The sequence below is a fragment of the Amycolatopsis sp. NPDC024027 genome (assembly GCF_040638975.1).
Classification (GTDB): Bacteria; Actinomycetota; Actinomycetes; order Mycobacteriales; family Pseudonocardiaceae; genus Amycolatopsis.
The window spans coordinates 122,576-330,248 of record NZ_JBEZYY010000001.1 but is presented as its reverse complement, the minus strand read 5'-3'; the positions used below and the strand labels follow the sequence as shown (position 1 = coordinate 330,248).

Annotated in this window: 190 protein-coding genes, 2 tRNA genes, 2 pseudogenes and 1 riboswitch (1 of these 195 only partly in view); of the genes and pseudogenes, 103 read left to right on the top strand and 91 right to left on the bottom strand. The window is 69.7% G+C overall.

Translation table 11 applies throughout. The features are described 5' to 3' along the window. A partial coding sequence (locus tag AB0F52_RS01520) for a tetratricopeptide repeat protein (RefSeq protein ID WP_360163408.1) occupies positions 1 to 198 on the top strand: 198 nt, incomplete at its 5' end. 234 nt (positions 199 to 432) lie between these two features. On the opposite strand, the gene AB0F52_RS01515 is transcribed toward AB0F52_RS01520, so the two are convergent. Continuing rightward, positions 433 to 2,040, bottom strand: coding sequence for a pentapeptide repeat-containing protein (locus tag AB0F52_RS01515; protein WP_360163406.1), 1,608 nt, complete (start codon positions 2,038 to 2,040; stop codon positions 433 to 435). A gap of 575 nt (positions 2,041 to 2,615) precedes the next feature. On the opposite strand from AB0F52_RS01515, the gene AB0F52_RS01510 reads away from it, so the two are divergent. Further along, the gene (locus AB0F52_RS01510) at positions 2,616 to 2,987 is read left to right on the top strand and encodes a hypothetical protein (protein WP_360163404.1); all 372 of its coding nucleotides are present in this window, start codon (positions 2,616 to 2,618) and stop codon (positions 2,985 to 2,987) included. Between the two features lie 13 nt (positions 2,988 to 3,000). Then, positions 3,001 to 5,625: an FxSxx-COOH system tetratricopeptide repeat protein gene (gene fxsT, locus AB0F52_RS01505; RefSeq protein ID WP_360163402.1), complete on the top strand. Its 2,625-nt coding sequence runs from the start codon at positions 3,001 to 3,003 to the stop codon at positions 5,623 to 5,625. 887 nt (positions 5,626 to 6,512) lie between these two features. Here the strand turns inward: fxsT (AB0F52_RS01505) and AB0F52_RS01500 are convergent. From AB0F52_RS01500 to AB0F52_RS01445, 12 genes and pseudogenes are all read right to left on the bottom strand, one after another. Continuing rightward, positions 6,513 to 7,598 (bottom strand): annotated as a pseudogene (locus AB0F52_RS01500) (recombinase family protein); the annotation flags it as partial. A 44-nt stretch (positions 7,599 to 7,642) separates the two neighbouring features. Next, positions 7,643 to 8,098, bottom strand: a complete 456-nt coding sequence (locus AB0F52_RS01495) for a recombinase family protein (RefSeq protein ID WP_360163400.1) — start codon at positions 8,096 to 8,098, stop codon at positions 7,643 to 7,645. A 179-nt stretch (positions 8,099 to 8,277) separates the two neighbouring features. Then, on the bottom strand, positions 8,278 to 8,598 hold the full coding sequence (locus AB0F52_RS01490; protein ID WP_360163398.1) for a hypothetical protein: 321 nt from the start codon (positions 8,596 to 8,598) through the stop codon (positions 8,278 to 8,280). 113 nt (positions 8,599 to 8,711) lie between these two features. Next, positions 8,712 to 9,749, bottom strand: coding sequence for a site-specific DNA-methyltransferase (locus AB0F52_RS01485; protein WP_360163396.1), 1,038 nt, complete (start codon positions 9,747 to 9,749; stop codon positions 8,712 to 8,714). After that, positions 9,746 to 10,561: a replication-relaxation family protein gene (locus AB0F52_RS01480; RefSeq protein ID WP_360163394.1), complete on the bottom strand. Its 816-nt coding sequence runs from the start codon at positions 10,559 to 10,561 to the stop codon at positions 9,746 to 9,748. The genes AB0F52_RS01485 and AB0F52_RS01480 overlap by 4 nt, the downstream gene beginning before the upstream one ends. A 124-nt stretch (positions 10,562 to 10,685) precedes the next feature. Next, positions 10,686 to 12,848, bottom strand: coding sequence for a type IV secretory system conjugative DNA transfer family protein (locus AB0F52_RS01475; RefSeq protein ID WP_360163392.1), 2,163 nt, complete (start codon positions 12,846 to 12,848; stop codon positions 10,686 to 10,688). A 529-nt stretch (positions 12,849 to 13,377) separates the two neighbouring features. Beyond that, a complete protein-coding gene (locus tag AB0F52_RS01470; RefSeq protein WP_360163390.1) occupies positions 13,378 to 13,545 on the bottom strand; it encodes a hypothetical protein in 168 nt (55 codons plus the stop codon). Positions 13,546 to 13,604: 59 nt separating this feature from the next. Further along, positions 13,605 to 13,736, bottom strand: a complete 132-nt coding sequence (locus tag AB0F52_RS01465) for a hypothetical protein (RefSeq protein ID WP_360163388.1) — start codon at positions 13,734 to 13,736, stop codon at positions 13,605 to 13,607. Positions 13,737 to 13,762: 26 nt separating this feature from the next. After that, positions 13,763 to 14,008 carry a hypothetical protein gene (locus tag AB0F52_RS01460; protein WP_360163386.1) on the bottom strand — a complete coding sequence of 82 codons (246 nt, stop codon included), beginning with the start codon at positions 14,006 to 14,008 and terminating at the stop codon, positions 13,763 to 13,765. Further along, the gene (locus tag AB0F52_RS01455) at positions 14,008 to 14,253 is read right to left on the bottom strand and encodes a hypothetical protein (protein ID WP_360163384.1); all 246 of its coding nucleotides are present in this window, start codon (positions 14,251 to 14,253) and stop codon (positions 14,008 to 14,010) included. The genes AB0F52_RS01460 and AB0F52_RS01455 overlap by 1 nt, the downstream gene beginning before the upstream one ends. Continuing rightward, positions 14,253 to 14,558, bottom strand: coding sequence for a hypothetical protein (locus tag AB0F52_RS01450; RefSeq protein WP_360163382.1), 306 nt, complete (start codon positions 14,556 to 14,558; stop codon positions 14,253 to 14,255). Before AB0F52_RS01450 ends, AB0F52_RS01455 begins: the two co-directional genes overlap by 1 nt. 58 nt (positions 14,559 to 14,616) lie before the next feature. Next, a complete protein-coding gene (locus AB0F52_RS01445) occupies positions 14,617 to 15,030 on the bottom strand; it encodes a hypothetical protein (protein ID WP_360163380.1) in 414 nt (137 codons plus the stop codon). A 369-nt stretch (positions 15,031 to 15,399) separates the two neighbouring features. Here AB0F52_RS01445 and AB0F52_RS01440 point away from each other — a divergent pair, with 369 nt between their 5' ends. After that, complete coding sequence (locus tag AB0F52_RS01440; protein ID WP_360163378.1) at positions 15,400 to 15,918, top strand: hypothetical protein; 519 nt, start codon at positions 15,400 to 15,402, stop codon at positions 15,916 to 15,918. A 745-nt stretch (positions 15,919 to 16,663) separates the two neighbouring features. Here the strand turns inward: AB0F52_RS01440 and AB0F52_RS01435 are convergent. The 6 genes from AB0F52_RS01435 to AB0F52_RS01410 form a co-directional block, all read right to left on the bottom strand. Continuing rightward, the gene (locus tag AB0F52_RS01435) at positions 16,664 to 17,023 is read right to left on the bottom strand and encodes a hypothetical protein (RefSeq protein ID WP_360163376.1); all 360 of its coding nucleotides are present in this window, start codon (positions 17,021 to 17,023) and stop codon (positions 16,664 to 16,666) included. A gap of 892 nt (positions 17,024 to 17,915) precedes the next feature. After that, positions 17,916 to 18,242, bottom strand: a complete 327-nt coding sequence (locus AB0F52_RS01430) for a hypothetical protein (protein ID WP_360163374.1) — start codon at positions 18,240 to 18,242, stop codon at positions 17,916 to 17,918. A gap of 120 nt (positions 18,243 to 18,362) precedes the next feature. Further along, positions 18,363 to 18,692: a hypothetical protein gene (locus AB0F52_RS01425; RefSeq protein ID WP_360163372.1), complete on the bottom strand. Its 330-nt coding sequence runs from the start codon at positions 18,690 to 18,692 to the stop codon at positions 18,363 to 18,365. 21 nt (positions 18,693 to 18,713) lie between these two features. Next, positions 18,714 to 19,088, bottom strand: a complete 375-nt coding sequence (locus AB0F52_RS01420) for a hypothetical protein (RefSeq protein WP_360163370.1) — start codon at positions 19,086 to 19,088, stop codon at positions 18,714 to 18,716. After that, a complete protein-coding gene (locus AB0F52_RS01415) occupies positions 19,085 to 19,483 on the bottom strand; it encodes a hypothetical protein (RefSeq protein ID WP_360163368.1) in 399 nt (132 codons plus the stop codon). The genes AB0F52_RS01420 and AB0F52_RS01415 overlap by 4 nt, the downstream gene beginning before the upstream one ends. Further along, positions 19,480 to 19,890, bottom strand: a complete 411-nt coding sequence (locus tag AB0F52_RS01410) for a hypothetical protein (protein WP_360163366.1) — start codon at positions 19,888 to 19,890, stop codon at positions 19,480 to 19,482. Before AB0F52_RS01410 ends, AB0F52_RS01415 begins: the two co-directional genes overlap by 4 nt. A 262-nt stretch (positions 19,891 to 20,152) precedes the next feature. Here AB0F52_RS01410 and AB0F52_RS01405 point away from each other — a divergent pair, with 262 nt between their 5' ends. Next, on the top strand, positions 20,153 to 21,562 hold the full coding sequence (locus tag AB0F52_RS01405; protein ID WP_360163364.1) for a helix-turn-helix domain-containing protein: 1,410 nt from the start codon (positions 20,153 to 20,155) through the stop codon (positions 21,560 to 21,562). A gap of 11 nt (positions 21,563 to 21,573) precedes the next feature. Here the strand turns inward: AB0F52_RS01405 and AB0F52_RS01400 are convergent, their stop codons facing one another. Continuing rightward, positions 21,574 to 22,392, bottom strand: coding sequence for an alpha/beta fold hydrolase (locus tag AB0F52_RS01400; protein ID WP_360163362.1), 819 nt, complete (start codon positions 22,390 to 22,392; stop codon positions 21,574 to 21,576). 474 nt (positions 22,393 to 22,866) lie between these two features. Here AB0F52_RS01400 and AB0F52_RS01395 point away from each other — a divergent pair, with 474 nt between their 5' ends. Genes AB0F52_RS01395 through AB0F52_RS01385 form a run of 3 tightly spaced genes read left to right on the top strand, consistent with a single transcriptional unit; the run spans position 22,867 to position 25,237 of the window. Beyond that, entirely contained in the window at positions 22,867 to 23,652 is a 786-nt protein-coding gene (locus AB0F52_RS01395; RefSeq protein ID WP_360163360.1) for an SDR family oxidoreductase, read from the top strand. A gap of 35 nt (positions 23,653 to 23,687) precedes the next feature. Continuing rightward, the gene (locus AB0F52_RS01390; protein WP_360163358.1) at positions 23,688 to 24,347 is read left to right on the top strand and encodes a 2OG-Fe(II) oxygenase; all 660 of its coding nucleotides are present in this window, start codon (positions 23,688 to 23,690) and stop codon (positions 24,345 to 24,347) included. A 5-nt stretch (positions 24,348 to 24,352) separates the two neighbouring features. Further along, positions 24,353 to 25,237 carry a hypothetical protein gene (locus AB0F52_RS01385; protein ID WP_360163356.1) on the top strand — a complete coding sequence of 295 codons (885 nt, stop codon included), beginning with the start codon at positions 24,353 to 24,355 and terminating at the stop codon, positions 25,235 to 25,237. Between the two features lie 442 nt (positions 25,238 to 25,679). Here AB0F52_RS01385 and AB0F52_RS01380 read toward each other — a convergent pair whose 3' ends face one another. From AB0F52_RS01380 to AB0F52_RS01370, 3 genes are read right to left on the bottom strand one after another with little or no spacing between them, the layout of a single operon-like run. Further along, on the bottom strand, positions 25,680 to 27,146 hold the full coding sequence (locus AB0F52_RS01380) for a ThiF family adenylyltransferase (protein ID WP_360163354.1): 1,467 nt from the start codon (positions 27,144 to 27,146) through the stop codon (positions 25,680 to 25,682). Continuing rightward, the gene (locus AB0F52_RS01375; RefSeq protein WP_013224019.1) at positions 27,128 to 27,508 is read right to left on the bottom strand and encodes a hypothetical protein; all 381 of its coding nucleotides are present in this window, start codon (positions 27,506 to 27,508) and stop codon (positions 27,128 to 27,130) included. Before AB0F52_RS01375 ends, AB0F52_RS01380 begins: the two co-directional genes overlap by 19 nt. 14 nt (positions 27,509 to 27,522) lie before the next feature. Further along, positions 27,523 to 27,792: a multiubiquitin domain-containing protein gene (locus tag AB0F52_RS01370; RefSeq protein WP_013224020.1), complete on the bottom strand. Its 270-nt coding sequence runs from the start codon at positions 27,790 to 27,792 to the stop codon at positions 27,523 to 27,525. A 107-nt stretch (positions 27,793 to 27,899) separates the two neighbouring features. Between AB0F52_RS01370 and AB0F52_RS01365 the strand changes: the two genes are divergently transcribed. The 3 genes from AB0F52_RS01365 to AB0F52_RS01355 all read left to right on the top strand — a co-directional run bounded on the left by AB0F52_RS01365 (position 27,900) and on the right by AB0F52_RS01355 (position 31,103). Further along, complete coding sequence (locus tag AB0F52_RS01365) at positions 27,900 to 28,256, top strand: helix-turn-helix domain-containing protein (protein WP_013224021.1); 357 nt, start codon at positions 27,900 to 27,902, stop codon at positions 28,254 to 28,256. A 5-nt stretch (positions 28,257 to 28,261) separates the two neighbouring features. Further along, the gene (locus AB0F52_RS01360) at positions 28,262 to 28,837 is read left to right on the top strand and encodes an ImmA/IrrE family metallo-endopeptidase (protein ID WP_360163351.1); all 576 of its coding nucleotides are present in this window, start codon (positions 28,262 to 28,264) and stop codon (positions 28,835 to 28,837) included. A 469-nt stretch (positions 28,838 to 29,306) separates the two neighbouring features. Continuing rightward, positions 29,307 to 31,103, top strand: coding sequence for a DEAD/DEAH box helicase family protein (locus tag AB0F52_RS01355; protein ID WP_360163349.1), 1,797 nt, complete (start codon positions 29,307 to 29,309; stop codon positions 31,101 to 31,103). A 929-nt stretch (positions 31,104 to 32,032) separates the two neighbouring features. On the opposite strand, the gene AB0F52_RS01350 is transcribed toward AB0F52_RS01355, so the two are convergent. Continuing rightward, positions 32,033 to 32,680 (bottom strand): SDR family NAD(P)-dependent oxidoreductase, encoded by a 648-nt coding sequence (locus AB0F52_RS01350; RefSeq protein WP_360163347.1) that lies wholly within the window; start codon positions 32,678 to 32,680, stop codon positions 32,033 to 32,035. An 89-nt stretch (positions 32,681 to 32,769) separates the two neighbouring features. Between AB0F52_RS01350 and AB0F52_RS01345 the strand changes: the two genes are divergently transcribed. The 4 genes from AB0F52_RS01345 (at position 32,770) to vanX (ending at position 35,824) form a co-directional block, all read left to right on the top strand. Further along, entirely contained in the window at positions 32,770 to 33,141 is a 372-nt protein-coding gene (locus tag AB0F52_RS01345; RefSeq protein ID WP_360163345.1) for a MerR family transcriptional regulator, read from the top strand. Positions 33,142 to 33,235: 94 nt separating this feature from the next. Then, positions 33,236 to 34,210 carry a D-isomer specific 2-hydroxyacid dehydrogenase family protein gene (locus AB0F52_RS01340; RefSeq protein WP_360163343.1) on the top strand — a complete coding sequence of 325 codons (975 nt, stop codon included), beginning with the start codon at positions 33,236 to 33,238 and terminating at the stop codon, positions 34,208 to 34,210. Continuing rightward, positions 34,203 to 35,219: a D-alanine--(R)-lactate ligase gene (gene vanA / locus AB0F52_RS01335; RefSeq protein WP_360163341.1), complete on the top strand. Its 1,017-nt coding sequence runs from the start codon at positions 34,203 to 34,205 to the stop codon at positions 35,217 to 35,219. The genes AB0F52_RS01340 and vanA overlap by 8 nt, the downstream gene beginning before the upstream one ends. Then, positions 35,216 to 35,824 (top strand): D-Ala-D-Ala dipeptidase VanX, encoded by a 609-nt coding sequence (gene vanX, locus AB0F52_RS01330; protein WP_360163339.1) that lies wholly within the window; start codon positions 35,216 to 35,218, stop codon positions 35,822 to 35,824. The genes vanA and vanX overlap by 4 nt, the downstream gene beginning before the upstream one ends. Here vanX and AB0F52_RS01325 read toward each other — a convergent pair. Further along, complete coding sequence (locus AB0F52_RS01325) at positions 35,788 to 36,903, bottom strand: HAMP domain-containing sensor histidine kinase (protein ID WP_360163337.1); 1,116 nt, start codon at positions 36,901 to 36,903, stop codon at positions 35,788 to 35,790. The two genes, vanX and AB0F52_RS01325, sit on opposite strands and share 37 nt — an antisense overlap. Beyond that, positions 36,896 to 37,573 (bottom strand): response regulator transcription factor, encoded by a 678-nt coding sequence (locus tag AB0F52_RS01320; protein ID WP_199191152.1) that lies wholly within the window; start codon positions 37,571 to 37,573, stop codon positions 36,896 to 36,898. Before AB0F52_RS01320 ends, AB0F52_RS01325 begins: the two co-directional genes overlap by 8 nt. An 88-nt stretch (positions 37,574 to 37,661) precedes the next feature. Here AB0F52_RS01320 and AB0F52_RS01315 point away from each other — a divergent pair, with 88 nt between their 5' ends. Then, a complete protein-coding gene (locus tag AB0F52_RS01315; protein ID WP_360163334.1) occupies positions 37,662 to 38,138 on the top strand; it encodes a D-alanyl-D-alanine carboxypeptidase family protein in 477 nt (158 codons plus the stop codon). Here AB0F52_RS01315 and AB0F52_RS01310 read toward each other — a convergent pair whose 3' ends face one another. Continuing rightward, on the bottom strand, positions 38,139 to 38,993 hold the full coding sequence (locus AB0F52_RS01310) for an NAD(P)H-binding protein (RefSeq protein ID WP_360163332.1): 855 nt from the start codon (positions 38,991 to 38,993) through the stop codon (positions 38,139 to 38,141). Positions 38,994 to 39,055: 62 nt separating this feature from the next. Between AB0F52_RS01310 and AB0F52_RS01305 the strand changes: the two genes are divergently transcribed. Then, positions 39,056 to 39,979: a YafY family protein gene (locus tag AB0F52_RS01305; protein WP_360163330.1), complete on the top strand. Its 924-nt coding sequence runs from the start codon at positions 39,056 to 39,058 to the stop codon at positions 39,977 to 39,979. 4 nt (positions 39,980 to 39,983) lie between these two features. Here the strand turns inward: AB0F52_RS01305 and AB0F52_RS01300 are convergent, their stop codons facing one another. From AB0F52_RS01300 to AB0F52_RS01285, 4 genes are all read right to left on the bottom strand, one after another. Beyond that, the gene (locus AB0F52_RS01300) at positions 39,984 to 41,336 is read right to left on the bottom strand and encodes a hypothetical protein (RefSeq protein ID WP_360164573.1); all 1,353 of its coding nucleotides are present in this window, start codon (positions 41,334 to 41,336) and stop codon (positions 39,984 to 39,986) included. After that, positions 41,333 to 41,905 carry a hypothetical protein gene (locus tag AB0F52_RS01295; protein ID WP_360163328.1) on the bottom strand — a complete coding sequence of 191 codons (573 nt, stop codon included), beginning with the start codon at positions 41,903 to 41,905 and terminating at the stop codon, positions 41,333 to 41,335. The genes AB0F52_RS01300 and AB0F52_RS01295 overlap by 4 nt, the downstream gene beginning before the upstream one ends. Next, complete coding sequence (locus tag AB0F52_RS01290; RefSeq protein WP_360163326.1) at positions 41,902 to 42,843, bottom strand: AAA family ATPase; 942 nt, start codon at positions 42,841 to 42,843, stop codon at positions 41,902 to 41,904. Before AB0F52_RS01290 ends, AB0F52_RS01295 begins: the two co-directional genes overlap by 4 nt. A gap of 72 nt (positions 42,844 to 42,915) precedes the next feature. Beyond that, positions 42,916 to 44,244 carry a cytochrome P450 gene (locus AB0F52_RS01285; protein ID WP_360163324.1) on the bottom strand — a complete coding sequence of 443 codons (1,329 nt, stop codon included), beginning with the start codon at positions 44,242 to 44,244 and terminating at the stop codon, positions 42,916 to 42,918. Between the two features lie 180 nt (positions 44,245 to 44,424). Here AB0F52_RS01285 and AB0F52_RS01280 point away from each other — a divergent pair, with 180 nt between their 5' ends. Both AB0F52_RS01280 and AB0F52_RS01275 read left to right on the top strand, forming a co-directional pair. After that, positions 44,425 to 44,610, top strand: coding sequence for a hypothetical protein (locus AB0F52_RS01280; protein ID WP_360163322.1), 186 nt, complete (start codon positions 44,425 to 44,427; stop codon positions 44,608 to 44,610). 14 nt (positions 44,611 to 44,624) lie between these two features. Continuing rightward, positions 44,625 to 46,766: an EAL domain-containing protein gene (locus tag AB0F52_RS01275; protein ID WP_360163320.1), complete on the top strand. Its 2,142-nt coding sequence runs from the start codon at positions 44,625 to 44,627 to the stop codon at positions 46,764 to 46,766. Here AB0F52_RS01275 and AB0F52_RS01270 read toward each other — a convergent pair. The 9 genes from AB0F52_RS01270 to sigJ all read right to left on the bottom strand — a co-directional run bounded on the left by AB0F52_RS01270 (position 46,709) and on the right by sigJ (position 54,432). Next, positions 46,709 to 47,629: a DMT family transporter gene (locus AB0F52_RS01270; RefSeq protein ID WP_360163318.1), complete on the bottom strand. Its 921-nt coding sequence runs from the start codon at positions 47,627 to 47,629 to the stop codon at positions 46,709 to 46,711. The genes AB0F52_RS01275 and AB0F52_RS01270 overlap by 58 nt on opposite strands. A gap of 27 nt (positions 47,630 to 47,656) precedes the next feature. Then, on the bottom strand, positions 47,657 to 49,795 hold the full coding sequence (locus AB0F52_RS01265; protein ID WP_360163316.1) for an MMPL family transporter: 2,139 nt from the start codon (positions 49,793 to 49,795) through the stop codon (positions 47,657 to 47,659). 117 nt (positions 49,796 to 49,912) lie between these two features. Further along, complete coding sequence (locus AB0F52_RS01260) at positions 49,913 to 50,161, bottom strand: hypothetical protein (RefSeq protein ID WP_360163314.1); 249 nt, start codon at positions 50,159 to 50,161, stop codon at positions 49,913 to 49,915. Then, a complete protein-coding gene (locus AB0F52_RS01255; RefSeq protein WP_360163312.1) occupies positions 50,158 to 50,505 on the bottom strand; it encodes a winged helix-turn-helix domain-containing protein in 348 nt (115 codons plus the stop codon). Before AB0F52_RS01255 ends, AB0F52_RS01260 begins: the two co-directional genes overlap by 4 nt. A gap of 55 nt (positions 50,506 to 50,560) precedes the next feature. Continuing rightward, positions 50,561 to 50,920: a hypothetical protein gene (locus AB0F52_RS01250; protein WP_360163310.1), complete on the bottom strand. Its 360-nt coding sequence runs from the start codon at positions 50,918 to 50,920 to the stop codon at positions 50,561 to 50,563. Between the two features lie 424 nt (positions 50,921 to 51,344). After that, positions 51,345 to 52,064 carry a DUF2786 domain-containing protein gene (locus AB0F52_RS01245; RefSeq protein WP_360163308.1) on the bottom strand — a complete coding sequence of 240 codons (720 nt, stop codon included), beginning with the start codon at positions 52,062 to 52,064 and terminating at the stop codon, positions 51,345 to 51,347. A gap of 17 nt (positions 52,065 to 52,081) precedes the next feature. Next, positions 52,082 to 52,669, bottom strand: coding sequence for a TetR/AcrR family transcriptional regulator (locus AB0F52_RS01240; RefSeq protein WP_360163306.1), 588 nt, complete (start codon positions 52,667 to 52,669; stop codon positions 52,082 to 52,084). Then, positions 52,648 to 53,445, bottom strand: a complete 798-nt coding sequence (locus AB0F52_RS01235; RefSeq protein ID WP_360163304.1) for an SGNH/GDSL hydrolase family protein — start codon at positions 53,443 to 53,445, stop codon at positions 52,648 to 52,650. The genes AB0F52_RS01240 and AB0F52_RS01235 overlap by 22 nt, the downstream gene beginning before the upstream one ends. Before the next feature lie 84 nt (positions 53,446 to 53,529). After that, positions 53,530 to 54,432: an RNA polymerase sigma factor SigJ gene (gene sigJ / locus AB0F52_RS01230; protein WP_360163302.1), complete on the bottom strand. Its 903-nt coding sequence runs from the start codon at positions 54,430 to 54,432 to the stop codon at positions 53,530 to 53,532. Between the two features lie 100 nt (positions 54,433 to 54,532). On the opposite strand from sigJ, the gene AB0F52_RS01225 reads away from it, so the two are divergent. The 3 genes from AB0F52_RS01225 to AB0F52_RS01215 all read left to right on the top strand — a co-directional run bounded on the left by AB0F52_RS01225 (position 54,533) and on the right by AB0F52_RS01215 (position 56,847). Further along, positions 54,533 to 55,510 carry an NAD(P)H-dependent oxidoreductase gene (locus tag AB0F52_RS01225; protein ID WP_360163300.1) on the top strand — a complete coding sequence of 326 codons (978 nt, stop codon included), beginning with the start codon at positions 54,533 to 54,535 and terminating at the stop codon, positions 55,508 to 55,510. Positions 55,511 to 55,580: 70 nt separating this feature from the next. Then, a complete protein-coding gene (locus AB0F52_RS01220) occupies positions 55,581 to 56,264 on the top strand; it encodes an MOSC domain-containing protein (protein ID WP_360163298.1) in 684 nt (227 codons plus the stop codon). Further along, entirely contained in the window at positions 56,254 to 56,847 is a 594-nt protein-coding gene (locus AB0F52_RS01215) for a TetR/AcrR family transcriptional regulator (RefSeq protein WP_360163296.1), read from the top strand. The genes AB0F52_RS01220 and AB0F52_RS01215 overlap by 11 nt, the downstream gene beginning before the upstream one ends. Before the next feature lie 2 nt (positions 56,848 to 56,849). Here AB0F52_RS01215 and AB0F52_RS01210 read toward each other — a convergent pair whose 3' ends face one another. Both AB0F52_RS01210 and AB0F52_RS01205 read right to left on the bottom strand, forming a co-directional pair. Next, positions 56,850 to 58,415, bottom strand: coding sequence for a beta-N-acetylhexosaminidase (locus AB0F52_RS01210; protein WP_360163294.1), 1,566 nt, complete (start codon positions 58,413 to 58,415; stop codon positions 56,850 to 56,852). 69 nt (positions 58,416 to 58,484) lie between these two features. Further along, positions 58,485 to 60,356 (bottom strand): propionyl-CoA synthetase, encoded by a 1,872-nt coding sequence (locus AB0F52_RS01205; protein ID WP_360163292.1) that lies wholly within the window; start codon positions 60,354 to 60,356, stop codon positions 58,485 to 58,487. A 185-nt stretch (positions 60,357 to 60,541) separates the two neighbouring features. Here AB0F52_RS01205 and AB0F52_RS01200 point away from each other — a divergent pair, with 185 nt between their 5' ends. Beyond that, positions 60,542 to 62,314, top strand: coding sequence for a serine/threonine-protein kinase (locus AB0F52_RS01200; protein WP_360163290.1), 1,773 nt, complete (start codon positions 60,542 to 60,544; stop codon positions 62,312 to 62,314). Here the strand turns inward: AB0F52_RS01200 and AB0F52_RS01195 are convergent. Continuing rightward, positions 62,311 to 62,880, bottom strand: a complete 570-nt coding sequence (locus AB0F52_RS01195) for a class I SAM-dependent methyltransferase (protein ID WP_360163288.1) — start codon at positions 62,878 to 62,880, stop codon at positions 62,311 to 62,313. The two genes, AB0F52_RS01200 and AB0F52_RS01195, sit on opposite strands and share 4 nt — an antisense overlap. 76 nt (positions 62,881 to 62,956) lie before the next feature. On the opposite strand from AB0F52_RS01195, the gene AB0F52_RS01190 reads away from it, so the two are divergent. Beyond that, positions 62,957 to 63,670, top strand: coding sequence for a helix-turn-helix transcriptional regulator (locus AB0F52_RS01190; protein WP_360164571.1), 714 nt, complete (start codon positions 62,957 to 62,959; stop codon positions 63,668 to 63,670). On the opposite strand, the gene AB0F52_RS01185 is transcribed toward AB0F52_RS01190, so the two are convergent. Then, complete coding sequence (locus tag AB0F52_RS01185) at positions 63,671 to 65,239, bottom strand: phospholipid carrier-dependent glycosyltransferase (protein ID WP_360163286.1); 1,569 nt, start codon at positions 65,237 to 65,239, stop codon at positions 63,671 to 63,673. A 67-nt stretch (positions 65,240 to 65,306) separates the two neighbouring features. Between AB0F52_RS01185 and rsmI the strand changes: the two genes are divergently transcribed. The 4 genes from rsmI (at position 65,307) to AB0F52_RS01165 (ending at position 77,602) form a co-directional block, all read left to right on the top strand. Next, positions 65,307 to 66,146 carry a 16S rRNA (cytidine(1402)-2'-O)-methyltransferase gene (gene rsmI, locus AB0F52_RS01180; RefSeq protein WP_360163284.1) on the top strand — a complete coding sequence of 280 codons (840 nt, stop codon included), beginning with the start codon at positions 65,307 to 65,309 and terminating at the stop codon, positions 66,144 to 66,146. 309 nt (positions 66,147 to 66,455) lie between these two features. Beyond that, the gene (locus tag AB0F52_RS01175) at positions 66,456 to 70,517 is read left to right on the top strand and encodes a LamG domain-containing protein (protein ID WP_360163282.1); all 4,062 of its coding nucleotides are present in this window, start codon (positions 66,456 to 66,458) and stop codon (positions 70,515 to 70,517) included. Between the two features lie 45 nt (positions 70,518 to 70,562). Next, entirely contained in the window at positions 70,563 to 77,321 is a 6,759-nt protein-coding gene (locus AB0F52_RS01170; RefSeq protein WP_360163280.1) for an HYD1 signature containing ADP-ribosyltransferase family protein, read from the top strand. Next, positions 77,318 to 77,602: a hypothetical protein gene (locus AB0F52_RS01165; protein ID WP_360163278.1), complete on the top strand. Its 285-nt coding sequence runs from the start codon at positions 77,318 to 77,320 to the stop codon at positions 77,600 to 77,602. The genes AB0F52_RS01170 and AB0F52_RS01165 overlap by 4 nt, the downstream gene beginning before the upstream one ends. Before the next feature lie 15 nt (positions 77,603 to 77,617). On the opposite strand, the gene AB0F52_RS01160 is transcribed toward AB0F52_RS01165, so the two are convergent. Beyond that, positions 77,618 to 78,151, bottom strand: coding sequence for a QsdR family transcriptional regulator (locus tag AB0F52_RS01160; protein ID WP_360163276.1), 534 nt, complete (start codon positions 78,149 to 78,151; stop codon positions 77,618 to 77,620). A gap of 49 nt (positions 78,152 to 78,200) precedes the next feature. Between AB0F52_RS01160 and AB0F52_RS01155 the strand changes: the two genes are divergently transcribed. Then, complete coding sequence (locus AB0F52_RS01155; RefSeq protein WP_360163274.1) at positions 78,201 to 79,157, top strand: zinc-binding dehydrogenase; 957 nt, start codon at positions 78,201 to 78,203, stop codon at positions 79,155 to 79,157. Here the strand turns inward: AB0F52_RS01155 and AB0F52_RS01150 are convergent. The 5 genes from AB0F52_RS01150 to AB0F52_RS01130 form a co-directional block, all read right to left on the bottom strand. Next, on the bottom strand, positions 79,134 to 80,399 hold the full coding sequence (locus AB0F52_RS01150; protein WP_360163272.1) for an aminodeoxychorismate synthase component I: 1,266 nt from the start codon (positions 80,397 to 80,399) through the stop codon (positions 79,134 to 79,136). The genes AB0F52_RS01155 and AB0F52_RS01150 overlap by 24 nt on opposite strands. Before the next feature lie 19 nt (positions 80,400 to 80,418). Then, a complete protein-coding gene (locus AB0F52_RS01145) occupies positions 80,419 to 81,033 on the bottom strand; it encodes a GH25 family lysozyme (RefSeq protein ID WP_360163270.1) in 615 nt (204 codons plus the stop codon). A 118-nt stretch (positions 81,034 to 81,151) separates the two neighbouring features. Continuing rightward, positions 81,152 to 81,916 (bottom strand): ABC transporter permease, encoded by a 765-nt coding sequence (locus AB0F52_RS01140; RefSeq protein ID WP_360163268.1) that lies wholly within the window; start codon positions 81,914 to 81,916, stop codon positions 81,152 to 81,154. Further along, entirely contained in the window at positions 81,906 to 82,883 is a 978-nt protein-coding gene (locus AB0F52_RS01135) for an ATP-binding cassette domain-containing protein (protein WP_360163266.1), read from the bottom strand. The genes AB0F52_RS01140 and AB0F52_RS01135 overlap by 11 nt, the downstream gene beginning before the upstream one ends. Positions 82,884 to 82,965: 82 nt before the next feature. Next, positions 82,966 to 83,565: a PadR family transcriptional regulator gene (locus AB0F52_RS01130; protein WP_360163264.1), complete on the bottom strand. Its 600-nt coding sequence runs from the start codon at positions 83,563 to 83,565 to the stop codon at positions 82,966 to 82,968. A gap of 52 nt (positions 83,566 to 83,617) precedes the next feature. Between AB0F52_RS01130 and metG the strand changes: the two genes are divergently transcribed. From metG to AB0F52_RS01085, 9 genes are all read left to right on the top strand, one after another. Then, positions 83,618 to 85,414, top strand: coding sequence for a methionine--tRNA ligase (gene metG / locus AB0F52_RS01125; protein WP_360163262.1), 1,797 nt, complete (start codon positions 83,618 to 83,620; stop codon positions 85,412 to 85,414). A 9-nt stretch (positions 85,415 to 85,423) separates the two neighbouring features. After that, complete coding sequence (locus AB0F52_RS01120; RefSeq protein ID WP_360163260.1) at positions 85,424 to 86,260, top strand: TatD family hydrolase; 837 nt, start codon at positions 85,424 to 85,426, stop codon at positions 86,258 to 86,260. Positions 86,261 to 86,549: 289 nt separating this feature from the next. Beyond that, the gene (locus AB0F52_RS01115) at positions 86,550 to 87,977 is read left to right on the top strand and encodes a transglycosylase family protein (protein ID WP_360163258.1); all 1,428 of its coding nucleotides are present in this window, start codon (positions 86,550 to 86,552) and stop codon (positions 87,975 to 87,977) included. 226 nt (positions 87,978 to 88,203) lie between these two features. Further along, a complete protein-coding gene (gene rsmA, locus AB0F52_RS01110; RefSeq protein ID WP_360163256.1) occupies positions 88,204 to 89,040 on the top strand; it encodes a 16S rRNA (adenine(1518)-N(6)/adenine(1519)-N(6))-dimethyltransferase RsmA in 837 nt (278 codons plus the stop codon). Between the two features lie 136 nt (positions 89,041 to 89,176). After that, positions 89,177 to 89,267: riboswitch (SAM riboswitch) on the top strand. 207 nt (positions 89,268 to 89,474) lie between these two features. Further along, on the top strand, positions 89,475 to 90,488 hold the full coding sequence (locus tag AB0F52_RS01105; RefSeq protein ID WP_360163254.1) for an ATP-binding cassette domain-containing protein: 1,014 nt from the start codon (positions 89,475 to 89,477) through the stop codon (positions 90,486 to 90,488). Positions 90,489 to 90,614: 126 nt separating this feature from the next. Then, positions 90,615 to 91,577, top strand: coding sequence for a 4-(cytidine 5'-diphospho)-2-C-methyl-D-erythritol kinase (locus tag AB0F52_RS01100; protein ID WP_360163252.1), 963 nt, complete (start codon positions 90,615 to 90,617; stop codon positions 91,575 to 91,577). Next, a complete protein-coding gene (locus tag AB0F52_RS01095; RefSeq protein WP_360163250.1) occupies positions 91,574 to 91,981 on the top strand; it encodes an ASCH domain-containing protein in 408 nt (135 codons plus the stop codon). Before AB0F52_RS01100 ends, AB0F52_RS01095 begins: the two co-directional genes overlap by 4 nt. 4 nt (positions 91,982 to 91,985) lie before the next feature. After that, positions 91,986 to 93,752 (top strand): ABC-F family ATP-binding cassette domain-containing protein, encoded by a 1,767-nt coding sequence (locus tag AB0F52_RS01090; protein ID WP_360163248.1) that lies wholly within the window; start codon positions 91,986 to 91,988, stop codon positions 93,750 to 93,752. 340 nt (positions 93,753 to 94,092) lie between these two features. Beyond that, complete coding sequence (locus AB0F52_RS01085; protein ID WP_360163246.1) at positions 94,093 to 95,781, top strand: fatty acyl-AMP ligase; 1,689 nt, start codon at positions 94,093 to 94,095, stop codon at positions 95,779 to 95,781. Positions 95,782 to 95,847: 66 nt separating this feature from the next. Here the strand turns inward: AB0F52_RS01085 and AB0F52_RS01080 are convergent, their stop codons facing one another. From AB0F52_RS01080 to AB0F52_RS01065, 4 genes are all read right to left on the bottom strand, one after another. Next, entirely contained in the window at positions 95,848 to 96,204 is a 357-nt protein-coding gene (locus AB0F52_RS01080) for a DivIVA domain-containing protein (RefSeq protein ID WP_360163244.1), read from the bottom strand. Between the two features lie 206 nt (positions 96,205 to 96,410). Beyond that, positions 96,411 to 96,728 (bottom strand): DivIVA domain-containing protein, encoded by a 318-nt coding sequence (locus AB0F52_RS01075; protein ID WP_360163242.1) that lies wholly within the window; start codon positions 96,726 to 96,728, stop codon positions 96,411 to 96,413. Positions 96,729 to 96,749: 21 nt separating this feature from the next. Further along, on the bottom strand, positions 96,750 to 97,343 hold the full coding sequence (gene pth / locus AB0F52_RS01070) for an aminoacyl-tRNA hydrolase (RefSeq protein ID WP_103336890.1): 594 nt from the start codon (positions 97,341 to 97,343) through the stop codon (positions 96,750 to 96,752). A gap of 9 nt (positions 97,344 to 97,352) precedes the next feature. Beyond that, entirely contained in the window at positions 97,353 to 97,952 is a 600-nt protein-coding gene (locus tag AB0F52_RS01065; RefSeq protein WP_360163240.1) for a 50S ribosomal protein L25/general stress protein Ctc, read from the bottom strand. A gap of 350 nt (positions 97,953 to 98,302) precedes the next feature. Here AB0F52_RS01065 and AB0F52_RS01060 point away from each other — a divergent pair, with 350 nt between their 5' ends. Both AB0F52_RS01060 and AB0F52_RS01055 read left to right on the top strand, forming a co-directional pair. Continuing rightward, positions 98,303 to 99,397, top strand: coding sequence for a hypothetical protein (locus AB0F52_RS01060; protein WP_360163238.1), 1,095 nt, complete (start codon positions 98,303 to 98,305; stop codon positions 99,395 to 99,397). A gap of 100 nt (positions 99,398 to 99,497) precedes the next feature. Then, complete coding sequence (locus AB0F52_RS01055) at positions 99,498 to 100,139, top strand: NAD(P)H-binding protein (protein WP_360163236.1); 642 nt, start codon at positions 99,498 to 99,500, stop codon at positions 100,137 to 100,139. Positions 100,140 to 100,225: 86 nt separating this feature from the next. Here AB0F52_RS01055 and AB0F52_RS01050 read toward each other — a convergent pair whose 3' ends face one another. From AB0F52_RS01050 to AB0F52_RS01035, 4 genes are all read right to left on the bottom strand, one after another. After that, a complete protein-coding gene (locus tag AB0F52_RS01050; protein ID WP_360163234.1) occupies positions 100,226 to 101,206 on the bottom strand; it encodes a ribose-phosphate diphosphokinase in 981 nt (326 codons plus the stop codon). Next, positions 101,203 to 102,675 (bottom strand): bifunctional UDP-N-acetylglucosamine diphosphorylase/glucosamine-1-phosphate N-acetyltransferase GlmU, encoded by a 1,473-nt coding sequence (gene glmU, locus AB0F52_RS01045; protein WP_360163232.1) that lies wholly within the window; start codon positions 102,673 to 102,675, stop codon positions 101,203 to 101,205. Before glmU ends, AB0F52_RS01050 begins: the two co-directional genes overlap by 4 nt. A gap of 48 nt (positions 102,676 to 102,723) precedes the next feature. Next, positions 102,724 to 104,478 (bottom strand): GGDEF domain-containing protein, encoded by a 1,755-nt coding sequence (locus tag AB0F52_RS01040; RefSeq protein ID WP_360163230.1) that lies wholly within the window; start codon positions 104,476 to 104,478, stop codon positions 102,724 to 102,726. 36 nt (positions 104,479 to 104,514) lie between these two features. Then, a tRNA-Gln gene (locus AB0F52_RS01035) sits at positions 104,515 to 104,586 on the bottom strand. 207 nt (positions 104,587 to 104,793) lie between these two features. On the opposite strand from AB0F52_RS01035, the gene AB0F52_RS01030 reads away from it, so the two are divergent. From AB0F52_RS01030 to AB0F52_RS01020, 3 genes are all read left to right on the top strand, one after another. Beyond that, positions 104,794 to 105,759 (top strand): acyl-CoA desaturase, encoded by a 966-nt coding sequence (locus tag AB0F52_RS01030; RefSeq protein WP_360163228.1) that lies wholly within the window; start codon positions 104,794 to 104,796, stop codon positions 105,757 to 105,759. Positions 105,760 to 105,851: 92 nt separating this feature from the next. Then, positions 105,852 to 106,445, top strand: a complete 594-nt coding sequence (locus tag AB0F52_RS01025) for a TetR/AcrR family transcriptional regulator (RefSeq protein WP_360164569.1) — start codon at positions 105,852 to 105,854, stop codon at positions 106,443 to 106,445. A 30-nt stretch (positions 106,446 to 106,475) separates the two neighbouring features. Continuing rightward, positions 106,476 to 107,405, top strand: a complete 930-nt coding sequence (locus tag AB0F52_RS01020) for a GNAT family N-acetyltransferase (RefSeq protein ID WP_360163226.1) — start codon at positions 106,476 to 106,478, stop codon at positions 107,403 to 107,405. Here AB0F52_RS01020 and AB0F52_RS01015 read toward each other — a convergent pair. Next, positions 107,365 to 107,757, bottom strand: coding sequence for an NUDIX domain-containing protein (locus AB0F52_RS01015; RefSeq protein WP_360163224.1), 393 nt, complete (start codon positions 107,755 to 107,757; stop codon positions 107,365 to 107,367). The genes AB0F52_RS01020 and AB0F52_RS01015 overlap by 41 nt on opposite strands. Next, entirely contained in the window at positions 107,754 to 108,257 is a 504-nt protein-coding gene (locus AB0F52_RS01010) for an isochorismatase family protein (protein ID WP_360163222.1), read from the bottom strand. The genes AB0F52_RS01015 and AB0F52_RS01010 overlap by 4 nt, the downstream gene beginning before the upstream one ends. 30 nt (positions 108,258 to 108,287) lie before the next feature. On the opposite strand from AB0F52_RS01010, the gene AB0F52_RS01005 reads away from it, so the two are divergent. Both AB0F52_RS01005 and AB0F52_RS01000 read left to right on the top strand, forming a co-directional pair. Beyond that, on the top strand, positions 108,288 to 109,016 hold the full coding sequence (locus tag AB0F52_RS01005) for an SDR family oxidoreductase (protein WP_360163220.1): 729 nt from the start codon (positions 108,288 to 108,290) through the stop codon (positions 109,014 to 109,016). A 151-nt stretch (positions 109,017 to 109,167) separates the two neighbouring features. Further along, positions 109,168 to 110,052, top strand: coding sequence for a serine hydrolase (locus tag AB0F52_RS01000; RefSeq protein ID WP_360163218.1), 885 nt, complete (start codon positions 109,168 to 109,170; stop codon positions 110,050 to 110,052). Between the two features lie 246 nt (positions 110,053 to 110,298). Here the strand turns inward: AB0F52_RS01000 and AB0F52_RS00995 are convergent, their stop codons facing one another. From AB0F52_RS00995 to AB0F52_RS00975, 5 genes are all read right to left on the bottom strand, one after another. Next, positions 110,299 to 111,480, bottom strand: a complete 1,182-nt coding sequence (locus AB0F52_RS00995; protein WP_360163216.1) for a PQQ-dependent sugar dehydrogenase — start codon at positions 111,478 to 111,480, stop codon at positions 110,299 to 110,301. A gap of 16 nt (positions 111,481 to 111,496) precedes the next feature. Beyond that, the gene (locus AB0F52_RS00990; protein WP_360163214.1) at positions 111,497 to 112,342 is read right to left on the bottom strand and encodes an alpha/beta fold hydrolase; all 846 of its coding nucleotides are present in this window, start codon (positions 112,340 to 112,342) and stop codon (positions 111,497 to 111,499) included. 46 nt (positions 112,343 to 112,388) lie between these two features. Next, positions 112,389 to 113,045: a response regulator transcription factor gene (locus AB0F52_RS00985; protein WP_360163212.1), complete on the bottom strand. Its 657-nt coding sequence runs from the start codon at positions 113,043 to 113,045 to the stop codon at positions 112,389 to 112,391. Further along, entirely contained in the window at positions 113,042 to 113,470 is a 429-nt protein-coding gene (locus tag AB0F52_RS00980; protein WP_360163210.1) for a hypothetical protein, read from the bottom strand. The genes AB0F52_RS00985 and AB0F52_RS00980 overlap by 4 nt, the downstream gene beginning before the upstream one ends. 619 nt (positions 113,471 to 114,089) lie before the next feature. Then, positions 114,090 to 115,187 carry a histidine kinase gene (locus AB0F52_RS00975; RefSeq protein ID WP_360164567.1) on the bottom strand — a complete coding sequence of 366 codons (1,098 nt, stop codon included), beginning with the start codon at positions 115,185 to 115,187 and terminating at the stop codon, positions 114,090 to 114,092. Positions 115,188 to 115,340: 153 nt separating this feature from the next. On the opposite strand from AB0F52_RS00975, the gene AB0F52_RS00970 reads away from it, so the two are divergent. Together AB0F52_RS00970 and AB0F52_RS00965 are read left to right on the top strand one after the other, a co-directional pair. After that, complete coding sequence (locus AB0F52_RS00970; RefSeq protein WP_360163208.1) at positions 115,341 to 115,937, top strand: methyltransferase domain-containing protein; 597 nt, start codon at positions 115,341 to 115,343, stop codon at positions 115,935 to 115,937. Further along, a complete protein-coding gene (locus AB0F52_RS00965) occupies positions 115,909 to 116,397 on the top strand; it encodes a DedA family protein (RefSeq protein WP_360163206.1) in 489 nt (162 codons plus the stop codon). The genes AB0F52_RS00970 and AB0F52_RS00965 overlap by 29 nt, the downstream gene beginning before the upstream one ends. Here the strand turns inward: AB0F52_RS00965 and AB0F52_RS00960 are convergent. Beyond that, positions 116,373 to 117,146 carry a helix-turn-helix transcriptional regulator gene (locus tag AB0F52_RS00960; protein ID WP_360163204.1) on the bottom strand — a complete coding sequence of 258 codons (774 nt, stop codon included), beginning with the start codon at positions 117,144 to 117,146 and terminating at the stop codon, positions 116,373 to 116,375. The genes AB0F52_RS00965 and AB0F52_RS00960 overlap by 25 nt on opposite strands. Positions 117,147 to 117,220: 74 nt before the next feature. Between AB0F52_RS00960 and AB0F52_RS00955 the strand changes: the two genes are divergently transcribed. From AB0F52_RS00955 to AB0F52_RS00940, 4 genes are all read left to right on the top strand, one after another. Then, complete coding sequence (locus AB0F52_RS00955; RefSeq protein ID WP_360163202.1) at positions 117,221 to 118,138, top strand: LLM class flavin-dependent oxidoreductase; 918 nt, start codon at positions 117,221 to 117,223, stop codon at positions 118,136 to 118,138. Between the two features lie 235 nt (positions 118,139 to 118,373). Further along, positions 118,374 to 121,928, top strand: coding sequence for a transcription-repair coupling factor (mfd, locus tag AB0F52_RS00950; protein WP_360164565.1), 3,555 nt, complete (start codon positions 118,374 to 118,376; stop codon positions 121,926 to 121,928). 109 nt (positions 121,929 to 122,037) lie between these two features. After that, a complete protein-coding gene (locus AB0F52_RS00945) occupies positions 122,038 to 122,916 on the top strand; it encodes a helix-turn-helix transcriptional regulator (protein WP_360163200.1) in 879 nt (292 codons plus the stop codon). Further along, entirely contained in the window at positions 122,897 to 123,061 is a 165-nt protein-coding gene (locus AB0F52_RS00940; RefSeq protein ID WP_360163198.1) for a DUF397 domain-containing protein, read from the top strand. The genes AB0F52_RS00945 and AB0F52_RS00940 overlap by 20 nt, the downstream gene beginning before the upstream one ends. Before the next feature lie 9 nt (positions 123,062 to 123,070). On the opposite strand, the gene AB0F52_RS00935 is transcribed toward AB0F52_RS00940, so the two are convergent. Next, positions 123,071 to 123,478 (bottom strand): hypothetical protein, encoded by a 408-nt coding sequence (locus AB0F52_RS00935; protein ID WP_360163196.1) that lies wholly within the window; start codon positions 123,476 to 123,478, stop codon positions 123,071 to 123,073. An 85-nt stretch (positions 123,479 to 123,563) separates the two neighbouring features. On the opposite strand from AB0F52_RS00935, the gene AB0F52_RS00930 reads away from it, so the two are divergent. The 7 genes from AB0F52_RS00930 to AB0F52_RS00900 all read left to right on the top strand — a co-directional run bounded on the left by AB0F52_RS00930 (position 123,564) and on the right by AB0F52_RS00900 (position 129,680). Next, entirely contained in the window at positions 123,564 to 124,589 is a 1,026-nt protein-coding gene (locus AB0F52_RS00930; RefSeq protein ID WP_360163194.1) for a hypothetical protein, read from the top strand. Next, entirely contained in the window at positions 124,586 to 125,518 is a 933-nt protein-coding gene (locus AB0F52_RS00925; protein WP_360163192.1) for a MazG family protein, read from the top strand. The genes AB0F52_RS00930 and AB0F52_RS00925 overlap by 4 nt, the downstream gene beginning before the upstream one ends. Positions 125,519 to 125,585: 67 nt before the next feature. Continuing rightward, complete coding sequence (locus AB0F52_RS00920; RefSeq protein WP_360163190.1) at positions 125,586 to 126,143, top strand: sigma-70 family RNA polymerase sigma factor; 558 nt, start codon at positions 125,586 to 125,588, stop codon at positions 126,141 to 126,143. Further along, complete coding sequence (locus tag AB0F52_RS00915) at positions 126,140 to 126,928, top strand: zf-HC2 domain-containing protein (protein WP_360163188.1); 789 nt, start codon at positions 126,140 to 126,142, stop codon at positions 126,926 to 126,928. Before AB0F52_RS00920 ends, AB0F52_RS00915 begins: the two co-directional genes overlap by 4 nt. A 42-nt stretch (positions 126,929 to 126,970) precedes the next feature. Further along, complete coding sequence (locus tag AB0F52_RS00910; protein ID WP_360163186.1) at positions 126,971 to 127,774, top strand: ABC transporter ATP-binding protein; 804 nt, start codon at positions 126,971 to 126,973, stop codon at positions 127,772 to 127,774. Next, positions 127,771 to 129,120 carry a hypothetical protein gene (locus tag AB0F52_RS00905; protein ID WP_360163184.1) on the top strand — a complete coding sequence of 450 codons (1,350 nt, stop codon included), beginning with the start codon at positions 127,771 to 127,773 and terminating at the stop codon, positions 129,118 to 129,120. The genes AB0F52_RS00910 and AB0F52_RS00905 overlap by 4 nt, the downstream gene beginning before the upstream one ends. Continuing rightward, positions 129,117 to 129,680, top strand: coding sequence for a hypothetical protein (locus AB0F52_RS00900; RefSeq protein ID WP_360163182.1), 564 nt, complete (start codon positions 129,117 to 129,119; stop codon positions 129,678 to 129,680). Before AB0F52_RS00905 ends, AB0F52_RS00900 begins: the two co-directional genes overlap by 4 nt. A 37-nt stretch (positions 129,681 to 129,717) precedes the next feature. Here AB0F52_RS00900 and AB0F52_RS00895 read toward each other — a convergent pair whose 3' ends face one another. The 6 genes from AB0F52_RS00895 to efeU form a co-directional block, all read right to left on the bottom strand. Then, positions 129,718 to 130,128, bottom strand: a complete 411-nt coding sequence (locus AB0F52_RS00895) for a PPOX class F420-dependent oxidoreductase (RefSeq protein WP_360163180.1) — start codon at positions 130,126 to 130,128, stop codon at positions 129,718 to 129,720. Between the two features lie 33 nt (positions 130,129 to 130,161). Beyond that, complete coding sequence (locus AB0F52_RS00890) at positions 130,162 to 131,295, bottom strand: GDSL-type esterase/lipase family protein (RefSeq protein ID WP_360164563.1); 1,134 nt, start codon at positions 131,293 to 131,295, stop codon at positions 130,162 to 130,164. Continuing rightward, positions 131,292 to 131,861: a WHG domain-containing protein gene (locus AB0F52_RS00885; RefSeq protein ID WP_360163178.1), complete on the bottom strand. Its 570-nt coding sequence runs from the start codon at positions 131,859 to 131,861 to the stop codon at positions 131,292 to 131,294. The genes AB0F52_RS00890 and AB0F52_RS00885 overlap by 4 nt, the downstream gene beginning before the upstream one ends. A 62-nt stretch (positions 131,862 to 131,923) precedes the next feature. Continuing rightward, positions 131,924 to 133,198 carry an iron uptake transporter deferrochelatase/peroxidase subunit gene (efeB, locus tag AB0F52_RS00880; protein WP_360163176.1) on the bottom strand — a complete coding sequence of 425 codons (1,275 nt, stop codon included), beginning with the start codon at positions 133,196 to 133,198 and terminating at the stop codon, positions 131,924 to 131,926. After that, positions 133,195 to 134,340 (bottom strand): iron uptake system protein EfeO, encoded by a 1,146-nt coding sequence (efeO, locus tag AB0F52_RS00875; RefSeq protein WP_360163174.1) that lies wholly within the window; start codon positions 134,338 to 134,340, stop codon positions 133,195 to 133,197. Before efeO ends, efeB begins: the two co-directional genes overlap by 4 nt. Next, the gene (gene efeU / locus AB0F52_RS00870) at positions 134,337 to 135,182 is read right to left on the bottom strand and encodes an iron uptake transporter permease EfeU (RefSeq protein WP_360163172.1); all 846 of its coding nucleotides are present in this window, start codon (positions 135,180 to 135,182) and stop codon (positions 134,337 to 134,339) included. The genes efeO and efeU overlap by 4 nt, the downstream gene beginning before the upstream one ends. A 370-nt stretch (positions 135,183 to 135,552) precedes the next feature. Here efeU and AB0F52_RS00865 point away from each other — a divergent pair, with 370 nt between their 5' ends. Next, the gene (locus AB0F52_RS00865) at positions 135,553 to 136,299 is read left to right on the top strand and encodes a murein transglycosylase (protein WP_360164561.1); all 747 of its coding nucleotides are present in this window, start codon (positions 135,553 to 135,555) and stop codon (positions 136,297 to 136,299) included. A gap of 222 nt (positions 136,300 to 136,521) precedes the next feature. Here the strand turns inward: AB0F52_RS00865 and AB0F52_RS00860 are convergent, their stop codons facing one another. Further along, positions 136,522 to 136,926 (bottom strand): tetratricopeptide repeat protein, encoded by a 405-nt coding sequence (locus tag AB0F52_RS00860; protein WP_360163170.1) that lies wholly within the window; start codon positions 136,924 to 136,926, stop codon positions 136,522 to 136,524. 72 nt (positions 136,927 to 136,998) lie between these two features. Here AB0F52_RS00860 and AB0F52_RS00855 point away from each other — a divergent pair, with 72 nt between their 5' ends. From AB0F52_RS00855 to AB0F52_RS00775, 17 genes are all read left to right on the top strand, one after another. Then, positions 136,999 to 137,445 (top strand): VOC family protein, encoded by a 447-nt coding sequence (locus AB0F52_RS00855; protein ID WP_360163168.1) that lies wholly within the window; start codon positions 136,999 to 137,001, stop codon positions 137,443 to 137,445. A 96-nt stretch (positions 137,446 to 137,541) separates the two neighbouring features. Then, a complete protein-coding gene (gene eno, locus AB0F52_RS00850; RefSeq protein ID WP_360163166.1) occupies positions 137,542 to 138,828 on the top strand; it encodes a phosphopyruvate hydratase in 1,287 nt (428 codons plus the stop codon). Positions 138,829 to 139,022: 194 nt separating this feature from the next. After that, positions 139,023 to 139,385: a septum formation initiator family protein gene (locus AB0F52_RS00845; RefSeq protein WP_086845214.1), complete on the top strand. Its 363-nt coding sequence runs from the start codon at positions 139,023 to 139,025 to the stop codon at positions 139,383 to 139,385. 127 nt (positions 139,386 to 139,512) lie between these two features. After that, positions 139,513 to 140,022 carry a DUF501 domain-containing protein gene (locus AB0F52_RS00840; RefSeq protein WP_360163164.1) on the top strand — a complete coding sequence of 170 codons (510 nt, stop codon included), beginning with the start codon at positions 139,513 to 139,515 and terminating at the stop codon, positions 140,020 to 140,022. Between the two features lie 140 nt (positions 140,023 to 140,162). Further along, on the top strand, positions 140,163 to 141,332 hold the full coding sequence (locus tag AB0F52_RS00835; protein ID WP_360163162.1) for a lytic transglycosylase domain-containing protein: 1,170 nt from the start codon (positions 140,163 to 140,165) through the stop codon (positions 141,330 to 141,332). A gap of 27 nt (positions 141,333 to 141,359) precedes the next feature. Then, complete coding sequence (locus tag AB0F52_RS00830) at positions 141,360 to 142,313, top strand: Ppx/GppA phosphatase family protein (protein ID WP_360163161.1); 954 nt, start codon at positions 141,360 to 141,362, stop codon at positions 142,311 to 142,313. 235 nt (positions 142,314 to 142,548) lie between these two features. Further along, a complete protein-coding gene (locus tag AB0F52_RS00825; RefSeq protein ID WP_360163159.1) occupies positions 142,549 to 144,180 on the top strand; it encodes an ABC transporter substrate-binding protein in 1,632 nt (543 codons plus the stop codon). Between the two features lie 105 nt (positions 144,181 to 144,285). Continuing rightward, positions 144,286 to 145,215, top strand: a complete 930-nt coding sequence (locus AB0F52_RS00820; RefSeq protein WP_360163157.1) for an ABC transporter permease — start codon at positions 144,286 to 144,288, stop codon at positions 145,213 to 145,215. After that, entirely contained in the window at positions 145,208 to 146,161 is a 954-nt protein-coding gene (locus AB0F52_RS00815; protein WP_360163155.1) for an ABC transporter permease, read from the top strand. The genes AB0F52_RS00820 and AB0F52_RS00815 overlap by 8 nt, the downstream gene beginning before the upstream one ends. A gap of 6 nt (positions 146,162 to 146,167) precedes the next feature. Further along, entirely contained in the window at positions 146,168 to 147,169 is a 1,002-nt protein-coding gene (locus tag AB0F52_RS00810; protein ID WP_360163153.1) for an ABC transporter ATP-binding protein, read from the top strand. Further along, positions 147,156 to 148,193 carry a dipeptide ABC transporter ATP-binding protein gene (locus tag AB0F52_RS00805; RefSeq protein ID WP_360163151.1) on the top strand — a complete coding sequence of 346 codons (1,038 nt, stop codon included), beginning with the start codon at positions 147,156 to 147,158 and terminating at the stop codon, positions 148,191 to 148,193. Before AB0F52_RS00810 ends, AB0F52_RS00805 begins: the two co-directional genes overlap by 14 nt. Before the next feature lie 74 nt (positions 148,194 to 148,267). Beyond that, on the top strand, positions 148,268 to 149,995 hold the full coding sequence (locus AB0F52_RS00800) for a S8 family serine peptidase (protein ID WP_360163149.1): 1,728 nt from the start codon (positions 148,268 to 148,270) through the stop codon (positions 149,993 to 149,995). Positions 149,996 to 150,148: 153 nt separating this feature from the next. Beyond that, entirely contained in the window at positions 150,149 to 150,979 is an 831-nt protein-coding gene (locus AB0F52_RS00795; protein ID WP_360163147.1) for a hypothetical protein, read from the top strand. Between the two features lie 216 nt (positions 150,980 to 151,195). Next, complete coding sequence (locus tag AB0F52_RS00790) at positions 151,196 to 151,324, top strand: hypothetical protein (protein ID WP_360163145.1); 129 nt, start codon at positions 151,196 to 151,198, stop codon at positions 151,322 to 151,324. After that, entirely contained in the window at positions 151,282 to 151,629 is a 348-nt protein-coding gene (locus AB0F52_RS00785) for a hypothetical protein (protein ID WP_360163143.1), read from the top strand. The genes AB0F52_RS00790 and AB0F52_RS00785 overlap by 43 nt, the downstream gene beginning before the upstream one ends. Beyond that, complete coding sequence (locus AB0F52_RS00780; RefSeq protein WP_360163141.1) at positions 151,626 to 152,012, top strand: hypothetical protein; 387 nt, start codon at positions 151,626 to 151,628, stop codon at positions 152,010 to 152,012. Before AB0F52_RS00785 ends, AB0F52_RS00780 begins: the two co-directional genes overlap by 4 nt. Next, positions 152,009 to 152,281: a hypothetical protein gene (locus AB0F52_RS00775; protein ID WP_360163139.1), complete on the top strand. Its 273-nt coding sequence runs from the start codon at positions 152,009 to 152,011 to the stop codon at positions 152,279 to 152,281. Before AB0F52_RS00780 ends, AB0F52_RS00775 begins: the two co-directional genes overlap by 4 nt. Here AB0F52_RS00775 and AB0F52_RS00770 read toward each other — a convergent pair. Further along, positions 152,259 to 153,752: a peptidase S10 gene (locus AB0F52_RS00770; protein WP_360163137.1), complete on the bottom strand. Its 1,494-nt coding sequence runs from the start codon at positions 153,750 to 153,752 to the stop codon at positions 152,259 to 152,261. The genes AB0F52_RS00775 and AB0F52_RS00770 overlap by 23 nt on opposite strands. Positions 153,753 to 153,800: 48 nt before the next feature. On the opposite strand from AB0F52_RS00770, the gene AB0F52_RS00765 reads away from it, so the two are divergent. The 3 genes from AB0F52_RS00765 to AB0F52_RS00755 all read left to right on the top strand — a co-directional run bounded on the left by AB0F52_RS00765 (position 153,801) and on the right by AB0F52_RS00755 (position 156,577). After that, complete coding sequence (locus tag AB0F52_RS00765; protein WP_360163135.1) at positions 153,801 to 154,460, top strand: endonuclease V; 660 nt, start codon at positions 153,801 to 153,803, stop codon at positions 154,458 to 154,460. Between the two features lie 14 nt (positions 154,461 to 154,474). Further along, a complete protein-coding gene (locus AB0F52_RS00760) occupies positions 154,475 to 155,158 on the top strand; it encodes a uracil-DNA glycosylase (RefSeq protein ID WP_360164559.1) in 684 nt (227 codons plus the stop codon). 84 nt (positions 155,159 to 155,242) lie between these two features. Beyond that, the gene (locus tag AB0F52_RS00755) at positions 155,243 to 156,577 is read left to right on the top strand and encodes an NAD(P)/FAD-dependent oxidoreductase (RefSeq protein ID WP_103336939.1); all 1,335 of its coding nucleotides are present in this window, start codon (positions 155,243 to 155,245) and stop codon (positions 156,575 to 156,577) included. Positions 156,578 to 156,637: 60 nt separating this feature from the next. Here the strand turns inward: AB0F52_RS00755 and AB0F52_RS00750 are convergent, their stop codons facing one another. Further along, positions 156,638 to 156,808 carry a hypothetical protein gene (locus AB0F52_RS00750; protein ID WP_360163133.1) on the bottom strand — a complete coding sequence of 57 codons (171 nt, stop codon included), beginning with the start codon at positions 156,806 to 156,808 and terminating at the stop codon, positions 156,638 to 156,640. 79 nt (positions 156,809 to 156,887) lie between these two features. After that, the gene (locus AB0F52_RS00745; RefSeq protein ID WP_360163130.1) at positions 156,888 to 157,598 is read right to left on the bottom strand and encodes an NUDIX domain-containing protein; all 711 of its coding nucleotides are present in this window, start codon (positions 157,596 to 157,598) and stop codon (positions 156,888 to 156,890) included. A gap of 204 nt (positions 157,599 to 157,802) precedes the next feature. Here AB0F52_RS00745 and AB0F52_RS00740 point away from each other — a divergent pair, with 204 nt between their 5' ends. From AB0F52_RS00740 to AB0F52_RS00725, 4 genes and pseudogenes are all read left to right on the top strand, one after another. Next, a complete protein-coding gene (locus tag AB0F52_RS00740; RefSeq protein WP_360163127.1) occupies positions 157,803 to 158,666 on the top strand; it encodes a 5'-methylthioadenosine/S-adenosylhomocysteine nucleosidase in 864 nt (287 codons plus the stop codon). Then, positions 158,663 to 160,819, top strand: coding sequence for a hypothetical protein (locus AB0F52_RS00735; protein WP_360163124.1), 2,157 nt, complete (start codon positions 158,663 to 158,665; stop codon positions 160,817 to 160,819). The genes AB0F52_RS00740 and AB0F52_RS00735 overlap by 4 nt, the downstream gene beginning before the upstream one ends. Before the next feature lie 10 nt (positions 160,820 to 160,829). Then, positions 160,830 to 160,903 (top strand) — tRNA-Leu (locus AB0F52_RS00730). A 239-nt stretch (positions 160,904 to 161,142) separates the two neighbouring features. Next, positions 161,143 to 161,438 (top strand): annotated as a pseudogene (locus tag AB0F52_RS00725) (transposase family protein); the annotation flags it as partial. Between the two features lie 959 nt (positions 161,439 to 162,397). On the opposite strand, the gene AB0F52_RS00720 reads toward AB0F52_RS00725, so the two are convergent. Beyond that, on the bottom strand, positions 162,398 to 162,628 hold the full coding sequence (locus AB0F52_RS00720; RefSeq protein WP_360163121.1) for a hypothetical protein: 231 nt from the start codon (positions 162,626 to 162,628) through the stop codon (positions 162,398 to 162,400). 282 nt (positions 162,629 to 162,910) lie between these two features. Between AB0F52_RS00720 and AB0F52_RS00715 the strand changes: the two genes are divergently transcribed. After that, positions 162,911 to 166,666, top strand: a complete 3,756-nt coding sequence (locus AB0F52_RS00715) for a hypothetical protein (protein WP_360163118.1) — start codon at positions 162,911 to 162,913, stop codon at positions 166,664 to 166,666. A 448-nt stretch (positions 166,667 to 167,114) separates the two neighbouring features. Here AB0F52_RS00715 and AB0F52_RS00710 read toward each other — a convergent pair whose 3' ends face one another. Continuing rightward, positions 167,115 to 168,404, bottom strand: coding sequence for an HEXXH motif domain-containing protein (locus AB0F52_RS00710; RefSeq protein WP_360163115.1), 1,290 nt, complete (start codon positions 168,402 to 168,404; stop codon positions 167,115 to 167,117). Beyond that, a complete protein-coding gene (locus AB0F52_RS00705; protein ID WP_360163112.1) occupies positions 168,401 to 169,522 on the bottom strand; it encodes an FxsB family cyclophane-forming radical SAM/SPASM peptide maturase in 1,122 nt (373 codons plus the stop codon). The genes AB0F52_RS00710 and AB0F52_RS00705 overlap by 4 nt, the downstream gene beginning before the upstream one ends. Before the next feature lie 380 nt (positions 169,523 to 169,902). Here AB0F52_RS00705 and fxsT (AB0F52_RS00700) point away from each other — a divergent pair, with 380 nt between their 5' ends. The 3 genes from fxsT (AB0F52_RS00700) to AB0F52_RS00690 are packed head-to-tail and all read left to right on the top strand — an operon-like array spanning position 169,903 to position 175,883. After that, positions 169,903 to 173,697: an FxSxx-COOH system tetratricopeptide repeat protein gene (fxsT, locus tag AB0F52_RS00700; protein WP_360163109.1), complete on the top strand. Its 3,795-nt coding sequence runs from the start codon at positions 169,903 to 169,905 to the stop codon at positions 173,695 to 173,697. A gap of 21 nt (positions 173,698 to 173,718) precedes the next feature. Then, positions 173,719 to 174,723 carry a hypothetical protein gene (locus AB0F52_RS00695; protein WP_360163106.1) on the top strand — a complete coding sequence of 335 codons (1,005 nt, stop codon included), beginning with the start codon at positions 173,719 to 173,721 and terminating at the stop codon, positions 174,721 to 174,723. Then, entirely contained in the window at positions 174,723 to 175,883 is a 1,161-nt protein-coding gene (locus AB0F52_RS00690) for a hypothetical protein (RefSeq protein ID WP_360163103.1), read from the top strand. The genes AB0F52_RS00695 and AB0F52_RS00690 overlap by 1 nt, the downstream gene beginning before the upstream one ends. On the opposite strand, the gene AB0F52_RS00685 is transcribed toward AB0F52_RS00690, so the two are convergent. The 6 genes from AB0F52_RS00685 to AB0F52_RS00660 all read right to left on the bottom strand — a co-directional run bounded on the left by AB0F52_RS00685 (position 175,831) and on the right by AB0F52_RS00660 (position 185,544). Next, positions 175,831 to 178,104 (bottom strand): hypothetical protein, encoded by a 2,274-nt coding sequence (locus tag AB0F52_RS00685; protein WP_360163100.1) that lies wholly within the window; start codon positions 178,102 to 178,104, stop codon positions 175,831 to 175,833. The two genes, AB0F52_RS00690 and AB0F52_RS00685, sit on opposite strands and share 53 nt — an antisense overlap. Before the next feature lie 5 nt (positions 178,105 to 178,109). Continuing rightward, positions 178,110 to 179,054: a hypothetical protein gene (locus AB0F52_RS00680; RefSeq protein ID WP_360163097.1), complete on the bottom strand. Its 945-nt coding sequence runs from the start codon at positions 179,052 to 179,054 to the stop codon at positions 178,110 to 178,112. Then, positions 179,051 to 179,785, bottom strand: coding sequence for a hypothetical protein (locus AB0F52_RS00675; RefSeq protein ID WP_360163094.1), 735 nt, complete (start codon positions 179,783 to 179,785; stop codon positions 179,051 to 179,053). The genes AB0F52_RS00680 and AB0F52_RS00675 overlap by 4 nt, the downstream gene beginning before the upstream one ends. A 176-nt stretch (positions 179,786 to 179,961) precedes the next feature. Next, entirely contained in the window at positions 179,962 to 180,711 is a 750-nt protein-coding gene (locus tag AB0F52_RS00670; RefSeq protein WP_360163091.1) for an RNA methyltransferase, read from the bottom strand. Positions 180,712 to 180,810: 99 nt separating this feature from the next. Then, on the bottom strand, positions 180,811 to 182,301 hold the full coding sequence (locus tag AB0F52_RS00665; RefSeq protein WP_360163088.1) for an FAD-dependent monooxygenase: 1,491 nt from the start codon (positions 182,299 to 182,301) through the stop codon (positions 180,811 to 180,813). 75 nt (positions 182,302 to 182,376) lie between these two features. Further along, entirely contained in the window at positions 182,377 to 185,544 is a 3,168-nt protein-coding gene (locus tag AB0F52_RS00660) for a BTAD domain-containing putative transcriptional regulator (RefSeq protein ID WP_360163085.1), read from the bottom strand. 125 nt (positions 185,545 to 185,669) lie between these two features. On the opposite strand from AB0F52_RS00660, the gene AB0F52_RS00655 reads away from it, so the two are divergent. The 7 genes from AB0F52_RS00655 to AB0F52_RS00625 all read left to right on the top strand — a co-directional run bounded on the left by AB0F52_RS00655 (position 185,670) and on the right by AB0F52_RS00625 (position 193,061). Beyond that, positions 185,670 to 186,836, top strand: coding sequence for an SGNH/GDSL hydrolase family protein (locus AB0F52_RS00655; protein ID WP_360163082.1), 1,167 nt, complete (start codon positions 185,670 to 185,672; stop codon positions 186,834 to 186,836). Positions 186,837 to 186,903: 67 nt separating this feature from the next. Then, positions 186,904 to 189,336, top strand: a complete 2,433-nt coding sequence (locus tag AB0F52_RS00650; protein ID WP_360163079.1) for a tetratricopeptide repeat protein — start codon at positions 186,904 to 186,906, stop codon at positions 189,334 to 189,336. Between the two features lie 235 nt (positions 189,337 to 189,571). Continuing rightward, positions 189,572 to 189,739: a hypothetical protein gene (locus AB0F52_RS00645; protein WP_014467740.1), complete on the top strand. Its 168-nt coding sequence runs from the start codon at positions 189,572 to 189,574 to the stop codon at positions 189,737 to 189,739. Positions 189,740 to 189,809: 70 nt separating this feature from the next. Continuing rightward, on the top strand, positions 189,810 to 190,310 hold the full coding sequence (locus tag AB0F52_RS00640; RefSeq protein WP_360163075.1) for a MauE/DoxX family redox-associated membrane protein: 501 nt from the start codon (positions 189,810 to 189,812) through the stop codon (positions 190,308 to 190,310). Beyond that, positions 190,310 to 190,813, top strand: a complete 504-nt coding sequence (locus AB0F52_RS00635; RefSeq protein WP_360163072.1) for a TlpA family protein disulfide reductase — start codon at positions 190,310 to 190,312, stop codon at positions 190,811 to 190,813. Before AB0F52_RS00640 ends, AB0F52_RS00635 begins: the two co-directional genes overlap by 1 nt. Positions 190,814 to 190,815: 2 nt before the next feature. Beyond that, on the top strand, positions 190,816 to 192,633 hold the full coding sequence (locus AB0F52_RS00630; RefSeq protein WP_360163069.1) for an ABC transporter ATP-binding protein: 1,818 nt from the start codon (positions 190,816 to 190,818) through the stop codon (positions 192,631 to 192,633). Beyond that, positions 192,630 to 193,061: a S26 family signal peptidase gene (locus AB0F52_RS00625; protein ID WP_360163066.1), complete on the top strand. Its 432-nt coding sequence runs from the start codon at positions 192,630 to 192,632 to the stop codon at positions 193,059 to 193,061. Before AB0F52_RS00630 ends, AB0F52_RS00625 begins: the two co-directional genes overlap by 4 nt. A 40-nt stretch (positions 193,062 to 193,101) precedes the next feature. Here the strand turns inward: AB0F52_RS00625 and eno (AB0F52_RS00620) are convergent, their stop codons facing one another. After that, positions 193,102 to 194,385, bottom strand: coding sequence for a phosphopyruvate hydratase (gene eno, locus AB0F52_RS00620; protein WP_360163063.1), 1,284 nt, complete (start codon positions 194,383 to 194,385; stop codon positions 193,102 to 193,104). A 96-nt stretch (positions 194,386 to 194,481) separates the two neighbouring features. After that, positions 194,482 to 195,558, bottom strand: coding sequence for a HAMP domain-containing sensor histidine kinase (locus tag AB0F52_RS00615; protein ID WP_360163060.1), 1,077 nt, complete (start codon positions 195,556 to 195,558; stop codon positions 194,482 to 194,484). A 46-nt stretch (positions 195,559 to 195,604) separates the two neighbouring features. Between AB0F52_RS00615 and AB0F52_RS00610 the strand changes: the two genes are divergently transcribed. The 8 genes from AB0F52_RS00610 to AB0F52_RS00575 all read left to right on the top strand — a co-directional run bounded on the left by AB0F52_RS00610 (position 195,605) and on the right by AB0F52_RS00575 (position 205,252). Further along, the gene (locus tag AB0F52_RS00610; protein WP_360163057.1) at positions 195,605 to 196,522 is read left to right on the top strand and encodes an aminoglycoside phosphotransferase family protein; all 918 of its coding nucleotides are present in this window, start codon (positions 195,605 to 195,607) and stop codon (positions 196,520 to 196,522) included. Between the two features lie 130 nt (positions 196,523 to 196,652). Then, positions 196,653 to 198,428: a GTP-binding protein gene (locus tag AB0F52_RS00605; protein WP_360163054.1), complete on the top strand. Its 1,776-nt coding sequence runs from the start codon at positions 196,653 to 196,655 to the stop codon at positions 198,426 to 198,428. Positions 198,429 to 198,649: 221 nt separating this feature from the next. After that, positions 198,650 to 200,149 carry a cellulase family glycosylhydrolase gene (locus AB0F52_RS00600; protein WP_360163051.1) on the top strand — a complete coding sequence of 500 codons (1,500 nt, stop codon included), beginning with the start codon at positions 198,650 to 198,652 and terminating at the stop codon, positions 200,147 to 200,149. Between the two features lie 152 nt (positions 200,150 to 200,301). Further along, the gene (locus tag AB0F52_RS00595) at positions 200,302 to 201,126 is read left to right on the top strand and encodes a serine hydrolase (protein WP_360163048.1); all 825 of its coding nucleotides are present in this window, start codon (positions 200,302 to 200,304) and stop codon (positions 201,124 to 201,126) included. A gap of 195 nt (positions 201,127 to 201,321) precedes the next feature. Next, complete coding sequence (locus AB0F52_RS00590; RefSeq protein ID WP_360163045.1) at positions 201,322 to 202,476, top strand: thioester domain-containing protein; 1,155 nt, start codon at positions 201,322 to 201,324, stop codon at positions 202,474 to 202,476. A gap of 202 nt (positions 202,477 to 202,678) precedes the next feature. Then, positions 202,679 to 203,506, top strand: a complete 828-nt coding sequence (locus AB0F52_RS00585) for an AraC family transcriptional regulator (RefSeq protein WP_360163042.1) — start codon at positions 202,679 to 202,681, stop codon at positions 203,504 to 203,506. Positions 203,507 to 203,580: 74 nt separating this feature from the next. Continuing rightward, the gene (locus AB0F52_RS00580) at positions 203,581 to 204,399 is read left to right on the top strand and encodes a carbohydrate-binding protein (RefSeq protein ID WP_360163039.1); all 819 of its coding nucleotides are present in this window, start codon (positions 203,581 to 203,583) and stop codon (positions 204,397 to 204,399) included. Positions 204,400 to 204,505: 106 nt separating this feature from the next. Further along, positions 204,506 to 205,252: an alpha/beta fold hydrolase gene (locus AB0F52_RS00575; protein WP_360163036.1), complete on the top strand. Its 747-nt coding sequence runs from the start codon at positions 204,506 to 204,508 to the stop codon at positions 205,250 to 205,252. 39 nt (positions 205,253 to 205,291) lie between these two features. Here the strand turns inward: AB0F52_RS00575 and AB0F52_RS00570 are convergent, their stop codons facing one another. Both AB0F52_RS00570 and AB0F52_RS00565 read right to left on the bottom strand, forming a co-directional pair. Continuing rightward, positions 205,292 to 206,305, bottom strand: a complete 1,014-nt coding sequence (locus AB0F52_RS00570) for a glycoside hydrolase family 19 protein (protein ID WP_360164557.1) — start codon at positions 206,303 to 206,305, stop codon at positions 205,292 to 205,294. A gap of 297 nt (positions 206,306 to 206,602) precedes the next feature. Next, complete coding sequence (locus tag AB0F52_RS00565; protein ID WP_360163033.1) at positions 206,603 to 206,851, bottom strand: hypothetical protein; 249 nt, start codon at positions 206,849 to 206,851, stop codon at positions 206,603 to 206,605. Positions 206,852 to 207,164: 313 nt separating this feature from the next. Between AB0F52_RS00565 and AB0F52_RS00560 the strand changes: the two genes are divergently transcribed. Then, positions 207,165 to 207,341: a zf-HC2 domain-containing protein gene (locus tag AB0F52_RS00560; protein WP_103336984.1), complete on the top strand. Its 177-nt coding sequence runs from the start codon at positions 207,165 to 207,167 to the stop codon at positions 207,339 to 207,341. A gap of 143 nt (positions 207,342 to 207,484) precedes the next feature. Here the strand turns inward: AB0F52_RS00560 and AB0F52_RS00555 are convergent, their stop codons facing one another. Beyond that, positions 207,485 to 207,673 carry the final stretch of an AsnC family transcriptional regulator gene (locus AB0F52_RS00555; protein WP_360163030.1) on the bottom strand. Its footprint extends 759 nt past the window's final position, so only the last 189 of its 948 coding nucleotides appear in the window; its start codon lies beyond the right edge, outside the window — the gene reads right to left on this strand; it ends in the stop codon at positions 207,485 to 207,487.

Sequence of the window (207,673 nt, the reverse complement as noted above, 5' to 3'; positions counted from 1 at the left end):
GACACCCTCATCAGCGCCCACAACCTCGCCGCCGACCTCTGGGCGCTGGGTGAATACCAGCGAGCCCGCGAACTGAACGAGGACACCCTCCCCCGATGCAAACGCGTCCTCGGCGACAACCACTCCGACACGCTGAACAGCGCCAAACTCGCCGCCGCCCTCCGGGGGCTGGAACATGGTGGGGACGCTTCGAAATGACAGGTCTCGCTGCCTGACCAACTGCCTGACGACGGTGTCGGACTTCGGCGGACACTGACGGACGTCAGCAGACTCCTACAGTCATGCAACCAGCACCTCTGATCAGATGTTTCATGCCTGTTAAGTGCCTGGGGGTCAAGGGATCACAGGCTCAGGGGCCGTTCGCGCATGATCGTCTGCAGCCGCAAGCGGATCTTCGGCCTACTGGATAGTTCGCGAAATTCGCGCGACTGATCATTTATGCGGGCTTGGAATCGTCCTCGCCGGGTTGCTGCTGTTCGCTTTGCTTTCTATCGGGTTGAACGCGATGCCCTTGCGGGTCGCCCCCTCGAACAGGGCGTCGCCGGTCAAGGTGGCTTCCTCGAACACGGCGTCGCCGGTGAAGGTGGCCTCCTCGAACAGGGCGTCGCCGCCAAAGCTCACCCCGCCGAACCAGGCATTGCCAGTGAACTTCACTCCGCCTAACCAGGCGACACCGGTGAAGATCGCCTTGTTGAACCAGGTGAGGCCGCCAAAGCGCGCCCCTTCGAACATGGCGTCGCCACCGAAAGACGCACCGCTGAACCCGGCGACACGGGTGAAGGTGGCCCGCTCGAACTTGGCCTCGCCGGTGAAGGTCACCCCGTCGAACCTGGCGTGGCAGGGGAAGGTCACGCTCCTGAACATGGCGTCGCCAGTGAAAGACGCCCGGCCGAACCCGACATCGCCGCCGAAAACTCCCCCTTCGAACACGGCGACGCCGCCGAAAACCGCACCTTCGAACATGGCGTCGCCACCGAAAGACGCCCCGCCAAACCAGGCGCCGCCACCGAAAGACGCCCCGTCAAACCTGGCGTCGCCACCGAAAGACGCCCTGCTGAACCCAGCGACGCCGGTGAAGGACGCCCCGTCAAACCCAGCGCCGCCACTGAAAGACGCGCGGTCAAACCTGGCGACGCCGGTGAAGGACGCCTCGTCGAATCGGGTGTCGCCGGTAAAGGTCGACTCGGCGAACCTGGCGTCGCCAGTGAAGGTCGCCCTCTGGAAGTTAACTGCGTCGACGCGGCAGCGGGTGAGAGCGAAGTCGATGAGGGTGGCGCCGGCGAGATCTAGGATTATGCCAGGCCAGAAGGTCTGACGCGGCTGGTCAGGGTTGTTGTCGGGCTGCAAATGGCGGTGCAGGAGTCGTTGGGCCGTAAGGCGTACTTCACGCTCCTGCCACCGGTCTTCTTGAGTATGACCTGCGCCCCGAGTTGATGCGGGCGCGCGATGCAAGGTGGCCGATCGCAGCAACGGGCGCCGCACCCCCAGCCGGCGGGGCTCACCAACATCTGATGGCGAGGTGTACGGGCTGCGCAGGTAGGCGCAGATCACGTCGACCACTGTCTGCCGCTGGGACGGATTGTCCTGCGCGACGCGTTCCAAGGCGTAGAGCCCGCCGTGACGGACCGCGGCCTGCGCGGAGCCGAGTTGCTCGACTGCCTTGAGGTAGAGCTCGGTCAGCCGCCGCTCAGCAGCATCATGCTGCTGGTGTACGAGGGCGCGTTCGCGGTTGTCCAGGTCGGCTTCGGTGGAGTGCTGGCGTCGCCAGGCCAAGTACAGGGCGATCACGCCGCCGCTGCCCACCCCAATACTCAGCCCGATCTTCAACGCGTCCAGCCGCGCGGTGACCAGCTGGGCCCCGTTCAGTCCGGCGGTCGCTGGCCACCACAACGCCACCACTGCGCCCGCAGTCAGCACCGTGATCACGGCCGCGATCCACCACATCATCTTCGGCGACAGTTCTCGCAACCGCGCCGGCGCGGCGGGAAGCAGCGGGGGCGGCACGACGGTGACAGGGGGCGGCGTGGCGTCGTCAGTCATGTCCATTAACGTCGTAAAACGCCGCCAAATTGTTGCTGATGACCGGTGGCTCCCCGGCTGAGCTCAGCCAGCCGAGGGCCCCACCTGAGCCTCCGAGGTCGAGACCTCGACTTCAGGAGCTCAGCAACGGTCACCACGCCACCGCCACGCCGGGCCCGCAGATCGGCGCTCATGCTCCACAGCAGCGCGGTGACGGGCACGTTGATCGCCGCGGAACTCCGGCGACTGAGCGCGTTTCTAGGCCGGTTACGCCCAATGGATGCCCAAAGGCCGCGATCGGCACGACACACGCCGCGCGTTTGCGCAGGTCAAGACTCGCGTGGGCACTGCAGAGGGTCTAACCCGCCGGAGGCCGAACGCGGTTCCAGGGGAGCGAGTTACCCCGACGTCTCGATCTCGTCCCGGCCATTGTTGGTTCGAACCGCTGCGCCGCTGACGAAAGTCGGTCGTGCCCGACCCCTATCCGTCTGTCGCAGTAACGTCGGCGCGAGTTGTAAAGACTCTGTTTCAGAGTGTCGGCTGGGTATGGCTCCGGCTGATGTGAGAGAGGTGCGTGAAGAGTGGCAGTTGAGGCTGTGGAGCTGGTCGTGTCGGCGTTGACAGCCGGCGCGGTCGCGGGAGTGAAGGACACGGCGAGTGCCGCAGTAAAAGACGCGTACGCCAGCGTGCAGAGCGGTGTACGTCGGCTGCTGAGCCACAGTGACGCGGGTGAGGACGTGTCAGTACTCGAGGCGTATGCGGTGGCCCCCGACGAGTACCGCGACGGCCTGGTCGCGGCGCTGAGCGCTGCTGGTGCAGGCGAAGACGCTGAATTGGTCGCGGCCGCGCAGGCGGTCTTGGCCGCCGTGGATCCGCCCGGGGCGGAAGCGGGCAAGTACAACGTGCAAGTGCAGGACTCGCAGGGCGTGCAGGTCGGTGACGGCAACACGATGAAGCTGAGGTTCTGACCAGGACGCTGCGATGACACCCCAACCCGAGCATCCTGCCGAGCGGCAGATCCATATCTCAGGCAGCCGTGCGGTGCAGGTCGGTGACGGCAACGTCCTGCACGTGCACGAGCGGCCCGCCTGGGGTTCGCTCTGGCCAGCACAGGCCAGAAAGCCGTCGGCGCGGCGGGTGTTTCTCAGCCACGCCAGTGAGTTGCGAGAGCTGCCCGAGAAGCCGCGGTCGTTTGTGGCGGCGGCGGAGGCGGCGGTGACGCGGGCCGGGGACGCGGTGGCGGACATGGCCTACTTCACCGCCCGAGATGTCACACCTGAGCAGGTAGACCGCGAGAAGCTAGCCGAGGCCGACGTCTATGTCCTGATCGCGGGCTTCTGCTACGGCACGCTGGTCCGGGGCCGCCCGGAAATCTCCTACACCGAGCAGGAGTTCCAGACCGCCACGGATACCGGCCTGCCGCGGCTGGTGTTTCTGCTGGCCGAGGACACCGAAGGGCCGCCGGCCTTGTTCCGGGACCTGCGCTACGGGGCCCGGCAGGAAGCGTTCCGGCAACGGCTCCACGACAGCGGCGTCACCGTGACCACGGTGTCCACGCCCGACCAGCTGGAAACCAAGCTGCTGCAGGCGCTGACCGGTCTGTCCCGCCCGGAGCAACAGTCCATGCCCGCAGGCCGGATCTGGAACATCCCTGCCCGCACCGTCGACTTCACCGGCCGCGCAGACCTCCTAGACGAGTTGCGTACGGCGTTGTGTTCGGGTCAGCCGGCGGTGGTGCAGGCGGTGCACGGGATGGGCGGGGTTGGCAAAACCACCACCGCGATCGAATACGCCCACCGCTACGCCGAGGACTACGACGTCGCCTGGTGGGTGCCCTCGGAAGACCCGGCCCTCGTCGCCGACCGCCTGGCCGCGCTCGCCCGAGCCTTAGACCTGGCCACCGATCAGGACTCGCCGGCCATCGCGTTGGCCCGGCTGGGGGGCACGCTGCAGGCACGCGACCGGTGGCTGCTGGTGTTCGACAACGCCGAGGACCCCGCCGTGCTGCGGCCGTTGCTGCCCGGCGGCGACGGCCACGTAATCATCACCTCCCGCAATCCTCACTGGGCCGACGTCGGCGCCCCACTGCCGGTGCGAGAATTCACCCGCGCCGAATCAGTGCATCTGCTGCGAACGCGTCGTCCCCAGCTCACCGATGCCGACGCCGGTCGCATCGCCCACGCCCTGGGCGACCTGCCACTGGCCGTCGCTCAAGCCGCTTGGCTGCTGGGCGCCACCGGCTGGTCCTCCGATCTCTACCTCGATCTGCTCGCCCGGCGTACCGACGAGCTACTGGCACGGCACACGCCCAACAACGTCTACCCCGTCTCACTCACCGCGGCTTGGACTGTGTCGTTCGATCAGCTCGCCCGTGACCACCCCGCCGCCCTCGACACCCTCACCCTCGTGGCGTGGCTGGCTCCCGAACCGGTACCGCTCACCCTTCTCACCCACCAGGACGGCGAAGCCGGTGCCATCGCCCGCGACCCGCTGGCCTTTGCCGACCTCACCGCCACCCTGCGCACCCACGGGCTGGCCGAAGTCACCACCACGACCATCCAGCTCCACCGCGTTCCCGCCGCGCTGCTGCGAGCACGCACCCGCCACGACATCGCAGCGGACGACGACTCGGACTCCACTTGGCCCGTTACAGCGGTCCGGCTGCTTAAAGCTGGGCTCCCTGACAGTCCGTGGGATAACCCGCCGAGCTGGCCGAGCTGGCGAGCGCTCCTGCCCCATCTGCTCGCCGTCTGCGACCCCAGGCGCGCGTGGCAACCAGTATCGGAAGCAGTCGCGTACTTGCTCGACCGCACCGCGGTCTATCTCCAGACTCGAGGGGACGCGCTCACCGCACTACCGCTAATCCAGCGGGCACACACCCTTAGTAAGGACCTCCTTGGTGAGGAGGCTCCCTACACCGTCGCCATCGCCAACAACCTCGCCGGCAGCCTCAGGGCGGTGGGCAAATTCCAGCAAGCCCGTGAACTCGACGAGGACATCCACGCACGCTTCAAACGCATTTTCGGCGACGACCACCCCTACACCCTCACCTCCGCCAACAACCTCGCCACCGACCTCGCCGAACTGGGCGAGCACCGGCAAGCCCGCGAACTCGACGAGGACACCCTCGCTCGACGCAAACGCACCCTCGGCGACGACCACCCCGACACCCTCACGTCCGCCAACAACCTCGCCGCCGACCTCGGCCAGCTGGGCGAGCACCGGCAAGCCAGCGAACTCGCCCAGGACACCCTCGCCCGCCGCAAACGCATCCTCGGCGACGACCACCCCCAGACCCTCTCCACCGCCAACAACCTCGCCACCGACCTCCGCCAGCTAGGCGAGCACCGGCAAGCCCGCGAACTGCACGAGGACACCCTCGCTCGCCGCAAACGCATCCTCGGCGACGACCACCCCCAGACCCTCTCCACCGCCAACAACCTCGCCACCGACCTCGGCCAGCTAGGCGAGCACCGGCAAGCCCGCGAACTGCACGAGGACACCCTCGCTCGCCGCAAACGCATCCTCGGCGACGACCACCCCGACACCCTCACGTCCGCTAACAAGGTGAAGGCCTTGCGACATGGCGAGGAACCGCCGGAATGAAGGTCAAATTCAAATCGCTCAGGGGCGTTCGGCCCCAAATACACTCCATCTGTACAGCAGCGAAGTACAGCAACCGCACCGGACCTCAGCGACCAGCATCGACCACCGATAACCCTCTGACCTCGGCAAAGACCGGGAACGACCTTACTGCTGATAGTTCGCATCGAGAAGGTCAGGGGTTCGATTCCCCTCAGCTCCACCAGAAGGTCTTTATTCAAACACCGCCGGGCCGCGATACGCGTGCCGGGCGTGTTTATGTGTACACGGTCTGTTACGGCGACCGTCTCGCCGAACGTCGCCCGGAGTACCTCAGTCGGACTTGTTCGCGTGGCCTCGGGACCGGACGCGAGAGCCTGAACGGCGCGACCAGCGTCCAGCAGCGCGGCGAACGGTTCTGTCATGGCGGCGCGCTCTACGGTCCCGTCTTCGCGGATGTACAGCTTCTCGAAGAACCCTTGGTTGATCTGCCGCTTCACGTGGTCCGGCGCGGTGAGGTAGGCCCGCTCGCAGTGGCTCGCGGCTACCAGGGCTCGGCTGAGCGTGTCTTCCACGTCGGCAGTGGAGACCTTGGCTGCCGTGATCTGCACCTCTGCCTCGGCCAACGCGCGGGTTAAGCGCCTCATCTCGGCGGCGAGCAAGTCTTGCGGGATCGCCCCGGCGTAGTGGGCTTGGAGCAGCTTTTCGCGCTCGTCCTGAACTCGGCGTTTGCGCGAAGTGGCCTGTTCTAGGCTGCGGGCCGCCTCGGCTTGCTGCGTTGCCAGCTCCTCGTGAACCGTCGCGCGGATCAGCTCGGCGTACTGAGGCGCAACGTGGAACGTGCCGTAGAAGCGGGCCACCGCCTCTTCGACGCGTTCGGCACGGATGGCTCGGCGGATGCAGTTGTTGACTTTGGTCTTCTTCTTGACGCACATGAAGTAGTCGTATGCTTCACCGCTCTTGCCCCGGTTGCGGGAGAAGATGAGACGCCCGCCGCAGTCCGAACAGTAGATAGTGGAGCGCAGGTAATGGTTGTGAACCCGCTCCTTGTCACCGGTGTGGTTGTGGGCCGCCAAGATAGCTTGGTTGGCAAGCCAGATGTCAGGTTCAACCAGGGGCTCATGCTTGCCCTCGTAGTGAATACCTTGGTAGCTGACCACGCCCATGTAGTACGGGTTGCCCAAGATCTTGTACATCGTCGTAAGGGAAATGGGCTTGGCTGGGCGGCTCGGCGTTGGCCTGCTCGTGAGGCCCTTCGCCTGGGCGGCGAGCGTCAGATCAATGGCGCTCCATTGGCCTGTCGAGTACTCCTCAAGGCACCAGTGGATGGTCTCGGCGCGCTCGGGGTCTTGCTCTACCCACGAGAACTCCACGCTGCCCCGCGTCTCACGGCGGTTGAGGTAGCCAAGAGGCGCCCGGAACGGCGTCCCGCCCTCTTGAGCTTTGCGCACGAGTCCTTTCATGACCTCCTGGGCCAGGTTGCCCGAGTAGAACTGAGCAATCTCGGCCATGAGGCCATACAACAGCCGGCCGCTGGGGGTGTCGTCGATGTTCTCAGTGCAAGAGACGAGCTTGACGCCGTGCTTGCGCAGCATGAGGTTGATCGCTATGTCGTCTTCACGGTTTCGCGCCAGCCGGTCGATCTTGTGCACGATGACGTAGTCCGGCCGAATGGTCTTGATGTCCTTGAGTAACTTCTGCAGCTGCTCCCGGTCGGCGGACCGGGCTGACTCGCCAGCGTCCACGTATTCTTCATGCACGGTGACGCCCAGCTGCTGGGCCTTGGCGTAGCAAGCCTCACGTTGGGCCGGTATCGAGTAGCCCTCAGCGCCGCCGCCGGTGCGAGCCTGTTCTTTGGTGCTGACCCGCAGATACGCAAACGCTACGCCATTGCCCGTGGCTGGCGTGCCGTCGACTGCGGCCTGATCGCCATGATGGCGGCGAATAGCCTTGATCGCTGCATGCAGGCTGGACGTTCGAGACGGGTCAGCTGGCATCTGGTCGTTTGTCATAATGACCTCCTTTCGATTGGCGGACTCCATTACTTCTCGTCGCTCTGCGGATCAGTTGGCTCTTGGCTGTCGGTCTCAATGATCTGCACTGATCCGATGTAGCTAATGAGCTGCTTGGCGTGCTCGTCTACCTCGTAGTGCGGCGCAGACGCAATCTCTAGCCGAGAGCCGGCCTTGGCGATCGTCCAAGCAATGCTGGCATAGCGCGCCACCTTGCGAGCGATGCGGTCGTGGTCGAACGTGATGACGTAGTCCGGCGTCAGGGTGGCGAGGTTGTCGAGAAGCTTGGCCAAGCCGGGCTGGTCGTCGAGGTTGGCCGTGCTGCCGCGATCGACGTACTCACCAAGGACCCGCAGGTTCAGTTCATTGGCTCGCTGTTGGCAGACGCTTCGTTGCCTGGCTAGGACGCTGAAGATGTCTCCAGCCCGACCGCTGCCAACGCGCAGATAAAACACGGCCGTCTGCGCTGGTTGATCTTGACTCATGGTTGTCTCCTTTTGGCTTCGTGAAGGTATTAAATAGTTTCTCCTTAATCATTTTCTCAGTCTTTCTTGCAAGTGCCAAGAAAGGTATTCCTGTCCTTATTGAGGATGCCCTTTAAAAAGGGTGGTACGGGATGGCGTCTTATGGCTGCCATCCCGTACCGGGCGACCAGCGAGGGCGCTTACTCGCTTTCGCTGGTCGCGCTCTTGCGGCGAGAAGCCGTCCTCGGGGCCGTCTCCGGCTTGTCCGATGCATCGCCGAACAGACCTTCGATGGCTCCGCGCCGGGCAGCCGCTTCACGCTCGATTTCCTCAAGCGCGGCAGTGGCCCGAGCGGCGAAGTCCTCTTCCTGCCGCTTGGTGGAGACGTACAGCTCGACGGCTCGCAGGACCGCATCGGCCAGCGAAATCTGGTCGAGCTGGGCCACCAACGAGAACTGCGCGTGCAGCGCGTCGGGCAACTTGACGCCCAGCGTCTTCACATTGGAGCGGGGTTCGGACATGACGGTGCCTTCCTACTCGGCGTTGGTGGGACCGCCCACACTCCGCAGACCGGTGCCTGCGAAGCGACAACTTGAGCGACCCCACGCCGCCGACAAAGCGGGCGTTCCAAGGCTCATGCGACCTTGGCCGCCTGAGCCCGGTGAGCGGTGAGACGCGCCTCGGCCAGCACTGCGTACGCCTCGTTGAGTTCGATGCCGACCCAATCCCGGCCGTAGGTTTCGGCCGCCACCGCAACGGTCCCGGCGCCCAAGAACGGGTCAAGGACGCGCCCACGGCGGAACTGCTGGTGTGGACAACTTGGGGCCAACGGTCCGGTGGCCAGCTGCCGTCCGTTCACGGTCTGCAGGGTGCGCCGCCAAGGCAGATCGCATACGGCGCAGACGCGTTCCGGACAGGTGGTCAGCAGCGGCCGACGCACCAGCGCCAGCGGGAAGGTGGCGAAGTGCGCGCCGCGGTAGCTGCCGGTTGGGATGGTCCAGACGTCGCCCGGACTCTTGCCGAGCGGGTGGCTGGCCAGGCCGGTGGTTTTCATCTGGGCGAGCCCCTGGTTGAGGTCGACTCGGGGGCTGGTCCCGCCGTTCAGGGACGGCACGGCGTCGCGGCTGAGGTAGGTCCGAGCCGGAGTCCGCGCGGAGCCGGCTGGCGCCGTCTGGGCGGGCTCGCGCACCGGGTCAAGGTCGAAGAAGTAACGCGGCTGGCGGGTCAACAGAAACAGCAGTTCGTGGCTGGCGGTGAAGCGGTCCCGCACGCTCGACGGCGTGGGATTGGGCTTGGCCCAGATGATTTGGTTGCGCAGCAGCCAACCCGAAGCCGTCAGACGCAGAGCGACGCGTTGCGGCCCGAGCAGCAGGCTCTTCTTCGCTGCGCCCTCACGCTCGTGACGGCTGAAGCCGTCGCCGAGATTGAGCCACAAGCTGCCGGTGGGCGTGAGGACGCGGGCCAGCTCGTTACACACCGCCGTGATGGCTTCGGCCCAGTCGTCCACGGTCGGCTCCGCCCCGATCTGACCGGAGTGGCCGTAGTCGCGCAGCGCCCAGTACGGCGGGGAGGTGATGACACAGTCCACCGACGCGTCGGGCAGCTGTGCTAAGCGCTCCCGTACGTCGCCGATGAGGATGTGGCGAACGAATTGGTCAGGGGTCAAGGTCATTGGGCACCTCCTTCGTCGTTGGGTATTTCGGTCAGGCGGATCACGGCCTCGTCTGCCAGGCAGACCGTGAACAGGTCGTGGGCTTCGGCGGGCAGACGGCGGATGACGCTCGCTATGGCTGCCTGTCGGGCGGGCGTGGGGACGGTCCACCAGGTGCGGGGAAACACTTCGTGGCGGGCCTGCTCCAAGCCGCTGCGCCAGTAGGCGACATAGACGTCCAGCTTGCGGCGGATGGTTGGCAGGCTCTCGGTCGCCATATCGACTTCGACAAACGACGTCAGCTCGTAGCCGTCTCGCTCGATCTGGACGAAGGCGTCCGGCTTCAAGGTGACGGGCACCCCACCGGGGCCGGAGAAGGTGCGCCAGCACTGCGGTTCGGCGGCGAAGCCGATCTGAGCGTCCAGGTGCTGGCGGCCGAACTCGGTCAGCTGGACGCGCAGTTCACTCACCGCCAGCGCGTGATCCGCAAAAGCGGGCTTGGTCTCCGTGACCCGGCGGTGCCGCTGCGGGGCGGGGTTGCCGACGTCGAGCACCGCCAGGCCCAGGCCCGTCAGGCCGTAGACGTAGCCCTGGCTTCCGGCTCGCACGCCGCCGATGCGTCGGCGCAGCCGGACGACGAGTCCGAGGCGATGGAAGCGAGTCAGGGCCGCGCGGGCTTTGCGTGCCTGCGTTTCGGGCTGGCCGTCCGGGAAGTGTTGGCGGAAGATCTGTCCGCCCGTCATGAGCCGGAGTGTTCGCAGGTCGCGCAAGATCGCCAGGTCGCGGTCACTGAGCCGGGCCGCCAGCCGTCCGGCGCGTCCACGGCCACTCATCGGACACCTCGGAGAGTGGCTATGTGTCGGCGGCGGCAACCGGGCATTCCCGCACGTCCGGGTGATTTCGACACCAGCGGACCGGTAGGGCGAGCGGTAGGGCTGGTGAAGCTGTGGCGCGCGCTCATCGACCGGTCCTCCGGACCCCGACCGGCCCGTCCGGCGGGGCCTCTCCGGCCCAGCGACTGAGTAACGCAGCGTCGATGACGGCCGGGTCGTCGCCGAAGCGCTCGGCGCTGGCGCGTCGCAGCTCGGCCGGATCACGTAGGGCGTCTGATAGCGCCGGTGTGACGACCTCGAAAGCAGCCTGCGTGTTCCCGTCCACCGTCGTCTTGACGGCGGCGTGATGCGCGCCGAGGGCCATCAGGTCATCCGGGGTGACCGGCTCGCCGAGTACCCGGGCCAGAGGTCGGGCGTCTTCTTCGGCCGGCCGGAAGACGACTTGCGTACCGAGGTTGGCGACAGCAGCGCTGCGCAGTGCGGGGGATAGCTGACCAAGGTTCTGGTGAGCTGCCACGAAGTTGACACCCGCGCCCCGGGCGCGGGCCAGCGCGTCACCGAAGTCGAGACCGGCGGTGAACGTGTGCCACTCGTCCATCATGACGGTGACGGGGCGGCGGAAGGCGGCGGCCCGGGTGGTTTGGCGCTGGACAAGGTGCCAGAGGTGCTGGAGCAACAAGCTGCCGAGCAGGCTGGTGGCTTCCGGCCCGAGCAGACCGGCGTTCAGGCTGACGAGCAAGATGGTGGGGCGGTCGAAGACCTGAGCCAGATCGAACTTTGGTGCCGGTTGACCGAGCAGGTGCCGGATAGCTGGCCGCGCGGTCCAGGCCGTGAGCTTGTTGCGCACCGGCATGATGACCTGCGTTCGCTGCTCGTCCGACAGGTTGTCGAACCAAGCCAGCCACGGTGAGACGGTCAGGGGATCGCCGACCTTGGCAGCGATCGTCCGGCGATAGCCCGGGTTACTCAAGATCGGTACAACATCGCAGAGCGTGCCGTCGTCCAGGCGCGCCGCCATGAGCAGAGCGTGCAGCAGCACGTCACTTGACCTCGGACCGATAGCCGAGCCAAATACGTCGCGCAGCAGGCCAAGTACGGTGTCGGCGCGGCGCTCGGCGTCGTGACGCGGACCGGCCAAGGGGTTGAACCCGATGATCGGCCCGTCCGTACCGGGCTCGATGATGACGACGTTGCCGTGATCGCCGAGCCGGGCCGCGATGTCGGTCACCAAGTCGGACTTAGGTTCCAGGACGACCACCGAGCCACCGGCCTGAGCCTCGCGGACTGCCCAGTGGGTCAACAGCGTGGACTTACCGCGCCCGATCGGCCCGATGACGTGGCTGCCCGTGGCATAACTGCGTCGGGGAAGCCAGACGCCCTGTCCGTGTCCGGCTGGGTGCGTGCTGATACCTACTGGACGGTCCGCGGTAGCCGGCCGGGGCGGAGTGGCTCGCAGCAGGCTGGCCGGAGCCGGAGCAAAGCGCCCGGCACCGCCCGACACATCGAGCCCGCCGAGGCACCAGCCCATCATGACCGCCAGCTCGGCGGCGTTGGCGATACCGGACCAGGAGCGCATCCGGCCCATGATCTGGTGCAACTGGGCAGCCGTCTTGCTCGATTGCGGACTGGCGTAGAGGCGGCTGTGCGACCCGCTAACGAGCGACAGCGCCGATACCGCCGGGCGCAGCAGCTCAGCTGCGCGCCGGGGATCACCGGCGACAGCCCCGCAGCGGCCGCGGATGCCGAAGAGCGGTTCGGCCAGCTTCTGCTTCCAGGCCCGTTGTTCGTCGCCGGATGGTTCTCGGCGGGTGGCGAAGCCGAGCAGTTCGAGCGGCGACTCTGGTACCGGCACCTGCGTCCTGGCTTGGGACGGGCCGACCACCCACTGCACGACAACGGCTTCTGCGCCGCGCAGCTGGCGTTGCGCCTGGAAGAGTCCGGCCGTCACAGCGCGGGCGGTGGTGACACGCAGCGGGTAGATCAGGCTGGTGAGGCGCAGCTCTCGCGCCGTCACCGGCGCTGGTCGAGCCGGTTGGCGGGCCTCCGTCAAGGTCAGCTGCGGCAGCTGGGCGGCCAATTCGCCGGGCAGCGTGCGGGCCAGCTGGGGTTCCACCCCGACGAGCCACTGCACACGGTCGGTGTGGAGCCAGACTTCGAACACGACGAGCGGTTGCAGCCGGCGAACGCCGTGATGGGGGCGAGCCGCGAGCACGCGCACCATCTGCGTCAGGTCGTCGAAAGCGGCGTCCCGCGGCGGCACGGCTTCAAACCACGTCAGCTCAATCATGGCGGGCCTCCTTCTGGGCACCGCCGCTGGCGGGTGGACTGGTCCGACGTTCAGTGGCCAGCTCGTGACGAGCCAAAGCAATGCAGGCGCGGGCCAGTACGCGAAGACTCGGGTGGGCGCGTTCTTGCGCCGTGACGTGTACCTCCCTGTTTGCGTAATAGTGAGACATAGAAAACCCTCCTTCCGGGACGCGCCCGGAACGAGGGTTCGTGTGCTTACATACCGAACAGAAACCGGCCTTGACGCTAAAAGTGTCAGGCGTTTCAATAAGGAAGCACAGTAGTACCCGTCCGCGGGCTATTGTGTGATTCACCCTGAGATGCGTTGTCGGTTCCGGCGTCGACTGCATGGAAGATGTTCACGCATCTTTCTTGCATAGTCGGGACCGCTTCGCACTCAGGCTTTTTATTATTCCGGAACTATACAATTACAAGCAAGCAACTTTTCCACATGTAAATCACCGACCGGCGGCCTGTTTTTCTAGAGAAACGCCAGAGGAAAGTTGACGAAAAAGTCTGTAGGGTAGCTCTCAATGGGTGGACAGGGCGCTGTCTTGAAGACTTGACACTGTTGACATCGACTGGGTTTTGCGCCTCTTGATGCTGCGACTGAGTTCCTTGAAGAACTCGACGTTCATGGCAAGCTCGGCGTTTTCGTAATGCTTGCCAACGATCTTCTTGCGCGAGTTTCTAGGCATAGCTGTCCTCCTTGTCGTTTAGGAGATTGACGCCGCGTCCGTTCGGGGGCGCTGATTTTCTAGCGCTTCACTACCGTGATAAGGATCGCCACCGCTAAGGCGAACAGCAGCAGCGGCACGAGCATGGCGGCGACCGGCTCGAACACGATGACGCCGACGCCGATGAGGGTGAAAAGGGCGAGCAGTCGCATCGGCCGCCGCTCGCCTCGACGACGCGTCATCGCCGCTTGCTCGCGATGGCCCAGCACAGCCCGGCCAGGATCAGGACGGCCGCGATGGGGCCGAGTGCCGGGCTCAAGATGCTGATGAGCATGCTCCAGCCCTGATCGAGCGCGTTCATCAGCACCGGCGGCAAGACCGGGCGCAACACGAGCTCGGTCAGGCGCATGACGATGCCGACCAGCAGCAGCCCGGCCAGGATGCCGAGGCACCGCCAGATGATCGTCACGAGCACAGGACGCATTACCGGCCTCCGGCCTGGCGCTGGCGGTCGGCCGCGTCAAGCAGGGCCTTGGCCTGCTGCCAGTGCATAACGGACAGCCGTACGCACTCGCGCAGCATCTGCCGGTCAGTGGCGGCGAGTTGCCGATAGATGCGCCAGCGTCGGCGAAACCGATCCCAGGCGTCCCAGGCCAGCATCCAGCCGATGAACAGCAGCACCAGGACGAACACGACGCCGAGGCCGGCCGCGACGTACAGCCAGGTCATCACAGCGTGCCCATCCTGCGCACGGTGGACCGGGCCACGTGTACGTAGTCGTCCACGAAGCCGGACAGGCGGTCCGCAATCACCGGGTCGCTGGCGGCCAGGCGTGCTTCAAGTGCCGACAGCAGCGAGGCCCGTGTCATTGCCTCAGCGGCGACGTAGGCGACCGCTTGGACGTGGGCGGCCCCCACCAGTCCGTTGATCTGCGGCTGATCGACCTCGGTCTGTACGGCCCGCGTCAGCCGCCGCCGTGGCGGCGTCAGCGGGGCTAGCTCAACGGCCTGCTTGGCCGGAACGAGTTCAGACATTTCCTCACTCCTCTCAGTGGAAGAAGCCCGACGTACCTCACGCCGGGCGCACGGCGGGTCAGTACGGCCGGTTGGCAATCAGGGACTGGTACGACTCCTCGATGGCGTCGAGCTGGTCCATCACGTCGGGGTGGAACTCGGCCGCCAGCGCGATCTGCCGCACGATCGCGCGCACCGGCTGCTCGACGACCTTCAGGACCCACAGGCCCCAGGTCGTACGTTCGCGCGGCACCGTCATGTCTTCCGCCAGCCAGTCGGCGGCGGACGGCCAGTGGTCCAGCTCCCAGTCGAGGTCGAACGTGCCGTGGTCATAGAGCTTGAGCACGTTGGCCCAGGCCTGGTCGAGCGCCGACACCTGCTCACGTGCCGACTCGCCGTACACCTGCATGAGGCGGGTGCCGACGAGGCTGATCTCGTCCCGCAGTACCGCGATGTTCCTGGCCCGGTACACCCGGGAATCGATCTTCGTCATCTGTGCTCCTCACTCAACCCGCATCTGGCGGGACGGCCCGAGCGGCCGCACCCTTAGGTCTAAAGGGGTCATTCCTCACGTAACTCCGGACGCGAGTCCGCATTAGCGCAGGTCAGGGGACGGGAACCGGTACTAAATAACAAGTTGGTCACGGGTGACGGGGCGTCCATGAGATGATGGAGGGCTCTACGGAAGGAGCGGAGGTGACGCCTAGCGCAGCAACGACACAAACCATCAATCAAGTGTTGAAAACGAGAGTCAGTAGCGCTTGATCTGCTCCCACAACGATTCCGCTAGTACGGAGGGAGGTGCATCAAATGATTTGTAGTTCCATCGTCGTTGTCGGTCCTTATCCGCAGCGGCAGACTCGTGAGCATCCGGTCGAAAAAAGAAGCGGCTAACGGGTGCGTGAAGGAAACACCTGAGTGGGTTACAGCACAAGTGGCCAACCTGTTTGACAAGGAAGGAATGGGTGTAAGTCAGCTTCGTGGCAGTGAAGCACGCGAACTTGTGCGGTTGATTTGCCCAGCAGGTCGGTTCCCTGGAAAGTCGGAACAGCAGTTAGCCGACGAGTTAGGCGAAGAGCTTCTTCGCCTGTTGCCGGAAGTGGCGACGGTGCTTGTGGCTCACATCATGACACGGTACAGAAAGAAATCTCGCCGGGAGCTTCGTGGCGATATTCACGCGGCAGCGAAAGAAGCGTTGCTGATCTTGTTTGGCCTCCGTGGCAGCGCATCTGCTAACTTATCGTCCGCAGATCGCCGAGATAAGGCGACCGGGCGGCTGCGACGAGCTGGTATCCATATGGAGCCCGAAACGTTCAGCAAGAACTATCAAGACGCCTGCATTGAGGCTCTGGGCAATTGCCTCTACGAGCTAATTAAATAGAATGCCTAGAGGTAGCCCCGCGACGCCAACCGGCATCGCGGGTTTTTTTGTGCCGTTGACTATTGACTGTAGCGGTTGAATGTGTATAAATAACTGAGTTCGAGTCAATGCTCAAACTCTCTGGTTTCGACGGATGCACACTGTAAGTCATTTCTGATTTGCAGTGAACATCACCCGACGCTAGGGGGTACCTTGGGATACATAGACGATCACCGGCCGCCCGAAGGCTGGCCGACCGACACACCCGAATGGTTTGAGGAGCAGGCTACCGCCTTGCTGACCAAACTACTGGAGCACGGCGCCCAAGCGGATTGCATCCTCCAGGATGCGCCTGAGTTCGTGGATATCTTTGTGGCTCCGGAGTCGCATCCGAACTTGAGTCAGCCAGAGCGGGCGCTAATCTTGGGGCGAAAGCTGCTGGCCGCCATGCGTCGCTGCGCCTACCGGTCCCGCAGATACCGCGGGATGGATTCAGTACTCTTTGGCCTTTCTGGCCCAAGTCACGTGCGCCGTGCTTCATTGAAGGAGCGTAAGGCGGCAGCCGCTCGGCATTGTGACATCAAACCGGAAAGCTTTGGCAGACGCCATATAACCGCTTGTATCCAGTCCATCGCCGTAAACTTCGAGCAAATTGAGCGTCCCAGCGACTACGAGCTGTCTGACCCGAAACTCCGCAAAAGAAGAGAAGTCGAGCAAGCAAGGATCTATAAGGGATTCGAGCGCCCACTCGTAGACTAGCCTCGCTTCAAGCGTTCACCATCATTCGCCCAACCGATACCGGCTGGGCTTTTCTATACCCCGAAAACCACGGCCGTCCCCGCTCGTCCGCCTCACACGGTATGCCCCGCTCGGCAAACCACGCTTCCCCTGCCGCCCGCGTCTCCCGTGTCGGCGTGACGTATGCCCGCCCGTCCTCGTCCTGGCAACAACTCTTCGTCTCGCGCGCCGCCCATAGCTGCACCAGCAGCTCGGCCAGCTTCTCGTCCAAGCAGGCGGCTTGCCCGTGGGCCTCGATATGCTGCTGCGGATGGCGGACGTGCGTCAGCGAGCCGTTGACGCTTTGGCGCGTCTCGCACAGCGGGTACGGCCCGAGTCGGACGGTCATGCATCCGCCGGCTGTTGCTATGTGATTCCTTCCGGCTTCGTGGCGGTGGCGAGGAACTGGTGCAGGCTCCGGCTGGCTGCTACCCGTACCCGGACTTTCATTTCAAAGGATGGTTGCTTAAGTCGGGTTATGATCCATATCTCGGGTTGTTCGCGCGCGTGTAGAGATCATCCGTCGGGGTAGCTCTCCGAGGTTGTCAGTAAGAAGCTGCATCTGGGATACGCTAATCGGATCACGTTCGTCGCACCTGCGGAGTCTTGGTGTACTTAAGCAGCGCCCCTCGCTACCCTAACGTACGAGCCTTGAGGTGCTGCTCCGCCGCCACCCAACTTTCCCCGAGTTGGGCTTTCTATTTGCCTTGGGTGGGATGCTCACGACAGACTGTCCGCCGTCGCCTATGTCACGCCAGTAGGCTTAATCGCCGTCGTCAGGAACTATCTTGATCCTTCCCCTCTGGGCCCAGAGCGATTGGGCTGGCTGCCAGTCAGCGAGGATAGTTGGCTTCAGACATGGAGCACCTAGTACCGTCGGGGGCCTTATGCTTCGGAAACTTCCCGTTCTTATTTAGCGTGAGCGGCCTGCGTCCACAACAAGGGCAGGTCTGCCTGCTCCTAGGTCGAGTGCACTTCCATCTGAGTTGACTGTCGAGCGTGTAGCGTGTTGTTCCAGAGCCAGGGCATTCCTTTTGCTCGCCGTGAACAAAATAGCGGGTGGTGGATTCTCCATAATGCTTCGGCAGAGTCTTGTCCTTATTCAGGGACACCCGTAGACAGCACCTGTCGCAGTGCACCATACAGGTTCACACTCCTTTCGCCTCGCACTCGGTCCGTGCCACCAGCACACCAGTGTCGTCGGCGGACATGGCTTCGATCAAGGGAGCACCTGGTTAGTCCTACAGTGGCAGTAACCACCCCGTGCCCGTCGCCGGATGCGCTACGACCTGTTCGCCTTCCAGCTTGACTAAGATACTGAAGTCCTCCGGGCGGGGCTGTTGGAGATGCAGCCACTGCTCGTGTGCGGCCGCCAGCTCGTCCCACAGACGCCGGTCACTGCCCTGTGTGACCTCGCGCTCGGCGGCCGGATCACCGGAGGTGGCCTCGACGCGCGCCCAGGCCCCGGTGTGGGGGTCGGTGAGGCAGAAGTGCATCGGGCCGTCCGTGACCTTGACATACCCGGACTCGGTGCCGGGCATGGCCAGTTGGGCGAAGAATGCGAACACGCGCCCGCCCTCGCGCAGTTGCCCGCGAAGGCGCCACGGAGGTCAGTGAGGATGGTCCCGCCGGGCCGGACCTGCTCCAGCCATGGTCGCGGACCATGCGCCGGTTGCGCGCTGCGCGGTTCATGAGCGCACCTCGAAGGCAGGCTCCTGCCCGCGCGGGCGGAGGCTAATTCCCGCGCGCAGCAGCATGTTCCGCGTGGCGCTGTAGCTGAGTCCGAACTGCGCCCCGGTGGCTCGGATTGATAGCCCGCTCTGGTACGTCTCGACCAGGCCGGGAGGCGTCGGCTGCACCTGCCGCTGTTGCGGGCGCATAGTGACATCAGCATCAAGAAGGCGACTGCGAACCTGGCGGTACGACAAGCCGCATGTGGCAACGATTTCCTCAACGGTCCGGCCGCTCGTATAGGCAGCAATGATTTCGGCGTCGCTCGGTTCGGTCGATGAGGTCAAGTTCGGCATGGTGACGAGTGGTCACTCCTTGTCGAGGTCGCGCAGCCCCTGAAGCACGCGGGCCGCGAGATCAGCGGGCGGTGACGAGAGCGAGTGGCGCGGGTACGGCTTGGGCTTGCCGACGTACGGCCGTGTTCGTTTCGGAAGTAGCGGTGGTAGTTCCACGGTGGCCTTGTCGGCCGGGGCCGGCTGAATGACAGGCAGGACTTCAGTGGGGGCGTTGGCGGCTTCGGCTGCGGCGTTCTCGCGCTTGACCCGCCCTCGGATACCAGCCACTGTTCGTTCCGGCTGGGACCGGACCCGGCGGTTGTGCCGGGCGTCCGAGACCAGCAGCACGATCACCAGGACTACCGGAATGGCGATGACGACCAGGACCGCCAGCACCCCGGCGTTCACGACGCTGGCGGCTCGGGGGATTCGGGCTCGTCGGTCGAGGCCGGCGGGACGGGTAGCTTGTCGCCGTACAGCTCCAGTACTTCGGCGAGCGCTCGGAGCAAGCCGCTGACTTCCTTGAGGTCGCCTCCGCCGAGGGTTCCGGCTTCGAGCTGTACGGCGGTCTGTAGCAGCTCCCTGCCCGTGTCTCGGACCCGGTCGGCGAGCGTAAACAGGTCTCTCGGCTCCTGCTCGTCGGCGTGACTGGTCAAGAGGCTGGCCAAGCCAATAAGCAGCCCGGCGAACTCGCGCTGCTTTTCGGCGGCCATTGCTTCAGTCAGGAGTTCGGTCGAGACGCGCGGCAAGTGCTTGTTGACGGCCCCGAGCGCGCGTACAAGGTCGGCGGTTTGGCGCTTCATGCCAGCGCCTCCCCGGTCCGTCGCCCCACGGCGTGGACTTCGGCCCTCGCCTCAAGCGCGAGCTGTTCGCGCATGGCCGTTTGCAGCAGCTCGTTCAGGGCCAGGTGCTTTAGGCTCGGTACCACCACGTGTCGCGCGTCAGCTCGGACCAGTTCGGTGACGAGTTCGTCGAAGCCTTCCCGCGAACCACAGTCGAGTTCGAAGAAGAAGCTGACGAAGTACAGCCCCTTCGATTGGGCAAACCGGATAACTGCCTCCTCGACGCGGCGCACCCGGTAGTCCGGCACGTCGGCGGGAACCCGCATGTAGCCGTAGGCCAGCGGGTCGGTGACAAGACTGGTCGGCTCGTCACGCAAGGGTGCGGTCAACGGGTCGGCTGGTAGCGAGATGAGCGAGGCGGTCGTCATGCGGTCGTTCCCGGGTCGTCGGAATTGGTGGACGGCACCCCGACGGCCGGGGCCAGCACCGGGGAACGGGGGGTCGTGCGTGCGGGAGTTCGCCCGGGCCTCGGAGGCGAGAGGCGGTCAACCGGTCGCCGGGGTGCCGAGAACATGACCTTGATCCAGGGCCTGGCCCCTGGCCAGGGCGCGAATTCGGCACGGTTCTTGCATCCGGCCGTCTGACCTGCGGTAATGTGGTGATCTCGTGGCGTAACCGAGGGAGACGATCATGGGTGGCCGACGCATCGGGCTGGCACGGGCCCGCAAGGCGGCGGGCTACACCCAGGAGACGCTTGCTTACGCGCTCGACATCGATCCCGCCACGGTGAACCGGTGGGAGCGCGGAGCGACGGAGCCACTCGTGTACACGCGGCCGAAGCTGGCCAAGCTGCTGCGTGTCAGCTGTGAGGGGCTGGAGGAACTGCTTCAGGAAGGCACCGCCCATGGTGTCCCGCAGTCTGGACAGCCGGCGGCTCGAACGGGTGGCGACCTCGTACCGGTTATGGTTGAAGGACAGACTGTTTGGCTGCCCGTCGACGCTGATGCGTTGGCGGCAGCGGGTCACCTCAGCGTGCTTCCCGCAGCGGCAACGGTGCCTGACGGCGAAGCGACGCCTTCAGCTGCGACTGCGGATGGGGACGCCATGAGTCCACTCGGCCGCCGTTCGCTGCTCAAGCACGGCTTAGCAGCTACGGCTCTTCCGGCCCTTGGCCTCGATGAACTCGGGCGCGTCGCCGAGGCCATGGCGGATGCTCGCCGCTACTTCGACGGCCCGGTGCTCGACTACTTCGGCCGCCAACTGGCCGCCTGCAAGACCGACGACGGCACGCTCGGACCGGCCAAGACCTTGCCACTGATGCTCGGATTGGTGGGCGCGATTGAAGAGCACGCTCGCGACGTCAAGCCGAACATCCGCCGCGACCTGCTCCGGCTCGGGGCAGAGGGTGCTGAGTTCGCGGGCTGGCTCTTCCGCGACGTGCGCGACTTCGGCCGGACGCTGTTCTGGTACGACCGGGCGATTGAGTGGGCGCAGGAGGCGAACGACCCGGCCATGCAAGGCTACGTCCTGCTCAAGAAGTCACAACTGGCCTTTGACCAGCGCGAACCGCTGCGAATGTTGACGCTAGCCCAGGCCGTGCAGCGTGGGCCATGGTCCCTGCCGACTCGCGTCCAGGCGGAGTCGGTGCAGCAGGAGGCGCGGGCGGAGGTCATGCTCGGCGCGACCGCCGACGCCGTGGCGCCAAAGCTCGACCAGGCCCGTCAGCTGCTGGGGGCTCGCGACGACGGGGCGTCGACGCTGGGAGCGCACTACAACGACACGTTGCTCACCATGCAGACCGCGATCTGCTACACCGAGGCCGGGGCACCGCGGCGGGCGGTGGAGTTGTACGACGAGTCGCTAGTGGAAGACCGGTTCTCGCCGCGTGACTACGGCTTCTTCCTGTCGTTGCGGGCCGGATCGCTGGCGCTGGCCGGTGAACCCGACGAGGCCGCCCGGACCGGCGTTGAGTCGGCCGCTCGGGCCGACAGCACCAGCTCCCGGCGCACGAAACAGGAGCTGGTCCGCGTGCTAGAACACCTCCGACCCTGGACGAACCGTCCGGCCGTGACGCAGCTGCGCGAGGTCGTCGCCAGCTAACCCGGTGGGCGTTAGTCGGCGGTCAGCCAGTTACGGACGGCGGCGATGACCTCAGCCTGCCAGGCCTGGCTCTGCGGATCGGCATACGTCGGGTCGTCGTGAACGGCGAGGCCGTGCTGCGCGCCCTCGAGCTCCAGCAGCCGGTGCGGGGCGGTCAGCCGGCGATCTGCGTCCCGCGACGACTTCACCGGGATGAAGGTGTCCTTGGTGCCGTGCACGATGAGCGTGGGAGCCTCGATATCGGCCAGAGCGCCGCGGGCATCCAGCCAGAAGACCTCATTGAGCAGGGCGCGGCTCAGCTTGAAGCTCGGCGAGTGCGGCAAGAAGCCCTGCTCGCTCAGGTCGCGCGCGGCCGCGTCGGTCAGGTAGTCGTCTTGCCAGAAGTCCTTCTGGTCCACGAACCGCTGCTTGTAGTCCAGCAACGGGTTGAACAAGACCAGTCGCCCGACGTCAGCTGGACGTCGGGCGGCGTAGTAGGCGGCCAGGCCACCCGAGAAGCTGGCCGCCACCAGCGCCGCCGACGCCAGGTTGGTCTCCCGGCAGAGGTGAGCCCGAGCAGCCCGGATGGCGTTCAGAACCCCGGCGAGCGACAACTCCTCTTGACGACCTTCGCTCTCACCATGGCCGGGGAGATCGAAGCGGAGTGACGCTACGCCACCTTCGGCCAGGCCGGCGGCCAGTCGGGTGAAGAAGCCCGCCTCATGGCGCGTGACGCCGCCACCATGCACGAGTACGGCGGCGTGATGGGGTTGGCCGTCTGGCTCGACAAGCGTGCCGACCAGATTGAGGCCGTCTGGCGTGCGGATGGTGGCGCTGGCAGTTCGTGACACGACAGCTCCCAGGATCGTAGGTCACCCTTATGATCGCAGCTTGCCTGCACGTGTGCCGCGCTTGCTACTGGCGTACGCGAGCTAGAGCGAGCAAGGTCACCAAGGCACGAAACCGTAATAGATGACTCTGCTGCCTGCGGTTACCACCGATGGAGGGGCCCAACTCAGCGGTGCACGCTTGCTCGTTAGAGAAATCCCAGGACAACGGCCAGTGGGCCTCGAGTTTTCAGGGGTTCCACCATTCGAGTGATCTACCAGGATAGCTCCATTGGAGGTTGACCGAGGTGTAACAAGGGTCTGTCAGCGATCGACTGTCGTTGAGCATGACGGGCGAGCTCGTTGAGGCCAGGGAGGGACAGTGAGGTTGCGTCGACTTTGAGCCGACACGGCGTGGCCGCCTGCTCGTGCAACGCTGAGGGCGCTAGCATTGCCTAGTCGACGATATAGGTCGATAATTGTAGTGTTCTTGGTTCTATGATTAACGAAAGGGTCGGCATGGCGAACGCGCAAAATCTGACGATTGTAGCAGGGGCCTCCATGGCTGGAAATGGTGTAGCGATCGCGAAACAGTTGATTAACTCGGGCCGCAACATTGTTGCATTGTGCGATCAGCTCGAAACCGAAGCCCTCGACCAGTTTCAAGCGCAATTTGGTGATAAGTGTCAGATTGTTTCTGTCGACTTTGGTAGCCGCGAATCTCTCGCCTCAGTGGTCAGCGATCTCGGTGATTCCTCGATTGAGGCTATTGTCTATGCTCAGTTCTACTTTTTTATGGAGAACCCTGCCTCGTTTGACTTCGATGAGTGGGACCGTAGTATTGTAGTTAATCTTACGGCGCCGAATTACTTGGTGAGGTCTCTGCAGAAGAACCTCGTCGATAGTTCATCTATCGTCACGGTAACTTCTACCGAAGCATTCATGGGCTCCTTTGGGGCATCCGCCTACGCCGCCACCAAGGCTGCAATTCACAACTTGACTAAGTCATGGGCTAACACTCTGGGGCGCGGGAACGTGCGAGCCAATGCCGTGGCCGCCGGATGGATCGGCGGAGTCATGGATACGGACGAGGTCTTCAATAAATCGCGCGATATTACGCCCCTGGGTCGTCTCGGTGGCGCAAACGAGGTCGCCGAAGTTGTTGAATTCCTACTGTCGCCGCGGAGTTCGTTTATTTCTGGCACGACCGTCACTGTTGACGGAGGCTATAGTGGGGTCGACGTAATTTCGAAATTTGAATTCGAGTCCTCGAAGAATGACTAGAAATCGAGTCGACAGACCGATGGGAATACGTATCAATGCAACGATTTGGCTGGTATTCATTTGACATAAGTAGCATACTGCCGTCTGGCTGGAGTAAAAAACTTATATCCATTGGACTTGGCAATTCAGACGTTGTGTTAGTGGAGCCTACTTCGGTAACGTCACGCGAAGCGGGAGACATCGGCACCTTAGAGACCGTAACTGTGCCAGGTGATCGACTGTACGAACTTGCACCATGGTTGGTTGAACTCTACAGAGGACTATTCCGTGACCTCGGCCAGCAGCTCGTCAAGGAGCCGTTAGCTTGCGCCGAAAGTGATCTCTATGCAGTTGTGCTTAACGTGCAATACGGCGAGGTGATGCGTTATGAGTGTCACGTCGATAGCAATCCCCTGCAAGGTCTGCTGTATGTCACGACTCACACACCTGGAGATGGAGGTGAATTGGTTGTCGGTAACGTGGCGAACGCCAAAAGTGTTGAGGAAGTTGACGCAGACTGTTCAATCATATATCCGGTGGCGGGTCACTTACTGTTCTTCGATGGTCGTGAGCATCCGCACTACGTTCGAAGCCTAAAAGCAAGTGACGCCGTTCGAGTAGTGGTCGCAATGAACTTCTACACTCCATCGTCGCCGGAATCGCGACGGCCGAGAGACCTAAATTCTCATTTATTCGGTCGGTCGCTGGGGAGCTGACGCAGTTGAGCAATGCAGGGTATTCAAAGCGGTCGCCGACGATTCGTAGCTGGCCGTGGCTTGAGGCTGCAATTGCTCTTGTCGTGGGCTTAGTAATGTTCCTGATCAACAAGAAGGATTTAGCTCAAGTAACTTGGACAATCGGTGCATTTCAGAGCTTTGGTCGCTTGGCTTATTCTCGTCTACTGGCAAGCGAACTTGAGCCGATAAGAAAGATGGCGGAGGTCGTGGACCTCAATGCAACCTCCGACCTTGACAACATTAGAAATCTCTCCCGGCTCTACACCAACATTACTGAACCTGAGTTCAATGAAGTCAAGGAATTGGTTGTACAGAACGCAATCGCGCGACTACAGAAGCTTGCAAACGAGAAAACCTCGGATGACTTGGCTTCGGGTGAGTACTATGCTTGGCTTCTTCCGCGAATAGAGCAAGTCGGTAGAGGGGAGGAGATTTGGGCTGTATCCATGATGCTGGATTCTGAATGGGATGACTCTCCAAGCGAACAGCGTTTCCTGGAATCAAATATCAACGCGGCAAAGAGGGGTGCTGTAGTCAATAGAATCTTCGTAGTTTCAGAGCAGGCAATCCCCGGACTTCGTGAGAATAAGGGTATCCGGGCGCATCTGGTGCGTACTCGCGGCGGTGGACTAAATGGGTTCATTGTGCATAGAGAATTCCTTCAATTAAGGGACCCGGGCCTCCTTCGTCAGCTTGGCGAGGGCCTAATCGCCTTTGGTGCTAGGGTCGCGGTCATAGACGCGACTTCTTCGGAAGGCCTGATACGTGGGCGCGTTACAATGAACCCGACAGAAATCGCAGCGCTTCGAAGAATGTTTGACGCCTTGCGCTCGCATGCGAACGAACTTGCGAATGAAGTTAAGCTGTAGTGCGTCGGCCTCGTTATTGTCCAATTTGGTGCAATAGATGCTAGCGGTCTGGTGTTTGATGGAGTAATAATACGCCCATTGATAGTAGTTTGGCACCAAGCGTCCACTCGATAGGAAGTCGGGACGCCGGACCTGCCGAGAGTTGTAGATCCTTCGTGTCCAATAGGTGAAGGATGAATCCTTCTATTGCTGTTTTGGTTCGCGCTAAGTCTGCAATGAGGTTAATTGTCTGCTGATCCACTGGAACGCCTTTGTGTCTGCCGAATCCGAAGGTGGCCCCAGCAAAGCATGTGAAGCTGTATTGCAACAGTGCGTAAACCTTGCAGCTTCTAGGCGTGAACCTTGCGCTCAGGCTCCCTACGTGCACAGACGGGTTAACTTGGTCTATGTGGACGTAGGGATCCGACGAGGTGTGTCGTTCGAATATTTTCTGGTGTGCTGCTCAGGAAGTGCTGGTTATCCTTGTCGGGAGTCGGCGACTTGCGCCGGCGCCTAGGCGGCCGCCAGTACCGCACTCCGAGCAGTTCTGATCAGAGCGTGGAACCTCATATATGGCCCGATCGCGAACTTCTGGCGCAGTGGGATGGAACCTCATCCAACGTTCTACATAGCCTTCAGGCACCAGGCTCACAGTTGACATGAGGTAATTGTCGACGGCGTGAGCGGCGGCTACTGCGTTGAGCGTGATGACGCTGGGCGCGTGTACGTCGACGTCGTCGACGTAGCGTTGCTGTCGTCGCTGCTCCGGGGTGAGCGCTTCTTCCTGCAGCTTGTTCGGTTTGATCAGCTCGTTGCACCACAGGCAGCTCACTCCCGGAGTCAGCGGTCGAACTACGCTAAACACCTCGGTCACGCTCCCGGTCTGGTCCAGCTGTACCTTGGCGCCCACTTGGACGGCCGGGATCAGGTACTGGTGGACGAGAGCGTTGACGACGAGACGCGCTTGCATCGAATCGGCGGCCAGAAACACGTAGTCGCAGTCAGTGAGGCTGGCGGCGACTGTGTCGAGGGTGACGTCACTGCGGATGGCGTCGAACTTGATGTCCGGGTTGGCCTGTCGCGCGACCCGCCGGGCGATGTCGACCTTGGGCGTTGCCAGCCGCTGGCCGAGCCTGCGAAGAAGTCGGGGCCGCCCCGACTTGGTCAGCCAGGGCAGCGCGTCCCGGCGGCGGCTGCCGACCACACGAGGCACGTTGCTGATCTCGACCCGATCGGGGTCGACGACGACGAGGTGGCCGACGCCGAGCCGGGCAAGGTACTCGTTTATGAGGGAGCCTGCGCCACCGACACCGATGATGCCGACCTTCTGGTCGGCGAGGACGGCCTGGCCACGATCACCGAAGAGTCGGCTTTGGCGGTCGTAGGTGGGGTCGGCGGCCGGCCGCGGGGCGGGCGCAGACTGCAGGACGCGTCGGTGGCCACCGTGGAATACAGTCGTGTCGAGTTCGATGCGGCGGCCGTCTTGGAGCCAAATGTCTCCGGCTGCGGCGTTGCGGGCGAAGACGAGGCCACCCACGGGATGGTGTTCGAGATTGTCGAGCAGCGCCGGGTATCCCCGTTCGTGCGATGCCAGGTCGTCGCGGGAGAAGTCGACGTGGTCGGTGCCGCCGTGGCAGTGCACCGCGAAGTAGGCGAGCCCTTCGCGTTCACAGTCTTTGATGCGGTCGCGGATGAATGCGGCCGTCAGCATCCGATAACCCCGTTTGCCGGGAACGTAGTCGACACCGTCTTTTGCCAGGTAGAGCCGTCGCGCGAGGAAACGGGTGCCCCTCTGGGTCTCCACCACGGTGGCTCCAATGACGGCGCCGTGCTCGTCACCGTCCCCAGGGAAGAGGTGACTGAACAGCTGCTCGGCCAGGGCCGGCGGGACATGGAGGCTTGCTGGAAGTGTCATCGACTGCGTAACCATGTCAGCACTTTCTGTAGTTTGAGCAACGCAGTGTCTGTCTCGGGGTTCAGCTTGTTTGACCGGCGTGAGATCTGGATGGCGGGCCGCTCCTCGAACGGTGTCGGAGTGGTCCCTTCGCCCAGCGCGGCTCCATCGACGCGCGTGAGGTCGGGCCGGACGAAATGCGGGTACACATCGGAGTACGGGTACTGGAACGTAATCCGGAACCCGATCCAGGTCTCGCGCTGCTGGTACTGGGGGCCGGGGTCCACCGGGCTGACGAAGACGACGGCGCCTCCGTCAGCCTCTTCGGTGACCTCGACGTCAGCCTCGGGAAATCCCGCGCGGATTTCCTCGATGGCTTGGGTGACTTCGGGGGTCATCTTGATGCCCTCGGTCAGGAGTTGTCGTCGTCGGCGATGGCGGTGAACTTGGAGTGCTTGGTCACCGTGACCACGTCACCGTTGCCGATGACCTTGGTTTCGCCCGACGGCAGCTCCTCCGACAGGATGAAGTCGACTTCGATCTTCACGCCCTGGGCGATGGCTGCCTGCTTGATCTCCAGGCCGGTGACCCGCGGCCCCTTGACCTCGACGGGCTTCTTGTTGACGCGGATCTCCACGGTTCGGCCGTGGGCCTCGACCTGCTGTTCTAGTGTGCTGGACATGATCTCTACCTCCATAGTTAGCGTTGTGCAATCGGTGTCCGATTGCTATAGTCGAACTGTATCAACTAAGGCTGTCGATTGCAAGATCGCAATCGACTGGAGGTGACATGGTCAAGAAGGGATGGTTCGACGCTGAGGCCTTCTATGCAGCGCTGGACAGCGTTCGGCAGGCGAGAAAGCTCAATTGGAAGCAGGTGGCCGGCGAGTCAGGGGTGAGCGCCTCGACGCTGACTCGGATGGCGCAGGGCAAGCGACCTGATGTGGATGGTCTCGCTGCTCTCGTGGCGTGGTCTGGGCTTGACGCTGACGACTACGTCCGGTCGGAGGAAGGTCGGCCCGAACCTGAGCCGCTAGCGATGATCTCTACCTACCTGCGGAGCGATCGCAACCTGTCGAACGAGGCGGCGACGGCGCTCGACGAGATGATTAAGGCGACCTACGAACGGTTGCGGCACAAGGACTAGAACGCATGGGTTTCCGTCGCGGTTTCAAGACTGAAGCTAACTCCCGCGCACAGGAGGTGCGCCGGGAGTTGGGCCTCGGCGCACTGGATCGACTCGATCCCTGGGTGCTTGCCGAGCACTTGCTGATACCAGTGTGGCCTTTGTCGGTCTTGCAGGAGACGACACCATCGGTGACGCATCTGCTGGAAGTCGAGCCAGAAGTTTTCTCGGGGGTGACAGTCTTTCGGGGTCACAAGCGAGTCATTGTCCACAATGACAGTCACACTCCGCCGCGTCAGAACAGCGATGTGGCTCACGAGGAAGCCCACGCGCTCCTCTTTCATCCGCCGACACCCGCGATCGATGATCGTGGGTGTCGCCACTGGGATCAGGACCTTGAAGACGAAGCCTCTTGGCTCGGCGCGGTTCTCTTGGTGACTGAGGATGCGGCCTTGGAGATCGCGCGTGAGCGACGTTGGCGCACAGTGGAAGAAGCAGCTGAGCACTTCAGTGTCAGCGTTGAGATGATCAACTATCGGCTCAACATGACTGGCGCTAGAACGCGAGTGGCGCGGGCGCGGCGATCGTGGGGGCGCCGCTGAGCCACGTCTTCGTGCTGATCGAAGGTCGAGTGCGTACCGGGTCGGCTGGATGGTTCCAGCGCCCGCTGGCTTGTTGTCGCCGCTCTCGATGTCGGTGGAGGGATCGCCTTCGTAGCCAGAGGCTCTTATTTAGTTGTCTGGCTGAGTCGTTCGACTCTGAGTGCCATGCGCGTCTTCGATCGCTGTTGCAGTGCACTGGCCCGTAGGTCGAAATTGGCGAGCCACGGCATAGCTGGTAAGAAACTAACGTTTCGTGTAGCGCGATCACTCGAAAGTTGATGGCATCTTGTAACGCTGAGTGGCTATCCTGACGATGATCTAGTAAGAGCACCACATGATGGTGTGGCGCAAGATGAGCGACAAGCGTGAGCTGACACTTGAGCGGCGGCGCTTGCTTTAGTCGTGCAATTAGTCGTATAAGTGTGTTATTGCTAAGTGGGCGAACTGTGGTTCACCTGGAGGATTTTCAGTGAAGATTGACCGCTATACGACGCTTGAGCCGTACGTTGCCGATAACGAGGCGCTGCGCGAGCCGCAGCGGCTGGCTTACGCAGCGATTGCCTCTCATGACTTTTCGGCGGGGGATGGGCGTGAAGTCGGTATCATTCTGCCTGTCGGCTGTGGTAAGTCTGGCTTGCTGGCGCTGGCTCCGTTTGCTGTAGCGTCGAAGCGGACACTGCTCGTGGCGCCAAACCTCAACATTGCTGACCAGTTGAACTCCGATCTTACCCCGTCAAACCCGAAATACTTCTACTTGAAGCGTAAGGTTATGAGCGGTTCTGAGTTTCCGGAGCCGGCTGAGATTCGTGGAACGACGACCAATTTCTCTGACCTTGTAGACGCTGACATCGTCATCACAAACATTCAGCAGTTGCAGCGAGATGGTAACACCTGGCTGGCTCAATTCGACCAAGACTTTTTCGACCTCATCCTCTTTGATGAGGCTCATCACAATGTCGCGGACAGCTGGGAAAGTCTTCGCACCAAGTTTCCGGCAGCTAAGATCATCAACGTTAGCGCCACGCCGACGCGCGCGGATGGTCGGAAGATGGCTGGCAACATCATCTACAGCTACCCGATCTCAGAGGCGGTCAAGAACGGCTTCGTCAAGCGGGTGAACGGTCATCGGCTTAACCCTGGCACACTGACCTACGTGCGCCGGGATGGCGAGCAGGAGACTCTGGTTGGTCTTGATGAGGTGCGGCAGCGCGGGGAGGTGGACGCCGACTTCAGGCGAAGTATCGTCAGCTCGAAAGAGAGCTTGGTGACGATCGTTTCGGCTTCGATCCGTAAGTTGGAAGAGCATCGCGAGGCCACCGGCGAGAAGCGTCTGAAGATCATTGCCTCGGCTCTCAACATGGAGCACTGCATCCAGATCGTGACCGAGTACCGCGCGCGCGGCCTGCGGGCTGACTACGTGCACAGCAAGCAAGAGGGGCCAGTCAACAAGAAGGTCTATCAGAAGCTGGACAACGATGAGCTGGACGTCATCGTCCAGGTGCGAAAACTCGGCGAAGGGTTTGATCATCCGTATCTGTCGGTCGCTGCAGTCTTCAGCATCTTCGCCAACCTTGGTCCGTTTGTGCAGTTCATCGGCCGAATCATGCGGGTCATTCCCGACGTTGAACCAAGTGATCCGGTCAATGACGGGTTCGTTGTCTTCCATGTTGGCGGAAACATCACGGGAGTTTGGCATGACTTCGCGGCCTTTGCTGAAGCGGACCAGGAGTACTTTGCCAACCTGATTGATGAAGACCTGGTTGAGTCGGTGGGCGGCGAGGGTGACGGGAGCCGGCCGAGGCTGATTGATGACAGTCCCGATCCGGTCGTGACAGCACAGTCAGGCGTGACGTTGGAAGACATCGCGCTCCTGCAGGTCAGCCCCGAGGTTGCGGACGCATTGAGGGTTTTGGCGCAGAACGGTGTGACGACTGGTCAGCGGTTCGATGAGCTCGTCACCGTTCCGCCGACGAAGCAGGCTATGCGGCAGGCGAAGCGGAAGAAGCTGGATGACCTGATCAAGCTGCAGGTGGGGAGAATTCTCGGCGAGCGTGAGCTCTCGCCCCAGGGGCGCAAGCTTGACAAGACCAAGCGTGGCAAGACCAACTTCGAAGTCCTAAAGGCTGCTATTGATGTTGCGGTCAACAGTCAAGTACCGAGTGGGGCCGTCAAGCGCAAGGACTTCACTAACGACGACCTTGACCATCTGACCGACAACCTGCCCGCGATCTGTGATGGCGTTGAAGAGGAGTTGTTGCATGGGTAGTCAGAAGTCGCTCCTGCGAAGCCTTCGCGTCAGCCGGTCTGGCAAGCGGCACTCATGTCGGAGCAATCAACAACACGAATTACCCAAAGATGTCGTGATACTCGTCGTAAAGGATGATAGGGACAATCACTATTGCGCCGATTGTGCTGCCAAGTTCATCGCGACTGCTCGGCAGAAGCTGAACGAACTGGAGGCCGCACTGGCTGCGGGGTGACAGCGCACTACGTGTCGCTCAAGGTGGTATTGACGATATCCTTACGCCGCCTCCCGCCAGCGCGTAGTTGGATGCCGCCCCTGAGCAGGTGAGCACGGACAGTCGTATCACTCACCTTGTAGCGAGGGGCGGATTTGTAGGCCTACCGCTCCCGCCCCTGGGTGTCCCGTATTCGCACGCCGACCTCCAGGAGTCTTCGTCGCACCGTGTCGGCCGTCGTATCGAACTTCTCGGCGATCCGAGCGAGCGACCAGCCGGATCGGTAGAGTCTGGCGGCTTCGGGTACATCATCCGGATGGAGTCCGGGCGGCTTGGTGTCGATGCCTCGACCACGGAGACGCCTACCGACCGTGTCACGGCTGACGCCGAAGCGGGCGGCAAGCTCGCGGACCCGGTCTCCGGCTTGGTAGGCGGCTACGAGCTCATCAACTTCGGCCGGGTACAGCTGGCGGGCTGTCCGCCGGGCGGATGTGTGATGCGTGTCACAAATTGACAGGTCTGGCCACGTCTGGACGAGGTCAAGCATCCGCCGGACCGGCCGGGGAGACCTTGAAAGGGCCTCCGTCAGGCCCACGCTTTGGTGGCCCGTGCCCGCGGAGGGCGCGGGCCTTTTGCGTGGAGCTTCCTTGTTTTGTGGGGGTGCAACCCCCACGCCCCGCCCGGCGGGCTTCGCCCCCGGACCCCCGGTGGGTCACCTTGTCCGCGTAGGTCCCTATTAGGGGTGCACCAGTTCCTGGCTCCACTCGTGTCGCTGCTGGGTGTGCAGGTGCCAGTAGTGCTCCGCGATGTCTTCGGGGTCGAGCGCTGTGCCCGGGGCGATCGGGCCGTTCACGGTGACGGATGCGATGTGGACACCGGCTGGTCCGTATTGCTTGTCCAGCAATGTCACCAGTGCTCGCACTCCCGCCTTGCCGAGGGAGAGGCTCACGTACTCGGGGTTCGGGTCGGGCATTCCGCCGGTGATCAGGAACGAACCGCTGCCGCGGCGGGCCATTGCCGGGGCGATGTGGGCCGCGGCGGTGATCGCTCCCAGCACGTTGACCGCCCAGGCCTCCTGGTGCGCCGGTACGGACAGCTCGCCGGGCCGGTCCCGCTGGATGATCGCCGCATTGTACACCACGGCCTCCGGTAGGCCGAACTTTGCCGTTGCCGTGTCGAGTGCGGTTCGCAGCGCCGTTTCGTCGGTGCTGTCCGCGGTCAGTGTTATCAGCGGGACTCCGGCCGGAGCCAGGGCGTCGGCCAGTGTCTTCAGCTTGCCCTCGGACCGGGCCACCAAGGTGACGGGCAGTCCCTCCCGGGCGAATCTGCGGGCCACCGAGAGGCCGAGGCCCGGTCCCGCTCCGATGATCACCACGCCTGGCATCGCCGGCTCCTTCGTCTTCCTCCGTCACCGATGACAAAAGGCTAAAGTCTCACATCGGTGAGAAGGTCAAGGGGGAACGAGGGGTCCACGTGCGGATCGGCGCTTTGGCCCGGAGAACCGGGGTAAACGAACGGCTGCTGCGCTACTACGAGGAACAGGGCCTGCTCCGGCCGGCCCGGCGGGCGAACGGCTACCGCGAGTACAGCGAGCCCGACATCGTCACGGTCGTGCGCATCCGCGCCCTGCTCGCCGCGGGACTGCCCACCGCCGTCATCGGGCAGATCCTGCACTGCGTGCACACCGACGGCGGACAGCTCGTTCCCGAACCGTGCCCGGACATGGTCACTCACCTCCAGCGAGAACACGCCCGGATCGACGAGGCGATCGGGCAGCTCCGGGCCTCCCAGCGGGCCCTCGGCGCACTTCTCGCGGTCGCACAAGAACAGCACGACATGAGGTAGTGCGAGCGACGGATATTACTCGTGGGTAGCATATTCTCGGTGTATCGAAAAGCGCATACGTGCCGGCAACGCCGCGCTCTCTTGACTGAACGGCATGAGCGAACCGGCACTCGGGATGACGATCTACGGGTGTGAACCCGACGAGGCCGTGCTATTCCGGGAGATGGCTCCCCGCTTCGGCGTGACACCGACCATCACAGACGCTCCCGTGTCGGAGGTCAACGTCGGACTCGCGTCCGGCAACCGGTGCGTCAGCGTCGGTCACAAGACTCCGGTCACGAACGAGACTCTTCTTGCGCTCAGCCAGGTTGGCGTCGCGTACGTCTCCACCAGGAGCGTCGGCTACGACCACATCGACGTCGGATACGCCGAGCGCATCGGCATTTCCGTCGGGAACGTCGCCTATTCGCCGGACAGCGTGGCCGACTACACGCTGATGCTGATGTTGATGCTCGTGCGGGACGCCAAGTCCGTCCTGTGCCGGGCGGATGAGCACGACTACCGGTTGAACGACGTGCGCGGGAAAGAGCTGCGCGACCTCACCGTCGGGGTGGTCGGGACCGGGCGGATCGGGGCCGCGGTCGTCGATCGGTTGCGGGGCTTCGGTTCCCGCGTGGTCGGCTACGACAGCCGGCCTCGGGCCGGGATCGACTACGTCGGGCTGGACGAACTGCTGCGGTCGAGCGACATCGTCACGCTCCACACGCCACTCGACGCCGGCACGCACCACCTGCTGGATCGACGGCGGCTCGAGCTGATGAAGGCCGGGGCGTTCGTCGTCAACACCGGGCGAGGGCCTCTTCTCGATACCGAGGCGCTCGTCGCGGCGCTGGAAAACGGCAGGCTGGGCGGGGCCGCGCTCGATGTCCTCGAAGGGGAAGAGGGCGTCTTCTACGCCGACTGCCGGGGTGGGCCCGTCGGAAGTGAACTGCTGGTGCGGCTGCAAAAGCTGCCGAACGTGCTGATCAGTCCGCACACCGCCTACTACACCGGCCACGCGCTCGGCGACACCGTCGAAAACTCCATCGTCAACTGCCTGAACTTCGAAAGCGGGAAGCGGCATGAATAGGCTCAAGGCCGGGATCATCTTCGGGGGCGTCTCCGAGGAACACCCCGTCTCCGTGAAGTCCGCGCAAGAGGTCGCGCGGCACCTCGACACCGGCAAGTACGAACCGTTCTGGATCGGGATCACGAAGGACGGCGCCTGGAAACTCTGTGACGGCCCGGAAGCGGGCTGGGAAGCCGGGAGGACGGTCGTCCTGTCGCCGGACCGGAGTGTGCCCGGCTTGCTGGTCCTCGACGACGGGAAGTACGAAACGATCGGCCTGGACGTCGTCCTGCCCGTGCTGCACGGCAAGTTCGGCGAAGACGGTGTGGTGCAGGGCCTGCTGGAGCTCTCCGGGATTCCCTACGCGGGCTGCGATGTCCCGAGTTCTGCCCTGTGCATGGACAAATCCCTCGCTTACGTCGTCGCCGCGAACGCGGGCATCGCCACGCCGAACTTCCGGATCGTCCGGGCGGGCGAGGAAGTCGAGGGACTCAGCTATCCCGTCTTCGTGAAGCCGGCCCGTTCGGGCTCGTCTTTCGGCGTCAGCAAGGTGTCCGGTCAAGAAGAGCTGGCGGCCGCGATCGAGGCCGCCGCGCAGTACGACTCGAAGGTGCTGATCGAAGAGGCCGTCGCCGGGAGCGAGGTCGGGTGCGCGATCTTGGGCAGCGGCCCGGAACTGTTCGCCGGTGAGGTCGACCGGGTCGCCCTCACCCACGGCTTCTTCCGGATCCACCAGGAAGACAGCCCCGAAAGCGGCTCCGAGAACTCGACGTTCATCGTGCCCGCCGACATCCCGGCCGAAACCCGCGCACGCGTCCAGGAGACGGCGAAAGCCATCTACCGAGCGCTCGGGTGCGGGGGCCTGGCCCGGGTCGACATGTTCCTCACCGGCGACGGCACGGTGGTCCTCAACGAGGTCAACACCTTGCCCGGTCTGACGTCGTACAGCCGCTACCCGCGGATGATGGCGGCCGCCGGCTTGCCGCTCTCGGACCTGATCGACCGGATCGTGGCCGGGACGGCCCGGTGAACGACGATTTCGCCTTCGTGGACGAGCTGGTGCCCGGCATCCGCTGGGACGCCAAGTACGCCACCTGGGACAACTTCACCGGCAAGCCGGTGGACGGCTACCTCGCCAACCGGATAATCGGCACGAGGACCTTGTGCGCCGCCCTGGCGGAAGCACAGGAGAAGGCCGCGTCGCTCGGATTCGGGCTGCTGCTGTGGGACGGCTACCGCCCGCAACGCGCCGTCGACCGCTTCCTGCGCTGGGTGGACGAGCCGGAGGACGGCCGCACGAAGCTGTGGCACTACCCGAACATCGACCGTGCCACGATGTTCGCCAGGGGGTACGTGGCGGCCAGATCCGGGCACAGCCGGGGCAGCACCGTCGACCTGACCCTCTACCACCTCGTCACCGGTGAGCTCGCGCCCACAGGTGGTGGCCACGATCTGATGGATGCGATCTCGCACCACGACGCACGAGGGATTTCCCGCCTCGAAGCGGGGAACCGCCGCCACCTCCGGTCCATCATGGAGGATTGCGGGTTCACCGCGTACGAGCGCGAATGGTGGCACTACGGCCTCAAGGACGAGCCCTACCCGGACACGTACTTCGACTTCCCCGTCGCGTAGCCGAGTGAGATGGGCAGCCGGACGGCGACGCGGAGGCCGCCCGCCGGGCGCGGGGTCAGGCTGAGCGTCCCGTCGTGGGCCTGGGTGATGCTCTTGACGATGGCCAGGCCGAGGCCGACCCCCGCCTGGTCGGTGCGGATGCGCTCGGTGCCGCGCTGGAAGGGCTCGGCGAGGGTGGCGACCAGGGGCTGCGCGAGGTGTTCACCGGTGTTCTCGACGGTGAGCACCACGGTCCCGGGTTCGATGCCGGTCGTCACCCACACCGCGCCCCGCTCGGGCAGGTTGTGGACGATCGCGTTGTGCACCAGGTTCGTCGTCAGCTGCAGCAGGAGCGCCGGCGAGCCGAAGGTGGGCGCGGCCTCGCCGGACGTCTCGACGGTGACTCCCCGCTTCTCGGCGAGGAGCAGGAGCGTTTCGGCGGCTTCCTCCGCGACCAGGGACAGGTCGACGCGGTCGCGGCTGAAGGCCCGCTGTTCGGCGCGGCTGAGCAGGAGCAGGGCTTCGGTGAGCTCGATCGCCCGGGTGTTGACGACGCGGAGGCGTTCGTCGAGTTCGCCGGTGGTGCGCTCGGGGTCGTTGCGGGCGACGTCGAGGAGGCTCTGCGTGATCGCCAGCGGGGTGCGCAGTTCGTGGGACGCGTTGGCGGCGAACCTCCGCTGCTCGGTGACGTGCGCCTCGAGCCGCGCGAGCATGGTGTCGAAGGCGTCGGCGAGTTCGCGGAACTCGTCCGTGCGGCCGGGCAGCCGGATGCGGTGGGACAGCGAGCCGGTCGCGGCGACCCGGGTGGCGTCGGTGATGCGGGTCAGCGGTGCGAGCATCCGGCCGGCCAGGACCCACCCGCCCAGGAACCCGAACACCAGCAGGAAGACGATCACGGCGGCCATGAACGGGACGAAGGCGCGGACCAGGACCGCGCGGTTGATCCAGAAGTTGCCCTCGGTGGTGATCCAGCCGTTCGGCAGGAAGTACAGGTAGAAGGCCAGCACGGCCACGAGCAGCAAGATGCCCGCGAGCATGACGAAGCCGGCGTAGCTGAGGGTGAGTTTGAGGCGGGCGCTCAGCCCCGGTTCCCTAGGCACGGTCTTCGCCCCCGGTTTCGATGCGGTAGCCGACGCCGGGCACGGTCGCGATGATCCCGGGTTCGCCGAGCCGCTTGCGCAGCACGGAAACCGTGATGCGCACGGCGTTGGTGAACGGGTCCGCGTTCTCGTCCCACGCCCGCTCCAGCAGTTCTTCGGCGCTGATCACCCCGCCTCCGGCCGCGACGAGGACTTCGAGCACGGCGAACTGCTTCCGCGTCAGGGCCACGTACCGGCCGTCGCGGTAGACCTCGCGGCGGAACGGATCCAGGCGCAGCCCGGCGAGTTCGTGCACCGGCGGCCGGTTGTGCGCGCGCCGCCGGTCGAGGGCCCGGAGCCGGAGCACGAGTTCCCGGAGTTCGAACGGCTTCGTGAGGTAGTCGTCGGCGCCGAGCCCGAACCCGGTGGCCTTGTCGTCGAGCCGGTCGGCGGCGGTGAGCATGAGGATCGGCATCCCGCTGCCGGAAGCCACGATGTGCCGGGCCACCTCGTCACCGGACGGGCCGGGGATGTCGCGGTCCAGGACGGCGATGTCGTAGGTGTTGACGCTCAGCAGTTCCAGCGCGGTGTCCCCGTCGCCGGCGGTGTCCGCCGCGATGGCCTCCAGCCGGAGGCCATCGCGGATGGCGTCGGCCAGGTAGGGCTCGTCCTCGACGATCAAGACACGCACCCTCCCGATGCTACGAGCGGGCGCCTATCGGGCGCATATCGGAAACCGCGTACGTGCCGGCAACACCGCGCTGCCTTGACTGGCGGCCATGACCTCCAGCCAACGCACGTCCCTCGGCCGGGGACACGGCGCCGTCCCGGACGGCCTGCCGGTCTTCGACGACGAATCCCCGGCCGTGGCCAACCTCGATCCCGAGTTGCTCGACGCCCTGCGCCGGGCCGCGGCGGATGCCGCGGCCGACGGCGTGGCGTTCGTCGTCAACGGTGGCTGGCGTTCCTGGGCGTACCAGGAACAGCTCCGGCGTCAAGGGATCGCGAAGCACGGCTCGGAAGCGGCCGCGGCCCGCTGGGTGACGACCCCGGACAGGTCGGCGCACGTGCGGGGACAGGCGGTCGACGTCGGCCCGCCGGCGGCCCGGAAGTGGCTGGCCGAGCACGGCGCCCGGTACGGGCTGTGCCAGGTCTACCGCAACGAACCGTGGCACTACGAACTGCGGCCCGACGCCGTCGAACACGGCTGCCCGCCGATGTACGCCGATCCGTCGCAGGATCCGCGGATGCGGTGATCACGCGAAGTCCGCCGCGTGGTCACGCGCCCATTCCGCGAGCGTGCGGGCGGGCCGGCCGGTCAGCTGGTGCACCGTCGGCCGCACGACGTCGGGCGTCTCGACCGTGTCCGACCAGTAGTGCAGCAGCATCGAGATGATGTCGTCGCCGACGCCGTAGGAGCGCATTTCGGTGCGGAACTCGTCCGGCGTGGTCTCGGTGAAGTGCAGCTCCCGGCCGATGGCCGTGCCGATCGCGGCGAGCTGCTCGATCCTGGTCAGCGCCTGCGGGCCGGTCATCGGGTAGTGCCGGCCGGCGTGGCCCCGCTCGGTCAGCACCACCGCGGCGACGGCGGCGATGTCGGCCTCGTGGATCGGGGCCTGCGCGGACGTCGGGTACGGCCCGCGGACGCCACCGGTGAACCGGATCGGCTGGGCCCACGGCAGCAGGTTGCCGGCGAAGGTGCCCGGCCGCAGGATCGTCCAGTCCGCCCCGCTGTCGCGGACGGCGTCCTCGATCGCGGCGTGGTGCACCTGACTGGCCGATCCGCGGTCACGCTCGTGTTCCAGGGCGGCGGCGAGGGAGGAGAGCAGCACCAGGTGCGCCACTCCGGCGGCCGCGGCCGCCTTGACGAAGCCGGCCACCTCCGCGGCCGGGAAGACGAAGGCGCTGTCGACGTCGTCGAACAGGCCTTCCGGCGGCGCCGCGGCCAGGTCACCCGCGACCGGTTCGACCTCCGCGGGGAGGCCGGCCGCTTCGGGGGAGCGGGTCAGCGCTCGCACGTGGTGCCCGCCGGCGAGCAGTTCGCGGACCAGGTGGCGGCCGACGGTGCCGGTGGCGCCGGTGACGAGGACGGTCTTGGTTTTGGTGGTCATGACGTCGATGGTGCAGGCTATTGCGGCAAGTTCCTTGCCTCGATCCGGCGCAGTGTGGAGACATGCCGAACCCGACCTCTCGCCTGCTGGCGTTGCTGACCCTGCTGCAGACCCGCCCGTCGTGGACCGGCGCGGAACTGGTCGAGCGGCTCGAGGTCAGTCCCCGGACCGTGCGCTACGACATCCGGAAGCTGCGTGACCTCGGCTATCCCGTCGAGGCGATTCCCGGGGTCGCCGGCGGCTACCGGCTGAGTGCCGGGACGTCCGTGCCGCCGCTGCAGCTCGACGACGACGAGGCCGTGGCCATCGTCATCGCGCTGCGGACGGCCACCGGGAGTGCTTCGCTGGGCGAAGCCGCGGGGACCGCCCTGGTGAAGCTCGAACAGGTCCTGCCGCGGCGGCTGCGGGGGCGGGTCTCGGCCATGCGCCAGTACACGGAAGCCGCGCGAGCTCCGGGCGGCGTCGACCCCGACCTGCTGATCTTCCTCGCCGGCGCCTGTCGCGACCACCGCCGGGTCCGGTTCGGCTACCGGACGCGGGACGACACGGAGTCCCGGCGCGAGGTGGAGCCGCACCGCGTCGTCCAGGTGGGACGGCGGTGGTACCTCGTCGCCTTCGACCCGGACCGTGGCGGCTGGCGGCAGTTCCGGCTCGACCGGATGACGGTGCGGCGCCCGGAAAGGGCGAGGTTCGTTCCGCGCGAGGCGCCTTCCGCGGCCGACGTGGTGCACGGCCTCGACGCCGTCTTCGCCCGCCACCGCGCCGTTGTCCTGGTCCACGCGCCGGCCGCGCAGATCACGGGCAGGCTGCCGTCGACCGTGCCCGTCGAACTGGTGGACGACGAGCGCTGCCGCGTGCACGCGACGGGTGAGTCACCGGGAGCGCTCGCGCTCAACCTGCTGATGCTGGACGCGGACTTCGAGCTCGAACAGTCCTCGCCCGGGCTCGACGCCGCACTCGCCACCCTCCGGCGGCGGCTCGGCTGAACGGCTACGCCGGGGCGCGGTACCGGTGCAGCAGCATGGTGAAGTTCCGCAGCTTCTCGACCGCGTCTTCGGAGACCGGATCCGGGTGGAAGTGCATGACGCTGTTGCGGATGCGCCGGATCTCGTCCAGCCGGGCGATGAACGCCTGCCGGTCCAGTGGCCAGCCCAGCCGGTCCCAGACGTCCTTGTTCTCCAGGATCCGCTGGTAGTCGCCGAAGCCCAGCTGGCCGAACTCCGCGATCGCCCGGCCGCACAGCGGCTGGACGGTCGGGATGTCCAGCGAGCACCGCAGGATCCAGCGGAGCGTCTGGTCCAGCTCGCCCAGCTGGAAGAACGGGGTGGCCATCTCGCCGTAGCGCCGGGCGACGTCCGCGGTCGTGACGATGCCCTTCACGGCCTTGCTTTCGTCCGTGACGAGGACGAACTCGCGCTGCTGCAGGGTGGGCAGGACGTCGAAGAGGTCGCGGTCGTAGGCGACGACTTCGGCGCGGACGATCGCATCGGCGACGGCCGCGCCGGGTTTCCGGTGCATCGCCTGGGCGATCGAGCGCCACGTCACGGCGCCGCGGGGGTTGCGCGGGCCGCTCAGCACGGCGAGCTGCGAGAAGTCGTTGAGGAGCATGGTGGTGATCGCTTCTTCGAGCGAGCTGCTGGGCCCGACGGACCCGACGCCGTCGAGCGGTGTCAGGTTGCCCACCGTCAGGCGGACGTTCAGGTCGTCGCCGCCCTCGTCGTCTTCGGCGGGCGGCAGGGGGTCGGGTGTCGGCGGGACTTCCGTTTCGTCCTGGGGTGTGGTCAAGGTGACCACGGTGTCGAGCGTGACCGCGCGGAAGCCGGGGGACGTCACCAGTCCGTGGTTGGCCAGGTCCGCTTCGATCCGGCTGATCTGGTCGCCGCGATCGGCCACACCCCACAGCTTCAGCAGCTCGCGGACGGTGATGCGCTCGGGATCACCCTGGTCGGCGCGGATGCGGGCCTGCCGCAAGCGCTCGTGGACGCGCTGCGGCGCTCGATCGTCGGTCTGCGGGTTCGCGGTCGAGATCGCTTGGTCGAGGAACTCCTGGCGCACCGAATCCAGCAGGCGCTTCTCGTCGACCACCACCCAGGCCCGCCATCCGTCGACCGCGCGCATCCCGGCGGCCACCATCGCCGCGCGGGAAGGCGACCGGAACTCCTCACCGTCGGGTTCGAGCCGGATCCGGCCGGTGCCGGTGACGGTCGCTTCGAAGGTCGCACCGATGCGCTTGCGCTTGAACCTGAGTTTCGCCCCCGCCTCGAGCAGCCCGGCTTCCAGCAGGTCCGGCACCGTGACGCGGCGGCCGCCGATCAGGTACATCGAACGGCCCTCGGCGGTCACCACTTCCGCAGCCCGGCGAACTTGCGGCGGGCCCCGATGGCCTGCTTGAGCACCCGCCTCGTCAGTTCCTTCTGGTTCAGGCGATCCACCCGGGTGAGCTGCAGTTCGGTGGCGACGGCGAGCAGGCTCTCCCGATCGAGGTGCTGCGCGTCCAGGTAGGACGCGCCTTCCTCTTCGGTCTCGGTTTCCCGGAGGTGGGTGGCGACGGCGGCCGCGTCGATGCCCGGTCTCGCGGTGGCGGGCGGTGGAGTGGTCACCGGCTGTGGAGCAGGAGGTGCCGGTGCCGGCTCGACCGGCGGTGCCTCGGGGCCGCGGCCGGTGAGCAGTTCGATGAGCTTGGCGCGGGTGAGCTTGCTGTACCCGCGCAAGCGGCGGTTCCTGGCCAGCGTGTGCAGTTCTTTCACCGTCAGTACCGACAGATCCTCCGGCGCGCGGGGCGGCTGGGCCGCGCCGGCCACCGCCAGCTGGGCCGTTCCGCCGAGGATCGCTTCCAGCGTGGCCTCGTCCTGCTGTGCCAGGAACTCGTACACCCGGGCCTGCAACGCGGCGAACTTCTTCAGGTCGGTCACGGGTGGCCGCCGGAGAGGGAAAGGGCGCCGAGGACCTCGTCGGCGAGCTCGTCGAATTCCCGCACGACGTTGTCCCGGCCGGTGGCGCGCAGCATGGCCGGCACGCCGTCTTCGCCCGCGTCGCCGAAATGGCCGGGGCTGTTCCGGATGTAACTCTTCAGCACCGGAACGTGGGAGTTCGCCTGCGCTTCGTCGACGTAGCGCTGCTGAGCGGCCGTCGGCTGATGGGCGTACATCTGCACCATGGTGAACACCACCCCGAGGAATTCGGGTTCGATCGGCTCGTGGTCCCGGCCGCCGCCTTTGTGGTGGACGAAGTCGTTGAACTGCTGGGTCAGGCCGGTGCAGTTGCCCACCAGGTAGTCCAGCCCCAGGGTGGACAGGTAGTCCGCCTTGGCCGGGACGAGGATCCGCTCGCTCGCGACGATCGCCGTCTTGGTGACCAGGCCGAAGTTCGGGGCGCAGTCGATGAGGACCAGGTCGTACTCGGCGAAGAAGCTGTCGGCCAGCGCCTGGCGCAGGCAGCCGTGCAGGTCCAGGAACCGCCGCTTCGAGCCGTCGAGGGTGGTCGTCCCGCCGAGCAGCGCGGCGAGTTCGAGGTCGATGTCGATCAGGCCGAGGTGGGAGGAGATCAGGTCGAGCCGGCCGCCGGTACCGTCGAGAATCTTGTTGACCCGTTCCGGTGACACGACGAGGTGGGACAGCGGGATGTCCCGCCCGGGCAGCTCGGCGCCGTACCACTGCTTGATCGTGCGTTTGTCCGCCAGCCGCTCGTGCCAGTCGTCGATCGAGAAGAACGAAAACGTCAGGTTGGTCTGCGGATCGAGATCGAGCAGCAGCACCCGCAGCCCGCGGCTCGCGGCCACCGCCCCGAGGTTCGCGGTCAGCGTCGTCTTGCCCACGCCGCCCTTGTAGTTCATGACCGCCACGACCCGCATGCGCACTCCCCGGTGGTCTCGTCCTGGGGCCCGTTTGTAGTACGCGGGCGGGCGTCCGGGGATGGGTCGCCGTCAACTGTCCGGGAACTGTCCAGGATCTGGCCTGCGGGGCACCACGGTCATCGGCAGGCTTTCCGGGTACGCGGCCGAAGTGAACTTGATGCGGACCGGCTTGCCCGCCACCGGGACCAGCCGCCAGCGCGCGGCCACCGTGGCGACCGTGATGACGATTTCGTTCTGGGCGAAGCGGTTCCCGATGCACTGCCGGGTGCCCGCCCCGAACGGCACGAACGCGCCCTTCGGGATCGCGGCCGCCCGGTCCGGTTCCCAGCGGTCCGGATCGAACCGGTCCGGGTCGGCGAACGAGGTGGGATCGTGGTGGAGCGCGTGCGGGCTGACGATCACCTCGGCGCCCTCCGGCAGCCGGGTGCCGCCGAGGTCGACTTCGGTGAGGGTGCGGCGCATCAGCATCCAGAGCGGGTACTGCCGCAGCACCTCGTCGACCACCTGCCGGACGTAGGTCAGCCGGGGGAGGTCGTCGACGGTGACCGGGCGGCCGCCCAGCACCTCGTCGAGCTCGGTGTGCACCCGCGCCTCGATGTCCGGGCGCCGGCCGAGCTCGTGGAACGTCCAGGCCAGCGCCAGCGCCGTCGTCTCGATGCCGGCGGTGAGCAGGGTGAGCACCTCGTCCCGCGCCTGCTCGTCGGTCATGCCGGCCAGCAGCAACGTCGACAGCAGGTCGCCGCGGTCGGTGCCTTCGCGCCGCCAGTCGCGGATCACCTCGATGACGATCCCCTGCATCCGGGCGATCGCCTCGTCGAACCGGCGGTTCCCGGGCACCGGGAGCTTCTCGACGAACTTGGGCGACAACGCGCGAATCATTCCCTGCTGGATGATCACGTAAATCGAGCGGCGGGCTTCGGCGATCGCGGCTTTTCCCAGTTCCGTGGAAAACAGCGCTTCACCGACGATCGTCACCGCGAGGCTCTGCAGGTCGTCGTCGATCTCCCGCACTTCGCCGGCTCGCCACGAGCCGCTCATCTCCGCCGCCGCGCGCCGCATGATCTCCGCGTACGCGGTCAGGCGGTCGCGGTGGAACGCCGGTTGCATCAGCCGGCGCTGCCGCAGGTGGAAGTCGCCGTTCGAAAGCACCAAGCCATTTCCGACGAACGGCCGGAACTTGTCGAACATGGCGCCCTTGCGAAACTTCGGACCCTCGTTGACCAGCACTTCGTGTGCCAATCGCGGGCTCGCGACGAAGTAGACGGGTGCCGGACCGAGATAGAGCTTCACGATCTCGCCGTGCGCGGGCAATGCGTCGGTGAATGCGAAGCGTTGCCGGAGGAGTGCCGGAGTGTGCCCGAGAAAAGGCCACCGGCCCGGTGCGACCGGGACGCCCATGCGTACTCCCCGTTGCGCCATTGTGCGGATTTCCCCAGGAGACGGCTTACGGTAGGCGCGCCCGGGCGAACGGGACAGTGCCCGATCGGGTGGTGTGGGCTCACGCGGATGGCCCAGTAGCCGGGCCGCGGGGAATCGCTAAGCTCTTTCCGGTCCGACTGAACTGAGAAGGTGTTGTTCGTGGCACGATCACCGGAATGGACCCCACCGGGTATCGAAATCCCCGGGCCGGTCCGCGCTTGCGCTGCTCAGGCGATCTCGCGAACGCGCGCCGGGGTTTTCGCGCTTTCCGCCGGATTCGATATCGTCGAAGCCGGATCGGCCGGCCGCACCGCGACGAACGCCGGAATCGGCCGCAAGATCTGATGCGGACCTCTCCCATGCCGATGATCGAACCCCAGCCGGACCAGCCCGCCGCACCTGATGCGGACCGCGGGCGGACCCGGCTCGCCCGGAAATGGGCGTACCTGCTCAGCGGCGTGACCGTCGTCTCGCTGAGCCGGGAGGAGCTCGACGTGGAGCTCGGCGGTCTGCTCGGCCTGCTCTGCGATTCGCTGCACCACGGTGATTCCGCGCACCGCACGCCCCCGGACCTGAGCCCGGCCGAGCGGATCGGCGCGCGGCTGGTCGCCCTCGGCTACGTCGGCGAGCCCGGGCTGCGGTGCACGCTCGAGGTCCTCGGCAAGGGCCTGCCCGCGCTGCCCGAATTCCAGGAGGTGGAGGGCGCCGCCGACCGGGTCGTCGCGGCGCTGGGCGCGCTGTCCTGCGGCTTCCTCCTCGCGCACGAACGCAGCGTCCTCGACCAGCAGGAGATCATGCACCTGTCGCTGCTCAAAGCGGTGCGGGACGCCCAGTGGAACCTGAAGCAGAGCGAAGCGCGCTTCGACGAAGTGGTGACGTCGTCGGCGAGCGGGATCGCCGTCGTCGCCCTCGACGGCCGGATCGTGCGGGCCAACGCGGCGCTGGCCGAGATGCTCGGGCACCCGGTCGGCGAGCTGGCCGGCTCGGTGCTGTACGACGTCGTCCACCCCGAATCCGTCGAGGTCCTCCGCGACGCGATGCTGGCGCTCCTGGACGGCGGCAAGGAGCGGATCCGGCAGTCGGAGCGGTTGCTGCGCCGGGACGGCGACGTCGTCCGCATCTCGCTCACCGCCTCGCTGCTGCGCGACGCCGATGATCGGCCCTCCCACTTCGTCGTCGTGATCGAGGACGGCACCGAGCTGATGCTGCTGCAGGGCGAGCTGAGCCGCCAGGCGCTGCACGACGTCCTCACCGGGCTGCCGAACCGCCAGTACTTCGGCACCCACCTGGAGACGGTGCTGCGGCGCGCCGACCCGGCGTACGGTGTCACGCTGTTCCACGTCGACCTCGATGCGTTCGGCATGGTCTGCAACAGCCTCGGCCGCCGCGTCGGCGAGCAGCTGCTGGTGCACTTCGCGCAGCGGCTCAAGGCGGTGATGGCCCGCGAAAACGCCATGATCGCGCGGTTCCACAGCGACGAGTTCGGCATCCTGGTCGAGAACACCGAGTCGACGCCGGACATCGACACCATCGTGCGCGCGATCAACGACGAGCTCGCCGAGCCGTTCTTCGTCGACGGGCACGGGCTCGCGCTGTCGGCCAGCGCCGGGGTGGTGCACCGGCCGGCGAAGGGCATCGAGCCGGTGGAACTGCTGCGCCAGGCGGACCAGACGCTGCGGCGCGCCAAGGACCGGCGGCGCGGCCAGTGGCGGATGTTCGACCGGGAGGCCGACGCCCACGACCGGCGGACGCAGGCGCGGGCGGTCGGCATGGCCGGCGCCTGGGAACACGGCGAGATCGGCGTGCGGTACCGGCCGATGGCGCGGCTGGCGGACGGCGAAGCCGCCGGCGTCGAAGCGCGCCTGCACTGGAACCGGCCGGACGACACGGCGCTTTCGCACGAGTGCTGCGTGGAGCTCGCCGAGTCGACCGGGCTCGTGCTGCCGCTCGGCGACTGGATGCTGCGCGCCACGGCCCGTCAGGGCGAGTGGTGGCGGCAGCGCGCGGGCTTCGGCCTCTCCATGGTCGTCGGCCTCACCGCGCACCAGGTGTCGGACGACGCGCTCGGCACGCGCGTGACGCGGTTGCTGGCGGACACCCGCCTGCCGCCCGAGCAGCTGCTGCTCGGGGTCCCGGCCGGGGCCCTCCCGGTGTCCGGCGTCATGGAGAACGTCATCGCGCTGACCGACCTCGGCGTGCACGTCATGCTCGACGAGTTCGGGCTGGGTCCGGACGACCTGCGGGCGATCGAGGACCTGCCGGTGGAGATCGTGCGCGTCGACCGGCGGCTGGCGGAGTGGCAGGCGTGGTCGGACTCGACGTTCCTCGGCGCACTGGTGCCGCTGGTCCGGCAGGTCGGCGCGACCCTGGTCGTCGACGGGATCCACACCGAAGACCAGGCGAACTGGTGGCGCGCGGCCGGTGCGGACCTGGCGACGGGTGACTACTTCGGGGTGGCCAGGCCGCCGGCCGAGCTCGCCGGGCAGTTCGCCGGCACCTGAGGCCGCCACCGGGTCAGGCCGACGGCGACCAGCACGACCGCCATGCCGCCGATCACCCGGAGCGACAGCGGCTCGCCGAGGAAGAGCGCGCCGAGCGCGACCGACACGACGGGCAGCAGGTAGCCGACCGTCGCCGCGGCGGTCGGGCCTTCGTCGGAGAGGATCCGGTAGTTCAGGTAGAAGGTGATCCCGGTCCCGAAGACGCCGAGGATCGTCACCGCGACGACGGCGGTGAGCGTCAGGTGCGGCGCCGTGGAAGCGACCGGCAGCGCCAGTGCGGTCAGTGCGGTGGCGGTCATCAGCTGCGCGGCCGACAACGCGAGCGGAGCGCCGTCCGCCGGCAGCTTCCGCGCCATGTAGGCGAACGCGATCGCGTAGCTGAGGCCGGCGCCGAGCAGGGCGAGCGCACCCGTGCTCAGCAGCCCCGACTGTTGCCACGGCGCGAAGATCACCACGATGCCGGCGAAGCCGAGGGCCAGCCCGAGCAGCCGCGCCGGGTTGAGCCGCCGTTCCGTCCCGAGCGCGACGCCGATCAGCAGCGACCACAGCGGGGTGGTGGCGTTCATGACGCCGGCGACCCCGGAGTCGACGGTGCGTTCCCCGATGCCGAACAGCGCGAACGGCAGGGCGTTGCAGAAGAACGCCGCGACGATCAGCCGGGCCCAGGTCCCGCGGTCCCGGGGCAGCCGCTGCCGGGCCGCGAAGGCCATGACCAAGAGCGTCAGCGCGCCGAGGGCGCACCGGACGAGGGTGAGGTGGACGGGGCTCAGGCCGGTCAGGGCCAGCTTGATCCAGAGGAAACCCGAGCCCCACAGCAGGGCTAGCACCACCATGCGCGCCGAGGCGCCCCGTCCACCGTTCATGTGATCAACGGTGCCGAAGAAGATCTGTCAGGACAAGCGAAGAGTTCTGGAGGGATCGTTAAGGCTTCCTACAGTGTCTTGGCGCCAGAGCCGGTCGCCGAACAACGCCAGCGCGGCGGGCAGCAGGACGCCGCGGACGATCGTCGCGTCGAGCAGGATCGCGAACGCCATGCCGAGGCCGAGCATCTTGTACTCGATCGCGGCGAGGCTGAGGAAGACGCTGAACACCCCGGTCATGATCAGCGCGGCGCTCGTCACCACGCCGGAACTGCTCGCGGTGCCCTCGACGATCGCCTGCCGGGCCGGCACCCCCGGCCGCCGCCGTTCGCGGATCCGGCTGAGGATGAACACGTGGTAGTCGGTGCTCAGGCCGAACAGCAGCACGAAGAGGAACATCGGCAGCCAGCCGAGCACCCCGCCGTAGGGCGTGAAACCCAGTAGCGGCGCCAAAAAGCCGCCTTGGAACACGACAGTGAGCACGCCGTAGGCCGCGCCGGCGGACAGCAGGTTGAGCAGGATCGACACCACCGGCACCGCGACCGACCGGAACACCACGAGCAGCAGCACGAACGCGAGCAGCAGGATGAACCCGAAGGTGTACGGCGCCCGAGCGAGCACCTGGGTGGTGAAGTCGTGGGCTTCGGCGGTCCGGCCGGCCACCGCGTAACCGACTCCGCCGATCCGCCCGACCGTTTGCGGCAGCAGGGTTTCACGCAATGTCGTGAGCGTGCGGCTCGCCGCTTCGTCGTTGCCGGTGCCGCCGAGCGGGATCCGGACCACGAGCGCCTGGTCGACCGGGACGACGACGGCCGGCCGGGGTACCGCCGCGGTGAGTTCCCCGATCGCCCGGCGCAGGGCGGGCGTGTCGACCGGGCCGCCGCGGGTGTTCCAGAGCACGACGTGCGCGGGCATGGTGAGGCCGGGAAACGCTTCCTGGACGCGGACGGCCGCGTCGATCACCGGGATGCTGCGCGGCAGGCTCTCGGTCGGGGCCGGGTCCTGCAGCCGCATTCCCAACGCCGGCAAGGTGAGCAGCACGAGCAAGGCGGTCGCGATGCCGCTCCACACCACGGGCCGGCGGGTGACGACGGTTGCCACGGCGGCCCAGAACCGGGAGCGGGTCCGGCGCCGGCCCAGCCACGGGACGCGGCCGCGGTCGAGGCGGGGGCCGAGCAGGGAGAGCGTCGCGGGCAGCACGGTCACCGCCGCCAGCACGGCCAGGCCGACGACGAGGATCGTGCCCACGGTCAGGCCCCGGAGGTTGTCGAGACCGGTGAACAGCAGGCCGGTGACGCACAGCACGACGGTCAGTCCCGACACGACGATCACGTGCCCGGACGTCCGGGCGGCGATCCGGATCGACTCGTCGACGCCGTGGGCGCGTTCCTCCCGGGCCCGGCGCAGGAAGAACAGCGAGTAGTCGACGCCGACCGCCATGCCGATCAGCAGCGTGATCGCGGAAGTCGCGCTGTTGACCGGGATCCAGTTGTCCACAACGGACAGGAAGCCGAAGGTGGCGAACACCGCGGTGCCCGCCAGCAGGACCGGGACCGCCGCCGCGACCAGCGAGCCGAACACGACCAGCAGGATCAGCACGGTGATCGGGAGCGAGCGGGCCTCCGACCGCCCGATGTCCTCCTTGATGCTCTTGTCGACCGCGCCGGACACGGTGAGGTCGCCGGCCTGGGCCAGCCGGACGTCCGCGTGCCGGGCGGCGACCGTGTCGACGGCCGCGGTCGCCCTCACCAGGTTGGACCGGATTTCGGTGCCGGTGCCGCTGATCCGGAACGTGACCAGGCCCGAGCGCCCGTCGGCGGACACCTGGGCGGGATCGTCGAGCGGGGAGCGGATGTCCGCGATCGCGCCCGACGTGGTCAACGTGGTCACCAGGTCGGCCGCGGCCGCTCGGGACAGGGGCTGGACGAGGACGTTCTCCCAGAAGGGTTCGCGGGTGTGCTGGCGGTCGAGGACGGCTTGGCCGGTACCGGCGTCGCCGGCGGGGCTGGACCGGGCGTCGGTGCCGGGGGCGAACGTGCCGACGGCCCAAGCGAGCGCGACGAGCGCCAGCCAGCCGAGGATCGCGGCGGCGCGGTGCCGCAGCGACCAGTCCGTGACGCGTTCGACCACCGGCCCCCGCCGGTGAGCCGGGGTGCCTGCAGGCAGCATGAACTAAGGTCCCTTCGTGAAGGAGTGATCCGATGAGAGCTCGCCTTCGGGCGAGGTGGTTGCTTCTTCCTCCTGGGCCGCCGAGTTGCCGCTCGGCGGTCCAGGGCCTTCATCCGGTCAGTCGACCTCCTTGAGCACGCGTTCGATGGACCGCAGCCGGTCCTGGACGTCCCGCAGCTGCCGTTCGGTTTCCTCCTGCGTCCGGACGGCTTTCTCGGCCAGCGACCGGTATTCGTGCTCCCGCGCCAGCTTCGCCTTGGCACGCCAGGTCGAGGCCAGCTGCACGATCGCGATCGACAGCACGACGGTGATCAGGAGGAAGACCCCGATGACGCCGATGATCTCCTGCCACTGGTGCCAGTTCATGTCGGTCCCTCCTCGCCGTCCGCGTTTCCGTGAACGGAGTCCGGTGTGGTGAGCGTCGGCACGGCGGCCGCGATCGCCTGGGGCGTCAGCACGGCGGAGAACGGCGTGACCTCGTAGAACCGCAGCGTCTTGCCGTCCTCGCCGACTTCGGAGCTGGCGGAGACCAGGCCCGCGGCTTCCAGCTTGCGCAGGTGGACCTGCAGCAGCGCGCGGCTGATCCGCAGCTCGCGGGCCAGCTTGCTGACGTAGGTGCGTTCGGCGGACAGGGCCGCGATGATCCGCAGCCGGTGCGGGTTGCCGAGGGCGCCCAGCTGCCGCAGGAGCTCGTCGCCGGTCGTCCACATGCAAACAAAAGTTAGCAGGTGGCGGGCGGGCGCGCCATAGGGGTGATCCCCGAGATCACATCGGGTGTTCGAGCCAGACGTTCGGCTCGACGTAGGTCGCGGTGTCGTACGCGGCCGACGCGTACACCGGCGCGATGCCGCCCGGGATGAAGTTCTCGCCGTCCTGGAGCTTCACGCCCGTCCAGTCGTGCCAGTCCGCCAGGGAGGCCGACAGTGTCACGGCGATCGGGCACACCTTCACCACGCGCGCGCCCAGCCGCTCGTGGGTGCGCAGCCAGCGGTCGGCCAGGAGCCCGTCGGGACGGCGGCGGGCCGCGTACTCCGGCATCGGCACCGCCGGCTCGGCCTCCTTGCCGATCGGGCGGACCGAGACGATCAGCTTGCGCAGCCCCGTTTCCGCCGCGCGCGCCTTCAACGCCCAATGCGGCGGGCGCCATTCGACAGGCCGGGCCGCTTGGGGGCGCCCCCCGTCTTCCACGTTACCGGCGCACACCGACAGTTCCGGCGCTGCCGGCACGCGCGGCCCAAAGTTGTCCACAACCCTCGCGGCGCTACACCGGACCGGCTCCCGGGGGCGCCCCCCCGTCTTCCACGCTACCGGCGCACACCGACAATTCCGGGCGGCCCGGCGCGCACGGCGGAACTTGTCCACAGTCGTCCGAGCCAGGCCAGGCTTTCGTTGTGTGGCAAGCGGGTGAACCTCGCCGATGAACCGGCCACCGACGTCGCCGAGGCTCAGTGCGGCGTCGGGGAGGCCGGGCGGCCGGCAAGATCGACAACGCGCATGCGCTCAGTGAAGCGGAAAGCCCGGGCCGTGGACAGCGGCAACCGGGCGACGCTCAGCGCAGGGCTTTCCGGCGGCGGGTCAGCGCGGCCGGGTCGAGGTTCGCCCGGGTACCGGCGTCGTGGCCGTCGAGGTAGCCGCTGCCGGACAGCCGCCGGGGCGAGGCGGCGCGCAGGTCGCCGTATTCCGAGTCGAACGCGTGCTGCACCATCTGCGCGCGGTCGCGGACCACCAGCTCCGCCGACCGCTCGCCGGGTACCGCTGTGCGGACGGCTTCCTGCTCGGCGTGGGACAGCCGTTCGTGGACCGCGCGGGCGAAGCCGTGCAGCCACGTGCGCCGGTACGCGGCCAGGGATTCGCCGGGGAAGAACCCGCCCGGCCGGACGCGGGTCAGCTGGGTGCTCGCCTGCAGCAGGAGGCTGGTGAACAGCAGCTCCACCCGGCCGAGGTCGGAGCGGAACCCGAACACCGTGACGCTCTCGACCTTCTGGCCGAGGCGGTGCAGCAGGGTCCGGCAGCGCAGCGGGTACGCGACCGAGGTGAGCAGGCTCGCCTTCTCGCGGCTGTACGGGTCCGCGATCGGGATCTTCAGCGTGCCGATCTCGTCGGTGCCGGCCCCGGACGCGGCGAGCATCGCCTGGTCGATGCCGTACCGCGCGACGAGTTCGGCGGCCTTCTGGTTGTACGCCTCGGCTTCCGCCTCGGTGACCGCCGGGTCTTCGGCCTTGGCCAGCAGCTTGCGGATGCGCTCGAGCTGCGGGTCTGACTCGGTCATGGCGAGAGGGTATTCGATCAGGTGTTCGGGCGGGTGGACCGGGTCGGCGTGTCGAGGTACGCGTCGAGCGTGACGGCCAGCGCCGCCTCGGGCGACGGCGCGAAGCTCGCGTCCGCGAGACCGCCCCACAGCCACAGCTGGGCTAGGCCGTGCAGCGCCGCCCACAGCGACGCGGCGACCAGCCGCAGGTCGGCGCCGGACCGCGCAACCGACGTCGGCACCGCCGCCACCAGCACGGCGAAGGTGTCGAACACCGCGCTCGCCGCCGCCGAAAGCGCCGGGTCGTCCGGGTCGACCAGGTCGCGGCGGAACATCAGCTCGAACATCGCCGGGTTGGTCAGGGCGAAGTCGAGGTAGCTGTGGCAGGCGGCGGTGAGCCGCTCCCGCGGGGAGGTTTCGGGCAGCGTCTCCCGGCGGGCGAGCAGGTCGGCGTACCCGCGGGTCGCGACGGCGGACAGCAGCTCCGCGCGGCCCGAGAAGTGCCGCAGCGGCGCGCCGTGCGAAACCCCGGCGGCCTTGGCGATCCCGCGGAGCGTGACCGCGCCGACGCCTTCTTCGGCGAGCAGCTCCGACGCCGTCGTGATCAGGCGTTGCCGGGTGCCCACGCCTCGTCCAAGGTCATCGGGAGCAGGTCCGGGCGCTTCGGGAAGAAGCCGTCGCCGGGCTGGCGGCCGATCAGCCGGTTGCGCGTGCGCGTCACCGCGACCGGCAGGACTTCGCGGAGCAGCCAGTGCAGGTCGGCCCGACGGCTGCCGGTCGCCGCGGTGCCGGGCAGCGGGGCGAGCCACGCGGGGTCGTGGTCGAGGCCGAGCCGGGCGAGGACGTAGGCGGCGAGCCGGCGGTGGCCGTGGGCGGACAGGTGCAGCCGATCGGCGCCGAAGTAGCGCGAATCGGTGACGGCCTGGTCGGGCCACAGGTCGATGAGCTGGGCGCCGTAGCTGACGGCCGCTTCGCGGATGGCCTCGTTGAGCGCGACGATCCGCGGGCGCATCCGGCTGCCCAGCGGCATCCGCCGGGAGACGTCGCTGAGCGTGAACGTGACGACCACGGGCGAGATCTCGGTGCAGGCGCGGATGGCGGCGTCGACCCGGCGGGCGACGGTCCGGGCGTCCCAGCCGCCGCTCATGACGTCGTTGCCGCCGCCGAAGAGGGCGATCAGGTCGGGTGCCAGCCGGGTGGCCGCCGGGAGCTGCTCGGGCACGATCTGGTCGAGCCGGCGCCCGCGGACGGCGAGGTTGGCGTAGCGAAAGCCGGGCTCGTCCTCGGCCAGGCGGGCGGCGACGAAGTCGGCCCAGCCGCGGTAGTGGCGCTGGTCCGGGTACGGGTCGTCGAGGCCTTCGGCGCAGCTGTCGCCGACGACGACGAATCGGTGGTAACTCATCTCGATCTCCGTAACCCGTGGTTCACCTTGTGGACACTGTCTATCAAACTTCTGTAGACGGTGTCTACTTCGGTTGCTTCGGGGTCACCCGAGCTCTCGCGTGCCTGGAGGGTCGACTCGCGTGATGGGGATGCGGAGCCAGGGGCCGAGCTTGTCGGGGTTCCGGACCGCCCAAAGGTGCGTGATCCGGTCGTCCGCGACGGCGAAGGCGTAGACGGCGGCCAGTTCGTCGCCGCGGCGCAGGACCAGGCCGGGAAGGCCGTTGACCGTGCGCTCTTCGAACGTCAGTGCCCCGAAGGCGGCCAGTTCGGCCACGTACCGGGCGACGAGTTCGCCGCCCACGACCGGCGCGATCGTGGCGCGGACCCGGCCGCCGCCGTCCGCGGTCAAGGTCGCGCCGGGGTCGAGGAGCCCGATCAGCGCGCCGATGTCCCCGGCAGCCCAGGCCACCTTGAAGTCCCGCACCAGGCCGGCCTGCCGGGCGGCCGGGGCGGCGGGCCGGGCGGCGCGGATCCGGCGGCGGGCCGCGGAGGCCAGTTCCCGGCACGCGGCCGGCGTCCGGCCGGTGATTTCGGCGACCTCGGCGAAGGAGTACCCGAAGACGTCGTGCAGGACGAGGGCCACCCGCTGCGGCGGGGTCATCGCTTCGAGCGCGACGAGGAACGCCATGCTCACCGACTCGTCCAGGGTGATCCGGTCGGCCGGGCCGGGCTGGTCGGGCAGCGGCTCGGGCAGCCACTCGCCCACGTACCGCTCCCGCCGCACCCGCGCCGAGCCGAGGACGTCCAGGCAGATGCGGCCGGCCACTGTCGTCAGCCAGGCGCCGGGCGAGGAAATCGCGTCCTGCTGCGCCGGGGACAGGGCGTACCAGCGGGCGTAGGTCTCCTGGACGGCGTCCTCGGCTTCGGTCAGCGAGCCGAGCAGCCGGTAGGCGAGGTTGACCAGGTGCCGTCGTTCGGCGACGAGCGGTTCCGATGGCGTTGTCATGACTCCTCCGACGACGCAGCCTGCCCGAACGTCAGGCCTGACATTCCCGCGGCCTGTTTCGTCGTACCGGTCGCAACCACCGACCGAACAGGGGACAACGATGCTCAAGATCGGGATCGTGCTGGCCAGCACCCGCCCGGGCCGCAAGGGCGACCAGGTCGCCCGCTGGGTCCACGAGCGGGCCGCGAGCCGGGGTGACGCGGAGTTCGCCGTGATCGACCTGCGTGATCACCCGCTGCCCCACCTCGAGGAGCCGCCGGGCTTCTCGGGGCAGTACCAGGACGAGCGCACCCGGGCCTTCGCGGCCGTCGTCGCGGCGTGCGACGGGTTCGTCTTCGTCACGCCGGAGTACAACCACTCCCTTCCCGGGGTGCTCAAGAACGCCATGGACCACATCCACGTCGAGTGGAACAGCAAGGCGGCCGGGTTCGTCTCGTACGGCGGCGTCGGCGGCGCCCGCTCGGTCGAGCAGCTGCGGCTGGTCTGCGGGGCACTGCAGCTGGCCGACGTCGCCCCGCAGGTGACGCTGCCGTTGGCGACGGAGTTCGAGAACCACACCGTGTTCGCGCCGGGTGACCACCAGCTCGCCGCGCTGGAAACCCTGCTCGACCACGTCGTCGCCTGGAGCACCGCCCTGGCGCCGCTGCGGGGCGGGGAGGCGGAAACCGCGATCAGGCGCCGGCTCGACGAGGTCATCGAAGCGCTGCGGGCCAAGGATCTCGAGGCGCTGCGCGGGATCTACGCGCCGGACGTCGTGTCCTTCGACGTCGAACCGCCGCTGCGGCACGCCGGGGTCGAAGCGAAGCTGAAGAACTGGGCGAAGGTGTTCACGATCTTCGAGAAGGTGGACTACGAGCTGCGCGACCTGACGGTCACCGTGAGCGCCGGCTTGGCCGTCGGCCACGGCTTCGGCCGGGTCAGCGGCACGCTGCCGACCGGGGAAGCCGTGACCGGCATGTGGGTCCGCGCCACCTTCGTCTTCCGCCACCGCGGCGACGGCTGGGTGATCGTCCACGACCAGGCGTCCGTGCCGTTCGACATGGCGACCGGCCGGGGGGTGGTGGACCTCGAACCCTGAGAGCGCGTGCCGGCGGCAACCCGGGAAAAAGGCGCCGAACTGTACGAACGGTCGTGCTACCTTCGGGCCCATGAACGTCGAAGGCGTGTTTGTGGGGGAGCCGAGCGTCCTGGGTCACCGGCGGGACCGGCCGGTGCTGAGCGCGATCACGAAGGCGCGGGTCGCGGCGCCGGAATTGACCCTGACCGAGCTGAACCTCGACGGTGACCGGCAGGCCGACCTCACCGTGCACGGCGGGGTCGACAAAGCGGTTTACGTCTACCCGGCCGAGCACTACCCGGCTTGGGTGGCCGAGGGCTTCGACGCCGAGCCGGGCGGCTTCGGCGAGAACGTCTCGCTGTCCGGCGTCACCGAGGACGACGTCCGGATCGGGGACGTCTGGGCCTGGGGTGACGCGCTGGTCCAGGTCTCGCAGCCGCGGCAGCCGTGCTTCAAGCTGGCCATGAAGACCGGCCGCAAGGACGTCACCCCGCTGATGATCGACAGCGGGCGCTGCGGCTGGTACCTGCGCGTGCTGCGGCCCGGCACGGTGCCGACGTCCGGCGCGATCGAGCCGGCCGAACGCGCGGACGGGCCGACGATCACCGAGGTGTACCTGGTCTCCTTCGCCAACTACGGGCAGCTGCCGGAGGACAAGGTCGAGGCGGCACTGGACCTCGCCGACCGGGTGCTGGCCACGCCCGCGCTTTCGGCGGCCTACCGCGACGGCGTCCAGTCCACTGTGGACCGCTGGCGGGCGCGGCGTGCCGGGTGACGGCCGGATCGCGCGCGGCGACGCGACCCGGCGCGTGGTGCTGCGCCGGGCCGTGGACGTCGCTTCGGTCGACGGCCTGGCGGGGCTGTCCCTCGGCCGGCTGGCCACCGAGCTGGAGCTGAGCAAGAGCGGGGTGTTCGCGCTGTTCGGCTCCAAGGAGGAGCTGCAGCTCGCCACCGTCGAAGCCGCGCTGGACATCTTCCGCTCGCACGTCGTGACGCCCGCGCGGGCGGTGGCGCCCGGCCTGCCCCGGCTGCGCGCGGTGTGCGAAAAGTGGCTGGACTACTCGGAAACCCGGGTCTTCCCGGGCGGCTGCTTCTTCTTCAACGTCGGCGCGGAGTTCGACGCGCGCCCCGGCCGGGTGCACGACGCGGTGGCGGCGGCGAACGGCTCGTTCGCCGCCTTCCTCCGGGAAGCCGCCGACGAGGCGGTCGCGCTCGGGCACGTCGACACCGACGCCGAGGTGCTGGCGTTCGAACTCCACGCGCTGGGCCGCGCGGCCAACGCCGACGCCGTCTTGAACGGGGGAACCCGGGCCTACGAACTGGCCAAGCGGGCGATTCGCGCCCGCCTGGCCGGTTGACGTCACTTCCAGTCGACCTGCGGGGAGCGGTAGAAGTCGATGCCCTGCGCCACCCAGCGCGGGGCCTGCTTCGCCAGCCGCGCGCGGTAGGCGCTCCAGTTGTGGGTCGACTTCGGGGACCAGCCGATCTCCGCGATCCCCGGCAGCCGCGGGAACGCCATGTACTCGATGTCGTCGCTGGTCCGGATCGTCTCGGTCCACAGCGGCGCTTCGACACCCGCGACCTGGCTCTCGCCGACGCCGTTGACCAGCGTCGCCGGATCCCAGTCGTACCCATCCCGAACCTCGATCAGCGCGGCCCAGTCCTGGCCGAGCGGTGTCTGCGGGTTGTACTTCATGTCGAGGTACGCGTAGTTCGCCGGCGACATCAGGATCTTGTTGCCGCGCGCCGCGGCCGCCGCGACGTCCGGGTTGTCGCCGCCGAAGTCCCAGTACTGCGGAACCGCCGAGACCGGCGGGACCGATTTGGCGATCTCGTGCCAGCCGGTGACCTTCTTGCCGTACTTGGCGACGATCGGCTGCACCTTCCGCTCGAAGGTCAGGTAGTCCGCGGGCGGCGTCGAGTGCGCCTCGTCGCCGCCGATGTGCAGGTACGGGCCGGGCGTGAGGGCCGCCAGCTCGCGCACAACGTCCTCGACGAACTTGTACGTGATCGGCGAGGAGATGCACAGCGAGCTGTAGCCGACCTCGGTGTCCGTGCGCACCGGCACGGCCTTCCCGTCGCAGTTCAGCTCGGCGTAGGTCGACTGCGCCGCGTTCGTGTGGCCCGGCATGTCGATCTCCGGGATCACCGTGATGTGCCGTGAAGCCGCGTACGCGACGATGTCCCGGTACTGCGCCTGCGTGTAGTAGCCGCCCGGGTCGCCGTCGACCGCGGTCTTGCCGCCGACCGTCGCCAGCTTCGGCCAGCTCTTGATCTCGATCCGCCAGCCCTGGTCGTCGGCCAGGTGCAGGTGCAGCGTGTTGACCTTGTACTGGGCGATCTGGTCGATGTACAGCTTCACCTGGTCGGGCCGGAAGAAGTGGCGGGCGACGTCGAGCATCGCGCCGCGCTCGGCGAAGCGCGGGTAGTCGAGGATCGTGCCGCCGGCGACGGTCCACGTCCGGTGCTGCACGCGCTGGGCGTCGATCGCCGACGGCAGCAGCTGCCGCAGCGACTGCACGCCTTCGAAGAGCCCGTCCGCGGTGTTGGCCTTCACCGTGACGCCGTCGCGCGCGACCTTCAGCTCGTAACCCTCGGTGCCGATCCGCGGGTCGTGGCCCAGCTTCAGCGAGAGCGCGGGCAGGCCGGCGGCGTGCGGCACCACCGGCAGCGGAAAGCCGGTGGCCGGGCGCAGCAGGCCGCGCAGGTAGTCCGCGACCTGGCCGGCGCCGCGGTCGGCGGTGATCACGGTCGACGGCGTGAGCCGGAATTCACCGCGAGGATCGGCCTTCGCGGAGACGGGCGCCGGGACGACGTCGGTCACGCTCCGTTCGGGAGCGGCCGCGGCGGCCGCCGCGGAAGCGGGCAGGCCGGCGGCCGTGAGACTCACGACGGCCGCGGTCAGGACGGCTCTGGACAAGCGCATCGAAGCACCTCCGGTGGGGGACTCCCTCTCCGCAAAGGTACAGACCAGCCGGAGCATTTGGAACAGCTCTTAACGAAGGGCTTTCCGGATCGCCTCCAGGACGCTCGGGTCCTCGATCGTCGAAGGCACCGCCTCGTCGCGGCCGTCGGCGATCGCGCGCATCGTCTTGCGCAGGATCTTCCCCGACCGCGTCTTCGGCAGCGCGTCCACAATGGACACATCGCGGAACGCGGCGACCGGGCCGATGTCCCGCCGGACCAGCGCCACGAGTTCGTCCCGCAGCTGCTCCGCCGGGACGTCCGCGCCCGCCTTGAGCACCACGAACCCGCGCGGCAGCTGGCCCTTGAGCTGGTCGGCCACGCCGATCACGGCGCACTCGGCGACCGCCGGGTGCGAAGCCAGCACGGCCTCCATCGACCCGGTGGACAGCCGGTGCCCGGCGACGTTGATGACGTCGTCGGTCCGGCCCATGACGAACAGGTAGCCGTCTTCGTCGAAGTAGCCGGAGTCGCCGGTCAGGTAATGGCCTTCGTAGCGCGAGAGGTAGGCCTCGCGGTACCGCTCGTCGTCGCCCCACAGCGTCGGCAGCGATCCCGGCGGCAGCGGCAGCTTCACGGTGATGGCGCCTTCGCGCCCGGCCGGCAGCTCCTCGCCCGCCTGGTCGAGGATCCGGACGTCCCAGCCGGGGACGGGCTTGGTCGCGGACCCCGCCTTGACGTCCATCGGCTCCAGGCCGCGCGGGTTGGCGGCGATCGGCCAGCCGGTCTCGGTCTGCCACCAGTGGTCGACGACCGGCACCCCGAGCTTCTCGTGCGCCCAGTGGTAGGTCTCCGGGTCGAGCCGCTCGCCGGCCATGAACAGCGTCCGGAACTGCTTCAGCTCGTACTTCTCCAGCTCACGGGCGTCCGGGTCGACCTTCTTGACGGCCCGCAACGCGGTCGGCGCGGTGAACAGCGCCTGGACGCCGTGCTCGGCGATGACTCGCCAGAACGCGCCCGCGTCGGGCGTGCCGACGGGCTTGCCTTCGTACATGACCGTCGTCGCTCCGACGAGCAGCGGCGCGTACACGATGTAGGAGTGCCCGACGACCCAGCCGACGTCGGACGCCGTCCACCAGACGTCACCGGCGTGGACGTCGTAGACCGCCTCCATCGAGTAGGCGAGCGCGACGGCGTGGCCGCCGGTGTCGCGCACGACGCCCTTCGGCTTCCCGGTCGTCCCGGACGTGTAGAGGATGTACAGCGGATCGGTCGCCGCCACCGGCACCGGCCCGGCCGGATCGGCGCCGGCCGCCAGCTCCCGCCAGTCGAGGTCGCGCCCGGTCAGCACGGCCGGCGCCTGCTCGCGCTGCAGCACGACGACGTGGTCGGGCTGGTGCTCGGTCATCCCCAGCGCGGCTTCGATGATCGGCTGGTACTCGACCACTCGCGTCGGTTCGATGCCGCAGGACGCCGCCAGGACGACCTTCGGCTTCGCGTCCTCGATCCGCGCGGCCAGCTCCTTCGGCGCGAACCCGCCGAAGACCACCGAGTGCACGGCGCCGATCCGCGCGCAGGCCAGCATCGCGATCGCGGCCTCCGGCACCATCGGGAGGTAGACGATCACCCGGTCACCCTTCGTGACCCCGAGCGAGCTGAGCGCGCCGGCGAAGCGCGCGACGGTGTCCCGCAGCTCCTCGTAGGTGTAGGTGCGTTGCCGTCCGGTCACGGGAGAGTCCCAGATCAGCGCGGCCTGGCCGCCGCGGCCGGCTTCGACGTGCCGGTCCAGCGCGTTGTACGACGTGTTCAGCTCGGCGTCCGGGAACCACCGGTGGAAGGGCGGGTTCGCGTCGTCCAGCGCCCGTCGCGGCGGCCTGGTCCAGCTGATCGACTCCGCCGCGGCCAGCCAGAACGCGTCCGGCTCGGCCAGGCTGCGCCGGTAGGCTTCGGAGTACGCGCCCATGCTCCGCTCCTTCGGGTCGGAGGTTCCGCCGATCCCCATCATGGCGCGGGAGCGGTGGCCGTGCCGGATTCGGCCGCGGAAAGACCCGGCAACCTCAAGGAGCCCGGGAGCGTCCTAAGCTGGACCGCGGGGAAACGCCGCGTGACGGCCACGAAGTGAACACGGACAGTGAGGGGAGCCCGGCGGTGAACGGACTCGCGAGCGCGTTGCTCTCGCTAGCCCATTCCTTGTTCGGCCCGGGTTTCTGCCCCGGCGAATGGGTCTGGGCCACGAGTGCGGCCGGCGCGCTCGTCGCGCTGCTTCCGCCGATCGGCGCGGTCGCCGTCTCGATCATCCGGAAGGGCACCGGCAACCGCTACGACGCGACGACGCTGGGCGTCTTCGGGGGGATCGGCCTGGTCAGTGCGCTGGTGCTGCCGTGGCTGCTGTCGAACGGCGTGTCGGGGGTCTACCGGGCGGCGTTCGGCGGCGACAAGACCGGCCTGAGCCGGGCGGAACTGAACCTGCTCAACGGCGACGGCGGCTGCTGGGTGGGCAACCAGACGAAGTACCTGGGCGGCGGCCAGAGCGTCTACGACGTGCTGTTCTCGAAGAACGGCAGTGACCTCCCGTTCTTCGTCTACCTGCTGGCCTTCGTCGTGCTGGGCGCCGGCTCGCTGTTCTTCGTCATGCTGCAGGGCCGCACGGCCTTCCGCCGCGGCCCGAAGTGGCCGTCGCGGTTCTTCTGGGTCCCGTTCGCCGCGATGCTGGTGTTCAGCGTCGGCATGGAGGCGAACACCGCGCTGCACTTCTTCCTCGGCTTCCTGCCGTTCAGCGTGCTGGGCCTGATCCCGGTCGCGATGGTCGGCCCGCCGCCGTGGTCGGTGATCAACCGGTCGGACCGCTCGGACGAGCCGCCGCCGCGTCGCGAGCAGAGCCCCCAGGGGCCGCCGCCGTCGCAGGTCCAGCCGCGCCCGACCCCGCCGCCTCCGCCGCCGCCCCCGGTCAACCGGCCGTACCCGAAGACGGCGCTGGCCTCCGCGCCCGAGCCGCCGTCCCCGCCGCTCGGCGCCCTGGCCGCGGCGCCGGGCCCGATCCCGCCGCCGCCCGGCTCCCGCAACGCCGGTGGCAGCCGCTACCGCCGCGTCAAGCAGCTCGGCGCGGGTGGCTTCGGCACGGTCTGGCAGGCCGTCGACACCCAGCTGAACCGCACGGTCGCGCTGAAGATCGCGCACGCGCCCGACCGCGACACGGCCGAGCGCATGCAGCGCGAGGCCCGCGCGCTGGCCGTGGTCAGCCACCCGAACTGCGTCAAGGTGTACGACCTGGCCGAGGAGCCGGACGGCCTCGCGCTGGTGATGGAGTACCTCGAAGGCCGTCCGCTGGCCGAGCTGGTCGACGGCCAGGGCCCGCTCGACGACGTCGCGGCGGGCCGCCTGTGGGCGACGATGGCGGGGGCACTGGCGGCGGCGCACGAGAAGGGCGTCCTGCACCGCGACATCAAGCCGTCCAACATCGTCCTCGACCGCAGCGGCCTGGCCCACCTGATCGACTTCGGCATCGCCCGCAGCCAGGGCGATTCGAAGATGACGGCCACCGGGATGATGATCGGCACGCCCGACTTCGTCGCCCCGGAGCAGGCCATGGGGGCGACGGCGTCCCCGGCGTCCGACGCGTGGCAGCTGGCGGCGACGATCAGCTACGCGCTGTCCGGCCAGCCGCCGCGCGGAACGCGGGAGACGCCGATGGCGGCGCTGATGGCGGCGGCCCGGGCCGAGCCGGTGTCGCGGTTGCCGCAGCGCAGCGCGCACGCCCGGTTGCTGGCGGCCTCGCTGGACCCGGAGCCGCGTCGCCGTCCGACGCTGAACGCGGTGCGCCGCGAGGTCGAGGGCTGGCTGTCGCGGGCGGGCAAGTCCGCGGACGGCCCGGTGACGCGGGTCGTGCCGCGTCAGCCCGGGAACCAAATGCCACGCCGCTAGCCGGGCTTGACGGCCGAGAAGATCACCAGCTGCTTCGGTTCCACCTGGACGTCGACCTGCGCGAACCCGGCCTTCCCGAGTCGCGCGGGGAACGTCGCCGGGTCGATGACGTTCATCGTGTCGCCGATGTGCAGCAGGCGGAACCTGAGGTTGAGCTGGCCGTCGCTGCCGCAGTACGTGCCGCCGGGGCGCAGGACCCGGGCGACCTCGGCGAAGATCGCGTCCTGAAGCTCCTTCGTGGGGACGTGGTGCAGCATCGTGAAGCACACGACGGCCGAGAACCTGTTCGCCTCGAACGGCATTTGCGCGCCGCTGCCCTCGACGACCTCCGCGCGGTCGCCGTACTTCGCCCGCAGCAGCTCGCTCGACGCGTGGTCGATCTCCAGGACCGTCAGCTTCGGGACCGCCTTGAGCAGCACGGCCGTGGTGGCGCCGAAGCCGGGGCCGATCTCGAGGACGTCGTCGCCGAGGTCACGCTTCTTCAGCCACGGCGTCAGCCGCTCCTCGACCGTCGCGGCCCACTTCTCCGAGCTGCAGATCTTGCGGTGGATCAGGTTCATCGGCATGCGTCCGACGCTATTTCGGCGCGCGGGTGACCGGTAGCCGATACGCTGCCAACCGATGTCGCGAACCGGACAAGCCATGCTGCTCGGCGCGTTCGACCTGCCCGCCGGCACCTGGTTCCCGTGGCACGAGCACCCGGCGCACCAGCTGGTCTGGTCGGCCCGCGGCGTCGTCGCGGTCAAGGCGGGCGACGCCGGCTGGGTGCTGCCGCCGACGCGGGCCCTCTGGATGCCCGCCGGCGTCCGGCACCGCACCGGCGCGCTCGGGCGGGCGGCGCTGCGCGGCATCTACGCCGACCCGGCGCGGTCGCCGGTGTCGTGGCCGCGGCCTCGGCTGGTCGTCGTCCGGCCGCTGCTGCGGGAGCTGCTGGAGTACCTGACCGGCGACGGCGTCGCGCCCGCCGCCCGGCTGCGTGCCGAAGCCGTGGCCTTCGACCTGCTGGAGCCCCTGGACGTGGTGCCGATCGTGGTGCCGTCGCCGGCGGACCCGCGCGCGCTCGACGTGGCGGCGGCCGTGCTCGCAAACCCGGCCGACCCGCGGACCCTCGCCGAGTTCGGCCGGGACGTCGGGGCGGCGGAACGGACGCTGGCGCGGATCTTCGTCCGCGAGTGCCGGATGCCGTTCGGGACCTGGCGCACCCAGGCGCGGCTGCGGGCGGCACTGCCGCTGCTGGCCCAGGCCGCCCCGCTGGAGACGGTGGCCCACCGCGTCGGGTACAGCTCGGCGAGCGCGTTCGTCGCGGCCTTCCGGCGGGCCGTCGGAGTCACGCCCGGGGCGTACTTCGCCGGCTGACTACCGCCAGGACGGCAGCCAGCGCTCGGCCTCCCACTGGCCGTTCGTGATCGCGATGCCGTTCAGGATCGGCCACAGCCAGGCGAAGTTCGCCACCACCAGCCCGACGTACAGCGACACCACGAGCAGCCCCGTGCCGCGTCTCTCGAAGCCGCGGCGGGCACTGCCCAGGATCTGGCCCAGGCACAACGTCAGCCCCAGCACCAGGAACGCCGCCAGCGGGGTCGCGTAGAAGAAGTACATCTGGCGGTCGATGTTGGTGAACCAGAAGACGTACCCGCCGAGGTAGCCGACCAGCACGGCCGCGTAGCGCCAGTCCGCGCGGAAGATCGAGCGCCACGCCGCCCAGCCGAGCATCGGGATCGCCAGCCACCACATCGCCGGCGTGCCGATCAGCATCGTCGCGCTGATGCAGCGGGCCTCGCCGCAGCCGGTGACCTCGCCGTTGTAGCTGTAGAGCATCGGGCGCAGGCCCATCGGCCACGTCCAGGGCTTCGACTCCCACGGGTGCGGGTTGTCCTTGGGCGTGACCAGCGTTTCGTGGAAGTGCAGGACGTTCGCCGTGTAGTCGCCGAGCGAGCGCAGCGCCGGCGGCATCCACGACCAGAAGCCCGGCGCGATGTCCTTGATCTCGGTGTAGTGCCGGTCGGTGGCGGTCTCGCTGGCGAACCAGGCCCAGTACGCGGCGAAGTACATCAGGAACGGGATGAGCAGGATCGCCCACAGCGCGGGCAGCACGTCCCGGCGGATCGTGCCCAGCCAGGGCCGTTCGACGCCGGCCGCGCGCCGGGCCGCGACGTCGAAGCCGACGCAGAGCAGCCCGAACGCGACGATGTAGTACAGCGCCGACCACTTGACGCCGAAGGTGAGCCCGATCATCAGCCCGGTCGCGAACCGCCACCAGCGGAACCCGAGCTTGGGGCCCCAGACGGACTCGTTGACCCAGCCCTCGCGGACCGCCGTCGCGAGCCGCTCGCGCACCTGGTCGCGGTCGGCGAGCAGGCAGGCGAACGCGGCGAGCACGAACAGCGCGATGAAGATGTCGAGCATGCCCATGCGCGACTGCAGGTGCAGGACGCCGTCGCTGATCACCAGAATGCCGGCGATGCCGCCGAGCAGCGTCGAGCGCGTCAGGCGGCGGGCGATGCGGATGACCAGCAGCACCATCAGCGTGCCGGCCAGCGCGGGCATGATGCGCCAGCCCCAGCCGTTGTAGCCGAACAGCCATTCGCCGATCGCGATCAGCTGCTTCGCCAGCGGCGGGTGGACGACCAGTTCGTAGCCGTAGTTGTCCTCGTAACCGCCGTTGCGCAGCACCTGCCACGCCTGCGGCACGTAGTGCTTCTCGTCGAAGACGGGGCTGCCCTTGTCGGTCGGCACGCCGAGGTTCTGCAGCCGGACGATGCCGCCGATCACGGTCAGCACGAGGGTGACGACCCAGCCGCGCAACCGGTCCGTGGGCATGCCCCGGCCGAGCAGGGTCAGCTCGCGGTCGGTGGGCGGCCGGAGCGCCTCGACCGGGTCCGGCCGGACGCTTTCGTCGTCGGGACGGGTCAGCACGGCGGTCACGGGGCGATCCTACGGGCGGGACGGGGCGTCCGTCGTCCGGATCCGCTGATCAGCCTAGGCTGGCCGGGTGACTTCGGGCCGCCTCATCCTCGCCGCCACCCCGCTCGGCGACGTCCGCGACGCTTCACCGCGCCTGGTTTCGGCCCTGGCGGACGCCGACGTGATCGCGGCCGAGGACACCCGGCGGCTGCGATCGCTGGCTTCGGCGCTGGAGGTGACCCCGCGCGGCCGGGTGGTGAGCTTCTACGAGGACGTGGAGACGGCGCGCCTGCCCAAGCTGCTCGAAGCGCTGCACGCGGGCGAGACGGTGGTCCTGGTCACGGACGCGGGCATGCCCAGCGTGTCCGATCCGGGCTTCCGGCTGGTGGCCGCGTGCGTGGCGGAAGACCTGCCGGTGACGTGCCTGCCGGGCCCGTCCGCCGTGACGACGGCGCTCGCGTTGTCCGGTTTGCCCTGTGACCGGTTCTGCTTCGAGGGGTTCGCGCCGCGCAAGCCGGGCGAGCGGGCCAAGTGGCTGACGTCGTTGCGCGCCGAGCCCCGGACGGCGGTGTTCTTCGAGTCCCCGCACCGGCTGGCATCCCTTTTGTCCGATGCGGCCGCGGTGCTGGGCCCGGACCGCCCCGCTGCGGTGTGCCGGGAGCTGACGAAGACGTACGAAGAGGTGAAGCGGGGCACGCTCGCGGAGCTGGCTTCGTGGGCTGCGGACGGGGTACGCGGCGAGATCACGGTGGTGCTCTCGGGTGCCGAGCCGCGGGCGGTGTCGGTGGCGGACCTGGTGGACGAGGTTGCGGCGCGGGTGGCTTCCGGCGAGCGCCTGAAGTCCGCGGCGGCGGAGGTCGCCGAAGCGACCGGAGTGTCCAAAAAGGAGCTGTACGACGCCGTGCTGGCGGCGCGGAAGCCGCAATGACTTCGCCTGGAGAACGCCGTTCTACTCTGAGTCGCACTGTCCGGGAAGTATGTCCTTTTTGTGGGGATGGGCGGCTCCGCGCGGATTAAGCCTTCTGGCCGCTGGCGCGCGAGGCGTTCATCGGAGATCGTTTCGGGGCGCGGTCCGGGGGTGTTCCGGCCGCACAACGAGGGGGTTCTTCGCGTGTCTTCGTCCTGCCCGAGATCCAGATCCGGCGCTGTTCTGCTCGTGCTGGCCGTGGCTTTCGGGATTCTCCCCGCCACGGCCTTTTCGCGTCCCGCGCCCGCTGCGGCCGACACCGTCGCGCAGGTGCCCGACACCGCGCCGGACGAGGCGACCGCCGCCCGCTACGCCGGACTGGCGCACAAGCGCGTCCAGGCGATGGACCAGACCACCGAGGCCGCCGAAACCTTCGCCAACCCGGACGGCACCTTCACCTCCACCCGCCACCTGCGGCCCGTGCGCGTCAAGCAGAGCGGCGGCTGGGCGGCGCCCGACTCGACGCTCGCGCCGAAGGACGGCGTGCTCGCCCCGAAGGCCGCGACCACCGGGATCACCCTGTCGGCGGGCCGGCAGCGCGCGGTGAAGTCCGCCGGCGCGCAGCCCCTGCTGCGGCTGACGCGTGACGGCACGACGGCCGGGTTCGACTGGGCCGGCGCCCTGCCCGAGCCGGTCGTCACCGGCTCCACCGCCACCTACTCCGACGTCTTGCCCGGCGTCGACCTGCGGGTCGAGGTCGACGTCGACACCGTGCACGAGGTCGTCGTGGTCAAGACCCCCGAGGCCGCCGCGAAGGTGGAGACGCTCGGCTTCGGGCTGCCGGTGCGGAACGGCACCGTGGTCAAGGACGCCGACGGCAGCCTCCACGTGCGGGACGCGAAGGGCGAAGAGAAGTTCAGCGCCCCGCCCGCGACCATGTGGGACTCGTCCGGCATCGACCCGGACGGCCGCGACTTCACCCGCGGGCCGGCGCCCGGCGGGCACCGGGCCGCGGTCGGCGTGGACCTCGCCGGGACGAAGCTCACCCTCACCCCGGACCAGAAGCTGCTGACCGCACCGGACACCGTCTACCCGGTCTACGTCGACCCGACCTGGCACGACATCTACTGCCAGAACTGCGGCCGCAACCACTACCTCGTCCAATACGCCTGCGGTTCGAACAAGTCGCCCGGCGACGCGGTCTGGGACAGTGACGACAACCTTCGCGCCGGGTACGTGAACGACCCGAACTCGACCTGCAACAAATCGCACCTCATCACCGCCCGCTCGTTCGTCGAGATGAACCTGGGCGGGCTCGCCGGGAAGAAGATCTACGGTGCCCAGCTGAGTCTCAGCCTGACCAACCCGGGCAGGTGCGAGCGGAACAACGACGTCGTCTGGTCCGGGGGCATCTCCGCGGGGATGGCGTTCAACAGCGGGCCGTCGTGGTGGAGCCCCATCAGGACCGTCGTGGGCTGCCCGGCGAACGCCGGCTTCGACATCACCGACGTCATCGCGAACGCGGTCGGCGGGAACTCACCGACCTGGACCTTCGGCCTCGTCTCGCCGAACGAGGGCGACGATTGGACCTGGAAGCGTTATTCGACGCAGATCTACTTCTCGGTGACCTACAACTCCCCGCCGAACCAGCCGGCCAACCTCGCCGTCTTCAACGGCACCCAGGCCTACCCCTGCGTCCAGGGCGTCTCGCGGCCGGTCCTCGGCCCGACCAGCACCGGCTACGTGACCCGGGCCAACGTCTCCGACCCCGACGGCAACGCGCTCGACGCCCGGTTCCGCATCTACAAGGGACTCGTCAGCAAGGGGTCCGGCAACTACACCTGGGACGGCCGGGAGTTCGGCTCGGACAACATCCTGAGCGACGGCAACCAGGCGAACCGGAACGCGGTCACGACCCTGCCCAAGGACGAGATGAACGCCGACGGGTTCTACTCGTGGGACGTCCACTCGTTCGACGGCAAGGACACGTCGTGGGCCGTGCCGTGCGAGGCCGAGGTCGAGCTGACCCCGCCCGCGGTCCCGGGGGTGGCGTCGCAGACCTACCCGTCGGGCGCCTACGGCGGCGGCCCCGGCCGCGCCGGTGACTTCACGTTCACCCCGGCCGGCACCGCGGCCCCGGTCGACCACTACGTCTGGCGGCTGGACAACACGGCCTCGCCGAGCTGCAACGGCACCGAAGCCGGCACGGTGACGCCGAAGGCCCTCAACGGGCCCGGCTCCACGGTGATCGCCCCGGGCAGCTCGGGACCGCACGTGCTCAGCGCGTGGTCGTGCAACCGGGCGAAGACCCCGTCGAACCGGGTCGACTACGCGTTCACGGTGAAGGACGCGGCGGCGCCGGCCGCGTCCTGGCAGTTCGAGGGCGACGGCCGTTCGCAGGTCACCGGCCTGCGGTACGCGGGTGCGGGCACGGGCAACTTCGCCGCGGGCAAGCTCGGCCAGGCCGCGGTGCTCAGCGGCCAGTCCGGTGACTACTTCGAGACACCGGCCCGGATCGTCGACACCGCGAAGTCCTTCTCGGTGTCGGCGTGGGTGAACGCGGCCGACCTGAGCGGCCGGCGCGCGTTCCTTTCCCAGGACGGCGACCAGACCAGCGGGTTCGCCCTGCAGTACCTGGAAACCGGCAAGTGGGCGTTCAGCCTGAGCGGCGCGGACGTGGCGAGCCCGGCGGTCACCTCGGCGGTCTCGGCGACGGCTCCGGCGGCCGGGACGTGGACCCACCTGACCGGCGTCTACGACGCCACCGCACACACCGCCGCGCTCTACGTCGGCGGTGCCCTCCAGCAGACGGTGTCCGCGACGGCGGCGAACGTGACCGGCCCGCTCGTGCTGGGTGGCGCGAAGTCGGGCGGTGCCCGCGCCTACCTGGCCAAGGGATCGATCGACGAGGCGGTCGTGGTCGGCCGGGCCCTCTCCGCGAGCGAGGTCACCACCCTGTACGGCGCCAACGGCGTCCCCGCGGGACTGAACGCCGCGCGGGAGTACACATTGGACGGCGACACGAAGGACGCCACCGGCACCGAGAACACCCTCGTGCTGCACAACCTCGCCTACGGCCCGGGGTACTCGGACTCCGCGGGCCAGTCGGCGACCGAGGACGGCATCGGCCACGGGAGCGGCCAGGCCCTGGTCGACCAGGGCCCCGGTTACGCCGCGACGTCAGCGCCGGTCGTCGACAGCTCGCAGAGCTTCTCGGTCTCGGCCTGGGTGAAGGTGAAGGACGCCAACCACTACACGATCCTCGCGCAGCAGGGCGTCCACGGCAACGCCGTCCAGATGAGCAACTCGCCCGACAACATCGGGATCGGCATGAGCACCACCGACAGCGCCGATCCGAACGCGGCCGGGTGGCGCTGGGCCGCGGCGCCGATCACGCCTCACCTGGGACTGTGGACCCACGTGACCGGGGTCTACGACTCGGTGGCCGCGAAGGAACGGCTCTACCTCAACGGCGTGCTGGCCACCGAGGTGGCGATTCCCGCCGGGACCGTGTGGCGGGGCACCGGGCCGTTCACCGTGGGCAAGGTGGCGGACCAGGACCTGGGGGTCTTCAACGGCTCGATCGACCAGGTCCAGGTCTGGGACCGGGCGCTGCCCGCCGCGGAGATCGCCGGGCTCGCCAACACGGCGGTGCTGCGGGCGAACTACCAGCTCGACGGCACGACGACCGACACCGTGAGCGGCGTGACGGGCACGCCTTCGGGCAACGTCCAGCTGACCACCGACGAGAACGGGGCGAACGTCGCCCGTTTCCCGTTCGCGTGGGGCTCGCAGATCGAAGGGCCGCGGCCGCAGAACTTCCGCAGTGACCGCAGCTTCACCGTCGAGGCGTGGGTCAAGAAGACCTGGACGGACGCGGACGCGGCGAAGGAGAAGCAGCGGGATCCGTCCGATCCCGCCGGCGTCGACAAGCCCGGCCGCACCGCGCTCGGGGCGAACGGCGCCTACTACTCGCCCTACCTCCTGGGCCACCGCGGCGTCCAGGACGCGAGCGGCGCCTGGCACCCGCGCTGGAGCTGGGCGATGTGGATGAAGGAGTCCACCCCGTCGACGCCGGTGTCCGCGCTGGTGACGCCGGACGGGGACGCCCAGCCGAACGTCTGGACGCACCTGGCCGGGACGTACGACGCGGTGCTCCACCGGGCTTGCCTGTACGCGACCACGGACGCCTACCGGTACACGACGAAGTGCGTCGACAACGTCGTGGGCTGGAACGGCGCGAGCGACGTCGAGGACCTGTTCCTCGGCCGTGGCCGCTTCGAGGGCATGGACACCGACTACTGGTACGGCGACCTCCGCGGCATCCGGGTCTACAGCGGTGTGCTCGACGAGCAGCACATCAACGCGGACACCGTTCTCGACCACCCGTAATCCCGCCGGCTTCTCCCCGCGTTCGCAGAATTGGGCAGGTTTGTCATGCGCAGAAGTGCCAGTCGGGCCCGGCGGGTCCGCTTCTCCCGGGTCACCGCGGTGGTGCTGGCCGCCGTCATGCTCGGCTCCGGCGGCACGGCGGTCGCCGCGCCGGTGGGACGGCCCGGCGGCTGGTCGGTCCCGCCGGCGCCGAAGGAGAAGAGCGTCCCGGTGCACCCGGTGGTGACCGGGAAACTGCCCGAGCTCAAGGTCGGCACGGCGCCGGTCGCGGCGCCGGTCTGGCCGGCCGCCGGGGAGTTCGACGTCGACCTGGCGCCGGCCGCGCAGCAGCAGCGCGTCGCGGACTCCCCGCTGCGGCTCGGCCGGGCCGCGGCGGCCGCCAAGCCCGGCAAGGCGCACGTCAAGGTCGCCGACCACAAGGCCGCCGAGGCGCTCGGGCTCGAGGGCGTCGTCCTGTCGGTCACCGGCGCCACCGACGGGCCCGTCCGGGTCGGGCTGGACTACAGCGGGTTCGCCGGCGCTTTCGGCGGTGGCTGGAGCGACCGGCTCCGGCTGTTCGCGCTGCCGGGGTGTGCACTGTCCACACCGGACAAGCCGGAGTGCCGCACGCGCACGCCCATCGCCGGTTCGGCCAACGACGCCAAGGCGAAGCAGGTGAGCGCCGAGGTCGCGCCGAGCGGGCGGACGCAGGTGCTCGCGGCCACGGCCGCCGCGGCCGGTTCGGCCGGCTCGACGACGGCGATGCCGCTCTCGGCGGCCGGTGACTGGTCCGGCGGCGGATCGGGCGGCGACTTCTCCTACAGCTACCCGTTCACCGCGCCCAAGGCCCCGAACGGCGCCGCGCCCAACCTCGCGCTGAGCTATTCCTCGGGCAGCATCGACGGCCTGACCTCGGCGACGAACAACCAGGCTTCCTGGATCGGCGACGGGTGGGACTTCACGCCGGGCGGCTTCATCGAGCGCCACTACAAGGGCTGCAGCGAGGACCTGGGCGGCAACAACGGCCAGACGAAGACCGGGGACCAGTGCTGGGGCCCCGACAACGCGTCGCTCGTGCTCGGTGGCCGGTCGACGCAGCTGATCAAGATCAACGACACGCTGTGGCGGCCCAAGAGCGACGACGGGTCGAAGGTCGAGCTCCTGACCGGCGCGGCGAACGGCGTCTCCCGCGGTCAGCACTGGCGCGTCACCACCGGTGACGGCACCCAGTACTACTTCGGCCTCAACCACCTGCCCGGCTGGGCGAGCGGCAAGCCGGAGACGCAGTCCGCGTGGACGGTCCCGGTGTTCGGCAACAACGACGGCGAGGACTGCTACAAGCCGAACGACTTCGCGCACTCGTGGTGCCAGCAGGCGTGGCGCTGGAACCTCGACTACTCCGTCGACCCGCACGGCAACGTCAGCACCTTCTACTACCAGCCGGAGAAGAACTCCTACGGGCTGAACCTCAACGTCACCTCGGCCGGCACGCCGTACGTGGCGGGCGGCTACCCGCTGCGCGTCGAGTACGGCCTGCGGCTGGTGAACGGCAGCGTCTACGGCAGCGGCCCGACGAACCAGGTCCTGTTCGACACGGCCGAGCGGTGCATCCCGGACGCCTCCTTCGACTGCGCCCCGGCGAAGCTGACCGCCGCGAACGCGTCGCACTGGCCCGACGTCCCGTTCGACCAGATCTGCGCCGACGGCGCGACCTGCGACTACGGCGCGCCGGCCTTCTTCACCCGCAAGCGCCTGACGGCGGTTCGCACCCAGTACTTCACCGGCACCACCCCCCACGACATCGACCAGTGGGACCTCGTCCAGTCCTACCCCGGGTCGGGGGACAACGCCCCGCCCGCGCCGTGGCTGAACTCGGTCACCCACACCGGCAAGGCGGGGGCCACGCCGATCACCCTGCCGCCGACCCAGTTCGACCGCTACATCTTCCCCAACCGCGTCGACACGCTCGGCGACAAGTACGCGGCGATCACCCGCAGCCGGCTCAAGGAGATCCGCACCGAGACCGGCAGCCGGATCTCCGTGATCTACTCGGCGCAGGACTGCGTCCCGGGCACGAAGATGCCGGCGTCGCCGCAGACGGACAAGTACCGCTGCTACGCCTCCTACTGGAGCCCGCCCGAGTCGAAGGACCCGGTGCTGGACTGGTTCCACAAGTACGTCGTCACCGACGTCACCGAGGACGACGGGCCCGGAGACGCGATCCCGGTCGAGACCCACTACAGCTACCCGCCGGACAGCGCGGCCTGGCACTACGACGACAGCCAGTTCACCCCGGACGACCGCCGCACCTGGAACCAGTGGCGCGGCTACAACGTGGTGACCACGTCCATCGGCGCCCCGGGCGCGACGCAGACCGTGACCGAGTCCCTTTACCTGCGGGGCATGGACGGCGAGGTGGTCACCGACTCCGACGGCGGCACGATCACCGACCAGGACCCGCTGCAGGGATTCCTGCGCGAGTCGCGGACGAAGCTGGCCGACGGCCGGACCGTCGACTCGGCTTCGGTCAACGACCCCTGGCTGCACGGGCCGACGGCGACCAGTTCCGACGGGCGCCTCAAGGCGTACCTGATCGACACCGCTTCGGTGCGCGGCCGCACGCTGCTCTCGGACGGCAGGACCTACCGGCGCACGCAGGTGAAGAAGGCGTTCAACGACAACGGGATGACCACCCAGGTCGAGGACCTCGGTGACACCTCGACGCCCGGCGACGACACCTGCACCAACACGACCTACCTGGCCAACGACGCCGGGATGTTCGACCGGTCGAGCGAGGTCGTGATGTTCGGCGGCACCTGCGCCGGGACCCAGACGGCGGCGAACAGCATCACCGACGTCAAGGTGGCCTACGACCACCAGGCCGTCGGGACGCCGCCGACCAAGGGCGACATCACCGAGCAGGACACCCTCGACACCTGGGACGCCGCCGGCAAGCACTACGTCGCCACCGCGCAGAACGGCTACGACGACCTGGGCCGCGAAACCGAGGCGCGGGACGTCTTCGGCAACCTGACCAAGACCGAGTTCACCGGCAGCCCGGTCACCCAGATCAAGACGACCAACCCGCTCGGCTGGACGTCGACGACCACCCTGGAACCCGCGCGCGGCAACCCGGCGACGTCGACCGACGTCAACAGCGTCCGGACGGACGTCGACTACGACGCGCTCGGCCGGAAGACGGCGGTCTGGAACCCGGGCCGGACGAAGGGCAGCCAGACGGCGAGCGCGACGTTCGAATACGGGCTGAGCCAGACCGGCCCGATCTTCGTGCGCACGAAGACGTTGCAGGACACGAACTCCTACACCGATTCGTACACGATCTACGACAAGCTCGGCCGGATCCGGCAGACGCAGGTGCCGGCCCAGGGCGGCGGCCGGATCATCGCCGACACCCTGTACGACTCCCGCGGCCTGCAGTTCAAGACGAACGCCCCGTTCTACAACGACGCTTCGGGGCCGAACGAGACCCTCGTCGGTGCCGCCGACGACGTGGTCATGGCGCAGACGGTCACCGAGTACGACCGCCGGGCGCGGCCGACCGCGTCGATCCTGATGTCCAAGGCCGTCGAGCAGTGGCGGACTTCCACCCGGTACGAGGGTGAGCGGACCACGACGATCCCTCCCGCGGGCGGCTCACCGTCCACTGTGGTCACCGACGCGCAGGGGCAGACCGTCCAGCGGCTGCAGTACACCAACGGCTACACCCCGGGCGGGGCGAACCCGGCCGACGTCACGACGTACGCCTACAACGCCGCCGGCGCGATGACGTCGCTCCAGGACTCGTCGGGCAACGTCTGGACGACGAAGTACGACCTGCGCGGCCGCAAGGTCGAGCAGAACGACCCGGACGCCGGGCGCTCGACGTTCACCTACGACCAGGCCGGTCAGCTCAAGACGACCACGGACGCCCGGAACCAGACGCTGGTCTACACCTACGACACGCTCGGTCGGAAGGTCCGCGAGAACAAGGATTCCGACACCGGTCCCCAGCTGGCGACGTGGACCTACGACACGGTGCCGCACGGGCTCGGCCTGCCGGCTTCGTCGACGCGCTGGGACGGCTCCGACGGCTACACGAACCGCGTCGTCGCCTACGACGGGTTCAGCAGGCCGACCAAGACGGCCGTCGACATCCCCGCCAAGGAGGACGCGCTCAAGGGCACGTACGAGTTCTCGACGGCATACACGGCGACGGGCGCGATCGCGAAGACCGTGAGCCCGGCGGCGGGGAACCTGCACCAGGAAAACATCGTCCACGACTACACCGACCTGGGCCTGCCGGCGACGACGTACGCGCTCGACGCGACGACCGGGGCGCGCACGGACCTGGTGTCGTCGACCGGGTACACGTCCCTCAACGAGATGTCGACGCTGCAGCTGGACGGCCTGACGTCGGTGGCGAACGTCGGCGTGACCCAGACCTACGACCAGGTCACCCGGCGCCCGCAGACCACGACGGTCACCCGGGAGACGCAGGTCGGTCCCGAGCTGTCCAAGCGGACCTACACCTACGACCCGGCGGGCAACGTCCGGAAGGTCGCCGACACCCCGGCCGGTTCGACGGCCGACATCCAGTGCTTCGACTACGACTACCTGCAGCGGATGACGGACGCGTGGACCCCGTCGTCGGGCGACTGCGCGACGGCGAAGTCGGCGTCCGCGCTGGGTGGGGCGGCGCCGTACTGGAACAGCTACGCCTTCGACAAGGCGGGCAACCGCAAGACCCAGGTCGAGCACAAAGCGGCCGGCGACGTGACGACGACGTACACGTACCCGGCTTCGGGCGCCTCGGCCGTCCGGCCGCACGCGTTGCAGAAGACGGACACGGCGGGCCCGAACGGCACGGCCACGGCGGGGTACACCTACGACAAGGCTGGCTCGGTGGAGACGCGCAACGTCGGTGGCGACACGCAGACGTTCACCTACGACGCCGAAGGCCACCCGGCGACGGAGGCGGACAAGGGCGGCCAGAGCTCGTACGTCTACGACGCGGACGGCAACCGCCTGATCGCCCACGACCCGACGGGCGCGACCCTGTCGATCGGCGACCTGGAGGTCTTCCAGACGGCGGGCACGCACGCGGCGACGGCGATCCGCTTCTACGCGCACGGTGGCACGCAGGTGGCCGAGCGGGTGGGGACGTCGGGGCTGCGGTGGATGCTGGGCGACCTGCACGGCACGAACGGCCTGTCGATCACCCAGGGGACGCTGCAGCCGAACCAGCGCTACACGGACCCGTTCGGCAACGTGCGCGCGCAGACGTCGACGTGGCCGGACAAGCACGGTTTCGTGGGCGGTTACCAGGACACGACGGGCCTGACGCACCTGGGTGCGCGTGAGTACGACCCGGTGACGGGCCGGTTCACGAAGACGGACCCGGTGCTGACGCCGGACCTGCCGCAGACGTTGAACGCGTACGCGTACGCGAACAACTCGCCGGCGACGGAGTCGGACCCGTCGGGGCTGTCGGCGTGCCACAGCATGGGTTCGGACGGACTGCTCTGCAACCCGGGCACCCCGCAGGCCGAGGGGTGTTCGTGGAACCCGAGCTGCAACGTGGTGGGCCACCACACCCAGCAGGAGATCGACAAGCGCAGCGGAAAGACCGCCCGCGACCAGTACCTGGCCGCCCACAACGTCAACACGGCGGCCTACCGCGACGCACAGGCGGTGGCGAAGAAGTCCAAGTGGGACGTGTTCGTCGAAGCGGCGGGCGAGCTGATCAAGGGCTTGATCGGCTGGGACGACATCAAGGACTGCGTGACGCAGGGCGCATTCGGTGCGTGCGTCCGGACGGTCATCAACTTCATCCCCTGGGGCAAGATCCTGAAGGCCGGCGAGATCATCGCGGACTTCTGGAAGGGCGCAAAGGCCCTGATCACGTTCGGCAAGGAGGTGGAGAAGGCCGAGAAGGTCATCGTCGACACGGAGAAGGTCCTGGTCGACGCGGAGAAGGCCGCGAATGCGGCGAAGGACGCCGAGCAGGCTGTTTCGGAAGTGGCGCACGGGGCCGAGGAGGCCAAGGGCGCCGAGAGCGGTGCTTCGTGCGCGCTGCACAGTTTCGTGGCCGGGACCCGGGTTCTCCTGGCGGATGGTTCGTCGAAGCCGATCGAGCAGGTCGCGAACGGCGACGTGGTCGAGACTACGGATCCGTCGACGGGCGCGGTCGAGCAGCACAAGGTGGTGGGGACGCTCGTCCACGCCGACGAGGAGCAGCGCACCGAGGTGACGCTGGACTCGGGTGGCTCCCTGGTGGCGACGGACTGGCACCCCGTGTGGGTGGAAGAGGCCGGTGACTGGGTTGCGATCGGGGCGCTCGAGGTGGGGCAGCACCTACACTCGGCGGATGGTCGGTCGGTCGAGGTCAAGGCGGTTCGCCACTTCGAGCAGCAGGCGCCGGTCTACGACCTCACGGTGGACTCGGTCCACGACTACTACGTGGGTGCCGGTGCGGTCGCGGTTCTCGTGCACAACTGCCCCTCGGCCGGCGGAGGTGGTCCCGAGGAACCGACGGTTCGCATGCGTCATTACACGAACGCCAAGGGCAAGAGCGGCATCGTGCAAGACAATGTGATCAAGGCCAGCGATCAGAACAAGGTTTTCATGGTTCCCGCGAAGGGGAAGCCGATGTCGCCTCGGGACGCGGAGAGCACACTCGGTATCGGTCGTGGCCGTGGCCGGAACGTCGTCGAGTTCGACGCACCTGCCAGTAGGGTGACCTCGCGTTTCAACTCCACAATGAACATCACGGAATGGATCGCTGAAGGCGATTTGCCGGTGACCAACATCAAGGTGATCAGATGAGTTCACAGGCGGGCTCGGCAGGCGCCCCGTTGTCCGAGGGCGACTTGACCACGTTGTTCGGCGACCTCGAGGAGCTCGTCGTCTCGCTCGATCGGCTTCTGTCGAGAATCGGGGCGGGAGCCGAGCCGGAAAAGCTGCTCCGGTTCGTGGTCGAGCGCGACCTGCTGCGCCGCCTGGCGCACGACCGAGCTGTGGTCGGCGATGCGCTTGCCCGCATCGTCGGGGAGGAGGCGGTGGAGGAGCTCGCTGAAGCTCAGTACCGCTACGTCGATCCTGTGTGACTTCCGGGCCGCAGATCAGCTCAGCAACGCGGTCACCGCGGCATGCGCCTTCTCCGCATCAGGCGCATCCCCGGTGATCACGTCCGTGTACACAAAGGACTCCCCGATCCGCACCAGCAGGTAAGCCAGGTCCGGCACCGGCAACGGCGGCTCCAGCCGTCCCGCGGCGACCTCCGAGGTCAGCAGTTCGGCGAGCCGAGCGGTCGTCCGCTGCTGGCACACGCTCGCCCGCGTCGTCAACAACCGCAAAGCCCGCTCCGGCTCCCGCCGCAAGAAGTCCCGGAACGGCGGTGAGTCGTTCGCGAACCGGACATATCCGCTCACGAAGTCCGCAACCCCCGCTGCTCCGCGTCCCACGCACGACGGCCACAGCCGGGCGATCGAAGCGGACGACAGCGACCACAGGATCTCGCCCAGTAGCAGGTCACGAGACCCCACCCGGCGGTGCAGGGTCGCCCGGCTGATCGACAGCGCCTCCGCCAGCTCGCCCATGTCGACCCGCCGGCCGGCCAGGAACCAGTCGCGTGCCAGTTCGAACGCGTGAGACATATGTCAGAATGTCTCACATCGAGCAGCGGACGGCGAGAGGGACAGCGACATGCGCGCAGTGCAGGTGACCGAGTTCGGCGGGCCCGAGGTGCTCACCCCCGTCGAGCTGCCCGACCCGGTGGCCGGCCCCGGCGAGGTCCTCATCGACGTCGAGCGCATCGGCGTTAATTACGCTGATACTCACCAGGCGGAAAACAGTTACCTCGCGCCGAGCAAGCTGCCGCTTGTTCCCGGTGGTGAAGTGGTCGGCACCCACGACGGCCGGCGGGTCGTCGCCCTGCTCAACGGTGGTGGCGGGTACGCCGAGAAGGCCGTCGCGCCCCAGGCCACGACCATCCCCGTCCCCGACGGCATCGACGACCTCACCGCGCTCTCCATGCTGGTCCAGGGCGCCACCGCCTGGATCCTGCTCCGCAAGAACTCCCACCTCGAACCGGGCGAATCGGTCGTCGTGCACGCGGCCGCCGGTGGGGTGGGGACCATTGCCGTGCAGCTCGCCAAGGCCTGGGGTGCCGGGCGGGTCATCGCCACCGCCAGCAGCGAGGAGAAGCGCGCGCTCGCCCTCGAGCTCGGCGCGGACGTCGCCATCGACTCGCGTGCCGAGGACATGACCGCCGCGCTCATCGAGGCGAACGACGGCCGCCGCGTCGATGTCGTGCTCGACATGGTCGGCGGGACCACCACCGATCAGAGCATCGCCGCGCTCGCGCCGTTCGGGCGCCTCGCCTTTTACGGCATGGCCGGGCGCGAGAACCCGAAGCCGGTCGAGCTGCGCAACGTCCTCGGCCACAGCACCACGATCAGCGGGATGTGGCTGCCGCACGTCTTCCGGCTGCCCGGCAACATCTTCGGGACCGCCTTGAACGACCTGTTCGGGCTCGTCCAGGAAGGCAAGCTCAAGGCGATCCCGGGCGGCGAATACGCGCTGTCCGACGCCCGCGGCGCGCACGAGGCCCTGCGCTCCCGCCAGACCGTCGGCAAGCTACTGCTCGACCCCGGCAAGTAGCGGGTTCGCCAGGAGGTGTTCCAGGGGTGCCGCCTTGTGGAGGCACTCCTGCCACTCCGCCTCCGGGTCCGAATCGGCCGTGATCCCGCCGCCGACCCCCAGCGAAACGGTGCCGCCGGCGATCTCGAACGTCCGGATCGCGACGTTCAGCTCCAGTCCGGCCACCGGTGACACCAGCCCGATCGCGCCCGTGTAGACCCCGCGCCCGCATGGCTCCAGCGAGGCGATCAGGTCCAGCGCGCGGATCTTCGGTGCGCCCGTCACCGACCCCGGCGGAAAGGTCGCGGAAAGCAGCGCCGAATCCGACACCGAAGGCCGCAGCACCCCGGTCACCGTCGAGTCCAGGTGCCAGACCCCGGGCGCCGGGCGGACCTGCAGCAGCGACGGCACCGTCACCGACCCCACCTCGCACACCCGGCCGAGGTCGTTGCGCACCAGGTCGGTGATCATCACGTTCTCCGCGACGTCCTTGGCGGACTGCCGCAGCAGGGCGGCGTTCCCGTCGTCGGCGGGCCCACGCCGGGGGAGCGTGCCCTTGATCGGCGTCGAGCGCACCGCACGCCCGTGGCGCTCGAGGAACAGCTCCGGCGAGAACGAGACCACCGAACCCCACGACCCCGACAAGTAGGCCGCGCGGCGGGGTGCCAACGAACGCACCCCCGCGGCGAACAACGCCGCGGAAGACCCCGAGAACCTGCCCGTGAACCGCGCGCAGATGTTGGCCTGGAACAGCTCGCCGGCCTCGATCGCGTGCACGCACGCCTTCACCGCGTCCCGGTGCTCCGACGGCAGTGGCCGCCGCAGCGGCTCCGCCGTCCAGGAAAGCGGGGACGGCGGGCCGGCCAGCAGCGACTCCATTGTGGACACCGAGGGGCCGCCGCCGTCCAGGGATTCCAGGTAGCAGGTGCCCGAGGCGGACCAGCGCAGCACGTGGTCCGTCCAGCCCCAGGCCGACGCCGGCAGCGCGCCGGTGCGGCCCGAAGGATCCGCCAGGTCGTAGGCCAGGTACCCGAACCACCCGCCGCCGATCACGCCCGGTGGGGCGTCGACCTCCGGTGCGGAGGGCGGCAGCGCGGAGGGGGAGACCGAAAGCGACGGCGCGATCACGGCCCGGGAAGCAAACCAGTCCCCGGACAGCATCGCGGGTGGTGGCAACCCCCGTGCACCGGCGTGGTGGGCGAGTACCGAGAAGGCGCGCGAGGGCGTCAGGTTCGTCCGGAGCGGCCTGCTCGTCACGCGCATGGCGACATACCACCACACGTCAGAGCAGCAAGTCGCCCAATGTGAACGGGTACACGACGGCGTTCTGCTCCACCGGCGCGGCGATGCCGGGCACGTCCGGGGCGTACGCGTGCTGGTGCACGCCGAGCCGCGAGTGGAACCAGCCCGCCCGCCCCGGGATGCCGTTGTGCCGGACCAGCCACAGCACGACCTCGCTGTCGGCCCAGCGGTCCGGGTGCAGCCGGTGCTGCCAGCAGTCGTAGTCGGCGTAGACCAGCACCCGCTCGATGCGCGCCGCGTGCCGGACGTGCTTGATCCACGCCTTGACGAACCGGTCGTCGACGCTGGGGGCCGCCACCTCCAGCGCCGGCGCGAGCGAGCCCGGGGCGAACGCGCCGAGCCGGCTCGCCGTCCGCACGAAGAAGTCCGCCTGGTCGTGGACCGCGCCGGGCCGGGCGTAGTGCCGTCCGCCCGCGTGCAGCCCGGCTTCCTGGGCGCCGGCCAGGTTGCGCTCCGCGGCCGGGTTGCTCCAGTTGACGTTCTCGCTGATCGTCACCGACACGAACCGGGTCTGCGCGGCGCGCACGGCCTGCCAGTCGGCCACCTGCTCGCGGTGCGACAGCGAAATGCCGAGTTCACTCTCGGGCTCTGTCACGGTTCCGCCCCCGGCGCGTCGGTGGAGAGCACACCATACGTCGCCGGAGGCGGACCCGCAGTGAACACCCCGCGGTTGATCAGGCCTTTTGATCAGGCCCGTCGATCAGGCCCGTCGATCAGGCATTGTCGCGCTGGAAGGTCCGCGTCCCCCACCACAGGGACAACCCCGCCATCACCAGCACCACGACACTGCCGGTGAACAGGGCATCCATCGAGAAGTCGCCGGCGAAGCTGTGCCGCTCGACGTCGACGACGTGCCGGAACGGGTTGATCCGCGAAACCGTGTAGAGCCAGTCCGGTGCCTGCCCGGCGGTGATCGGCAGCAGGATCCCGGAGAGCAGCAGCAGCGGGATGAGCACCGCGTTGAGCAGGGCCGGGAACGTCTCCTCGCTCTTCAGCGTCAACGCCAGCGCGTAGGAGCACGACGCCAGCGACACCGCCAGCAGGAACACGATGACCAGGCTCAGCAGCACGCCGCCGACGGGGGCGTCGAGCGGGAACACCAGCGCGGCCAGCACGATGATCAGCGCCGCCTGGACCACCGCCTGCAGCGCGCCGGCCAGCACCTTGCCCAGCAGCAGCGCGACCCGGCTGACCGGCGTCACCCGGAACCGCTCGACGACGCCGACGCGGTATTCGGCCAGCAGCCCGAAGCCGACGAACGAGCTGCCGAACAGCGCCAGCTGGGCGATCAACGCCGGGGTCAGCAGCATCCAGCCGTCCACTTCGGACAGGCCCTGGGCCTGCACGGCCCGGACCATCAGCGGCCCGAACAGGAACAGGTAGAGCAGCGGCTGCATGATCCCGATCAGCACCCAGGTCGGGTTGCGCAGCGCCGCCGTCATTTCGCGGCGGAAGATCAGCCAGGTGTCACGCAGCACGGCCGGCCTCCTCCGCTTCCCGCAGTGAACGCCCGGTCAGGGTCAGGAAAACGTCGTCGAGCGTCGGCCGGTGGACCTGGACCGACAGCATCGCCAGCCCCTTGGTGTCCAGGGCGCGCAGCAGCTCCGGCAGCGCGACGTCGCCGCGCGGCACCCGGAACCGGACCTTCCCGCCGTCGACGGACAGCTCCTGGGCGCCGGCGAGCCGTCCCGCGATCTCCGCGGCGTCCGTGGCCTGCCCGGGGTCGACGCCCACCTCGACGCGGTCGCCGTTGACCCGCGCCTTCAGCGCGTCCGGCGTCCCCTCGGCGACGATCCGGCCGTCGTCGATCACGATCAGCCGGTCCGACAGCGCGTCCGCCTCGTCGAGGTAGTGGGTGGTGAGGAAGACCGTGACGCCCTGGTCGGCGCGCAGCCGGCGGATGTGGTCCCACAGGTTGGCGCGGCTCTGCGGGTCGAGGCCGGTCGACGGCTCGTCGAGGAACACCAGGCCCGGCGAGTGGATCAGGCCGAGCGCGATGTCGAGCCGCCGCCGCTGCCCGCCCGACAGCGTCCTGGTCGGCCGCTGGTCCAGGCCGGTCAGGTCGAGCTGCTCGGCGAGGGCGGCGCCGCGCGCGATCGCGTCGGCCTTGCTCATCCGGTAGAGCCGGCCCTGCAGCTCCAGCTCGTCGGCGACCTTGCTCTCCGGCGCGCTGCCGCCGCCCTGGGCGACGTACCCGATGCGTTTGCGCACGCCCAGCGGGTCGGACAGCAGGTCGCGGCCGCCGACGGTCGCGGTGCCCGCGGTCGGCTTGAGCAGCGTGGTCAGCATGCGCAGCGTGGTCGTCTTCCCGGCGCCGTTCGGCCCGAGGAAGCCGACCAGCTCACCCGCTTCGACGTCGAGGTCGACGCCCTTGACCGCGTGTACTTCGCCCCCGGTGCGGCCCTTGCGGCGGAACCGCCGCTCGAGACCGCGTGCCGTGATCATGAGAACCCCTCTCCGAAAGTAGTCAAACTTGACTAGCTGAGGCGCACACTGTGCCCCACGGAGGAGCTCTAGTCAAACTTGATTACCCGGTGACGTCGTCCGGCGGCTGGCCGAAGGCGCGGCCGGGATCGTCGGCCATCACGTACTCACCGGCTTCGAGCCGGGCGATCAGGTTCCGGAGCCAGTCCAGGCTCGCCGCCGAGATCTGCGCCCACAGCCCGAACAGCTCGGTGATGTGCGCGGGCTGCCCCCACTCGGAGCCCTCGTCGATGAGCAGCCCGGCCCGCCGCACCTCGGCTTCGAGGTGGACGAGCCGCTGGCTGAGCATGCCGATCACCCGCTTGCGGGGCAGTGCGGTCATCAGGGAGATCGCGGCGGACAGCTCCGGGTGCCCGACCTCGGGATCGGACAGCGCGGTGCCCAGCAGCAGGTGGAACTCCCGGTCGCCGTCCTCGGTGACCCGGTAGGCGATCCGGTCCGGGCCGCCCTCGCCCGGTTCGACGTCGACCTGCTCCAGCAGGTCTTCGGCGGTCATCTTCTTCAGCGCGTGGTAGATCGACCCGGGCTGGACGTTGGCCCACTTGTCCGCCGACCAGGTCAGCAGCTCGCGCCGCACCTGGTAGCCGTGCGCGCGGCCGTACATCCGCACCACCCCGAGCACGAGCAACCGTGTCGCCGACAACCGGGCCTCCCTCTCGACAATGCGCGTGACGCCCTCCGTAGGCTAATAAGGTATGAGCACCCCTGTGTTGACCGCGGTGGCCTGGCCCTACGCCAACGGCCCCCGCCACATCGGCCACGTGTCCGGATTCGGCGTCCCGTCCGACGTCTTCTCCCGCTACCAGCGAATGGCCGGCAACCGGGTGCTCATGGTCTCCGGTACCGACGAACACGGCACCCCGATCACGGTCCAGGCCGACAAGGAGAACTCCACCCCGCAGCTGACGGCGGACAAGTACACCCGCCAGATCGGCAACGACCTGCAGGGCCTCGGCCTCTCCTACGACCTGTTCACCCGGACCACGACCGGCAACCACGCCGAGGTGACGCAGCAGATCTTCCTGGCGCTGCACCGCAACGGCTACGTCGTGCCGAAGACCACGCGCGGGGCGATCAGCCCGTCCACCGGCCGCACGCTGCCCGACCGCTACGTCGAGGGCACCTGCCCGATCTGCGGGTACGACGGCGCGCGCGGCGACCAGTGCGACAACTGCGGCAACCAGCTCGACGCCGCCGAGCTGATCAACCCGAAGTCGCGGATCAACGGCGAGACGCCGAAGTTCGTCGAGACCGAGCACTACTTCCTCGACCTCCCGGCGTTCACCAAGACCCTCGGCGACTGGCTGGGCACCAAGACCGACTGGCGCCCGAACGTCCTCAACTTCACCAAGAACCTGATCGACGACATGCGGCCCCGGCCGATCACCCGCGACCTCGACTGGGGCGTCAAGATCCCCCTCGACGGCTGGCGCGACCAGCCGCTGAAGCGGTTCTACGTCTGGTTCGACGCGGTGATCGGCTACTTCTCGGCCAGCGTCGAGTGGGCGCGGCGCTCCGGCAACCCGGACGCGTGGCAGGAGTGGTGGAACAACGCCGACGCCCGGTCGTACTACTTCATGGGCAAGGACAACATCACCTTCCACGCCCAGATCTGGCCGGCGCTGCTGTTCGGGCACAACGGCGAGGGCGACAAGGGCGGCGAGGCCGGGAAATACGGCAAGCTGCACCTGCCGGACGAGATCGTCTCCAGCGAGTTCCTCACCATGAGCGGCTCGAAGTTTTCGACCTCGCGCGGGCGGGTCATCTACGTCGAGGACTTCCTGCGCGACTTCGGCCCGGACACGCTGCGGTACTTCATCTCGGTCGCCGGCCCGGAGACCCAGGACACCGACTTCACCTGGGACGAGTTCGTCCGCCGGACCAACTTCGAGCTGGCCAACGAGTGGGGAAACCTGGTCAACCGGTCCATCTCGATGGCGCACAAGAACGTCGGCGCCATCCCGCGCCCGGAGGCCCCGACGGCGGCGGACGAAGAGCTGAAGGCGTTGTCGCGCAAGGCTTTCGACACCGCGGGTGCGCACCTGGCCCGGTCCCGGTTCAAGCAGGCGGCGAGCGAGGCGATGAAGGTCGTCACCGCGGCGAACAAGTACATCTCCGACCAGGAGCCGTGGAAGCTCAAGGACGACCCCACGCGGCGCGACACCGTGCTGCACACCGCGCTGCAGGTCGTCTCCGACGCCAACACGCTGCTGACGCCGTTCCTGCCGCACTCGGCGCAGAAGGTGCACGAGGCCCTCGGCGGCACCGGCGTCTGGGCGGCCCAGCCGGAGCTCAAGGAGGTCGACGACCTCGACATCGACGGCCGGGTCAACCCGATCCTCACCGGCGACTACGCGAGCGAGCAGGCGAAGTGGGAGTCGAAGCCGATCGAGGTCGGCAAGCCGCTCGCCAAGCCGTCACCGCTGTTCGCCAAGCTCGACCCCGAGCTGGGCGAGACCGGCCCGGAGTGGGCACCGATCGTCAAGGAGTAAGAGGTACGCATGGGTGAACAGAAGCGCGAGCTGCCGCCGGTCCCGGACCGGCTCCCGGTGTCGGTGGTGGACGCGCACACCCATCTCGACGCGTGCGGCGCGGTCACCGCGGCCGATGTCACGGCCATGGTCGACCGCGCCGAGCGCGCCGGCGTCGCCCGCGTCGTCACGGTCGCGGACGACCTCGCCTCGGCCCGCTGGGCCGTCGAGGCGGCGGGCTGGGACAGGCGCGTCTTCGCCGCGGTCGCGATCCACCCGACCCGGACCAAGGAGTTCGGCGAGGCCGAGCGGGCCGAGGTCGAGCGGCTGGCGGCCGGGGACCGCGTGGTCGCCGTCGGCGAGACCGGCCTCGACTACTACTGGGACTACTCGCCGCACGACGCCCAGCAGGAGGCGTTCCGCTGGCACATCGACCTCGCGAAGCGGCTGGGCAAGCCGCTGATGATCCACGACCGCGAGGCCCACGACGACGTGCTGCGCATCTTGGCCGAAGAGGGCGCGCCGAATGCCGTAATCTTCCATTGTTTTTCCGGGGACGCGGAAATGGCCCGCAAGTGCGTCGACGCGGGATATGTCCTTTCCTTCGCGGGCACCGTCACGTTCAAGAACGCGAAAGGCCTCCACGCGGCGGCCCGGCTCTGCCCGCCCGGGCAGTACCTGGTCGAGACCGACGCGCCGTTTCTGACCCCCCACCCGTTCCGTGGGCGGCCGAACGAGCCGTTCGGCGCCGCCTACACCGTCCGTCACCTCGCGGCGCTCAGGGGCGAAGCTGTCCACGAAGTCGCCGAATCGGTCCGGACCACCGCCGAGCGCGTCTACCGACTCCCCAGTGTCACAACGGGTTGAACGCATTGCGACAACAGGGTTCCCCGTTCGGCCACCTGATGGAGTGACTCAGATCACGACACTCCGGGGGGTGTTTGCGGAACCTGCCGCGACCCGTTACTGTCCCGTGATCGTGCCGGTCGGTACTGCACCATGCAGTTGCCGGCTGTTACGCCCACAGTCACGTCAGTGCACGTCGGGGAAGCGGAACCAGGAGCGGTACGGCCTGGAACCGTGACGATGGCGCCGGCTGAGGGCCCAGACGTAAAGGTGCCGCCCCGAACGGCGCCTTGGGAAAGGGAACGACCCGGTGACAGGTAGCAGACAGGCTGGAGCGCGCTCCGCGGCCGTCCTCGAGCGCGATTTCGAGAACACTGCGTACGGCCAGCTCGACTTCTCCGACGACCCGAACATCACGCAGCAGGACATCCTCGCCGCGCTCGGCCCGGACGCCGACGCGATGATGGCCGAGATCGACGTCGACGTCGACGAGCTGATCCGGCTCATCAACGCCGAGACGACGTACCTGCCGCCGATCGTCATCCCGGACGGGCTCGACGAGGACCGGACCATGTCCCCGCAGGCCAAACGGGCCTCGCTGGACGAGGGTCTGCGCGAGACCACCAAGATCTGGAAGCGCCGGTTCCTCAAGGGCGCCGTCCTCAGCGTCATGATCAGCGTCGCCGGCGGCGGCGCGGCCGCGCTGGCGATGAACAAGAGCATCACCGTCGACGTCGACGGCCACCAGCAGACCGTGCACTCCTTCGGCGGCACCGTCGGCGAGGTGCTCGAGGACGCGGGCCTGTCCGTCGGCGCGCACGACTCGCTTTCCCCGTCGCCGCAGGCCGAGGTCGGCGACGGCGGTGTCATCAAGCTCGAGCGCGGCCGCCAGCTGAAGATGATCGTCGACGGCGCGGAGCACACCTCCTGGGTCCGCGCGACCCACCTCGGCGACGCGCTGTCCCAGCTGGGCATGACCGGCATGGACAAGCCCGGCACGTGGATGTCGATGCCGAAGGACGGCGAGCTGCCCCTGCAGGGCGCGACCGTCGAGATCAAGACGCTGAAGAACATCACCCTGTTCGACGGTGCCAACGCGCCGAAGCAGGTGAAGACGACCGCGGTCACGACGAAGGAGTTCCTGGGCGAGTACAAGCTCACCCTGGGCCCCGAGGACCAGGCCGAGGGTGGCCTGGACGTCAAGCTGACCGACGGCGCCGAGGTGCACCTCAGCCGCACCGGCGTCTCGACGGTGACCCAGAAGGAGTCCATCGACCCGCCCGAGCAGAAGGTCGACGACCCGGACCTCGCCAAGGGCAAGACCTCGGTCGAGGACCCCGGCACGCCGGGCGAGAAGATGGTGACCTACAAGGTCACGCAGAAGAACGGCAAAGAGGTCTCTCGCGAGAGCATCTCCGAGAAGGTCATCACCCAGCCGAAGCCGAAGATCATCCACGTCGGCTCCAAGCAGGCCCCGACCCCGGAGATCGGCGACGGTTCCGCGTGGGACCGCATCGCGCAGTGCGAGTCGGGTGGCAACTGGGCCATCAACACCGGCAACGGCTACTACGGCGGCCTCCAGTTCGACAAGCGCACGTGGGACGCCTACGGCGGCGACGAGTACGCCGCGCTGCCGAACCAGGCCTCGCGTGAGCAGCAGATCGCGGTCGCGGAGAAGGTCAAGGCCGGCCGCGGCGGCAGCTACAGCGCCTGGCCGGTCTGCGGCAAGAAGGCCTGACGCTCCACTTCCCGGAACGGCCCCCGTCCACCTCGGACGGGGGCCGTTCCGCGTGCGCCAAGAGGCCTCACCCGTGACTGGGGAGGCATCTCACGTGTCCAGGGAGGCATCTCGCCGATGCCCCTCCAATCACGTGAGATGCCCCTCCAGACACGCGAGATGCCCCTCCCGTCACGCGAGTTCCGCCGCCGATCACGCGAGTTTCGGCTTCAAGTAGGCTCGTCCGGTGGTTGAACTGCTGGGACCTGCCGAGATCCGCGGGCTGGCGGCCGAACTCGACGTGCGGCCGACGAAGAAGCTCGGGCAGAACTTCGTGCACGATCCCAACACCGTCCGCCGGATCGTCGAGCTGGCGGACATCGCCCCCGGCGACGTCGTCCTCGAGGTCGGGCCCGGGCTCGGGTCGCTGACCCTCGGGCTGCTCGCCACCGGCGCCCACGTCGTCGCCGTCGAGATCGATCCCAAGCTCGCCGAGCGGCTGCCCAAGACCGTCGCCGAGCGGGGGCCCGACGCGGCCGGACGGCTCACCGTCATCGGTGCCGACGCCCTGCGCATCACCCGCGAGCAGCTGCCCGCGCCGACCGCCCTCGTCGCCAACCTGCCCTACAACGTCGCCGTGCCGGTCGTGCTGCACCTGCTGGCCGAGGTGCCCTCGCTCCGGAAGGGCCTCGTCATGGTGCAGACCGAGGTCGCCGACCGGATGGCCGCCGGCCCCGGCAGCCGGATCTACGGCGTGCCCAGCGTCAAGCTGGCCTGGTATGGCTCCGCGCGCAAGGTCGCCGCCGTGCCGCGCTCGGTGTTCTGGCCCGTGCCGAACGTCGATTCCGCGCTCGTCGCCTTCGAACGCGGCGACACGACGGCGTCCGAAGACCGGGAGCTGCTCTTCGGCCTGGTGGACGCCGCCTTCTCACAACGCAGGAAGACGCTGCGGGCCGCGCTCGCGGGCTGGGCGGGTTCGGCCGAACGCGCCGGCGAGCTGCTGACGGCCGCCGGGATCGACCCCCGGACCCGCGGCGAGCAGCTCGGCGTGCACGACTTCGCCCGGATCGCCGCCGCGCGTTAGCCGCTCCACAGTGGAAGCGGTGAAAGGCGTGAAAATACGCCCGCGCCGCCCGTGATCCCGCGATTCGGACACCTCCACTCGTGTGATCTGGGCCAACAGGCTTGCGTTCGCTCCTCGGGATCGGTTTTACTCAGTACGTCCATCCCGAGCGACTGAGAGACCTGGCTCGCCGAAGTCGCAGCAACCACCCTCCACAGGGCAGGTGCTACCGCCAGGACCGATGGAGGCCGTTTTCGATGAAGAGGGTAGCTCGCCCCCTGCTCCTGACCAGGCGTCGCGTAGTCGACGAAGGCCGCCGCTCCGTGACCGCATGTCGACGCTCCAACTGAGCTTGTCGTAGCCGGTCCACCTCTTCTTCATGCACCGTCCGAACAGGACGGAACTTGCCTGCGGCCGGGTGCCGCCACGCGTGCACCCCGTTTTCTGGAGCCTTCGTGATCACCGTCGAAAACCTGTCCAAAACCTTTGCCACCAACGGAAACTCCGTCGTCGCGCTCCGGGACGTGAGCGTCGACGTCCAGGCCGGCTCGCTCTTCGGCGTGGTCGGTCCCGCCGGGTCCGGCAAGTCCGTCCTCGCCCGCTGCATCGCGCTGCAGGAGCGCCCCGACCGCGGCGTCGTCCGCCTCGACGGCCTCAACACCGGCACCCTCGACGGCCGCCGCCTCCGCGAGATCCGCCGTCAGCTCGGTGTCGTTTCGACGAAACCGGAGCTGATCGCCGAGCGCACCATCGCCGGCAACATCGCCTCCCCGCTCGAGCAGCTCGGCGTCGACGGCCCGCAGCGCCGCAGCCGGGTCGGCTCGCTGCTCGACCTCGTCGGCCTGACCCCGCGCGCCGCGCAGCGTCCAGGCGAACTGTCCGCCGGTCAGCTCCGCCGCGTCGCGGTCGCGAAGGCCCTGGCGGCGGCGCCCGCCGTGCTGCTCGCCGACGACCCGACCGCCGGCGTCGACCCGGAGGAGGCCGGCGCGGTGCTCGCCGTCCTCGACCGGGCGCGCTCCGAGCTGGGCGTCACCGTCGTCGTCACGACGCCGGACGCGGGCGTGGTCCGCCGGGTCTGCGACGACGTCGCGGTGCTGGAGGACGGCACGGTCGTCGAGCGCGGCACGGTCCTCGACCTGATCTCAAACCCGGCCAGCCGCACCGCGCAGGCGCTGCTGCCGGCCATCGAGACCGTCCGCGCGCAGGCGGCGCGCTACGACCGCTCGGCCGACGTCGTGCTGGTCGGCTTCGCCTCGGTCGGCGCGCTGCTGCCCGAGGCCGCGGGCCGCTTCGACGTCGAGTTCGCCACCATCGGCGGCGGCCTGACCCGCATCGGCGACACCCCGGTCGGCCGCTTCCGCCTCGGCGTCCGCGGCGAGCGGGCCGACGCGGCACTGGCGTGGGTCGCCGAGCGCGGCGGCCACGTGACGTACACCGCCCGCGGCCCGCAGGGTGTCGCAGCTGCCTGACTGACCGGGTTTTCGGGGGTTCCGGGTGGCGGAGCCCCCGGCCCGGGGCGAAGCCACGGCTGTCACAGCAACGCCCCGATGCGCAGGTCGCATCGGGGCGTTTTCGCGGGCACGTAGGCTGGTCGGGTGCTCGCCGTAGTTCCGCCCCCAGTCACCGTCCGGGTCCCGGCCAAGGTGAACCTGCACCTGTCGGTCGACGACCTGCGTGAAGACGGTTACCACGAGCTGGTGACCGTGTTCCAGGCGCTGTCGCTGACCGACGAGGTGACCGTCGCGGTCACCGAAGAGCCCGGCATCGAGGTCTACGGCGAGGGGGAGGGCTCGGTCCCGACCGGTCCCGAGAACCTGGCCTGGCGGGCCGTCGAAGCGCTGGCCGGGCACGTCGGCCGCACCGGGGAACCGAAGGTCCGGGTGGTGCTGCGCAAGGGCATCCCGATGGCCGGCGGGATGGCGGGCGGCAGCGCCGACGCGGCGGCGACGCTCGTCGGGCTGGCGAGCCTCTGGAACCTCGACGTCACCCGCGACGAGCTGGCCGAAATCGCCGCCGGGCTGGGCAGCGACGTCCCGTTCGCGCTCTACGGCGGCACCGCGCTGGGCACCGGCCGCGGTGAGCAGCTGGTCCCGGTGCTGTCGCGGCACACGTTCCACTGGGTGCTGGCTTTCGACGCAGAGGGGCTGTCGACGCCGAAGGTGTTCGGCGAACTGGACCGCCTGCGCGCGGCGGGCAACCCGCCCCGGATCGGCTCGCACACGCCGGTCGTCGAGGCGCTGGCCTCCGGCGACCCCCGCCAGCTGGCCCTGCTGCTGGGCAACGACCTGCAGGCGGCCGCGGTCTCGCTGCGCCCCGGCCTGCGCCGCACGCTCCGGGCGGGGGTCAACGCGGGCGCGCTCGCGGGCACGGTGTCCGGCTCCGGTCCGACGTGCGCGTTCCTCTGCGAAGACGCGCAGTCGGCGGTGGAGGTCGCGGCCGAGCTGTCGGGCGCCGGCGTGTGCCGGACGGTCCGCGTGGCCCACGGCCCGGTCCCCGGTGCCCGCGTGGTCGGCGGGGACGACGCGCCGCGCCCGGCGCCGCCGCGGGTGCACGCGTGAAGCACGCCGAGTTCGCGTTCCCCGGTCCGCTGCGCGACAAGCTGGTCGCGGCGATCCTGCGTGGGGAGAAGACCTCGACCACCGGCCTGGTCGCCGAATACGAGAAGTACGGCGAAGAACTGCCCGTCGTCGGCGAGCGCGAGCTGATGATCGACTCGGCGGGCGTCGGGGTCGCGATCCTCGAGACCACCGAGGTGCGCGTGTTGCCACTGTCTGAAGTGGACTTGCAGCACGCGCTCGACGAGGGCGAAGGCGACAAGAGCGTCGCCGAGTGGCGAGCCGGCCACACGCAGTACTGGCAGAGCGCCGAAATGCGGGCCGTGCTGGAAGATCCGGAATTCACCGTGGACGACACGACCATGGTCGTGGCGTCCCGATTCGTTGTCGTGGAGAGGATCGGCTGAACGGATGGCCAACCTGGTCAATCTCGAGTCGGTGAGCAAGTCCTACGGGGTGAAGCCACTGCTGGACGGCGTCTCCCTCGGCGTCGCGGCCGGGCAGCGCATCGGCGTCGTCGGCCTCAACGGCGGCGGCAAGACCACCCTGCTGGAAGTCCTTTCCGGACTCGCCGAGCCAGATTCCGGGCGGGTGAGCCATGTCGGCGGCCTGCGGATGGCCGTCGTCACCCAGCGGACGGAGTTGCCGGACGGCAGCAGCGTCGGCGAGGTCGTGCTCGAACGCTACGGTGCCGAGCACGAATGGGCGGCCGACGCGCGCGTCCGGTCCATTGTGGACGGGTTGGGCATCACCGCGATCGGGCTCGACACGCCGACCACGAACCTCTCCGGTGGCGAGCGGCGCCGGGTTTCGCTGGCGGCCGCGCTGACCGGTGAGCTCGACCTCGTCGTGCTCGACGAACCGACCAACCACTTGGACGTCGAAGGTGTCCAGTGGCTCGCCGACCACTTGCTCACGCGCCGGATCGCGGTCGTGGTCGTCACGCACGACCGGTGGTTCCTCGACACCGTCGCCACCCTGACGTGGGAGGTCGCGAACGGCCGCGTCGAGCAGTACGAAGGCGGCTACGCCGACTGGATCTTCGCGCGCGCCGAGCGCGCCCGGCTGGCCGCGACGGCCGAGGAGAAGCGGCAGAACCTGGCCCGCAAGGAGCTGGCGTGGCTGCGCCGCGGCCCGCAAGCGCGCTCGTCGAAGCCGCGTTACCGCATCGAGGCGGCCGAAGCGCTGATCGCCGACGTCCCGCCGCCGCGTGACTCCGTCGAACTGCAGGCGTTCGCGAAGCGGCGGCTCGGGAAGACCGTGCTGGAGCTGGAAGACACGACGTACCGGGTCGGCGAGCGGACGTTGCTCGACCACGTCACCTGGCGGATCGGCCCGGGCGACCGGATCGGCCTGGTCGGCGTCAACGGCTCGGGCAAGACGTCGCTGCTGAAGCTGCTCGGCGGGGACGTCGAGGGCTCGACCGGCCGCCGGATCGAGGGCAAGACGGTCGCGCTCGCGCACCTGCGCCAGGAGCTCGACGACCTGCCCGGCGACCTGCGCGTGCTGCAGGCGATCGAGCAGGTGGCCGGGCGGGTGGTGTTCGGCAAGCAGGAGATGACGGCGTCGCAGCTGGGCGAGAAGCTCGGCTTCCCGGCGGCCCGCCAGTGGACCCCGGTCGCGGACCTCTCCGGTGGCGAGCGGCGCCGGCTCCAGCTGTGCCGGCTGCTGATGGCCGAGCCGAACGTGCTGCTGCTCGACGAGCCGACGAACGACCTGGACATCGACACGCTGCAGCAGCTGGAAGACCTCCTCGACGGCTGGCCGGGCACGATGGTCGTGGTGTCCCACGACCGCTACCTGGTGGAGCGGGTGTGCGACACGATCGTCGCGTTGTTCGGCGACGGCCGGATCACCCACCTCCCGGGCGGCATCGACGAGTACCTCAACCGCCGCGCCCTGGACAAGGAACCGGCGGCCGCGTCGGCTCCGACGGCGGCCAAGGCCGAGGCGAAGAAGTCGGCGGCGGACCTGCGCGCGGCGCAGAAGGAGCTCGGCCGGCTGGAGCGCAAGCTCGACCAGCTGCACGCCAAGGAGGAGAAGCTCCACGCATCACTGCTGGAGGCGGCGACGGACCCGGCCAAGCTGATGGAGCTCAACGCGACGCTGAAGGGTGTCCAGGGCGAAATCGAGGACGTCGAGGGGCGCTGGCTGGAGACGTCCGAACTGCTGGAGTGACGCCGGGCTGATCGGGCCGAGCCCTGGCGTGTGGCCGCTCGGACGGATCGCGGTGGCGGGCCCGCCGCACCGCGCAAGTCGGCCCTCGCGCGGACGCCGTGTGGCTCGACCACCCACGGGCTCCTGATGGCGGCTCGCCGCCCGCCACGCCGCCGCGCCGCTTCGGCCGTGGTTCGGGAATCGCCGCGGCGAACGTCGGCGGCCCCGCCGGACCGGACAAGTCGACCCAGGCCTCGTGGCCAGCCGGCTGCGAGCGCAGCGCCAGGTGGACAGGTGGCCGCGTGAGCCTCTTTCCGCTTTGCGCGGCGGGCGTTGACACCGAGACAGTAATGTTCCAGCCATGAGCAGGTTCGTGGACACGCTCGTCGCCACCGCGACGAAGCGGGGGCAGCAGCGCGGCATGGTCACCGGGGAGCCGAAGGAGCCGGTCCGGCGGACCTGGGCCGAGGTGCACGCCGAAGCGCGGCGGATCGCCGGTGGGCTGGTGGCCGGGGGGTTCGAGCGCGGGGGTGCCGTGGCCGTGCTGGCCGCCGCGCCGGTGCTGATCGCGCCCACCGTGCAGGCCGTCTGGCTGGCCGGGGGCAGCGTCACCATGCTGCACCAGCCGACCCCGCGCACCGATCTCGCCGAGTGGGCCGAGGACACCGTGCGGGTGCTCGGCATGATCGGCTCCGACCTCGTGCTGCTGGGCGAACCCTTCGACCAGCTGGCGCCCGTTCTGGAGCAGAAGGGCATCGGGTTCAAGCTCGTCACCGAGCTCGCCGCCGCCGAGCCGCTGGCGGACGTCGTCACCACCGACGAGGGCGACACCGCGCTGCTGCAGCTCACCAGCGGCTCGACCGCCGACCCGAAGGCCGTGCGGATCACCTACGGGAACCTGTACTCGAACGTCAAGGCCATGGTCGAGCGCGCGGAGTTCGACTTCGACGTCGACGTGATGGTGTCCTGGCTGCCGACGTTCCACGACATGGGGATGGTCGGCTTCCTGACCGTGCCGATGACCTTCGGCGTCGAGCTGGTCAAGATCACGCCGGTCGAGTTCCTCTCCGGGCCGCTGATCTGGCCGGAGCTCATCACGAAGTACCAGGGCACCACGACGGCGGCCCCGAACTTCGCGTACGCCATCGTCGGGCGCCGGATGGCCCGCGTCGACGAGGACGACGCCTACGACCTCTCGACGCTGCGCATCGCGCTGAACGGCGCCGAGCCCGTCGACGAGACCGCCGTCCAGACCTTCGTGGACGCCGGAGCCCGGTTCAAGATGCCGGCGGAGTGCGTCTTCCCGGCCTACGGCATGGCGGAAGCGACGCTCGCCGTGTCGTTCGCGCCGCTGTTCACCGGCCTCACCCTCGACGTCGTCGAGGCCGACGCGCTGGAGGCGGACAACCGCGCGGTGCCCGTCCCCGAAGGCGACCCGCGGCGCGGCACCGAGGGCGTCCGGTCGTTCGCGCTGCTCGGCCGGCCCCTCGACGGGCTGGAAGCGGAGATCGTCGACGACGCGGGTTCGCGGCTGGGCGAGCGTCAGGTCGGCGAGATCCGGCTGCGCGGCGAGGCCGTGACACCCGGCTACCTGACCATGGACGGCCCGCTCGCGACGCAGGACGACGACGGGTGGCTGAACACCGGCGACCTCGGCTACCTGGTGGACGGCCAGATCGTCATCTGCGGCCGCCGCAAGGACGTCATCATCATGGGCGGCCGCAACCTGTACCCGACGGACATCGAGCGCGCGGCGACCTCGGTCGAGGGCGTGCGCGCGGGCAACGCGGTGGCCGTCCGGCTGGACGCGGGCAGCCGCCGCGAGCGGTTCGCAGTGGTCGTCGAGTCGAAGCTGGCGGGTGACGCCGAAGCCGAGAAGAACCTGATGAAGCAGGTGTCGGCCCGGGTCCGCGACGCGGTGGACATGCGGCCGTACGCGGTGGTGGTGCTCCCGGCGGGCAGCCTCCCGAAGACGCCGTCGGGCAAGGTCAAGCGCGCGGCGACGGCACAGCAGTACGCGGACCGGATCAAGAAGAACGCGGACGCCTGATCGACGCAGTGAATGACTCATTCATGTCGTCAGATGACATGAATGAGTCATTCACTGCGTTCGGGGTCAGCGTTGCTGGACGCGCACCGCCCGGAGCGTCGGTGGGGTGGCGCGTTCGGTGGTGGCTTCGGGCGCGGTGCGGGCACCGGGGAGGTCGGGGGCTTGGCCGGTGCGGGCGGCGAGCTGAGACTCCACCGTGTCGAGGAACTCGTCGACCTCGCGCTCGTCGTAGCCGCGCTTGCCGATCAGCGGCTTCGCGAACATCACGTGGTGCACTTCGGCGGCGGTCAGGTCGTCCTCGTCGGCGAGCGTCTTGGCGATCCGCCGGACGAACGCGTCCACCTCGTGCTTCGCGTAACCACGGCGGCCGATCGGGGCGTTACCGAAGGTGACCTCGGCGAGGTCTTCGGCGGTGAACGACATGGAACTCTCCGATTCCGGGGTTGGGCGGGTGCGAACTCCCGTACACCGTCCTAACCCGTGAACAGGCTGCCCGAAAGGGGCTGCCCCCAACCTCACCCCGACGGGCGGCCTCGCGCCCGCCTTCGGGTGAGCCGGCGCTACTCAGCGCTGTGTGGCCGGGTTCACAACGTGACACCTGGGGCCGGGGCGGAACCGAAGGAACCGCGTCAGCGGCCGAACCACTTCCGGGGCCCCTGCGGCCGCTGCTGTTCCTCGACGACCGCCGGCCGCGGGTTGCGCAGCTCCACCAGCGCCGCCTCGGCCTCGTCGAGGAACAGGTCGACCTGGGCCTGGTCGTAGCTGCGCATGCCGACCGGCATGATCGTGAACTCGACGTAGTGGATGTCGTCCGGCGTCAGGATGTTCCGCCCGGCCAGCGCCTCGGCGATGAGGTCGAGGAAGGCGTCCACCTCGTCCTCGTTGTAGCCGCGCCGGCCGAACCGGGGTTTGCCGAAGGCGATCGACCGGGCTTCGTCCGGAGTCATGGCTTCACCTCGCCACCCATGTCAGCCCGCGTGGAAGGAGTTCTGCGCGGCCGCGAGGCCGGTGCCGATCAGCGCTTCGGTCGCGTCCGCGCACCGGTCCACCTCCAACGGGAGTTCTTTGCGCTCGACCGTCGAAAAGTCCTTCAGCACGAAGTCCGCCGGGTCCTGGCGGCCGGGCGGGCGGCCGATGCCGAACCGCACCCGGTAGTAGTCGCGGGTGCCCAGCGACTTCGAGATCGAACGGAGTCCGTTGTGGCCGTTGTCGCCGCCGCCGAGCTTCAGCTTCAGCGCGCCGAAGTCGACGTCGAGCTCGTCGTGCACCACGACGATGCCGGACGGCTCGACCTTGTAGAACCGCGCCGCACCGGCCACCGGACCGCCGGAGAGGTTCATGTACGAGCGCGGCTTCACCAGCACCACGCGGCGGCCGGCCAGCCGGCCCTCGAGCACTTCGCCGCCGGTCTTGTGGGTCTTGAACTTGCCGCCGACGCGGGCGGCCAGCTCGTCCAGCACCATGAACCCGACGTTGTGCCGGTTTCCGGCGTACTGGGGCCCGGGATTGCCGAGGCCGGCGAGCAGGATCAGCTCGCCGGCCCCAGGCAGGTCTTCGGTCATACCGCGATGCTATTCGGCCGCTTCGGCCGACTCTTCGCCTGCCTCGTCCTCGTCGCCGGCCTCTTCACGCTGCGGCTCGTTGACGGCCACGACCAGCGATTCCGGGTCGGTGATCAGGGTCGCGCCCTGGGGCAGCTCGACCTGGCCGGCCAGCACCTGCGAACCGATCTCGAGGCCCTCGATCGAGACCTCGAACTGCTCCGGGATGTGCAGCGCCTCGACCTCGACCTGCAGGGTGTCGACGTCCTGGTTGACCAGGCCGCCAGGGCCGGGGTTGCCGGTCACGACGACGGGGACGTCGACGACGATCTTCTCGCCGCGCTTCACGACCAGCAGGTCGACGTGCTCGATGTAGTTCTTCAGCGGGTGGACCACGATGGTCTTGGTCAGGGCCAGCTCGACCGAGCCCTCCAGGTCCAGCGTGATGACGGCGTTCGAGCCGTTCTCGCGGACGACGCGGGCGAATTCGATCGCCGGCAGCGCGAAGTGCCGCGGGTCCGACCCGTGGCCGTAGAGGACGGCGGGGATCTTGCCGGCGCGACGCGTGCGGCGCGCGGCGCCCTTGCCGAACTCGGTGCGCGGCTCGACGGACAGACGTACCTCGGACACGGTGTGGCACTCCTTCAAATCAAGACAGCATGCTGCGGCGGGGGAAGCCGATGTGTTCTGTTCAAGGAAGTTTCGGCGGCGAGTTTCCGGGCGTGCACGACGACGGGGGCTACTCGAGCCGCCGCGTCGATCACGCCGGGCACCCCATCAGGGCCCCGCCTCGCCGAGACAACCTCAAGAGTGTAAACCAACCTCATCACGGTGGGTTGCGGCGGGTGCCCGGCCCAGGCTAGAACCCTCCTGGAACCCCGGTACGTGACGACACAAATCCGGTGGCGGGACAACGCCGGCCGAGGTGTGCTCGGTAGCGGGAGAGCAGGGGGCGGTAAATGCGGGCTCGAGGGAGCAGGGTGGCGGCGGTGCTGCTGCTGGGTGGGCTGCTGGCGGGCTGTCAGGTGGCGGTCGCCGGCACCGCCGGTGTCTCCGCGGCCGACCAGGCGACGGCGGACCGGCGCGCCGAGCAGCGTGACGCGGTCGACGCGGCCCTCACGGCGCTGGGCCAGGCGCCCGCGCTCGCGCTGAAGTCCACGGTGCAGGGTGCCGACCAGCAGTTCCGGATCACCCGCGGCGGTTACGCCGTCGGCGGGCTGCCGCTGGACGGCCGCTTCATCCAGGTGACGGCCGCCGCGGCCCAGTTCTACCTGCAGGCCGACGCCGACTACTGGAAGGCGCACGCCATCGACGAGGGCGCGCAGTTCGGCACGAGCTGGGTGCGCTCGCTCGGCTCCGAACTGCCCTTCGACCCGGCGGCCCGGTTCGCCCCGCCGGCGCTCGCCTCGGGGCTGCGCAAGGCACTGGCCGGGCTCGACCGGCAGGGTGAGCCGGTCAAGGCGAAGCTGCCGGACGGCACCGAGGTCTACCAGCTCGGCGCCGCACCCAGCGTCCTGCGGGTCACGACGGCCAAGCCGAACCGCCTCGTCAGCTTCGCCCCGACGCTGCTCGACCCGCAGAACGGCCCGAAGTACGGCGCCGAGTTCCAGGTCGCCGCGCTCACCGGGGACGCGGTGAAGGCGTTCCACACCGACCTCGACGCCGCCGTCGGCGGGCTGGGGCAGCCGTTCGAGGGGCTGGTGCAGGCCAGCGCCGTCGTCACCGACGACCACCTCGACTGCAAGGACTTCGTCGGCTCCTGCACGACCACGGTCGACGTCTCCAACAGCGTCGTCGGCACGCCGGCGTCGGGGGAGAAGAGCGTCGTCCACATCACCCTCTCGGTCGAGGTCAGCGCCGAGTCGCTCGGCGCGCAGACGTGCACGACGGCCGGGGACGCGGAGCCGTACAAGACGATCCAGCTGTCCTGCGCGGTGAAGTTCAAGCTGCCCAACCGCACGGCCAGCTACCAGGTGCTGTCGAAGCCGAGCGCGTCGGCGGAGGTGCGCGCGGGCCTGGACGTCGACGCGGTCAAGCAGCGGGTGGCCGCGGAGTTCGCCGGTCTCGGCGGCTGACCTGGAGACCTACCCCTGGGTGTGTTGCTTCCGTTGAAGTAGGTGATCTTCCGTTCCTAGCATCGGCCGTGAACGGCCGACAACGAACGAGGAGATCCAGATGGCCAAGCTGGTGGTTTTCGGAGCGACGGGGTACGCCGGGGGCAGGATCGGCGCCGAGGCGCTGCGTCGCGGGCACGAGGTCGTCGGGGTCGCGCGCACCGCGGGTGCGGTCCCCGAGGGCGTCGAAGCCCGGCAGGGTTCGCTGCACGACGAGGAGCTCGTCGCGCAGGTCGCGAAGGACGCGGACGTCATCGTGGTCGCCACCCCGGCCCGCGAGATCGACGGCAAGAAGCTGATCGACGCGGTGCCGGCCCTGGCCCGGATCGCGGGCGAGAACGGCGTCCGCCTGTCGTTCGTCGGCGGCGCGGCGAGCCTGCACGTGGCCGAGGGCGGCCCGCGGCTGTTCGACACCCCGGAGTTCCCGGCCGAGTACAAGGACGAGGCCGGCAGCCACGCCGAGGTCCTCGGCCTGCTGCGCGAGCAGCCCGAGCGCCTCGACTGGTTCTACGTCAGCCCGGCCGCCGAGTTCGGCGCCTGGACCCCCGGCGAGCGCACGGGCGAGTTCCGGATCGGCGGCGACGTCCTGCTGACCGACGAGAACGGCAAGTCGCACATCGGCGGCGACGACTTCGCGATCGCCTACGTCGACGAGATCGAGCAGCCGAAGCACCGTCGCGCGCGCTTCACCGTCGCCTACTGACGTTTGCCGCCAGACGTCGCGAATGACTCATTCGGGACCTCCGAGGTCCCCAATGAGTCATTCGCGACCTCGGCGGCCGCGGAAACTCAGGCGTTGCCGTCGAACAGCGACGTCACCGAGCCGTCTTCGAAGACCTGCTGGATGGCCTCCGCCAGCATCGGGGCGATCGACAGCACCGTCAGCCCCGGGAACCGCTTCTCCTCCGGGATCGGCAGCGAGTTCGTCACGATGACCTCGCGCGCCTTGCACGACGAGAGCCGCTGCGTGGCCGGGTCGGACAGGATGCCGTGCGTCGTCGCGATGACCACGTCGGCCGCGCCCTCTTCGATCAGGGCTTCGGTGGCCTTCACGATCGTGCCGCCGGTGTCGATCATGTCGTCGATCAGGACGCAGAGCTTGCCCTCGACCTTGCCGACCACGCGGTTGGCCACCGCCTGGTTGGGCTTGTCCGGGTCGCGCGTCTTGTGGATGAACGCGATCGGGCGGTCCCCGAGCGTCTGCGCCCACTTCTCGGCCAGCCGCACGCGGCCCGAGTCCGGGGAGACGACCGTGATGTCCGCGTCGCCGTAGGTGGCCTTGATGTGCTCGGCCAGCACGGTCTGCGCCATCAGGTGGTCGACCGGGCCGTCGAAGAAGCCCTGGATCTGCGCGGTGTGCAGGTCGACCGTCATGATCCGGTCGGCGCCCGCGGTCTTGAACAGGTCCGCGATCAGCCGCGCCGAGATCGGCTCGCGGCCCTTGTGCTTCTTGTCCTGGCGCGCGTACGGGTAGAACGGCATCACCACGGTGATCCGCTTCGCGCTCGCCCGCTTGAGCGCGTCCACCATGATCAGCTGCTCCATCACGAATTCGTTGATGGGCGTGGTGTGCGCCTGGATGACGAAGGCGTCGGTACCGCGGACGGACTCCTCGAACCGGACGAACAGCTCGCCGTTGGCGAACGTGTGCGCCGTCTGCGGGGTGATCGTCACGTTGAGGTGCTCGGCGACCTCTTCGGCGAGCTCGCGGTGGGCCCGTCCGGAGAAGAGCATCAAGTTCTTCTTCGGTGTGCCTTGCTTCGGACTCATGCTGGCGACTCCCCGTCGGTTCCTGCTGCTGAATCGGCGTCGAGGGCGGCCTGGGCCGCCTCCGCCGCGGGCGTACCCGGCCGGCGCCGGATCGCCCAGCCTTCGATGTTGCGCTGCGGCGGCGCCGACACCGCGAGTGTGCCCGGCGGGACGTCTTCGCGGATCACGGCACCCGCACCACTGTAAGCGCCATCACCGATGTGCACCGGGGCGACGAAGGTGTTGTCCGCGCCCAACCGGACATACGACCCGATAACGGTCCGGTGCTTGTGCACGCCGTCGTAGTTCACGAACACACTGGAACAGCCGATGTTGCTGTGCTCACCGATCGTGGCGTCACCCACGTAGGTCAGGTGGGGCACCTTCGTCCCGGCCCCGATGTCGGCGGCCTTCGTCTCCACGAACGCACCCAGCTTCGCCTTGACGCCCAGCTTCGTGCCCGGCCGCAGGTAGGTGAACGGGCCGACGTTGACGCCGTCGCCGAGCTCCGAGTCCGACCCGTGCACGCGGACCACCGAGGCGCCCGCGCCGATGGTGACGTCCGTCAGCGTGCTGTCCGGGCCGATCGTGCTGCCTTCGCCGACCGACGTGGTGCCCTTCAGCTGCACGCCCGGCTCGATGACGACGTCACGGGAAAGGGTGACGCCGGCGTCGATCCAGGTCGTGGCCGGGTCGGTGATCGTGACGCCCTCGCGCTGCCAGCGCTGCACGATCCGGCGGTTCAGCTCGGCGCCGAGCACCGACAGCTGCACGCGGTCGTTGACGCCTTCGGTGAGCCACGGGTCGTCGACGACCAGCGCGCCGACGTGGAGCCCGTCGCCGTTCGCGATGCCCAGCACGTCGGTGAGGTAGAGCTCGCCCTGCGCGTTGTCGGTCGAGAGGCGCGAAAGGCCGTCGCGCAGCACCGCCGCGTCGAAGGCGTAGACCCCCGAGTTGATCTCGGTGATCTCGGCCTGCTCCGGGGTGGCGTCCTTGTGCTCGACGATCCCGGTGACCTTGCCCGCGCTGTCGCGCACGATCCGGCCGTACCCGGCCGGGTCGGCGACCACCGAGGTGAGCACGGTGACCGCGTTCTTCGCCTCGGTGTGCTCGTCGAGCAGCGCACCCAGGGTCGCGGTGTCGAGCAGCGGGACGTCGCCGTAGCTGACGAGCACGGTGCCGGTGACGTCGGCGGGCAGGGTCGCGAGCGCGCAGGACACGGCGTGGCCGGTGCCCTTCTGCTCGGCCTGCACCGCGGTGCCGACGGTGCGCCCGAGCGCGTCCCCGACCGCGGCCAGCCGTTCGCCGACCGCTTCGCGGCCGTGCCCGACGACCACCACGAGGTGTTCGGGGTTCAGGCCGGCGGCGGCCCGGACGGCGTGCTCGACCAGGGGCCGCCCGGCGATCGGGTGCAGCACCTTCGGCGTCGAGGAACGCATGCGGGTGCCTTCACCCGCGGCCAGGATCAACGTGCTCAGCGGGCCGGTCAACGGCGCTCCCAACGGTTACCAACAAGCGGCTTCTGTCGGGCACCGATCCTAACTGTGGTCGTCGGCGTCCCACGCGGGGTCGGTGGGTGGGGCCTCGCTGGCCCAAGCCGCGGCCGGGTCCGCGGCCATCGAGTTCGCCGAGGCCACCTGGTTGCCGCCGCCGCGTTTGGCCTGGTACATGGCCGCGTCCGCGCGGGCGAGGACCTGCTCGCCGCGTTCCTGCGGCCGCAGCGAGACCAGCCCGATCGACAGCGTCACGCCGTGCGAAAGGTGGTGCGGCAGGTTGGAGACCGACTTCACCGCGCGGCCGAGTGCCATCTTCGCCGCGGACGCGGGCGTGCCCGGCAGCAGGACGATGAACTCGTCGCCGCCGTAGCGCGCCACCAGGTCGTCGCCGCGCAAGGCGTCCCGGAGCGTGCTCGCGACTACCCGCAGCACGTTGTCGCCTTCGGCGTGCGACTGCTTGTCGTTGACGCCCTTGAAGCCGTCGAGGTCGACCAGCGCGACCGCCAGCGGTTGCGCGTCGGCCGACGACGCGAGCTGTCGCAGCTTCTCGTCCAGCGCCCGCCGGTTCGGCAGGCCGGTGAGCGGGTCCTGCAGCGCCTGCTGGGTGATCGCGCCGTGCTCGGCGGAGAGCCGTTCGTGCTCGCGGCGGGCGTTCAGCGTGGCGATCTGCGACTCGCGCAGGCTCCACATCTCCGACTCCAGGCGGCGCGCGTAGTCGATCAGCGACTCGCTGGCGCCGGAGGCGTAGTCCGGGCTCGTGTCGAGCCGGGCCAGCTCGCGGGCGATGTTCAGCCGCATCGACGGCTGCGAGGTGTCGTCCGAGATCGACTGGCGGGTCTCGCGCAGGACGGTGAGGGCCTCGGTGCGGCGGCCCTCCTTGTCCAGGCAGCGCGCCAGCGCGATCGCGACGATCTCCCGGTCGTGCCCGAACGCGCGCTCGGTGTAGAGGTGCTCCAGCCGTTCGATGTGCTCGGCGCCCGGCTGGTTCAGTGCCGGCGCCGCGGCCAGGACGCCGACCTGGTCGATCGCCGCGACGTTCGCCTTGCGCGGGAACAGCGACTCGGCGAACGGGCCTTCGGCGGCCGCCCCCATCGACGCCGCGGTGCGGAACTTCTCGGCGCTCTCGTCGTACTCGTCGATGCGCTCCAGCCGCAGGCCCCAGCCGAGCAGCATCTTGATCCGGTTGATCAGCTGCAGGGCGATGTCGTGCGGGCTCGCGCTCTCGCGGATCGCGGTGGCGGCCCGGCCGATGACCTCCTCGGCGGCTTCGTAGACGCCGAGCTGGTTGAGCACCAGCCAGCAGTCGATCAGCGTCGAGGAGAGCAGCCGGTTCCAGTTGCGCAGCCCGACCTGCCGGTCCGGGATGGTGGAGTCGTCGAGGATGGCCAGCGCCCGGGCGATCTCGGTGAGCGCGGCGTCCTCCTGCGCGGCGATCACGAGCCGGCGCCCGCGCAGCGCGTGCGCGTCGGCCCGCAGCAGGGCGATGCCGTGGCGGCGGGTGTGCGCGAGCATCTCGTCGAGCCGGGGCTCGGCCTCCGCGGCCAGGCCCTTCGTGGCCAGCCGGGCCAGCGCCGACGAGCGCAGCAGCTGGGCCACGAGGAGGGGCTCGCCGCGCCGCTGGGTCTCGTCGAGCAGCTCGTCCATCATCGCGACGATCTCGAGCTGCTGGGTGTACTCGTGCCGCTGGACCGCGGCGTTCAGCTCCCGCGCGCGCCCGACGATCCAGGCGTCGGACATCTCGGCCAGCGCGGGCCGCCTGGCCGTCACCGGGTCGGTCGCCTCGTCGGTCAGCGCCAACCTCCCGGTGTCGTGGGTTTCCGGTTCCTTCTGCTGCTCCGCCGCCAGGATTCGAACCTGAACTGTCAGAACCAAAATCTGAAGTGCTGCCGATTACACTACGGCGGATCGATCCTGGTCAGGATAGCGACGATCGGGTGTCGTCCGCGCGGGGGATGCGTTACGCGCCCGTCTGCCGGGTACACCGGTTCCGAAGGACCAGTGTGAGTTCGGGCTCTCCCCAGGCGCCCGAACCTCCTGTACCGTAACTTACGGCATCGTAGGTAAGGGCGCCCTTGGTATGAAGGCGTGCCTGTGTAGGAAGAAGTGAAGCGTATGACGGCCACGCTCGACCGTTCTCAGCCCACCGGAGAACCTTCGGCCCCCAAGGGCCCCAAACCAGTTACAGAGGGCACGCGCGGCATGGGCGTGCAGCTGTCGGTCTACTTCGGCGTGATCGCGCCGCTGGTGGCCCTCCTGGTCGCCGTGCCGTTCGCGTGGGGCTGGGGACTGAGCTGGGTCGACGTCGGCATCTTCGTGGTGTTCTACGCGATCAGCGGGCTCGGCATCACGGTGTCGTACCACCGCTACTTCACGCACGGCTCGTTCAAGGCCAAGCAGTGGCTGCGCGTGTTCATGGCCATCGCGGGCAGCATCGCCCTGCAGGGCCCGGTGATCACCTGGGTCGCCGACCACCGCCGCCACCACGCGTTCTCCGACCGCGACGGCGACCCGCACTCCCCGTGGGCGTTCGGCACCTCGCCGTGGGCCATCGCCAAGGGCTTCTGGCACGCGCACATGGGCTGGCTGTTCGAGCGCGACCAGACCAACGCCGAGCGCTTCGCGCCGGACCTGGTGAAGGACCCGGCGATCAAGAAGGTCGACGACCTGTTCTGGCTGTGGGCGCTGGTCAGCCTGGTGCTGCCGGCCATCCTCGGCGGCCTCATCTCGTGGTCGTTCTGGGGCGCCGTGACGGCGTTCTTCTGGGCCGGGCTGGTGCGCATCTGCGTGCTGCACCACGTCACCTGGTCGGTCAACTCGATCTGCCACATGATCGGCGAGCGCCCGTTCAACGCGCGGGACAAGTCGGCGAACTTCTGGCCGCTGGCGATCTTCTCGTTCGGTGAGTCGTGGCACAACCTGCACCACGCCGACCCGACGTCGGCGCGTCACGGCGTCAAGCGCGGCCAGATCGACATCTCCGCGCGGCTGATCTGGATCTTCGAGAAGTTCGGCTGGGTGCACGACGTCCGCTGGCCGACGCCGCAGCGCTTGGCCCGTATCGCCACCGAAAAAGCCTAGTCAACTAGGCTGCCCCGATGGCGGGGAGACGACGTTCGAAGCGCGAGCAGGTCACCGGGGCGCGTCCGGCCGCCCCGGTGACCCGGGTCCGGATGACCGGCACCGAGCGGCGTCAGCAGCTGCTGAACGTGGCCCGGGCCCTGTTCGCCGAGAAGGGTTTCGACGGCACGTCGATCGAAGAGATCGCCCACCGCGCCAACGTCTCGAAGCCCGTGGTGTACGAGCACTTCGGCGGCAAAGAGGGCATCTACGCGGTGGTCGTCGACCGTGAGACGCAGCTGCTGCTCGACCGGATGGTTTCGACCCTGCACGGCGGTCACCCGCGGGTGATGCTGGAGCAGGCGGCGACGGCGCTGCTGTCCTACGTCGAGGACTCCCACGACGGGTTCCGCATCCTGGTCCGCGATTCGCCGGTGGCGAGCTCCACGGGGACGTTTTCGACGGTGCTGAACGACATCGCGAGCCAGGTCGAGCACATCCTGGCCCAGCAGTTCGGATCCCTCGGCTACGACGAGAAGCTGGCCGCGCTGTACGCGCAGGCCCTGGTGGGCATGGTGGCTTTGACCGGCCAGTGGTGGCTGGACGCGCGCAAGCCGAAGCGCGACGAGGTGGTCGCGCACCTGGTCAACCTGGCGTGGAACGGGTTGTCGCACCTGGAGCACAAGCCGAAGCTCCGGCTGGGTTAACGGCTCGACGGCCCTGCGACAGTGGTGCGTATGGGCGAGTTTCCGACGGCCGCGGACGTGCGGCTCATGCAGGGCCTGGCGCAGCGGATCACCGCCACCCGGCCGGACCTGGTGAACAGCGACGCGTCGTTCGGTGAGCTGGCCTGGAACTGGGGCCGGACCCGCGGCGGCGGCGAGCGCCGGCTGTGGTTCTCGGGCGCGGAGCTCGTCGCGTGGGGCTGGGCCGAGCTGCCGCGCCGCGTCCGGCGGAACGACGGTTCGGTCAAGGACATCACCGGCGCTTACCTGGCCTACCAGGTGCACCCGGACCAGTTTGCGCTGGTCGACGAAGTGATCGCCTGGTACGAGGCCACGGCTCCCGGCGTCGGGCGCACCGTGCTGCCGTCGGCGGCCGACTCGCATGCCTTGCGGCGCTGGGCGGCGCACGGCTACGAGCCCGACGCGCCGGACGCTTGGTCGCAGCTCAACGAGCGCGACCTCACCGACGTCGAAGCGCCGTCACTGCCGGCCGGGTTCACGTTCCGCACCGCCTCGGAGGTCTCGCCGGAAGCCGTGGTCCAGGCGCACGTCGACGCCTGGGCACCGACGTCGTACACGGCCTCGTCGTACGAAGGCTTGCGGCAGGCACCGGGCTACCGCGGCGAGCTGCACGTCCTGGTCGAGGCGCCGGACGGGACGATGGCGTGCTCGGCGATCATGTGGCTCGACGAGGTGAACGAGACGGTCGAGTTCGAGCCGGTCGGCACCCACCCGGGCTACCGGCGCCAGGGCCTGGCCCGCGCGATGCTGCTGCACGGGATGCACCTGGCCACCGCGGCGGGCGCCCGGCACGCGACGGTCGCCTGCATGGGCGAGCCGGAACCGGCGCGGGAGTTGTACTACAGCGTGGGGTTCCGGGCGTTTTCGCGGGACGCGCCGCTCATCGCAGCTGCCCGGCCTCACGGAGGTGGTCGAAGATGAGCTGGTCCACCGCGGAAACCCGGCCACGGTCGGCGTAGCCGAGCCACGCGACCTCCTCGATCTCGCTGCTCGCCTTCAGGGTGCCGCGGAATTCGGCCGTGTAGCAGGTCATCCGCACCAGCGTCCCCGCGGCATGGCCATCCGCCTGGGCTTCGAACGTCCCCGCCGCGGCGACCGACTCCGGCGCGATCGCCACGTCGAGTTCCTCGCGGATTTCGCGGACCAGCGTGTCGCGGTCGGTTTCGCCGGGCTCGCGCTTGCCGCCGGGGAGGTAGTAGACCTCCTTGCCGCGCGAGCGCGTGCTGAGGATCCGGCCGTCCAGCAGGTGGATCCAGGCGATCTTGTCGATCATGCCAGTGCCACCAGCGCTTCGTCGGTCGTGACCACCGTGCCCAGGCGCGGGAAGATCTTCGTGATGGCGTTTTCGTGCGAGAGGTCGGAAAGTGCCGTCATCGCGTCGGACACCGCCACCGTGTCGTAGCCGTGGTCCGAGGCCGCGCGCAGGGTCGACTCGACGCCGAACTCCGTGGCGATGCCGCCGAAGACGACCGTGCGGATGCCCGCGCCGCGCAGGAACTCGTCGAGGTCCGTGCCCGCGAAGCCGCCGATCGTGTACTTCGTGACGATCTTGTCGTCGCCGGCCTCGAAGGCCAGTTCGTTGCCCGGCGGGTTGTCCGGTCGCGACACCTTCACGATCACCACCGGCGCTCCGGCCGTGCGGAACGCGTCCCGCAGTCGCAGTGCGTTGGCGAGGACTTCTTCGCCGGTGTACGGGGTGGTGGGCAGCGCCACGATCCGCTCCTGCAGGTCGATCAGCACGAGCGCGGACGTGGCCGGGTCGATCTTGCTCATCCCCCGATCCTAGGTACTAGGGTCGGGTTCATGGCGAACAACCGGGAAATCGTGGTGACGGGCGGCGGCACGGGCATCGGCTACGCCGTGGCGTCGGCCTTCGCCCAGGCCGGCGAGCGCGTCACGATCACCGGGCGCCGGGAGAAGGTGCTCACCGAAGCCGCGACGCTCGCCGGCGCGAGGCCCGTCGTGTTCGACGCCGCCGACCCCGTGGCCGTCGAAGCCGCGCTGGACGAGTTGCCCGGCCGCGTCGACGTCCTCGTCAACAACGCCGGCGGCAACACCGATTTGCTCGACGGCGACGGCGAAGAGGGGCTGGCCGGTTTCGCGGCCGCGTTCGAGCGGAACCTGCGGTCCAATGTGGTCAGTGCCGCGCTGGTGACGCACGCGCTGCGCGACCGGCTCGCCGACGGGGCGCGGATCGTCACCATCGGGTCGATCGCCGCGCACACCGGCGCCGGGTCCTACGGCGCCGCGAAGGCCGCGGTCGAGGGCTGGAACGTGAGCGTGGCCCGGGAGTTCGGCCCGCGCGGGATCACCGCGAACGTCGTCGCGCCGGGGCTGATCGGCGACACCGAGTTCTTCCACGGGCAGCTGAGCGACCAGCGTCGCGACTGGCTGATCGGCAACACGATGAACAAGCGCCCGGGAACACCGGACGACGTCGTCGCGGTGGTGACGTTCTTGGCGAGCCCGGCCGCCGGGCACGTCACCGGGCAGGTGGTCCACGTCAACGGCGGCGCCTACCTCGGTAAATAGGGCGGGCGCATCGGCCATCCGGCCGATGCGCGCGCTCGCCGGGGCTCGGTTGTCCACCGGATGGCCAAAACAGCCCGGCTCATCGGGCGATACCCGCCGTCCACCTCCGCAATAGCTTCGGATTCCTCACGAATCCGGCGGAGGTGTCCTAGTGCTCGAGCGACTCAACAACATCAAGGTGCTCGTGGCGATCGCGGTGGTCATCGTGGTCGGAGGCCTGCTCGTCGCGATCGCCGTCAACAGCGGCTCCGGGAGCGACAGCTGGCGCGCCGGGTGCGGCTCGCCGCCGGCCGATCCCGCGGAAAACCAGGCGAGCCGCGTCGCCGAAGCCCGAAAAGCGCTGCTGGGCACCGGGAACGATCCGCGCCTCGGGATCGAGATCGTCGACCTCGGCGCCTGCGCCGTCGAAACGAGGTGGAAAGCCGACCAGCCGCAGCCCACGGCGTCCGTGGTGAAGCTGCTCATCGCGCTCGACCTGATCGAGCGTTCCGGAGTGCCTTCCGGCAGCGAAGAGACGGCCGTCCGCACCATGCTCGCCGCCAGCGACGATCACGTCGCCAACCGCCTCTGGCAGCAGAACGGCGGCCCGGACATCGTCCGGCGGCAGGTCGCGAAGCTGGGGCTCACGCACACCACGCCCCCGGCCGACGCCGGCCAGTGGGGCTCCACCGGGATGTCACCCACCGACGTCGTCACGGTCTACCGGTACATCACCGCGGGGCTGTCCGAGGAAGGCCGCGAGTTCCTCACCGGAGCGATGGAAAGCGCGCCGCGCAACGCCGCCGACGGGTTCGACCAGCACTTCGGGATCCCGCGCGCGTTCACGGGCGCGACGTGGGCGGTGAAGCAGGGCTGGGGCAGCTCCGAGAACCGGCGGGTGCTCAACACCACCGGCCTGGTCCGGACCGCATCCCGGACCTACGCCGTCGCGGTGATGGCTTCCTGGAAGGAGACCATCGACTGGCCCACCGCGACCACGGCGCTGACCGCCGCCATCGGCGCGCTGAAGGGTTCGCTCAGGGCGGCCAAGGCCTGAACCCGATCGGGAGTGGATGCCGGTCCCCGGGTCGCCAGGTCGGCGATGGCGCCCGGGGACCGGCGCGGTGCTGCCGCGGGAACGCTTTCTTCGGACCACGTCCAACACGCGTCGGGGGTGGCGAAACTTCTGGTACACACCATGTTCCGCGCTCCGTCCCCTCGGCGTAAGTGCCCACGGCACCCGGTGGCCGTGGCTTTTGCATGTTCCGGTCGCATGGTCCGGTTCCCTGTTCCGGCTGCCGGATCAGGCGGGCGTGACCTTCAGCAGCTTGTCGTCCGTCCCGTCCGACGTGGTCACGTACAGCGCGCCGTCCGGGCTGCTGCGGACCGCGCGCAGGCGGCCGAACTTGTCGTCGAACTCCGGGGGCAGCGTGACGTCGAGGACCTTGCCCGCCGGGTCCAGGTGGTACAGCAGCAGCTTCTGGCCCTTGAGCGCCACCACGACCAGTGCGCCGTCGTTCGTGCCCCACTGCACGCCGGTCAGGAAGGCGTCGCCGCTGATCGCCTCGGTGATGCTGCCGGAGGTCCACAGTGGACTAACCGCGTCCGGGAACCGTTTGAGGTCGGTCATCGGCACGCTCTCGTCGTAGCTCGTCCCGGTGCCGCCCTTCGACGGGTCCCAGCCGTAGTTCGCGCCCGGCTTCAGCAGGTTGACCTCGTCGTCGAACGTCGGCCCGTGCTCGGCGGTGATCACCTGACCGCTGCCCGGCCGGATCGCCACGCCCTGGACGTTGCGGTGGCCGTAGGTGTAGATCAGCCGTTCGCGCGGGTCACTCGAAGTGATGAAGGGGTTGTCCGGCAACGCGTTCCCGGTCTTCGCGTCCAGCCGCAGCACCTTGCCGCCGAGGGAGTGGCGGTCCTGCGCGATCGACGCGCGCGCGGTGTCACCGGTGCCCACGAGCAGCGCGCCGTCCGGGGCGAACGTCGGCCGGCAGCCGGAGTGCCGTCCGCTCGGGTTCACCGGCAGCCCGGTGAGCAGGTTCTTCACCTTCGACGCGCTCGCGCCGTCGGCGGCCAGCTTCCACGTGACCAGCCGGATGTCGACGGCCTTGCCGCCTTCCTGGTGGTCCTGGCAGGTGATGAACTCCCGGCTGGTGGCGAAGTCCGGGCTGATGACCAGGCCGAGCAGCCCGCCTTCGCCCTGGACGAGGACGTCGGAGAAGTCGGCGCGCACCTCGGCCGCCTGCCCGTTGCGGACCAGCGCGAGCTTGCCGGGCCGCTGCGGCACCAGGATGCCGCCGTCGGGCAGGAAACCGACGTCCCAGCCGTGCTGCAGCCCGCCGGTCACCGTCTCGACCTTGAACTTCCCGCTCGCGGCGGCCGGCGTGGCCGCGGGCGGGACGCTCTGCACCGGCTCGCTCGCCGCCCCCGAGCAGCCCAGGACCAGCAGGGACACCACACCGATGAGACCCAGCGAACGCCGCATACGCCTCATCCTGCCATCAAGTGGTGAAATCGCCGTTCGCCGCCGAGCGTGTCAAGAAGTCCAGGTCCGCGTCGCCGGGGAGGTAGTGCCCGGTGCCCGGGAGCAGGTCCACCACGGCGCCCGCCGCTTCGAGACGCCGTTTCGTCGTCACGGAGTCGACCATGGCGTCGTCCGCTCCGGCGACGGCGTACACCGGCATGGTCAGCCGTCCCAGCGCCTCGTCGCCGAAGAGGGGGAAAGGACCGGTGCGGTACCGGTAGTTCGCGGCCACCAGCAGCTGCTGCGCCACGACCGGCGACGACTCGGGCTCGCCCACCGCCCCGGCGACGGCTTTCCGCCGTCCCTTCTCGCCGAGCAGTCCCAGCAGTACGGCCTTGACGACGAACCCCTTCTTCATCGGGCCGAGGCCGACGGGGCATCGCAACGCCAGCGCGGCGACCCGCCCGGGCCGCCGGATCGCGAAGTCGAGCGCGACCCAGCCGCCGAACGACGACGCCAGGAAGCCGGCGCGCCCGACGCCGAAGTGGTCCAGCACCGCCTCCAGCCACCGCGCGTACCGGTCACCGTCGAGCGGCGGCCGTGCCTCGGCGCTCAGCCCGGGCTCGCCGATGATGTCGACGGCGTACACCCGGAACCGCTCGGCCAGCGCCGGGATCCGGGCGGCCCACTCCGCGGAGTTGCTGCCGGAGCCGTGCAGCAGCACCAGCGCCGGGGCGTCGGCCGGGCCGGAGACCAGGACGAACGTCTCGCCTTCGGGCGTCGGGACGCGCGTTTCGTCATGGGGGACGGGCCAGGCCCGCAGGGTGTCGAGGTATCGCTCGCGGAGGAGGGCAGAGCCTGCCTGGGACTTGTATATCGTCATGCAAAGTACTCTAAACCTCCGCATCAAGGGGATTAATAGGGAGTGATCAGGAACCTGGGCGCACCAACCCGGACTCGTAGGCGAAGACCACCGCGTGCACCCGGTCGCGCAGCCGCAGCTTGCCGAAGACCCGGCCCACGTGCGTTTTCACGGTCGTCTCGCCGATGTACAGCTTCGCGGCGATCTCCGAGTTCGAAAGCCCGCGCGCGATGAGGCCCAGCACGTCCTTCTCGCGTTCGGTCAGCACCCCGAGCCTCGCGACGTCGACGGGATCGCGCTCGTCGGCGAGGTACCGGTCGAGCAGCCGCCGCGTGACCGACGGCGAGACCATGGAGTCGCCCCGCAGCACGCCCCGGATCGCGACGAGCATCTCTTCCGAAGGCGCGTCTTTCACCAGGAACCCGCTGGCCCCGGCCCGCAACGCGGCGTACGCGTACTCGTCGAGGTCGAAGGTGGTGATGATCAGGACGCGCACGTCCGGCAGTTCGGCGCAGATCCGCGCGGTCGCGGCGACGCCGTCGAGCACCGGCATCCGCACGTCCATCAGCACCAGGTCGGGCCGCAGGTCCCGGGCGAGGGAGACGGCTTCATCGCCGTTGGCGGCTTCGCCGACGACGGTGAGGTCGTCCTGGCTTTCGACGATCATGCGCAGGCCGACGCGGACGAGTTGCTGGTCGTCGCAGAGGAGGATGCGGGTGGTCATGGGGTCACTGCCGGGGTGGCGGGTTTGTGGTGGTCGCCGGGGGCTGGGATGCCCGGTTGGCGCCGCCGATGGGGGTGCATGGCGGGGGTTGCGTGACCGGGCGCAGGCGGCTCCAGGCTGACCCGGCCCGCGGGCCGGGCGGTCGGCGTCGCGCTGACTGGCTTGGACCGGAAGGTCTTCGGTGGCTGAGTGGACGTGCGGATCGGCAGGACGACCTGGTCGAGGTGCGGCGAAGTCCAGCCGCTGCCGGTCGTGGTGGCCGCCCGGGTCCGCGTGCAGGACGGCAAGGCGGCGATCCCCGTGCTGGGCCGCGCGCCGCTGGTCGGCAGCCGTGCGGGCGTTGGCGCTTGGTCGAGCCGCCGTTCTTGGGGCGGCGCGATGTGGACGAGTTGCTGGTCGTCGGAGGGCAGGATGCGGGTGGTCATCGGGTCGCTGCCGGGCTTGGCGATGTCGGGTGGTGGCTGGGATGCGTCGGCGCGGGGGTCTCGTGGGCCCGGGTCTCGCGGCCGGTGTGGGTGCGTTGCGAGGGTGTTGCGATCGAGCGCGGGTGGTTCCGGATCGGACTGGGCCGCGGGCAGTCGCGCGGGCCTTGGCGCCAGGCTGAGCCGCTGTTCTTTGGGCAGCGCGATGCGGACGAGTTGTCGGTCGTCGAGGGGCAGGAGTCGGGTGGTCATCGGGTTGCCGCCAAGCTCGCGGATGCGCGGTGCTCGCCGCCGGGAAGTGGCTGGGATGCGTCGGCGCGGGGGTCTCGTGGGCCCGGGTGTCGCGGCCGGTGTGGGTGCGTGGCGGGGGTGTCGTCGTGGCCGAGCGCCGGCGGTGCCAGACCGACCCGACCCGCGGGCCGGGCGGTTGGCAGCCGCGCTTCCACCAGCGCCGGGCGAGTCCGCGGTTCCCGGGCCAGAGTCGCCGCTCGACCGATCAGAGCCAGGCCAGGCTGCCGTCCCCAGGCGGGCGTCGTGCCGTCGCCCGCCGCGGTGAAGCCGCACGGGCCCCGAGGGATCACCCGGAGGCCGACCCTCGCGAGCGGCACCAGGAGCCGGGTGGTCATGGGCCCACCAGCAGGCTCGCCGACACGCGGTAGCCGCCGTCCGGGAGGGGGCCGGTGTTCAGCTCGCCGTGGTACATCTCGACTCGCTGGCGCATGCCCGCCAGGCCGCGGCCGGACGAGGGGAGTGCCGGGGCCGGTGGTGCGTGGCCGCCCGTGTTCGTCACCTCGATGCGGACCTGCGGGGGCTCGAAGGCGACGCCGACGCGGCCGGTCGCGTCGGCCGGGGCGTGCTTGATCATGTTGGTCAGTGCCTCCTGGACGATCCGGTACGCCTGCAGCGCCGCGCTCGCGGGCAGGGTGCCCGGGTCGCCGGTGACGTCGAGCGTGACGTCCCGGCCGGACTGGTCGACCAGCTCGCGCAGCTCGGCGAGCGTCGGCTGGGGGCTGCGCGCCGCCTGGCCGGCGTGCAGGACTTCGAGGAGGCGCCGCAGCTCGCCCAGCGCGTCCCGGCCCGTGTGGACGATGGTGTCGAGCGTGCGGTCGACGGCTTCGGGGTCACGGTGCCGGGCGAGCTTCGCGCCCTCGGCGTTCAGCACGATCACGCTCATGCTGTGCGCCAGGACATCGTGCAGCTCGCGCGCGATCCGGGTGCGCTCTTCGGCGACCGCCGCGCGGGCCTGGGCGTCGTCGCGCTTCTTCTCTTCGGCCGTGAGCTCCTCCTGCTTGCGGAAGAACTCCCCGAGCGCCCAGGCCGCGATGTGCAGCGGCAGGATGCCGACCAACGACAAGGTCGGGTAGTCGGTTTCCGGCGCGTAGAGGGTGACCCACTGGACGTCGAGCACGACGATCGCGAAGGCGATCGCCGCGGCGAACCACCGTCGGCCCAGCTTCACCAGGTTGAACAGCACCACCGCCATGGCCAGCTCGGTGCGGCCGCGGTCGTAGGCCCAGACGTCGTTGAAGTACACCGCCGCCGCCCCGGCGATGATCAGCACCGCCACCGTGCGCGGGAACCGGCGGCGCAGCAGCAGCGGGAGCAGGAACACCATCGGGAAGGCGCGCAGGGCGTACGAACCGGAGCCGACCCAGTTGGGGGCGAGGAAGATGAACACGGCGTACAGCGGCAGGTCCACCGTCCACCGGTGCCTGCGCATCCACACGACAATTCGTTCCACGCCACCGAACGTAGTGCCGGGGATGGGCTCGGGGCGTCATCCCTTCGGCCCGACCGTGTCCTCCCTTGGGAGGATCAGCCCGGCCGGCGCGGCGGATTCGGGGCCACCCCGGCCGTTCCTAGCGTCGGGATCATGTCGATCACCAGGGAATTCCTCCGCCATCCCGTGCTGACGGGCGCGATCGCGCCGAGTTCGCCGCGGCTGGCCGAAGAGATGACGGCGGGTCTCGGCCTGGAACGCGCGTCGTGCGTCGCCGAGCTCGGGCCGGGCACCGGCGTGTTCACCGAAGCGGTCCTCGCGCTGCTTCGCCCCGAAGCACGCCTGACGGCGATAGAGATCAACCCGCGTTTCGCGGCCGTCCTGACCGAACGCTTCCCCCAAGCCGACGTCGTCACCGGCTCGGCGGAACACCTGGCTCTGCAGGGCGTCGACGTCGTCGTCTCCGGTCTGCCGTGGACGGCCATGACCGCGCCCCGGCAGCAGCGCATCCTCGACGCGGTCACCGCCGCACTCGCCCCGAACGGCCGGTTCACGACGTTCGCCTACGCCCACACGGCGTGGACCCCACCTGCGCGCCGCTTCGCCGCGTCGCTGCGAAGCCGGTTCGCGGTCGTGGAGCGCACGCAGGTCGTCTGGGGCAACCTGCCGCCCGCGTTCGTCTACCGCGCGGCGCTGCCGGTGGCGGTCGGGAGGGAACGGCGTGGACAGCCTGCTGCAGCCCCTGCTTGACGCACCCCCGGCGGTCGTCTACCTCGTCTGCGCCCTGGTCATCACGGCGGAAACCGCGCTGCTGCCGGGAATCGTGCTGCCGACGTTGTCGACGCTGCTGCTGATGGGGTTCCTCGCCGAGCGGGGCACGCTCCACCTCGGACTCGCTTGGGCGGTCGCCGTCGCCGCGGCCGTCCTCGGCGACCAGCTCGCCTACCTCGAGGGGCGCCGCTGGGGACCGCGCCTGGCCCACCGCGTCGGCCGGGATCGCTGGGGGCGCGCGGAAACGGCGCTCGCGCGCTACGGCGTCCCGGCGGTGATCGCGGGCCGCTGCCTGGCCGGCGTCCGGACCCTGGTGCCGCGCGTCGCGGGCTCGGCGGCGATGCCGTACCGCCGGTTCGCGGCGGGCAGCGTGGCGGCGGCGGTGCTGTGGGCGAGCGCGGAACTGCTGGTGGGTCACACGACGGGGCTGGTGCTGTGAAGCCGTTCGGCGGTCTCGGCGTCCGCGGGCAGGAACGTCTCCAGCTTCAGTTCCGACACCGTCACGTCCGCCGCTGTCGCGAACGTGGTGATCGCGGTGATGAGCCGCAGCTCGCCGGCCGAGGTGGCCAGCCGGACCGGCACCGCGAACCCGAGGTGCTCCGGGCCGGGCGCGGACGGCGGCGGCAGGTACCCCTCCAGCTCCGCGAGCTGGGCGGCCAGCCGGTCGTCCGGAGTGCGGGCCAGGTCGTTGCGCAGGCGTTCGAGGATGTGCCGCGCCCAGTCGTCGAGGTTGCGCACGCGCGGCGCCATCCCCTCCGGGTGCAGCGCCAGCCGCAGCGTGTCGACCGGTTCGCGCAGCAGCTCCGGCGCGACACCCTCGGTGAGCAGCCGGAATTCGTCGTTCGCCGCGACCAGCACGCCGTAGCGGTCGACGACGATCGCCGGGTAGGGCCGGTGGCCGTCGAGCAGCCGCCGCAGCCCGTCGAGCACCGGCTTGATCGCCGGGTCGTCGAGCCGCGTCTCGGGGTACGACGGGGCGAAACCGGCGGCGAAGAGCAGGCCGTTGCGCTCGCGCAGGGGCAGTTCCAGAGACTCGGCGACGCGCAGCACCATGCCGCGGCCGGGGAGCGAGCGCCCGCTCTCCATGAAGCTCACGTGCCGCTGCGTCGTCCCGGCCCGCAACGCCAGGTCGAGCTGGCTGAGGTGCCGCCGCGTGCGCCAGTCCTTCAGCGCGGTTCCGAAGTTCACGGTCCCATCCTCCTCGCCCGCGCCATTCCCCGCGGGGAATTGAGGGCATTCCCCGCCTCGGCCAGGCTCGCCGCATGACGAACTACGGCCTGGTCATCCCGACCTACCAGCCCATCCTCGACGCCGGGCGGACCGCGCCCGAGCTGGTCGCCACCGCCGTCTCCGCGGAAGAGCTCGGCCTCGACTCGGTCTGGGTGGGCGACACCCTCGCGCGGGCGCCGCTGGACGCTCTCGCCGTCCTGGCCGCCTTCGCCGCCCGGACTTCGCGCGTGACGCTGGGGACGTCCGCCCTGCTCCCGGCCCTGCGTAACCCGATTCTGACGGCGAACCAGCTGCTCAGCATCGATTTGCTCAGCGAAGGACGGCTCACGGTGGCCGTCGGCGCCGGGTTCGCCGGGCGCAGCGAGCCGGAGTTCGCGTTCGCCGGCGTGCCGTGGGAGCGCCGCCGGGCCCGGCTGGACGACATCGTGGCGCTCTGGCGGGCCATCTGGCGTGGCGAGTCCTCGTTCCACGGTTCGGTGCTGCACCACGACTCGCTGCCGGTGTTCCCGGCCCCGGCTCGCCCGGGCGGGCCGCCGGTGTGGCTGGCGGCGTACACGCCGGGGGCGCTGGAGCGCGTCGGCCGGCTGTACGACGGCTGGCTGCCGTACCCGCCGGATCCTGCGGACTACGGCACCGGGCTGGCCCGGATCCGTGCGGTCGCCTCCCGCCCGGTGACGCCCGCGCTGTTCGCGACGGTCCTGGTGGAGGACGACGCCGACCGCGGGCAGGCGTTGCTGGAGGAGTACTGCGAGCGCAACTACGGGCGCCCGGCGGCGTTCGTCCAGGGGATTCAGATGCAGGTGTGTGGCAGTGCCGCGGAAGTGGCGGAGCAGCTGCGGAAGTACGAAGGGGTGGAGCACTTCCTGCTGCGGATCGCGAGCACGGACCCGAAGGTGTTCGACGAGCAGCTGCCGCGGGTGGCGGAGGTGGTGGACCTGCTGCGCTCTTGACCTGGGTCACTCGGCGATTCGGCCGAGGAATTGTTCACCCGGCTGGTGGATCTCCACGAGAAGAACGAACTCGCCGTCGCCCTCCCCGGTGGCCCGGCGGAGCTGCAGCGCCGGTACCGCCATGACCATCCGTCCCGGCCTGCGCGTGGTCGAGCCGTGAACCTGCTGCGCGACCAGCCGTGACCGGAAACCTGTCGGGGGTGGCACGTAGGCTGGGACCGTGACCGACGCTCCACTGTCCGGACTCCTCACCGCCATCCTTCCCGACCCGGCCCTGCGCGGCGTGGTCGAGCGCGCCGGCGCGCCGCTGCTCGAGCTGCAAGGCCCGATCGCCGCCCGGCAGCTCGTCGCCGCCGCGGTCGCCGCCGATGATGGTGCCGGCAAGCCCGTGCTCGCCGTCACCGCCACCGGCCGTGAGGCCGATGAGCTGACCGCTTCGCTCAAAGCGCTCATCGGCGAGGGCCGGGTCGCCGACTTCCCGAGCTGGGAGACCCTTCCGCACGAGCGGCTCTCCCCGCGCGCGGACACCGTCGGCCGCCGGCTCGAGGTGCTGCACCGGCTGAAGACGGGCGATGACGACCTGCGTGTCGTCGTCGCCACCGTGCGCAGCCTGATCCAGCCCATGGCGCCCGGGCTCGGGTCGCTCGCCCCGGTCGACCTCGTCGTCGGCGAGGAACAGAGTTTCGAGGGCCTCCTCGAACGGCTGGTCGAGCTGGCGTACACCCGCGTCGACATGGTCGAGAAGCGCGGCGAGTTCGCCGTCCGCGGTGGCATCCTCGACCTGTTCGGGCCCACCGCGCAGCACCCCGTCCGGGTGGAGTTCTGGGGCGACGAGGTCAGCGAGATCCGGGCGTTCGCCGTCTCGGACCAGCGGTCGCTGCCCGGCGAGATCCCGCGGGTCACCGCGCCGCCGTGCCGTGAGCTGCTGCTCACGGGGCCGGTCAAGGAGAAGGCCGCGGAGCTGGCGAAGAGGTACGAGGCCGACGCGCACCTGGCCGAGATGCTCACCAAGCTCGCCGACGGCATCCCGGTCGAGGGCATGGAGGCGCTCATCCCGGTCCTCTGCGAAGGCGAGCTCGAGCTGCTCACCGACGCGATGCCGGTGGGCACCCACGTGCTGCTCACCGACCCGGAGAAGATCCGCGCCCGCGCCGCCGACCTGGTCCGCACCGGCCAGGAGTTCCTCGAAGCGTCCTGGACGACGGCCGCGGCGGGCGGCCAGGCGCCGATCGACCTCGGCGCGTCGGCCTACCGCGGGCTCGACGAGATCGCGTCCCACGCGCAGGACACCAAGCGCGCCTGGTGGACCATCACCCAGCTGACCAGCGAAGACCCGGACGTCTACCGCGTCTCGGTCGAGGCCGCGCCCGCGTACCGCGGCGAGATCGAGCGCGCGACGGCGGACCTGCGTGCCCACACGGCTTCGGGCGGCACGGCGGTGCTCGTCGTCGCCGGCCAGGGCACCGCGGCGCGCGCGGTGGAGCAGCTCACGAGCGCCGACGTCCCGGCGACCCAGGCCGGCGACGGCCTGCGGCGCGCCCCGGCTCCGGGCATGGTCACGGTCACCTGCGGTGGCCTCACCGACGGGTTCGTCTCGCCGGAGCGCGCCCTGGTCGTGCTCAGCGAGGCGGACCTCACCGGCCGCGGCGCGGGCGCCGGAACGTCCACAAAGGACCTGAACACCAAGATGCCGTCCCGGCGGCGCAACGCGGTCGACCCGCTCGCGCTCAAGGCCGGCGACTACGTCGTGCACGAGCAGCACGGCATCGGCCGGTTCGTCGAAATGGTCCAGCGGACGGTCGCGGGCGCCACCCGCGAGTACCTCCTGCTGGAGTACGCGTCGTCGAAGCGCGGCCACCCGGGTGACAGGCTGTTCGTGCCGACCGACCAGCTCGACGAGGTCTCCCGCTACGTCGGCGGCGAGCTGCCCACGCTCAACAAGCTCGGCGGCTCCGACTGGAAGAACACCAAGGCCAGGGCCAAGAAGGCGGTCAAGGAGATCGCCGCGGAGCTCGTTCAGCTGTACGCGGCGCGCCAGTCCGCGCCCGGGCACGCGTTCGGCCCGGACACGCCGTGGCAGCACGAGCTGGAAGACGCCTTCCCGTTCACCGAGACCAACGATCAGCTCGCCGCCATCGACGAGGTCAAGGCCGACATGGAACGCGGCGTCCCGATGGACCGCGTCATCTGCGGCGACGTCGGCTACGGCAAGACGGAGATCGCCGTCCGCGCGGCGTTCAAGGCGGTGCAGGACGGCAAGCAGGTCGCGGTCCTCGTCCCGACGACGCTGCTCGCCCAGCAGCACCTGAACACGTTCACCGAGCGCATGCGCTCGTTCCCGGTGAAGATCCGCGGCCTGTCGCGGTTCTCCGCCAAGAGCGAGACCGACGCGACCCTGGAGCAGCTGGCCAGCGGCGAGATCGACATCGTCATCGGCACGCACCGCCTGCTGCAGACCGGCGTCCGCTGGAAGGACCTGGGCCTGATCATCGTCGACGAGGAGCAGCGGTTCGGCGTCGAGCACAAGGAACACATCAAGGCGCTGCGCACGCACGTCGACGTGCTCACCATGTCGGCGACACCGATCCCGCGCACGCTGGAGATGTCGCTGGCCGGCATCCGCGAGATGTCGACGATCCTCACCCCGCCCGAGGACCGCCACCCGATCCTGACGTACGTCGGCTCGTACGACGACAAGCAGGTCGGCGCGGCGATCCGGCGCGAACTCCTGCGCGACGGCCAGGTCTTCTACGTCCACAACCGCGTCTCCTCCATCGAGAAGGCCGCGCGGCGGATCCGCGAGCTGGTGCCGGAGGCGCGGGTCGTCACCGCGCACGGGCAGATGAACGAGGACAAGCTCGAGAAGATCATCCAGGGCTTCTGGGAAAACGAGTACGACGTCCTGGTGTGCACCACGATCGTCGAGACGGGCCTGGACATCTCGAACGCCAACACGCTGCTGGTCGAGCGTGGTGACCTGCTGGGCCTGGCGCAGCTGCACCAGCTGCGGGGCCGCGTCGGGCGTGGGCGCGAGCGCGGGTACGCGTACTTCCTGTACCCGCCGGAGGTGCCGTTGACGGAGACGGCCCACGACCGGCTCGCGACGATCGCCCAGAACACCGAGCTGGGCGCGGGCATGGCGGTCGCGATGAAGGACCTCGAGATCCGCGGCGCGGGCAACATCCTCGGCGCGGAGCAGTCGGGGCACATCGCCGGTGTCGGCTTCGATCTGTATGTGCGGTTGGTCGGCGAAGCGGTGGACGCGTTCAGGCGGCACGCGGGCGCGGAGCCGGCGGAGGAAGAGGAGATGGCCGACGTCCGCGTCGACCTCCCGATCGACGCCCACATCCCGCACGACTACGTGCCAGGGGAAAGGTTGCGCCTGGAGGCGTACCGCAAGATCGCGGCGGCCCCGGACACCGAGGGCCTCGACGCGGTCCGCGAAGAGCTCATCGACCGGTACGGCCAGCCGCCGGCCCCGGTCAACCGGCTGCTGTCGGTGGCTCGCTTCCGGCACACCTGTCGTGAAGCGGGCGTGACGGAGGTGGCGGTCCAGGGCAACACGATCCGGTTCGCGCCGCTGCCGTTGCTGGACTCGCAGATGGTGCGCCTGAAGCGGCTGTACCCGAAGGCGACGTTCAAGGCGGTGACGAACACGGTATCGGTGCCGAAGCCGACGGAGGGTCCGGCCGGTGGGCGGATCGGTGCGCCGACACTGCGGGACGAACAGCTGCTGGAGTGGTGCACGAAGCTGCTGGTCCAGCTGACGAAGAAGCCCGCGGCTGTTTAGGGGCGGGGTTTAGCGGCGGTGTAAAGGCGGGTGGACACCCGGCGCCACATCGGGGGACTTTCCGTTGTGGCGCCCGGGTTTCCGGTTGCGGTGGTTTTAGGTTCGCCCCATGGCGGAATATCGCGAGCCGAACATCCGGGCCCGGCAGCTGGGCGAACGGCTCCTCGAACGCATGGCGGAGAAGGGCTGGGGAGTCCGGGAAATGTCCCGGCGCCTGGAGATGAGCGCGCAGTGGGTCTCGGCGGTGACCCGCGGCCGCGCCCGGCCGAGTCCGGTGCACCTGGCCCGGTTCCTCACGACGCTCGGGTTCCGGGGTGAGGAATACCGCGAGCTGATGGCCATGGGCGACGAAATGCGCAAGCCGGGGCTGCTCGAAAACCCGCTTCAGCTGCGCACGTTGATCTGGCACGAAAAGCGGGCCACCGCCATGGCGCAGTTCCACGGCTGCTCGGTGCCCGGATTGCTGCAAACTGCTGACTACGCCCGCAGCTTGATCGCGGAGATCGGCAAGGCGACCGATCCGGACTACATCGATGAGCTGGTGTTCGCCCGCATGGCCCGCCAGGTGATCCTGGAAAAGAAACCAACCGTCGCCTTCGACTTCTACCTGCACGAATTCGTACTCCGGCTGCCCATCGGGCGCGGAGCGCCCGATGTCATGCGGGACCAGCTTCGCCAGCTCGGCCGGCTCGCCGATCGCGGCAACATCTCGATCCGGATCGTTCCCGCCCGATGCGGTGGTCATCCCGCGCTGGCCGGGCACTTCCAGTTGATCGAATCAGCGGATTTCAGTCCGGTCATCTACATCGACAGTGAGGTGTCCGCACTGTTCCTTGAGGAGCCCGCAGAGGTGGCGGCCTACCGTCGAGTGCTCAAAGGGCTCGATCGGGTCGCCCTCGATCGGGCACAATCGGGGGAGTTCATCGCCGACCTGGCGGAGAACCTCTACCCATCAGGAGTGCGGCGGGATGATGGTCATCTGGCGTAAGAGCAGCTACAGCACCGAAGGGGGCGAATGTGTCGAGGTGGCAACCGGCCCCGAAGTCCTGATCCGGGACACCAAGGATCGTGAAGGCGGCATCCTCACCGCCTCCACCCCCGCCTGGCGTGAACTGCTCAGCCGACTCCGCTAACCAACCTCGCTAACCCACGTCGCTGAACATCGGCGGCAGAGCCTCCGCCAGCCCCATCCGCACCGACTCCACGGGCACCGGGACCGCCCCGGCGCCCGCCATCGGCAGCGGCCGGGGGTGCCGTGGCATCCGCGACCCCGCGCCTCCGCCCCTGCCCGGGTACACCAGCAGCCCCCGCGCCGGGTCCGGGACCGCGTCCAGCGCCGCCGTCACCGCCGGCAGCGACCTGAACGCGTCTCGCCTCTCCTCCGTCAAAAACTCGATCTCCAGTACCACTCCCCAGCGGTGCTCGTGCCAAACCCACTGCTCAGCGCCGTTCGTCAGCGCCGCTTCGGTGAGAGCGTCCCCTTGAGCCAGGCGCCACAGCGAAGCCGAATGCTCCCCGTCGAACACTTCGATGGTCAGCCAATGGTCCATAAGTCGACATTACCGCCGACGCGTCCTCATGGGTGTTGCGTTTCGGGGGCGATGGTGTGAGAGGGTATGGCCTGTGATGCGGATCATGGGGCGCCCTCGCGCGCTGGTCGCGGTCGTTGCCGGTGCATTTCTGCTCGCCGGGTGCGGCTCGGGCCCCAGCCAGGTCGGCAGTGCCGTGATCGTCGGTGATCGGTCGGTTTCCCTCGACCGGGTCCAGTCGATGATCGACCAGGCCGTCCGCGAACACCCGTACGCGCAGAAGCTCGCCAGTGAGCACAAGCTCGACCTGCTGGGCCGCGAGATCGTCCGGCAGACCGTGCTGCACGAACTGACCCTGCGCGCCACCAAGCAGGAAAACCTCGTCGCCGACCAGGCGAAGGTCGCCGGGCTGGCCGCGCAGGTGACCGCCGCCCCGGTCACCGACACCGGGCAGGGCGACCCGGTCGCCGTCACGCAGATCGTCTCGAAGCTGCGCGACCGGAACGAGGTCGCGAGCGACGTCCTCCTCGAGCAGGAGCTCGCCCGGAAGGTGCTGCCGAAGCTGTCGGTCGGCGCGGACTACGTCGGCATCAGCGCGACCGGCGACAACGACCAGGCCGCCCGCACCCGCGCCTTCGGCCTCGCGAAGGAGTTCGCCGACGACCCCGCCAAGGTCCAGGGGGTCGTCCAGCAGGCGCAGCAGGAAGGCCAGCAGGCCCAGCAGACCGGCGCGCCCGGCCCGGGCGGGTACTCCGCCGGCCAGACCGCCGAGCTCTTCGGCGCCGCGCAGTACCCCGGCCTCGCGCAGACCGCGCTCTTCGGCTCCGAAAAGAACAGCGTCGTCGTCTTCCAGGCGCAGAAGCCGCAGAGCGCGGACTGGTTCATCTTCGTCATCCGCGCCCGCGGCACCGACAAGGCCGTGCCGGCCGACCAGGAAGCGCAGAAGCCGACGGACGCCCAGCTGACCGCGATCGGCACCCGGCTGCTGCAGCCGTACCTCGGCCAGAGCGGCCTGCGCGTCAACCCGCGGTACGGCGTGTGGGATGTTGTGGGCATGAACCTCGTGCCCAACTCCGGCGCCACCCAGGGCGTCGTGCTGCCCATTCGCGGTGCCGCGACCACGCAGCAGTGAGCACGGGTGTCGTCGTCATCGTCCGCGGGACGACGCTGCCCGGCGCGGCGCTCAAGATCCTGCGTGACGCGGACGCCGTCTACGCCGCCACGGACGTCGATCCGGCCGCGTTCGGCGTCCCGGCCGTCATCGAGGCGCCTTCCCTGGTCGACGTCGTGCTGCTCGCCGGGTCCCGGGACGAGCCGGCGGCCGCGCTGCTGATCGCGACCGGCGCGGAGGTCATCGAGACGCCGGTGCCGCCGCTGGTCGAGGCCGCCGAGGTGATGGACCGGCTCCGCTCGCCGGGCGGCTGCCCGTGGGACGCGGTGCAGACGCACGATTCGCTGCGGCAGTACCTGGTCGAGGAGACCTACGAGCTGCTCGACGCCATCGAAGAAGGCGACCGCGAGGCACTGCGCGAAGAGCTCGGTGACGTCCTGCTGCAGGTGCTCTTCCACGCGCGGGTCGCGGCCGAGGACGCCGAAGACCCGTTCGGCATCGACGACGTCGCCGCGGCGCTCGTCGCGAAGCTCGTCGGCCGGCACCCGCACGTCTTCGCCGGCGCCGACCAGGTGCACACCGTCGAGCACCAGAACCTCAAGTGGGAAGAGCTGAAGCAGCGCGAGAAGCAACGTCAGTCCATTGTGGACGGTGTCGCGCTCGGCCAGCCCGCCGTCGCGCTGGCGGGCAAGCTGGGGCAGCGCTCCGGGCGTGCGGGCATCCCGCTCGACCTCTTCCCCGAAGGGACCGCGGCGGCCGCCCAGCTGTTCCGCATCGCGGCCACCGCGCGCCGGGCGGGTGTCGACGCCGAGGGCGAACTGAGGGCGGTGGCCAAGCAGTTCGCGAAGGACATCCAGGCCGCCGAGCAGGCCGCCCGCGACGCCGGGCTGGAGCCGACGACCCTGGAGGCCGACGGCTGGCGGAAGTTCTGGCCCCCGCGCCCAGTGTGACCACCCAGTGTGACGCAGCACACGTCCGGGTGAGAACCGTTCCCGAGCATCCGGCGTCTTGCCTGGTGTGAAGCACAAGCCACTGGAGGACGCCGACGAGGACCACCTCGTCCGGCGCACCGCCCAGGGCGATCGCGCGGCGTTCGAGGAGCTCTACCGCCGTACGGCGCCCTGGCTCGCCGTGCGCCTGCGCCGCCGCTGCGCGGACGAGCAGCTCGTCGCGGAGGTCATGCAGGAGACGTTCCTGGCCGTCTGGCGGGCGGCGGCGTCGTTCGCGGGCGCCACCACCGGCGGGAGCGCCGTCGGCTGGGTCTGGACGATCGCCGCGCGCCGGCTGGTCGACGCGTTCCGGCGCCGGGCGCACCACGCGCAGCCGCCGCCCGCGGTGGCCCTCGACGTCGCGCCGGTGGTGGCGGCCGAAGACGAGGCGCTGGCGGGGACGATCGGCGACGAGGTCGGTGCCGCGCTGCGCGACCTCGCGCCGGAGCTGCGGGCGGTGCTGCAGGCGATGGTGCTCGACGGGCTGACCGTCCGGGAGACCGCCGTCCTGCTGGGGTTGCCGGAGGGGACCGTCAAGACCCGGGCGCGCCGGGCCCGGATCGCATTGCGGGAGGCACTGTCATGAACCACGCGCCGGAGCGGCTCATCGTCGCGTACGCGATGGGCGACGACCTCCCGGGTGACCAGCTGTGGGGTCTCGAGGCCCACCTCGAGGCGTGCCGCGAATGCCGGGCGCGGCTCGCGCGCGCCGCACCGGTCCAGCCGGTCGTGGACCTGGTCTGGGAGCGGCTTTCGGCCGAGGTCCGGCAGCCGGTTCCCCGGCCGCGACGCCGGCGCCGGTGGCTCGGCACCTGGGTCACGCCGGCGATGGCGCCGTGGCTGGCGATGATCGTGGCCGTCACGCTGGCCGCGCTCCTGCTCGACAGCGTGTGGCACGCGGTGCTCGACGTGCCGGCGGTGCAGCTCTTCGCCCCGGTGCTGCCGGTACTCGGGGTCGCCGTGTCGTGGGCACGGGGCCTCGATCCGGCCTACGAGGTCGTCACCGCGACCCCGCGGGCGGGGCTGTACCTGATTGCCCGGCGGACGGTGGCGGTGCTCGCCGTCGTCCTGCCGGTCCTGGGGGTCGCCGGGTGGCTGACCGGCACCCAGCCGGCGCTCTGGCTGTTGCCGAGCCTGGCCTTCACCACCGGCACGCTCGCGCTCGGCGGGCTGATCGGCGTCAGCCGGGCGGCGTACGCGCTGGTCGCGGTGTGGGTGGTGATCGTCGTCCTGCCGGCGTTCGTCCAGCGGGGGCAGGCGTTTTCGCTCGGCACCGGCGCGCTGCCGGTGTGGGCGGGGGTCTTCGTGCTGACCACGGTGGTCGTCGCCCTGCGCGGGCCGGCGTTCGCCCGGCTCGCCGCACGTCACTAGGACATCTGGTCTTCAGTCTTCAGGTCTTCAGGGAGGAAGCGCATGCGGGCAGTAGGGGCCGCCGAGGTCGCACCGGCGACGTACGCCTGGGAAATCCAGGCGCAGGGGCTGCGGGTGCGGGTGGGGCGGCGCACGATGGCCGTGGACGGGCTGGACCTGTCCCTCGGCAAGGGGGTGCACGGGCTGCTCGGCCCGAACGGCGCCGGCAAGACGACGCTGATCCGGGCCTTGGCGACGGTGCTCCGGCCGGCGTCGGGCAGCTTGTCGCTGCTCGGCACCCCAGCCGGCGGGAGCTCGGGCCAGCGGGAGCTGCGCCGCCGGATCGGGTACCTGCCGCAGAACTTCGGCTACTACAAGCGATTCACGGTCCGCGAGTTCGTCGAATACCTGGCGTGGCTGAAGGAGATGTCCAAAGAGGACATCCCGGGGGCCGTCCAGCGGGCGGTGGAGCGCGTCGGCCTGGCCGACCGCGCGGACGATCGCATGAAGACGCTCTCGGGCGGGATGGTGCGCCGGGTCGGCATCGCCCAGGCGATCGTCAACGACCCGGAGATCCTGCTCCTCGACGAACCGACGGCCGGCCTCGACCCGGCGCAGCGGGTCCGGTTCCGCGAGCTGGTCCAGGAACTGGGCCGCGACTCGTGCGTGCTGATCTCGACGCATCTGGTGGAGGACGTGGCCACGGCGTGCACGGACGTGGTGCTGTTCGCCGGGGGAAAGCTGGTGTTCCAGGGAACGCCGGACGGGCTGGCTGCCGCGGGCACCCTCGAGCACGTCGGGGACAGCCCGATCGAACGCGGTTATTCGGCGCTGCTGAACCACGAGCCGGGTCAGGGGGCGTGGTGATCTTCCGCATCGAACTCCGGCGCTCCATCGCGCCCTGGGCCGGCCTCGCGCTCGTCGTCCTCGCGCTCGCGTTCCTCTTCCTGCTCTCGGGGCCGTGGTGGAAGACCCCCGCCTCGTGGTCGGCGAACACCACCACGACCGCGCTCTGGGTCCGTTTCCTGCTGGAGTTTCTCTGGCCCTTCGTGGTCGGTGCCGGCGCCATCCAGGGCATGCGCGACAGCCGCTCCGGCATGACCGAACTGCTGGCCACCACCCCGCGGCCCGCGTGGCAACGAGCGATCCGGCTCGCCGGGGCCGTGGCCGTGCTGACCGCGCTGGCCTACCTGATCGTGTTCGGTGTGGGTGTCGCCGAAGTCCTGGCCCACGACGGGTTCGTCTCGGCCGTCTTCGTCCCCGTCCTGGGCGTCGGGGTGCTCGGCGTGGTCGCCGGTGGCTGGCTGGGGCTGGCCGCCGGGCGGCTGCTGCCGCACCCGCTGACCGCGCCCGGGATCGCCGTGCTCGCCTTCGTCGGGACGACGCTTTGCTGGATGTCGCTCGAACGGGGCCTGGATGCCGTCCTGCCACGCCGGGCCGGTGCGCTGGCGCCGGCGCTGGCCGAGCCGCGCGGGTCGATGGTGACGACCGCCGCGTCGCTCGACGCCGGGCAGGCCGCGTGGTTCCTCGGCCTCGCCGTCACCGGGTTCCTGCTGCTGTCGGTGCGGTCGGTGCGAGCGCGGCTGCTGAGCCTGCTGCCGCTCGTCGCCGGGGCCACCATCGCGCTGCCGCTGTTCCCGGCGGAGGCCCTCACCGCCGACAGCGTCGCCGCCCGGAAGGTCTGCGATGGCCCGATCTGCGTGGCGGACCTGCACCGGGATCGGCTGGCCGCGCTGGCCGGCCCCGGGCGTGAAGCGCTCGCGATGCTGGCGAAGCTGCCCGGAGCGCCGACGCGGGTCGAGGAGCAGGTCGCGCCCACCTCCCCGCTCGAACGGACCCAGCGCGACCCCGGCGTCGTCCTGCTCGACTTCCAGCGCAACGACGCACTGCTGACGGCGGACGCGAGCGACCTGCGGCTGGCGGTGCTCTCCGGGGTCGGCGTGCCGTCCTGCGAGCGGCCGAGTGCGCCCAGCCTGTCGGACACGGGCGCGCGGATGATCGCGGCGGCGTACTTCACCGGGGAGCTGAAACCGCTGCCCGAGCTCTTCCGGAACTGGTTCAAGAGGCAGTCCGGCCCGATCGAGCAGGCCTGGCAGCAGTTCCGGGTCCTGCCCGCGGACGTCCGGTTCGCGCGGATCGTCGCGCTGCGCCAGGCGTTGCTGACGTGCCAGGGCGATCCGATGGACACGCTGGTGCCGGGAGCCCTCCGATGAGGTGGGCGACGCTGTACGCCCGTTCGCGGCAGCTGCCGGTGGCCTTCGCGGCTCTGCTGGTGGCGACCTCGGGGGTGTGGTTCCTGGGCCGGGACTCGTGGAACGCGGTCCTCGTCGCGCTGACGCTGACCACGGCGGTCGCGGTGGCGGCGATCGGGCTCAGCGGCCAGGACCCCGACCTCGACCGGACCGCGGCGCTGCCGTGGCCGATCCGGCGGTTCGCCCACCTGGCGCTGATCGCGATCGTGGCCGGCGCGGTGGTGCTGGGGGTGCAGGAGCTGGGCCCGTCGGCGGTCGACGCGTCGATCATCGTCCGTGACGCGGCCGGGCTGGCGGGCTTGGCCGGCCTGGCGGCCACGATGGCGGGCGGCCAGTTCGGCTGGACGCTTCCGCTGGCCTGGTCCGCGGTCAGCGCGTTGGTGCCCCGGGACTCTTCGACGCTGAGCCGGGTCTTGACCTGGGCCCTGCAACCCGCGGGAACCCCGGCGGCCACCTGGACGGCGGTGATCCTGGCGGCCACGGGAGCGGCCGCGTACACCACCTGGGGCGGCCGCCGGTAGCTGTGGCGCCCCAGGTGGCGTTCGGGCCGGGCGGCGATCACACGTTGCGGATGTTCGTCTCCAGCTCCAGGGGTTCCCGGTCCCAGTCCTCGACGCCGAAGGCGAGGATGCGTTCCGGGTGGATCCGGATCACCGCGTCGTCGAAGTGGTTGTCCGGCAGGTTCACGCCCACCAGGGCCTCCGCGCGGCCGCGGATCTCCAGGCACCGCACCCGCCACGGGTTCGTCGACGGGAGGTCGTCGACGACGAACGCCACGCGGTCGTGCGTCGCGATGTTGCGGAACTTCTTGCTGGTGCGCAGGTTGTGCCCGGTGACGTCGATGGTCTTCTCGTCCGGGTTGTAGCGGAAGCCGACCGGGTTGGCCTGGAGGGTTCCGTCGGGCTGCTGGGTCGCCAGCCGGCCCAGTGGCTGGGCGGCGAGGTAGGCGAGTTCTGCTTCGGTGAACATGCGCGAAGCGTGCAACTTCAAGTTCCCTTGAAGTCAAGCTCCGAGCACCAGCGAAGCGAACCGCGCGCCGATCCGGCGGTGGGCCGCCGGGGACGGGTGGAGGTCGTCCGGCAACGGTAGCTCCGCGAAGTCCTCCGGGCCGTACAGCGCCAGGCCGTCCAGGTAGGTCAAGTGCGGGTCCTCGGCCTGCCGCTGCGCCACGATCCGGGCCAGCTCGTCGCGGATGACCTCCAGGGTCAGCTTGCCCGCCGCGCGCTCGGCCGGGTCGCCGGTCGCCCGGAACCGGACTTCGCCGGCGGCCAGTGCCTCGTGGTCGAAGTCGCCCGGTCCGGGTGTCTGCTCGTGGATCGGGCAGTACAGCGGCGAGACGACCACGAGCGGGGTGTCCGGGTGGCCGTCGCGGATCGTGTCGAGGAAGCCGTGCACCGCGGGCCCGAACGCGCGCAGGCGCATCAGGTCCGCGTTGACCACGTTGATCCCCAGCTTGACGCTGATCAGGTCGGCGGGCGTGTCGCGCAGCGCTCGCGCGGTGAACGGGTCGAGCAGCGCGTTGCCGCTGAAGCCGAGGTTGACCAGCTCGACGCCGGCCGCGGTCGAGGCGAGCGCGGGCCACGTCGTCGCGGGGCTCGCCGCGTTCGAACCGTGGCTGATCGAGCTGCCGTGGTGCAGCCACACCCGGCCGGGAGGCACGGGCTCGACCGGCGCGTCGGTGCGCAGGGCGATCAGCTCGGTGAGCTCGTTGTGCGGCAGCCAGAGCTCGACGTCCTTGGGGTGCCCGCCCAGCCCGGCGAACCGGACGACACCGGGCGGCCCCGCGGTGAGCGAGGACGCCCCGGTCGCCATGTCGACGTTCAGGGTGTTGCCGCCGGCCACGCTCGCCTGGGCGGTGAGCTCGCCGTCGACGAGCAGGTCGTACACACCGTCCGGCCGTGGCGGGGCGCCGGCGAGGAGCTGCTTGGTCGGCAGCGTCGCCAGCTCGACGACGTCCGCCCGGGTCCGGAACCGCAGCCGGACGCCCGCGGGCTGCGCTTCGACCATGGCGAGCCGCGGGTCGCTGTTCTGCGCCCGCGCGCGAGCCGGGAGCCGGTGCGGCACCAGGCCGCGCTCGGTGCGTTCGAGTTCGAGGGCACCGCGGACGAGGTCCGCGGTCAGGGGAATGTCGATCACGACCGTGGCCAATCACGCAGGAGGGAATCGAGGACGGCGAGGATCCGGACCCAGCTTTCGGGCGGGGCGGGCGAGCTGTGGTCGAACCCGCCCTGGGTTTCGAGGCTGATGAACCCCTGGAAGACGCTGCCCAGCAGCCGCACGGCGTGCGTCTCGTCCGGCCCGGTCAGGTCGTAGCCGCGGAGGATCGCGCGCATCATTTCGGCGTGCCGGGGGCCGGCGCTCGCCGCGGCGGTCTCCGGATCGAGCCGCAGCTGGGCGGCGGCGTACCGGCCGGGGTGCTCGCGGGCGTAGTCGCGGTAGACGTCGGCGAAGGCGACGAGCGCGTCTCGCCCGGCCCGGCCCGCGAGGGCAGCGGCGGCCTGGCCGGCGAGCTCGTCCAGCGCCAGCAGCGCGACCTTCGTCCGCAGGTCGTGCGCGTTCTTGACGTGCGAATACAGACTGGCGACCTGGACGCCGAGCCGCCGGGCCAGCTCCGACGGCGTCACCCGGTTGAAGCCCGCCTCATCGGCCAGCTCCGCGCCGGCGCGCACCACGCGTTCGGTGGTCAATCCTGCCCGAGCCATCAGCCCTCTCCCGTTTGCCTAAAGCCAGAGTAGATCAGCCTAAAGACTTTAGGCAAACGGGGTCAGGAGAACAGTGCGTCCGCCCAGCTCGACTCGCGGGTCACGCCCGGCGGGACCGCGAAGTGCGCGGAGCCGGTGTGCTGGACGTACTCCATCATCGCGTCCTTCGACGACAGCGCCTGCTGCATCGGCACGTACTGCTTGCGGGTGTCGCGGTTGAACGCCAGGAAGAACAACCCCGCTTCGAGGTGCCCGACGCCGTCGGAGCCGTCGACGAAGTTGTAGCCGCGCCGGAGGATCCGGACGCCGTTCAGCGCCTGGTGGGAGGCCAGCCGCACGTGCGCGTCCTCCGGGATCAGCTTCTCGCCGCCCGCACCGCCGACGTCGAGGTCCAGCTCGTCGAACTCCGCGGTCTGGCCCAGCGGGGCGCCGGTGCCCTTCGTGCGGCCGATGATCTTCTCCTGGCCGTCGAGGGTTTCGCGGTCCCACGTTTCGATGTGCATCCGGATCCGGCGCGCCACCAGGTACGAGCCGCCGGCCATCCAGGCCGGGCCGTCGGCCGCGGTGGCCCAGACCTGGTCGCCCAGCACGTCGGGTTCCTCGGCCTTGATGTTGTTCGTGCCGTCCTTGAACCCGAAGAGGTTCCGGGGCGTCTGCTGCTCCCGCGACGTCGACGAGCTGCGGCCGAAGCCGAGCTGCGACCAGCGGACCTCGGTGACGCCGAAGCCGAGCCGCACCAGGTTGCGGACCGCGTGCACCGCCACCTGCGGGTCGTCCGCGCAGGCCTGGATGCACAGGTCGCCGCCGCTGCGGGCCGGGTCGAGCTTGTCCTTCGGGAACAGCGGCAGGTCGATCAGCTGCGGCGGGCGCTTGCCCGCCAGGCCGAACCGGCCGTCGAACAGCGACGGCCCGAACCCGATGGTCAGCGTCAGGTTCGAGGGCGGCAGGTCGAGCGCCTCACCGGTGTCGCCGGGCGGGGCGTACGCGCCGTTGCCCACCGCGCCGTTCGCGACGACCTCCTGGCCCGCCGTCATCCGGCGGGCCGCGTCGGTCCACGTCTTGAGCAGCTGCCGCAGCTTTTCGCGGTCTTTCGTCGTGACGTCGAGGGCCGCGAAGTGCAGGTTGGCCTGCGCCGGCGTGACGATCCCGGCCTGGTGCTCGCCGTGGAAGTCGACGGTGTTCGTCGATGCCTCGGCGTGGCCGCTCGTCGCCTTGTCGATCCCGATGCCGGCGGCGGCTCCGGCCCCGGCGAGCGCGACACCCGCGCCCGCCAGGCCGAACAGCTTCCGCCGCGAGACGCGCGTGCCCTCCGCTTGAATGCCCTCTGCCGACGTCACTTGGAGACGACCTCCGCAACCTTGCTCAGCGGTTCGCTCAGCGCGTCGACGGCCGAGGCGAACTCCTTGACCTGGTCCTGGGACAGCTCGGTGTAGGACTTGAAACCGTCACCGGCCCGCTGCTTGTCGAGCAGGCCCTGGACGTTCGCGAACTCCTTGTCCAGGGTGGACACCAGCGCGGGGTCCTTGGCCTGCAGGACCGGCCGCAGCGCGGTGATCGCGCCCTTCGAACCGTCCACATTGGCCTGGAAGTCCCAGAGGTCGGTGTGCGAGAAGGCCTCTTCCTCGCCGGTGATCTTGCCGGTCGCGACCTCGTCGAGCAGGCCCTTCGCGCCGTTCGCGAGGTCCAAAGCGGACAGTTCGAGCGTCTTCGTCTTGGCGACCAGGTCCTTGACGTCGGTCACCAGCTTGTCGGCGATCTGGCCGCTGTCGGGCTGCAGGCCGGTCTGGAACAGGTCCTTCTCCAGCCGGTGGAAGCCGGTGAACTGCTGGTTCGGCTCGAGGTCGGCCTCGCGGACGTCGATGGCCGGGTCGAGGTCGCCGAACTTCTCGGCCACCGGCTCGATCCGCTCGTAGTAGACGCGGGTGCGTGCGTACGCGGCCTTCGCCTCGTCGACCTTGCCCGCCTTCACGAGGTCGGCGAACTTCCCCGTCTCGTCCTGCAGCGCGGAGGTGTTGTTCGCGATGTAGTCGGCGTAGCTCTTGGTGGCCTGGGCCTTCTGCGCGTTGCTGTCGTTCTGCTTCGCGACGCCGCCGGTGACGGTGAAGTCGCCGCGGATGCCGGTGCCGGACATGCCGGGCTTGCACGCGGTCTGGTACTTGCCGGCGTCGGCGACCTCGACGATCAGCCGCCGGTTGAGCCCGGGCGCGATGTTCTCGACCTCGCCCATGATCCGGTCGCCCTCGGCGTAGAGGTAGAACTCGGTGACCTTGGTGCCCTTGTTGGTGATCTCGAAGGTGAGGTTGCCCGCACCGGCCGTGGTGGCGGAGACCTCGCACGCGGTGTCGGACGCCGAGACCTTGATCGGGCCACCGCCGGCCGAGGCGCCCGCGGGGTCGCTCTTGCTGTCGCACGCGGCCAGCGTCACCAGGGCGGCGGCGCCGGCCAGTACGGCCAGCGAGGGGGTCTTGCGCACGGTCACTCCTTCGAGGCGGCCGCGACGGCGGGTGCCGGCGCGGTCTTCTTGCTGGGCTTGAGGAAGAGGGGCAGCACGACGGCGACGTAGGCCACCCAGGCGACGGCCTGCAGCACGGTCGTCTGCTGCGAGTAGTTGAAGATGCCCTTCAGCAGCGCGCCGTACCAGGACGTCTCGGGCAGCGCGGCCGAAGCGTCGAAGGCGAGGGTGTCGATGCCGGGCAGGAACGCGGCCTCCTGCAGGTCGTGCAGGCCGTAGCCGAGCACGCCCGCGGCGACGAACACCAGCAGCACGCCGGTGATCGTGAAGAACCTGCTCAGGTTGAACCGCACCGCGCCCTTGTAGAGCAGGTACGCGAGCACCACCGCGGCCCCGATGCCGACGGCGAAGCCGATCAGCGGCTGCACGGTCTCCTTCTGCGCGGCTTGGACGGTCGAGTAGAAGAACACCGCCGTCTCCAGGCCCTCGCGCCCGACCGCGAGGAACGACAGCAGCAGCACGGCCGCGGGGCCGACGTCCAGCGCGTCGTCCATCTTCCCGCGCAACTCGGCGGCGATGCTCTTGGCCGCCTTGCGCATCCAGAAGATCATCGCGGTGACGAAGACGACGGCGACGATCGACAGGCTGCCGCCGAGCAGTTCCTGGTGCTCGAAGGTCAGCTGGGCGGTCGTGAAGGTGAGGACCGCGCCGACGGCGATCGACAGCAGCACCGCGGCGCCGACACCCGGCCACACCCAGCGCAGCGCGTGGCGCCGGTCCGTCTTGACCAGGAACGCCACCAGGATGCTGACGACCAGCGCGGCTTCCAGGCCTTCGCGCAGCCCGATCAGCGCGCTCGAGAACAACACCGGTCCGCCTCCCTGAGTTTCTGCTTCCGTGATGTTTTTAGGTAAGGCTCACCTGTAAGTCCAGTGAGCGTACGCCCGACGAACCCGGAGAAATCGGTCAAAAGGGACTCGATTTTGAAGTTAGGTTAGGGTAACCGCAGGTCAGAGGCCTGCGCGTCGACTCGGTAACAAAATTTGTGATGTCGCAGGCAGGGAGAGGGTTTTTACCTTCCGCTTGCCTGGTCAGCCGTCCGGGGTCCCCTCTTGAGTGCCTCCGTAACCTGTTCGGGTGGCCGATACCGCTCAGCCGACCGTCACGCCTCCGGGACCCCCTCCTTCGGGTGGCCCGCCGCGGCGGTATCTCGGCCGGGCGGCCCTCGCGGTGGGGCTCGTGCTCACCGGCGTGGTCCTGGTCGTCACCATCGGTGTCCGGAACCCGGACGCGCCGACGGTGTCGCCTCCGGTCCAGCCGGCGCTCGCCATCCCCGAACAGCGTCCGCAGCCCGGCGCCGAAGCGCCGCGGGCCGGCCTCGCCGCGCCGGTCGACCGGCCGCAGGTGTCCGACCGGGCCGAACTGGACGCGTGGGCGACCCGCGTCGCGGACAAGACGCACGTCCCGGTGCGCGCGCTGGCGGCGTACGGGCGGGCGGAGATGTGGATGCAGCGCCAGAAGGCGACGTGCCACCTCTCGTGGGCGACACTCGCGGGCATCGGCCGGGTCGAGAACGAGCGCGGGGAGTTCGACCTCGCGGCGATCGGCGCGGACGGCCGGGTGGCGAAACCGGTGGTCGGCCCGCCGCTGGACGGCTCGCCGGGCATCCCGGCGGTGCACGACAGCGACGGCGGCAAGCTCGACGGCGACAAGTCGTGGGACCACGCGATCGGCCCGATGCAGTTCCTGCCGTCGACGTGGAAGAAGTACCAGGAGCGCGCGAACGGCGACGGCGGCACCCCGGACCCGCAGAACATCGACGACGCGGCCTTCACGGCGGCCCGGTTCCTCTGCTCGGGCGGCGACGACCTCGGCACCCCGGCCGGCTGGTGGCGGGCGATCCTGTTCTACAACCAGGCCCTGGCGTACGGCCAGGACGTCTTCAGCGCGGCGGACGCCTACGCGGAGGCGAGTGTCGCGCCCTGATGCGTCAGAGTTCCCGGTCGGCGACGAACGGCGTGACGGCCATCAGCACGAGCAGCAGCAGTCCGGCGTAAGCACCCAGCGTGGCGAAGATCGACATCGTGGTCCCTCCCTGTTCGGTCTGGAACCAGCTTCGCCGAACGAGGGCCTGCCGGACATCGGTCGAGGGGCCTGCCTCGGTCGGCCGAACGGCTGAGGTGACCCGGGCCGTTCGGCACTGGCGGCTCAGGGGTCGCGCAGCGCGATGCGGGCCTTGACCTCGCTGATCGCCTCGAGGTACTCCGGCACCGGGTGCATCGCCGAGGCGATCTTCATCTGCGCCAGCGCCTCGACGAGCCGGCCGAGGCGCTGCAGCGTGCGGCCCAGGATGAACCGCGCGTAGTGATCCGTCGGGTCCAGTTCGAGCACCCGGGTGAACGCCGCTTCGGCGCGCCGCAACTGAGCGGATTGGAAGTACGCGCGCCCGGCCAGCAGGTGCACCGATGGTTTGTCCGTTTCGGATTCCAGGAGGGGCTGCAACGCCTTCAGCGCGTCGAGCGGACGACGGCGGCCGACGAGGTCTTCGGCCTGGCGGAAGGCATGAAACCGCGACTCCTCGGGAGGCTGCGAAGCAGCTGCGGCGTCCGTCATGGTCGCTCCCACGTTACCCGTGGAGAGGGGCTTGCACACGCCTCCGATCGGGACGTGATGGACTGTGCCGCCATGAGCAGCGGGTACCGGGGCCTGGCGCCCTACCTCTACTACGCCGACGCCACGGCGGCGCTCGCCTGGCTGACCAGGACCTTCGGCTTCACCGAGGAGGTCCGGTTCTGCGACGCGGCGGGCGAGGTCTTCCAGGCGACCCTGCGCGCGGGCGAAGCGCGGATCCAGATCGCGGGCGTCGGCCCGGACTACTGGCAGGCCAAGGGCGTCGACGGCCCGGTCGGCCAGCTCAACATCGTCTACGTCGACGACGTCGACGAGCACTACGAGCGGATCTCCGCCGCGCTCGGGGACGAGTGCGAGCTCGATCCGCCGCAGGACCAGCCGTACGGCGCCCGGGTGTACACCGTCGCCGATCTCGGGGGCAACAGCTGGACCTTCTGGCAGCAGACGTCCGAGACCGTCGAGCTGCCGCCGGGCTGGCAGGCGATCCGCGCGGAGGGCTGAGGACCGGCCGCTACCGGCCGTGCCTCCAACGGGTGAACTGCCGCGACGGCTAGGCTGGGCGCGAAACCGCAGGCACGACGCACCGAGGAGCATGGCGTGGCTCTCATCGAGCAGGTAGGCGCGCGCGAGATTCTGGACTCGCGCGGCAACCCGACGGTCGAGGTGGAGGTGGCTCTCGACGACGGCACCCTGGCGCGGGCCGCGGTCCCGTCGGGTGCGTCGACCGGTGAGCACGAAGCGGTCGAGCTGCGGGACGGCGACACCGGCCGCTACAACGGCAAGGGCGTCGAGCGCGCGGTCGCCGCGGTGCTCGACGAGATCGGCCCGGAGATGGTCGGCATCGAGGCCGTCGACCAGCGGATCGTCGACCAGAAGCTGGTCGACCTCGACGGCACCCCGGCGAAGTCCCGCCTCGGCGCGAACGCCATCCTCGGCGTCTCGCTGGCCGTCGCGAAGGCCGCCGCCGAGTCGGCCGAGCTGGAGCTGTTCCGCTACCTGGGCGGGCCGAACGCGCACGTGCTGCCCGTGCCGATGCTGAACATCCTCAACGGCGGTTCGCACGCGGACAGCAACGTCGACGTCCAGGAGTTCATGATCGCGCCGATCGGCGCGGAGACCTTCCGCGAGGCCCTGCGCTGGGGCGCCGAGGTCTACCACTCGCTGAAGTCGGTGCTGAAGGGCCGCGGCCTCTCGACCGGTCTCGGCGACGAAGGCGGCTTCGCGCCGAACCTGGCGAACAACCGCGAGGCGCTCGACCTGATCCTGCAGGCCATCGAGAAGGCCGGGTACACCCCGGGCCGCGACGTCGCGCTCGCGCTGGACGTCGCCGCGACGGAGTTCTTCGCCGACGGCGCGTACACCTTCGAAGGCAGCAAGAAGAGCGCCGAGCAGATGTCGGCCTACTACGCCGAGCTGATCCGCGACTACCCGATGGTCTCCATCGAGGACCCGCTGAGCGAGGACGACTGGGACGGCTGGGTCACCCTGACCGCCGAGATCGGCGAGAAGGTCCAGATCGTCGGCGACGACCTGTTCGTCACCAACCCGGACCGCCTGGAGGAGGGCATCACCCGCCGCGCCGCCAACGCGCTGCTGGTGAAGGTCAACCAGATCGGCACCCTGTCCGAGACGCTCGACGCGATCTCGCTGGCCACGTCGTTCGGCTACAAGTCGATGATGAGCCACCGCTCCGGCGAGACCGAGGACACGTTCATCGCGGACCTGGCGGTCGCCACCGGCGTCGGCCAGATCAAGACCGGTGCCCCGGCCCGCGGCGAGCGGATCGCCAAGTACAACCAGCTGCTGCGCATCGAGGAGACCCTCGGTGACGCCGCCCGCTACGCCGGCGAGCTGGCCTTCCCGCGGTTCAGCGCCGAGGCCTGACGCCGATGGCGGACCGGGGGAGGACACGCGGCCGCCGCGCCGGTGGCGGCGGGGCTTCGCGGGCCAACCGGCCCGCACCGGCCCGCCGCCCCGAAGCGGCGCGCCGCCGCACCGGCGACGCGGAGACCACCAGGGCCCGGCTGCGCCGGGGCTTGGCGGCGAAGCGGGCGTCGGGTGCGGCGAAGGTGCTCGGCATGTCCACCACCCGCCGCGCGGCGGTGGTGGCGATCGTGGTGTGCGCGCTGGCGTTCACCATCGCCGTGCCCCTGCGCACGTACCTCTCCCAGCGGACCGAGGTCCGCGAACAGCAGGCCCAGCAGGCTCAGTTGCAGCAGGAGGTCGCTCAGCTCCAAGGCCGCAAGGCGGAGCTGAGCGACCCCGCGCAGATCGAGGCCGAAGCCCGCAGGCGGCTGCGGTACGTCAAGCCGGGCGAGACGCCGTACATCGTCCAGCTGCCGGAGGACAAGGCGCCCGACGCGGCCCCGCCGGCCGGGCAGCAGCAGGTCGCGGGCAGCTCCTGGTACGAGAACCTCTGGAACCAGGTCTCGGGCGGTTGAAGCGCAGTGAATGACTCATTCCTGGCGTCGCACGCCAGGAATGAGTCATTCACTGCGGCCGGAAGCGGGCCTTGGGGCGCCTGGGGCGCGGGCCGGGTGGCGCGGGGCACGCATTAGCCTGGTGCGCGTGAACAGCACGCAGCAGCACCGGTTCGAGCCCGTCACCGACGCCGACCGCGAGATCATCGCGGAGCAGCTCGGACGGCCGCCGCGGGCGCTGCGCGCGATCGCCGCGCGGTGCCCGAGCGGGCACCCCTCCGTGGTGCAGACCAGCCCGCGGCTGGAGAACGGGACGCCGTTCCCGACGCTCTACTACCTCACCTGCCCGAAGCTGAACTCGATGATCGGCACCATCGAGGCGTCCGGGATCATGAAGGAGATGACGGAGAGGCTGACCACCGATCCCGAGCTCGCGGCGCAGTACCAGCGCACCCACGAGGGCTACCTCGCCGAGCGGGACGCCATCGAGCCGCTCGGCCACCAGGTCACCGCCGGTGGCATGCCCGGCCGCGTCAAGTGCCTGCACGTGCACGTCGCCCATTCCCTGGCTGTCGGTCCCGGCGTGAATCCGTTCGGTGACGAGACGCTGGCCCTGCTTAAGGCGAACGGGTGGCCCACGGGAGACTGCGCCGCGTAACACTCGCGGGCTGTGAACAGATAACTGGTCTGGGTGAGCGAAAACCTCGATCGCGTCTCTCGATGGGCTGAAACTTCGCCGCAGGTGCGGCAGGCTGTGTCCCGAGAGTGGCGACCGATCCGGCCAGGAGGGCTCTGAGCATGCGCGTGCGGCGGCTGCGAGACGCAGCCGGGAGCTACGCCCGGAGATTCGGGATCCGCCACCGCACCGCGTACCCCCTGATCACCGGCATCCTGGCCGTGGTCCCGGCGCTGGTCGCCGGCGGTGGCACCCTCGGCTGGCTCGGCGGCACCGGCGAGCACACCCGCGACGCCGCGCTCGGCCAGGGCTACGACCCCGGGCACGCCGCCCTCCAGCAGATCGCCGTCGACGGCACCCTCCCCGGCGTGCCCACCCCGATGCCCCTGCCGGCCTACGAGCTCCCGGACGGCCCGCTCGGCATCCCGGCCACCGCGCTCGCCGCGTACAAGACCGCCGCCGACATCCTCGGCCGTGAACAGCCCGCCTGCCACATCGACTGGGCCCTGATCGCCAGCATCGGCCGGATCGAGTCCAACCACGCGCGCGGCGGCTACGTGGACAGTGCCGGGACCACCCGCGAGCCGATCCTCGGCCCGCAGCTCAACGGCCAGGGCGGCTTCGCCGCGATCCCGGACACCGACCAGGGCCTGCTCGACACCGACCCGGTGTGGGACCGCGCGGTCGGCCCGACCCAGTTCATCCCCGGGACGTGGAAGGGCTACGCGTCCGACGGCAACGGCGACGGGAAGTCCGACCCGAACAACCTCTTCGACGCCGCACTGGCCACCGGCCGCTACCTGTGCTCGGGCGGGTTCGACCTGGCGAACCCGGACCAGCTGCGCGGGGCGATCTACCGGTACAACAACTCCGACACGTACGTGAACACGGTGATCCTGTGGGCGGACGCCTACCGCAACGGGATCATGCAGGTGCCGGACAGCACGGTGCCGATCGGCGCGCCGAACGCGGCGGCCCTGCCCGCACCGCCGTCGATCCCGCCCCCGCCGGTCCCGGCGACGACGGTTTCCACGCCGCCGCCGACCACGCCGGCCACTTCGGAGCCGCCGACCACGTCGTCGCCCACGTGCGTGCCGCCGACGACCACGACGGCCGTCCCGACGACGATCACGAGCTTCACGACCGTGCCGGCACCGACCGGTACCACCACCGAGACCACCACCACGCCGACGAAGACCACGCCGCCCGAACCGACGTGCGGGCAGATCGTCACGTCGGTGCCCACGTCGGTCGTCCTGATCACGACCACGCCGCCGACGCCCACGACCTGACGCATCCGCGCCGGTTAGGGTGATCGCATGCCTCGTGTTGCCGCGATCGACTGTGGGACCAACTCCATCCGCCTGCTCGTCGCCGAGCTGACGCCGCGCCACGACGGCACGGTCGACCTGCGCGACCTGCACCGCGAGATGCGGATCGTCCGGCTCGGCCAGGGCGTCGACGCCACCGGCGAGCTGGCCCCCGAGGCCCTCGAGCGCACCCGGGCCGCGCTCGCCGACTACACGATCGCCGCGCGGCGCAAGGGCGTCGAGAAGGTCCGCATGGTCGCCACGTCCGCGACCCGCGACGCGAAGAACCGCGACGAGTTCTTCCGCATGACCCGCGAAACCCTCGGCACCGAGGCCGAGGTGATCAGCGGCGACGAAGAGGCGCGGCTGTCGTTCACCGGCGCGGTGGGCGAGCAGGACCCGGACGACGGCCCGTTCGTGGTGGTCGACGTCGGCGGCGGCTCGACGGAGCTGGTCCTCGGCACCTGGGACGGCAAGCGGGCCGACGTGCTCGCGGCGAAGTCCGTCGACATCGGCTGTGTCCGCATCACCGAGCGCGCGCTGAAGAGCGACCCGCCGACGGCGAGCGAGATCGCGACCGCCCGTGACCTGGCGGGCAAGGTGCTGACGGACGCGTTCGACGTGGTCGACGTCGCCCGCGCCCGGACGTGGGTGGGCGTGGCGGGCACGGTGACGACGCTGTCGGCCATCGCGCTGGGGCTGCCGGAGTACGACAGCGAGCGGGTGCACCTGTCCACGTTGAGCGCGGCGGACATCGACCGGCTCGCGTCCCGCCTGCTCAGCGAGGACCACGCCACCCGCGCGGCCAACCCGGTGATCCACCCGGGCCGGGTCGACGTGATCGGCGGCGGCGCGGTGGTGGTCCAGACCCTCGCCGAGCAGCTGGCGGCCCGCGGCGGCCCGACGGAGCTGGTCGTCAGCGAGCACGACATCCTCGACGGCATCGCCCTCTCGCTTGCCTGACCGACCGTTCGGCCGCCCGAAAGGGCTTGTGCCACAACGGGACCGAGGGTGAGCGCGCGATGACCTGCTGTCCGCGTTGGACCGTCCGGAGTATCCGGATTCCTACGTTGGTTGTACTCCAACCAGGTGGTCCTGACGACCGTCACACATTTGCAACACCGCACTCCTGTGATCAGCTTCACCGCCCCCGATAGCGTGCGTCCCATCTTTCGGGCAGACGGAGATGGAGGGGATCATGCGTCGTTCGCGCAGGCTCTGGGGACCCACGGTGGTGATGACCTCGCTGGCGCTCGTGCTGGCTGCGTGCGGTGGCGGCGGCTCGGGCAGCAACTCCGCGGGCGCCGGCGAGACGAACCCGGACGGCACGGTGAGCGTGTACGGCACCGAGCCGCAGAACGCGCTGGTCCCGACGAACATCAACGACCTGGGCGGCACCAAGGCGATCCAGGTCATGTTCGCCACCCTGGTCGGGTTCAAGGGCGCGGACGCCAAGCCGTTCAACCTGATGGCGGACTCGATCACGACGACCGACTCCAAGGTCTACGACATCAAGATCAAGCAGGGCTGGAAGTTCCACGACGGCACCGAGGTGAAGGCGCACAACTTCATCGACGCCTGGAACTACGGCGCCTACGGGCCGAACGGCCAGCTCAACACCGACTTCTTCTCGAACATCCAGGGGTACAAGGACGTCCACCCCGAGGACGAGAACGCCAAGCCGGCCACGGACAAGATGTCCGGCCTGGTCGCCAAGGGCGACTACGAGTTCCAGGTGACGCTGGACGCGCCGTTCTCGGTGTTCGACATCAAGGTCGGGTACCAGGCGTTCGCGCCGCTGCCCGACGCGTTCTTCAAGGACCCCAAGGGCTTCGAGCAGCACCCGATCGGCAACGGCCCGATGAAGTTCGTCTCGCGGACGCCGAACCAGGACATCAAGCTCACCCGCAACGACGACTACAAGGGTGACGACAAGGTCCACTTCAAGGACCTCGACATCAAGATCTACGCCAGCCAGGAGACCGCCTACCAGGACCTGCTGAGCGGGCGGCTCGACTTCATGGAGGCGCTGCCGCCGTCGGCGGTCGCGGGCGGCAAGTACAAGAACGACCTCGGCGACCGGCTGGTCACCGGCCACCTGCTCGGGATCAGCACCATCGCCGTGCCGTACTACGTGCCCGGCTACAACAACCTCGAGCTGCGCAAGGCCGTCTCGATGGCGATCGACCGCGCGCAGATCACCAAGACCGTCATGAACGACACCTACGTGCCCGCGGACGGCTACATCTCACAGGGCATCCCGGGTGCCCGCGAAGGCGTCTGCCAGTTCTGCCACTTCGACCCGGCGGCGGCCAAGGCGGCGTTCCAGAAGTCCGGCTTCCAGGGCAAGCTGACCATCGCGTCCAACGCGGACGGTGGCCGCAAGGAACCGCTGGTCGCGGCCTGCAACAGCATCAAGAACACCCTCGGTGTCGAGTGCGACTTCGTGCCCGCGACCGACTTCGGCCAGTGGCGCAGCATCGTCACCAAGAAGAAGCTGACCGGCATGGGCCGCTCGGACTGGTCCGCGGACTACCCGTCCATCGAGGACTTCCTCAACCCGATCTACAAGACCGGCGGATCCTCGAACGACTCCAGCTACTCGAACCCGCAGGTGGACGCGCTCCTCGCGCAGGCGGACGCCACCGCCGACAAGGACGCGGCGGTCAAGCTGTACCAGCAGGCCGAGGACCTGATCGCCAAGGACCTGCCGTCGATCCCGGTGTGGGACGAGAAGGGCGTCGCGGCGAAGTCGAAGAACCTCAAGTCCGCGGCTCTCGACTTCCGGCGCATGCCGGACTACCCGTCCATCGAGGTCCTCAAGAAGTAGTGGCGCGCTGACCTGCCGCAACCACCACCACGCCGTCGTGAGTGGTAAGGAGGGGTCTGACCCGCCTTACCACTCACGACGGCCGGCGCGCACGAGGAACTCGTCATGATCCGCTATGTCCTGCGACGGCTGCTCCAGCTGATCCCGGTGTTCTTCGGCACCACGTTCCTGATCTACGTCCTGGTCTGGGCACTGCCCGGCGACCCGTTCTCGGGCAAGTGCGGCCAGGCCGCCTGCCCGGCGGCCTACGTCGCCCAGATGACCGAGAAGTACCACCTGAACGACAACATCTTCGTCCAGTACTTCAAGTACCTCGGGAGCCTCTTCACCGGCGACTGGGGCGAAACCTTCAACGGCACCTCCGTCGGCGAGCTGATCGCGACGTCGTACCCGATCACGCTGCGGCTGGCCGTGATCGCCGTCGCCATCGAGGCCGTCATCGGCCTCACCGCCGGCGTGCTGACCGGCCTGCGCGGCAAGGGTTTCCTCGACAACCTGGTGCTGGTGTCCACGACGTTCCTGATCTCGCTGCCGGTGTTCGTCACGGCGATCGTGCTGCAGCTCGCGCTGGGCGGCAACGGACTCGGCTGGATCGAGGCCAGCGTGTCGGAGGATCCGAGCGTCGGCGAGCTGATCGTGCCCGGCATCGCGCTCGGCAGCTTGTCGATGGCATACGTCGCCCGGCTGTCGAGAAGCAGCATCGCCGAAAACCGCCGCGCCGACTACGTGCGGACGGCGATCGCGAAGGGGCTGCCGCAGAGCCGGGTCGTCGGCGTCCACCTGCTCCGCAACTCGGTGATCCCGGTGCTCACGTTCCTCGGCACCGACCTCGGCGCCCTGATGGGCGGCGCGATCGTCACCGAAGGCGTGTTCAACATCAACGGGCTGGGCCGGCTGATCTTCCGCGGCATCCAGGACCGGGAGAGCGCGACCGTCGTCGGCGTCGTCGTCCTGCTGGTGCTGGTGTACCTGCTGATGAGCCTGATCGTCGACCTGCTCTACGCCGTTCTCGACCCGAGGATCCGCTATGACTGACCCGAACCTGGTGGGTGGTGGCGGTGCCGACGCGGCCGAGCTGTCCCGCGTCGACGACTCCGCCACCAGCCCGCAGAAAGCCCGCAGCCTGTGGAGCGACGCCTGGCAGCAGCTGCGGCGCAAGCCCGCGGTCATCGCCTCGGCGGTGATCATCCTGTTCATCGTGCTGCTCGCGATCGCCCCCGGCCTGTTCAGCTCGCGGGACGCGGGTTTCAGCGATCTGGCCCACGCCAACGAAGGGCCGTCCGCGGACGCCTGGTTCGGCTACGACAACCAGGGCGCCGACGTCTACGCCCGCACGATCTACGGCACCCGCGCCTCGGTGCTGGTCGGCGTGTTCTCCACGCTGCTGACCGTTCTCTTCGGCTCGCTCGTCGGCATCCTCGCCGGCTACTACGGGAGGTTCGTCGACAGCCTGCTCTCCCGCTTCGGCGACATCTTCGCGGGCCTGCCGTTCATCCTCGGCGCGATCGTCATCCTGACGACGTTCAACGCACCCGGCTCGAACCCCGGCGCTGTCACGATCATCGTCCAGGTGGTGTGCTCGATCGCCGTGCTGAGCTGGCCGGTGGCCATGCGCATCATGCGGTCGGCGACGCTGGTGGCCAAGCAGCTCGACTACGTCAAGGCCGCGCGCGGCCTCGGCGCCAGCACCCCGCGGATCATCTTCCGGCACCTGCTGCCCAACACCATCGCGCCGGTGCTGGTGTACGCCACCATCGCGCTCGGCGCGTTCATCGGTGCCGAAGCGACGCTCGCCTTCCTCGGCATCGGCGTGCGCGCGCCGGTGGTTTCGTGGGGCGTGCTGATCTCCGACTCGAAGGACTACTTCCAGAACGACCCGCACATGTTGCTGTTCCCCGGCGCCTTCGTCACCCTGACCGTGCTGGCCTTCGTGATGCTCGGTGACGGCATCCGCACCGCGCTCGATCCGAAGTCGAGGTAGATCTCCTTGTCCGACAACGAACTTCTGCTCGAGGTGGAAGATCTGCGCGTCGAGTTCCGGACGTCCGACGGCGTGGCGAACGTGCTCAACGGCGTCAGCTACTCCGTGCACGCGGGCGAGACGCTGGCGGTGCTCGGCGAGTCCGGTTCCGGGAAGAGCGTCACCGCCCAGACGGTGATGGGCATCCTCGACATGCCGCCGGGCGTGATCACCGGCGGTGCCGTGCGCTGGCGCGGCGAGGACCTGCTGACCGCGCCCGGCGAACGCCGTCGCGAAGTCCGCGGCAGCGAGATCGCGATGATCTTCCAGGACGCGCTGTCCGCGCTGAACCCGGTGTTCACCGTGGGCTTCCAGATCGAGGAACAGCTGCGCGTCCGGCTCGGCATGTCCAAAAAGGACGCGCGGAAGCGCGCGATCGAGCTGCTCGACACCGTCCGCATCCCGGCCGCGGACCGGCGGATCAAGGACTACCCGCACCAGTTCTCCGGCGGCATGCGCCAGCGCGCGATGATCGCGATGTCCCTCGCGCTCGATCCCGACCTGCTCATCGCCGACGAGCCGACCACCGCCCTCGACGTCACCGTCCAGGCCCAGATCATGGACCTGCTGGGCGAGATCCAGGCCGAACGCAAGATGGGGCTGGTGCTCATCACCCACGACCTGGGCGTGGTCGCCGAGGTCGCCGACCGGATCGCGGTGATGTACGCGGGCCGGATCGTCGAGCAGGCCGAGGTCGGCGAGCTGTTCCGCGCGCCGGGCCACCCGTACACCGCGGCGTTGATGGATTCCCTGCCCCGGCTCGACCTCAAAGGACAGACGCTGGAGACCATCAAGGGCCTGCCGCCGAGCCTGCTGCACATCCCACCGGGCTGTCCGTTCCACCCGCGGTGCAAGCGGGCGGAGGCGCGCTGCTCCTCGGAGGTTCCGCCCCAGCACGCCCTCGGCTTCGGCCGCACGAGCGCGTGTCACTTCGCCGAAGAGGTGGTGAGCTCCCGTGGCAGTATCTGATTCCGCCTCCGCTGGGAAGAGCACGTCGGCGGAACCCATTCTGTCGGTCACCGGCCTGAAGAAACACTTCCCGGTCCGCGTCGGCGTCCTGTTCAAGCGCACGATCGGCCAGGTCAAGGCGGTCGACGGCGTCTCGTTCGACCTGATGCCGGGCGAGACGCTCGGCGTCGTCGGCGAGTCCGGCTGCGGGAAGTCGACGCTGGCCCAGGTGCTGATGCGGCTCGAAGAACCGACGAGCGGGACGGCGACCTTCGAGGGCCGCGACATCTTCGCGATGCGCGGCGCCGAGCTGCGGAAGCTGCGGCGCGAGATCCAGATCGTGCTGCAGGACCCGTACACCTCGCTCAACCCGCGCATGACGGTCGGCGACATCGTCGGCGAGCCGTTCGAGATCCACTCCGAGGTCGCGCCGAAGGGCTCGCGGGCGGGCAAGGTGCGCGAACTGCTGGAGGTGGTCGGGCTCAACCCCGAGCACCTCAACCGCTACCCGCACCAGTTCTCCGGCGGCCAGCGCCAGCGCATCGGCATCGCGCGGGCGCTCGCGCTGCGGCCGAAGGTGATCATCTGCGACGAGCCGGTGTCCGCTTTGGACGTCTCGATCCAGGCGCAGGTGATGAACCTGCTCGGTGACCTGCAGGGCGAGTTCGGCCTGTCGTACGTCTTCATCGCGCACGACCTTTCGGTGGTGCGGCACCTGTCGAACCGGGTCGCGGTGATGTACCTCGGCAAGATCGTCGAGCTCGGCACCGAAGAGGAGATCTACGAACGGCCGTCCCACCCGTACACCCAGGCGCTGCTGTCCGCGGTGCCGGTGGCGGACCCGGCCGTGCGCGGGCACCGCCAGGTGATCCGGCTGACCGGCGACGTGCCGAGTCCCCTGGATCCCCCGTCCGGGTGCCGGTTCCGCACGCGGTGCTGGAAGGCCGAGGACCGGTGCGCGTCGGAGGTGCCGGAGCTGGTGCCCAGGACCGACGGGCACTTGTCAGCTTGTCACTTCGCCGAGCAGAAGTCGGTTGTTCCATAACGTACTTTTTGCCGTTGTACGCGCTATGTCCGGTCTATACGGTGCAGGAACCGCTTTCCGCGAGGAGGAGAAACGTGAAGAGACCCAGGCTTTTGGCCGCGGTGCTGGCCGTGCCGCTGTTCGGCGCGGTTTCCGCGGTCGCGGTCCCGGTCGCGTCGGCGCAGCCCGCGCTGGCCGGCCCGGCGACCGAATTCACCGTGCTCGCCAAGGACGTCCAGAGCATCGGCGGCGCCCAGCAGGCGATCAAGGCCGCGGGCGGCACGGTCCTGGAGACCAACACCGCGGTCGGCCTGATCAGGGCCAGCGCGCCGGCCACCGGCTTCACCGAGCGCGTGGCCACGAACCGCGCGGTGTTCGGCGCGGCCAAGGCCCAGTCCATCGGCTCGGTGCCGAAGACGGGCAAGAAGACCAAGGGTGACGCCGGCGTCGAGAAGGAAGGCCGCGGCACCGCTTCTTCGAAGAAGCCGGCCGCGGCCGCGTCGGCGGGCCTGGACCCGCTGGACGACCAGCTCTGGGGCCTCAAGTCCGTCCGCTCGGACCTCTCGCGCACCAAGCAGCCGGGCAGCAAGCAGGTCAAGGTCGGCGTCATCGACACCGGCATCGACGGCACGCACCCGGACATCGCGCCGAACTTCGACGAGGCCGACTCGCGCAACTTCACCCGCGACATCCCGACCGACGTCAACGGCGCCGAAGTCGACGGGCCGTGCGAGTTCCGCGGCTGCGTCGACCCGGCCAACCACGACGACGGCGGCCACGGCACGCACGTCGCCGGCACCATCGCCGCCGCGGCCAACGGCTTCGGCGTCTCCGGTGTCGCGCCGAACGTGACGCTGGTGAACATCCGCGCCGGCCAGGACTCGGGCTTCTTCTTCCTGCAGCCGACGGTCGACGCGCTGACCTACGCCGGCGACGCCGGCATCGACGTGGTCAACATGTCGTTCTACACGGACCCGTGGCTGTACAACTGCACGGCGAACCCGGCGGATTCGGCCGCCGAACAGGCCGAGCAGCGCACGATCATCGAGGCGACCCAGCGCGCGCTGAACTACGCGCACCGCAAGGGCGTCACGATGGTGGTCGCGCTGGGCAACCAGCACACCGACCTGGGCGCACCGCAGCCGGACACCACGAGCCCCGACTACCCGGCGAACGGCACGCACCCGCGCACGGTGGACAACTCGAGCTGCCTCAGCCTGCCGGTCGAGGGCAACCACACCATCGGCGTGAGCTCGTTCGGCCCGTCCCAGAAGAAGGCGGACTACTCGAACTACGGCCTCGAGCAGATCTCGGTGTCGGCCCCGGGCGGCTTCTTCCGCGACGGCTTCGGCACGCCGTGGTACCGCACGGTGGAGAACGAAATCCTCTCGACGTACCCGAAGAACGTGGGAATCGCCGATGGCAACATCGACGCGGACGGCAACATCACCGAAGCCGGCCTGACCGCGGGCGTCAAGAAGGCCACCGCCCCGGACGGTCGCGTCGGCTACTACCAGTGGCTGCAGGGAACGTCGATGGCCACCCCGCACGCCACCGGCGTCGCGGCGTTGATCATTTCCCAGTACGGCAAGAAGTCGCACGGCGAGTTCGGCCTGGACCCCGACAAGGTCCAGCGCGTCCTCGAGGGCACCGCGGCGAAGATCGCCTGCCCGGTGCCCCGCACGGTGGACTACCTGAAGGAGGGCCGCGACGCGACGTTCACGGCCACCTGCGAGGGTGACCCGTCGTTCAACGGCTTCTACGGCCACGGCGCGGTCGACGCCTACGCGGCGGTGACGCGCGGTTCGCAGTACCTGAAGTAGTTTTTCGCCCGGAAACGGCCCATCTCCTCCGGGAGGTGGGCCGTTTCCGTGGTCGGTCGCGCGGACCGCGAACACGGTGCTCGCGGCGCTTTCGGCACCTGAGACAACCTTTCCGGGGTGCTCCGCGTGTACGTGGGGACTGGGGGAGGTCCGTTGATCGTGCGCGAACCGGCGCTGCCGGTGGACCCGCGGCTGCCCGGCGAGCCGACGGTGCTCGAGGTGGGCCGCACGCGGCTGTGGCTGGCCCGGCGCGGGGTGCGGGTGTGGCTGCCCACGCGGCTGCTGGCGTTGCGCATCGGCGGGCGCGCGAACGGCGGGCGGGGGACACCCCCGTACGCGATCGTCTTCTGGGTCCTGTGGTGGTCCACCGGCGCCTTGTTCAAGGCAGCGGACCTGCCGGGGCAGGCCGCCGTCTTGGCCGTGCTCGTCGCCGTGTTCCAGGGGTTGCGCTGGCGGGCCGCGCAACGTCGTGATCAGCTGGCCGAGCGCCTGACCGGCGCCGGTGCACCACCCCCGCTCCGGAGCGCGGTGCACCGGGTCGGCTGGTGGTACCTCGTCTCGACGGCCGTCACGTTCGCCGGCGGGGCGGCGCTGTGCGCGGCGGCCTTCCTGACCGAACCGCGGTTCACCTGGAAGCACTGGTACCCGCCGGCGGTGGCGGTCGGGGTGCACACCTTCGCGCTGGCCGTCGGGGCGGGCGCGACCGCGTTCGTGCTGGGCCGGGTGCTCCGCGCACCGGTCATCGCGGAGGACCGGACGTCGCTGTGGGTCGACGGGCTGCTGCGGGCCGAGGACGCGTACCGGTTCGCCTCGAGCGTGGTGTACGCCGTGTTGGCGATGCCGATCTTCGTCGTCGACTGGGCGGCGCCCGGCCCGCTGGGGTGGTCGGCGCTGGCGTACCTGGTGACCGTGGCCGGTATGCAGCTGACGGGCTGGCTGCTGGTCCGCCGCCACCGGTTGCCGCCCGGCTTCTACGGCCGGTAAACCGTTCCGGCCTTTCGAGCGTGTACGGCGGGACGGGGGAGGTTCGATGGTGGTGGAAGCAGCATGGACGACGTTCGCCGAGAGACAGGGGACGCGGGCGTGGCCGGCCCGCCGCGGCGTGGTGGTGGTGGACGAGCCGACGCCGCTGCTCGCGGTGCGCGTCGGGGCCCGGGTGCCGGCCACGCGGTCCTACCAGGCCTACAGCGTGCTTTCTCCGTGGTCTGGGTGGCGGCCGGGCAGGTGGGCCGGCGGTACCTCGCCGCGGTGGTGACGACGTTCGGCGGCGGCGTGGTCCTGGGCGCGTGGTACGCCGCCAACCCGGCGGGCTGGCGGCCGCACTGGTGATCGGCGCCGCGAGCGTGGCCCCGGTCTTCGCCCGGGCCCTGCGCGCCCCGGTGATCGCCGAGGACGAGGCTTCGGCCGCCGTCGACGCGGCCGTGCGGGCCCACGACACCCGCGCGTTCGCGGCGCCGTTCACGTTCACGTTCCTGGTCTGGATCGACCTGTCCACCAGCTGGCCGTGGCCCCCGGCGCGGTTCGTGCCCGCGGTGGGGTACTTCGTCCTGGTGGTGGCGGTCCACGTCGGCGCCGCGATCGAGGCCCGGCGCCAGAGCCTGCCGCGCGGCCACTACGGAACGGTGACCCCGTGACCGCCGCGGTGACGGACGCGGAGCGCGCGGCGGCCGGTCGCTGGTTGGTCAAGCACCGCGTCGAGGTGCCGACGATGACCGACCTGCTGGCCCTGCGGCTCGGCTTCCGTGCCGGCGCGCGGCCCCCAGGGGCGTGGCGGTGGATCGTCGTGGCCGGCCTGGGGTACGCGGCCGTCATGATCGGGTTCGCGGGCCTGGTCTTCCTGCCCGGTGTCCGCGGCGGGGAGCTGATGGACAGCTCGTACGTCTTCTTCCTCATCATCGCCCAGCACCTCGGCTACTGGCTTCCGGGCGCGGATCCGCCACGACGCCGTACCGCACGTACGCGGGGAGCCGGCTCCTCCTGCTGGCCCTGGGCGCGGCGGTCACGGCCGCGATGGTGACCGACGTCTTCCGGCGTCCGGTCATCGCGGAGGACGCAACGTCCCGGGCCGTGGACACCGCCCTGCGGCGGCACGACCTGCTCGTGGCGATGCCCGGGATCTACGCCGTTCCGGCGCTGATCGATCCGCTGGTCGGCCACGCCCAGCCACCGGAGTGGCGGGCGTGGCTGGCCGGCTACGCCGGTCTCGCGGTGGCGACGCAGGTCGTCGTGGGTGTCGCGCAGTGGCGGCGGCTGCGGGCCGTGCTCAGCGGTTCGACGCCTTCTTGACGAACTTCGCCAGGTCCTTCGACTGCTGCACCCGGGTCGGCTCGTGGATGTACATCATGTGGCCCGCCGGGTAGTACGCCGAGTCGATGTTCTCGCGCAGTTCCTCCGGGATCTGCAAGTGGGCCAGCACGTGCTCGGCCGCGTAGTACGCCGTCGCGCCGTCGTAGTGACCGAAGGCCACGTGCACCTTCAGGTGCGGGTTCGCGCGCATCGCCGCGCTCAGCGAGTCCACCACCGACACCGAACGGCCCTCGAAGTCCGAGTACGACCACGCCTTGAACGTGTCCTCGCTGATGAGCTCGTAGGGCAGGTCGTTGGCGTACCCGAGCTCGGCCCGCACGTAGTGGTTGAACGCCGCCGCGTACGCGCCGACCACGCGGGAGATCGACGGGTCGTCGCTCATGTGCTCGCGGCCGCCGTCCGGCTCCCACGTCGTGAACCGGCCGTCCATCCGGCCGACCGTCAGGCCGCGGTCGCGCAGCAGCTCGGTGAAGAACCGGACGTGCTCGATCCGCAGGTTCACCCGGTCCACATAGGACTCGGCGAGGCCGGTCAGCGACGCCAGCGTGGCCACCGCGTCCGTCCGGTCCTGAGTGGACAGCCGGGCGCCGCGGGCCAGCGCCCACGGCAGGTCCTTCGCCGCGAAGTCCTCGGCGTCGGCGAGGACGTCGTCGAGCGGGCGCTCGCCGTGCAGGCCGTGGTAGTGCGCGATCGCCGCGTACGTCGGCACGTACAGCGAGTACGGGAGGTCGTTGCCCTCGGTGAACCGCAGCGTGCCCAGGTCGAGCACCGACGAGATGAGCAGCAGGCCGTTCAGGTACAGCCCGTGCCGGTCCTGCAGGTGCGCGGCCAGCCCGGCGGCGCGCAGCGTGCCGTACGACTCGCCGGCCAGGAACTTCGGCGACAGCCAGCGCTGGTGGCGCGACACCCACAGCCGGATGATCTCGCCGACCGACTCGATGTCGCCCTTGAAGCCGTGGAAGTCCTTCGTCTCGCCGCCTTCGGACGCGCGCGAGTAGCCGGTCGACACCGGGTCGATGAACACCAGATCGCTGTGCACCAGCAGCGTCTCGGGGTTGTCGGCCAGCCCGTACGGCGGCGGCACCAGGTCGTCGACGTCGCCCGAGAGCACCCGGCGCGGTCCCAGCAGGCCCATGTGCAGCCAGATGCTCGACGAGCCGGGGCCGCCGTTGAAGGCGAACGTCACCGGCCGCGACCCCGGATCGGCGTCGTCGAGGGTGTAGGAGGTGATGAACACCTCCGCCTTCGCCTTGACGCCCTCGGACTTGCCGTCCTTGACGATCTCCTTGCGGAGGACGATCCGCCCCGCCTTCGCCGTGTATGCGAGCTTCTTCCGCTTCACGGTCAAGGTGTGCTGGGTCGTGACGATGTCGTCGGTCGGCTCGGCCGGGATCTCGGTCGTCTCCGCGGCCTTCGGCTCGGAGGCCTCTTCGGGGGTGCTGTCCGCCATGGACCCAACTTAGTCGGCGGGAACGGGCGGCTGTGGCAGGGTGACCTGGTGCACACCGAGGACTGGCCGGCGACGATCGAGGAGGCGCTCGCCGTGCAGGAACGGCTTCGCGGCCGGGTCGAGCTCGCCGACGACTGCCCCGAGCTGCCGCCGACGGTCACCGGCCTCGACGTCGCCTACGACGACACCGGCGGCATCGCGGCGGCCGTCGTCACCCTCGAGACCACCGGGCTCACCGTGGTCGAGGAGCGGACCCACCGCGCGAAGGCCGTCTTCCCGTACGAACCGGGCCTGTTCGCCTTCCGCGAGCTGCCGCCCCTGCTGGCCGCGCTCGAGCGGCTGGAGCGCACGCCCGACGTCCTGGTCTGCGACGGTCACGGCCGCGCCCACCCCCGGCGCTTCGGCCTGGCCTGCCACCTCGGCGTGCTGACCGGACTGCCCGCGTTCGGCGTCGGCAAGACCCGGTTCATCGGCTCGCACGGCACGCCGGCGCACGTGCGCGGGTCGTCGGAGCCGCTGGTCGACGCCGGGGAGGAGGTCGGCGCGGTGCTCCGGACCCAGGACGGCGTCAAGCCGGTGTACGTCTCGGCCGGCCACCGGATCGGCCTGGCCCACGCCTGCCGGCTGACGCTGGCGCTGACCCCGCGCTACCGGCTGCCGGAGACCACGCGGCACGCCGACCGGCTGTCCCGGGCGGCGCTGCGATGAGGCCGATGAAGTCGATGAGGTCGCTGCCCGAGCTCGACGCCGCGGTGGCCGGCTGCCGCGCGTGCCCGCGGCTGGTGGCCTGGCGCGAGGGCGTCGCGGGCACCAAGGCGGCCTTCCGCGGCGAGGAGTACTGGGCGCGCCCGGTGCCGGGGTTCGGGCCGCCGGACGCGTCGCTCGCCGTCGTCGGCCTGGCGCCCTCGGCGCACGGCGCGAACCGCACCGGGCGGATGTTCACCGGCGATCCGTCGGGTGATTTCCTGTTCCGGGTCCTGCACGAGGTCGGGCTCGCCTCACAGCCGACGTCCGAGCGGCTCGGTGACGGCCTCGAGCTGTACGGCACCCGGCTCGTTTCGCCCGTGCGGTGCGCGCCGCCGGAGAACAAGCCGACACCGGCCGAGCGGGACACCTGCCGCCCGTGGCTGGCCGAGGAACTCGCACTGTTACGTCCGACACTGCGGGCGATCGTCGTGCTGGGCGCGTTCGGCTGGCAGGCGTCACTGCCCGTGCTGGCGGCGGCGGGCTGGCCGGTGCCGCAGCCGCGGCCGGCGTTCGCCCACGGAGCCGTCGTGGAACTGGGCGACCTGCGGCTTTTCGGCTGTTATCACGTGTCGCCGCGCAATGTCCAGACACACCGCGTGACCCACGCCATGGTGGCGGACGTCTTCCGGGCCGCGACCTCGGTGACAGGGCACGACTGAATCGTTACGGAAACCGCAGCGACGCTGGTCACAGCCGGATGGGGCCCCCGAGCGAGGTCGCGGCGAAGGTGTCACCATGAGGACATGGCTGCTGCGAAGTCGAAGTCGGAACCGACTCGGATCCTCGTCCTCGGTGGTGGGTACGTCGGGCTCTACACGGCGTACGGCCTCCAGAAGATGCTCCGGGCCAACGAGGCCTCCGTGACCGTCGTTGACCCGCAGCCCCACATGACCTACGCGCCGTTCCTCCCGGAGGCCGCGGCCGGCGCGATCGAGCCCCGGCACGTGGTCGTGCCGCTGCGGCGCGTGCTCAAGCGCTGCCACGTGCTGACCGCGCGCGTCACCAAGATCGAGAACGAGAAGAAGTCCGTCACGGTCGAGGCGGCCGACGGCCACGTCGAGCAGCTGGGCTACGACATCCTCGTCGTCGCGCTCGGCGCCGTCGCGCGCATCCTCCCGATCCCGGGCCTGGTCGAGCAGGGCATCGCCTTCAAGACCATCGGCGAGGCGATCTACCTGCGCAACCACATCATGACCAAGCTCGACGAGGCGGCCAGCACGCTCGACCCCGAGCTGCGCAAGCGCCTGCTGACGTTCACGGTGGTCGGCGGCGGGTTCGCCGGCATCGAGGCGCTGGCCGAGCTCGAGGACATGACCCGGTTCGCGGTCGAGAACTACTACCCGAACATCAAGACCTCCGACATCCGCTGGGTGCTCGTCGAGGCGGCCGGCCGCATCCTCCCCGAGGTCCGCGAGACGCTCGGCGTGTACACGGTCGAGCAGCTGGAGAAGCGCGGCATCGAGGTCTACCTGTCGACGGCGGCGAAGTCGTTCGAAAACGGCCACGTCGTGCTCTCGGACGGGACGGAGTTCGACACCGACACGATCATCTGGACGGCCGGCGTGAAGGCCAACCCGGTGGTCGGCCAGTCGGACCTGCCGGTCGACAAGCGCGGCCGCCTCGAGGCGACCGCCGCGATGCAGGTCGTCGGCCACCCCGACGTCTGGACCGCCGGCGACAACGCGGCGATCCCGGACCTCTCGCGCACGGAAGAGGACCCGACGGCGACCTGCCCGCCGAACGCGCAGCACGCGGTCCGTCAGGCCCGCCTGCTGGCGAAGAACATCATCAAGGTCCTGCGCGGCGGCAAGCCGAAGGACTACTACCACAAGAACCTCGGCGCGGTGGCGAGCCTCGGCCTCCACAAGGGCGTCGCGGACGCGCTGAACCTGAAGATCAAGGGCTTCCCGGCCTGGCTGTTCCACCGCGCCTACCACCTCAAGGCGATGCCGACGTGGAACCGCCGCATCCGGATCCTGTTCGACTGGATCCTCGGTGGCCTGTTCCGCCGCGAGGTGATCTCGCTCGGGCAGATCAACAACCCGAAGGACGAGTTCGCGCGCGTCTCGAAGTCCTGACGTTCGTCCGTCGAAGCCCCCGGCCCTCGTGGCCGGGGGCTTTCGTCGTTTCGGGGAGGCTCAGCCGTCGTGGGGTCCGGTGGCCGAGGGGGCGACGGCGCTGTGTACCGCGGGCTCGCTCTGCCCGGGCGACACGGCGTACCCGGTGACGACCGCGCCCAGCACCGCACCCGCGCTGAAGGCCAGTGCCACCGTCCGGACCGCGAACCTCGCCTTGCAGTGGATCTCCATGTCGGCACTTCCCGTCAGAGTGACGATTAAGGTCGGAACCGACGGTAGCCCGCCCACCCGGTTAGCGTCAAGGTGACGATTATGGGCGTGGCCGCAGCATGGCCGGGTGGAGCACGGTGGCGGGGCCGCGGCGGTAGAGCGCGGCGGGCCGGCCGGGCTGTCGCGAGACCCGCTCCCCGGTCGGGATCAGGAACCCGTCGACGCCGATGATCTTGCGGTGGAAGTTCCGCGGGTCGAGCTGTTCGCCCCAGACGATTTCGTAGACCTCGCGCAGGTCGGTCATCGTGAACTCCGGTGCGCAGAAGGCCGCCGCGAGCGTGGTGTACTCGAGTTTGCCGCGGGCGCGTTCGACCGCGTCGGCGATGATCTTCTTGTGGTCGAACGCGATCCGGGTGCGCGGTTTCAGCACCTTCTCCACGGGCATGAGGACAGCTTCGCGGGCGTCGCCGCCGGCCACCGGAACCGGGAGCTGGGGCGAGAAGGCGACGTAGCAGACCGCGATCACCCGCTGGCGCGGATCGCGGCCCGGCGTCCCGTACGTGCGCAGCTGCTCCAGGTGTAACGCCCGCGCGTCGAGGCCCGTCTCTTCGTGTAGTTCGCGGGCCGCGGCGTGGTCGAGGTCTTCCGACGCCGACGCGAGGAAGCCGCCGGGAAGGGCCAGCATGCCCTCGTATGGCGGGATTCCCCGCTTCACGAGCATGATCTGCAGCGAACTGTCGTGCACGGTGAGAATGGCCAGGTCCACGGCGACCGCGACCTCGGGAATCGTCCACTCGCCGGGCTCAGGCATGGTCGGCGACCCGGCCGGTCGTGGTCGGTGGAGTGTCCATAGTGCACAGTGTACGCAGCAGGCCAATATTCGTCTTATTGACGAGAATAGCCCGATGGGGCTACCTTGCACGTTGCACTCGGCATCCTGCCGGTCGCGAGGGCGCCGTTTCGGCGAACAGAGGGAGATCGTCATGGCAGAGCGGAACGAGGGGGAGGTCGCCCCGTGCTGGTGATCCTGACCGCCTTGGAAGTGGAGCGCGCCGCGGTGCGCGCCCGGATGACCGGGGTGCGCAAGCACGTGCACCACGCGGGCACGGTGTTCGACGTCGGCGAGCTGGCCGGTCGCCCGGTCGCGCTCGGCATGGTGGGGACGGGCAACGCCCGCGCCGCGGCGATCGCCGAACGCGCGGTCGCGGAGTTCTCGCCGGCCGCGGTCGTGTTCACCGGCGTCGCCGGCGGCCTGCGCGACTGGCTCCGGCTCGGCGACGTTGTCGTCGCCCGGAAGGTTTACGCGTACCACGGTGGCTACAGCGACGACGCGGGCTTCCGGAGCAGGCCGGAGGCCTGGGAACCGTCGTACCGCTTGCTGGAGCTGGCGCGGGCGCTGGCCAGGGAGGGGAACTGGGGCGGCGCGGAGAGCGAGCCGGAAGTCCACTTCGAGCCGGTCGCGGCGGGCGAGGTGGTGGTCGACGGGCGGACGTCCGCGGCCGCGCGGTACCTGTGGGACAACTACAACGACGCGGTGGCGGTCGAAATGGAAAGCGCCGGCTTCGCGTTGACCGGCCACCTCAACGACGCCGTCCCGGCGCTGACCGTCCGCGGGATCAGCGACCGCGCGGACGGCGCCAAGGACGTCGCGGACGAGTCGGACTGGCAGGCGGTCGCCGCCGGCAACGCGGCGGACTTCGTCCGTGCGCTCGCCGCCGGGATCGGGGGCACGGAGGGTGCCCGCGAGGACGAGCGCGACCAGGTCCCGGTGGCGACCTACACCAACGTGGCCAAGGACAACGCGCGCGTCGGGCAGCAGGTGGGCGCCGTCTACGGGGACTTCCACGTGACGCAGCGGTCCCCGCGGAGGCACGCATGAACGTCCCGCACGGGTTCCAGAACCAGGCGTCCGGCGAATCCCACGTCGAGCAGCAGATCGGCGCGATCTACGGCGGCACGTTCCACCGCAACGAAACGACCTACAACATCAACCCCTCGGATCCGCCGGAGCGGCGGTTCGAGGTCGCGCTGAACCACCTGCGCGGTGGTACCCCGCGGATGGCCGAGACGCTCTTCCAAGAGCTGCTGCAGCAAGGGCACACGTCCACCACGCTCGCCTACCACTATGCCTTGTCCGTCCTCAGTGACCGGTCGCTCAACGAGATCAGCGACGACGTGTACGCGCGGTTCCGGATGGCGGACCTCACGGCCCGGCGGTTCGCCCACGACGAGTGGCGTGGCGCGCTGAGCGTGGTGTGGGAGCTCATGTCCTTCGTGTGGCGGCAGGAGATGGGCAGCGCCCTGGACGCCGCCGACCTGGCGAAGGCCATGGCGAACCTGCAGGAACTGCCCCGGGACCGGCAGAACGAGATCACGCGTCACCTCGCGCTCGTCCTCGGCGGCGCGCTCCAGGACAGCGTGGACGTCGTGGACGCCCAGCGCGTCCGGACCGAGCGCCTCGGGCACGACCGGGTGGACCGGGCGTGGAAGTTCTTCGAGCCGGATCCCGCGGTGCCGCGGTACTTCGTGCCCACGCCCGCGGCCATCCCCTCGGCGGAATGGGTGAAGGCGGGCCTCGGGGCAGCGGGTGTGCTCCTCGGCTTGATCGCTTTCCTGAGCGGGTTCGGCGACGGCCGGCCCGGGGCGGGCATCGCCGGCCTGCTCGTCATGGCGGCGGGGTTCGCCGGCGCGATCTGGGCGGGGCGCGAGCAGCAGCTGGGAACGATGCGGCTGGTCGCCCGCGACCGCGAGCACGGCGTCCCGCTGCAGTTCCAGGCCGCCGGCTCGCCCGGGCACTGGGTGTCGTCCCGGTTCGTCGAGCAGATCCACAAGCTGGTGGAGGCGCGGTTCTGGGATGCGCGGCCGCACACGCCGGGCAGCTGGGTGAACGACACCCGCGGCATCTGCGAGTACTACAAATGGCGGTTCGTGACCCTGTTCGGCAACGCGCAGGTCGAGGCCGGGGCGGTGAACTGGCTGATCCGGTGGCACGCCCGCCGGGTGGCGGCGCAGTGGCGGAACGGCACCCTGTTCGCCTACCGCGACGAGGTCCGCCCGTCGTCGACCAGCCTCCTCGTCCACCGCACCGGGATCGCCGTCGCGATCGTCGGAGGCCTGATCATGCTCGGCGGCGCGGGCAGCTTCATCGGAGCGGCGCTCTTCCTCGGCGCAGGCGGCTTCTTCGCGATGCAGCACGGCCTCCGGATCATGGTGTCCCACCAGTTCCAGGCCGAGGAGAACGAGCGCGGCAGCCGGCTGCTGAAGGAGGAGGAGCAGGCGTTCGTGGAGTGGTCGCAGGTGCTCGCGGACCGGCCCGACGACGCCGAGATGGCCTGGTGGCTCGACCTGGACAAGTCCCACCTCAAGACCGAGGCCCTGCGCCGGTGCGCGCTGACCAACCGCGACCTGGTGGCGCACGTGGTCCTGACGGAGGGAGCGGCCAACGCCCAGCGCGCCCGCGTCCTCGGCGGCCCGATGCGCTACTCGCGCTACGTGATCCTCGTGTTCCTCCTGACGCACAGCGGCGTCCGCGAGATCGAGGTGGACCTGGACTTCCTCAAGGCGGACGTCCACGACGAGCGCCGAACATCCTTCCGCTACGACGCCCTTTCCGCAGCCCGCGTCGCCGAAGTCGGCGTCCGGTACGCGGACGGGTGGCACTACCAGATCCTCAACGGGGACAACGCGGTCCTCCAGCAGACGCAATCCGTGCGAAAGCGGGCATTCCGGCTGACGCTGGTGAGCGGCGAGCAGATTTCGGTCGTCGCCGAGGGCTTCGAAGACCTGACGGACGAGAGCGTGGAGAACGAGGCCATGTTGCAGCGCCTCGCAACTGGAGTCATCGGGCATCGCGGGCGCACTGCACGTGTTGGAGGCGGTCTCGGCGGAGGGCCGCGATTGGATAGTCAGGGAGCAGGAACGCCGCCGCCGCAGATCGGAGGACTGGCGCAGAGGCGAGCACGGCCCAGGCCTCCTCGACGCCGACCCGGAATAGTGCGGCGCACTGGACGCGAGACCGGCTCGATCACCTAGAGTGTGCGGTGCCCCCGTAGCCCAACCGGCAGAGGCAGTCGACTTAAAATCGATTCAGTGCGGGTTCGAGTCCCGTCGGGGGCACCGCGCAGACCATCATCGCCTGAACGGTCCTACCTGACCGGCACGCTGGTCATCGAGGCGACGTACGACCTCTCGTCGAAGCGCGGGAGGCGGTGATGGGCTCCTCGTCCAGCGTGAGCAAGTTCGTCACCACGATGATGAGCATCGTCATCGGGCTGACCTTCCTCTTCGGCTTCGGGAACGTCGTAAAGGATGTCTCGTAACCCGGTGTCGGGCTGGCGGGACCTCATGTTGGCGTGGTGCAGGTGATCACGGCGTCGCGGTCGGAGTGGATTACCCGTTCACCGGGCTGGAGCCAGGCCAGTTTCGTAAGCTGGTGCGGCTGGTCGCGAGGCGCGGCGGGGACGAGATCGTGGACGGGCGCCCGGGCCGGCAGTGGGCGTTGCCGCTGGCCGACCGGGTGTTGCTGGTGGCGACCTATTGGCGGACGAACCTGACGATGCGCCAGATCGGGCCACTGTTCGGGGTATCGTATTCCGCGGCGCTGCCGACGTTACGGCTGCTGGAGGTGCTGACCACGGTGATCGCTCTGGCCCAGCGCGTCGAACCATCCGAATTAGGTTCGCTGCGCGAAGACCTCGCCGCGAAACAGGCCGCCGACGTCGTCCAGTTTCTGGTGAGCACCACCGGGCTGGACGACTGCTTCCGGGCCCGCGCGAGGTCGCTTCTGTCGAGGAACCTGTGGCTGGCCCGCCTGGGTGGACCACGATCACCACGTGACCTCGACGTCGCGACGAACCTGCTGCTGCCGAAAACTCCTACGTCAGCTTTCCTGCCGAGTCCCTCGACAGCGAGCAGTGGACGCTGACCATCGCCGTGCTCAGCGGCGCCGTCGCCACGTTCGTCCTCGGCCGGCTCGGCGCCGGTCCGCACCGGCGGGCCACGATTCTCTCGTGACGCTGGCGATCGTCGTCTGCAGCGCGCTCACCGTGCTGCCGCTGCCGTTCGCCTGACTGATCGTGGGCAGAGCGGCCCACGATCGCCCTGGCCTCAGTGGTCTCCATCATCGGAGCCCGGCGTCGGCTATTCGCTGGCCGCGGAAGGTTGAGGTTCCCAGTGCCGCCGAGCTGTCTACCTGCCAGTAGATGCAGACAGGTCGGGCGTTAGGTGGCGGCGACGGCGGCCTGACGAACTCAGTCGACACCAGGCGTCGCCATCCGGCTTGTGTGACTGCTCGCCGCGCGAGGCAGCCGATCAACCAGCTCAACTGATGGCCGGTGAATCGCCCGAAAATGGCGCCGACCGTCCATGGTGAAGCTTCGGCGGTCGGCTGGGACGACCGTGCTGAGCGACGTAATGGCGCTTGTCTCGCCCGTAGTTGGCTCGTCACCGAGTGGACCGGCGATAACCGATATCGCTAGGACTCTCTGTGAGTCGGTGACGCTACGAGCAGAAAGCTGGCAACCGGCTCCACCCCGCCACTCCTTCGGGTGAAACCTGGGTGGAAGTGCTAACGAAGGGTTCTCACAGGTCAGCGTGTATAGCTGATCGGATTCACTTCTTGTGCTGGCGTCGTATGAGGAGTTGAAGTACCCGGTAGGCGTCGTTGCGAGTGTTCGCACGTCGCCGGAAGGTGGCAGCGAGGGCCACGGTGGCGGTGGCGGCGGCGATGAGCAGAGTGCTAATAGCGGCGGTGATGGCAGCGATTTCCATGATCGGCTCCAGGCGGCAGGGTTGCGATTGCTTGGTTGCCGTACTGTGACCGCTCGCGGGGTTGTCGGGCACGTGGCGATAATGGCGATTACACAAGTTGGCGACATTGCCACATGAGGTGCGTCTGGAGGAGGGACTGTGGTGCAACCACCTGACCAGCGGAGACCGGGTCGTCCGTTCACCGCCGACGTACGCGACGTGGCCAAGTTCTCGGAGCCGGTGCGGTCGTGGGTGCTGGCACTGCGCACTGCCATTCGAGATCGGTTCGGCACTCTGGCGGCTTTCCACGTCGCCTACGCGCGAAGGATGTCAGGCTCGGGAACCGGCGATTCTGTCGTGCCAGAGCGGTATCTCATGGGTACGAAGGAGATCAGCAAACAGCTTCGCGACGGTAACCGCTACCCGGACGGCCCTGCCAAGTTACTGGCGCAGTGGATCGTGCAGCTCTGTGATCTCTCGCGGAACCAGGAGTTCCTGAGACTAGAAGCGCAGGCAGCTCGGTATATTGCGGATCGAGCTCTGAATAACGGGCGGAATACGGCGAAACAGGAACCGACTGCCGCCATCCCTGGGGCCGATCCTGCAGTCGGCAAACATCGGCCCCCTGACGGCTACGACGCTGAGCGGACCGCTATTGAGGACCACCACCGTGTAGTTCTTGATCGAAGCGAGGAGTTGCGACACCTGGTCGACAAGCTGCGCTGTTCAGGTTCGTATCACGTCATCGTGGCGCCGGCGTTTGCCGGTAAGACGGCCTTCATGGTCGAGTTGCACCGCCGGCTGCGGGCCGAGGACTACCGCACCGCCGTATTCTACATAGTTGAGCACTACTCCAATCGGTCGCAAAATTTCCTCGAAGCCGTCATCGGCCAGTTGCTCTGGGTATGCCAGTCGAGTGAGAAGCTCAGCGTCGCCGACGAGCGGCCAGCCCAGTTCGCGAGACTCTGGGCAGATTTTGCGGCCCTTGGAACAGTTGATCGTCCAGTGGTTCTCCTTATCGATGGTCTCGACGAACAATCGCCAGTGGATATGATCAGCCCGCTGCTTCCGGTGCACCTCTCGGGTTACGCACATGTAGTCGTCGCAACCCGAGGCCTGCCCGATTTCCGGGATGCCGTGCCTCGGCACCACGCTTTGGCAACTTCGCCAATATCTGTCATTTCACTGGTCGCCAGCCCGCATGCCAAGGTAAGGACGGATCACGCGAGACGTGATCTGGAGAAATGGCTCAGGTCGGCCGACTCGGTCCGTGAGAACATGGCTACGCTGTTGCTTGTCGCGGGCGCCCCGCTTTCCCGGCATGATTTCGCCGATCTGCTGGATCTCAGTGTTGGTCAGGTTGATCTGTACTTGCACGATATCGAACGGTGCTTGTTGCCGATGACCATTGAGGTCGGAGGAGTTGGTTACCAATGGGTGCACGCCAAGTACAGCGAGTTCGTCGCTAACTGGGTGAGCGCGAAAGGGCGAGTGCACGCGATCCAGCAGGTGCTGACCTGGGCAGACCGCTATGCGGGTAATGGCTGGCCCGACACAACCCCGCCCTTCCTTTTGCATGGCCTCCATCATTTCCTGCGCACGCACCACGACATCGGGGGCCCGGTTCGCCTGGCAGGACTTGTAACCAATTCCCGGAGACAGCGGCTGTTGGCGGAATATGGACACGACCGAGCGTTCCTCGACACCGTCGCGTTCACAAGAGACGCGCTGCACGAGATCGACGGGGACTCGGCGAATAGTCTAGAACTGATGTTTCGGGTCGAACTGCACCGCATGTTGGCGACTGCTGCCGCCGCACCGCTGCCCCTCGGGTTGCTGCGCCTTTTCGTGCTTTTGGGGCAGGCGGACCAAGCGGAGGGTGTCGCCTTCTGTGTTGACGAGCGCTATCGAGCGCGGGCGCTGGCCGAGGTTTCCGAGGCGCTTACCGAGATCGGCGACACTATACGAGCGAGTAAGATTGCAGACAGGGCATGGGATTTCGCGACGGCTGATGACGACAAGTACCATCAATTCACTTCCATTCGCGCGTGCGCGCGCGCCGCCCGGAAGGCTGGAACGGAAATTTTTCCGTCGGTGATCCGAGTGGATCTGATCGGCGAAGACCCACGACTGCTCTGTGAATATGCTGGCTATTTAGTAGAGATTGGCGAGCAGTGCGCGGCCCGTGCTGAGATCGATCGCCTCATCAAGCCCGGACCAGATTACGATCGGCTAGGTGGGTGGGTGCTGGCCGAGGCTGCTGCCTCACTGAGCTTGCTGGGTGATCTTGACGCCGCTGCCAGGACGGCCAGGAGAGCTATTTCGCGGCGTGGGGTATCGGGCGAAGGCTGTGGCGCGCAGATCGGCCAGGTGGTCGCGAGCCTCGTTCGAGCGTCGCGAGCGGATGATGCCACCGGTATAGCGTCCGCGATCGCGAATTCGCGGGACTCGTTGCGGGCGAGGGTCCACGGTGCGCTTATTGAGGCTTTGAGCGAAGCAGGCGACTATCGTCGGGCTCAAGATATTTTGGAGCGCGAGTTGGAGTTGGCGAATTCGGTGCGCACCTCTTTTCTTTGGGGTCTAGATCCCCTCTTGTATCTGAGAGGTGCGCAAGCCAATTGCGGTACCGGCGACGTGGAAGTTTTGAAGGAGTTACTCCGGTGTGTGGATAGAGAAGGAATCCGCTCCGATGACCTGGGCGGTTTGGTGAAGCTTGGCGAGGCCTTTCTCGCAATGGACTGCAGACAAGATGCAGCCCGGGTGGCCCAGTTCGCGCGGGAGCTGAGCGGACCCGCTCCCCTCTACATCGACGACGACTCGATGCGTCAGATGGCCGTAGCATTGATCAAGGTCGGAGACATTTTCGCAGCACGCAACGTGGCCGGAAACATCGATGATCATACGCTGCGAACTGAGGCGAAACGGACCGTCGAGATCGCAGAAGCGATCGCAGAAGCGGCCGCAGGGGAATTCTTACCCACCAGTGAGTACGCGAAGAAGTGGTCACCCTGGGACCGCGCGCAGCTCGCTGTTACCCTGGCGGGCGTCGAGGGAGCCGCTCGCACCGCGCGCGAACTTGCGACCGAGCTCATCTTACACGAGGACCAGGCGCATGGACCCGGGCGAGGGGACTTGGCCGCGTCGTATTGCGCCCTGCGCGCCATAGAAGCACTCCGTCGCGTCAGCAGCGTCGAGCACTGCGAGACTGTTCTAGCCCGCTTATCGTCCAGTGGCCGCGCCGGGGCTCTTGCGAAGCTTTCAGGCATTTGTCGGGCGACGGATGCTGCCACGGCCGACAGGTTGTTCGAGCAAGCCGTCAACCTGGCATGCCACCTTACCGAACGCAACCGCCGCGTGTCCGTGCTTTGCGAAATGTTGAAGGTTGCCGGGTCGCTTCAGGAATCAACTCCGGGCATCGTGCAGGCACTGACTATATTCCGGCAGGAGCTGGAAAGCGAGGCGAGCCTCGAGCTTGGCTACTCGCTGGCAACATCACTGCATGATGCTGGGTTGAACGACCTCGCCCGTGCGTTCGCGCTCAAAGTGTACGAGATCTGTGAAATCGAGGACGATCTCGGCAATGGCAGATCGTATGACGGCTTACTGTGCTCTTTCCTCGTGGTCGCGGGTATGCACGATCATGCGCTACACCTCGCGGAGGGGGCGGGCTGGCTTACCTTGGCTTCCCTCGCTAATGAATACATCGCGAACGGCGACATGCGGACTGCTCGACGAGCGGCGGAGTTGGCCTTCAAGGCTCGGCGAGGAAAAGCAACGAAGGATTCAGATGGAGTGGCGATCATGATCCTGTTGATGTTGGATGTCGGCCGAGTGGATCTCGCGAAGCATCTGTTCCAAGAGGATTATGTCGGTCCCGAAGGCGACCAACTTGTCAGCGCCTTGATCCGCGGCTTGGTGGTGCACGGGCGCGAGCGTGAAGCCCTCTCGCTGTCCTGTAGTTCCTCGCTAGAACCCTGGCGGGGTGCAGCATTGGTTGCGTGGAGCGCCGCACCGGCCTGGCCGACAGACATGCGCCGCCGCAACCTGCAACTCCTCCACCAGTACACCTACCACGGATTCATCCCGGACCAGCCGACCCAACAAGTCAATGGTCAGAACCAGACCGGATAAGACTCGTTCAATTCGCTGGACAGCCCTCCTTTACCAGGTGAGGGGTCGGTCGCAGTTGTCGGCGGGCGTTGCGGCGCTATAGACGAGTCAGGGTTGCTACTGCTTGCTCGCGTTGACCCCGCTTCGGGTTACCGGTGGTGCGCGCCCCGGGCAGGTGGAGCCCTGTTGTGCTGGCAAGGCTTCTCACAGAAACGCTTCGAACGTCATTCCGCACGCGTCGCGGAAGTACGCGGCCGGACCAGCGCCGACCTGCCGTTGCACAGAGCTACTGTGGTGGATATCCGCAGGTCGTGAGGGACGGCAGTCCATGCGGATGTTCTCCGAGTCCCGTCGGGGCACCACGCAGACCATCATCACCCTGATCGGTCCAAGCCGACCGGCACGCTGGTCATCGAGGGCACGGACGACCTCTCGTCGAAGCGCAGGAAATCGAATCTGAAGGCGCCCTCTATCCCGTAAAACGCGCAAGGCCGTCGACGTCCGGTTGCCGGTGCGTCCCCCAGTTCGTCGAGAGCCAGGTGCCCCGGTGCTCTGAACCGAGCCGGCGGGCTGCGGCCACGGCGGTCCTGCTGACCGGCTCCGCGAGCCAGCCGGCGATGGTGTCCGCCAGCAAGCCGGTGAACTGCCGGCCCAGTTCGGTCAGCTCGTTGCCGGCCCGGAGCTCGGCCAGCGCCTCGGCCACGGCCTTGCGCCAGCGTGCGAATTCCGTTTCGGCGAACAGCCGGTCGGCCGGTGGCGCCACCGCTCGCCGCTGGTTTCGCCAGAATGCCGCGACTCCGGCGAAGGCGTAACAGCCGTGCAGGAGACCGCTCGCCGGCCTCGGGTCGGTTCGCCAGGGGGCGTAGTAGCGGCGGCTCGCGTCTCGGGAAACCAACGGGAACAGGTCCGTCAGCCCGATGAGCTTGGTGTGCTGGAGCTCGTGGGCCAGGCTCGCGGCCGCGGTCACCGGGTCGGCCGGCGGCGAAAGGAAGACGCACCCGAACGCCGCGTCCGCGGTGCCGCTCACCGGACTGGCCGTCCCGCCGGGCAGGGGCGTCACCACCTTGATCGCCCGCGGCAGTTCGTCCGCGGTGGCCGGGTGGTGGCGGGTGAGCACGTGCCAGGCCGAATCAAGCGCCGTCCGCCAGGTGGCCGGGACCGCGGCGGCATCCGGGCGCAACGAAGGAGGCTCGTCCTCGCCGGCCCAGTCGTCGAGGATGAACGTGGCCGGGCGCTCCCGAGTGCCGACCGTGACGCGGGGGAGCGGACGCCAGCGGTCCGCTCCTCTGCGCCAGTCCGCGGGGATCGTGGCGGATCCGACCCGCGTGCCGCCCGCCACCGGGGTGACCGTGGTCTTCCCCGGTTCGGCCAGCAGCACCGTTCCCATGCCCGGAATCGTTACGTCGCAACGGAACACCTCGACCGTCACGGGTTCCCGGGCGTCGACCGCCGCGGCCAAGGTGATGCGGTGCAGGCCCGGCGCGGCGGGTGCTTCCCGTGCGGCCACGCGCAACGCCCAGGCCCCCACCGAAGGGTGGCGCAGCACCCGCGTGACGGATCCGGGACTGGCCCGTTCCAAGGAGACCAGCAGCGCAAAGACGGCGGCCGCGGAAGCCTGCGTGGCGGCCAGGTGCTTGACCAGCTGGAGGGTGCGGCTGAGCCGGGCGTCGGCGAGCAAGCTCACCACGGACGGCCCGCCGCCGCCTTGCGCGAGTGCGGCGAACTGTTCGCGTCGCAGCGCGAAGGGAGCGGCTTTCACGTGGCGCCGCGCAACGCGGCGAGATCGGCGGCGAGCCGGGCCCGGATGTGCGCGATCAGCCGGTAGAGGTCCGCGCAGTAGACCGAGGGGTTGTCGAACCCGGTGCCCGAGCGGTAGCGGTGCGCTGGGAGCCCGCCACCGCACACCCGCACCAGGTCGCACGCCCGGCAGGTCGCGTTGAGCGGTGGCGGCAGCGCGCCGGCGAGCGCCGCGTCGAACGGAGCCCGGTCCACGTGCAGGCCGGTCGCCGCCGCCCCTTCGGCCACCGAAGCAAGAATGTCCGACCGGCTGATCGAACCATCCGTTTCCACCACCAGAAACGGCGCGGTGTCGTTGCCGACGCCCTCTATACCGGATTGGCCGCCGAGCAGCACGTGGATGATCTCTTCGAACAACCGCACCCCCGTTTCCCGCCGAGGCGCGCCGTACCAGCGTTCGAAGACGCGGATCAGCCAATCGCCGTACCGGCCCGCGCCGGGTGGCGGCGCATCCCAGGTGCTGTGCGGGAGCAGGAAATCGACTCGAGGCGGAGAAAATTCCAGCAATGCTTCGTAGGTGGCCACCGGATCGTTGCGCAGATCGATGGTGCACAACAGCCCGCGGTAGATTTTCCGGAACGCCGGAGAACTGAGCCGACGCAGCGCGGCTGCCGTGTCCGCGTGGCTGCCTCGCCCGCCGGGCCCGCGGCGGTGCCGGTCGTGGGCGACCCGATCTCCGTCGAGGCTCACGCTGACGCCGATGCTCAGCTCGCTCAGCACGTCGAGGGTGGGCCCGGTGAGCAGCGTCCCGTTGGTCTGCATCGACAGCCGTACCCGCGCGGGCACCCGGTCCTGCAGGGCGCCGGCGATCTGCCGCACGAGGGAAAGGCCGCCGAGCAGCGGCTCGCCGCCGTGGAGCAGGACCGCCAGCGAGGGCAGCCGGTGCGCGGCCACGTGTTCGGCGATCCGGCCGACGGTCCGGTCGGCCAGCGCCGGTGACAGGGCCCGCGGGCGGACCCGCCAGCCGTGGTCGGCCTTGGTGTACAGGTAGCAGTAGTCGCAGGCCAGGTTGCACCGGCCGTGCAGCTTGAGGATGAACTGGCGAAAGGCCAACGGGGCGGCCCGGGCGGTCTTCTCCATAGTTCCTCTATTCCTCCCGATCAATGAAACACGCTCGTCCGGGTGATCGCGAGACCGGCGACATCGATTGATCTTCCTGGCCGCAGGCCGATCGGCCGAACGGTTCATCCTTCTCTGGAGTGACGGACGGCCGGTATGATGAAATGATCAACGGTGGCATGAGGGGCGGCAGTGTCGATGGCCGACGAGAACTTGCTCGAATCCGATCTTCTTGACGTCACGGATCTCGACCTCGAGTCGTTGCAAGCGTTGCCTGATTGTGTACTGCGGTCATCACTGGATCGCGCGCTCGGCGATTCCCGGGGCAGATACGATCAGCCGTACGAGTCAGGTCTCTGAGGCGCCGTAATATCCGGTCCTCTTTTTTCGACTGGAGTGTGATGAGCAGCCCATCGAGCACCGGCAACCCGGGAGCGGGGCGGCAGCCGAACGTGACTGCCTTCCTCTCCGCGAAAGAGGGGGCGGGGTGCACGAGCACCCTGGCGAATCTGGCGTGGGCGTTGTCCGCCGCGGGACGGCGCGTGCTGGTGGTCGATTGGAGCCCGGCGGGCACGGGACAGCGTGAGTTCCTGGGCCCGTTCGCCTCCGAGCAGGTCGAGCTCCCCGGCCCGCTCGCCCGGCAGCTCCGGCTCGCCGCCGCCCTGCCGGCGAACCCGGCCGAAGCCGGTCCGCTGACCGCCGTGCGCTGCACTCACCTCGACCAGGCCGGGTACGTCGACGTCGTGACACTGAACGCGGCGGACTTCGCCACCACCGCCGCGCCGGGCCTGCGGGAGCAGCTCCTCGCCGCCGGCTACGACGACGTCCTCGTGGACTGTCCCGCCGGGCCGGGTGACCCGATGCTCGCTTTCCTGGGAGTCTGGTGCCGGTGCGTCGTGGTGTGTTTCGTGACGCGCGCCAAGGAAGTCGCCGAAGCTCGCGCGCTGGTGGACCGCGTACGCCTGGCGGGGCGGCCGGGACTCGCCGTGCTGCCACTGGCCACCCGCTTCGGTGACCGGTTCCCCGAACGGGCCAAGCAGGCACGCAGCCTCATCGCCGTGGAGTTCGGCTCCGTGGTCGAGGAGCAGGCGGAGGTCCTCCACCTGGCCGAGATACCGGAAATTCCCGAGCGTAGCCACGACACGGTGGACCCGGTGCTCAACCTGGTCGTCGAAGAACCGGGAGCGGGTGGCCGGCTGGAGGCCGGGTACGGCAACCTGATGGCCGCGCTGACCGGTGGTGCGCCGGCGTCCGTTCCCGAAGTGCCCGAACTCGTGCGCCGCCGCTACCGCAAGGCGTTCGGGCTGCCCGTGACGGACGGCGGCGCCGAAGACCGCGTGGTCGTCGTCTACGCCACGCCCGACCGTGCCTGGGCCGACTGGGTCGACACCCACCTCCGGCGCGCCGGCGCGAGCACCCGGTTCTTCCGCGACGCGGAGCCGTGGCTGTCCGGGAGCGGCCGGCTCGGTGTCGTCCTGGTGGGCACCGCGGCGTTCGACGAGGCCGGACTGGCCCCCGAGGTGGTGGCGCAGGTCGGGCGGGCCCGGAGAACCGGGACGCGGGTCGACGTGGTGATCCTGGCGCCCGGCGGATCCGGCCGGACCAGCGACATGTTCTCCGACGCGGTGACGATCTCCGGGGATTTCGCGCAGGACGGGCAGTGGCTCGTCACGCGGATGCTGCGGCACTTCGGTTTCGTCGAGCGGCCGGGGAGCAGGCCGGCCGAAGGCGGCCACCTCCCCGGGCGGGCACGGAAGCTCCAGTCCCTGCCGCCGCGCCGCCCCGTGTTCGTCGGGCGCGACGACGAGGTCGAGGGATTGCGGGACCGGCTGCCCGTGGCGAGGGCGGGCCGGGAGGAGCTGACCGGCCGGCCCGGGATCGGCAAGACCGAGCTCGCGCTCGAGTTCGCCCACCGGTTCGCCGGCGACTACGACGTCGTGTGGTGGATCCCCGCCGCGGACCGGCAGTCGGTCCTGCTCGCGCTCGCCGACCTCGCGGAACGCCTGGCCGGGCCCGCCTCGGGCACCTACGGCAACACCGTCGCCCTCGACCGGCTGCGCGATCCGGCCTTCCAGCGGTTCCTCCTGATCTACGACAACGTCGAGGACCGGGCGGTGCTCGAGGGAACCGTGCCGGAAAGCCCGCAGGGACACGTCATCGTGACCGGGTCGGCGGCTCCGGCGTCGGCGATCGAGCTCGCGGAACTCTCGAGCCGCGACGGCGTGCGGTTGCTGAATTCCCGCGTCAACGGGCTCACTTTCGCGGACGCCCAGGAAGTCGCCGAAGCGGTGCGGCACCTGCCGCTCGCGCTCGATCTCGCCGGGGCGTGGCTGAACGAGCTGAGTGACGCCGACCGCCGGGCGGGATCGAGCGTCCTGGCCGCCGCGGCTTGGGCGGCACGCCGGTTCCTGGACCGGCTGGGCAGTCCCGCCGGCCGGGCGGGCGAGGATTCGGACGCGACGGTCGCCCGGGTCGTCGGCCTCATCCTGGCGAGGTTGGACGAATCCCCGCTGGGGCGCTGCACGGCGCTGCTCGCCCGGCTCTGCTGCTGCTACTCCCCGCACGGCATCGGATTGGGCCTGATCCGATCGACCGCGATGATCGACCGGCTGGCCGAGCTCGCTGGCCCCGACGCGAACCTGCTCCGGCAGGACGCCGTGGAGATCGACCGGATGCTCTGGCTGGGATCACGGCTGGGCCTGTTCCGGGTCAGCTGGGCGAAACCCAGTTCCCTGCAGGTCCACCGGGTGGTGCAGCAGGGCATCCGGCGCTGTCTCGGCGCGGAAGAGGAGGCCCGGTACCGGGCGGAAGCGTTGCGGGTACTGGTGCGTTACGCGCCGAGCGAGGTGGAGGTCGACGAGCGCTTTGCCGCGGACCGCTTCCTGGAGCTGCACAAGCACGTCTTCCCCTCGGGCGCGGTGCTGAGCGAGGACGCGGCGGTCCGGCGCTGGCTGGCCGGCCAGGTCCGGTTCTACTACCGCAGCGGTGGGCCGCAGGTGCAGCGAGAGGCCCTGCCGTACGCCGAGCGGGTGCTCCGCGAGTGGACCGCGCGGTTCGGCGAGGACGATCCGCTGCGGATGCGGATGGCGCTGCAGGTCGCCAACCTCCACCGGGCACTGGGCGACTCCGCCGCGGCGCTCGACCTGGACGACGCGGTGCTCGGAAGCCTGCGCCGGCAGCGGGGGCTCACGCACCCGCAGACCCTCTTCGCCGCTCGCGCCCGGGGCGGTGACCTGCGCAGCCTCGGCGACTTCGCGGAAGGCCTCGTCGAAGACCTCAGCACCTGGGACGGCTTGCGGGAGGCGCTCGGTGACGACCACCCCGAGACGCAGATGGCGGCCAGCAACGCGGCCGGATCGCTGTTCCTCAACGGAGACCTGAGGCGTGCCCACACGGTGGCCACCGAGCAGTTCGAACGCCGGAAGCGCTTGTACGGCAACAGCCTCGAGGTGTGGGCCGCGCTCGTGCGGGTCGGTGCCTACCGGCGGGAACTGGGCCGGCACCGGGACGCGGTCCACGCCCTCCGGGAAGCATTGGGGCGATTGGCGGACCTCGAACCGAAGCTGAACGTCTACGAGCTCATCGCCCTGCGGCAGCTCGCCGTCGCGGAGCGCACCGGGCCGGGAGCCGGCACCCCGGGGCACGCCGAAGACGCCTGCAGCCAGATGGAGGAGGCGTACACGGGGTACCGGACGCTGCTCGGTGACGACCACCCCGCCACCATGGGCTGCGCGCTGAGCCGCGCGGCCACGCTGCGGGCGACGGGCACCGATCTCACCGGTGCCGTGGAACTCGCCGAGGTCGCCCTCCACGGACTGCGGACCAAGGCGCGCTACGCCGAACAGCACCCGTTCACCGCGCTCGCCCGGCTGACCCTGGGGTCGGCACTGCTCTCCGCAGGAGAGCTCGATCGTGGGCGCGACGAGGTGACCGGGGCGCACGAAGTCCTGGTGTCCCGGCTCCAAGCGGCGCACCCGTGGTCGCTGGCGGCCGCGGTCGCCCGGGCGTGGGCCCTGGCCGCCTGCGGGCAGGGCGAGGAGGCTGCCCGGCGCATCACCGAGGTGCGCCTGGCCTGCCTCGAGCACCTGGGAGAAGACCATCCGCTCACCGCGGTCGCCGCGCACGACGAGGAGCTCGCCGCGGCCGGGCAAGTGCGCTGCTGGCGCGTGCACGACGTCGACATCCCGCACATCTGAATCCCGGCTCGAGGAGAATCGGTGGCTGTCCACGAGAACCACGCCGACCACGTCGGCTCCGAGTTCGACGGCGAACGAGCGGCGGTGACGGCGGCCGCGGAGGCGGAGCCGGCGTTGAGCTTCCTCGCCTACTACCGGCGGGGCGTGTACGACTTCGGCGTCGACCGCATCGGGGACCCGGACGAACGCGCTCGCCGAGCCCGGGTCCGGCTGCTGGGCCGGCAGTTCTGCCACCTGGTCAGCCGCCTCGACCACACCCTCGCGGAGGCGCGCACGGGCGGGTTGATCCGGGTCGTCCTGCACGGCGGCAACGGTGCCGCGTTCTGCGACGCCGTGGTTCCCGACGCGCACCTGTTCGGCCTCGTCCTGACTCCCGGAGCGGACGAGCAGGAGCGGACGACGCTCACCGAGCGGGCCGCGATCCGCTCGGCGGACAGGAGCGTGGCCGCGCTGGCCACCCGGCTGCGGGCGACCGCGCACCTGCCATCGGCGAACCCGGGTGGATGGGAGACGGCCGGGGGTAACGGACGGCTCGCCGCCGACGGCGAAGGGGACGAGACGGTGACCGAGATCCGGCACCGCGGCGCGGACAACCTGCCGGAGGGAGAGCTCGCCTTCGCCCGGGACTCGCTGCGGCGGTACGTCCGCCCGCAAGACCTGCAGTTCCTCGCGTTCTGCGCGAACAGCGAACCGGTGCTGACCTTCGACCGGCTGGCCGATCCCGTGCTGGCACCGTACTTCCAGCAGATCACCGTTTCCGCGCGCCGGGCGTTCTACCACCGGCTCAGCCGGGAAGTCGGCGATGTGGCGGCGCGGATCAACCGGACCGCCGAGGACGTCGTCGGTGGCCTGCTGCACCGGCTCGTGCTCGACGTGGAGCAGGGCGCGGTCTACTACTACCGGCTCGGTGCCTGCCGGTACCTCATGGGCGTCACGCTGGACCAGGACGAGGTCAGCACCGCCGACGACCGGATGGCCGAACTGGCCCGCAGTTTCGATCCGGTCGCGGCGGGGCCGTGCGGCTGATGAAACGTCCCGGTGAATCGCACGGCCAGGGCGGGTGGGCTTCCCGCCTGATGTCGGCCCGCGTGCTGGCGCTGCTTCCCGCGCTGGTGCTGGGCGTCCTGGTGGCCACGGGTACCGGTCTGGACGTCGCGCACTCGCGCGGCTATCCCGTGGCGGTCACGGTGCTGCTGGCGATCGGGCTCTACGCGAGCACGCACGGCATCGACGTGGTGGAATTCCGGAACCGCTGGAAAACGGTGCTCATCGCCGTCACGATCGGGGTGTTCGTCAAAGCGGCGTTGATCTCCGCGGTGATGTTCGCGTTCTACCGCGAACCGTACGTTCTCCTGCTGGCCATCGCCATGGCGCAGATCGACCCGCTTTCCGTGGCCGCGATGCGGGCGAAGTCGCGGATGTCGGAGCAGGGCAAGGCCTTGCTGGCGGCGTGGGCGGCGTTCGACGACCCGGTCACGGTGCTGCTCACCGCCTACCTCACGGCCGCGATCGTGCCGAGCGCCGGTGCGGGTCCGGCGGTCCTGCCGTCCGGCCTCGCCGCGGCCGGGGGGAACTTCCTGGCGAACGCCGCCCTCGTCGTGGCGGTGTGGCTCATCCGGCTGGCCGTCCGGAGCCGGAACCCCGCTTCCGCAGCCGGCCGGCGGGTCCGCGCGGGGCTGGAAGTGGTCCTCCTCCTGGCCTGCGGGACGGCCGCGGTGCATTGGTCGCTGTTGCTGGGGCTCGCCGTCACCGGGCTCTTCCTGCGCCCCGATTTCGGCGCCGTGCTGGACAGAGCCGTCACGGCGTGCCTGGTGCTGGCGGCCTTCGCGGTCGGGCTCGTCCTCGCCGGCGGGGTCCGGATCGTCCCGGGAATCGTGCTCGGCACGGCTGCTTATGGCGCGCAGATCGTCGTCGCGTTGCTGCTCACCGCACCGCGGGCGTGGCGCGCGGACCGTGCGAAGCTGGCGCTGGGCCAGCAGAACGGGCTGACGGCGCTGGTGCTCGCCCTCGTCCTGGAGCCTGTCGTCCCGGTCGCGGTGGCCACCGTGGGACCGGCGATCCTGGTCGTGAACCTGTGGCACGCGGCCGCGAACGGGGTGTGGGACCGGCGACACCGGTTCCCCCGGATTTGTGCTACGCGTGCGGAGCGCTCGAACGAAGTACCGCACGCCGAACACGCGGGCTGAGGTTCTCGACCACGTCCTGCACGTAGGGCAGCGAGCTTTCGCGGGTACCGGCCGCGCGGCCGCGCACCGCCACGCTCGTGAGCGGGCCGAGCCGGAACGCGGGTACCTGGTTGCAGACCTCGTCGTAGGCCCGGCACAACCGGTCCAGCTGGGCCCGGGACTCCGCCGAAGCCCGGTCCGGGGAAGCGGGGGTATCCGTCTCCACCCGGCCGTACCAGGTCTCGATCGCGCTGCGGAAACCATCGATGATCCGGCGGAGGATGAGCGCGGTGCCCGCCGCGGGGAAGAACTCGCCGCCCCGGGTCAAGGCGCGGAAGTCGTCGATCGACTGCCGTCCGGTGGAGCCGAAGGCCCCGGTCAGGATGGGATCGAGCTGGAGCAGGGCCTCCAGCGTGCCGGTGGCGTCGGTGAAGATCTCGCCGACGTGGTCGGGCAGCCGGGGCGCGGCATCCGGGCCGGCCTGGCCCCACGTGGCCAGGTCCTGCAGCACGGTGGCGAATCCACGCGTGGACGCGGCGGCCGCGTCGTCCAGCTGCTCGCTCAGCTGCTCGAGGAGCCCGTGAAGGTTGGCCTGCTGCCTGCTCAGCTGGGTGAACCGGATCTCCAGTGCCGACGACGAATCGCCGGCGAGCGCTTCGAGGCGGTCGTTGACGATCCCCAGGAGCGTCGCCAGCCGGTGGGGGAACGTCGGGTCGCCGGACCGCAGCAGCTCACCGGTCAACGCCGTCCGGACCCGGTCCGCGACGGCGTCGTTCAGCACCCCGTTGATCACGACCAGTGCTTCGACCGGATCGTCCAGGTCGGCGAGGTCGTCGAGCTTGCGGTTCAGCATCTGGACGTCGCGCTCGTCGAGGATCGAGCGCGTCAGCAGGATCGCGCACCCGCCGGCCCGGCCGGGAAAGGTGACCCAGAAGTCGACCGGGTCGCTCCCCGGCGGGCCGAGCCGGTGCCGGAGGCGAAATTGCCACCCGTGGGCCTTGAGCACGCCGATCACCGCCGCCTCGACGTCGTCACCCGGCCGGGACCCGAACTGGCGGTGCGCGGCGTCCCGGATCATCGTCTCGGGAACCGGAGACGTCCGGATCCCGCTCATCCGGGCCTCGTCCGCCCACAGGGCGTAGGCGGCCCGCAGCAGCCGGATCACGTCGCGGGCTTTGCCCCCCGACAGGTCACGCACATAGCGCGGCGACTGCGCCGTGAACGGAGCGAGCCTGCCGTTCTGCGCCAGCTCGATGAACTGCCGGACCTCGTCCGCCTCCAGCGGGTGGAGTTCGACGGTGTGCGGGATCCGCTCGCGCACCCGCGCGTGGAGCACGCGGAGGAAATCCGGCAGTCCCACGAGCACGAGGCAGGCGCCCGCCTTGGAAAAGACCTCCAGCAGCTGCTGGAACGCGGCTTGGACGTTCTCGTCCTCCCGGCGCCGGGCGGTGAAGATCTTGTCCATCTCGTCGAGCACCAGCACGAACCGGCCGTGGTGACTGCCGAACAGGAGCGCGAACACACCCATCGCGGCCAGCGCCGTGGCCTCGGTGTCGATCGCGGCGACGATTCCGCGTTCCCGGAGCACCTCGGCCGGCGCCGCGCCGCTGAACCAGTCCCACACCGCGTCTTCGAACCCGCTGCGCAGCAGCAGGGTCAGCGCGGTGCCGAAGGCTTCGTCCCTGGTGACCTTGGCCAGGTCTTCGTGCACCCGGCGGAGCAGGGAACTCTCCATCAGGCCCAGCCGCTCCACCACCTGCTGGGGGTTCAGCTGGCGGTTCTGCAGCCACTCCAGGACCGTCCCGCTGAGCCCGGTGTCCTGCAGCGAGGAAGTGACGACGTCGATGTAGAAATCGCTCACCCTGGTCCGGACGAAGTCCCGGTCGAGCCGCTGGGCGAACCTCCGGTACAGGTCGACGAAGGTGCTGGCGGTGGCCTCGAGGTACATCGCCTGGTGGGGGTCGCCGAGCAGGGCTCCGGCTTCCTGAACCAGCCGCAGGGCGAGGTGTGATTTGCCGGTTCCGTAGTCACCGATGACGGCGAGGGCGGTGCCCTTGCCGTCGCGGCTGCTCACCGAGTCGGTGCTCAGGCAGGCGGACAGGTGGGCGAGGGCCTTGCGCACGGCGTCCGTCGCGATCGTGGGGTATTCGCTGTCCGAGGTGTAGAACTCGGTGACCTGGGCCACGGCCATCGGCGAGTACGGATTGTCGAGCGACGGCACTTCGTCCACGCCTTCGGTCACCGCGTTCACCCCCGGCCGTCCGGCCAGTCTCGCCGGGCTTCTCTCTTCTGGAATTCGCTGATGTGCTCCTCGGTCACCAGCAGCGTGCGGCCGTACTCTAGTGGATCGGTTTTCAGGAGCTCGTAGGTTCCGTGCAGCATGATCTGCATTTGCGACACGGACCGTGACCCTTCCTCGAGCGACTGCAGGGTTTTCTCACTCATTCGAGGGTACCCTCCAGCCCGTGCGTGACGCTTGAGCCGATCGTTGGCAAAGCGCGCGAAATCGCCCTTCTTCAGCTTGTCGACGTGCACGTGGATCAAGCGGCCGTAGTCCTTCAGCCGATTGTTGATCACTTTCAGGTGTTTGTCCTCGAAGTGGGCGGATTCCATCACGAAGAGTGTCCGCTCGGGTACCCAGCCGCCATAGCGGACCACCTCGTCGGGCACCTCCGTCGACGGCAGCAGGATGACCAGGACCAGTCCCTTGATCAGGCCCGGGCCGAGGTGGGGGTAGACCCGGGACGGGGAGGTGCGGTTCGCGACGAGCCGGTTCAGCTCGGCACGGTTGAGGAGATTCTTCCGCTCGAGCTGACCCACCACGTAATCGCAAACGGCGGTCAAGCGGTCGTTCACCGGCAGGACCTCGCCGAGCAGCGCCGAGCGTGCGTCCACGATTTCGACAGTGAGCCCCCGCAGCTTTGATGATTTCTTCAGCCAGGCCAGGCAGCGGTTCGCGACCGCGGTCTTCCCGCAGCCGGTATCGCCGGTCACCAGCAGGAGCTTGCCTTCTTCCTCGTCCGGCGAACCGAGGGTCTTCGCCTGCCGCTGGAATTCCTCATACGCTTCTTCGGTGTGATCGAGATCGACGTAGAAGTCCCCGTGCTCTGGGTACCGCCACGGGCAGAGCGGCTGGGTCGGGCCGCTCAGCTTGGCCACCGCGAACGGGTTCACCGCGGCCGGCTCGGTCATCGCGCACCTCGGAGGGTCCAGCGGGCCCGAAGCGGTCTTTCCAGGGCGATGGTCACGCGGAGTACGTGGTCCCGTTGCGTGTCGAGGGCCTCGAGCAGGGTGCGCCGCCGGGTGCGGGTGACGTCCGACTGTTCGTACCAATCTTCGGTCAAGGGAGCGCCGAAGTCGCCGGTCGTCAGCTGTTCCCGGAGCGCCGGGACGACGGACCACGAGCGGTGCCCGGCGCGCACTTCGGCGAGCCGCGCGAGGAGCTTCCGCCGCGACTCGCCGAGTGGGCCCTCCGGGTGTTCGGAGGAGGTGTCGCGCAGGTACTGACCCGCGGCGTCGTGGAACTCTGCGTGTGCCGAGCGCAGGGCTTCCGCTTGAACCCGCCCCCGGGCGACGCGGTCACGCCACGACGCCGCGAAGAAGGCGAGCACGGCGCCGACGATCGCGGTCAAGACGGGAAGAAGCGTGGTGAACGAGCCGGCCACCGCTTGGTGCGTCGAGGAGTAGAGGGCCTCGCAGGAAGCCTCGAAGGCAGCGGGCTGCGCAACCCGCCACTCTCGCGGGGCAAGCGTGCGCGTCCCGTCGAGAACGAACATCCCGGTCGGATCGGCGTGCGCCCGCCCGAGCGACACACCGGCATCGACCACCGCGGCACGCTGCGCCGGCGAAAGGCAGAAGACGGTGGCGGCGTCATCCTCGGCGTGCGCGAGCGAGGGCACGAAGAGGCTGAGAAAAAAGATCAACAGGCAGAGCAACCCGGCTCGTCTTCCGGCGCCCGAAAGATTCACCTGCACCCCCCATTGAACGGCCGTCGACCACGTTACTGGCGAAGAGTCGCGAAATGGCGGCACGGTGTTACTTCCACTGAAGCGGAGTAACGGAACCCGCGCGCCGGCGAGCTCTGGCCGCCGGTGGTCCGTCAGAGCTGTTGGCGGGAGCCGAGTACCCAGTGATACGCCGCCATCGCGACTGAAGTCGTCAGGTTGTAGCTCGATACCTCCGCACGCATGGGAATCGAGAGCAATACGTCGGAGTGGCGGCGGAGTTCGGGTGAAATGCCGGTGCGTTCGGATCCGAAGGCCAGCAAGGCGTCCTGCGGAATGACCGCTTCGCGGAGATCGATTCCCGACGGATCCAGAGAATAGACCGGCCCCTCGGCCTCGTGGATGCTGGCCAGCCGGCGAACGGGGAGCGCAAAGTGCAGGCCGGCGCTTCCGCGGAGCACCGTCGGGTGCCAAGGATCGACCGTGCCGGTCGAGTACACCGCGGACAGTCCGAGCCCGGCGGCGACGCGGATCACCGCCCCGATGTTGCCGAGATTCCTGGGATTTTCGAGGAGCACCGCCGGGCTGGGCCGTATTGCGGGTTGAGCCGCTTCCGGCCAGGCGGGCCTGCGGGCGAGAGCGGCCACTTCGGTTTGATGGACGCGCCCGAGAAGCTGCGCGATTTCAGCCGCGCTCACGGTCCGCGCGGGTGCGGTAATCGCGTCCTCGATGTCCGGTGCAAGCTCCTGTGCCAGCTTCCTGAGCGCGGCCGTACTGGTGGTCACGATGGCATCGACGGCGCCACCGAACCGGAGGGCGTGTTTGATGGCGTGGAAGCCCTCCAGGACGACGACGTCCTGCTGGCTGCGCAGGCGTTCCCACTGCGCCGAGATGGCATCGTGCACGTCGTCGAACCTACCTTCGGAGCCTGCGGCCGCAACCGGGTGCCATTCCGGTTGCGGCCGTTCCCGCTCTTCCCCGGCCTCGCGCCGACGAGACCAGGTTCAGAACCAGCGGCGCACGGCCCGTTCGAACGAACCGGCGTCCGGGACACGTTCACCGGCCCACGCGACGATTCCGTCCGGCCGGATCAGTGCCGCGCCGAAGCCCAGGTCGTCCCGCGCCGGGCCGGCCACGTACCGGATCCGGTCCGAGTACCGCTGCGCCACCTCCCGCAAGGGCCCGTCCACACCGAAGTCGAGCGTGACGCCGAGGCCGTCCTGCAGCAGGTCGCCGACGCGGATTCCGTTGGCCAGCACGAAATCCGGGGCGTTGTGGCCCACCAAGCCGTGGCCGCCCAGGTCGTAGTGCAGCGAAGTACCGCTGGTGCGCTCGAAGACGTACGTCGTGCCGTCGCGGGTGGCCAGCAGGTCGCGGACCACGGACCGGATCGCGCGGGAATGCGGGTCCGGGCGCATGGTCGCCACCTGGGCCCGTGACCAGTCGAGCACCCGCGCGCCGACCGGGTGGCGTTCGGCCGTGTACGTGTCGAGCAGGCCCGAAGGGGCGCGCTCGGCCACCGTGGCCGCGAGCTTCCAGCCCAGGTTCATCGCGTCGCCGAGGCCGAGGTTGAGGCCCTGGCCGCCCAAGGGCGAGTGGATGTGCGCCGCGTCCCCGGCCAGCAGGATGCGGTCGCGGCGGTACGTGGTCGCCTGCTTCGCGCGGTCGGTGAACGTGGAGGCGAGGTGCACCTCGCCGATCGTCACGTCGGTTCCCGACACGCGGCGCAGCACCGACTGGAGGTGCTCGCGGCCCGGCGGCCGGGAACGGTCGTACGCGCCGCCGTCGAAGTCCATGACGCCCAAGTGGCCCGGCTCGGACATCGTCAGGTACATGCCCTGCGGGGTCACTGTGAAGCCCGGAGCGAGGAGACCGGGCTCGGCGAGCGTGACCAGCGCGAGGTAGCCGGTCAGCTGCGGCTCGGTGCCGGCGAACTCGAAGCCCGCCAGCCGCCGGACCGTGCTGCGGCCGCCGTCGCAGCCGACGAGCCAGCGGGCCGGGTACTCCTGCTCCCCGGCCCGGGCGGCCGCCGCCGAGGCGTCCTGGGTGATCGCCGTGACCGGGACCCCGCGGCGGATCTCGACGCCGAGCTTGCCGGCCCGTTCGGCCAGGACCGTCTCCACCGCCTCGAGACTGGTCATGATGCCGTCCAGCGCCGGGCTGGGCAGCCGGTAGGGCAGGCGGGCGAGGTCGACGTCGGCCGGGTCGAGGGGCGTTCCGGCGAAGTGACCGGCCGCCCGCGGCGGCGCCGGCTCGTCCGTGACCGGCCGTTCGTCCACACCGGACGCCGCCAGCAGCGGCGCCAGCATCCCGCGTCGGTAGAACGCCTCGACCGAACCGCCCGACAGGCCCCGCATGCCGAGCGGGAAGCTCCGCCACGGGGACCGCGGCTCCGGCTCCCGTTCGAGCACCAGCACCGAACAGCCCGCGAGGCCGAGCTCGCAGGCCAGGAACAGACCGACCGGGCCGGCTCCCACGATCACCACGTCGTGCATGACAAACCGCTTTCTCGAGGTCTTGGACGTGCCCCGAGATTGACGGCCGTCACGCACACGGCGCGCACACCGCGCTCACAGCGCGAGCCGGGCCGGGTCGGCGGCGGCGACGGCTGCCGGCGCAGCCAGCTCCCAGCCCGCCGCGTACGCCGCGGCGAACTCGTCCTCGCCCAGTGCGGCCCGGCCCCGGTGGGTGAGCTCGCGGACCTGCGGATCGGTGCGGTCGTGCGCGCCACGCAGCCGGGCGGCGACGCCGAGCAGCTCGGCCGAGTCCCGCGGCCGCCCGCGTGCTTCGGCGAGCGCGGCCGTGTGCACCGTCACCAGCGACAGGATCGGCAGGTCCCGGGCCGCCAGCGCCGCCGCGTACGCCGCTCGCCCGGCCTGGTCCGCGCCGGCCGGGTCGCCCAGGGCCAGGCAGAGCGCGGACCGCGCGCCGGCGATCAGCGCCCGGGCGTGGTCGGAGGGGAACCCCGTGTCGACGAGCAGCCGGCGTTCGGCGTCGTCGAGCAGGGCACCCGCCCCGGCCAGGTCGCCCAGGCGCACGCGCAGGCCGGCCTCCCAGCCGTCGATCAGGACGGGTATTTCCGCCACCGACGCGCGCAGCAGCCGCTCCCGGACCGAGCCGATCACCGCCAGCGCCCGGCCGGTTTCGCCGCGGCGGATGTGCAGGTCGATCCAGCGCAGGTCGTTGTAGAGCTGGTCGCCGAGGCTGAGCGTGCCGAACTCGCTCGCCAGCGCCTGAGCCTCGCGCAGGTCGGCCAGCGCGCCGTCGAGCTCGTCGTAGCGCCGCAGCTGGGCCCGCATCGGCAGCGTCGCCGCCTGGCCCCACCGGTCGCCGGCCCGCCGGAAGCCGGCCAGCGCCGCCGCCACGTGGACGCCGACCCGGTCGAGCTCGCCCGCGTTTTCGGCGATCTCGGCCTGGAACATGTGGGCCAGCGCCGACAGCCACCCGTCGTCGCCGTCGGCCAGCTGCCGGAAGATCGCGAGTGCGGACTCGTCGCCCAGCAGGAAGAGCAGCATCGGGCCGAACACGCGGTAGTGGCCGGGCAGCCGCGGGTGCGCCAGCAGCCGTCCGGCCAGCTCGCGCATCTCCGCCCGGTCTTCCGCCGCTTCCCCGGCGGTGATCCCGGACAGGATGTCCGCGCGGCTGAGCAGGTGGGCGGCCCGGGCGCAGTCCCGCTTGGGCGTCGGCTCGCCGCCGGGCACCGCCAAGGCCTCGCCCAGCCAGTAGCCGGCGTCGGAGTCACGGCCGAACATCTGCCAGTACCAGGTCAGCGCGAGGGCCAGCGCGATCGCGGCGGCGGAGTCGTGGGTGGCGCACAGGTGACGCAGGGCGGCGACCGCGTTGTCGTACTCGGCGCCGATGACTGCCATGGCCGCCAGCTGGCCGGGCCCGCGCAGCTCGGCGTCGTGGCGGGCGATCAGCCCGGTGAAGTGGGCGGCGGCCAGGTCGCGTGCGGGGCCGAGGTCGCCGGCGAGGCGTTCGATGCCGTACTCGCGGATGGTTTCGAGCATGCGGTAGCGGCCGGTGCCCGGCGCGAGCTGCAGCAGCGACCGGTCGACGAGGGCGGCGAGCAAGTCGGGGACCTCGCCGGCGGGCACGCTGGTGCCGGCGCAGACGGCGGCGGCCGAGGCGGGCGTGACACCGCCGGGCAGGACGGCGATCCGGGCCGCGACCGTGCGTTCGCGCTCGTCGAGCAGCTCCCAGCTCCACGCGATGACCGCACGCAGGGTGCGGTGCCGCGGCGGTGCGGTGCGGCTGCCGGTGGTGAGCAGCCGGAACCGGTCGGCGAGCCCGTCGGCCAGGTCGGGCAGAGACAGCGTCCGCAACCGGGCGGCGGCCAGCTCCAGGGCCAGCGGCAGGCCGTCCAGGCCGCGCACTACGCGCACGATGTCGGGCAGCGTCGTTTCGTCGACGGCGAAACCGGGGCGCACGGCGGCGGCCCGCTCGGTGAACAACCGCACCGAGGCCACCGCGCGGACGTCGTCGTCCGGGCCGGGCAGCGCGAGCGGCCCCAGTGGTACCAGTGCTTCGCCGTCCACGGCCAGGGGTTCGCGGCTGGTGGCGAGCACCCGCAGGGCGGGGCAGCGGGGCAGCAGCGTCGCGACCAGGTGGGCCACGGCGTCGATGAGGTGCTCGCAGTTGTCGATCAGCAGCAGGCTCTCCCGGCCGCCGAGTTCGCTGACGAGCACGGCCAGCTCGTCGGTCCCGGCGCGCTTGCGGGCGTCGAACAGCGCGCTGCCGCGCAGGCCGATCCCGGCGAGCACGGCCGGCGCGACCTTCGCCGGTTCGGTGACGGAGGCGAGGTCGATGAGCCGGACGTCGTGGCCGTGCCGGCGGGCGGCCTCGAGCGCGAGCCGGGTCTTGCCGGCGCCGCCGGGGCCGAGGACGGTGACCAGGCGTCCGGTCGTGAGCAGAGCGGAGACGCGCGCGAGGTCGTCGTCGCGGCCGATGAAGCTGGTCAGCGGCGCGGGCAGGGGAAGGGGCCGAACCCGGTCGGGGGCCGGAGCCGGCGCCGGGGCGGGGTGCAGCAGCCGGAGGTGGCGTTCCCGCAGGGCGGTGCCCGGGTCGGCGCCGAGGGCGTCGGCCAGCGTCCGGCGGACCCGCTCGTAGACGGTCAGCGCTTCGGCCTGACGTCCTTGCGCCGCGAGCGCGTCCATCAGCAGGGCCGCCGCCCGCTCGTGCGCCGGGTGCTCGGCCAGCAGCCCGGTCAGCCGGGCGGCGGCCGGCTCGGCGCGTCCCAGCGACAACTCGGCTTCGGCGAGGTCGGCGACGGCCTCGATCGACAGCCGGGCCAGCCGGGTCGCCACCGCCGGGGCGACGGCGGCGATGAGCGCGGGCTCGCCCCACAACGCCACCGCCTCGGCGAGAGCGGCGCTCGCGGCTTCGGCGTCCCCGGCCCGCAGCCGCTCCCGGCCGGCCGCGGTGAGCTGCTCGAAGCGCAGGGCGTCCACGTCGGCCACCGCCAGCCGGTAGCCACCCGCGACCTGCACGAGCAAGCCGCCGGCCGGGGCGAGGGCGCGGCGCAGCCGGGAAACGAGGGTCTGCAGGGCGGAGGCGGTGCCGGACGGCGGTTCGTCGCCCCACACCGCGTCGACCAGCACGCCCGGCTCGACCGCGCGGCCGCCGGCGAGCGCCAGCCGGACGAGCAGGGCCTGCAACCGCGCCCCCGGGACGGGCAGGACCGTGTCACCCCGGGACACCTGGAACGTGCCCAGCAGCGTGATGCGAAGCCCGTCCATGCCCCGATCTTCGCGTGCCCGGCCTCGTGGCCTCAACGAGGGCGGTGCGTGTGAGTGCGGTGTGCGTCCCGTGTGCGCGGCCCACCGCAGCCTTCGGAGGTCAGCACGACCACGGGAGGCAACAGATGACCGACACGAACATCGGCTGGGTCCGCAGCTGGGGCGCCTCGCCCCAATCGCCGTACGGCGGGCTGGGCTCGCTCGACGACCACCCGCCCTTCGCCGACGTGACGCTGCGCCAGGTGGTGCGCCTCAGCGGCGGCGGGCGCCGGGTGCGCGTCCGCTTCACCAACGAGTTCGGAACCGCGCCCGTCACCATCGGGGCGGCGCAAGTGGGCCTCGCGGTGCCCGGCGGCGGCGTGCGGGACGGGCGCGTGCTGACGTTCTCCGGTGCCACCTCCGTCACCATTCCCACGGGCGCACCGATGCTGAGTGACCCGGTGGAGCTGCCCGCGGCGGCGTTGACCGAGCTGTCCGTGAGCCTTTACCTGCCCGAGCGCGTGGAAACCTGTACGTGCCACGAACCCGTCTTCGACACCGGCTGGACGATCCCGGGTGACGCCGTCGCGGCTTCGTTGCTGCCGACGGACGCCACGGTCTTGCCGGTGCGGGCGCTCATCTCCGCGGTCGACGTCGTCCCCGACGCCCCGGCCTCCGCCGTCGTCGTGGTCGGCGACTCGCGCACCGACGGCGCCGGGTCCACTCCGGACACCCACCACAGCTGGCCGGAGCTGCTGGCCGCGCGAGGCGCGGGTTTCGTCGTCAACCAGGGCATCAGCGGCAACCGGCTGCTGAACGAAGGTGTCGGGCCCGCGGTCCTGGCCCGCTTCGACCGGGACGTGCTGGCGACGCCGGGCCTCGGCTGCGTCGTGTTGTCCGTGGGCGGCAACGACCTCGCCATCTCCTTCGCCCCGCGCGACGACGGTGCGCTGGCCGACTTCCTGAAGGTGTTCCCCGGCGCACCGGTGACGACGGACGACGTCATCGCCGGCTACCGGCAGCTGGTGACGCGGGCGCGTGAACGCGGGGTGCGGGTCTACGCCACCACGATCGCGCCCTTCGAAGGCGCCGACGCCTTCACGCCGGGGTGCGAGACCGCACGCCAGGTGGTGAACGAGTGGATCCGCACCGGCGGCGAGTTCGACGCGGTGCTGGACTTCGACGCCGTCTGGCGCGACCCGGACCACCCCAGCCGGATCCGGGAGGACTTCCACTCCGGCGACCACCTGCACGGCAGCGACGCGGGCTACCGGGCACTGGCCGGCTCGATCGATCTGGCGCTGTTCGGCTGATCCCGACCCGGCGGCGATCTCCGGAAAACCGGGACGCCGGCCGGGTGAACGCGGTCACCATGGCGGGATGGCGTTCACCGAACCCCCCGAGCCCGGTCAGGCACGCACGCTGGCCGAGCTCATCGCGCAGCTGCGGCTGCTCAAGGCGTGGGCGGGCGGCCCGTCGTACGCGCAGATCGCCGAGCGGGTCAACCGGCTCTGGACGGCTGCCGGGCGGCCGCCCGGCGAGCGGACCGCCCGCACGACCGTCGCCGACTGCTTCAAGACCGGCCGGGCGCGGCCCAACACGGATCTGCTGCTGGCCGTCGTCGAGGTGCTGCACCCGGACCCGGGTTACGTCGCCGACTGGCAGCACGTGCTGCGCGTGGTCCGCGGCCGCGCGGAGGCGGCGACCTTCGTCCAGGCGCAGCTCGGCCTGCCGGAGGCGGTCGCGCACTTCACCGGCCGCCGGGCGGAACTCGCGCGGCTGGCTGCGGTGCTCGGCGACGGCGCGGGCGGGCGGGTGGCGGTGATCGCGGGCATGGCCGGGGTCGGCAAGACCGGGCTGGCGATCCAGGCCGGCCACGAGCTCCTGCGCACGGGCCGGTGCGCAGGAGCGCTGTTCGTGAACCTGCGCGGGTTCGACCCCGACCCCGGCCGGCCGCCGGTCGATCCGGCCGCCGCGCTCGACTCCTTCCTGCGGCTGCTCGGCGTGCCCGGGCACGCCATCCCCGCCGACCTGGCCGGCAAGACGCGGGTCTACCAGGAGCGATCGGCCGGGCGGCGCCTGCTGGTCGTCCTCGACAACGCGGGCAGCGAGGAGCAGATCCGCCCCCTGCTGCCCGGCGAGCGGGGCGGCCCGGTGCTCGTCACCAGCCGCCTGGCGTTCGCCGGGCCGGCCGGGGCCACACCCGTGCCCTTGGACGTGCTGAGCCCGGACGACGCGCTCGCGTACCTGCGGCGCACCGTCGGTGCGGAGCGGGTCGACCAGGCACCCGCCGTGGCCCGGCGGATCACCGCCGAACTCGGCCGGCTGCCGCTCGCGCTGAGCCTCGCCGCGCTGTGGATGACCGCGCCGGCCCACCGGCCGTGGCTGCTGGCCGACCACCTCGAGCGGCTCGAGCAGCGGCGCGCGCACCTGCGGCTCGACAACGCCGTGGACGCGTCGATCAGCCTGTCGTACGACCAGCTCGCCGAGCCGGAGCGGCGGGCCTTGCGGCTGCTCGCGTTGCACCCGGGCGCGGACCTGGACGCCTACGGCATCGCCGCGCTCGCCGGTACCGGCCTGGCGGAGGCGACCCGGATCGTGGACCGGCTCGTCACCGCGCACCTGGTGCGGCGCGGCGAAGCCGGCCGGTTCGAGCTGCACGACCTCATCCGCGCGTTCGGGAGGGCGCGGGCCGAGGACGAGGACGCCCCCGCCGGCCGGAAGGCCGCGCTGACGAGGTTGCTCGACTACTACACCTTCGCCACCGCCACCGCGATGGACCAGTACGCGCCGCGGATGCGGGCCTACCGGCCGCGCGTCCCCGACCGCGGCCTGCCGATCCCGCCGCTGACCGACCGCGAGCCGGCGACGGCGTGGCTGGACGCCGAACGCGCCAACCTCATCGGCGCCGGTGTCCACGGGGTGCCGTCCGGCCACGCGGGTCTGCTGTCGCGGCTGCTGTTCCGGTACCTGCAGACCGGCGGCTACATCAGCGAAGCGCTGGTCCTGCACGCGAGCGCGGCGGAGTCGGCCGACCCGGCCGCCCGCGGGCACGCGCTGGTGAGCCTCGCGGCCACCCACAGCCAGGTCGGCCGCTACGAGGTGGCGACGCGGTACGCCGACGAGGCACTGGACTGCCTCCGCGGCGCCGGAGACCGCTCCGGCGAGTGCCGGGCGCTCGGCACGCTCGGCGCGATCGCGTCCTGGAACGCCGACTTCGTGCGGTCGGCGGGGTTCCTGCGGGAGGCGTTGACGCTGGCCCGCGAGCTCCGCGACCGGGCCGGCGAACGGACCGCGCTGACCAACCTCGGTTTCGTCTACGGGCGGCTGGGCTGGTACGCCGAGGCGCTGGAGATCCACCGGAAAGCGCTGGCCATCGACCAGCAGACCGGAGACCTGTGCGACACGGGACGCACCCTGCTCAACATCGGCGACACGCACCTGCGTTCGGGCGGTCCCGCGCAGGCCGGTGGCTACTTCCGCCGCGCCACGGCGATCGCCGAGCAGGCGGGCGACCGCGACCTGCACGTGGAAGCGCTGCTGTGCCTCGCGGACGCGTCGATGGAACTGGGCCGGACGGAGCACGCGCGGACGACGCACGAGTGCGCGCTGGCCATCGCGGTGGAGCTGGGGAGCCTGCACGCGGCGGCCCGGGCACACACGGGCCTGGCCCGGGCGCTGACCGCCTTGGGTGATCCGGAGCGTGCCCGGCCGCACTGGCTCGCGGCCCGGGAGCACCACCGGGAGCTGGGGCTGGCGGAATCGGCGGAGATCGCCGCGGGCCTCGGCTGCTCGGTGGCGGCCGGCGGCTGACCGGATGCCGCGAATGAGTCATTCGCGGCGTGCAAGGTCCCGAATGAGTCATTCGCGACGTCCGAGGTCCCGAATGAGTCATTCGCGACGTTCGAAACCTGGCCGCGGCGGGTGGCGTCCGGGTTCGTCCGGGATTGCTGCCCGCGGACGGACCGACCGCGATGCTCGCAGCCGGTGCGGGATCGCGGTAGCGCGTCCCACACCGCGGACACACCCACCGTCGAAGGGAGAAACCATGGGGCGCCTGATCGACCGCGTGCTGAACCGGGTGGTGCCCACTGCGAAGGCCTCCGCCTGCAGTGGCCTGTACTTCTGCAACGCCCAGGGCCACCCCGGCTACTGGTACCGGTTCTGCTGCCCGCAGACCGGTTGCGAGTGGTCCAAGGTCCGCAGCAGCTGCTGATCCGGTCCGAGCGTGCCGGGTGGTGTCCGCCGCCTTCCCCGCGGACACCACCCGGTGTGGATGGAGTGCCATGGAGTACCTGCGGGCCGCCGGCGCGGCAGTGATCGCCGTGGTGTTCGCCGCTTCGGCGTTCTCGAAGCTGCGGGACTTCCGCGGGTTCGCGCGCTCGGTGCCCGCGCTGGTGCCGATGCCCGCGAAGTGGGTCACGCCGGTGTCGGTGGCCGTCGTGGCCACGGAACCGGCCTCCGCGGTCCTCGTGCTGGTCACCCCGACGGCCGGCTTCGTCCTCGCCTCGGCGTTGCTGCTGGCCTTCACCGCCGCCATCGCCGCTTCCCTGCGACGCGGGCGGCGTGCCCCGTGCCGCTGCTTCGGCGCGACCGAAACCCCGATCGGCCCGCGCCACCTGGCCCGCAACACCCTGCTGATCTGCTTCGCCGTCCTCGGTGCGCTCGCGCCGGAGCACCAGCCGCCCGTCGCGGGGGCCGCCATCGCCTTCGCCGCCGGTGTGGTGGTGGCCGTGCTCGTCATCGCCATGGACGACATCGCCGTCGTGTTCGCAAGGAGTTCCTGATGCCTTACGTCGTCGCCACCCTGGTGCTGCTGGGCCTGATGTGCCTGCTGAACCTGCTCCTGACCGTCGGGATCCTGCGCCGGATGCGGGCCCAGCCCGCCGGGATGTCCGAGCCGCCCTTCGCGCTGCGGCCCGGTTCGGCGATCGGCGAGTTCGCCGTCACCACGACCGGTGGTGAGCCGCTCACCCTTTCCTCTCTGACCGGCACGGTGGCGTTCTTCTCCGCCGACTGCGCCGCCTGCCACGAGACCCTGCCGGACTTCCTCGCCTACGCCCGGGCCCAGGGCCGCGACAACGTCTTCGCCGTCTTCGGCGGCGACGAACCGGACACCGTGCGCGCGCTCGCCGAAGTCGCCCGCGTGGTGACGGCCGAGCTCGACGGCGGCCCGGTCGCCGCCGCGTTCCGCAACACCTGGACACCCGCGTTGTACGTGGTGGCGGACGGGCGGGTGACCGCGACCGCCGGCCGCGTGCACGAACTGCCCGTGCCCGCCGGACGGTGACCGTGGGCGAACCGGACCGCCGGATCGGCGCGGGCGAGATCCGGGCGGCGGGCGCGGCCGCCGCCCGGCTGCTCTGGCGGTCCGGTCCGGCCCGGCTGCTGGGACTCGTGGCCATGACGGCGGCCGCGGCCACCGCCCCGATCGCCACCGCCTGGCTGACCAAGCTCGTTCTCGACCGGCTCGTCGAGCGCACCGGCGAGGTCGGCGGCCTCGCCGTGGCGCTGGTGCTGACCGGGCTCGCCGTCGCCGCGCTGCCGGTGGTCGTCCACTACGTACGCGCGCAGATCGGCCGCGCGGCCAGCACGGTCGCCACCGACCGGCTGTTCGCCGCGCTGGGCCGCCAGGTCGGGTTGCGCACGTTCGAAAACCCGGCCTACCAGGACCGGCTGCGGCTGGCCCAGGAAAGCTGCGGCCGGATGCCGGAAATCGTCGACGGCGTCGGCGGCACGCTCAGCGGAACGCTTTCCCTGGCCGGGTTCCTCGGCTCGCTGCTCCTGCTGAGCCCGGCGATGACCGGCGTCGTGCTGGCCGCCGCGATCCCCGCCCTGCTCGCCGAGCTGCTGCTGGCCCGGCGCCGAGCCGCGGTGGAATGGCGCATCGAGCGGTTCACCCGGCGGGAGTTCTTCTACAGCCAGCTGCTCACCGGCATCCCCGCCGCGTCCGAAATCCGGCTGTTCGGCATCGGGGCGTTCCTGCGCGCGCGGCTGATGGAGGAGCGCCGCAGCGCCAACGAAGCCCAGCGCCGCATGGACGAACGGGAGCTGTGGACCATGGGCGGCCTGACGGCGCTGAGCGCGGCCGTCGCCGGGGCGGGGCTCTGGTGGGCGATCACGTCGGCGCGTGACGGGTCGCTCAGCGCCGGCGACGTCTCCATGTTCGTGGCCGCCGTCGCCGGGGTGCAGGCCGCGCTGGGCACGCTGGCGTCGTCGATCGCCAACGGACAGGCCCGGCTGCTGTCGTTCGCGCACTACGTCGCCGTGGTCCGCGCGGAACCCGATCTGCCGAGCGGGTCCCGCGACACGGTTCCCGCACTGCGGCAGGGGATCGAGCTGCGTGACGTCTGGTTCCGGTACAGCGACGACCACCCGTGGGTGCTGCGCGGGGTCGACCTCACCATCCCGCACGGCGCGGCGGTCGCCCTCGTCGGGCTCAACGGCGCGGGCAAGAGCACGCTCGTGAAGCTGTTGTGCCGCATGTACGACCCGACGCGCGGGCAGATCCTCTGGGACGGCACCGACCTGCGCGACCTGCCGCCCGCCTCGCTGCGCGACCGGATCAGCGCCGTCTTTCAGGACCACATGAACTACGACATGACCGCGGCCGAGAACATCGGGCTCGGCGAGCTGTCCGCGCTGGACGACCGGGCCCGGCTGGTGGACGCGGCGACCCGGGCGGGCGCGCACGAGCGGATCGCCGCCCTGCCGAGGGGTTACGACACGCCGCTCACCCGGATCTTCGAGATCGGCACCGAGGACACCTCGACCGGGGTGGTGCTTTCCGGTGGGCAGTGGCAGCGGCTGGCGCTGGCCCGCTCGCTCGTCCGGGAGGGCCGGGACCTGATGATCCTCGACGAGCCGAGCTCCGGCCTCGACCCGGAGGCCGAACAGGAGGTGCACGCGCGCATCCGCGAGCACCGGAAAGGCCGGACGAGCCTGCTCATCTCACACCGGCTGAGCGCGGTGCGCGACGCCGACCGCATCGCCGTGCTCGAGGGCGGCCGGGTCACCGAGCTGGGCACGCACGAGAGCCTGCTCGCCACCGGCGGTGGTTACGCGCGCCTGTTCCGCCTGCAGGCCGACGGCTACCAGGCGGTGTCGTGAAAGGACCGGTCTTCCTCGGGTTGCTCGCGGCCGCAGGGCTTTTCGTCGTCCGCCGCCGGCTGATCATGACCACGGTGGACGGCTCGAGCATGGCCCCGGCGTTGCTGTCCGGCGATCGGGTCCTGGTGCGCCGGACCCGCCGCCCGCGCCGCGGCCAGGTGGCCCTGCTGCGCTTCCCGCAGCTGCCGAGCGGAGCGCCGGTGGGCAACCAGTTGCTGCTCAAGCGCGTGGTGGCGGTGGCGGGCGACCGCATCCCGCCCGGCTGGGCCGACCCGGACGCGCACGGCCTCGGCGGCGAGGTGGTGCCCGGCGGCTGCGCCGTCGTGCTGGGCGACAACCGGCCGGCCAGCTGGGACTCCCGGCACTACGGGTTCGTGCCGCGGGAGCGGATCGTCGGCGTGGTGGTGCGCCACGTCTCCCGCGGGTGAACCGGCCCGGAGGTCCGGACGCCTCCGGGCCGCGGTGAGCTCAGCGGCGGCCGCTGATCGTGCTCGCGCCCGCGTAGCGTGCTTCGGAGCCGAGTTCTTCTTCGATGCGGATGAGCTGGTTGTACTTGGCCGTGCGGTCGGCGCGGGACAGCGAGCCGGTCTTGATCTGGCCGCAGTTGGTGGCGACCGCGAGGTCGGCGATCGTGGTGTCCTCGGTTTCGCCGGAGCGGTGGGACATGACCACGGAGTAGCCCGCCTTGTGAGCCGTTTCGACGGTGGTCAGGGTCTCGGTGAGGGTGCCGATCTGGTTGACCTTGACCAGGATCGAGTTGCCGATGCCGCGTTCGATGCCGTCGGTCAGCAGGTTCACGTTGGTGCAGAAGACGTCGTCGCCGACGAGCTGGACGCGTTCGCCGATGGTGTCGGTCAGCTGCTTCCAGCCGGCGTAGTCGTCCTGGGCGAGACCGTCCTCAATGGACACGATCGGGTAGCGGGCGGTGAGTTCGGCGAGGTAGCCGACGTGCTCTTCGACGCTGCGCTTGCGGCCTTCGCCGGTGTAGTCGTAGACCTCGCCGGTGTAGAACTCCGACGCGGCCGGGTCGAGCAGCAGGGCGATGTCCTCGCCGGGGGTGTAGCCGGACTGCTCGATGGCCCGCAGCACGAACTCCAGTGCCTCGTCGGCCGAGCTGAGGTTGGGCGCGAACCCGCCTTCGTCGCCGACGTTGGTGCTGTGCCCGGCGTCGTGGAGGGACTTGCGCAGCGTGTGGAACACCTCGGAGCCCATCCGCACCGCCTCGGCGAACGTCGTCGCACCGACCGGGCCGATCATGAACTCCTGGAAGTCGATCGGGTTGTCCGCGTGCGCGCCGCCGTTGATGATGTTCATCATCGGCATCGGCAGCAGGTGCGCGAACACACCGCCGGCGTACCGGTACAGCGGCAGCGAATGGGCGGCCGCGGCCGCCTTGACCACGGCGAGCGACACCCCCAGGGTGGCGTTCGCGCCGAGCCGGGCCTTGTTCGCGGTGCCGTCCAGCTCGATCAGCGCGCGGTCGACCGTCGCCTGCGCCTCGGCGTCCAGGCCCACGATCGCCTCGGCGATCTCGGTGTTGACCGCGTCGACGGCCTTGCGCACCCCTTTGCCGTGGAACCGGCTCTTGTCGCCGTCCCGCAGTTCGACCGCTTCCCGGGTGCCGGTGGAGGCACCCGAGGGCACCGCGGCCCGGCCGCGCGAACCGTCCGCCAGTTCGACGTCGACCTCGACGGTCGGGTTGCCCCGGCTGTCCAGCACTTCGCGGCCCTTGACACCGACGATGGCAGTCATCGCACTCCTCGTGAATTCGTCGAGCGGGAGCGGCGCCACGGTGAGCCGCGAGAGGTGGCGAGGCTAGCAGAATTTACTGAATCGATCCCGAAGAATTTACCGGCCGGCGGGGAGCCGGACCGTGACGAGGAGGCCGCCGGCCGGGCGGGGGGCCAGCTCGAGCATCCCGTCATGGGCTTGCACGATGCTGTGCACGATCGCCAGCCCGAGGCCGACGCCGTCGTGCTGGTCGGTGCGCGTGCGCCGGGTCCCGCGCTGGAAGGGCTCGGTCAGGGTCGGGACCAGCTCGGGCGGAAGCGGCCGGCCGGAGTTCTCGACCAGCAGCACGCTCGCGTAGCGCCGTTGTTCGGTGTGGACGGTGACCGTGCCGTCCGGGACGTTGTGCACGATCGCGTTCTGGACGAGGTTCGTCGCCATGCGCAGGAGCAGCGCCACGGACCCGGTCGCGTGGACCGGCTTGCCGGTGACGTCGAGCGTGATCCGGCGCTGTTCCGCCAGCGGCAGCAGCGTTTCGGCGGCTTCTTCGGCGACCAGGGAAAGGTCGACGGGCTCGCGGGTGAAGTGCCGCCGGTCGCTGCGGCTGAGCAGCAGGAGGGCTTCGGTGAGGTCGATCGCCCGCGTGTTCACGGTGCGGAGCCGGGCGATGAGCTCGCCCCGTTCGTAAGTCGGGTCCCGGCCGGCGACGTCGAGGATGGCCTGCGAAACGGCCAGCGGGGTGCGCAGTTCGTGGGAGGCGTTCGCGGCGAACCGCTGCTGCTCGCCGACCTGGGATTCGAGTCGTGCGAGCATCGTGTCGAAGACGTCGGCGAGCTCGCGGAACTCGTCGGAGGGGCCGGTCAGGCGGATGCGGTGGGACAGCGACCCGTGCGCGGCCAGCCGGGCGGCGTCCGCGATCCGGGTGAGCGGGGCGAGCATCCGGCCGGCGAGGAGCCAGCCGCCCAGGAGCCCGAACAGCAGCAGGAAGCCGAGCGCGGTGGCCGCGGCGGGAGCGAACATGCGCGTGAGGAGGTACCGGTTCGGAGCGATCCCGAGCAGGCCCTGGTCGTTGTCCGGCACGTAGCGCAGCAGCGACACCTGCACGACGGCGAGCAGCACCCCGCCGGCGAGCATGAGGAACCCGGCGTAGCTGATGGTGAGTTTCAGCCGCGCGCTGAGCCCGGGGCGCCTGTGCACGAGCGGATCCTAGGCAGCGCGGGATATCGCTGGCATATTGTTCTCCATGATCAAGCCGGACGGCGTCCCGGACCTCGGTCCCGTGCCACAGCGCCGCATCGTCGGCCCCGATCTGGTGCGCCGGTTGATCGGCGAACAATTCCCGCGGTGGGCGGCCCTTCCGGTCCGGCCCGTGTCCCACGGCGGGTGGGACAACTGCACCTTCCACCTCGGCGACGAGATGGTGGCGCGGCTGCCCAGCGCGGCCGAATACGCCTTGGCGGTCGACAAGGAACAGCGGTGGCTCCCGGTGCTCGCTCCCCGGTTGCCGCTGCCCGTCCCGGTCCCGCTGGCGAACGGGCGGCCCGGCGCGGACTATCCCTTTCCGTGGTCGGTTCACCCGTGGCTCGACGGCGAACCCGCTGCCCCCGACCGGATTTCCGACCCCGTCCGCTTCGCCGCCGACCTGGGCGGCTTCCTGGCCGCCCTGCAGGACGTCGAGGCCACCGACGGGCCCCGGCCGGGAAAGCACAACTGGTTCCGGGGCGCCACCTTGCGGACTTACGAGCCGCAGGCCGAGCGCGCGCTCACGGCGCTGCGCGGCCGGATCGACACCGGCCTGGCCCGCGAGATCTGGGCGGCCGCGCTGGCCGCGCGCTGGGACGGCCGGGACGTCTGGTTCCACGGTGACGTCGCCGCCGGAAACCTCCTGCTCGCCGGCGGGAACCTGACCGCCGTCATCGACTTCGGGACCTGCGGGGTGGGCGACCCGTCCTGCGACACGGCCATCGCCTGGACGCTGCTGACCGCCGACGGCCGGCGGGCGTTCCGCGAACGCCTGTGCGTCGACGACGAAACGTGGGCGCGCGGACGCGGCTGGGCGCTCTGGAAGACGCTCGTGTCCGCGGCCCGGACCGGCGAGGAGGCCGGGGAAGCGCAGCGCGTCCTCGGCGAAATCTTCGCCGAATACTCGACCGGCCGTTAAATCCGTTGGCCCCCCGCCGATCCGTCGGCTACGGTCGGGCCGGCTTCGATCGATCCGTGAGGGGGCACCATGCGCCAGATCCGCAACACCGCCGAATCCCGAGTACGCGTTGCGGAAACTGGAGCCCTCGTTGCCCGAACCCTCTTTGAACATCGGAATTCTCGCCCACGTCGACGCCGGTAAGACCAGCCTGACCGAGCGGCTGCTGTTCGACACCGGCGCGGTCGGTGCGCTCGGCCGCGTCGACGACGGCAACACCCGGACCGACACCCTCGACATCGAACGGCGTCGCGGCATCACGATCAGCACCGGCGTGGTCTCCTTCCGGGCCGGCGACCGGACGGTCAACGTCATCGACACACCGGGGCACGCCGACTTCGTCGCCGAGGTCGAACGCGCGCTCGGCGTGCTCGACGGCGTCGTCCTGGTCGTCTCCGGGCCCGCCGGCGTCCAGGCGAGCACCCGGATCCTCTGGCGCATCCTGCGCCGGCTGCGGGTGCCGACGCTGGTGTTCGTCAACAAGCTCGACCAGGCCGGAGCCGATCCGGCCGGGGCGCTCGAAAGCCTGCGGGAGAAACTGTCGCGCGCGATGGTGCCCATGGTGACCGTCGAGGCGGCCGGCAGCGCGGAGATCACCGTTCGCGAGCGGCCGCGGATCGCCGATGACCTTTTCCGTCGTCAGGTGGCGGCCGGCGAAGCGTTTCCGGTGTTCCTCGGCTCGGCCGTGACCGGCGCCGGCGTGCCCGAGCTCGTGACCGCGATCGTGGACTTCCTGCCCACCGCGGTGCCGGGCGCCGAGCTCCGCGCGACCGTCTTCAAGATCGAACGCGGCCGCGGCGGCGACCGGATCGCCTACGCCCGCGTGCACGGCGGGACGCTGCGGGTGCGCGACCGGGTGGAGCTCTTCCGGCGGACCGGAGACGGCATGGTCGAGCGAAGCCGGCGACGGATAACGGCGATGACACTCGCGGGCGTCAAAGTCACCCGTGCGGACGCGGGGGACCTGATCCGGCTGTCCGGGCTCGGCGACGTCCGGGTCGACGACCGGCTCGGTTCCCCGGACGGCGTGGCGGACGCCGGGTTGTTCCCGCCGCCCGGGCTCGTTTCGGTCGTCACCGCGCGGCCCGGCGAGGAAACCCGGCTGCACCGGGCGTTGCGGGAGCTGTGCGACCAGGACCCGCTGCTCGGCCTGCGGGTCGACCGCGGCGCCTTGTCGGTCCGGACCTACGGCGAAGTGCAGATCGAGGTGCTCCTCGAGCGGCTGCGCGAGGATTTCGGGCTGGTGGCCACCTTCGCGCCGCCGGCGCCGATCCACGTCGAAAAGCCCGTCGGGGTGGGCGAAGCGGTCCAGTTCCTGGACCGGCTCGGACCCACCGATCCGGTCGCCACGGTCGGGCTGCGGGTGGCTCCGGGCCGGACCGGCAGCGGCGTCCGGTACGAGCTGGGCGTCGAACGCGGCTCGCTCCCGCGGGCCTTCCACACCGCCATCGAGCAAACGGTGTACCGCGCGGCGGGGTGCGGGCCGCACGGCTGGGAGGTCACCGACTGCGTCGTCACCCTGACCCATTCGGGGTTCCAGCCGCCGCTCAGCACGGCCGGTGGTTTCCGCGAAGTCACCGCGCGGCTCCTCTCGCTGGCGTTCGCGCGGGCGCGGACCCGCGTGTACGAGCCGGTGGACCGGTTCGACCTCGAAGTGCCCGAGCACGTCGCCGGCGCGGCGGTGATCGCGCTGGCCAAGCTCGAGGCGGTGTGCGAGCCGCCGGTGGCCGAAGCCGGCGTCGTCCGGCTGCACGGCTCGTTGCCGGCGGCCGCGACCGCGGCTTTCCGGCGCCGGTTGCCCGCCCTCGGCCAGGGGGAAGCCGTCTTCACGGCCGAGCCCGGCGGCTACCGCCCGTGGCGGCCGTAGCGGCGGGGCACGGACTCCGGCCGGGGGAGACGGCTGCGTGCGATGGGCGAACGCGCCGGACGCTGTTCGCCTGAATCGGCCGCTTTGTCGACGGGGGAGATTGACAACCCGGGGCCGGGGAAGCGACGGTGTGACCGTGCTCTGGGAACGCTCCCAGAAGCTTCGCCGCCAGTGTGCACAAGGGAGTGCCGATGTGGGGAAGAGCCGGAAAACGTCCTGCCGTGCTTGCGGTTGCCGGGCTCGCGGTCGCCGCCGGGGTGGTCGTGACGTCGACGACCGCGGTGTCGTCCGCGCGTGAGACGAGCGCCGCGTTCGCCTGCCGCGTCACCTACTCGGCCAACGACTGGGGAAGCGGTTTCAGCCTCACCGTCGGGATCGCCAACGTCGGCTCCGCGGCGGTCGACGGCTGGACGCTGACTTACTCCTACGCCGGGAACCAGACCCTCCAGCAGGGCTGGATGGGCACGTGGACGCAGTCCGGCAAGCGGGTCACCGTGACCAACGCGAGCTGGAACAGCACGATCCCGGCCGGCGGTTCGGTCAACACGGGCGCGAACTTCTCCTACAGCGGCACCAACACCACGCCCACCGACTTCGCGGTCAACGGCGCCGCGTGCACCGGGACGCCGCCGACCACGGCCACGACGCCCAGCACGCTCCCGACGACGCCCACCACGACCACGACCACGACACCACCGCCGGGCCCGGCACCCGCGTTGCACGTTTCGGGCAACAAGCTGCTCACCGCCGCCGGGAAGACCTACCGGCTGCTCGGCGTCAACCGGTCCAGCGGCGAATTCGCCTGCGTGCAGGGCAAGGGCATGTGGGACAGCGGCCCGGTCGACCAGGCGTCGGTCGACGCGATGAAGGCGTGGAACATCCACGCGGTGCGGATCCCGCTGAACGAGGACTGCTGGCTCGGCCTGTCCGGCTCGCCCAGTGGCGCCCCCTACCAGCAGGCCGTCAAGGACTACGCGAAACTGCTGGAGGCCAACGGGATCAACCCGATCCTGGACCTGCACTGGACGCACGGCCAGTACACCGGGAACTCCTCCGCCTGCACCGACGTCAACGCGACCTGCCAGAAGCCGATGCCCGACCGGCAGTACGCGCCGGCGTTCTGGACCCAGGTCGCCACCGCGTTCAAGGGTGACGACGCCGTGGTGTTCGACCTGTTCAACGAGCCCTACCCGGACGCGGCGGGCGGCTGGTCCGACGCGGCCGCCGAGTGGAAGTGCCTGCGCGACGGCGGCACCTGCACGGGGATCGGCTACCCGGTCGCGGGGATGCAGGAGCTGGTCGACGCGGTCCGCGCGACCGGCGCCGAGAACGTGGTGATGACCGCCGGCCTCACCTGGACCAACGACCTCACGCAGTGGCTGACCTACCGGCCCGCCGACCCGGCGGGCAACCTGATGGCGTCCTGGCACTCCTACAACTTCAACGCCTGCGTCACGGTGTCCTGCTGGGACAGCCAGATCGGGCCGGTCGCGGCCCAGGTCCCGGTGCAGGCCGGGGAAATCGGGCAGAACAGCTGCGGGCACGACTACGTCGACCAGGTGCTGGCCTGGCTGGACGCGCACAACCTCGGCTACACGGCCTGGACGTGGAACCCGTGGGGCTGCAGTGGCGGCAACGTGCTGATCGAGGACTACACCGGCACGCCGACCAAGATCTACGGCGAGGGCTTCCGGGCCCACCTCCTGACCGTCAACCCGTAGGGCGTACGCGCTGATCGGGGTCGTCGCCGCCGTGCTGGACAGCGCGGCGGCCTCGGCCGCTGCCGGGTGAGCCGAGCGGGCTCGCCGCCCCCTCGTCGTCCGTGCGAGTCTTCAGGGCGGAACCACCCGCTCGCCTTCACCCGGGAGACTCCATGGGCAAGCTCCTGCTCACCGCGCTGCTGGCGGCCTTCGCGCTGGCGCCGTCGCCGGCCGCCGGCGGGGGCGGTGGCCCGCGGGACGCCGACCCCTTCGGCCCGGACCTGCGGGCGCGGATCGCGCGGGCGCAGGCCTACGCCGACAGCCGGCCCGGGGTGACCGGGATCGTGCTCCGGGATCGCCGGACCGGCGCCGTCCACCGCAGCCCGGCCGCCGGCACGCTGATCTGGGCCTGCTCGACGCCGAAGCTGGCCATGGCCGTCGACCTGCTGCTGCGGGAGGACTCCGGCGCGATCAAGCTGACCGCCGGAGACCGCGACTCGATGCACCGGATGCTCCATTCCAGTGACGACGCCGCCGCCCACGCGCTGTGGACCCGTTTCGGCGGCGAAGCCGAGTTCGCGCGGCGATTTCCGGCATACGGAATGACCGACATGCGGTTCAGTGATCGCCACCCGCACCACTGGGGGTGGATCCGCACCACGGCGGACGACCTGGACCGGCTGATCGAATACGTCCTGACCCTGCCTGCGCGGCTCCGCGACCACCTCGTCGGGGAACTGCGCACCGTGGACGCGAACCAGCAGTGGGGCGTCTGGGGCGCCGGGCCCGCCGCCCGGCCTGGGAACAAGAACGGCTGGTCAGATGACAACGACGACGGTTCGTGGATCATGAACTCCGTCGGTTTCGCGGGGCCGGGCGAGCGGTACACCCTGGCCTTGATGAACGACACCCGGGTGATCTCCGGCGGCGACGAGGTCGGCCGGGAGACCACCACGAAGATCGCCGAAATCCTGTTCGGCGGGTATTTCGGCGCCTGAATTCGCGCCCCATTCAGGGGATTCTCGAAAGTGAATGGTGTTTATGGGGGCACCGTGTGTAGCCCTCTGTGAGGTCTGTGTATGCTGCGATTCGCTTGACCGGGTGATCACTCACCCGAATCGGTGGCCGCCGTGGTCGGGATTGGTGATCTCACGCGGCCCTAACGGCGTGGTTCGGGCTCGGATAGGAGATTTATGCAGGTCAGGTCAGCTTTCGCGCGTGGCGGGATCGCAGTGCTCACCGCGGCCGCCGCGGTCATGGTCAGCGCCCCCTCCGCCCTCGCGGACGACGGCGCCGCACGTGGCCGGGTCATCGAAAAGGCGTCCACGGTCGGCTACCGGATCAGCCTCGAAGGCGGCGGTGACCCCATCGCCAAGCTCTTCGACTTCAAGCTGTCGGACGGCAAGTCGCTCAAGCTCTACTGCGTGCAGATCAGCGTCCACATGCGCACCGACGTCGACATGGTCGAGACGCCGTGGAACAAGTACCCGGACGCCTCGTCGCCGTTCACCAAGAACAGCGACAAGATCAACTGGGTGCTGCACCACGGCTACCCGGGCATCAAGCTCGACGCGATCGAGGCCGCCCTCGGCAAGCAGGGCGTCAAGGTCCACGACGGCGTCTCCGAGCAGGAGGGGATCGCCGCGACGCAGGCCGCGGTGTGGCACTTCAGCGACGGCGTGAAGCTCAACCTGAAGCAGCCGCTGGCCGAGGGAGACAACTCGGCTGAGGCCAACGCCGACGTCGCGGCGCTGTACAGCTACCTGATCGGCGACCAGAACACCGGCATCGGCGCGCAGCCGAAGCCGGTCCTGGACATCGCGGGGCCGAAGACCGCGGGCGCGGCCGGCACCAAGGTCGGCCCGTTCCAGGTCGCCACGAACGGTGCCGTCACGTCGCTGACCACCGAGCTGCCCGACGGCGTCAAGGTCACCGACGCCGACGGCAAGGAGCTGAAGGCCACCGACGTCAAGGACGGCGGCAAGCTGTTCGTCGACGTCCCGGCCGGCACCAAGCCGGGCGCCGGCTCGTTCTCCCTCAAGGCCACCGGCGAGTTGGACACCGGCCGCCTGTTCGTCGCGGAGAACTACGCGAAGCAGCCGGCGCAGTCGCTGATCGTCGCCGACTCGGAGAAGACCGAGGTGGCCGCGAAGGCGCCCGCGAGCTGGACCGAGACACCCGCCACCCCGGCCACCACCGCGCCGAGCACGCCCGGCGGTGCCCCCTCCGGTGGTGGCGAGCTGGCCAACACCGGTGTCGACGCCGCGGTTCCGTTCGGCATCGGCGGCCTGCTGCTCGGCGGCGGCGCGCTGATGCTGCTGCTCAACCGGCGCCGCAGCCGCGCGTGACGCGGTAACGCAGTACCACCGGGCGGGGCTGGTCCACTGTGGACCAGCCCCGTTCTGCTGTCCGGTACCCGACGATCGGATTGCGATCATCGGGGCAAAACCGGCGAATCGCGCGAGGCGCGACTTAGACTTGCGGGCCATGCGCGGTACGACGGTTCCGCCCGGGACGCCCTGCCGGCCTCCGCGGCCGGGGGAGCTGCCGATGCACCGGCTCGAGGTCCCCGCCCCGCACACGCTCCCGTTCGCCGTCGGCACGTTCGACACGATCGGGCCGCTGTCCCGCGCGGATTTCCCCCACCGGCACACGTTCCACGAGCTCGTCCACGTCACCGGCGGCACCGGCGCGCACGTCGTCGACACCGCGCGCTGGCCGCTGCGCCCGCCGCACTTCGGCGTCATCGCGCCCGGTCAGGTGCACCAGTGGGCCGGCGTCCGGGGCCTCACCGGGCACGTCGTGCTGTTCACCGACGACTTCCTCCTCGACCACCCGGCCGATCGCGAGCTCCTGCGGCGGCTGAGCGAACGGCCGTGGCTGCACCTGGACGAGCCCGCCGACGCGCGGGTCACGCGGCTGATCGCCGACCTGGAGGACGAGTACTGCTGCGGCGGTGCGGGCACGGAGTCGGTGCTGCGGGCGCTGGTCCACGTCCTGGTCGTGCGGGTGGGACGGCTGCTGGGAACGCCGCCGCCCGCACCCGCCGGCGCGGTGGCGGCGGAGTTCGTCCGGCTCACCGGCCACCCCGGACCGGGGCCGTGGTCGGTGCGCGCGCACGCCGAACGCCTCGGCGTCACCCCCGGCCACCTCACCGAGGCGGTGAAGGCCGCGACCGGCCGCACCGCCGCGCAGCTGCTGCGGGAGGCCCGGACCCGGGAGGCGCAGCGGTTCCTGCTCCGGACGGATCTCACCGTCCGGCAGGTGGCGAGCCGCGTCGGGTTCGCCGACCCGGCCTACTTCTGCCGGTTCTTCCGCCGCGAGACCGGGTTGAGCCCCGGGGACTTCCGGCGCGGCGGGGATAAGCACCACGACTGACCGATCCAGTCCATCGCCGCCCGCCCGTGCGCTGCCTACGTTCGAGGGATCCCCCGATCCCACGAGGAGCAGGCATGGACGAGGAGAACAAGCTCAGCCGCAAGACGGTGCTGAAGGCCGCGCTCGCCGCGGGTGTCGCCGCGCCGGTCGCGCTGCTCGGCGGCCCGGCGCTGGCCCGCGCGAACGCCGTCGGCGGCACGGCACCGGAGCTGACGCCGGCGTGCCACGACGACGACGATCCGACGATCGAGCAGACCGAGGGGCCGTACTTCAAACCGAACTCGCCGGAACGGACCAACCTCGTCACGCCCGGCACCCAGGGCACCCGGCTGACGGTGACCGGCTACGTCTTCGGCCGCGCGTGCCTGCCGGTCGGCCGCGCGCTGCTGGACTTCTGGCAGGCCGACGTCAACGGCGCCTACGACAACACCGGCTACACCTTCCGCGGGCACCAGTACACCGACGCCCAGGGCGCGTTCACGCTGTCCACGATCGTGCCGGGCCTCTACCCGGGCCGGACCCGGCACATCCACGTGAAGGTGCAGGCACCCGGCCGGCCGGTCGTGACCACGCAGCTCTACTTCCCCGGCGAGCCGCGCAACAACACCGACACGATCTTCGACGCGCGGCTGCTGATGACCGTGCGGGACAACGGCTCGGCGAAGGAAGCGGCCTTCGACTTCGTGCTCGACGTCCCGCAGACACCGACGTCCACGCGGCCGACACCCACCTCCTCCACCCCGCCCGGGGGCACCTCCTGGGCGGTGGGCAGCGCGTACGCGGCGGGCGCCCGGGTCACCTATGGCGGCCGCGGCTACGTCTGCCTGCAGGCGCACACCGCGCAGCCCGGCTGGGAACCCCCGGCCGTCCCGGCGCTGTGGCGGGCGGAGTGAGGGTGCCCGGCTGATCGGGCACCGGCGGGCCCCCGGCCGCATCCCGGGGGCCCGCCGCGCACGTCAGGGGTCGACGCCGGCGCGGCGGCCTGCCAGATTGGGGGCCATGACGATTTCCCTCGACGCCTCCGCGTGGGTCCGGCGCTTCCACCCGGCGCCGTCGGCGTCGGCGCGGCTCGTGTGCTTCCCGCACGCCGGGGGGTCGGCGAGCTACTTCCACCCCGTTTCGGCGGCGCTCGCGCCCGCGGTGGAGGTGCTGGCCGTGCAGTACCCCGGCCGGCAGGACCGGCACACCGAAGCCCCGGTCGACGACCTGTTCGTGCTCGCCGACCGGCTGGCGGACGTGCTCGCCCCGGAGACCACCGGGCCGGTGGCGTTCTTCGGCCACAGCATGGGCGCCAGCCTGGCCTTCGAGGTCGCGCGGCGGCTCGAAGCGCGGGGGACGAAGCTGCTCACCCTGTTCGTCTCCGGGCGGCGAGGCCCGTCGGCGCCCCGCGACGAGCGGATCCACGAGAAGGACGACGAAGCACTGCTGGCCGAGGTCAAGCGGCTCGGCGGCACCGACACGTCGGTGCTGGACGACGAAGACATCCGCAGCCTCGTGCTGCCCGCGCTGCGCAGCGACTACAAGGCCGCCGAGCTCTACCACTACCGGCCCGGCCCCGACGTCGGCTGCCCGATCGTGGCGCTGGTCGGCGCCCAGGACCCGAAGGTCACCGAGGCCGAGGCGCGGGAGTGGGCGGAGCGGACGTCGGCGGCCTTCGAGCTGAAGACGTACCCGGGCGGCCACTTCTACCTGAACGACCAAGCGGCGGCGGTCATCCGGCTGATCGCCGAGCGGCTCGCCGGCTGAACGGGCGGGCGGGGAGGTGGCCCCCGCCCGCCCGACGGCTCAGCAGTACAGGTTGGCGCCGGGGTCGACGCCGAGGACCGACGCGATCTGGCGGTACTTCGAGACGCGGCTCTCGACCTGGGCGGGGTTGCCGCCGTTGCACTCGATGGAGCCGTTGATGCTGCGGATGGTTTCGCCGAAGCCGCGGCCGTTGACCATCGCGTTGTGCGGGGTCATGGAGCCGGGGCCGCTCTGGGTGTTCCAGTACCAGAGCCCGGTCTTCCAGGCGACGGCCGAGTTCTGCTCGACCTGCCAGGGGTTGCCCAGCAGGTCGATGCCGAGCGCGTCACCGGCGGCCTTGTAGTTGAAGTTCCAGCTGAGCTGGATCGGGCCGCGGCCGTAGTAGGCGGACTGGCCGGCGGGGCAGCCGTAGGGCTGGTTCCAGTCGCAGTAGTGCGGGTAGTTGGCGGTGTTCTGCTCGACGATGTAGACGAGACCGCCGGTTTCGTGGTTGACGTTGGCGAGGAAGGCCGCGGCTTCCTGCTTCTTCACGGTGTCACTGCCGGTGGTGGCGAAGCCGGGGTAGGCCGACAGGGCCGCGGTGAGGCCGCTGTAGCTGTAGAAGGAGTTCCGGCCCGGGAAGATCTGGTTGAACTGGGCTTCGCTCACGACGAAGGCGCCCGGGTTGCCGGGATCGGTGCCGCCACCACAGCTGAACGGCTCCCAGTACCAGGTGCTGATGACGGGGTCGTAGCCCGGGTTGGCGTTCTTGGCGCGGTAGTAGCCGCCGTTGGTGTAGCGCACGATCGCGCCGACGTCGTACCACTGGCCGGCCACCCAGTTCGGGTAGCTGCAGGTGCTGCCGCCGCCGTCACAGCTGTAGGGCTCCCAGTACCAGGTGCTGATCACGGGGTCGTAGCCCGGGTTGGCGTTCTTGGCGCGGTAGTAGCCGCCGTTGGTGTACCGCACGACGGCACCGACGTCGTACCACTGGCCCGCCACCCAGTTCGGCGCACTGCACGAGGCGGCGGCCGCCTGCGAAGCGTGCCCGGTGACGGCGGGCACGCCGAACACGAGCCCGGCAACGGCGGCAACAGCGGACAGGACCGCGACAAGGCGTCTTCTCAAGACTCACTCCTTCGGCCACGACAGAACCCGGGCGCGCAGGCGCCCGGTGTCGAGGGGTGGGGGTGCTCATCCGGCCGAGACGAACGTGACACCGGTCACTAGAGCAGATTGGTCTAGTCCAGTCAAGGTCGCTCGGGTGCCGCGGGCAAGGGTTGTGCGCGAACGTCCCTTGTGACGTTTGGAGAACGGCGCGGCGCGGGGCAGGCGACGCGGCACCGAATGCCGCGTGGCCCGCCCGGCGCGTCACCGCGCTTGGGGAATCCTCAGCTGCGCGACCGGGGCGACGTGCAGGATGCGCTGCAGTCTCGCCCGGCCCAGCCGGTGGAGCATCTCCCCGAGCTCCTCCGGCGCGATGCTCCCCTCGAGGTCGAGCAGCGTCGTCCGGACGACGCGGTCGATCTCCGATGCGGGGAGACGCCCCGCGAACTCCCCGGCCAGCCACACCCCGACCTCATCCACGACGTCGTCCGCCCGGTGGCTCCGTACGGTCATCGCTTTCCTCTTTCGGATCGCCTTCTTGCCCAGGTCGAAGCCGGGAAATTCCGGTCCGACGCCAGTCCGACGAGCGAGCCCGGGACCCATGACGCCGAATCGGCGAAGTTGGGGGCACAAAAGCGTTCCGTGTTCGGACGGGTGAAATCCGTGACCACCGGTGTCACTCACATGGGCTGTTCGCAGCCTGAAGTTGTCGGCCGTTCGGGTAGAAAACCGGGGAACTTCGCCGATGGCGCGTCCCGCTCAGGACCCTGGAGGCATCGGGACAGTGCGGGCGTTCTTCACGGGACGCGGAACGGAGACGCGATCCATGGGCCGGTACGACCGGACCGACCTCGGGGCGTACAGCCTGGGGCTGCTCGACGCCGCCGAGACGGCCCGGGTGGAGCGGCACCTGTCGGCGTGCCCGGACTGCCGCCAGGAGGTCCGGGAGTTCGAAGCCGTCCGCGGCATGCTGGACCACCTGGTCGACGTCAAGTCCACTTAGGACAGAGCGGGGCGCTGCCGGGCCCGGGTGGCCGCCCGCGGTTCGGCTTCCGCGTCCGGGGCACCGCCCGGCGAGATCCAACCCCGGCGCAAACCGCCCCTGACCTGCACTGAAACACCATCGCCAGCCATCCGCGCGCCCCCTCAGCGGGAGGCGGCCGCCTTGACGGTCCGCAGCACAGGCGCCGTCTCGAGGGTCCGGATGGCGTCCAGCGCCCCGAGCCGGTGCGTCAGGTAGTGGTGCAGCGCGGCCGCGTCCGGGCAAAGCGCCTGCGCGACCAGGTTCGCCGGGCCCGTCGTCGCGGCGACGAGTGCGAGCTCCGGGTGCGTCGC

Coding starts and splice junctions, on each gene's coding strand:
- AB0F52_RS01515 (WP_360163406.1), bottom strand. CDS start 2,040: ATGACTGACGACGCCACGCCGCCCCCTGTCACCGTCGTGCCGCCCCCG.
- fxsT (WP_360163402.1), top strand. CDS start 3,001: ATGACACCCCAACCCGAGCATCCTGCCGAGCGGCAGATCCATATCTCA.
- AB0F52_RS01495 (WP_360163400.1), bottom strand. CDS start 8,098: ATGAGTCAAGATCAACCAGCGCAGACGGCCGTGTTTTATCTGCGCGTT.
- AB0F52_RS01490 (WP_360163398.1), bottom strand. CDS start 8,598: ATGTCCGAACCCCGCTCCAATGTGAAGACGCTGGGCGTCAAGTTGCCC.
- AB0F52_RS01485 (WP_360163396.1), bottom strand. CDS start 9,749: ATGACCTTGACCCCTGACCAATTCGTTCGCCACATCCTCATCGGCGAC.
- AB0F52_RS01480 (WP_360163394.1), bottom strand. CDS start 10,561: ATGAGTGGCCGTGGACGCGCCGGACGGCTGGCGGCCCGGCTCAGTGAC.
- AB0F52_RS01475 (WP_360163392.1), bottom strand. CDS start 12,848: ATGATTGAGCTGACGTGGTTTGAAGCCGTGCCGCCGCGGGACGCCGCT.
- AB0F52_RS01470 (WP_360163390.1), bottom strand. CDS start 13,545: ATGCCTAGAAACTCGCGCAAGAAGATCGTTGGCAAGCATTACGAAAAC.
- AB0F52_RS01465 (WP_360163388.1), bottom strand. CDS start 13,736: ATGCGACTGCTCGCCCTTTTCACCCTCATCGGCGTCGGCGTCATCGTG.
- AB0F52_RS01460 (WP_360163386.1), bottom strand. CDS start 14,008: ATGCGTCCTGTGCTCGTGACGATCATCTGGCGGTGCCTCGGCATCCTG.
- AB0F52_RS01455 (WP_360163384.1), bottom strand. CDS start 14,253: ATGACCTGGCTGTACGTCGCGGCCGGCCTCGGCGTCGTGTTCGTCCTG.
- AB0F52_RS01450 (WP_360163382.1), bottom strand. CDS start 14,558: ATGTCTGAACTCGTTCCGGCCAAGCAGGCCGTTGAGCTAGCCCCGCTG.
- AB0F52_RS01445 (WP_360163380.1), bottom strand. CDS start 15,030: ATGACGAAGATCGATTCCCGGGTGTACCGGGCCAGGAACATCGCGGTA.
- AB0F52_RS01435 (WP_360163376.1), bottom strand. CDS start 17,023: ATGACCGTCCGACTCGGGCCGTACCCGCTGTGCGAGACGCGCCAAAGC.
- AB0F52_RS01415 (WP_360163368.1), bottom strand. CDS start 19,483: ATGAAGCGCCAAACCGCCGACCTTGTACGCGCGCTCGGGGCCGTCAAC.
- AB0F52_RS01410 (WP_360163366.1), bottom strand. CDS start 19,890: ATGACGACCGCCTCGCTCATCTCGCTACCAGCCGACCCGTTGACCGCA.
- AB0F52_RS01405 (WP_360163364.1), top strand. CDS start 20,153: ATGGGTGGCCGACGCATCGGGCTGGCACGGGCCCGCAAGGCGGCGGGC.
- AB0F52_RS01395 (WP_360163360.1), top strand. CDS start 22,867: ATGATTAACGAAAGGGTCGGCATGGCGAACGCGCAAAATCTGACGATT.
- AB0F52_RS01390 (WP_360163358.1), top strand. CDS start 23,688: ATGCAACGATTTGGCTGGTATTCATTTGACATAAGTAGCATACTGCCG.
- AB0F52_RS01380 (WP_360163354.1), bottom strand. CDS start 27,146: ATGGTTACGCAGTCGATGACACTTCCAGCAAGCCTCCATGTCCCGCCG.
- AB0F52_RS01375 (WP_013224019.1), bottom strand. CDS start 27,508: ATGACCCCCGAAGTCACCCAAGCCATCGAGGAAATCCGCGCGGGATTT.
- AB0F52_RS01370 (WP_013224020.1), bottom strand. CDS start 27,792: ATGTCCAGCACACTAGAACAGCAGGTCGAGGCCCACGGCCGAACCGTG.
- AB0F52_RS01365 (WP_013224021.1), top strand. CDS start 27,900: ATGGTCAAGAAGGGATGGTTCGACGCTGAGGCCTTCTATGCAGCGCTG.
- AB0F52_RS01360 (WP_360163351.1), top strand. CDS start 28,262: ATGGGTTTCCGTCGCGGTTTCAAGACTGAAGCTAACTCCCGCGCACAG.
- AB0F52_RS01350 (WP_360163347.1), bottom strand. CDS start 32,680: ATGCCAGGCGTGGTGATCATCGGAGCGGGACCGGGCCTCGGCCTCTCG.
- AB0F52_RS01340 (WP_360163343.1), top strand. CDS start 33,236: ATGAGCGAACCGGCACTCGGGATGACGATCTACGGGTGTGAACCCGAC.
- vanA (WP_360163341.1), top strand. CDS start 34,203: ATGAATAGGCTCAAGGCCGGGATCATCTTCGGGGGCGTCTCCGAGGAA.
- AB0F52_RS01315 (WP_360163334.1), top strand. CDS start 37,662: ATGACCTCCAGCCAACGCACGTCCCTCGGCCGGGGACACGGCGCCGTC.
- AB0F52_RS01310 (WP_360163332.1), bottom strand. CDS start 38,993: ATGACCACCAAAACCAAGACCGTCCTCGTCACCGGCGCCACCGGCACC.
- AB0F52_RS01305 (WP_360163330.1), top strand. CDS start 39,056: ATGCCGAACCCGACCTCTCGCCTGCTGGCGTTGCTGACCCTGCTGCAG.
- AB0F52_RS01290 (WP_360163326.1), bottom strand. CDS start 42,843: ATGCGGGTCGTGGCGGTCATGAACTACAAGGGCGGCGTGGGCAAGACG.
- AB0F52_RS01285 (WP_360163324.1), bottom strand. CDS start 44,244: ATGGGCGTCCCGGTCGCACCGGGCCGGTGGCCTTTTCTCGGGCACACT.
- AB0F52_RS01275 (WP_360163320.1), top strand. CDS start 44,625: ATGCCGATGATCGAACCCCAGCCGGACCAGCCCGCCGCACCTGATGCG.
- AB0F52_RS01270 (WP_360163318.1), bottom strand. CDS start 47,629: ATGAACGGTGGACGGGGCGCCTCGGCGCGCATGGTGGTGCTAGCCCTG.
- AB0F52_RS01265 (WP_360163316.1), bottom strand. CDS start 49,795: ATGCTGCCTGCAGGCACCCCGGCTCACCGGCGGGGGCCGGTGGTCGAA.
- AB0F52_RS01260 (WP_360163314.1), bottom strand. CDS start 50,161: ATGAACTGGCACCAGTGGCAGGAGATCATCGGCGTCATCGGGGTCTTC.
- AB0F52_RS01255 (WP_360163312.1), bottom strand. CDS start 50,505: ATGTGGACGACCGGCGACGAGCTCCTGCGGCAGCTGGGCGCCCTCGGC.
- AB0F52_RS01245 (WP_360163308.1), bottom strand. CDS start 52,064: ATGACCGAGTCAGACCCGCAGCTCGAGCGCATCCGCAAGCTGCTGGCC.
- AB0F52_RS01235 (WP_360163304.1), bottom strand. CDS start 53,445: ATGAGTTACCACCGATTCGTCGTCGTCGGCGACAGCTGCGCCGAAGGC.
- sigJ (WP_360163302.1), bottom strand. CDS start 54,432: ATGACAACGCCATCGGAACCGCTCGTCGCCGAACGACGGCACCTGGTC.
- AB0F52_RS01225 (WP_360163300.1), top strand. CDS start 54,533: ATGCTCAAGATCGGGATCGTGCTGGCCAGCACCCGCCCGGGCCGCAAG.
- AB0F52_RS01220 (WP_360163298.1), top strand. CDS start 55,581: ATGAACGTCGAAGGCGTGTTTGTGGGGGAGCCGAGCGTCCTGGGTCAC.
- AB0F52_RS01210 (WP_360163294.1), bottom strand. CDS start 58,415: ATGCGCTTGTCCAGAGCCGTCCTGACCGCGGCCGTCGTGAGTCTCACG.
- AB0F52_RS01205 (WP_360163292.1), bottom strand. CDS start 60,356: ATGGGCGCGTACTCCGAAGCCTACCGGCGCAGCCTGGCCGAGCCGGAC.
- AB0F52_RS01195 (WP_360163288.1), bottom strand. CDS start 62,880: ATGCCGATGAACCTGATCCACCGCAAGATCTGCAGCTCGGAGAAGTGG.
- AB0F52_RS01190 (WP_360164571.1), top strand. CDS start 62,957: ATGCTGCTCGGCGCGTTCGACCTGCCCGCCGGCACCTGGTTCCCGTGG.
- AB0F52_RS01170 (WP_360163280.1), top strand. CDS start 70,563: ATGCGCAGAAGTGCCAGTCGGGCCCGGCGGGTCCGCTTCTCCCGGGTC.
- AB0F52_RS01165 (WP_360163278.1), top strand. CDS start 77,318: ATGAGTTCACAGGCGGGCTCGGCAGGCGCCCCGTTGTCCGAGGGCGAC.
- AB0F52_RS01160 (WP_360163276.1), bottom strand. CDS start 78,151: ATGTCTCACGCGTTCGAACTGGCACGCGACTGGTTCCTGGCCGGCCGG.
- AB0F52_RS01155 (WP_360163274.1), top strand. CDS start 78,201: ATGCGCGCAGTGCAGGTGACCGAGTTCGGCGGGCCCGAGGTGCTCACC.
- AB0F52_RS01150 (WP_360163272.1), bottom strand. CDS start 80,399: ATGCGCGTGACGAGCAGGCCGCTCCGGACGAACCTGACGCCCTCGCGC.
- AB0F52_RS01135 (WP_360163266.1), bottom strand. CDS start 82,883: ATGATCACGGCACGCGGTCTCGAGCGGCGGTTCCGCCGCAAGGGCCGC.
- metG (WP_360163262.1), top strand. CDS start 83,618: ATGAGCACCCCTGTGTTGACCGCGGTGGCCTGGCCCTACGCCAACGGC.
- AB0F52_RS01120 (WP_360163260.1), top strand. CDS start 85,424: ATGGGTGAACAGAAGCGCGAGCTGCCGCCGGTCCCGGACCGGCTCCCG.
- AB0F52_RS01090 (WP_360163248.1), top strand. CDS start 91,986: ATGGCCAACCTGGTCAATCTCGAGTCGGTGAGCAAGTCCTACGGGGTG.
- AB0F52_RS01085 (WP_360163246.1), top strand. CDS start 94,093: ATGAGCAGGTTCGTGGACACGCTCGTCGCCACCGCGACGAAGCGGGGG.
- AB0F52_RS01080 (WP_360163244.1), bottom strand. CDS start 96,204: ATGTCGTTCACCGCCGAAGACCTCGCCGAGGTCACCTTCGGTAACGCC.
- AB0F52_RS01075 (WP_360163242.1), bottom strand. CDS start 96,728: ATGACTCCGGACGAAGCCCGGTCGATCGCCTTCGGCAAACCCCGGTTC.
- pth (WP_103336890.1), bottom strand. CDS start 97,343: ATGACCGAAGACCTGCCTGGGGCCGGCGAGCTGATCCTGCTCGCCGGC.
- AB0F52_RS01055 (WP_360163236.1), top strand. CDS start 99,498: ATGGCCAAGCTGGTGGTTTTCGGAGCGACGGGGTACGCCGGGGGCAGG.
- AB0F52_RS01050 (WP_360163234.1), bottom strand. CDS start 101,206: ATGAGTCCGAAGCAAGGCACACCGAAGAAGAACTTGATGCTCTTCTCC.
- AB0F52_RS01030 (WP_360163228.1), top strand. CDS start 104,794: ATGACGGCCACGCTCGACCGTTCTCAGCCCACCGGAGAACCTTCGGCC.
- AB0F52_RS01025 (WP_360164569.1), top strand. CDS start 105,852: ATGACCGGCACCGAGCGGCGTCAGCAGCTGCTGAACGTGGCCCGGGCC.
- AB0F52_RS01020 (WP_360163226.1), top strand. CDS start 106,476: ATGGGCGAGTTTCCGACGGCCGCGGACGTGCGGCTCATGCAGGGCCTG.
- AB0F52_RS01015 (WP_360163224.1), bottom strand. CDS start 107,757: ATGATCGACAAGATCGCCTGGATCCACCTGCTGGACGGCCGGATCCTC.
- AB0F52_RS01010 (WP_360163222.1), bottom strand. CDS start 108,257: ATGAGCAAGATCGACCCGGCCACGTCCGCGCTCGTGCTGATCGACCTG.
- AB0F52_RS01005 (WP_360163220.1), top strand. CDS start 108,288: ATGGCGAACAACCGGGAAATCGTGGTGACGGGCGGCGGCACGGGCATC.
- AB0F52_RS00995 (WP_360163216.1), bottom strand. CDS start 111,480: ATGCGGCGTTCGCTGGGTCTCATCGGTGTGGTGTCCCTGCTGGTCCTG.
- AB0F52_RS00990 (WP_360163214.1), bottom strand. CDS start 112,342: ATGACGATATACAAGTCCCAGGCAGGCTCTGCCCTCCTCCGCGAGCGA.
- AB0F52_RS00985 (WP_360163212.1), bottom strand. CDS start 113,045: ATGACCACCCGCATCCTCCTCTGCGACGACCAGCAACTCGTCCGCGTC.
- AB0F52_RS00980 (WP_360163210.1), bottom strand. CDS start 113,470: ATGACCACCCGCATCCTGCCCTCCGACGACCAGCAACTCGTCCACATC.
- AB0F52_RS00975 (WP_360164567.1), bottom strand. CDS start 115,187: ATGCGCAGGCACCGGTGGACGGTGGACCTGCCGCTGTACGCCGTGTTC.
- AB0F52_RS00970 (WP_360163208.1), top strand. CDS start 115,341: ATGTCGATCACCAGGGAATTCCTCCGCCATCCCGTGCTGACGGGCGCG.
- AB0F52_RS00955 (WP_360163202.1), top strand. CDS start 117,221: ATGACGAACTACGGCCTGGTCATCCCGACCTACCAGCCCATCCTCGAC.
- AB0F52_RS00945 (WP_360163200.1), top strand. CDS start 122,038: ATGGCGGAATATCGCGAGCCGAACATCCGGGCCCGGCAGCTGGGCGAA.
- AB0F52_RS00940 (WP_360163198.1), top strand. CDS start 122,897: ATGATGGTCATCTGGCGTAAGAGCAGCTACAGCACCGAAGGGGGCGAA.
- AB0F52_RS00935 (WP_360163196.1), bottom strand. CDS start 123,478: ATGGACCATTGGCTGACCATCGAAGTGTTCGACGGGGAGCATTCGGCT.
- AB0F52_RS00930 (WP_360163194.1), top strand. CDS start 123,564: ATGGGGCGCCCTCGCGCGCTGGTCGCGGTCGTTGCCGGTGCATTTCTG.
- AB0F52_RS00915 (WP_360163188.1), top strand. CDS start 126,140: ATGAACCACGCGCCGGAGCGGCTCATCGTCGCGTACGCGATGGGCGAC.
- AB0F52_RS00910 (WP_360163186.1), top strand. CDS start 126,971: ATGCGGGCAGTAGGGGCCGCCGAGGTCGCACCGGCGACGTACGCCTGG.
- AB0F52_RS00900 (WP_360163182.1), top strand. CDS start 129,117: ATGAGGTGGGCGACGCTGTACGCCCGTTCGCGGCAGCTGCCGGTGGCC.
- AB0F52_RS00895 (WP_360163180.1), bottom strand. CDS start 130,128: ATGTTCACCGAAGCAGAACTCGCCTACCTCGCCGCCCAGCCACTGGGC.
- AB0F52_RS00885 (WP_360163178.1), bottom strand. CDS start 131,861: ATGGCTCGGGCAGGATTGACCACCGAACGCGTGGTGCGCGCCGGCGCG.
- AB0F52_RS00860 (WP_360163170.1), bottom strand. CDS start 136,926: ATGACGGACGCCGCAGCTGCTTCGCAGCCTCCCGAGGAGTCGCGGTTT.
- AB0F52_RS00855 (WP_360163168.1), top strand. CDS start 136,999: ATGAGCAGCGGGTACCGGGGCCTGGCGCCCTACCTCTACTACGCCGAC.
- AB0F52_RS00845 (WP_086845214.1), top strand. CDS start 139,023: ATGTCCACCACCCGCCGCGCGGCGGTGGTGGCGATCGTGGTGTGCGCG.
- AB0F52_RS00835 (WP_360163162.1), top strand. CDS start 140,163: ATGCGCGTGCGGCGGCTGCGAGACGCAGCCGGGAGCTACGCCCGGAGA.
- AB0F52_RS00830 (WP_360163161.1), top strand. CDS start 141,360: ATGCCTCGTGTTGCCGCGATCGACTGTGGGACCAACTCCATCCGCCTG.
- AB0F52_RS00825 (WP_360163159.1), top strand. CDS start 142,549: ATGCGTCGTTCGCGCAGGCTCTGGGGACCCACGGTGGTGATGACCTCG.
- AB0F52_RS00820 (WP_360163157.1), top strand. CDS start 144,286: ATGATCCGCTATGTCCTGCGACGGCTGCTCCAGCTGATCCCGGTGTTC.
- AB0F52_RS00815 (WP_360163155.1), top strand. CDS start 145,208: ATGACTGACCCGAACCTGGTGGGTGGTGGCGGTGCCGACGCGGCCGAG.
- AB0F52_RS00770 (WP_360163137.1), bottom strand. CDS start 153,752: ATGGCGGACAGCACCCCCGAAGAGGCCTCCGAGCCGAAGGCCGCGGAG.
- AB0F52_RS00760 (WP_360164559.1), top strand. CDS start 154,475: ATGAGGTCGCTGCCCGAGCTCGACGCCGCGGTGGCCGGCTGCCGCGCG.
- AB0F52_RS00755 (WP_103336939.1), top strand. CDS start 155,243: ATGGCTGCTGCGAAGTCGAAGTCGGAACCGACTCGGATCCTCGTCCTC.
- AB0F52_RS00750 (WP_360163133.1), bottom strand. CDS start 156,808: ATGGAGATCCACTGCAAGGCGAGGTTCGCGGTCCGGACGGTGGCACTG.
- AB0F52_RS00745 (WP_360163130.1), bottom strand. CDS start 157,598: ATGCCTGAGCCCGGCGAGTGGACGATTCCCGAGGTCGCGGTCGCCGTG.
- AB0F52_RS00735 (WP_360163124.1), top strand. CDS start 158,663: ATGAACGTCCCGCACGGGTTCCAGAACCAGGCGTCCGGCGAATCCCAC.
- AB0F52_RS00715 (WP_360163118.1), top strand. CDS start 162,911: ATGGGTACGAAGGAGATCAGCAAACAGCTTCGCGACGGTAACCGCTAC.
- AB0F52_RS00705 (WP_360163112.1), bottom strand. CDS start 169,522: ATGGAGAAGACCGCCCGGGCCGCCCCGTTGGCCTTTCGCCAGTTCATC.
- fxsT (WP_360163109.1), top strand. CDS start 169,903: ATGAGCAGCCCATCGAGCACCGGCAACCCGGGAGCGGGGCGGCAGCCG.
- AB0F52_RS00690 (WP_360163103.1), top strand. CDS start 174,723: ATGAAACGTCCCGGTGAATCGCACGGCCAGGGCGGGTGGGCTTCCCGC.
- AB0F52_RS00680 (WP_360163097.1), bottom strand. CDS start 179,054: ATGACCGAGCCGGCCGCGGTGAACCCGTTCGCGGTGGCCAAGCTGAGC.
- AB0F52_RS00665 (WP_360163088.1), bottom strand. CDS start 182,301: ATGCACGACGTGGTGATCGTGGGAGCCGGCCCGGTCGGTCTGTTCCTG.
- AB0F52_RS00660 (WP_360163085.1), bottom strand. CDS start 185,544: ATGGACGGGCTTCGCATCACGCTGCTGGGCACGTTCCAGGTGTCCCGG.
- AB0F52_RS00655 (WP_360163082.1), top strand. CDS start 185,670: ATGACCGACACGAACATCGGCTGGGTCCGCAGCTGGGGCGCCTCGCCC.
- AB0F52_RS00650 (WP_360163079.1), top strand. CDS start 186,904: ATGGCGTTCACCGAACCCCCCGAGCCCGGTCAGGCACGCACGCTGGCC.
- AB0F52_RS00645 (WP_014467740.1), top strand. CDS start 189,572: ATGGGGCGCCTGATCGACCGCGTGCTGAACCGGGTGGTGCCCACTGCG.
- AB0F52_RS00640 (WP_360163075.1), top strand. CDS start 189,810: ATGGAGTACCTGCGGGCCGCCGGCGCGGCAGTGATCGCCGTGGTGTTC.
- AB0F52_RS00635 (WP_360163072.1), top strand. CDS start 190,310: ATGCCTTACGTCGTCGCCACCCTGGTGCTGCTGGGCCTGATGTGCCTG.
- eno (WP_360163063.1), bottom strand. CDS start 194,385: ATGACTGCCATCGTCGGTGTCAAGGGCCGCGAAGTGCTGGACAGCCGG.
- AB0F52_RS00610 (WP_360163057.1), top strand. CDS start 195,605: ATGATCAAGCCGGACGGCGTCCCGGACCTCGGTCCCGTGCCACAGCGC.
- AB0F52_RS00595 (WP_360163048.1), top strand. CDS start 200,302: ATGGGCAAGCTCCTGCTCACCGCGCTGCTGGCGGCCTTCGCGCTGGCG.
- AB0F52_RS00590 (WP_360163045.1), top strand. CDS start 201,322: ATGCAGGTCAGGTCAGCTTTCGCGCGTGGCGGGATCGCAGTGCTCACC.
- AB0F52_RS00585 (WP_360163042.1), top strand. CDS start 202,679: ATGCACCGGCTCGAGGTCCCCGCCCCGCACACGCTCCCGTTCGCCGTC.
- AB0F52_RS00580 (WP_360163039.1), top strand. CDS start 203,581: ATGGACGAGGAGAACAAGCTCAGCCGCAAGACGGTGCTGAAGGCCGCG.
- AB0F52_RS00575 (WP_360163036.1), top strand. CDS start 204,506: ATGACGATTTCCCTCGACGCCTCCGCGTGGGTCCGGCGCTTCCACCCG.
- AB0F52_RS00565 (WP_360163033.1), bottom strand. CDS start 206,851: ATGACCGTACGGAGCCACCGGGCGGACGACGTCGTGGATGAGGTCGGG.
- AB0F52_RS00560 (WP_103336984.1), top strand. CDS start 207,165: ATGGGCCGGTACGACCGGACCGACCTCGGGGCGTACAGCCTGGGGCTG.